General features: G+C 36.2%; 235 protein-coding genes, 1 tRNA gene, 4 pseudogenes, 1 riboswitch and 1 other annotated feature (1 of these 242 cut by a window edge). Of the genes and pseudogenes, 166 read left to right on the top strand and 74 right to left on the bottom strand.

Annotated elements, in window-relative coordinates; translation table 11 throughout:
• Window positions 1-260: 260 nt before the first annotated feature.
• On the bottom strand, window positions 261-656 hold the full coding sequence (locus C1A05_RS08940) for a hypothetical protein (protein ID WP_102027884.1): 396 nt from the start codon (window positions 654-656) through the stop codon (window positions 261-263).
• A gap of 224 nt (window positions 657-880) precedes the next feature.
• Here C1A05_RS08940 and C1A05_RS08945 point away from each other — a divergent pair, with 224 nt between their 5' ends.
• The 4 genes and pseudogenes from C1A05_RS08945 to C1A05_RS08960 all read left to right on the top strand — a co-directional run bounded on the left by C1A05_RS08945 (window position 881) and on the right by C1A05_RS08960 (window position 4,121).
• Window positions 881-1,930: a C39 family peptidase gene (locus C1A05_RS08945; protein ID WP_102027885.1), complete on the top strand. Its 1,050-nt coding sequence runs from the start codon at window positions 881-883 to the stop codon at window positions 1,928-1,930.
• A gap of 124 nt (window positions 1,931-2,054) precedes the next feature.
• A pseudogene (locus C1A05_RS18305) lies at window positions 2,055-2,207 on the top strand (sporulation protein YhbH); the annotation flags it as partial.
• Between the two features lie 278 nt (window positions 2,208-2,485).
• Complete coding sequence (locus C1A05_RS08955) at window positions 2,486-3,469, top strand: tRNA dihydrouridine synthase (RefSeq protein WP_102027886.1); 984 nt, start codon at window positions 2,486-2,488, stop codon at window positions 3,467-3,469.
• A gap of 235 nt (window positions 3,470-3,704) precedes the next feature.
• Entirely contained in the window at window positions 3,705-4,121 is a 417-nt protein-coding gene (locus C1A05_RS08960) for a DUF6376 family protein (RefSeq protein ID WP_102027887.1), read from the top strand.
• 58 nt (window positions 4,122-4,179) lie between these two features.
• On the opposite strand, the gene C1A05_RS08965 is transcribed toward C1A05_RS08960, so the two are convergent.
• Complete coding sequence (locus C1A05_RS08965) at window positions 4,180-5,970, bottom strand: M3 family oligoendopeptidase (protein WP_102027888.1); 1,791 nt, start codon at window positions 5,968-5,970, stop codon at window positions 4,180-4,182.
• A 173-nt stretch (window positions 5,971-6,143) separates the two neighbouring features.
• Between C1A05_RS08965 and safA the strand changes: the two genes are divergently transcribed.
• The 3 genes from safA (at window position 6,144) to asnB (ending at window position 10,188) form a co-directional block, all read left to right on the top strand.
• Window positions 6,144-6,761: a SafA/ExsA family spore coat assembly protein gene (gene safA, locus C1A05_RS08970; RefSeq protein ID WP_102027889.1), complete on the top strand. Its 618-nt coding sequence runs from the start codon at window positions 6,144-6,146 to the stop codon at window positions 6,759-6,761.
• Window positions 6,762-6,874: 113 nt separating this feature from the next.
• Window positions 6,875-8,059 carry a NupC/NupG family nucleoside CNT transporter gene (locus C1A05_RS08975; protein ID WP_102027890.1) on the top strand — a complete coding sequence of 395 codons (1,185 nt, stop codon included), beginning with the start codon at window positions 6,875-6,877 and terminating at the stop codon, window positions 8,057-8,059.
• 281 nt (window positions 8,060-8,340) lie between these two features.
• Window positions 8,341-10,188 (top strand): asparagine synthase (glutamine-hydrolyzing), encoded by a 1,848-nt coding sequence (asnB, locus tag C1A05_RS08980; protein ID WP_102028167.1) that lies wholly within the window; start codon window positions 8,341-8,343, stop codon window positions 10,186-10,188.
• A gap of 60 nt (window positions 10,189-10,248) precedes the next feature.
• Here the strand turns inward: asnB and C1A05_RS08985 are convergent, their stop codons facing one another.
• The 3 genes from C1A05_RS08985 to C1A05_RS08995 all read right to left on the bottom strand — a co-directional run bounded on the left by C1A05_RS08985 (window position 10,249) and on the right by C1A05_RS08995 (window position 13,467).
• Window positions 10,249-11,511, bottom strand: coding sequence for an ammonium transporter (locus C1A05_RS08985; RefSeq protein ID WP_102028168.1), 1,263 nt, complete (start codon window positions 11,509-11,511; stop codon window positions 10,249-10,251).
• An 85-nt stretch (window positions 11,512-11,596) separates the two neighbouring features.
• Entirely contained in the window at window positions 11,597-11,941 is a 345-nt protein-coding gene (locus tag C1A05_RS08990) for a P-II family nitrogen regulator (protein ID WP_102027891.1), read from the bottom strand.
• Window positions 11,942-12,102: 161 nt separating this feature from the next.
• A complete protein-coding gene (locus C1A05_RS08995) occupies window positions 12,103-13,467 on the bottom strand; it encodes an MATE family efflux transporter (protein WP_102027892.1) in 1,365 nt (454 codons plus the stop codon).
• Between the two features lie 158 nt (window positions 13,468-13,625).
• On the opposite strand from C1A05_RS08995, the gene C1A05_RS09000 reads away from it, so the two are divergent.
• Window positions 13,626-14,699 carry an undecaprenyldiphospho-muramoylpentapeptide beta-N-acetylglucosaminyltransferase gene (locus C1A05_RS09000; protein ID WP_102027893.1) on the top strand — a complete coding sequence of 358 codons (1,074 nt, stop codon included), beginning with the start codon at window positions 13,626-13,628 and terminating at the stop codon, window positions 14,697-14,699.
• Window positions 14,700-14,710: 11 nt separating this feature from the next.
• Complete coding sequence (locus tag C1A05_RS09005; RefSeq protein ID WP_102027894.1) at window positions 14,711-15,067, top strand: hypothetical protein; 357 nt, start codon at window positions 14,711-14,713, stop codon at window positions 15,065-15,067.
• A 94-nt stretch (window positions 15,068-15,161) separates the two neighbouring features.
• On the opposite strand, the gene C1A05_RS09010 is transcribed toward C1A05_RS09005, so the two are convergent.
• The gene (locus C1A05_RS09010; RefSeq protein ID WP_102027895.1) at window positions 15,162-19,031 is read right to left on the bottom strand and encodes a LysM peptidoglycan-binding domain-containing protein; all 3,870 of its coding nucleotides are present in this window, start codon (window positions 19,029-19,031) and stop codon (window positions 15,162-15,164) included.
• Window positions 19,032-19,147: 116 nt separating this feature from the next.
• On the opposite strand from C1A05_RS09010, the gene C1A05_RS09015 reads away from it, so the two are divergent.
• The 13 genes from C1A05_RS09015 (at window position 19,148) to C1A05_RS09075 (ending at window position 36,313) form a co-directional block, all read left to right on the top strand.
• Window positions 19,148-19,984, top strand: a complete 837-nt coding sequence (locus C1A05_RS09015) for an aldo/keto reductase (RefSeq protein ID WP_102027896.1) — start codon at window positions 19,148-19,150, stop codon at window positions 19,982-19,984.
• 213 nt (window positions 19,985-20,197) lie between these two features.
• A complete protein-coding gene (locus C1A05_RS09020) occupies window positions 20,198-21,211 on the top strand; it encodes a TIGR00341 family protein (RefSeq protein ID WP_102027897.1) in 1,014 nt (337 codons plus the stop codon).
• Window positions 21,212-22,039: 828 nt separating this feature from the next.
• Window positions 22,040-23,782: an ABC transporter ATP-binding protein gene (locus C1A05_RS09025; RefSeq protein WP_102027898.1), complete on the top strand. Its 1,743-nt coding sequence runs from the start codon at window positions 22,040-22,042 to the stop codon at window positions 23,780-23,782.
• Entirely contained in the window at window positions 23,782-25,830 is a 2,049-nt protein-coding gene (locus C1A05_RS09030; RefSeq protein WP_102027899.1) for an ABC transporter ATP-binding protein, read from the top strand. The genes C1A05_RS09025 and C1A05_RS09030 overlap by 1 nt, the downstream gene beginning before the upstream one ends.
• Window positions 25,831-25,943: 113 nt before the next feature.
• Window positions 25,944-26,762, top strand: a complete 819-nt coding sequence (locus tag C1A05_RS09035) for a S1C family serine protease (RefSeq protein WP_102027900.1) — start codon at window positions 25,944-25,946, stop codon at window positions 26,760-26,762.
• A 156-nt stretch (window positions 26,763-26,918) separates the two neighbouring features.
• Entirely contained in the window at window positions 26,919-27,662 is a 744-nt protein-coding gene (gene sigI, locus C1A05_RS09040; RefSeq protein ID WP_102027901.1) for an RNA polymerase sigma-I factor, read from the top strand.
• On the top strand, window positions 27,659-28,912 hold the full coding sequence (locus C1A05_RS09045) for an anti-sigma factor domain-containing protein (protein ID WP_102027902.1): 1,254 nt from the start codon (window positions 27,659-27,661) through the stop codon (window positions 28,910-28,912). Before sigI ends, C1A05_RS09045 begins: the two co-directional genes overlap by 4 nt.
• A gap of 423 nt (window positions 28,913-29,335) precedes the next feature.
• Window positions 29,336-30,931 (top strand): DUF6583 family protein, encoded by a 1,596-nt coding sequence (locus C1A05_RS09050; protein WP_102027903.1) that lies wholly within the window; start codon window positions 29,336-29,338, stop codon window positions 30,929-30,931.
• 50 nt (window positions 30,932-30,981) lie between these two features.
• Window positions 30,982-32,208: an ABC transporter permease gene (locus C1A05_RS09055; RefSeq protein ID WP_102028169.1), complete on the top strand. Its 1,227-nt coding sequence runs from the start codon at window positions 30,982-30,984 to the stop codon at window positions 32,206-32,208.
• Window positions 32,180-33,247, top strand: a complete 1,068-nt coding sequence (locus tag C1A05_RS09060) for an ABC transporter permease (RefSeq protein WP_102027904.1) — start codon at window positions 32,180-32,182, stop codon at window positions 33,245-33,247. Before C1A05_RS09055 ends, C1A05_RS09060 begins: the two co-directional genes overlap by 29 nt.
• 87 nt (window positions 33,248-33,334) lie before the next feature.
• On the top strand, window positions 33,335-33,991 hold the full coding sequence (locus C1A05_RS09065; protein WP_441346756.1) for an ABC transporter ATP-binding protein: 657 nt from the start codon (window positions 33,335-33,337) through the stop codon (window positions 33,989-33,991).
• A 36-nt stretch (window positions 33,992-34,027) separates the two neighbouring features.
• Complete coding sequence (locus C1A05_RS09070) at window positions 34,028-35,578, top strand: bifunctional GNAT family N-acetyltransferase/carbon-nitrogen hydrolase family protein (protein WP_102027906.1); 1,551 nt, start codon at window positions 34,028-34,030, stop codon at window positions 35,576-35,578.
• A 12-nt stretch (window positions 35,579-35,590) separates the two neighbouring features.
• The gene (locus tag C1A05_RS09075) at window positions 35,591-36,313 is read left to right on the top strand and encodes an SDR family oxidoreductase (RefSeq protein WP_102027907.1); all 723 of its coding nucleotides are present in this window, start codon (window positions 35,591-35,593) and stop codon (window positions 36,311-36,313) included.
• 56 nt (window positions 36,314-36,369) lie between these two features.
• On the opposite strand, the gene C1A05_RS09080 is transcribed toward C1A05_RS09075, so the two are convergent.
• Window positions 36,370-36,603, bottom strand: coding sequence for a YhdB family protein (locus C1A05_RS09080; protein WP_102027908.1), 234 nt, complete (start codon window positions 36,601-36,603; stop codon window positions 36,370-36,372).
• 182 nt (window positions 36,604-36,785) lie between these two features.
• On the opposite strand from C1A05_RS09080, the gene C1A05_RS09085 reads away from it, so the two are divergent.
• The 20 genes from C1A05_RS09085 (at window position 36,786) to C1A05_RS09180 (ending at window position 52,122) form a co-directional block, all read left to right on the top strand.
• On the top strand, window positions 36,786-37,451 hold the full coding sequence (locus tag C1A05_RS09085; protein ID WP_102027909.1) for a YhcN/YlaJ family sporulation lipoprotein: 666 nt from the start codon (window positions 36,786-36,788) through the stop codon (window positions 37,449-37,451).
• 117 nt (window positions 37,452-37,568) lie between these two features.
• The gene (locus C1A05_RS09090; RefSeq protein ID WP_102027910.1) at window positions 37,569-38,981 is read left to right on the top strand and encodes a SpoVR family protein; all 1,413 of its coding nucleotides are present in this window, start codon (window positions 37,569-37,571) and stop codon (window positions 38,979-38,981) included.
• 245 nt (window positions 38,982-39,226) lie between these two features.
• Window positions 39,227-39,571: an ArsR/SmtB family transcription factor gene (locus C1A05_RS09095; RefSeq protein WP_102027911.1), complete on the top strand. Its 345-nt coding sequence runs from the start codon at window positions 39,227-39,229 to the stop codon at window positions 39,569-39,571.
• 14 nt (window positions 39,572-39,585) lie between these two features.
• Window positions 39,586-40,881: an arsenic transporter gene (locus C1A05_RS09100; RefSeq protein ID WP_102027912.1), complete on the top strand. Its 1,296-nt coding sequence runs from the start codon at window positions 39,586-39,588 to the stop codon at window positions 40,879-40,881.
• Window positions 40,882-40,960: 79 nt separating this feature from the next.
• Window positions 40,961-41,383 (top strand): arsenate reductase (thioredoxin), encoded by a 423-nt coding sequence (gene arsC, locus C1A05_RS09105; RefSeq protein ID WP_102027913.1) that lies wholly within the window; start codon window positions 40,961-40,963, stop codon window positions 41,381-41,383.
• Between the two features lie 263 nt (window positions 41,384-41,646).
• Window positions 41,647-42,429 carry a nucleotidyltransferase domain-containing protein gene (locus tag C1A05_RS09110; RefSeq protein WP_102027914.1) on the top strand — a complete coding sequence of 261 codons (783 nt, stop codon included), beginning with the start codon at window positions 41,647-41,649 and terminating at the stop codon, window positions 42,427-42,429.
• A 385-nt stretch (window positions 42,430-42,814) separates the two neighbouring features.
• Window positions 42,815-43,549 carry a CAP domain-containing protein gene (locus tag C1A05_RS09115; protein WP_102027915.1) on the top strand — a complete coding sequence of 245 codons (735 nt, stop codon included), beginning with the start codon at window positions 42,815-42,817 and terminating at the stop codon, window positions 43,547-43,549.
• Between the two features lie 204 nt (window positions 43,550-43,753).
• A complete protein-coding gene (locus tag C1A05_RS09120) occupies window positions 43,754-43,945 on the top strand; it encodes a hypothetical protein (RefSeq protein ID WP_102027916.1) in 192 nt (63 codons plus the stop codon).
• Between the two features lie 35 nt (window positions 43,946-43,980).
• The gene (locus C1A05_RS09125) at window positions 43,981-44,307 is read left to right on the top strand and encodes an SCP2 sterol-binding domain-containing protein (protein WP_102027917.1); all 327 of its coding nucleotides are present in this window, start codon (window positions 43,981-43,983) and stop codon (window positions 44,305-44,307) included.
• A 103-nt stretch (window positions 44,308-44,410) separates the two neighbouring features.
• A complete protein-coding gene (locus C1A05_RS09130) occupies window positions 44,411-44,671 on the top strand; it encodes a GIY-YIG nuclease family protein (RefSeq protein ID WP_102027918.1) in 261 nt (86 codons plus the stop codon).
• Between the two features lie 52 nt (window positions 44,672-44,723).
• Window positions 44,724-44,821, top strand: a riboswitch (guanidine-I (ykkC/yxkD leader).
• 54 nt (window positions 44,822-44,875) lie between these two features.
• Window positions 44,876-45,217: a DMT family transporter gene (locus C1A05_RS09135; protein ID WP_102027919.1), complete on the top strand. Its 342-nt coding sequence runs from the start codon at window positions 44,876-44,878 to the stop codon at window positions 45,215-45,217.
• A complete protein-coding gene (locus C1A05_RS09140) occupies window positions 45,217-45,534 on the top strand; it encodes a DMT family transporter (protein WP_102027920.1) in 318 nt (105 codons plus the stop codon). Before C1A05_RS09135 ends, C1A05_RS09140 begins: the two co-directional genes overlap by 1 nt.
• Window positions 45,535-45,896: 362 nt before the next feature.
• Window positions 45,897-46,409 (top strand): DUF3231 family protein, encoded by a 513-nt coding sequence (locus C1A05_RS09145; protein ID WP_102027921.1) that lies wholly within the window; start codon window positions 45,897-45,899, stop codon window positions 46,407-46,409.
• 127 nt (window positions 46,410-46,536) lie between these two features.
• On the top strand, window positions 46,537-46,836 hold the full coding sequence (locus C1A05_RS09150) for a hypothetical protein (protein ID WP_102027922.1): 300 nt from the start codon (window positions 46,537-46,539) through the stop codon (window positions 46,834-46,836).
• Window positions 46,837-46,915: 79 nt separating this feature from the next.
• Window positions 46,916-47,728 carry a bifunctional hydroxymethylpyrimidine kinase/phosphomethylpyrimidine kinase gene (locus tag C1A05_RS09155; RefSeq protein ID WP_102027923.1) on the top strand — a complete coding sequence of 271 codons (813 nt, stop codon included), beginning with the start codon at window positions 46,916-46,918 and terminating at the stop codon, window positions 47,726-47,728.
• 201 nt (window positions 47,729-47,929) lie between these two features.
• Window positions 47,930-48,424, top strand: coding sequence for a DUF1648 domain-containing protein (locus C1A05_RS09160; protein ID WP_145997306.1), 495 nt, complete (start codon window positions 47,930-47,932; stop codon window positions 48,422-48,424).
• Between the two features lie 63 nt (window positions 48,425-48,487).
• Window positions 48,488-48,802, top strand: a complete 315-nt coding sequence (locus tag C1A05_RS09165; protein ID WP_102027925.1) for a winged helix-turn-helix transcriptional regulator — start codon at window positions 48,488-48,490, stop codon at window positions 48,800-48,802.
• A gap of 131 nt (window positions 48,803-48,933) precedes the next feature.
• Window positions 48,934-50,949, top strand: coding sequence for a peptidoglycan D,D-transpeptidase FtsI family protein (locus C1A05_RS09170; protein WP_234998457.1), 2,016 nt, complete (start codon window positions 48,934-48,936; stop codon window positions 50,947-50,949).
• A 294-nt stretch (window positions 50,950-51,243) separates the two neighbouring features.
• On the top strand, window positions 51,244-51,447 hold the full coding sequence (locus tag C1A05_RS09175; protein ID WP_102027927.1) for a sporulation histidine kinase inhibitor Sda: 204 nt from the start codon (window positions 51,244-51,246) through the stop codon (window positions 51,445-51,447).
• A 195-nt stretch (window positions 51,448-51,642) separates the two neighbouring features.
• The gene (locus C1A05_RS09180) at window positions 51,643-52,122 is read left to right on the top strand and encodes a DUF2512 family protein (RefSeq protein WP_102027928.1); all 480 of its coding nucleotides are present in this window, start codon (window positions 51,643-51,645) and stop codon (window positions 52,120-52,122) included.
• Window positions 52,123-52,151: 29 nt separating this feature from the next.
• On the opposite strand, the gene C1A05_RS09185 is transcribed toward C1A05_RS09180, so the two are convergent.
• Window positions 52,152-53,408 (bottom strand): MDR family MFS transporter, encoded by a 1,257-nt coding sequence (locus tag C1A05_RS09185; RefSeq protein WP_102027929.1) that lies wholly within the window; start codon window positions 53,406-53,408, stop codon window positions 52,152-52,154.
• Between the two features lie 579 nt (window positions 53,409-53,987).
• Between C1A05_RS09185 and C1A05_RS09190 the strand changes: the two genes are divergently transcribed.
• From C1A05_RS09190 to C1A05_RS09210, 5 genes are all read left to right on the top strand, one after another.
• Entirely contained in the window at window positions 53,988-54,440 is a 453-nt protein-coding gene (locus C1A05_RS09190) for a LytTR family transcriptional regulator DNA-binding domain-containing protein (RefSeq protein ID WP_102027930.1), read from the top strand.
• 15 nt (window positions 54,441-54,455) lie between these two features.
• On the top strand, window positions 54,456-55,175 hold the full coding sequence (locus C1A05_RS09195) for a hypothetical protein (RefSeq protein WP_102027931.1): 720 nt from the start codon (window positions 54,456-54,458) through the stop codon (window positions 55,173-55,175).
• A 114-nt stretch (window positions 55,176-55,289) separates the two neighbouring features.
• The gene (locus C1A05_RS09200; RefSeq protein WP_102027932.1) at window positions 55,290-56,030 is read left to right on the top strand and encodes an AzlC family ABC transporter permease; all 741 of its coding nucleotides are present in this window, start codon (window positions 55,290-55,292) and stop codon (window positions 56,028-56,030) included.
• Entirely contained in the window at window positions 56,027-56,320 is a 294-nt protein-coding gene (locus C1A05_RS09205; RefSeq protein ID WP_102027933.1) for an AzlD domain-containing protein, read from the top strand. The genes C1A05_RS09200 and C1A05_RS09205 overlap by 4 nt, the downstream gene beginning before the upstream one ends.
• Window positions 56,321-56,386: 66 nt before the next feature.
• Entirely contained in the window at window positions 56,387-56,878 is a 492-nt protein-coding gene (locus C1A05_RS09210) for a hypothetical protein (protein ID WP_373419467.1), read from the top strand.
• 44 nt (window positions 56,879-56,922) lie between these two features.
• Here the strand turns inward: C1A05_RS09210 and C1A05_RS09215 are convergent, their stop codons facing one another.
• Window positions 56,923-57,789: a cation diffusion facilitator family transporter gene (locus C1A05_RS09215; RefSeq protein ID WP_102027934.1), complete on the bottom strand. Its 867-nt coding sequence runs from the start codon at window positions 57,787-57,789 to the stop codon at window positions 56,923-56,925.
• 357 nt (window positions 57,790-58,146) lie between these two features.
• Here C1A05_RS09215 and C1A05_RS09220 point away from each other — a divergent pair, with 357 nt between their 5' ends.
• The 4 genes from C1A05_RS09220 (at window position 58,147) to C1A05_RS09235 (ending at window position 62,346) form a co-directional block, all read left to right on the top strand.
• Complete coding sequence (locus tag C1A05_RS09220) at window positions 58,147-58,389, top strand: IDEAL domain-containing protein (protein WP_102027935.1); 243 nt, start codon at window positions 58,147-58,149, stop codon at window positions 58,387-58,389.
• Between the two features lie 977 nt (window positions 58,390-59,366).
• Window positions 59,367-60,005 carry a methyl-accepting chemotaxis protein gene (locus C1A05_RS18565; protein WP_441346757.1) on the top strand — a complete coding sequence of 213 codons (639 nt, stop codon included), beginning with the start codon at window positions 59,367-59,369 and terminating at the stop codon, window positions 60,003-60,005.
• Between the two features lie 70 nt (window positions 60,006-60,075).
• Window positions 60,076-60,915 carry a M15 family metallopeptidase gene (locus C1A05_RS09230; RefSeq protein WP_234998458.1) on the top strand — a complete coding sequence of 280 codons (840 nt, stop codon included), beginning with the start codon at window positions 60,076-60,078 and terminating at the stop codon, window positions 60,913-60,915.
• Window positions 60,916-61,065: 150 nt separating this feature from the next.
• Complete coding sequence (locus C1A05_RS09235; protein WP_373419468.1) at window positions 61,066-62,346, top strand: MFS transporter; 1,281 nt, start codon at window positions 61,066-61,068, stop codon at window positions 62,344-62,346.
• Window positions 62,347-62,788: 442 nt separating this feature from the next.
• Here C1A05_RS09235 and C1A05_RS09240 read toward each other — a convergent pair whose 3' ends face one another.
• Window positions 62,789-63,709: a zinc dependent phospholipase C family protein gene (locus tag C1A05_RS09240; protein ID WP_102027937.1), complete on the bottom strand. Its 921-nt coding sequence runs from the start codon at window positions 63,707-63,709 to the stop codon at window positions 62,789-62,791.
• A 276-nt stretch (window positions 63,710-63,985) separates the two neighbouring features.
• Between C1A05_RS09240 and fumC the strand changes: the two genes are divergently transcribed.
• From fumC to C1A05_RS09255, 3 genes are all read left to right on the top strand, one after another.
• Complete coding sequence (gene fumC, locus C1A05_RS09245) at window positions 63,986-65,377, top strand: class II fumarate hydratase (protein ID WP_102027938.1); 1,392 nt, start codon at window positions 63,986-63,988, stop codon at window positions 65,375-65,377.
• A gap of 309 nt (window positions 65,378-65,686) precedes the next feature.
• Window positions 65,687-65,899 carry an alpha/beta-type small acid-soluble spore protein gene (locus tag C1A05_RS09250; RefSeq protein ID WP_102027939.1) on the top strand — a complete coding sequence of 71 codons (213 nt, stop codon included), beginning with the start codon at window positions 65,687-65,689 and terminating at the stop codon, window positions 65,897-65,899.
• A gap of 88 nt (window positions 65,900-65,987) precedes the next feature.
• A complete protein-coding gene (locus C1A05_RS09255; RefSeq protein WP_102027940.1) occupies window positions 65,988-66,239 on the top strand; it encodes a hypothetical protein in 252 nt (83 codons plus the stop codon).
• 38 nt (window positions 66,240-66,277) lie between these two features.
• Here the strand turns inward: C1A05_RS09255 and C1A05_RS09260 are convergent, their stop codons facing one another.
• Complete coding sequence (locus C1A05_RS09260) at window positions 66,278-66,493, bottom strand: hypothetical protein (RefSeq protein ID WP_102027941.1); 216 nt, start codon at window positions 66,491-66,493, stop codon at window positions 66,278-66,280.
• Window positions 66,494-66,725: 232 nt separating this feature from the next.
• On the opposite strand from C1A05_RS09260, the gene C1A05_RS09265 reads away from it, so the two are divergent.
• Complete coding sequence (locus tag C1A05_RS09265; protein WP_102027942.1) at window positions 66,726-67,862, top strand: DUF445 domain-containing protein; 1,137 nt, start codon at window positions 66,726-66,728, stop codon at window positions 67,860-67,862.
• A gap of 63 nt (window positions 67,863-67,925) precedes the next feature.
• Window positions 67,926-68,276: a YlbF family regulator gene (locus C1A05_RS09270; protein WP_102027943.1), complete on the top strand. Its 351-nt coding sequence runs from the start codon at window positions 67,926-67,928 to the stop codon at window positions 68,274-68,276.
• Between the two features lie 114 nt (window positions 68,277-68,390).
• On the opposite strand, the gene C1A05_RS09275 is transcribed toward C1A05_RS09270, so the two are convergent.
• Window positions 68,391-68,576: a YhzD family protein gene (locus tag C1A05_RS09275; RefSeq protein WP_102027944.1), complete on the bottom strand. Its 186-nt coding sequence runs from the start codon at window positions 68,574-68,576 to the stop codon at window positions 68,391-68,393.
• Window positions 68,577-68,756: 180 nt separating this feature from the next.
• Between C1A05_RS09275 and C1A05_RS09280 the strand changes: the two genes are divergently transcribed.
• The 8 genes from C1A05_RS09280 to C1A05_RS09315 all read left to right on the top strand — a co-directional run bounded on the left by C1A05_RS09280 (window position 68,757) and on the right by C1A05_RS09315 (window position 77,582).
• Entirely contained in the window at window positions 68,757-69,659 is a 903-nt protein-coding gene (locus tag C1A05_RS09280; protein WP_102027945.1) for an ABC transporter ATP-binding protein, read from the top strand.
• Window positions 69,652-70,908 (top strand): ABC transporter permease, encoded by a 1,257-nt coding sequence (locus C1A05_RS09285; RefSeq protein WP_102027946.1) that lies wholly within the window; start codon window positions 69,652-69,654, stop codon window positions 70,906-70,908. The genes C1A05_RS09280 and C1A05_RS09285 overlap by 8 nt, the downstream gene beginning before the upstream one ends.
• 175 nt (window positions 70,909-71,083) lie before the next feature.
• Entirely contained in the window at window positions 71,084-71,356 is a 273-nt protein-coding gene (locus C1A05_RS09290) for a hypothetical protein (protein ID WP_102027947.1), read from the top strand.
• Between the two features lie 116 nt (window positions 71,357-71,472).
• On the top strand, window positions 71,473-72,699 hold the full coding sequence (locus C1A05_RS09295; RefSeq protein ID WP_102027948.1) for a metallophosphoesterase family protein: 1,227 nt from the start codon (window positions 71,473-71,475) through the stop codon (window positions 72,697-72,699).
• Between the two features lie 16 nt (window positions 72,700-72,715).
• Window positions 72,716-75,670: an ATP-binding protein gene (locus C1A05_RS09300; RefSeq protein ID WP_159462046.1), complete on the top strand. Its 2,955-nt coding sequence runs from the start codon at window positions 72,716-72,718 to the stop codon at window positions 75,668-75,670.
• 74 nt (window positions 75,671-75,744) lie between these two features.
• Window positions 75,745-76,308 carry a GbsR/MarR family transcriptional regulator gene (locus tag C1A05_RS09305; RefSeq protein WP_102027950.1) on the top strand — a complete coding sequence of 188 codons (564 nt, stop codon included), beginning with the start codon at window positions 75,745-75,747 and terminating at the stop codon, window positions 76,306-76,308.
• A 49-nt stretch (window positions 76,309-76,357) separates the two neighbouring features.
• Window positions 76,358-77,305, top strand: a complete 948-nt coding sequence (yhaM, locus tag C1A05_RS09310) for a 3'-5' exoribonuclease YhaM (RefSeq protein ID WP_102027951.1) — start codon at window positions 76,358-76,360, stop codon at window positions 77,303-77,305.
• A 70-nt stretch (window positions 77,306-77,375) separates the two neighbouring features.
• A complete protein-coding gene (locus C1A05_RS09315) occupies window positions 77,376-77,582 on the top strand; it encodes a sporulation YhaL family protein (protein ID WP_102027952.1) in 207 nt (68 codons plus the stop codon).
• Between the two features lie 35 nt (window positions 77,583-77,617).
• Here the strand turns inward: C1A05_RS09315 and C1A05_RS09320 are convergent, their stop codons facing one another.
• Window positions 77,618-78,520, bottom strand: coding sequence for a peptidylprolyl isomerase (locus C1A05_RS09320; protein WP_102027953.1), 903 nt, complete (start codon window positions 78,518-78,520; stop codon window positions 77,618-77,620).
• Between the two features lie 175 nt (window positions 78,521-78,695).
• On the opposite strand from C1A05_RS09320, the gene C1A05_RS09325 reads away from it, so the two are divergent.
• Window positions 78,696-78,785 carry a YjcZ family sporulation protein gene (locus C1A05_RS09325; protein ID WP_102027954.1) on the top strand — a complete coding sequence of 30 codons (90 nt, stop codon included), beginning with the start codon at window positions 78,696-78,698 and terminating at the stop codon, window positions 78,783-78,785.
• A 423-nt stretch (window positions 78,786-79,208) separates the two neighbouring features.
• Here C1A05_RS09325 and C1A05_RS09335 read toward each other — a convergent pair whose 3' ends face one another.
• The 4 genes from C1A05_RS09335 to C1A05_RS09350 all read right to left on the bottom strand — a co-directional run bounded on the left by C1A05_RS09335 (window position 79,209) and on the right by C1A05_RS09350 (window position 81,969).
• The gene (locus tag C1A05_RS09335) at window positions 79,209-79,751 is read right to left on the bottom strand and encodes a DUF3267 domain-containing protein (RefSeq protein ID WP_102027956.1); all 543 of its coding nucleotides are present in this window, start codon (window positions 79,749-79,751) and stop codon (window positions 79,209-79,211) included.
• A 233-nt stretch (window positions 79,752-79,984) separates the two neighbouring features.
• Window positions 79,985-80,533 (bottom strand): HTH-type transcriptional regulator Hpr, encoded by a 549-nt coding sequence (locus tag C1A05_RS09340; protein ID WP_102027957.1) that lies wholly within the window; start codon window positions 80,531-80,533, stop codon window positions 79,985-79,987.
• A gap of 148 nt (window positions 80,534-80,681) precedes the next feature.
• On the bottom strand, window positions 80,682-81,392 hold the full coding sequence (locus C1A05_RS09345; protein ID WP_102027958.1) for a hypothetical protein: 711 nt from the start codon (window positions 81,390-81,392) through the stop codon (window positions 80,682-80,684).
• Window positions 81,382-81,969, bottom strand: coding sequence for an RNA polymerase sigma factor (locus tag C1A05_RS09350; protein ID WP_102027959.1), 588 nt, complete (start codon window positions 81,967-81,969; stop codon window positions 81,382-81,384). Before C1A05_RS09350 ends, C1A05_RS09345 begins: the two co-directional genes overlap by 11 nt.
• Window positions 81,970-82,102: 133 nt before the next feature.
• On the opposite strand from C1A05_RS09350, the gene C1A05_RS09355 reads away from it, so the two are divergent.
• From C1A05_RS09355 to C1A05_RS09365, 3 genes are read left to right on the top strand one after another with little or no spacing between them, the layout of a single operon-like run.
• On the top strand, window positions 82,103-83,257 hold the full coding sequence (locus C1A05_RS09355) for a COG1470 family protein (protein WP_102027960.1): 1,155 nt from the start codon (window positions 82,103-82,105) through the stop codon (window positions 83,255-83,257).
• A 2-nt stretch (window positions 83,258-83,259) separates the two neighbouring features.
• Window positions 83,260-84,213, top strand: coding sequence for an ABC transporter ATP-binding protein (locus tag C1A05_RS09360; RefSeq protein ID WP_102027961.1), 954 nt, complete (start codon window positions 83,260-83,262; stop codon window positions 84,211-84,213).
• On the top strand, window positions 84,191-85,201 hold the full coding sequence (locus C1A05_RS09365; RefSeq protein ID WP_373419470.1) for an ABC transporter permease: 1,011 nt from the start codon (window positions 84,191-84,193) through the stop codon (window positions 85,199-85,201). Before C1A05_RS09360 ends, C1A05_RS09365 begins: the two co-directional genes overlap by 23 nt.
• Before the next feature lie 59 nt (window positions 85,202-85,260).
• Here the strand turns inward: C1A05_RS09365 and C1A05_RS09370 are convergent, their stop codons facing one another.
• Complete coding sequence (locus C1A05_RS09370; RefSeq protein ID WP_102027962.1) at window positions 85,261-85,752, bottom strand: GbsR/MarR family transcriptional regulator; 492 nt, start codon at window positions 85,750-85,752, stop codon at window positions 85,261-85,263.
• 270 nt (window positions 85,753-86,022) lie between these two features.
• On the opposite strand from C1A05_RS09370, the gene C1A05_RS09375 reads away from it, so the two are divergent.
• From C1A05_RS09375 to C1A05_RS09385, 3 genes are all read left to right on the top strand, one after another.
• Window positions 86,023-87,210 (top strand): quaternary amine ABC transporter ATP-binding protein, encoded by a 1,188-nt coding sequence (locus C1A05_RS09375; RefSeq protein WP_102027963.1) that lies wholly within the window; start codon window positions 86,023-86,025, stop codon window positions 87,208-87,210.
• A gap of 1 nt (window position 87,211) precedes the next feature.
• The gene (locus tag C1A05_RS09380) at window positions 87,212-88,063 is read left to right on the top strand and encodes an ABC transporter permease (protein WP_373419469.1); all 852 of its coding nucleotides are present in this window, start codon (window positions 87,212-87,214) and stop codon (window positions 88,061-88,063) included.
• A gap of 66 nt (window positions 88,064-88,129) precedes the next feature.
• Window positions 88,130-89,053 carry a glycine betaine ABC transporter substrate-binding protein gene (locus C1A05_RS09385; RefSeq protein WP_102027965.1) on the top strand — a complete coding sequence of 308 codons (924 nt, stop codon included), beginning with the start codon at window positions 88,130-88,132 and terminating at the stop codon, window positions 89,051-89,053.
• A 114-nt stretch (window positions 89,054-89,167) separates the two neighbouring features.
• On the opposite strand, the gene C1A05_RS09390 is transcribed toward C1A05_RS09385, so the two are convergent.
• From C1A05_RS09390 to C1A05_RS09400, 3 genes are all read right to left on the bottom strand, one after another.
• The gene (locus C1A05_RS09390) at window positions 89,168-89,542 is read right to left on the bottom strand and encodes a YtxH domain-containing protein (protein ID WP_102027966.1); all 375 of its coding nucleotides are present in this window, start codon (window positions 89,540-89,542) and stop codon (window positions 89,168-89,170) included.
• 252 nt (window positions 89,543-89,794) lie between these two features.
• Window positions 89,795-90,325, bottom strand: coding sequence for a tryptophan transporter (locus C1A05_RS09395; protein ID WP_102027967.1), 531 nt, complete (start codon window positions 90,323-90,325; stop codon window positions 89,795-89,797).
• Between the two features lie 147 nt (window positions 90,326-90,472).
• Window positions 90,473-90,886, bottom strand: a complete 414-nt coding sequence (locus C1A05_RS09400) for an HIT family protein (protein WP_200816482.1) — start codon at window positions 90,884-90,886, stop codon at window positions 90,473-90,475.
• Window positions 90,887-91,351: 465 nt separating this feature from the next.
• Between C1A05_RS09400 and C1A05_RS09405 the strand changes: the two genes are divergently transcribed.
• The 3 genes from C1A05_RS09405 to C1A05_RS09415 are packed head-to-tail and all read left to right on the top strand — an operon-like array spanning window position 91,352 to window position 94,050.
• Complete coding sequence (locus C1A05_RS09405; protein ID WP_102027968.1) at window positions 91,352-92,098, top strand: ABC transporter ATP-binding protein; 747 nt, start codon at window positions 91,352-91,354, stop codon at window positions 92,096-92,098.
• On the top strand, window positions 92,091-93,323 hold the full coding sequence (locus C1A05_RS09410) for an ABC transporter permease (protein ID WP_102027969.1): 1,233 nt from the start codon (window positions 92,091-92,093) through the stop codon (window positions 93,321-93,323). The genes C1A05_RS09405 and C1A05_RS09410 overlap by 8 nt, the downstream gene beginning before the upstream one ends.
• A 19-nt stretch (window positions 93,324-93,342) precedes the next feature.
• Window positions 93,343-94,050: an EcsC family protein gene (locus tag C1A05_RS09415; protein ID WP_102027970.1), complete on the top strand. Its 708-nt coding sequence runs from the start codon at window positions 93,343-93,345 to the stop codon at window positions 94,048-94,050.
• A gap of 150 nt (window positions 94,051-94,200) precedes the next feature.
• Here the strand turns inward: C1A05_RS09415 and C1A05_RS09420 are convergent, their stop codons facing one another.
• Window positions 94,201-95,376, bottom strand: coding sequence for a M20 metallopeptidase family protein (locus C1A05_RS09420; protein WP_102027971.1), 1,176 nt, complete (start codon window positions 95,374-95,376; stop codon window positions 94,201-94,203).
• 89 nt (window positions 95,377-95,465) lie between these two features.
• A complete protein-coding gene (locus C1A05_RS09425) occupies window positions 95,466-95,891 on the bottom strand; it encodes a ferritin-like domain-containing protein (protein ID WP_102027972.1) in 426 nt (141 codons plus the stop codon).
• Window positions 95,892-96,145: 254 nt separating this feature from the next.
• Here C1A05_RS09425 and liaF point away from each other — a divergent pair, with 254 nt between their 5' ends.
• From liaF to C1A05_RS09450, 5 genes are all read left to right on the top strand, one after another.
• Window positions 96,146-96,922, top strand: a complete 777-nt coding sequence (gene liaF, locus C1A05_RS09430; protein ID WP_102027973.1) for a cell wall-active antibiotics response protein LiaF — start codon at window positions 96,146-96,148, stop codon at window positions 96,920-96,922.
• Between the two features lie 12 nt (window positions 96,923-96,934).
• Window positions 96,935-97,975 (top strand): sensor histidine kinase, encoded by a 1,041-nt coding sequence (locus C1A05_RS09435; protein WP_102027974.1) that lies wholly within the window; start codon window positions 96,935-96,937, stop codon window positions 97,973-97,975.
• 10 nt (window positions 97,976-97,985) lie between these two features.
• Window positions 97,986-98,630, top strand: coding sequence for a response regulator (locus C1A05_RS09440; protein WP_102027975.1), 645 nt, complete (start codon window positions 97,986-97,988; stop codon window positions 98,628-98,630).
• A 150-nt stretch (window positions 98,631-98,780) separates the two neighbouring features.
• A complete protein-coding gene (locus tag C1A05_RS09445; RefSeq protein ID WP_102027976.1) occupies window positions 98,781-99,212 on the top strand; it encodes a disulfide oxidoreductase in 432 nt (143 codons plus the stop codon).
• A complete protein-coding gene (locus C1A05_RS09450) occupies window positions 99,209-99,619 on the top strand; it encodes a thioredoxin family protein (RefSeq protein WP_102027977.1) in 411 nt (136 codons plus the stop codon). The genes C1A05_RS09445 and C1A05_RS09450 overlap by 4 nt, the downstream gene beginning before the upstream one ends.
• 54 nt (window positions 99,620-99,673) lie before the next feature.
• Here C1A05_RS09450 and C1A05_RS09455 read toward each other — a convergent pair whose 3' ends face one another.
• Entirely contained in the window at window positions 99,674-100,171 is a 498-nt protein-coding gene (locus C1A05_RS09455; protein ID WP_102027978.1) for an antibiotic biosynthesis monooxygenase family protein, read from the bottom strand.
• Window positions 100,172-100,293: 122 nt separating this feature from the next.
• Here C1A05_RS09455 and C1A05_RS09460 point away from each other — a divergent pair, with 122 nt between their 5' ends.
• The 4 genes from C1A05_RS09460 (at window position 100,294) to hemY (ending at window position 105,948) form a co-directional block, all read left to right on the top strand.
• A complete protein-coding gene (locus C1A05_RS09460; RefSeq protein WP_102027979.1) occupies window positions 100,294-102,462 on the top strand; it encodes a transglycosylase domain-containing protein in 2,169 nt (722 codons plus the stop codon).
• 92 nt (window positions 102,463-102,554) lie between these two features.
• The gene (hemE, locus tag C1A05_RS09465) at window positions 102,555-103,586 is read left to right on the top strand and encodes a uroporphyrinogen decarboxylase (protein WP_102027980.1); all 1,032 of its coding nucleotides are present in this window, start codon (window positions 102,555-102,557) and stop codon (window positions 103,584-103,586) included.
• Between the two features lie 21 nt (window positions 103,587-103,607).
• Window positions 103,608-104,552, top strand: coding sequence for a ferrochelatase (gene hemH / locus C1A05_RS09470; RefSeq protein WP_102027981.1), 945 nt, complete (start codon window positions 103,608-103,610; stop codon window positions 104,550-104,552).
• Window positions 104,545-105,948, top strand: coding sequence for a protoporphyrinogen oxidase (hemY, locus tag C1A05_RS09475; protein WP_102027982.1), 1,404 nt, complete (start codon window positions 104,545-104,547; stop codon window positions 105,946-105,948). Before hemH ends, hemY begins: the two co-directional genes overlap by 8 nt.
• Before the next feature lie 322 nt (window positions 105,949-106,270).
• Here the strand turns inward: hemY and yhfH are convergent, their stop codons facing one another.
• A complete protein-coding gene (yhfH, locus tag C1A05_RS09480; protein WP_102027983.1) occupies window positions 106,271-106,399 on the bottom strand; it encodes a protein YhfH in 129 nt (42 codons plus the stop codon).
• A 128-nt stretch (window positions 106,400-106,527) separates the two neighbouring features.
• Here yhfH and C1A05_RS09485 point away from each other — a divergent pair, with 128 nt between their 5' ends.
• From C1A05_RS09485 to C1A05_RS09510, 6 genes are all read left to right on the top strand, one after another.
• Window positions 106,528-107,256: an MBL fold metallo-hydrolase gene (locus tag C1A05_RS09485; RefSeq protein WP_102027984.1), complete on the top strand. Its 729-nt coding sequence runs from the start codon at window positions 106,528-106,530 to the stop codon at window positions 107,254-107,256.
• A gap of 87 nt (window positions 107,257-107,343) precedes the next feature.
• Window positions 107,344-108,348 (top strand): lipoate--protein ligase, encoded by a 1,005-nt coding sequence (locus C1A05_RS09490; RefSeq protein ID WP_102028175.1) that lies wholly within the window; start codon window positions 107,344-107,346, stop codon window positions 108,346-108,348.
• 214 nt (window positions 108,349-108,562) lie between these two features.
• Entirely contained in the window at window positions 108,563-110,104 is a 1,542-nt protein-coding gene (locus C1A05_RS09495) for a fatty acid--CoA ligase family protein (RefSeq protein ID WP_102027985.1), read from the top strand.
• Window positions 110,105-110,315: 211 nt separating this feature from the next.
• Window positions 110,316-111,311, top strand: coding sequence for an ABC transporter substrate-binding protein (locus tag C1A05_RS09500; RefSeq protein WP_102027986.1), 996 nt, complete (start codon window positions 110,316-110,318; stop codon window positions 111,309-111,311).
• Between the two features lie 142 nt (window positions 111,312-111,453).
• Entirely contained in the window at window positions 111,454-112,455 is a 1,002-nt protein-coding gene (locus C1A05_RS09505) for an ABC transporter permease (RefSeq protein ID WP_102027987.1), read from the top strand.
• Window positions 112,448-113,245, top strand: coding sequence for an ABC transporter ATP-binding protein (locus C1A05_RS09510; protein ID WP_102027988.1), 798 nt, complete (start codon window positions 112,448-112,450; stop codon window positions 113,243-113,245). The genes C1A05_RS09505 and C1A05_RS09510 overlap by 8 nt, the downstream gene beginning before the upstream one ends.
• Window positions 113,246-113,355: 110 nt before the next feature.
• On the opposite strand, the gene C1A05_RS09515 is transcribed toward C1A05_RS09510, so the two are convergent.
• Entirely contained in the window at window positions 113,356-114,792 is a 1,437-nt protein-coding gene (locus tag C1A05_RS09515) for an aldehyde dehydrogenase family protein (RefSeq protein WP_102027989.1), read from the bottom strand.
• A 176-nt stretch (window positions 114,793-114,968) separates the two neighbouring features.
• Between C1A05_RS09515 and C1A05_RS09520 the strand changes: the two genes are divergently transcribed.
• Window positions 114,969-115,478 carry an RNA polymerase sigma factor gene (locus tag C1A05_RS09520; protein ID WP_102027990.1) on the top strand — a complete coding sequence of 170 codons (510 nt, stop codon included), beginning with the start codon at window positions 114,969-114,971 and terminating at the stop codon, window positions 115,476-115,478.
• Window positions 115,471-116,175, top strand: coding sequence for a hypothetical protein (locus C1A05_RS09525; protein WP_102027991.1), 705 nt, complete (start codon window positions 115,471-115,473; stop codon window positions 116,173-116,175). The genes C1A05_RS09520 and C1A05_RS09525 overlap by 8 nt, the downstream gene beginning before the upstream one ends.
• 36 nt (window positions 116,176-116,211) lie before the next feature.
• Here C1A05_RS09525 and C1A05_RS09530 read toward each other — a convergent pair whose 3' ends face one another.
• Both C1A05_RS09530 and C1A05_RS09535 read right to left on the bottom strand, forming a co-directional pair.
• On the bottom strand, window positions 116,212-116,799 hold the full coding sequence (locus tag C1A05_RS09530; RefSeq protein WP_102027992.1) for an SCO family protein: 588 nt from the start codon (window positions 116,797-116,799) through the stop codon (window positions 116,212-116,214).
• Between the two features lie 109 nt (window positions 116,800-116,908).
• Window positions 116,909-117,379, bottom strand: a complete 471-nt coding sequence (locus C1A05_RS09535) for a DUF3939 domain-containing protein (RefSeq protein ID WP_102027993.1) — start codon at window positions 117,377-117,379, stop codon at window positions 116,909-116,911.
• 192 nt (window positions 117,380-117,571) lie between these two features.
• Here C1A05_RS09535 and C1A05_RS09540 point away from each other — a divergent pair, with 192 nt between their 5' ends.
• From C1A05_RS09540 to C1A05_RS09555, 4 genes are all read left to right on the top strand, one after another.
• Window positions 117,572-118,090, top strand: coding sequence for a competence protein ComK (locus C1A05_RS09540; protein WP_102027994.1), 519 nt, complete (start codon window positions 117,572-117,574; stop codon window positions 118,088-118,090).
• Between the two features lie 117 nt (window positions 118,091-118,207).
• Window positions 118,208-118,594, top strand: coding sequence for a phage holin family protein (locus tag C1A05_RS09545; RefSeq protein WP_234998462.1), 387 nt, complete (start codon window positions 118,208-118,210; stop codon window positions 118,592-118,594).
• On the top strand, window positions 118,594-119,508 hold the full coding sequence (locus C1A05_RS09550; protein WP_102027995.1) for a peptidoglycan DD-metalloendopeptidase family protein: 915 nt from the start codon (window positions 118,594-118,596) through the stop codon (window positions 119,506-119,508). The genes C1A05_RS09545 and C1A05_RS09550 overlap by 1 nt, the downstream gene beginning before the upstream one ends.
• A complete protein-coding gene (locus C1A05_RS09555) occupies window positions 119,480-119,830 on the top strand; it encodes a hypothetical protein (RefSeq protein ID WP_145997308.1) in 351 nt (116 codons plus the stop codon). The genes C1A05_RS09550 and C1A05_RS09555 overlap by 29 nt, the downstream gene beginning before the upstream one ends.
• A 146-nt stretch (window positions 119,831-119,976) precedes the next feature.
• Here the strand turns inward: C1A05_RS09555 and C1A05_RS18035 are convergent, their stop codons facing one another.
• Complete coding sequence (locus C1A05_RS18035; protein WP_159462047.1) at window positions 119,977-120,132, bottom strand: hypothetical protein; 156 nt, start codon at window positions 120,130-120,132, stop codon at window positions 119,977-119,979.
• Window positions 120,133-120,727: 595 nt separating this feature from the next.
• Here C1A05_RS18035 and C1A05_RS18570 point away from each other — a divergent pair.
• Window positions 120,728-120,850, top strand: a pseudogene (locus tag C1A05_RS18570) (DNA/RNA non-specific endonuclease); the annotation flags it as partial.
• Window positions 120,851-121,244: 394 nt separating this feature from the next.
• Here the strand turns inward: C1A05_RS18570 and C1A05_RS09560 are convergent.
• Complete coding sequence (locus tag C1A05_RS09560; protein ID WP_102027997.1) at window positions 121,245-121,682, bottom strand: hypothetical protein; 438 nt, start codon at window positions 121,680-121,682, stop codon at window positions 121,245-121,247.
• A 17-nt stretch (window positions 121,683-121,699) separates the two neighbouring features.
• Window positions 121,700-122,158 (bottom strand): hypothetical protein, encoded by a 459-nt coding sequence (locus tag C1A05_RS09565; protein ID WP_145997309.1) that lies wholly within the window; start codon window positions 122,156-122,158, stop codon window positions 121,700-121,702.
• Window positions 122,159-122,678: 520 nt separating this feature from the next.
• On the opposite strand from C1A05_RS09565, the gene C1A05_RS09570 reads away from it, so the two are divergent.
• Window positions 122,679-123,023, top strand: coding sequence for a competence protein ComK (locus C1A05_RS09570; RefSeq protein WP_255398298.1), 345 nt, complete (start codon window positions 122,679-122,681; stop codon window positions 123,021-123,023).
• Between the two features lie 567 nt (window positions 123,024-123,590).
• On the opposite strand, the gene C1A05_RS09575 is transcribed toward C1A05_RS09570, so the two are convergent.
• Window positions 123,591-123,974 (bottom strand): hypothetical protein, encoded by a 384-nt coding sequence (locus C1A05_RS09575; protein ID WP_102028000.1) that lies wholly within the window; start codon window positions 123,972-123,974, stop codon window positions 123,591-123,593.
• Between the two features lie 267 nt (window positions 123,975-124,241).
• On the opposite strand from C1A05_RS09575, the gene C1A05_RS09580 reads away from it, so the two are divergent.
• Window positions 124,242-125,000, top strand: coding sequence for a TVP38/TMEM64 family protein (locus tag C1A05_RS09580; protein ID WP_102028001.1), 759 nt, complete (start codon window positions 124,242-124,244; stop codon window positions 124,998-125,000).
• Between the two features lie 10 nt (window positions 125,001-125,010).
• Here C1A05_RS09580 and C1A05_RS09585 read toward each other — a convergent pair whose 3' ends face one another.
• On the bottom strand, window positions 125,011-126,153 hold the full coding sequence (locus tag C1A05_RS09585; protein ID WP_102028002.1) for an MFS transporter: 1,143 nt from the start codon (window positions 126,151-126,153) through the stop codon (window positions 125,011-125,013).
• A 96-nt stretch (window positions 126,154-126,249) separates the two neighbouring features.
• Here C1A05_RS09585 and addB point away from each other — a divergent pair, with 96 nt between their 5' ends.
• Together addB and addA are read left to right on the top strand one after the other, a co-directional pair.
• Window positions 126,250-129,750, top strand: coding sequence for a helicase-exonuclease AddAB subunit AddB (gene addB, locus C1A05_RS09590; RefSeq protein ID WP_102028003.1), 3,501 nt, complete (start codon window positions 126,250-126,252; stop codon window positions 129,748-129,750).
• The gene (addA, locus tag C1A05_RS09595) at window positions 129,747-133,466 is read left to right on the top strand and encodes a helicase-exonuclease AddAB subunit AddA (protein WP_102028004.1); all 3,720 of its coding nucleotides are present in this window, start codon (window positions 129,747-129,749) and stop codon (window positions 133,464-133,466) included. Before addB ends, addA begins: the two co-directional genes overlap by 4 nt.
• Window positions 133,467-133,509: 43 nt before the next feature.
• On the opposite strand, the gene C1A05_RS09600 is transcribed toward addA, so the two are convergent.
• From C1A05_RS09600 to C1A05_RS09625, 6 genes are all read right to left on the bottom strand, one after another.
• On the bottom strand, window positions 133,510-133,728 hold the full coding sequence (locus tag C1A05_RS09600) for a spore germination protein (protein ID WP_102028005.1): 219 nt from the start codon (window positions 133,726-133,728) through the stop codon (window positions 133,510-133,512).
• Window positions 133,729-133,779: 51 nt separating this feature from the next.
• Entirely contained in the window at window positions 133,780-134,163 is a 384-nt protein-coding gene (locus tag C1A05_RS09605; protein WP_102028006.1) for a spore germination protein GerPE, read from the bottom strand.
• A gap of 2 nt (window positions 134,164-134,165) precedes the next feature.
• Window positions 134,166-134,345 carry a spore gernimation protein GerPD gene (locus C1A05_RS09610; RefSeq protein ID WP_102028007.1) on the bottom strand — a complete coding sequence of 60 codons (180 nt, stop codon included), beginning with the start codon at window positions 134,343-134,345 and terminating at the stop codon, window positions 134,166-134,168.
• Window positions 134,345-134,935, bottom strand: coding sequence for a spore germination protein GerPC (gene gerPC, locus C1A05_RS09615; RefSeq protein WP_159462048.1), 591 nt, complete (start codon window positions 134,933-134,935; stop codon window positions 134,345-134,347). Before gerPC ends, C1A05_RS09610 begins: the two co-directional genes overlap by 1 nt.
• 73 nt (window positions 134,936-135,008) lie before the next feature.
• Window positions 135,009-135,218, bottom strand: coding sequence for a spore germination protein GerPB (locus C1A05_RS09620; protein ID WP_102028009.1), 210 nt, complete (start codon window positions 135,216-135,218; stop codon window positions 135,009-135,011).
• A gap of 13 nt (window positions 135,219-135,231) precedes the next feature.
• On the bottom strand, window positions 135,232-135,453 hold the full coding sequence (locus C1A05_RS09625; RefSeq protein WP_102028010.1) for a spore germination protein: 222 nt from the start codon (window positions 135,451-135,453) through the stop codon (window positions 135,232-135,234).
• 87 nt (window positions 135,454-135,540) lie between these two features.
• Between C1A05_RS09625 and C1A05_RS09630 the strand changes: the two genes are divergently transcribed.
• Window positions 135,541-136,728 carry a DUF418 domain-containing protein gene (locus C1A05_RS09630; protein WP_234998463.1) on the top strand — a complete coding sequence of 396 codons (1,188 nt, stop codon included), beginning with the start codon at window positions 135,541-135,543 and terminating at the stop codon, window positions 136,726-136,728.
• A 104-nt stretch (window positions 136,729-136,832) separates the two neighbouring features.
• Here the strand turns inward: C1A05_RS09630 and C1A05_RS09635 are convergent, their stop codons facing one another.
• On the bottom strand, window positions 136,833-138,023 hold the full coding sequence (locus C1A05_RS09635; RefSeq protein WP_102028011.1) for an ornithine--oxo-acid transaminase: 1,191 nt from the start codon (window positions 138,021-138,023) through the stop codon (window positions 136,833-136,835).
• A gap of 143 nt (window positions 138,024-138,166) precedes the next feature.
• Between C1A05_RS09635 and C1A05_RS09640 the strand changes: the two genes are divergently transcribed.
• Window positions 138,167-138,529 carry a YisL family protein gene (locus C1A05_RS09640; RefSeq protein ID WP_102028012.1) on the top strand — a complete coding sequence of 121 codons (363 nt, stop codon included), beginning with the start codon at window positions 138,167-138,169 and terminating at the stop codon, window positions 138,527-138,529.
• 92 nt (window positions 138,530-138,621) lie between these two features.
• Here C1A05_RS09640 and C1A05_RS09645 read toward each other — a convergent pair whose 3' ends face one another.
• Entirely contained in the window at window positions 138,622-138,933 is a 312-nt protein-coding gene (locus C1A05_RS09645) for a metal-sulfur cluster assembly factor (RefSeq protein WP_102028013.1), read from the bottom strand.
• 89 nt (window positions 138,934-139,022) lie between these two features.
• Entirely contained in the window at window positions 139,023-139,787 is a 765-nt protein-coding gene (gene yjfP / locus C1A05_RS09650; protein WP_102028014.1) for an esterase, read from the bottom strand.
• Window positions 139,788-139,937: 150 nt separating this feature from the next.
• Here yjfP and C1A05_RS09655 point away from each other — a divergent pair, with 150 nt between their 5' ends.
• From C1A05_RS09655 to dat, 8 genes are all read left to right on the top strand, one after another.
• Window positions 139,938-140,747: a Cof-type HAD-IIB family hydrolase gene (locus C1A05_RS09655; RefSeq protein WP_102028015.1), complete on the top strand. Its 810-nt coding sequence runs from the start codon at window positions 139,938-139,940 to the stop codon at window positions 140,745-140,747.
• Between the two features lie 138 nt (window positions 140,748-140,885).
• Window positions 140,886-141,035, top strand: coding sequence for a hypothetical protein (locus C1A05_RS18175; RefSeq protein ID WP_200816483.1), 150 nt, complete (start codon window positions 140,886-140,888; stop codon window positions 141,033-141,035).
• A 2-nt stretch (window positions 141,036-141,037) separates the two neighbouring features.
• On the top strand, window positions 141,038-141,241 hold the full coding sequence (locus C1A05_RS09660; RefSeq protein ID WP_234998465.1) for a DUF3813 domain-containing protein: 204 nt from the start codon (window positions 141,038-141,040) through the stop codon (window positions 141,239-141,241).
• A gap of 213 nt (window positions 141,242-141,454) precedes the next feature.
• Window positions 141,455-142,390 carry a phosphate/phosphite/phosphonate ABC transporter substrate-binding protein gene (locus C1A05_RS09665; RefSeq protein ID WP_102028016.1) on the top strand — a complete coding sequence of 312 codons (936 nt, stop codon included), beginning with the start codon at window positions 141,455-141,457 and terminating at the stop codon, window positions 142,388-142,390.
• Between the two features lie 108 nt (window positions 142,391-142,498).
• Window positions 142,499-143,290 carry a phosphonate ABC transporter ATP-binding protein gene (phnC, locus tag C1A05_RS09670; RefSeq protein WP_102028017.1) on the top strand — a complete coding sequence of 264 codons (792 nt, stop codon included), beginning with the start codon at window positions 142,499-142,501 and terminating at the stop codon, window positions 143,288-143,290.
• Window positions 143,268-144,089: a phosphonate ABC transporter, permease protein PhnE gene (gene phnE / locus C1A05_RS09675; RefSeq protein ID WP_102028018.1), complete on the top strand. Its 822-nt coding sequence runs from the start codon at window positions 143,268-143,270 to the stop codon at window positions 144,087-144,089. Before phnC ends, phnE (C1A05_RS09675) begins: the two co-directional genes overlap by 23 nt.
• A complete protein-coding gene (phnE, locus tag C1A05_RS09680; protein WP_102028019.1) occupies window positions 144,089-144,892 on the top strand; it encodes a phosphonate ABC transporter, permease protein PhnE in 804 nt (267 codons plus the stop codon). Before phnE (C1A05_RS09675) ends, phnE (C1A05_RS09680) begins: the two co-directional genes overlap by 1 nt.
• Before the next feature lie 119 nt (window positions 144,893-145,011).
• On the top strand, window positions 145,012-145,842 hold the full coding sequence (dat, locus tag C1A05_RS09685; protein WP_102028020.1) for a D-amino-acid transaminase: 831 nt from the start codon (window positions 145,012-145,014) through the stop codon (window positions 145,840-145,842).
• Between the two features lie 363 nt (window positions 145,843-146,205).
• Here dat and C1A05_RS09690 read toward each other — a convergent pair whose 3' ends face one another.
• Entirely contained in the window at window positions 146,206-146,622 is a 417-nt protein-coding gene (locus C1A05_RS09690) for a hypothetical protein (protein WP_102028021.1), read from the bottom strand.
• 206 nt (window positions 146,623-146,828) lie between these two features.
• On the opposite strand from C1A05_RS09690, the gene C1A05_RS09695 reads away from it, so the two are divergent.
• The gene (locus C1A05_RS09695; RefSeq protein ID WP_102028022.1) at window positions 146,829-147,092 is read left to right on the top strand and encodes a NifU N-terminal domain-containing protein; all 264 of its coding nucleotides are present in this window, start codon (window positions 146,829-146,831) and stop codon (window positions 147,090-147,092) included.
• A gap of 54 nt (window positions 147,093-147,146) precedes the next feature.
• On the opposite strand, the gene C1A05_RS09700 is transcribed toward C1A05_RS09695, so the two are convergent.
• From C1A05_RS09700 to C1A05_RS09710, 3 genes are all read right to left on the bottom strand, one after another.
• Window positions 147,147-148,700, bottom strand: a complete 1,554-nt coding sequence (locus C1A05_RS09700) for a hypothetical protein (protein ID WP_102028023.1) — start codon at window positions 148,698-148,700, stop codon at window positions 147,147-147,149.
• Window positions 148,701-148,852: 152 nt separating this feature from the next.
• Window positions 148,853-149,743, bottom strand: a complete 891-nt coding sequence (locus C1A05_RS09705) for a BsuPI-related putative proteinase inhibitor (RefSeq protein WP_102028024.1) — start codon at window positions 149,741-149,743, stop codon at window positions 148,853-148,855.
• 58 nt (window positions 149,744-149,801) lie between these two features.
• The gene (locus C1A05_RS09710; protein ID WP_102028025.1) at window positions 149,802-150,659 is read right to left on the bottom strand and encodes a YitT family protein; all 858 of its coding nucleotides are present in this window, start codon (window positions 150,657-150,659) and stop codon (window positions 149,802-149,804) included.
• Window positions 150,660-150,796: 137 nt separating this feature from the next.
• Between C1A05_RS09710 and C1A05_RS09715 the strand changes: the two genes are divergently transcribed.
• Window positions 150,797-151,657, top strand: a complete 861-nt coding sequence (locus tag C1A05_RS09715; RefSeq protein ID WP_102028026.1) for a DegV family protein — start codon at window positions 150,797-150,799, stop codon at window positions 151,655-151,657.
• Window positions 151,658-151,824: 167 nt separating this feature from the next.
• On the top strand, window positions 151,825-152,007 hold the full coding sequence (yppF, locus tag C1A05_RS09720) for a YppF family protein (protein ID WP_159462049.1): 183 nt from the start codon (window positions 151,825-151,827) through the stop codon (window positions 152,005-152,007).
• Window positions 152,008-152,456: 449 nt separating this feature from the next.
• Here the strand turns inward: yppF and C1A05_RS09725 are convergent, their stop codons facing one another.
• Window positions 152,457-153,275 (bottom strand): undecaprenyl-diphosphate phosphatase, encoded by an 819-nt coding sequence (locus C1A05_RS09725; protein WP_102028028.1) that lies wholly within the window; start codon window positions 153,273-153,275, stop codon window positions 152,457-152,459.
• Between the two features lie 130 nt (window positions 153,276-153,405).
• Between C1A05_RS09725 and C1A05_RS09730 the strand changes: the two genes are divergently transcribed.
• Window positions 153,406-153,741: a hypothetical protein gene (locus C1A05_RS09730; RefSeq protein WP_102028029.1), complete on the top strand. Its 336-nt coding sequence runs from the start codon at window positions 153,406-153,408 to the stop codon at window positions 153,739-153,741.
• 105 nt (window positions 153,742-153,846) lie between these two features.
• Here the strand turns inward: C1A05_RS09730 and C1A05_RS09735 are convergent, their stop codons facing one another.
• Window positions 153,847-154,026: a YjzD family protein gene (locus C1A05_RS09735; protein ID WP_102028030.1), complete on the bottom strand. Its 180-nt coding sequence runs from the start codon at window positions 154,024-154,026 to the stop codon at window positions 153,847-153,849.
• An 87-nt stretch (window positions 154,027-154,113) separates the two neighbouring features.
• On the opposite strand from C1A05_RS09735, the gene C1A05_RS09740 reads away from it, so the two are divergent.
• From C1A05_RS09740 to fabF, 4 genes are all read left to right on the top strand, one after another.
• Window positions 154,114-154,722, top strand: coding sequence for a hypothetical protein (locus C1A05_RS09740; protein WP_102028031.1), 609 nt, complete (start codon window positions 154,114-154,116; stop codon window positions 154,720-154,722).
• A 125-nt stretch (window positions 154,723-154,847) separates the two neighbouring features.
• Window positions 154,848-155,810 (top strand): BMP family ABC transporter substrate-binding protein, encoded by a 963-nt coding sequence (locus tag C1A05_RS09745; RefSeq protein ID WP_102028032.1) that lies wholly within the window; start codon window positions 154,848-154,850, stop codon window positions 155,808-155,810.
• 130 nt (window positions 155,811-155,940) lie between these two features.
• Window positions 155,941-156,873 carry a beta-ketoacyl-ACP synthase III gene (locus tag C1A05_RS09750; protein WP_102028033.1) on the top strand — a complete coding sequence of 311 codons (933 nt, stop codon included), beginning with the start codon at window positions 155,941-155,943 and terminating at the stop codon, window positions 156,871-156,873.
• A gap of 61 nt (window positions 156,874-156,934) precedes the next feature.
• On the top strand, window positions 156,935-158,176 hold the full coding sequence (gene fabF, locus C1A05_RS09755) for a beta-ketoacyl-ACP synthase II (protein WP_102028034.1): 1,242 nt from the start codon (window positions 156,935-156,937) through the stop codon (window positions 158,174-158,176).
• 150 nt (window positions 158,177-158,326) lie between these two features.
• Here fabF and C1A05_RS09760 read toward each other — a convergent pair whose 3' ends face one another.
• The gene (locus C1A05_RS09760) at window positions 158,327-159,289 is read right to left on the bottom strand and encodes an LCP family protein (RefSeq protein ID WP_102028035.1); all 963 of its coding nucleotides are present in this window, start codon (window positions 159,287-159,289) and stop codon (window positions 158,327-158,329) included.
• 160 nt (window positions 159,290-159,449) lie between these two features.
• Between C1A05_RS09760 and C1A05_RS09765 the strand changes: the two genes are divergently transcribed.
• Together C1A05_RS09765 and C1A05_RS09770 are read left to right on the top strand one after the other, a co-directional pair.
• On the top strand, window positions 159,450-159,662 hold the full coding sequence (locus C1A05_RS09765; protein WP_102028036.1) for a hypothetical protein: 213 nt from the start codon (window positions 159,450-159,452) through the stop codon (window positions 159,660-159,662).
• A gap of 136 nt (window positions 159,663-159,798) precedes the next feature.
• On the top strand, window positions 159,799-160,566 hold the full coding sequence (locus tag C1A05_RS09770) for a YjbA family protein (protein WP_102028037.1): 768 nt from the start codon (window positions 159,799-159,801) through the stop codon (window positions 160,564-160,566).
• A 46-nt stretch (window positions 160,567-160,612) separates the two neighbouring features.
• Here C1A05_RS09770 and trpS read toward each other — a convergent pair whose 3' ends face one another.
• Window positions 160,613-161,599 carry a tryptophan--tRNA ligase gene (gene trpS / locus C1A05_RS09775; RefSeq protein WP_102028038.1) on the bottom strand — a complete coding sequence of 329 codons (987 nt, stop codon included), beginning with the start codon at window positions 161,597-161,599 and terminating at the stop codon, window positions 160,613-160,615.
• A gap of 60 nt (window positions 161,600-161,659) precedes the next feature.
• Window positions 161,660-161,834 (bottom strand) — a binding site (T-box leader).
• Window positions 161,835-162,161: 327 nt separating this feature from the next.
• Between trpS and C1A05_RS09780 the strand changes: the two genes are divergently transcribed.
• Window positions 162,162-163,538: an MFS transporter gene (locus C1A05_RS09780; protein ID WP_102028039.1), complete on the top strand. Its 1,377-nt coding sequence runs from the start codon at window positions 162,162-162,164 to the stop codon at window positions 163,536-163,538.
• Window positions 163,539-163,606: 68 nt separating this feature from the next.
• Complete coding sequence (locus C1A05_RS09785; RefSeq protein WP_102028040.1) at window positions 163,607-164,803, top strand: amidohydrolase; 1,197 nt, start codon at window positions 163,607-163,609, stop codon at window positions 164,801-164,803.
• 553 nt (window positions 164,804-165,356) lie between these two features.
• On the opposite strand, the gene C1A05_RS09790 is transcribed toward C1A05_RS09785, so the two are convergent.
• Window positions 165,357-165,725 (bottom strand): DUF3899 domain-containing protein, encoded by a 369-nt coding sequence (locus tag C1A05_RS09790; protein WP_102028041.1) that lies wholly within the window; start codon window positions 165,723-165,725, stop codon window positions 165,357-165,359.
• Window positions 165,726-166,117: 392 nt separating this feature from the next.
• Here C1A05_RS09790 and C1A05_RS09795 point away from each other — a divergent pair, with 392 nt between their 5' ends.
• From C1A05_RS09795 to C1A05_RS09820, 6 genes are all read left to right on the top strand, one after another.
• Window positions 166,118-167,830: a peptide ABC transporter substrate-binding protein gene (locus tag C1A05_RS09795; protein WP_102028042.1), complete on the top strand. Its 1,713-nt coding sequence runs from the start codon at window positions 166,118-166,120 to the stop codon at window positions 167,828-167,830.
• Window positions 167,831-168,005: 175 nt separating this feature from the next.
• A complete protein-coding gene (gene opp3b / locus C1A05_RS09800) occupies window positions 168,006-168,941 on the top strand; it encodes an oligopeptide ABC transporter permease (protein ID WP_102028043.1) in 936 nt (311 codons plus the stop codon).
• A 2-nt stretch (window positions 168,942-168,943) separates the two neighbouring features.
• Window positions 168,944-170,089, top strand: coding sequence for an oligopeptide ABC transporter permease (gene opp3C, locus C1A05_RS09805; RefSeq protein WP_102028044.1), 1,146 nt, complete (start codon window positions 168,944-168,946; stop codon window positions 170,087-170,089).
• Window positions 170,090-170,106: 17 nt separating this feature from the next.
• Entirely contained in the window at window positions 170,107-171,153 is a 1,047-nt protein-coding gene (locus tag C1A05_RS09810) for an ABC transporter ATP-binding protein (RefSeq protein ID WP_102028045.1), read from the top strand.
• Window positions 171,153-172,091 (top strand): ABC transporter ATP-binding protein, encoded by a 939-nt coding sequence (locus tag C1A05_RS09815; RefSeq protein ID WP_102028046.1) that lies wholly within the window; start codon window positions 171,153-171,155, stop codon window positions 172,089-172,091. Before C1A05_RS09810 ends, C1A05_RS09815 begins: the two co-directional genes overlap by 1 nt.
• A gap of 303 nt (window positions 172,092-172,394) precedes the next feature.
• Window positions 172,395-173,624: a putative glycoside hydrolase gene (locus C1A05_RS09820; RefSeq protein WP_102028047.1), complete on the top strand. Its 1,230-nt coding sequence runs from the start codon at window positions 172,395-172,397 to the stop codon at window positions 173,622-173,624.
• Window positions 173,625-173,940: 316 nt separating this feature from the next.
• Here the strand turns inward: C1A05_RS09820 and C1A05_RS09825 are convergent, their stop codons facing one another.
• Window positions 173,941-174,129: a DUF624 domain-containing protein gene (locus C1A05_RS09825; RefSeq protein ID WP_102028048.1), complete on the bottom strand. Its 189-nt coding sequence runs from the start codon at window positions 174,127-174,129 to the stop codon at window positions 173,941-173,943.
• Window positions 174,130-174,356: 227 nt separating this feature from the next.
• Here C1A05_RS09825 and C1A05_RS09830 point away from each other — a divergent pair, with 227 nt between their 5' ends.
• The gene (locus C1A05_RS09830; protein WP_102028049.1) at window positions 174,357-174,935 is read left to right on the top strand and encodes a GNAT family N-acetyltransferase; all 579 of its coding nucleotides are present in this window, start codon (window positions 174,357-174,359) and stop codon (window positions 174,933-174,935) included.
• Window positions 174,936-175,290: 355 nt separating this feature from the next.
• Window positions 175,291-175,686: a transcriptional regulator SpxA gene (spxA, locus tag C1A05_RS09835; RefSeq protein ID WP_102028050.1), complete on the top strand. Its 396-nt coding sequence runs from the start codon at window positions 175,291-175,293 to the stop codon at window positions 175,684-175,686.
• 40 nt (window positions 175,687-175,726) lie between these two features.
• Here the strand turns inward: spxA and C1A05_RS09840 are convergent, their stop codons facing one another.
• Window positions 175,727-176,401: a TerC family protein gene (locus tag C1A05_RS09840; RefSeq protein ID WP_102028051.1), complete on the bottom strand. Its 675-nt coding sequence runs from the start codon at window positions 176,399-176,401 to the stop codon at window positions 175,727-175,729.
• Window positions 176,402-176,816: 415 nt separating this feature from the next.
• Between C1A05_RS09840 and mecA the strand changes: the two genes are divergently transcribed.
• From mecA to pepF, 4 genes are all read left to right on the top strand, one after another.
• The gene (mecA, locus tag C1A05_RS09845; protein WP_102028052.1) at window positions 176,817-177,515 is read left to right on the top strand and encodes an adaptor protein MecA; all 699 of its coding nucleotides are present in this window, start codon (window positions 176,817-176,819) and stop codon (window positions 177,513-177,515) included.
• Window positions 177,516-177,683: 168 nt separating this feature from the next.
• Window positions 177,684-179,195 carry a cardiolipin synthase gene (cls, locus tag C1A05_RS09850; RefSeq protein WP_102028053.1) on the top strand — a complete coding sequence of 504 codons (1,512 nt, stop codon included), beginning with the start codon at window positions 177,684-177,686 and terminating at the stop codon, window positions 179,193-179,195.
• Between the two features lie 276 nt (window positions 179,196-179,471).
• On the top strand, window positions 179,472-180,635 hold the full coding sequence (locus C1A05_RS09855) for a competence protein CoiA (protein WP_159462050.1): 1,164 nt from the start codon (window positions 179,472-179,474) through the stop codon (window positions 180,633-180,635).
• Between the two features lie 82 nt (window positions 180,636-180,717).
• Window positions 180,718-182,526, top strand: a complete 1,809-nt coding sequence (gene pepF, locus C1A05_RS09860) for an oligoendopeptidase F (protein WP_102028055.1) — start codon at window positions 180,718-180,720, stop codon at window positions 182,524-182,526.
• A gap of 584 nt (window positions 182,527-183,110) precedes the next feature.
• Here the strand turns inward: pepF and C1A05_RS09870 are convergent.
• The 3 genes from C1A05_RS09870 to C1A05_RS09880 form a co-directional block, all read right to left on the bottom strand.
• Window positions 183,111-184,010 (bottom strand): ClpXP adapter SpxH family protein, encoded by a 900-nt coding sequence (locus C1A05_RS09870; RefSeq protein ID WP_102028056.1) that lies wholly within the window; start codon window positions 184,008-184,010, stop codon window positions 183,111-183,113.
• The gene (locus C1A05_RS09875; protein WP_102028057.1) at window positions 184,007-184,420 is read right to left on the bottom strand and encodes a globin domain-containing protein; all 414 of its coding nucleotides are present in this window, start codon (window positions 184,418-184,420) and stop codon (window positions 184,007-184,009) included. The genes C1A05_RS09870 and C1A05_RS09875 overlap by 4 nt, the downstream gene beginning before the upstream one ends.
• Before the next feature lie 126 nt (window positions 184,421-184,546).
• Window positions 184,547-185,119: a CYTH domain-containing protein gene (locus C1A05_RS09880; RefSeq protein WP_102028058.1), complete on the bottom strand. Its 573-nt coding sequence runs from the start codon at window positions 185,117-185,119 to the stop codon at window positions 184,547-184,549.
• 148 nt (window positions 185,120-185,267) lie between these two features.
• Here C1A05_RS09880 and C1A05_RS09885 point away from each other — a divergent pair, with 148 nt between their 5' ends.
• Genes C1A05_RS09885 through C1A05_RS09895 form a run of 3 tightly spaced genes read left to right on the top strand, consistent with a single transcriptional unit; the run spans window position 185,268 to window position 187,618 of the window.
• A complete protein-coding gene (locus C1A05_RS09885) occupies window positions 185,268-185,915 on the top strand; it encodes a GTP pyrophosphokinase (RefSeq protein ID WP_102028059.1) in 648 nt (215 codons plus the stop codon).
• Window positions 185,916-185,932: 17 nt separating this feature from the next.
• On the top strand, window positions 185,933-186,736 hold the full coding sequence (locus C1A05_RS09890) for an NAD kinase (protein WP_102028060.1): 804 nt from the start codon (window positions 185,933-185,935) through the stop codon (window positions 186,734-186,736).
• Between the two features lie 12 nt (window positions 186,737-186,748).
• On the top strand, window positions 186,749-187,618 hold the full coding sequence (locus C1A05_RS09895; RefSeq protein WP_102028061.1) for an RluA family pseudouridine synthase: 870 nt from the start codon (window positions 186,749-186,751) through the stop codon (window positions 187,616-187,618).
• Window positions 187,619-187,734: 116 nt separating this feature from the next.
• On the opposite strand, the gene prpE is transcribed toward C1A05_RS09895, so the two are convergent.
• Window positions 187,735-188,466: a bis(5'-nucleosyl)-tetraphosphatase PrpE gene (gene prpE / locus C1A05_RS09900; protein WP_102028062.1), complete on the bottom strand. Its 732-nt coding sequence runs from the start codon at window positions 188,464-188,466 to the stop codon at window positions 187,735-187,737.
• 101 nt (window positions 188,467-188,567) lie between these two features.
• On the bottom strand, window positions 188,568-189,752 hold the full coding sequence (locus C1A05_RS09905; RefSeq protein ID WP_102028063.1) for an FtsW/RodA/SpoVE family cell cycle protein: 1,185 nt from the start codon (window positions 189,750-189,752) through the stop codon (window positions 188,568-188,570).
• Between the two features lie 362 nt (window positions 189,753-190,114).
• Between C1A05_RS09905 and mgtE the strand changes: the two genes are divergently transcribed.
• The 6 genes from mgtE (at window position 190,115) to C1A05_RS09935 (ending at window position 194,281) form a co-directional block, all read left to right on the top strand.
• Entirely contained in the window at window positions 190,115-191,488 is a 1,374-nt protein-coding gene (gene mgtE / locus C1A05_RS09910; protein WP_102028064.1) for a magnesium transporter, read from the top strand.
• Between the two features lie 152 nt (window positions 191,489-191,640).
• Entirely contained in the window at window positions 191,641-192,069 is a 429-nt protein-coding gene (locus C1A05_RS09915; RefSeq protein WP_102028065.1) for a CotO family spore coat protein, read from the top strand.
• Between the two features lie 352 nt (window positions 192,070-192,421).
• Complete coding sequence (locus C1A05_RS09920) at window positions 192,422-192,679, top strand: hypothetical protein (RefSeq protein WP_102028066.1); 258 nt, start codon at window positions 192,422-192,424, stop codon at window positions 192,677-192,679.
• A gap of 107 nt (window positions 192,680-192,786) precedes the next feature.
• Window positions 192,787-192,993, top strand: a complete 207-nt coding sequence (locus tag C1A05_RS09925; protein WP_234998466.1) for a hypothetical protein — start codon at window positions 192,787-192,789, stop codon at window positions 192,991-192,993.
• Window positions 192,994-193,101: 108 nt separating this feature from the next.
• A complete protein-coding gene (locus C1A05_RS09930) occupies window positions 193,102-193,359 on the top strand; it encodes a hypothetical protein (protein WP_102028067.1) in 258 nt (85 codons plus the stop codon).
• Between the two features lie 28 nt (window positions 193,360-193,387).
• Window positions 193,388-194,281: an MBL fold metallo-hydrolase gene (locus C1A05_RS09935; RefSeq protein WP_102028068.1), complete on the top strand. Its 894-nt coding sequence runs from the start codon at window positions 193,388-193,390 to the stop codon at window positions 194,279-194,281.
• 114 nt (window positions 194,282-194,395) lie between these two features.
• Here the strand turns inward: C1A05_RS09935 and C1A05_RS09940 are convergent, their stop codons facing one another.
• The 4 genes from C1A05_RS09940 to C1A05_RS09955 all read right to left on the bottom strand — a co-directional run bounded on the left by C1A05_RS09940 (window position 194,396) and on the right by C1A05_RS09955 (window position 197,143).
• Complete coding sequence (locus C1A05_RS09940; RefSeq protein ID WP_102028069.1) at window positions 194,396-195,070, bottom strand: DUF421 domain-containing protein; 675 nt, start codon at window positions 195,068-195,070, stop codon at window positions 194,396-194,398.
• A gap of 123 nt (window positions 195,071-195,193) precedes the next feature.
• The gene (locus C1A05_RS09945) at window positions 195,194-195,619 is read right to left on the bottom strand and encodes a GNAT family N-acetyltransferase (protein WP_102028070.1); all 426 of its coding nucleotides are present in this window, start codon (window positions 195,617-195,619) and stop codon (window positions 195,194-195,196) included.
• Entirely contained in the window at window positions 195,619-196,134 is a 516-nt protein-coding gene (locus C1A05_RS09950; protein WP_102028071.1) for a YjcG family protein, read from the bottom strand. The genes C1A05_RS09945 and C1A05_RS09950 overlap by 1 nt, the downstream gene beginning before the upstream one ends.
• A 286-nt stretch (window positions 196,135-196,420) precedes the next feature.
• On the bottom strand, window positions 196,421-197,143 hold the full coding sequence (locus tag C1A05_RS09955) for an alpha/beta hydrolase (RefSeq protein ID WP_102028072.1): 723 nt from the start codon (window positions 197,141-197,143) through the stop codon (window positions 196,421-196,423).
• A 212-nt stretch (window positions 197,144-197,355) separates the two neighbouring features.
• Here C1A05_RS09955 and C1A05_RS09960 point away from each other — a divergent pair, with 212 nt between their 5' ends.
• From C1A05_RS09960 to C1A05_RS09980, 5 genes are all read left to right on the top strand, one after another.
• Window positions 197,356-197,916, top strand: coding sequence for a phosphatidylglycerophosphatase A family protein (locus C1A05_RS09960; RefSeq protein ID WP_102028073.1), 561 nt, complete (start codon window positions 197,356-197,358; stop codon window positions 197,914-197,916).
• A gap of 22 nt (window positions 197,917-197,938) precedes the next feature.
• Entirely contained in the window at window positions 197,939-198,487 is a 549-nt protein-coding gene (locus C1A05_RS09965) for a histidine phosphatase family protein (protein WP_102028074.1), read from the top strand.
• Window positions 198,488-198,648: 161 nt separating this feature from the next.
• Window positions 198,649-199,467: a DUF3298 and DUF4163 domain-containing protein gene (locus C1A05_RS09970; RefSeq protein ID WP_102028075.1), complete on the top strand. Its 819-nt coding sequence runs from the start codon at window positions 198,649-198,651 to the stop codon at window positions 199,465-199,467.
• Between the two features lie 250 nt (window positions 199,468-199,717).
• The gene (locus C1A05_RS09975) at window positions 199,718-200,197 is read left to right on the top strand and encodes a zinc ribbon domain-containing protein (RefSeq protein ID WP_102028076.1); all 480 of its coding nucleotides are present in this window, start codon (window positions 199,718-199,720) and stop codon (window positions 200,195-200,197) included.
• 26 nt (window positions 200,198-200,223) lie between these two features.
• A complete protein-coding gene (locus tag C1A05_RS09980) occupies window positions 200,224-201,765 on the top strand; it encodes a zinc ribbon domain-containing protein (RefSeq protein WP_102028077.1) in 1,542 nt (513 codons plus the stop codon).
• Between the two features lie 90 nt (window positions 201,766-201,855).
• Here the strand turns inward: C1A05_RS09980 and C1A05_RS18535 are convergent.
• Window positions 201,856-202,449 (bottom strand): annotated as a pseudogene (locus C1A05_RS18535) (C39 family peptidase); the annotation flags it as partial.
• Window positions 202,450-202,494: 45 nt separating this feature from the next.
• Window positions 202,495-203,223, bottom strand: a pseudogene (locus C1A05_RS18540) (SH3 domain-containing protein); the annotation flags it as partial.
• A 724-nt stretch (window positions 203,224-203,947) separates the two neighbouring features.
• Between C1A05_RS18540 and C1A05_RS09995 the strand changes: the two are divergent.
• A complete protein-coding gene (locus C1A05_RS09995) occupies window positions 203,948-204,562 on the top strand; it encodes a YkoP family protein (protein WP_102028080.1) in 615 nt (204 codons plus the stop codon).
• 21 nt (window positions 204,563-204,583) lie between these two features.
• On the opposite strand, the gene C1A05_RS10000 is transcribed toward C1A05_RS09995, so the two are convergent.
• Window positions 204,584-205,426 (bottom strand): metallophosphoesterase, encoded by an 843-nt coding sequence (locus C1A05_RS10000; protein WP_102028081.1) that lies wholly within the window; start codon window positions 205,424-205,426, stop codon window positions 204,584-204,586.
• Between the two features lie 160 nt (window positions 205,427-205,586).
• On the opposite strand from C1A05_RS10000, the gene C1A05_RS10005 reads away from it, so the two are divergent.
• The 5 genes from C1A05_RS10005 (at window position 205,587) to C1A05_RS10025 (ending at window position 211,103) form a co-directional block, all read left to right on the top strand.
• Window positions 205,587-206,684, top strand: coding sequence for an MGDG synthase family glycosyltransferase (locus tag C1A05_RS10005; protein WP_102028082.1), 1,098 nt, complete (start codon window positions 205,587-205,589; stop codon window positions 206,682-206,684).
• Window positions 206,685-206,805: 121 nt separating this feature from the next.
• Window positions 206,806-208,479 (top strand): spore germination protein, encoded by a 1,674-nt coding sequence (locus C1A05_RS10010; RefSeq protein ID WP_102028083.1) that lies wholly within the window; start codon window positions 206,806-206,808, stop codon window positions 208,477-208,479.
• 14 nt (window positions 208,480-208,493) lie between these two features.
• Window positions 208,494-209,702: a Ger(x)C family spore germination protein gene (locus C1A05_RS10015; protein WP_102028084.1), complete on the top strand. Its 1,209-nt coding sequence runs from the start codon at window positions 208,494-208,496 to the stop codon at window positions 209,700-209,702.
• A 3-nt stretch (window positions 209,703-209,705) separates the two neighbouring features.
• Window positions 209,706-209,957: a hypothetical protein gene (locus tag C1A05_RS10020; protein ID WP_102028085.1), complete on the top strand. Its 252-nt coding sequence runs from the start codon at window positions 209,706-209,708 to the stop codon at window positions 209,955-209,957.
• A gap of 36 nt (window positions 209,958-209,993) precedes the next feature.
• Window positions 209,994-211,103 (top strand): GerAB/ArcD/ProY family transporter, encoded by a 1,110-nt coding sequence (locus C1A05_RS10025; protein WP_102028086.1) that lies wholly within the window; start codon window positions 209,994-209,996, stop codon window positions 211,101-211,103.
• A 49-nt stretch (window positions 211,104-211,152) separates the two neighbouring features.
• Here the strand turns inward: C1A05_RS10025 and C1A05_RS10030 are convergent, their stop codons facing one another.
• The 3 genes from C1A05_RS10030 to C1A05_RS10040 all read right to left on the bottom strand — a co-directional run bounded on the left by C1A05_RS10030 (window position 211,153) and on the right by C1A05_RS10040 (window position 211,908).
• The gene (locus tag C1A05_RS10030; protein ID WP_102028087.1) at window positions 211,153-211,278 is read right to left on the bottom strand and encodes a YjcZ family sporulation protein; all 126 of its coding nucleotides are present in this window, start codon (window positions 211,276-211,278) and stop codon (window positions 211,153-211,155) included.
• Between the two features lie 63 nt (window positions 211,279-211,341).
• Window positions 211,342-211,431, bottom strand: coding sequence for a YjcZ family sporulation protein (locus C1A05_RS10035; protein WP_102028088.1), 90 nt, complete (start codon window positions 211,429-211,431; stop codon window positions 211,342-211,344).
• A gap of 141 nt (window positions 211,432-211,572) precedes the next feature.
• The gene (locus C1A05_RS10040) at window positions 211,573-211,908 is read right to left on the bottom strand and encodes a hypothetical protein (RefSeq protein WP_200816485.1); all 336 of its coding nucleotides are present in this window, start codon (window positions 211,906-211,908) and stop codon (window positions 211,573-211,575) included.
• A 201-nt stretch (window positions 211,909-212,109) separates the two neighbouring features.
• Here C1A05_RS10040 and C1A05_RS10045 point away from each other — a divergent pair, with 201 nt between their 5' ends.
• Window positions 212,110-212,592 (top strand): GNAT family N-acetyltransferase, encoded by a 483-nt coding sequence (locus tag C1A05_RS10045; RefSeq protein WP_102028089.1) that lies wholly within the window; start codon window positions 212,110-212,112, stop codon window positions 212,590-212,592.
• 73 nt (window positions 212,593-212,665) lie between these two features.
• Window positions 212,666-213,091 carry a DUF1801 domain-containing protein gene (locus tag C1A05_RS10050; protein ID WP_102028090.1) on the top strand — a complete coding sequence of 142 codons (426 nt, stop codon included), beginning with the start codon at window positions 212,666-212,668 and terminating at the stop codon, window positions 213,089-213,091.
• 225 nt (window positions 213,092-213,316) lie between these two features.
• Here the strand turns inward: C1A05_RS10050 and C1A05_RS10055 are convergent, their stop codons facing one another.
• From C1A05_RS10055 to C1A05_RS10070, 4 genes are all read right to left on the bottom strand, one after another.
• Window positions 213,317-213,862: a GNAT family N-acetyltransferase gene (locus C1A05_RS10055; protein WP_102028091.1), complete on the bottom strand. Its 546-nt coding sequence runs from the start codon at window positions 213,860-213,862 to the stop codon at window positions 213,317-213,319.
• 245 nt (window positions 213,863-214,107) lie between these two features.
• Window positions 214,108-214,974: a permease gene (locus C1A05_RS10060; protein ID WP_102028092.1), complete on the bottom strand. Its 867-nt coding sequence runs from the start codon at window positions 214,972-214,974 to the stop codon at window positions 214,108-214,110.
• Between the two features lie 166 nt (window positions 214,975-215,140).
• Window positions 215,141-215,467, bottom strand: a complete 327-nt coding sequence (locus C1A05_RS10065) for an ArsR/SmtB family transcription factor (protein WP_102028093.1) — start codon at window positions 215,465-215,467, stop codon at window positions 215,141-215,143.
• 130 nt (window positions 215,468-215,597) lie between these two features.
• Window positions 215,598-216,398: a MurR/RpiR family transcriptional regulator gene (locus C1A05_RS10070; protein WP_102028094.1), complete on the bottom strand. Its 801-nt coding sequence runs from the start codon at window positions 216,396-216,398 to the stop codon at window positions 215,598-215,600.
• A gap of 162 nt (window positions 216,399-216,560) precedes the next feature.
• Here C1A05_RS10070 and C1A05_RS10075 point away from each other — a divergent pair, with 162 nt between their 5' ends.
• From C1A05_RS10075 to mmsB, 8 genes are all read left to right on the top strand, one after another.
• Complete coding sequence (locus C1A05_RS10075) at window positions 216,561-217,886, top strand: 6-phospho-alpha-glucosidase (protein WP_102028095.1); 1,326 nt, start codon at window positions 216,561-216,563, stop codon at window positions 217,884-217,886.
• Window positions 217,887-218,014: 128 nt separating this feature from the next.
• A complete protein-coding gene (gene ptsG, locus C1A05_RS10080) occupies window positions 218,015-220,081 on the top strand; it encodes a glucose-specific PTS transporter subunit IIBC (RefSeq protein ID WP_102028096.1) in 2,067 nt (688 codons plus the stop codon).
• A 341-nt stretch (window positions 220,082-220,422) separates the two neighbouring features.
• The gene (locus tag C1A05_RS10085; RefSeq protein ID WP_102028097.1) at window positions 220,423-222,090 is read left to right on the top strand and encodes a ribulokinase; all 1,668 of its coding nucleotides are present in this window, start codon (window positions 220,423-220,425) and stop codon (window positions 222,088-222,090) included.
• 17 nt (window positions 222,091-222,107) lie between these two features.
• Window positions 222,108-223,595, top strand: a complete 1,488-nt coding sequence (gene araA, locus C1A05_RS10090) for an L-arabinose isomerase (RefSeq protein ID WP_102028098.1) — start codon at window positions 222,108-222,110, stop codon at window positions 223,593-223,595.
• Between the two features lie 147 nt (window positions 223,596-223,742).
• Complete coding sequence (locus tag C1A05_RS10095) at window positions 223,743-224,867, top strand: GntR family transcriptional regulator (protein WP_102028099.1); 1,125 nt, start codon at window positions 223,743-223,745, stop codon at window positions 224,865-224,867.
• A gap of 280 nt (window positions 224,868-225,147) precedes the next feature.
• Window positions 225,148-226,218: a multiple monosaccharide ABC transporter substrate-binding protein gene (gene chvE / locus C1A05_RS10100; RefSeq protein ID WP_102028100.1), complete on the top strand. Its 1,071-nt coding sequence runs from the start codon at window positions 225,148-225,150 to the stop codon at window positions 226,216-226,218.
• A 78-nt stretch (window positions 226,219-226,296) separates the two neighbouring features.
• Complete coding sequence (gene mmsA / locus C1A05_RS10105) at window positions 226,297-227,832, top strand: multiple monosaccharide ABC transporter ATP-binding protein (RefSeq protein ID WP_102028101.1); 1,536 nt, start codon at window positions 226,297-226,299, stop codon at window positions 227,830-227,832.
• Between the two features lie 2 nt (window positions 227,833-227,834).
• A complete protein-coding gene (gene mmsB, locus C1A05_RS10110) occupies window positions 227,835-228,992 on the top strand; it encodes a multiple monosaccharide ABC transporter permease (RefSeq protein WP_102028102.1) in 1,158 nt (385 codons plus the stop codon).
• A gap of 419 nt (window positions 228,993-229,411) precedes the next feature.
• On the opposite strand, the gene C1A05_RS10115 is transcribed toward mmsB, so the two are convergent.
• The gene (locus C1A05_RS10115) at window positions 229,412-229,639 is read right to left on the bottom strand and encodes a hypothetical protein (protein WP_102028103.1); all 228 of its coding nucleotides are present in this window, start codon (window positions 229,637-229,639) and stop codon (window positions 229,412-229,414) included.
• Between the two features lie 134 nt (window positions 229,640-229,773).
• On the opposite strand from C1A05_RS10115, the gene C1A05_RS10120 reads away from it, so the two are divergent.
• Window positions 229,774-229,846: transfer RNA gene (locus C1A05_RS10120), tRNA-Val, on the top strand.
• A 162-nt stretch (window positions 229,847-230,008) separates the two neighbouring features.
• Here the strand turns inward: C1A05_RS10120 and C1A05_RS10125 are convergent.
• On the bottom strand, window positions 230,009-230,416 hold the full coding sequence (locus C1A05_RS10125) for a RidA family protein (protein WP_102028104.1): 408 nt from the start codon (window positions 230,414-230,416) through the stop codon (window positions 230,009-230,011).
• A gap of 110 nt (window positions 230,417-230,526) precedes the next feature.
• Between C1A05_RS10125 and C1A05_RS10130 the strand changes: the two genes are divergently transcribed.
• Window positions 230,527-230,686, top strand: partial view of a MerR family transcriptional regulator gene (locus tag C1A05_RS10130; RefSeq protein WP_102028105.1) — the 5' end (the start) only. It continues 620 nt past the right edge of the window; 160 of the gene's 780 nt are visible here — the first part of the coding sequence; its start codon is at window positions 230,527-230,529; its stop codon lies off the right edge, out of view.

Raw genomic sequence — 230,686 nt, forward strand, 5'->3', positions numbered from 1 at the left:
CACCTAGCCAAGCTTGGCTAGGTGTGTGGGAGTCTATTTTCCACCCCAAATACCGGTTTAATTTTAATTTCCTCCATACAACAAAAAAGCTTGTAGAGAAAAAACACCTACTTTCTCTACAAGCTGAAAGCCAGTATACTTACTGGCTTTTAAATTTATTAAGAAGGGAGAAAATGTAATGGACAAAACATTTTATTAAAATAGAGGAAGTTATTACTTCTCACAAGTTGTAAAAATTCTCAAAGACTACAGATCTAGAATTAATTCTCTTCGAATAATGACTTCATGGCTTGAAGCATATCATCGTTTTGCTCATAATAAAAGTTACTTATTCTTATCGTGTTAAATCTAAATGTAGGTTTATTTTCCTCGTATATTTGTATAGAATACAAATACCCAACCCTATCCTCCTGATTTTTTTCTGGAATGAAAGCTATTTCACTTATACCTTCTAACCATTCGTTTATAACGGATTTTTCAGTAATAACCTTAAGTTCTCCACTCCCATGCCTAATTTCAATCCTTGTTACATCTGAAAGATTTGAAGGGTATAATTCTTTAAAAGTAGCTGATTTCAATGAATCACCAGATTGGCACCCAACAATCGCAAGTAAAGCACAACATATTATTAAAAATTTAAGTATACAAATTTTCATTACTTGTCCTCCCCATACATTTTTTTCAAATTATTAGGAATAGTCTTTTTATGAAGTTTACTTAATTGAAAATATATTATCATAAAAACCTAATAAAAATATATATCATTAAAAAAATAGTTAAATAGTATCAAAATTAACAATTTATGTTAAAAATAAAGGGTTTAAATAATTAATGAAGAATATTTTATTTATAAAATAATATAAGTGAGGTGTTTTTATTGGTGAGACGATCTTTAGTGAGTTTATTAAGTGTTATTATTCTAACTTCTAGTTTTAACTTAAATATTTTTGCAAAAACAAATGATAATTTAATTGAAATGAAGGAGGTAGAGGTAGAAGCATACGAGTATATTCAAAAAGTAAGTGATGAATTTTGGGAAGATTGGAAAGGTGCTAATCTTGGAAAAGGATTAACATTATATGATTTTGAAGGAAATATAACTGCATATTTATTTCCAGTTCAAGTCGATGACAATAAAAAGGGATATGTAATTTTTAGTGCAAATAAAATGCTCCCTGGTTTAATTGAGTCCGCTAGAGAAGGAGGACATCCATATGAAAATGTTAATGGTAAGCTAATTTACGTAGGTCCACTAATGTATTTTTCAAAGAAAAATTTTTCGGATTCTAAAATCTTTGATATTAGAATGTCAAAAAATATAGATAAAGTAAAATTAAAATCAAAAGGTCCTTTATCATCAGAAAATATAGCGAAATTTGCAGAAACTAACAATGATATATCTAACAACTCTATCTATGCAACTTCTTCAAGTCAGTATAAACTCATATCTGGTGTACCCGATTTCCAATGGTATATAGGTTGTTCTCCAACAAGTGGTGCAAATATTATTAAATGGTGGGATAATAATGGTAAATCAAACTTAGTAAGCACTTCAACGTCTATTAATGCATTAATAAGAACTTTAGCGGAATATATGGGCACTAATTGGTCAACTGGGGGAACAGCAGTGTCTGATATGGCTTATGGTATTAGACAATATATATCTAGTAAAGGATATACTAGTTCAGTAACAATGCATAGAGATCCAAGTTTTTCAACTTATAAATCCGAGATTAGTAATGGTAGACCAAATTGGGTTACTACCCTTAATCACCCAACATATGACACTCACGCAGTGACTGGTGTGGGGTATGAAGATATTGGTTATATGAATGCTATTGTCCATGATACATGGGGCAGTACATCAAGAGACGTATGGCTTAGATGGAATTCATATTTTCATTATGTAATTAATGTAAGAGTTTATTAATCCGTTGATTATTATTTTGTTCATACATGCCAAGCATTGTTAAAAACATTCAAAATAGCTCTAACTAGAGAGAAAAAAATGTTCAATAAGCTGAATTAGATATAATTTCAATTGTGTACATGATGGTGAAGTGAATCAATACAACAGACACTCCACCCTAATGTCCGCCTATCGAAAAATTGAAAATCCGAAATTTAAATATTATGTGTTGAATAAAAAAGCAGATGTATTTTTTGCGATGAAGGAGTTTTTTAGGAAAGCGGCAGTGGAAGCGTAATATCTTATTAAAAGCCAGTATACATTACTGGCTTTTTAGTTGTGCGAAAGGCATAGGTTATTTAACTTTCTTCCTTACTGGATTTCTAGCATAAACTCATGGGATAAGTGAAAATGTACTGCACAGCATTCGGTTACATTCTCAAAAACTAACGTTTGATAAAAAGTGCCTAAGCATGGTATAAGTATAAAGGGAGCAAAGATTTCTTTGCTTTTTATTTTGGGCGCTACATCAGGGATTTTCCCGATGCCTGTTAATGAGAGGATTGGAACTAGAGTATGACTGAAAATTTTTGGCATGAGTTACCACGGCCGTTTTTTATATTAGCACCAATGGAGGATGTCACAAATGTGGTTTTCCGCCACGTAGTAAGTGCGGCAGCTAGACCTGATGTGTTTTTTACAGAGTTTACGAATACAGAGAGCTTTTGTCACCCTGAAGGAAAAATGAGTGTTCGTGGGCGTTTGACGTATACAGAAGATGAACAACCAATTGTTGCCCATATATGGGGAGATAAGCCTGAATATTTTCGGGAAATGAGTATTGGTGTTGCGAAGCTAGGCTTTAAGGGTGTGGATATTAATATGGGTTGTCCTGCACCTAATGTTGCACCAAAAGGGAAGGGTTGCGGTCTTATCCGTCGTCCAGAAGTTGCTGCTGAGATTATCCAAGCAGCAAAAGCGGGAGGATTACCTGTAAGTGTAAAGACGAGACTTGGATACACCGAAGTAGAGGAATGGCGGGAATGGCTTACACACATTCTGAAACAAGACATCGTTAACCTTTCGATTCATCTTCGCACAAAAAAAGAGATGAGTAACGTGGATGCTCACTGGGAATTAATCCCGGAAATAAAGAAGCTTCGGGATGAGGTGGCACCAGATACACTGTTAACAATCAATGGTGATATTCCAGATCGTCAAACTGGTTTGGAACTTGTAAATCAATACGGTGTGGATGGGGTTATGATTGGGCGTGGTATTTTTAAAAATCCATTTGCCTTTGAAAAAGAACCGAAAGAGCATAGTAGTAAGGAATTGCTCGATCTTTTAAGATTGCAGCTGGAACTCCATGACAAATATTCAAAGGAATATGAAGCTCTTCCATTCAGACCGCTTCGTCGCTTTTTTAAGATCTATGTTCGTGGATTTAGAGGGGCGAGTGAATTAAGAAATGAATTGATGACCACAGATTCAACCGATGAAGTTCGTGAATTACTCGATCAATTTGAAGCCAATGTCGATACGATGCTTTTGAAATGAATAGATTGAGACTTTAACACTTCTAAACATGGATAAAAAATGTTTAGGAGTGTTTTTGTTATTGATCCCAAGTATGAAACCTTTTTTCACTCTGAATCGTAAAAGAAGTAACAACATAAACATCATCACTATTTAATAAGACCCATTAGAATCTTTTAAGTACAAATATGTATTTCTTGTAATAAGACAATAATAGTTCTAGCATCGATAAAAGTTTCTAAGGAGAGGATTAGACATGAAAAGGACACTGCTTTTAATTATTTCTATATTGCTTTTATCAGGCTGTTCTATGTTTAATGAAGTAAATGAATCGGTAAATTATGTGGATGAAGCTACACAATATATCCAGACATTAAGCGAATTTGGTAAGAATGTCCCTACATTAATACAAGAAACGAATCTGGAACAAGTAAATACCTATATAGCGGATGTTAAATCAGAAATTACTAATTTTATTACAATTGATCCTCCGCAAATTGCAAATGATGTTCACCAGCAGCTTGTTGTCTACGGGGAGGATATATTAAATACTCTGAATAATGCTGTTGAAAATGGAGAAATAGTAGTGGATCGAATTGCAAATTCGGATCTTTTTCAAACGATCCATAATGTATCGAACCTGATGAATACGATTGAAAATTTAGGATTGTAATGCATTGCAGTAAGTGAAATAGAGTCTGACTCCATTACGAATCAGACTCTATTTGTTTTTAATGCAATCGCTTTTCTGTTAATCTTAAATATTCATCAATTGCCGCTTTCACAGGTTGAACAGATGCTTCCCAGAAGTCTATATTGGAAATATCCTCATTTAAATACCGTTCTGCTAGCTGCTCTACTGTCATTCTACCTGTATTACGTAAAAGGTCATCATATTGTTCTAGGAATCCTTCTCCTTGTTCCTTAGCCAATGCATAAACACCATTGCTAAACATATATCCAATCGTATACGGGATATTGTAAAAAGCCTTCTCCGCGTTATAAAAGTGTCCTTGGGTTATCCAACGATACGTATCTTTCTCTTCAATGATATCCCCAAATAAATCATGAAAATGCTGATCCATTAATTCGGAAAGCTCCTCTGCAGATAGCATTCCTTCTTTGCGTTTGTTGTAAAACTGTTGTTCAAATTCAAACATAAAAGGTACTAGACTTAAATAAAGAATTCCATATGTAATTTTAGATTCCAGTAAGCTAAGTTTTTCTTGATCGTCTTTTGCGTGTGCAATTGCTGCATCTAATACCATATTCTCCATAAAGGTAGAAGCAGTCTCAGCAACACTCGTTCCTTTTTGTTGGGCAAAAAAGGCCTCATCCTTCATTACGTCATTATGGTAAGCGTGCCCAAGCTCATGTGCTATGGTAACTACGTCTTGATAATTGCCGCCAAAGGTTAGAAAGATTCGGCTTTCCTTTGCTAGTGGCATATACGCACAAAAGCCACCTGGAGCTTTGTTTGGGCGATTTTCTGCATCAATCCATTGTTGTTGAAAGGCATGTTTTGCAAAGCTTCCCACTTTTTCATGAAAGCGGCCAAACTGGCTCGTTACAATCTCAACCGCTTCCTCATACTTAATTTTTCGGTCAGACTTGAAGGTAGGGGTTAATAAGTCGTACCAGCCTAATTTCGGTGTGTTCAAAAGTTGTGCTTTCCTCGCTAAAAATTGTTGCACCATCGATCTGTTTCCGTGAATTGCTGCCATCATCGCCTGTAAGGATTTTTCTTGAATCCGATTTTGTTCCAACATTTCGTGTAATTGATTGCTCCAGCCTCGTTGCTTATAAACATCGAGTCGGAAACCAGCTATCCGATTCAAGACGGATGCAAAGGTGTCTGCGTTTTCTGCACAAACATTCCGAAATGCTTTTGCTAGCTTTTTGTTTTGCGCTCGGTCATCTGAGAACAAGGCACTAGCCTGTGCAACGGACAATTCTTCTAGTTTTCCGTCCTTTTCAAATGGAATTCGAAGTTCATCAATCATTAAATCATAATGGTTCTCCCAAGCTTTAATACCGTTTACAGAAAGACTCGCAATTAATTTTTCCATTTCAAGCGGTAATCTGCTTCCCACTTTTTCTTTTCGCTCTTCTAAGTAGAATAAATACGTTTTTACATCCTCATGGTTGTTCAATTCTTTCATAGCTTCTTTAGGAACTTTAGTTAGTAATTGATCAAAGTCGACTAATAATGCCTCTATTTTTGCGTTTAATTCTTCACTCTCATCATACAGCTTCTGGGCTTTTGTATCTTTTACATTGGCAGCTGTAGCGCAAATCAGAAATTCATTTACCTCAAAGGCTTCGCTCATAACGGTTTGAATATCATTCATTATGTTGACAAGCTGATCTACATCGGTATTTTCTATATCCATAGACTTGATGTGCTCACTTATAAGCGTAGTCTGCTTCTTTGTATTGTGTAGGCGAGCTTGTAATTTTTCGGACTCCCCAATACCTTCGTATAGCGTATGTAAGTCCCATGTTTCTTTTACTTTTAACACTAGGATTCCCCCTCTTTTATTCTTATATTAAGTATAGGGGATACTTGGTTTTTGCACCTCCAACTGAAGATGGAGATATGCTGCAACTTGAAATTGATTTTCCTTTAAACTCAAACACATAATTTACAACATTTGGTACATACTAATTTTGATTTAAGAAAGGAGTGAATACAGTGAAAAAAATACTGTTGGTATTAACAATCCTAGTCCTCAGCTTGTCATTCGTGAAGGTTGATGTTTCTGCTCAAACCGATACATACACAGTAAAGCCCGGTGACACACTTTGGAAAATTTCAGTAAAGTATCAAGTAGGATTATCGGAAATTATCAGTTCGAATCCTCAATTTAAAAATCCGAACTTGATCTATCCAGGTGACAAAGTTTATGTTCCATTAGGACAAGGAACACAGTCAGTAGAAGAAGAAGTAGCAAGGATTACGAACAACTATCGTGCACAAAATGGACTGCCAGCATTAACGTTTGATTGGCAATTGGCTCGGGTTGCTCGGTATAAATCAGTGGATATGCGGGATAAAGGATATTTTTCCCATACTTCACCAACGTATGGTTCACCATTTACAATGATCCAAAACTTTGGTATAACTTATACTCGTGCAGCAGAAAATATTGCAGCAGGGCAACGAACACCAGAGGAAGTTGTACAAGCATGGATGAACAGCCCAGGACATCGCAAAAATATATTAGATCCAAATGTTACACGGATTGGAGTAGGGTATGCGCAAGGTGGAAGTTATGGACATTATTGGACCCAAATGTTTATTAAACCTTAAAACTTACAGTTTAGCCCTTGTTTAAAAAACAAGGGCTTTTCCTTTTTAAAAGGTGCATGAAACAACAAGGATTACAAACAATAGGAAAGTGAAGCTTAGAAAGGGGAAATGAAATGGATATATTATTAGGTCTAATAGCTATTTTAATTGTTTTATTTATTGGCTATGTATTGTCAAATAATAAAAAAGAGATAAATTACATTGGTATTGTAATCATGCTTGTTCTTCAGTTTATTGTAACGTGGTTTTTATTCAATACCTCTGCAGGGATAAGTATTGTTAAAGGCATTTCAGCTGGATTTAATAAGTTAATTGAGTTTGGAAATGCTGGTGTAAGCTTCATTCTAGGTGGTATTGATAGCAATGGAAATGTCTTTTTCTTTAATGTGTTGTTATTAATCATCTTTTTCTCAACCTTGTTGTCTGTTCTAACGTATTTAAGAGTATTGCCACTCTTAATTAAATATCTTGGTGGTGCTTTAGCAAAAATAACTGGATTACCTCGTGTAGAATCGTTTAATGCGGTAAACAGTATCTTTTTTGGACAATCTGAGGCACTTATTGCGATTAAAACCCAGTTTCATCACTTAAATCGAAATCGATTATATATTGTTTGTGCTTCTGCTATGGGGTCGGTATCAGCTTCAATTGTTGGTGCATACATGCAGATGATTCCAGAAGAGTATGTGTTGGTTGCCCTACCATTAAACATGTTCTCCACGCTCATAATTGCTTCCATTATAGCACCTGTTAAAGTTAAGGATGAGGAAGATAAGGTAGATATAAAAGAAGTATCCGATTCCAAAAGTATTTTTGAGGCGATGGGAAACGGAGCGTTAGATGGTGGAAAAATTGCGTTGATTGTTGCGGCAAATTTAGTTGCATTTATTGCGTTATTGGAAATGGTAAACTGGTTTATCCAATTTGCATTCGCTGACCTAACGTTACAGCAAATACTAGGATATATTATTGCTCCACTTGGTATATTAATGGGAATATCTCCAAGTGAAGTAATCGATGCAGGAAGTATTATGGGTACCAAAATCGTAACGAATGAGTTTGTTGCGATGACGCAATTCCAAGATATGATCCCGAACATCTCGGAAAAAACGGTAGCGATTGTATCTGTATTTTTAACAAGCTTTGCAAACTTTTCTTCCATCGGTATTATTGCAGGAACAGTACAAGCGATTAATAGCGAAAAAGGAAGGGAAGTATCAAAATTTGGTCTGAAATTATTAATTGGTGCCACACTAGGCTCCATTCTTTCTGCAACTATTGCAGGTATCTTTATTTAATGACAAGCCGAAAACGAGAGCGTATTTTTCGTTTTCGGCTTTTATTATTTCTTGTCACACACCGTATATTGACAGTCTTATGCTTTCTCCAATACGCCCCTAAATTAGTTAGTTATAGAGATAAACTCCGATAATAAAAATGTATGCGCTTTAAAGTAATTATGAAGCTGTCCTCTAGGCAAGTTTTCGATAATTTCGCATAAAATACCACATAAATGTTTGTAAAATAGCATTTCTCAACCAATAGATCCAAAGTTATTCCAAAGAGAGGATGAATGCCATTGTGTGGTATTACAGGTATGGTGGATTGGAATGTCCATTTAGAAAAGGAACGAGAAAATTTAGAGAACATGACGAGTACATTAGCAAAACGTGGACCAGATGCAACGGGATATTGGATAAAAGATCATGTAGCTTTTGGTCATAAAAGGTTATCTGTTATTGACCTTGAGGGTGGAAAACAACCAATGTCGAAAAGGCATATCGATAACGAATATACTATGGTGTATAACGGTGAGTTATATAATACGGATGAGTTAAGAAGGGAGCTACTTAATAGAGGATATTCCTTCCGAACAACATCCGACACAGAAGTTTTACTTACTGCTTATATGGAGTGGAAAGAAGATTGTGTGGAACATTTAAATGGCATTTTTGCATTTGGAATATGGGATCATAATTGTGAAAAATTATTTGTGGCAAGAGACCGACTTGGTGTAAAACCTCTTTTTTACTTAGAACAAAGCGGGCGCCTATTGTTTGGTTCGGAGCTAAAGGCCATCTTGGCGAATGATCGTGTAGAGGCAGAAGTCGATCGAGATGGTCTAGCAGAAATTTTTGGTCTCGGTCCATCCCGAACACCAGGGCATGGCATCTTTAAAGGCTTCAAAGAGCTTCGTGCAGGGCACGCTCTAATGTTTTCGAAGGATGGCTTAAAGGTATGGCGTTATTGGAATGTGCAAAGCAAAGTGCATACAGACACGCTAGAAGAAACGGTAGAAAAGGTAAGGGCATTGTTTGTAGATGCGGTAACAAGACAGCTGGTGTCGGATGTCCCTTTATCTACCTTTTTATCAGGTGGGGTAGATTCAAGTGCAATTACTGCAATTGCAGCTAATTATTATAAAGAGACAGGGAAGGGAAAGCTTTCTACCTTTTCCATTGATTATCAAGGAAATGATCAATACTTTGAAAAAAGCAGTTTTCAGCCTTCTCAAGATCGTCCATTTATTGAGAAAATGGTCAAAGCTTTTGATACAAAACATCATGATGAACGAATTAGTGGTGAGGAATTAGCAGATTACTTAAAAGAAGCGGTACTTTTAAGGGACCAGCCAGGTATGGCAGATATTGATTCCTCCTTGCTTTGGTTTTGTCAAAAAATAAAAGAACATACAACCGTTAGCTTGTCAGGGGAATGTGCTGATGAAATATTTGGTGGTTATCCGTGGTTTCATCAACCTAATGAACAAGCAGATGCTGGATTCCCATGGATGACGTCGCTTGAATCCCGGATTGATTTACTACATGATACGTGGGCCGAGAAATTACGCTTGAAGGATTATGTTTATAAGAGATATAAAGAAACTATTAAGGAAACGCCTAAGCTAGATGGGGAAAACAGTGAGGATGCGCGTCGTAGAGAGCTTTTCTATTTAAATATGCACTGGTTTATGGCTCAATTGTTAGATCGGAAAGACCGGATGAGTATGGGGGCTAGTTTGGAGGTACGGGTCCCTTTTGCAGACCATAGATTAGTAGAATATGTTTGGAATATCCCGTGGGAGATGAAAAATTTAGAGGGAAGAGAGAAAGGCATTTTAAGAAAAGCCTTAGAAGGGATATTACCTGATGAAATCTTGTATCGCAAGAAGAATCCATATCCAAAAACATTCCAACCAGAGTATACGAAACAAGTCTCCAATTGGATGTATGACATTCTCGATGATCCGAATGCGCCACTATTTGAATTTTTTGACCGAGAAAAGGTCAGACGTATAGTAGATTCCGAGGGGAAGGAGTTTCAAGATCCTTGGTATGGGCAATTAATGAAAGGGCCACAGCTTATTGCGCATTTATGCCAAATCAATTATTGGTTAGAGCAATATAGTGTAAAGGTTAGCTTATAATAGAAAAATGCCAGCGTAGCAACATACGCTGGCATTTTTCTTTATTTAAGATAGATAAGGCTATTTTGGACCGGCTTCCATATTGGGTAGACTGTTCAATCTTTCAATTAACGTAGACCCTGAGGAAGCCACTTTTGGTTGGTTTTGAGGCGTATTGATCATAATATCTTTTAATTCATAAGCTTGTGACCCATGTTCTGCAAAATCCAAGCCAGCAATTTCTTCTTCCTCGGAAACTCTTACACCGGTAACTACTTTAATCAATCCAAACACAATAAATACAGCGAGTAATGTCCAAATGGTTGCAGCTAATACACCAATTGCTTGAATTCCTAGAAGCTCTGCACCACCGCCATAAAATAAACCGCCATTTGTTGCGAACAGTCCAACCGCTAGTGTACCCCAAATGCCGCATAATCCATGAACGGCGATTGCTCCAACTGGGTCATCAAGTTTCATTTTATGATCGATAAACGTGACCCCTTCCACTAATACAATACCGGACACCAAACCTATAATAATGGAGCCCATTAGTGAAACGTCTGCAGTTCCAGCTGTAATACCTACTAATCCACCAAGAGCGCCGTTTAATGTTAAGGATGCATCCATTTTTTTATAGCGTAATTGAGAGTAAAGGGCAGAAATAACAATAGCAGCAGAAGCGGATAACATTGTCGTAGAAATAACGTGTGGTACGACTGTCGTATCTGCAGCTAAGGCACTGCCCCCATTGAATCCGAACCAACCAAACCAAAGGAAGAACACACCTAATGCTCCAAGAGGGACATTACTTGCAGGAATAACATTTGATTTTCCGTTATTTGAGTACTTCCCAATACGTGGACCAAGCAACAGTACAGCAGCAACTGCACCAACTGCTCCCGTTAAGTGAACAACGGTAGAGCCCGCGAAATCGACGAAACCTAATTCCGATAACCAGCCGCCACCCCATACCCAATGACCAACAATTGGATAAATGAGTGCAGTCATAACAATTGTTAAAAGCAGGTAACTATGGATTTTTACCCGCTCTGCTACCGCACCAGAAATGATCGTTGCACATGTAGCAGCAAACATTGCTTGGAAAATAAAGAAGCCGATATCTTCTACACCAGATAGGAAAAATCCGTCTGTTCCAATAAATCCACCTGCTGAAGTACCAAACATGATGCCATAACCGACGATAAAGTAGATAATTGCTCCTAGTGAGATGGTTAAGAAGTTTTTCATAATGATGTTTAGGGAGTTTTTTGAACGAGTAAATCCGGTTTCCACCATGGTAAATCCAGCATGCATGAAAAATACCAAAACAGTTCCAAGCATGACCCAAACTAAATTAATATTTGCCTCCAATTGAATCCTCTCCTTTTTAATCTCTTTTAAAAAATGTACCAAGTGATAAGAAAAGCTAAGATGAAATAGCCTCTAATCCACTTTCTCCTGTACGAATTCGAATCGCATTCTCCACCGGGATAATAAAAATCTTTCCATCTCCAACATTTCCATTACTACAAACTGCTTGAATAACTGTAATGATTGGATCGACCTTGTCGTCTGTAACGACCATTTCTACTTTAATTTTCGGGAATAAGTTTATTTCGTATTTATTCCCACGAAATACCCCAGTTTGCCCCTCTTGTAAACCGCATCCAGCAGCTTCTGTGACTGTTAGACCATTTATTCCGGTGTCACCTAGTTTTTTTCGTAATAAAGGAAACTTTTCTGGACGAATTATTGCCTCAATCTTTTTCATCTCATCACACCTCCATTTTAATGTTAGGAAATATAACATCTTTTGTAATATGATATGTCATTGGAGTTTGAATTGCAAGAAAATTTTTGTTAATAAATACAACTTTTCGTTGTAATCGTTTTCATTTTGTGGTATGTGAAGTAATAAAAAAACCTTCCACATTATAAAGTGGAAGGTTTTGCATGCGTAACTGTTTTCTTTTGTAAATAACGTAAACGGAACAGTAGGGTAATAGCTCCTGCTGCCAAACCGCCTATTAAGCCAATCCAATATCCATATGGCCCGAAATCGGTATAGTTGGCCATGTAATATCCAAATGGTAGGCCGACTATCCAATAGGAAATAAACGCCATAATAGAAGTAATGTTTACATCCTTGTAACCACGTAGTGAGCCTTGTATTGGTGCACCGAAAGCATCCGACAATTGGAAGAAGATCGCATAAACTAAAAAATGAGTAGTTGCTTGAATTACTTCTGGATTGTTTGAATAAAGACTCGCAATCTGATAGTCGAATATATACATGATTGCTCCGCCGCCTAATGCTAAAAGAACAGCGGCACTAATACCTATCCAGCTATATTGCTTTGCATCCTTATAACGATGTCCCCCAACCTCAAAGCCGATACATATTGTAAGAGCCATCGATATGCTTAATGGAACCATGTAAAGCATAGATTGGAAATTCATCGCAGCCTGATGGGCGGCAATAGTGGTTGTATCATAGGAGCTCATAAATAGTGTAACTGCTGCAAAAATACTCGTCTCAAAAAAGATAGCAAAACCAATTGGAATTCCGATTCTTAATTGTTCCCACCATGCGGCCATAGAAGGCTTAACCCATTTAAAGATAGAAAACGTTGAGAAGGGATGGATTTTAAGTAAAACAATCATTCCAATTAATGTACACATAAAGTAGGTGATCGCAGAAGCAACACCTGCCCCAATCCCACCTAATTCTGGGAAACCGAACTTTCCAAATATGAATAAATAGTTAAAGACAATGTTAATAGGTAATGTTAGTAAAATTATAAACATAGAGACTCTCGTTTGTCCTAGAGCATCAATAAAGCAACGAATAATATTAAAAACAAATAAAGGTACTATTCCAGCACTAATTGCTACTAAATAATATTTCGCGATATGTCGTACCTCGCTGTCCAGATCCATGCTATTTAATATAGGATCTAGTAGAATAAAACCGAGAATAAATACACCGATAGCTAAAGCGATCGCTAAATAAATACCTTGCAACACCGTTTTGCCGACCTTATCTCGTTCACCAGCCCCCATTAACTGGGCGACAATAGGAGAGAGAGCTAATAAGATGCCGTTCAATCCAGTAAAAACAGGTGTCCATAAACTTGATCCAATTGCAACGCCAGCTAAATCATTTGCTCCTGCTCTCCCCGACATAACGGTATCAAAGAAATTCATGGAATATAAACCGACTTGTGTTACTAATATTGGGAATAAAATAACTAAAAATAACTTCCATTTTTCCGTTAAATTCTTTGTTGTGTACATAAAATACTTCCTTTTCTGCTCATTTTCTTTTACGATAAGATAAGTCATAAATTTACTTCATTATGTCGTATGATATGTAGATGTTCATTATTATACTATCAACAATATAAAAAATTAAATTAAATATACAGATATAGGTTTTAAAGGAGCGAATGAGCTTGAAGAAAGAGACAATTGTATTTACTGGTGGCGGAACAGCTGGCCACGTTGTAGTAAACTTAGCACTTATCCCGGAATTTTTAAAAGACGGCTGGGATGTGCACTATATAGGTTCTCATAAAGGGATTGAAAGGGACTTGATTGAACCGTTAGCAGGGGTAACGTATCATTGTATCTCCGTCGGAAAATTACGTCGTTACTTTGATAAAGAAAACTTCAAGGATCCATTTCGTGTGGTAAAAGGAACGTTTCAGGCGATGCGTATTTTAGGCAAATTAAAACCAAAAGTAATTTTTTCGAAAGGTGGATTTGTTTCCGTTCCTGTCGTGACCGCGGCAAAGCTTCGTGGAATTCCTGCTTTTATTCATGAATCCGATTATACACCTGGACTCGCGAATAAATTATCCTTCCCATTTGCAAAAAGGGTGTTAGCAACTTTTCCTGAAACTATGAAGTTCTTACCGGAGAAAAAAGCGATGTGGGTTGGAGCAATCATACGCGAGGAACTTTTCCAGGGGAACAAAACTGCTGGTTTAAATAAATGTAATTTTACTAGTAGTAAACCTGTGATTATGGTAATGGGAGGTAGCTCTGGCTCAAAGAAATTAAATGATATTGTACGAGATACCCTTGAACATACACTAAAAGATTTTCAAATTATCCATATTACTGGTAAAGGGAATGTAGATGAGAGCATAGAAAAATTTGGCTATGTACAATTCGAGTATGTGCAGGATGAGCTGAAGGATTTACTTGCAGCAACAGATATGGTTGTATCTCGTGCAGGGTCGAATTCAATCTATGAATTTCTAGCTTTACAAAAGCCGATGCTCTTGATTCCTTTATCCAAACAAGCAAGTAGAGGGGATCAAATATTAAACGCAAACTCCTTTCAAAAACAAGGTTTTGCGCATGTTTTAGAGGAGGAAAATCTCTCAAAAGCTAGCTTTATGAAAGAGTTATCGGAAATATGGGCGAATCATATGGACATTAAAACAAAAATGAGAACATATAAAAGTGAAGAAACGAAAGATGAAGTAGTAAAAATGTTGAAAAATCCGAAAAAGAAATAGAGGAGTAAAAAATGTCTAAAGAGGATTGCCATTACTGTAAAAAAACAATAAGAGATCGTGATGAACTTATTACGGCTTCCAGAAGATTCCGAGTCAAGCCATTTCATTATAAATGCTTTCAACAACTAGAAGAACAAACAGATTCTCAAAAAGCTTTATGGATTCCGGTTAATGGAATAACTGGGAATATTACTGTGTTACTGATGTTAGCAGTAGCTGGATGGATGTTCTTTACTGACTTTTTTCTTCATATAGGAGATTTTATTGGGGTGGTCGCCCTATACCCAGTTGTATTAAGAATCTATTCCTTTTTATTCATTGAGAGGAAGCTGCCTAAATACGATCCGAATAAAAAGCCATTAACTTAAAGCGCAATGGTGTCCTTAAAAAGGAATTTATAAGCCGGAAAACGAAGCTTATGTTTCGTTTCCGGCTCATATTGTTCTAGTCTCATATCGTAACTTATTCTGTAACCCAAGTTTCAAATGTATTCCAAAACGCTGGATTTTCTTGTTCTACACCCCAGTTACCAGTACCTTTAACCCCGTATTTCTCAACAAGGTCCATCTTAGCTTTAATTGACTGCTCATTTTCAAACCAAACTGTATAGCTTCCTGGAGTTAGTTGTTCACCATATACAAACATTACGGGGTCTCCCTCATCAATTGTAAAGGTGGCTTTTGGAGATTGACTTGCTTCATCAAAAGTGACGATACCACCATACATGTCAATTGCTTGCTGAATTTGTTGGTTTGAAATACCATTTCCTCCATAAGAGGAACCTTCCTTCCAGTAACGACCGTAATGACCGATTCCGACTACGATTTTTTCTTTTGGTACGCCTTGTGCTAATGCGTACTGGATAGAATCCTCTACAAAACCAATGCTTGCAATTGGTCCAGGGGGTCCCCCGGGGTAGCTTTCATCATAGGCCATAATCATTAAATAATCCGAGTTTGGAGCTAAGTCTGTATAGTCATAAGAGCCATGCCAACCGTACTGTTGACCAGTTGGATTTGCTGCAACTGCAACGGATACTTCCTTATCTGCTGGTAGCAATTCTCTTAGTATACGAACAAAATCGGAATACTCATCACGATATTCATGGGTAACATTTTCAATATCTACGTTTATCCCATCTAGGTTATATTTCATAATCGTATCGGCAATTTCTCTGGCAAGCTGCTCGCGATTATCTAGTGCAGCCTCACCAATTGCTCTATTCCAATGGTTACTTAAAAATGGTACAACACGTATGCCATTACTTTGCATATTGGCGATAAAGGAACGGTCAAATTGACTCGTTAACTTTAACGTTCCATCTGTGTTTAAATCGAAATAAGTAGGGGAAACAACGTTCATTGTACCTTGTGTATTTAATACAGATTGTGTAAAGGTTGCGGAATCACCAAAATATAAATAGCCCATATTGAACACTTCGCTTTCAGGCATAACGGATAAGTTCACCCCAGCAATGGCAGGTAATTTTAATTCTTGTCCAATCATAAGCGTGGAAGAGTCCATATTATTTAATGCTTGGATCTCACTAATAGATGTGTTAAATTGTGTGGCAATTTTCCATAAGGAATCACCTGAGCCTACTACATAGGATGTTATACCGGTTATCACATTTTTGCTTTCATTACCATACTCATCCGTTTGTTTCGCCATAATAAACGGTTTATCGTTTTTAATAGCGGTCAAGTCCATTGTTAATTGAAAAGATCCGTCATCATCCACAGTTGTACGACCGACTATTTCTTCTAAAGAAGTATTTCCGCTAGCAACTACTTCTATTATGGAATTTGGTTCACCCTGACCAGTAAAGGTAAAAAGATAGCTTCCATTTTGATTCGCGATTTGACTTTTTTCTACAATCGGATATTCGGATAGCGTATCCTTTTGGACATAATATTGTTGTACGTTACTAACGTTTCCTGCTTCATCTTTTTGGGAAAGGAAAACCGTTAGTTGTCCATCCTTTAGGTCCGATACATCAATAGGAATTGAATATGTTCCATCCACGACTAGTGCATTAGAAGTAACGCTTTGCTCCCCATCGGTCACTTCTATATGAATCGTTGCGTTTTGGTCACTACTTGTTCCGTTAATATGAAAAGCATCCGCATTTGCTTGAGCTATCATTCCGTTATTTTCAAAAGTGGCCGTTAACCATTCTGGTGCAACAGTGTCCTTTACAATCGTTTTTTCTTCAACTACCCCTTTATTTCCTAAAGGATCCTCAGTCATAACACTAACGCTTAAGTTACCATCATTCAGTTGAGATAAATCAAGCTGAGTTGTAAAATGTCCATTTTCATCGGCTTTTATGTCTGCTAAAACGGAATTTGTAGCACCAGAAATAATAATATGAATGTTGCTATTAGCCTCTGTTCGGCCAGAAATCCTATATTCATGGGCATTTTCACTTGATATGGAATTACTAAAGTCTAGAGCGATTTCAGAAGGACCGATTGTATCTACAGCCACTCGCTCTGTGTAAACATCACTTTTGTTCCCGACACTGCTTACTTGATAAACTTCGGTGGTATACATTGAGCCAGTTAGGTCACCTAAGTTTAACGTAAACGTAAATGTTCCTTCCTCATTTGTACTTCCATTTTGTGTTACGGTGTTACCATTTTCATCCCGTACCGTCACATGGACATCTGATTGTCTTTCGGCAATTCCTGATATCGTATATTGGTCCTCATTTAAACTTGTTACCGTATTAAGGCCTGCTAAAGTAGGTGTGGGTGGTATTGCTGTATCCTTCATGATGCTTTTAATCGTCTCAATACTTTTGTTTCCGCTAGTATCCGTTGCAGAGACCCGTATTTCTATTTCGCCATCCTGAAAGGAGCTGGCATCATAGGAAATCGAATAGTGACCATCTTGATTGGCTTTTTCGGTCAATTGTTGGTTGGTTGTCCCATCCGAAATGGTAATCGTTAACGTTGCTTCTGGTTCCGTTGTACCCTGGATAGTAAGCGTCGAATCATTCGCAATCGATAAATAGGAATTGGTAGTCATAACAGGTGCGTCTGGTGCAGTATAATCTGTACCTGGCAAGACAGGTATCGTTAGTTTTTGGTTAATAAAAATAGTATCTGTTTGAAGCTGATTCTCTTCTTTTATTGCATTTGTTGTCGTTTTGAATTTTTTTGCTATGCCATTTAATGTATCTCCCTTTACAACAGTATAATCAACTAGATCGTAGGCAATGGATTCTGTAGGTTCTTCAACTACTGCTTCCGATGCTGGATCTGCTTCTTTGATAGGAGTTGTTATAGGTATGTTGATTTGTTGACCTAAATAAATGGTGTTGCTAGATAAGTTGTTCAACGTTTTTAATTCATCGACTGATACATTATATTGTCTACTAATACTATATAGCGTTTCTCCTGATGTAACGACATGCGCTGTAACCCCAGTTTGTTCACTTTCTACAATGGACATGTCCCCAGTATCTTCTTCTATAACTGGATTAGGGGTTTCAACAGGTTCAACAATTGGTTCAGTATTTGGTGTATGATTCGTTGTGTCAGTTGTTACAGGTATGGTTATTTTTTGTCCGACATAAATGACATCTGAAGTTAATTTGTTTAGTTCTTTCAGTTTTTGAACCGTAGTATGAAATTGATTTGCTATTTTGGATAAGTAATCCCCAGGTACTACAATATAATCCTCATAGTTTATCGTTGGTACAATCATTTCTTCTGCCGCCACTTCTACATCCTCTTCTGTAGGGGAAGTAGCATCTGTAGTTTCCGTTTCCGTTACTAGCTTATTAGGAACAAGAATCTGTTGACCAATGCTTAAACGATCATTGGATAAATTATTTAAGGACTTTATTTCTTGAACTGTTGTATCATATTTACGAGCGATAGAATAAAGCGTATCTCCTGAGGTGACCGTATAATAAAAGTTAGGTAAGACAATTTCCTTTCCAATTGATAAAATAGTACTATCCATATCGTTCATCGCTTTAATGTCGTCTACCGTTGTTTTATATTCCCTTGCTAAGCTATATAAAGTATCTCCGCTTTGAATTGTGTAAGTAGATGGGTTGGTATCAATCGCTTGCGCTGAAACGTTCAAATCGGATGAAACGTAACTTCCAACTAAAATTGATCCAATCATCACTTTTACCGTAAATTTCTTTAATTGTGGGTATTTGCTTCGAATGTAATGACGAAGCTCTTGCTTTAATGGTTTATGATTCTTGATACCTTCTCTTTCATTAGCGAATTCTGTTGTATAAGGATCTAAGTAAACAGTGATAGTAACATTATCTTGAAGTTGGTTTACTTTATCGTAAAGGATGGTCATGGAATCACCTCATAGTTGAAGTCTCCCTTTATTTTGAGCATTCCATAAAAAATAATGTATGAAAGTATGATATAGTATACTTGCTTAATCTTAAACGTTCGGAAGGAGTAGGTTTAATGAGTTTAACTAGTACGACGACATTACACAATGGTGTGAAATTACCTTGGCTAGGTCTGGGTGTTTATAAGGTTGAAAAAGGATTTGAAGTTGAACAAACGGTAAAAACTGCATTAAATCTAGGGTATCGTAGTATTGATACAGCCTCTTTTTATGAGAATGAAGAAGGGGTTGGAAAAGCACTATCTGAAAGTGGAATAAAACGAGAAGACCTGTTTATAACAACAAAAGTATGGAATAGTCAACAAGGCTACGACAACACAATAAAAGCTTTTAACGAAAGTTTAGAAAAACTAAAGCTGGATTATGTGGATCTATATTTAGTGCATTGGCCAGTACCTGGTAAGTATAAAGATACATACCGAGCACTAGAAGATTTATATGAGCAAGGGAAGGTTCGTGCTATTGGAGTTAGTAACTTTCAAATTCACCATTTGGAAGATTTAATGAATGATGCGAAAATAAAGCCAATGGTGAATCAAGTGGAATTTCATCCTCAATTGTTTCAAGAGGATTTACTACAATTCTGTAAACAAAACGATATTCAGTTAGAGGCGTGGGGTCCTTTGGCAAGAGGGAATTATCTGGATGATCCAGCACTAACTGAAATTGCAACGAAATATAACAAAACAACGGCACAAGTTATTTTGCGATGGGATTACCAGCATGGAGTTGTTACAATTCCGAAGTCAACGAAGATAAAACGCCAAGAAGAAAATGCCAACATTTTTGATTTTACGCTAACCGATGAAGATATGAATCGGATTGACGCCTTAAATCAAAACAAAAGAACAGGTAAACATCCCGACGAATTTGACTATTCGCCGTATTTGTAAACAAAATTTAAATGAAGAGAAAACCAAACGTTGTAGCAAATGAACCACCATTATTTGTTAACGTTTGGTTTCTTTTTTTCTTTATAAGAATGGGGAATGTTAGAAAATAGGTTGTTTCTGTGTGCAATTGTTAGTTAAAATCGTATTTTGCCGAAATTTCCCGGGGAATATAGTAATAGAAAGTACAATATTACCGTGAAGGATGTAGGGAAAATGAAAATGCAATTAATCGAAACCCATGTCCCTGTAGAACATTTCAATACTATTGATCAATCATTAAAAAGCTTTCCGCATAGGTCCTATTGGGTTTCAAAAGCATCAGACCAAGTGAAGCTAATTCGAATGATTGTTGAAAATCAAGATGTGGAAGATGTTCTAAACTATTTAGAAAAAATAGCACATGTTTCGAATCATTTCAAAACAATTCTTGTACCAGTTCATAGTTTTATTTCTAAGGAGACCATCGAATCGAGAAAAAATACGGAAAAGGATGATAAGGGTCAATCGAGGTTATTACGGATAAGTAGACAAGAGCTGGTAGAAAATATTGAGAAAAATAGTTACATTACAATGAATTACACATTGTTAATAATTTTATCGGCTATTGTAGCAACCGTTGGATTTATCAAGGATAGTGAAGCGGTGGTGATCGGAGCGATGGTTATTGCACCCCTAATTGGTCCAGTCATATCCATCGCATTTTCTGCTATTCTTGGCGACTATAAAAAAATAGCCAAATCAACTGGTACGTTACTTTATGGAGTGGCAATTGCGGTATTGATTTCTGTTGCTTTTAGTTATTTTTTTCAAATGGGTACCAATACGGATCAATTTATTGCTCGAACAGAAGTAACGATTTCAGATTTTGCTTTAGCACTAGCTTCTGGTGCAGCAGGAGCGCTTTCTATTTTAAATCGACTTTCAGGTAGTCTAGTTGGTGTTATGGTTGCGGTTGCCTTGCTTCCTCCTTTAGTTTCCGTAGGTTTATCTCTTGGACAGTCATTATGGTCTGATGCATATGGAGCAACAATGTTAGTAATCGTGAATATCACTTGCATTTTACTATCTGCCATTACTATATTTTCTTTAAGTGGAATAAGACCGATTCGGTTCAAAGAGGTACAAAAGGCACATGCCTCCAGGACATTATCGTTTGTATTTGTTGGAACTATTGTGGCTATCTTGATTATTGTTATTCTTATTGGTCAGGGAGTAAAAATGGAATGATTTAGATTATTTGCCTAATTTGGAAATTTTTCTGCAATTTCTATTGACGCACGAATTTTTAGAATATATAATAATCAAGCGTTGATAAAAGTAATTTAAAAAGTGGTTCCTATCACTTAAACGATTTATGGACACCTTCATCCGAAAAGGAGAGGTTCTGGTAGGAAAGCAAATGATCTACCGAAAACGATGGATAACTGGAGTTTAACACTAAATAATAAAAGGAGGTTACGCAAAATGATTAACAAAAACAGAGTAAGAACACAAGCCGCATCACAACAAGTTCATAGTTTTATAGCCGTGACCTCCGTTCGTATTACCTTGTATTAAGATTAAGGTCTTTATTTTCAAGGGATTTGTCTTCTTATTAAGATGAGAAGGCCGAGCAATTTTACATATGTAAAAGGGTCACGGGATAAGTTCGTGACCCTTTTTTGCTGCCATTTTTTAGTGGAGTAGGGAGAGTTGTATTGCCTTTAGGGGCAGTGTATCTTCCGAAAGCGTATACGTCATGAGCGTATACGCTTTTTTTGTTTAGGAAGTAATAATCAATCCAGTTAGAAAATCGAATGATCGATCCATCCCATATAAAAAGGTATAAGGTCCAGGTTATTTTTTATCAAACTATTTGTACAGATGTTTTAAACAAACGAGGTGAGAAGGATGAGCTTAAAATTAGAAATCTATTTTAAAAGCGAAGGAGGAAAAATGATGTTGCACATATCATTTCATTTATTTGGAAAGGGAAGAAAGAGGATAGATGGTGGATAACGTCATTAACAATTGGTTTTTGTACGAACTAAGGGGATACAGAAGGGAGAGAGATACATGTTTTCGGTTTTTCGTAAGCTATCTTGGTTTTTTAAGGAGCAGTGGGTACGATACTCCATTGCAATTACAGCGCTGATCATTGTAAGCTTCATTGATTTAATTCCACCGAAGTTGGTTGGAATGACGATAGATGCTATTCAATTTCAGGAGCTAACTGCAAGTCGTTTAACAGAAATTATTTTAATTTATATTGGTTTGATCTTTTTAAGCTATGCCATTATGTACATTTGGGACTATAACCTGTTTGGAGGCTCCTTATTATTAGAGAGAAAAATGCGTTCCAAACTCATGACACACTTTTTAAAGATGAGTCCGAGGTTTTATAGCAAGCATCGTACTGGAGATTTGATGGCCCGCTCAACCAATGATTTAAAAGCCATTATGACAACAGCTGGATTTGGAATTATGACATTGGTCGATGCAACTGTATTTATGGCATTTCTTATTATGATGATGGGCTTTACGATCGATTGGAATTTAACGCTTGCAGCTTTGATTCCAATGCCGGTTATGGCGTTTATTGTCCATAAATATGGTGCTGTCATTCATAAGCGTTTTACAGAAGCACAATCTGCGTTTAGTGAGTTAAATAACTATACATTGGAATCAGTTCGTGGAGTCCGAGTCATTCGAGCATTTGTGCAAGAACAACAAGACTTTAATCGCTTCTCTACCATGACAGAGGAAGTATTTCAAAAAAATAAGCTTGTTGCCAAAATGGATGCTTATTTTGAGCCGACAATTAAAGTCCTTGTAGGCATATCCTATACTATTGGTTTAGGATATGGAGCTTTTATGGTATTTGAAAATCGAATTACACTTGGAGATTTAGTTGCGTTTAACGTGTATTTAGGAATGTTAATTTGGCCGATGTTTGCAATAGGAGAATTAATCAACGTGATGCAGCGTGGGAACGCATCCATTGATCGGGTGGATGAAGTTTTACAGCAACAACCGGACGTGGAAGATCCACATCATCCACTAACGACTCCTTATCCAGAGGAAATTAAATTTGAAAATGTGCAATTTACGTACCCGGAAGCTTCTGGAAAGCAATTGGATAATATCAACTTAACAATCAGAAGAGGGGAAACAATTGGAGTTGTTGGAAAAACAGGAGCAGGTAAGACTACGATATTTAAACAGCTTCTTAGAGAATATGCCCCACCGAAGGGCAGTATCACCGTTAATCAAATACCGTTACATGCTTTTACGTTAGAGGAATCGAGAGGCTGGATAGGATATGTACCACAAGACCATGTTCTTTTCTCGAAATCGGTGAAGGAAAATCTATTGTTTGGTTGTGGCAATAAATCAGTGGAAGAAATAAATAGAATTTTAGAATCGGCGTCATTGAAAAATGATATAGAAGCATTACCAAAAGGCTTGGATACTTTAGTAGGAGAAAGTGGTGTTACATTATCTGGTGGCCAAAAGCAGCGGGTATCTTTAGCTCGTGCCTTACTAATGAATCCGGAAATTTTAATATTAGATGACTCCTTATCAGCAGTAGATGGGAAAACAGAAGCAACTATCATTTCCCACTTAAAAAATGAGCGTCGAGGAAAAACCACTCTGATTGCTGCGCATCGTCTTTCTGCAGTAAAACATGCTGACCAAATCATCGTGCTAGAGGACGGTCAAATTGTAGAAAGAGGTACACATGAAGAACTCATGCAACAAAATGGGTGGTATAAAGAACAGTTTCTAATTCAACAAATGGAAGGGGAGGTGGAATAATGAAGCCTTCAACGGAAAAACGACTCTTTCGCTACGCTCTAACAAGTAAGAAATCAATCTTAATTGGACTTATCTGTTTAATGATATCGGTAGGATTAGAATTAACAGGTCCATTTATTGCAAAAAGTGTTATTGATAATCATATTGTCGGTATACAAACGAATTGGGCGGTGGTGAATGAAGACAATGACTCGGACACCGTTGAATTTAAAGGGGAGTATCTAAAGCGTGCAGATCGGGTAGAAGAAACGGATCTCGTTTTAGGCGAATATACCCTTTTGCAATCGGCGAAAGACTATTATTTAATTCACGAGCAAGTTCCTTTGAATAGCTCTATACAAGTTGTAAACGGTGAGGAACTTACGATTACAAATCATGATGACTTTCAACAAGTTTCAGGAGAGCAATTAAGTGTATCGGAGCTGTATACCTTTTTTAAACCAGAGATAAACCCAATTGTGTGGCTATTAGGTCTTTACTTAGGATTAATACTCATTTCCTCTGTCTTTCAATATTTGAAAACGTATTTGCTTCAGGTTTCGGCGAATAAGATTATTCAACGGATGAGAAACGATGTATTTGAGCAAGTGGAAGAGTTACCGATGAACTATTTTGTATCAAGGCCAGCAGGGAAAATAGTGGCTCGTATAACAAATGATACGGAAGCTATTAAAGAATTGTATGTAAAAGTATTAGAGACCTTTGTAAATGGCTTTATTTATATGACCGGAATTTTTGTTGCTCTTTATTTATTGAATGTAACTTTAGCCACTATTTGTTTAGTGCTGCTACCAATTCTATTTCTATGGATGAAGTTTTATAAAAAGTATGCAGGTAAATACAATCGAGTGATACGTTCAACAAACAGTGAAATAAATGCTTCGATAAATGAATCAATACAAGGAATGCCAATTATTCAAGCATTTCGTAGAACGAAAGAAACACAAGCAGAGTTTGAACAATTGAATACGAGACACTTCGATTATCAAAAGAAAATGATGGTCCTGTCAGCGTTAACGTCATTTAACCTTGTAAATGTATTGCGTGGTTTTGCCTTTGTTGCGTTTATTTGGTTCTTTGGTTCCGCCTCTCTATCTGTTGATAGCATGATTACGGCTGGTATTTTATATGCTTTTGTAGACTATTTGACCCGTTTGTTTGAACCAGTTACCCAAATCGTCAATCAGTTACCACAGTTGGAACAAGCGAGAGTAGCTGGGGCAAGAGTATTTGAATTGTTAGATGAAGATGGAGAAGAAGTGGATAAAGTGAACATGAAACGAATTCAAGGAGAGGTCCGTTTTGATAAGGTAAGCTTTGCATATGAGGCAGATGACTATATATTGAAAAACGTAAGCTTCCACGTGCGTCCGGGTGAAACGGTTGCATTTGTCGGTCATACAGGTTCAGGGAAAAGCTCAATTATGAATTTGTTGTTCCGTTTTTATGACCCACAAAAAGGAAAAATTGAAGTGGATGGGTTGAATGCATTGAATCTCACAAGGCAACAGGTTCGTAAACATATTGGGATTGTTTTGCAGGATCCGTTTATTTTTACAGGAACGGTTTTATCAAATATAACGTTAAATGATCCAACTATCACTAGAGAAAAGGCGATAGAAGCATTAAAAGCAGTTGGTGCCGATAGCTTTATTGAAAAGCTTCCAAACCAATATGATGAACCAGTTGGGGAGAATGGTAGTCAATTTTCAACTGGACAAAGACAGCTGCTTTCTTTTGCTAGAGCCTTGGCGTTCGATCCAGCTATTTTAATACTAGACGAAGCTACTGCTAATATTGATACGGAAACAGAAGGACTAATTCAAGATGCTATGAATGTTTTAGCGAAAGGACGTACAATGTTGGTAATTGCGCATCGACTATCTACAATTCAGCATGCGAATCAAATAATCGTTTTGGAACGTGGTAAAATAATAGAAAGAGGCACGCATCAGGAACTAATTCAACAAAATGGAAGCTATTATCAAATGTATAAAATGCAGCAAGGAGCGATGAAGGAAAAGCCATTAATTGCAAATAATGGCTAATATGGTTCTGCAACCACAATTTTAACAACATAACAATTGTATTACATTATCGTTACGATTATTGTCGTAGTAGATTTCTCCGTTTAAAATGTACAAAAGGAGTGCTGCTCTTTATGGATGAGAAGGATAAAAAAATAGAAACAATGGATGAAACAGATTTATATGAAGAACTAGATCCAGAAGAAATGTATGAAATCATTCAAGAAGAACGTAATAAAAGCCTCCGAAGTAAATCAAAAGTAAAGCCAAAACGTCCGAAATGGGCGTTTTGGCTAATTGCCTTTTTTATGATCATTAGTTTATTTTCTTTTTTACCAAAAACATTTTCTATACCAATCCTGGAGTTTTTAACCACATCTGCAAAGTTATCAACACTAGATTTTATTGACGAGTATCAAGAATCTATCGTTGTAGTGGAAACTGGTGATAGTAAAGGAACTGGTTTTTCGATATCTGACGATGGATATATTTTAACAAATGAACATGTAATTGATGGTGGTAGTCATTTATGGGTTGGATATAAAAATGGAAGCATATATGAAGCAGAAGTGATTGCTGCATACCCTGATATGGATTTGGCATTATTAAAGGTGGATGCAAATACACAACTCCCGTACCTTTCCCTAGCAGAAAAAACATTATTCGATGAGGGAGAGCATATTTATTTTATTGGTAATCCATTAAACTACAATGGCATTGCAAATGAAGGAGAGATTATTGGCTACACACAATCCTCTGAGTTACACCGAGAGGTACTTATGATTGATGCGCCAATTTATAAAGGAAATAGTGGTAGCCCAGTTATTAATAATAAAGGAAAGGTAATTGCCGTTATATATGCAACTACAAATGTAGAGAACTATGGAAAAGTAGGACTTGCAATTCCAATTGATTATTTTTGGGAAGAGGAAGAAGCTGAGCTTGTGCGATAGTGTAGTGAATTTGAAATTTGGATGCTTGGCAGTAAGTAAAATCTACATGTACCTCGTACCGCGAAAGCAAATGTTTAGCAGTCACTTAATTTTTTAGAAATACCCCTGAAAACGGAGAAACGTAACGAAATCTATAATGGTTGGAGGTGATTTAGGTTGATCAACCACCTATTAAAGAGTAAGCGAAGTTATTCCTTGGAAGAGCAAGTTTTAGCAGCGCAAGAAGGTGACCGTAAGCTTCGTAATTATCTCCTTAAAAAGTATCAACCTTTTATCGCCAAAAGTGTATCAGAAGTATGCAAAAAATATATCGATCCGAAAAAAGATGATGAGTTTAGTATTGGATTAATTGCTTTTGATCGAGCAATTGAGTCCTATTCGGATGATAAAGGTGCTTCCTTTTTATCTTTTGCGAAATTAGTAGTGAAACGAAAAGTAATTGATTACTTACGAAGTGAAAATAGACAAAATAATGTGGTGTTCTCTATTGATCAGGAGTATGAAGATGAAGAGAACATGGAAAACCCTCAAGAAGTGAAAATAGCTACCGAAAGATATGTACAAGAAACAGAAAGTTGGCAGCGTCGAGAGGAAATTGTGGAGTATAAAAAGGCCTTGGCCGTATATAAAATATCCTTTCAAGAATTACCTGATATTGCTCCAAAGCACGTCGATGCTAGACAATCAGCGATTCAAATTGCAAAGATTATCTTTGATAATGTTTCCTTACGTAGCTATGTGATAGAGAAGAAGAGATTGCCAATAAATGAATTAATGAAGCATGTACGAGTAAGTCGTAAGACGGTAGAACGAAACAGAAAGTATATTCTAGCTATTTTTGTTATATTATGTGGAGATTATCTTTACTTAAAGGACTATCTAAAGGAGGTGAATCTATGAAAAAAGGCGTTGTGATGGACAAAGAAGGTTCCTATCTCATTGTCATGTCCGCTGACGGAAATTTCCATAAGACAAAGAAGCGTCCTAAAATGGATCCGGATATTGGAGAAGAGATTGAGATTAAACCTCTCACAAAGCCATTCTTTACATGGATTCATTCCTTTTTGAACATCCGTAATACAGTAGTTCTAGCAACTGTTGTATTACTTGCAATTATACCTATGTTATATTTTAGTCAACCGAATAGCACTGCATATGCCTATGTAAATATTGATATTAATCCAAGTGTAGAGTTAACAGTAAATGATGACCTGGAAGTAATTAAATTAACAGCATTGAATAATGATGGGAAAAATATTATTAGTCAGCTAAACATAAAAGACTGGGAATATGAATCCGTTGAGAAGGTTACGTTTTTAATTATAGATACAACAAAAAAGGCTGGATTCATGCAGGACGACCAGGATATATTAGTGGGGGTTAGTTATGTCGATACGAAACAAAAAGATAAAGTAATAACAGACAAAATATCGGCTTACGTATCCCAACAAGTACAAGATATATCAGAAGGACTTACTACCTTTGAAGTTCCGAAAACGGTTTATGAAAAGGCAGCCAATGAAAGTATGTCGATGAATTTCGTATACGCCCAAGAATTAATTATGCAACAAGAAGAAGCAGAAGAGCAATCGAATCAGCAAGCAACTGTTACTAATGAAAACAAGGTCCAAGGGAATACAGGAAATACACCACAGACATCCGGAAAAGTAGAGAAAGCGGAAGAAAACGTAGAAAGAAAGTTAGATAAAGGTGTAGAAAAAGCAATTATAAATAATTTTATTGAGAAAGTGAACGAGGAGGATATCCAATTACCTCCTGGTTTAGTGAAAAAAATTAAAGAATATCAAAACCTGGATGAAGAGGAATTAAAAGAGCAAATCGATGAAATACTAGATAAACATGATGAAAAACCACAAGAGGTCAAAGAAAACAATTATCCATCCGAAACAAATCCTTCTAATAATGATGATGAATTTGTTCCACCTGGACAACAAAAGAAAAATGATGATCATATACCGCCTGGTCTGGAAAAGAAAGATGATGAAGAATCTTTCCTTCCACCAGGCTTAAAGAATAAGTTAGAAAATGTAGAGTTAGATGAAGAGGAACTCCTGAATAAAGCGGAGGAATTATCGGACGAGCTATTAAAGGATGACGCATTAAAAAAGTACCTTCCATACTATAAGTAAATTAGTTATATTAACAAAACATCCCTCGTACAATACAAGAGGGATGTTTTGTTTTGTACAAGCATTTATTAAAGTACATCGGATAAGGAGGTTCAGCTTATAAAAAGATAATGGAACTTTTGTATATGCAATAATCTCAGGCTTGTAACAACAATCGGTATGATACGGTTTTGTGTTATCGGCTTTATCCATCTACAACTCTATTACTTTTACAATAATTGTTACAAACGTAATCAATTCGTAGTAAAATAATACTTAAGTAATATTTACACAAATGCCGACAATTGTTACAATTTGTCATGTTTATTCGACGTAACATTGTAGGTGTCGTATTCCTATATAAATTCAAGAACTCGATTAACAAAGAATTAGTGAAGTCTTACTTTAAAGGAGCTTCACATCATAAGGGAGGAATTTTACATTATGGACCAAAACGAAAATTTGCAGTCGCCCAGTAATGGGAGTAAAAAAGGCTATATTTGGATTACATCGATTATATTTGTCTTAATCATAGGGGCTGTAGGAGTATTTGCTTATAACCATTTCGTTACAAACAACCCATTAGTACAGTATGCAAGTGTCGAAAAAGATACCTTTGAAGACTTATGGAGTTATAAAGAAGATTACTATGGTGATGGTTTAATATTGGATGAAAAACTCGTAAATGATGCCTATGAATCTAGTTTAACACTTTCTGCAAATGCGCAATTACCAGCGCAATTCACAGCACAAGATCCGGCTACTAGCAGCATTATTCAAGGACTCATTTCTACTTTTAACATTATTTTTGATACAAAAGTAGACCCGGATAATAAAGAAGCACATGTTAATGCAGATATTACACTGCAAGGGAATAGTTTACTATCAGCGGAAGCGTATCAGAATAAAGAACAGACTGTTTTGAAAGTTCCTGCGTTGTATGATAAATATTTCTCGTTTGAAAATAAAAAGTTGGGGGACTTCTTAAGGAAAAACGGAGAAGTGTATATTCCAATTGAGGAAATTCCCAACATTATCGAATACCAACAAAATGCGCTTACCGGTGAAAACTTAAAACAATTCACTGCCGACTACTTAGATATTGTAAAAGACTATGTTGTAGATGAAGAAGTGAAGGTTAAAGAGAATGTAGAGTATGAGGGTAAGAAATATACAAAACTAACATTAGAATTCTCTGAAAAGGAAGTACAACAAATTTTAAAAGATATTTTTACAGAAATGAAAACCGATGAACGTCTTAATCAAATATTCTATACGTCCAACTTGCGGGAGCAAGTATTTACAGAACTATTAAATCAATTAGATCAATTAACATTACCAAATGGAGTTACGTATGAAGCTTACTTTAATAAAGACTTTGTAGCACATCGTACATTGACGATGGAGATTCCGGATGATGTTGTGGGCGATACAGCTAACATGCAGTTTGTAATGGATACCATAATGAAGGAGAATAACGCCCATCTCTTTAATGTAGAACTAGATTTAAGTTATGAAAATGTGGAATCAGATGTGGTTATTTCTTACAACGAACAAGGAAATCAAGAAGGCAGTCAATATATTGTTGATCGTGTTTATGGGGTGGATGTTGTCGATGAATATGTAGACGAAAAAATGTCTCTTGACGCAACGACAGTGTATGAAGATAATACTGCAAAAACCGATTTTGCCTTTCATTACGATGGTGCTGATGTAGCGGAAATGCCGACTATTAGTGGATTTTTTAATACAACCGTCAATAGTGATGGAGAAAAAGCAGAAAATACGTTTGAATTAGGCATTGACTTCGAAATGGAAGATAGATACATGGGCAACATTGCCTTTCACATAGGACTTGATGGGGAAAATAAAATTACCTTTACGGACGAATTAGATTTTCCTACCATTGATAAAAGCAACGCTGTAAATGTTTTTGACCTATCTGGAACGGATGCAGAACAAATTTTATATGAAATGGAACAAAATGCAACCGCCTATTTTGAGGAAATGTTTGGAGCTTTTAGTAGCCTAGGATTTTAGTAGGGTGTAAAATAAAAAAAAGTAACGGTTAGAAAAGGGAGCGGGTTAGGATGATCTGGACATTGTTTTTATATAAATGGAAAAGGATCATGAGACAACCCGTTCTCTTTTTTCTTATCGTTCTTTTTCCTTTCTTTTTATTAGGCTCATTGGCCTATGTTATTTCAGAGATGACCACAGAAGAGGATCGTGCTTCCATTAAAGTAGCGGTTGTGGATTTGGATCAAACCTTTGAAACGACAACACTCGTAAATGTGCTTCAAAAGGAAGAAGGGCTACAAGAAGCACTTTCCATCATTCCGATGTCCATGGAGGACTCAGAAGCTAAATTAAAGAGTAATGACATTTTAGCAACGATTACGATTCCGGATGGATTTAGTCGGAACTTACGATCAGGTAATAATATTCCTATTCAGGTCACTACAAATGAAAGCCAACCGATAGAAGCAAATATGGTGAAAATGCTTTTAGATAGTGCTGCCTATTATATTTCTGCGGCACAAAGTGCAATTAACACCGTTAATGATTTATATATACGAGATATGCCTGATGATGAAAATAGGAAGGAATACTTGCAGAAACTAATTGTTCAATATACCCTTTTCGCTTTGAACCGAAACACGCTTCTTCAGACCGAAGAAGTTGGGGAAGGGTCGATGATCGGGTGGTCCCAACATTTTGGCATAGCTATTCTTTTACTAAGCACTGTGCTTTCATCTATTTTATTTCAAAATTTTACTTTTAAAAGAGAAGATGACAATATTAAAGAACGACTTAGGGCCTTACATATAACACCTTTTGTGTCGATTATTAGTCAATTTTTAATTTATACGTTTTTTTCAACGATAACAATTGTGATTTTATCCCTAATTGTGAATGCCATTTATCCATTGGGATGGTTGTTATCTATACAAGTGTTAACTACATGGATGTTATTCAGTATAGTAGTCGGTACCTTTTTAACGGTTCTGGATGTAATGTTACATGGTCCATCTAGTAGATCTGGTATTGGTGCAGTTGGTTTTCTCCTTCTATTCTTATTAAGCGGAATTATTATCCCGTCCCTCTATTTACCAGAATGGGTTCAGACGATTGGTTCATGGATCCCGTTTACATATGTATTAACCGCATTAGAGGACGTTATTTTGGGTGCCACTACACCTATTCTACAGTGGGGCAAGATGCTCGTTGTGTCGTTCCTACTAATCTTATTCATCACAATCCGGGTATGGATGAAGGAGGGAAGAGATGCTTACCTTTCTTATTCAACTAAATAAATTGATTCATCAAAACAAGTGGAAGGTATTATTTACTCTTTTCTTCCCGTTCTTTTTGTTATGGGCCCTTTATCCATTTATATCCAATACGGTAGAACAGACGAACGTTCCGATTGGAATTGTAAATGGGGACAAATCGGAATTTGCCCAGATTGTGACAGAAAGGGTAGATAAGCACCCACGACTACAGGTAGTGCCACTTCAAATAGAGGAAGCGAACAAGGCGGTAATGACGGGGAATGTGGAAGCTACGTTTTTATTTGATATCCATTTTGAAGAAAACATAAGAGCAGGTAAAATAAAAGATCAAATTAAGTGGATAAGAACAGAAAATTCATTCTTTGACACGTTCGCAAAGGAAAAGCTGGCATCTGAAGTAATGCGATTATCATTAAATAGTGTTGCTGCCAATGAAATCCAACTGCAAGAGCAAGTATTCGATGATGTGAAATGGGAGCAATCCTTTGAGCATGCAGAAAGCTATTGGGAACCTGAGCCTTTGTTTATGGTAGAATTTATTCCTTATATTTCTACAACTGAAAAAGGGGATAACCAAGAACAACTAGACAGCACAACACCTATTTCATTAGGTTTTATCGGATTTTGGTACTTTTATATTTGGATTGTTTTTGGTTTGTTAAATATACAGCTTTATACGTGGAGAGAAAAAGGGATTTTACAACGAATTCAATTAGTAAAAGGGAGTCTCGTTCCTTTTTATCAGTCTTTCTACCTTTCCACAATTGTTTTTGCACTTGTATTATTTATTTGTATAAATCTTGCTACACCCTTTGTATTAGAAGGGTATGATGAGACTATTCTATCCCAAATGCCAGGTATATTAGGTATTTTATGTATGACCTTTATGGTAACCATTTTGTTCGGACATTTTGTGAAAAATCGAAATCAATTCTTTGTCCTTATTATGGTGTATTCGATGTGTTCATTTACTTTTTCTGTCTTTGCAGTCATATCCGAAGCAAATGACTGGTATTACTATTTATTGCCTCACGTATGGCTATATGAAATTCTCCTTTAGTGGATTTAGAAAGAAGGTGGATCCATGATTGAATTAAAAAACGTTGAAAAAAAATTAAAAAGAAAATCAATTATAAAAGATATTTCTATGCAGATTCAAGACGGGGATGGAATAGGTATTGTTGGTCCTAATGGTGCTGGGAAATCGACACTATTAAAATTAATAGCCACTGTATTAAAGCCCGATCAAGGTACTATCTTTTATAATGAAACCCCATATGGGAAAGCCATTCGTGATATTCGTCAGCATATTGGGTATATTCCACAAGATATTGCGTTATTTGAAGATTTGACAGTGAAGGATCAAATTTCATTTTGGAAAAAAGCAACAAAGAAAAAAGCTTCATATTCGTATGTGGAGGAAATGGTCACGTCCTTAGATTTACATTCTGTATATAATCAAAAAGTGAAAGCATTATCTGGTGGCTGGAAGCGCAAATTAAATGTATGTGCAGGGATGCTTCATGACCCAGATGTCATTTTATTAGATGAACCAACAGTTGGAGTAGATTTAGCTGCGAAGGATGATTTATTACACTGGTTGAAGAATCTACAAAAAAATGGGAAAACGGTTGTATTAATTAGTCATGAATGGGATGTTATTAATTTTATTTGTGAAAAAATAGTTGTTGTAAAGGATGGTAAATTATTATTTAATGATGTAAAAGAAAATCTCCATCATTTTGAACAACAACTCACAGCAGATGAAAATGAAGAGCTAATTAAAATATTAAGACAACGCTAGGGTCTCCGCTTTTTTATTCGAAAGGAGTAAAAATAGATGACAGAAAAACTCGACTTATCCCAATTTGAAAAACACATTGAAGTGCGGAATATTAAGTATGAGGATATACCTAAGATCATTGAGTTACAAAGCATTTGTTTCCCTGGTATGATTCCTTGGAAAGAGGAGCATCTGGAAAGTCATCTCGACATCTTTCCAGAAGGTCAGTTTTGTGTAGAGCTTGAGGGTGAAATTATCGGGAGTTGTTCGAGCTTAATTGTGAACTTTGATGAATACGATGATAAACATACGTGGGATGATATAACAGACAATGGTTACATAACAAATCATGACCCAGAAGGTTACAACTTATATGGAATTGAAGTAATGGTTCATCCAAAATATCGTGGGATGAAAATAGGAAAACGTCTTTATGAAGCGAGAAAAGAATTAGCAAGAGAGCTAAACTTGAAAAGTATTATAATTGGCGGACGAATTCCGTATTACCATAAATATGCAAGCGAAATGTCACCAAGAGAATACGTAGAACAGGTCCGAAGTCAAAATTTATATGATCCCGTTTTAACCTTTCAAATGATGAACGGTTTTATTTTGATGCGCATTAACCCTGGTTATTTACCAGATGACAAAGCATCAAACAAGTATGCGACATTAATGGAATGGCATAATATAGATTATCGAGCAAAAAGCAGGCGTCATTTTAAAACGTCTTTCCCTGTGCGTATAACAGTGATTCAATATATGATGAAAAATATTGATTCCTTTGAAGAGTTTGCACGACAAGTGGAATATTACGTAGATGTTGCGTATGACTTCGGCTCTGATTTTGCCGTGTTTCCGGAAATTTTCACGACACAGCTAATGTCCTTTTTAGAAGAAAAGGTACCAGCAAAGGCGATACGAAAATTAGCCGAGTTCACAGAAGACTATATTGAGTTATTTACGAAGTTAGCGGTTAAATACAATGTAAACATTATCGGTGGCTCCCACTTTGTTGAAGAAGATGGGGACATTTATAACATAGCGTACTTGTTTAGAAGAGACGGGACAATTGAAAAACAATATAAAATCCACGTTACACCGAATGAACGTATGTGGTGGGGTGTAAAAGCTGGAGATTCAGTACGAGTGTTTGATACGGATTGTGGTAAGATTGCGATTCAAATTTGCTATGATATCGAATTTCCTGAGCTAGCACGTTACGCAGTAGATCAAGGTGCGAATATTATTTTTGTTCCTTTCTGTACAGACGATCGACAAGGATATTTACGTGTTCGATATTGTGCTCAAGCACGTGCAGTCGAGAATCAAGTGTATACCGTTATTGCAGGAACAGTTGGTAACTTAACGCAAGTGGAAAATATGGATATTCAATATGCGCAGTCTGGTATTTTTACACCATCTGATTTTGAATTTGCTCGAGATGGAATTGTAGGAGAATGTAATGCTAATATTGAAACAGTGGTTGTAGGAGATGTAGACCTAGAAATACTTAGAAGACAGCGAAAATCTGGTACAGTAAGACATTTAAATGATCGTAGACGCGATCTATTTGAAGTGAAATATAAAAAGAATGAGAATGATTAAAGGAGTGAGCTCATGCTTGAAGGACAAGTTGCGATTGTAACAGGAGCCTCCCGTGGCATCGGAAAGGAAATCGCCAAAAGCTTAGCTCAAGCAGGTGTTAAGCTTACCATCACAGGTAGTTCTGAACAAGTTCATAAAACGAAGAAGGAATTACATGATGCAGGCTTTCATGATGTTTTATCCATTCAAGCGGATGTTGCGAAAGAAAATGAGGTAGAGCATGTTGTAGAGGCAACGAAAAATGCGTTTGGTACCATTGATTTATTAGTAAATAATGCTGGAATAGGTTTATTTAAGCCTGTTGAAGAAGTCACGATAGAAGAATGGAGAAACACGTTTGATGTGAATGTCCAAGGTGTATTTCTATTTACAAAAGCTGTCCTCGGAACAATGAAACAGAAGCAATTTGGTACGATTATTACCGTTTCTTCTGATGTTTCCAGATATACGATTCCAAATGGTTCTTTGTATACTGCTACAAAATATGCAATACAAGGCTTTATGGGAAGTGTATCGCAAGAGGTTCGAGATGACGGTATTCGTGTCGGAACCATTAATCCTGGTATGGTAGATACATACTTTGCGGAAAGCAAGCAAGGGGAATCGCATAAAAAAGACTGGCTAAAGGTGCACGATATTGCAAATGCTGTTGTATATATGGCAAGCGCACCAAAGTATATGGTAGTGGATGAAATGCACATTCATCCGTTAGTGCATCAATATCCGAGAGTCTAATAAAAAAGAGAGGGAGCTCCCTCTCTTTTACAATTCTGACGTTTCTACTTTTGTTTTTAGACATAATATGCAGGTACATCATTTGTAATGGCATGCTCTAAATAGTGTATTAAGCTATGATGGGAACCAACCACTGTTTTTTCATCGTAACCGTAATGAAAAGCGTGTAAAAAGGTTTCGATTTTCTTCGATAAAATGTCATCGTCCGTTCGAACCATTAGTACGAGCAAATCATCCCATTGACCCCACAGTGTATAGTACATCGCTTTGTCATAATCTACAGGATTCAATTTCTTTTCCCCCTTTACTCAGGGTTCTTTTTTATTATGCTTCAATACTTGTACTTATTACATGCCCATTTTTGGATGTATAGCCAAACTGGGTGTCTCAATTTATTGGAAATTCCTTTTCGTATAAACACCTTTTGAAGCAACATAATAAAAAGTGAACCATCCTAAAAAGGGGGATTCCAATGAAAAAGATTGCATTGCTTGGAGCATCCTTGTTAACTGCCGTAACCCTTGCTGGTTGTGGTGGTGATGCTGAAGAAGGGTTACGAGATCAAAACAATAATGGCTATGGTGTACAACCAACAAGATATAATGAGAACACCAATATTGAACCCAATCGTAACCGTCTGCAAATGGACGAGGATGAATTAGGCCCTGATTATTACAATGGCCAAGGCTTAGGTGATGATGGTGGTCGTAATTTAACGAATAACGACAATAAAGGGAACTATCACAACAACGATGTAAATCGGGAGACAACAAATGAGAACAATAACAACACCAATAATAACAATACGGATGAATATGATGTAGCAGATAAAGCTGCTGACCAAATTACAAGTAAAGTGGACGAAGTTGACCGTGCATACGTATTTACTGGGCCAGAGAATGCTTATGTAGCGGTTGTGTTAAATAATGGGGAAGAGCTTTCAAACGATGTGGAAAATCGAATCCGTCGAACAGTAAAAGATGCAGATAATACAATTGATGATGTATTTATTTCTGCAAACCCAGACTTTTTCCAACGTGCGGAAGGCTATGCAGGGGATTTAGAAGCTGGTGATCCAGTAGAGGGATTATTTGATGAAATGGGAGAAATGTTCCGACGTATCTTTCCAAATAACTAAAAAAACGAGGGTGTCTGCCCTCGTTTTTTTCTTTGCCCAAAATTAGTAGAAATGAAAAACACTCTCCTTCATACAATGTATGTAACAAATTTTTTTTACTAAGGGGAGATTGGAACCGTGAATAACGTTCAGGAAAGGGAACTCGAGAAAGCCATACGTGAAATAACGGAAATAGCTGAAGGTTTTGGTCTCGATTTTTATGCAATGCGTTATGAAATCTGTCCTTCCGATATTATTTACACATTTGGAGCTTATGGAATGCCAACACGATTTTCTCATTGGAGCTTTGGAAAACAATTTCATAAGATGAAGCTTCAAGAAGAATTAGGTTTAAGTAAAATATATGAATTAGTAATTAATTCGGATCCTTGTTATGCCTTTTTATTGAACTCCAATAGTCTAATTCAAAATAAGCTCATTGTAGCCCATGTATTAGCTCACAGTGATTTCTTCAAAAACAATATTCGTTTTCAGAACACAAATGGAGATATGGTCGAAAGCATGGCAGCTACAGCAGATCGGATAAAACAATACGAGAAGGAATACGGCCAAAAAGAAGTAGAAAGCTTTTTGGATGCTGTTCTTGCAATTCAAGAGCATATCGACCCAACCTTATTAAAGACCTATAATACGGAGAACAAAGAGAAAACCCATCCTAAATCAACATCTAAAAAAGCTTTAGAATATGATGACCTTTGGCGATTAGATGAGGATTATGTTAGAGAAAAAGTCTCACCACGAAAACCAAATCAAATACCTCCACAACCAGAAAAAGACCTCTTACTCTTTATTGAAGAATATAGTCGAGAGCTGGAAGACTGGCAGCGGGATATTTTAACCATGATGAGGCTGGAAATGCTGTATTTTTGGCCACAATTGGAGACGAAAATCATGAACGAAGGCTGGGCTTCGTATTGGCATTCCCGCATATTACGTGAAATGGATTTAACAAGTGATGAATCCATTGAATTCGCCAAGCTTCATTCTAGTGTCATTGCACCTTCTAGAACATCCATTAATCCATATCGACTAGGAATCACTATATTTGAAGATATTGAAAAGCGCTACAACAATCCAACAGAGGAAATGAAAAAAAGAGGGGTAACACCTGGCTCTGGACGTGAAAAATTGTTTGAGGTTAGAGAAATCGAATCCGATATTTCCTTTATTCGTAATTATTTAACGAAGGATATTGTTCGGGATGAGGATTTATATTTATTCCAAAAGCAAGGAAGAGAATATAAAATTGTCGATAAAGATTGGACGGAGGTTCGAGATCAACTCATTACCATGCGCGTCAATGGGGGATTCCCGTATATTACGGTTGAAAATGGTGATTATTTACGAAATGGGGAGTTGTATTTAAAGCATCATTATGAAGGGGTTGAATTAGATATTCAATACCTTGAAAGAACCATGCCATATATACATCAATTGTGGGGAAGAACGGTTCATATGGAAACAGTGGTTGAAGATAAAGAGGTTGTGTTTAGTTTTAAGGAAGGAACGATTAAGAAGAAATATATATGAAATAATATATAACATAGAAAATATTAAGAAATAGCATATCAAATAGTATGTTGGTATGCTATTTTTATTGTTGAATGAGTTCAAGCTTCTAAGTAACAATAGTACAAGGCCAATTGCGAATGAATTGACCATTACGATATAAGTTTATTATTCTATATAAGCAAGTAAATAAAGATTTACATGTTTTATTTTCATTCAATATATAAGCATATTCTTATTTGCTTATATAGAAAGGGGGAAGGAATATGACTACGAAGCAGGTTGAAGTGGAGAAAGCGGCTACTACGTTAAAATTGCTTGGGGACAAAACAAGGCTATCCATGGTTCATATTTTGGTTAATCATGAATGTTGTGTGTGTGAATTTGTAGAGTTATTCCAAATGAGTCAACCTGCCATTAGTCAACATCTCCGTAAGTTGAAGGATGTTGGCTTGGTTAAGGAAACTAGAAGAGGACAATGGGTATTCTATTCAATAAACAAGCAAAGCGATGTTTATCCATTACTTCAAAGTATTTTAGAGCATATCCCCAATCCAGGCTTTCAATTAAAAGAATTAGAGAAAAAGGGACTTCGCATCATTTGTGAATAATTGGAGGGAGAAAATTGACCGTAACGATTTTAGCATCTTTGATATTTCTCATTACACTCATCCTAGTCATTTGGCAACCGAGTAATCTCTCCATTGGATGGTCTGCCTGTGGTGGAGCAGTTATCGCTTTAGTGTTGGGAGTTGTTGATTTTACGGACGTTATAGATGTAACATCGATTGTTTGGAACGCTACACTTGCTTTTGTTGCTATTATTTTAATTTCCTTAATACTAGATGAAATTGGTTTTTTTGAGTGGGCGGCACTACATATGGCTAGAGCTGCTAAAGGACATGGCCGTCGAATGTTTGTATTTGTATCTTTATTAGGTGCAATTGTTGCGGCATTCTTTGCCAATGATGGCGCAGCGCTCATTCTAACACCAATTGTACTAGCGATGGTTCGTAATTTGAAATTTAGTGAGAAAATGGTTTTTCCATTTATTATGGCAAGTGGATTTATTGCAGATACAACGTCCTTACCATTAATCGTTAGTAACCTCGTTAATATTGTATCCGCAGACTTTTTTAACATTGGATTTATTGAATATGCAACGAGAATGATCATACCGAACTTATTTTCATTATTGGCAAGTATAATCGTTTTATTTCTATATTTCCGAAAAAGCATTCCACGAAAGTACGATTTGGATAATTTGAAGGTGCCGAGTGAAGCGATAAAAGATCCTAGAATGTTTAAAATGTCCTGGTATGTCTTATTTATCCTTTTAATCGGTTACTTTGTCAGTGAATTTTGGAGTATTCCAGTTTCCATTATAGCGGGCTTCATTGCTATTTTCTTTCTTTTAATGGCAAACAACAGTCCCGCTGTTCAAACTAAGAAGGTAATTAATGGAGCTCCTTGGAATATTGTATTTTTCTCCATTGGGATGTACGTCGTCGTCTATGGATTACGTAATGCGGGTCTCACATCCTTATTAGCTGAGGTTATTCAGTATACAGCTGAGCAAGGATTATTTATCGCAACTGTTGGTATGGGATTTATAGCTGCTATTCTCTCGTCCCTTATGAACAATATGCCAACCGTCATGATTGATGCGATTGCAATTGCAGATACGAATACGAATGGTGTGATACGTGAGGCGTTGATTTATGCGAATGTTATTGGCTCAGATCTTGGACCAAAAATTACACCAATTGGGTCTTTAGCAACATTATTATGGTTACATGTTTTATCCCAAAAAGGGGTTAAGATTTCTTGGGGAACGTATTTTAAAACAGGTATCCTTTTAACCATTCCAGTATTAATTATCACGTTAATCGGACTATACCTAACCTTATTACTAACTTAGGTTGAACTTATTACGTGGTAATTCTCGATATCAATTTGAATGCAGTAACAAAATATTAATGTTAAAGGAGAAGATCAAAATGTCTGAGAAAAAAACAATATACTTTTTATGCACAGGTAATTCTTGCAGAAGCCAAATGGCAGAGGGGTGGGCAAAGAAACACCTAGGTGAGGAATGGATTGTAAAAAGCGCAGGAATCGAAGCGCATGGTCTAAACCCTAATGCTGTAAAGGCGATGAATGAAGCGGGGATTGATATTTCGAATCAAACATCAGATATTATGGATTTGGAAATTTTAAACAATGCTGATTTTGTTGTCACTTTATGTGGGGATGCTGTGGACAAATGTCCAACGACACCTCCACATGTGAAGCGTAATCATTGGGGATTCGATGATCCAGCTAAAGCGGAAGGCACGGATGAAGAAAAGTGGGCAGTATTTCAAAGGGTTCGAGATCAGATTGGTGAGCGGATCAAGCAATTTGCTGATACAGGGAAATAACGAAGTAAAACACATAAAATATTGCAGATAATGATTTAAATACGTTGTTTATAGAGAATTCCAAGATGGAAAGGGAATTCTCTTTTTCATATTTTGGGTATTATGTACGTTAAAATAGGCTTTTTCAGTGATGTTATTTGCACCGCAATAATAAAAGAAAATTTTCGAGCTAACTCCCTACACTCGATCAAAAATCTCTTGCCAAATGCAATTCCATTGTTATAAAATGGCATAATATCTTTTTTTGGAGAAGGGGATCAGTTGTGAAACAATATGACGCGGTAAATACGATTGTAGAAAGCTTGAAAAAGGATGACTATGTAAAAGCAATTTTTTTAAAGGGTTCTATGGGGCGAGGAGAGGAAGATCAACATTCAGATGTGGATCTATATGTACTAGTAGAAGAACAAAATGAGCAAGTTTTCTTAGAAAATAGACTTATGCATTTACGAGCATATGGAGAGCTTTTATTTTATGATGATATTTTTATTATTGCACCACAAATTATCGCTGTGTACGATAATATGCTCCATTTAGATTTATTTACGGTAACAGAAAAGACGTTTAAGGAGAAAGATTATTTTAAAGTTTTGTTTGACCCAGAAGGTCGATTGCAAAAATTTGATGCTACGCAAAATTTAACATTAACCTATGAAGAATATCGTGATGATGTAATGGATGTGGCTTGGTTTTTATTTCAATACAAAAAGTCCAAAGCAAGAGAAAATGATATTTGGTCTATTTCCATGCTGCATCATACAATGACGCATTTAGCCAGAGTGCTATTACATAACTATTGTCCTAATCGTGCGCAACTTGGGTTGAAGACGTTGGAAGCTACCTTACCTCAATCGCTAAAACGGAATATACATATCATTCTTCAGTATATAACTCCGAAAGAGCATAAACATGCAGAAATTCTCATTCAACGTCTGGTAGCTAATGAAGTAGACTGGATTATTTCTACCCTAAATAAGGAAGATCAAATGAAGCTTTATCCCTTCCTCTCCAAAATGATAATACAACAAGAACCTTTGAGCAAATAACGCTTGGATAATTCCAAGCGTTTACTCCTTTATACCTTCTAACCACTCTTTATAACATTCAGGGCAAAGTTTTTTTTCCAGCTCCTCCTCGTGATAAAAAAACGATATGGGATGGAAAGAGTCGGTATCTGTTATTGCTTGATCACAATAAAAACAAGAATCGCTATTCAAAATTTGCCCTCCTCATCATTAGATATCATAATGGATAAGCTTATTTTATTCAGAAGGCTATTCATTTTACAATGTAAATAAATCCATCTTCAATTTAAGTCCTCCACATAAAGCATATGGAACATGTTTATTCTACTACAGATAATTCCCAACTATAAAAACTTCAAAATAACGGAAAATATAAACGATTATCCGTAAAAAGGAGGTCATTTTAATGATACAAAAACGGATATCCATTGTTCTATTTAGTGCGATGTTATTGATCTTCACAGCCTGTGGGGATGATGCTCAAAACAATAACGAAGATAACACCATATCAAGCATGAGTACGGATTCAACAAGTCAAAAATATCCACACACAAAACCAGTCCGTATTCAAGAGGCTAAATATAAATTTATTGTAAATGCGAATCGAGGTAATCAACAACAAGCAACTCAACAACAGCAGCAAACACAGCAACAACAGCAAGCGCAGCAACAGCCACAGCAACAACAGCAAGCCCAACCAGAACAACAACAGCAACAACAACAACAAGCACAACAACCAGCTCAACAACAACAAACAAACAATGTAAGTGAAACAGAACGTCGAGTAGTGGAATTAACCAATGCAGAAAGACGTAAACAAGGACTACCGGACTTACAATTAGATGTGAAGCTAAGTCAAGTAGCAAGAGAAAAGTCTAATGATATGCAAAATAAAGGATATTTCTCTCACACAAGTCCAACATATGGTTCTCCATTCGATATGATGAGAGACTTTGGCATTTCTTATCAGGCTGCGGGAGAAAACATTGCGCAAGGTCAAAAATCACCAGAAGAAGTAGTACAAGCATGGATGAATAGTGAAGGACATCGAAAAAATATCATGAACCCAGAATTTACCCATATTGGTGTAGGACATGAAACAACGGCTAATCATTGGACACAAATGTTTATTAAAAAATAAATTTCCGAAACAGCACTTTTATCATAAAAAAGTGCTGTTTTTTTACTTGAGAATATTTTTGTTATTTCCAAATACAATTCCAAATACAATTTACATTATGTTTTGTAAGAAAATGTTCAAAAAAAGATTTAGAAAATTCATATATTATTTGATACAATAGTAGAAAGGGAAAATCTTTTCCAAGAGAGGGGTAGAGCCTAAAGAATGGATGTGGAAGATAAAAGGATATCGAAGCTGTATCGCAAAATTTTAACTTCCAGTGAAATGATAGGTCTCATTACTTACCAAAAGCTAGATGAAGATACTCAGCAAAAGGTGAAGGCAAAAATGATTGAAAATGGATCTGATTCAGCACGAAAAGTACTTATGCGACTGCAATATATTCAAAAAGAGTAAAAGATTAAATTGAAGTAAAAGTAAGGGGAAGAACAATGTCTATCCAAGTCCAGTTGGAAAAATTTGTGGAAAAAGTAAACAACAACCCAGAACATATACAAGAGGAAAAAGATCGTGTTTTTCAAATAGATCTAAAGGATAATCTTTCACTACAAATTATTTTAAAAGATGGTAAAGTGGAAGTCGTTCAGGGGACAATTGCTGAGCCAGAAGTTACACTAACAATGTCGGATAAAAGCTTCGAAAAATTACTTAACGATGACCTTAATACAACAATGGCGTTTATGACTGGAAACTTGAAAGTAAACGGAAGTGTAGGTCTAGCCTTAAAACTTCAAGACATTGTCAAACGATATCAATAACAGGAACAACTTTGTTCCTGTTTTTTTATATTAATGGATAGACGTAAAAGGCAGATTAAGCGTAAAATAAAAGTGATTACTTCAAGTTGTTAAGGAGTTTAAGATGCATTATACATATATGTTGCGTTGTGGAGATCAATCCTTGTATACCGGTTATACAAATCGTCTTGAATATCGAGTTAAGATGCACCAAGAAGGAAAAGGTGCGAAGTATACGCGTGGTAGAGGGCCAGTAAAGCTTGTCTATGTAGAAGGCTTTGAGTCTAAGTCCGATGCATTAATGCGGGAGTATGAAATTAAACAATTACCAAAGCACGTAAAAGAAAAATTAGTAGAGGAATATAATAGAAAGAAAATAAAATAACTAGACGTTATGGTTAAAATCCTTTATAATCCTCATTAGATAATCAAATAAAACAAATGTTTTCTAGGGTTCCGCAAGCATTCACTTGGTCTGGTCCGAGAGAAAACACACAGTTTTACTGTGACACGGAGGGACAAAAGCCTGGGAGATTTCGAAACGAGATCTCTTAGGCTTTTTATTTTGGATAAAAGGAGAGGAATTCTTATGACATTTGAATGGATAAAGGTAGTTATCGCTGCTGTATTTGAAGTATTTTGGGTAATTGGTTTAAAGCATGCTGATGATTTAGGCACATGGTTAGGTACAGCTATTGCTGTGATTATAAGTTTTTATTTATTAATTAAATCAGGTGAGAAATTACCAGTTGGCACAGCCTATGCTGTTTTTGTCGGATTAGGAACAGCTGGTACTGTTTTGTCCGATGTACTTCTATTTGAAGAGCAGCTTGAGCCGATAAAATTGATTCTGATTGGAATTTTACTTGTTGGTGTAATTGGTTTGAAAAAGGTAACAGAAGAAAAGAGCAAGGAAGGGGCGGAAGGCTAATGGCGTGGGTATATTTAATAATAGCTGGTTTGTTTGAAATGCTTAGTGTCGCTTTAATTTCGAACCTTCATAAGAAAAGAAATTTTCAAGCTTTACTATTGCTAATATTTGGATTCGGTGCAAGCTTCTTGTTCCTAGGTTTAGCCATGGAAACTTTGCCAATGGGTACGGCTTATGCTATTTGGACAGGGATTGGTGCATCTGGTGGAGCACTATTAGGAATGATTTATTATGGCGAAGCAGTGGAATGGAGAAGAATTTTCTTTATCTCTCTGATTATTGTATCTACAATTGGATTAAAGCTTATCGCTTCATAAATTGCGAAAGGTGTAGGGAATCTCCCTACACCTTTCTTTTTATATAGAATCAATCTTTATATTTTGTATATAATCATTTGCTATTTAGCTAAAAATGCCGCGGTAAATCCTTTTGTACTTCTTATTGATGAAAGCCCTACCTCTCTTTCATCCTTGCGATTCCTCTGATCGCGCCAGTGTAATAAGAATATAAAATTTATAATTATCACAGGACGCCATATATAAAATGAGTTGTATTCTCGATGTGTTTATTGACTCTAGATAATTTATTATACAGTAATTTATTTAAATGTCAAGGTGAATAATTTGACACCCATTAGGCATTCTAAGTTTGAAACAATACATAAAAGGTAGGAGATAATATGGGTATTTTAAGTGGCAATCCGAAAAATGAACCGTTGCATTATGGTGAAATTTATGGGCTTTGGTCCTTTGTAGCCGCAGGAAAAGGCATGCTTGCTGGTTATGAGACAATGCGGAATCATGCTGGAGACAAAGAACTAATTCACCTATTAGAAGAGGCAATAGAACAATGCAAACATGATATGAAACAGGTTGAAGCATTATTAAAGGAACAAGGCGTAGGTTTACCACCATCGCCACCTGAAAGACCTCATGCTTCATTAGAAAAAATACCAGTAGGAGCTCGTATTCAGGATCCAGAAATAGCTGCTACTATGTCAGTAGACGTTGCGGCAGGTCTAGTAGCTTGCAGTAAAATGATTGGTCAAGCAATAAGAGAAGACATTGCTATGATGTTTGGTCAATTTCATACGCAGAAAGCTACGTTCGGGGCAAAATTACTTCGACTTACCAAAGAAAAAGGTTGGCTAGTACCACCACCGATGCATAAAAATGAAGCAGAAGATTGCTGACCATGCGAAAGAGCCTTTCCAAAAAGGCTCTTTTTATAATTTTAAATTATGAATATTAGACTAGCTCAATCAATATGCTTTCATAAAGGGGCGAATAAGGAGGAACTTTAGGGAGGGATTGGCATATATGAAGAAATACGCCATCCATATTATGTACATTCTAATGGGGACTATTCAATTATTGCTCGGGATTCGATTTCTGTTAAAAATTTTTGATTTAGAGCCAACTTCAACCTTTGTTTCCATTGTTTATATATTAAGCGAACCACTTATTTTACCACTAAAACCGTTTTTTGAAAGTACCGACTTACATGGGATATTCTTTATTGATTTAGCTACTCTTTTTGGCATGATTTTCTATACTTTCCTTGGTTATTTCATTATACGTGCATTATCAAAAAGAAAGTATAGAAGGAGTAAAGGGTAAAAAAATAATATGTCAGAGATGAAATATACAATCAGACTAGTTATAATAAAAGTAATTTTAGTACTAGGGGGTACAACAAATGAAATTACCAAAGGCATTAACAATCGCAGGATCCGATAGTAGCGGTGGAGCAGGCCTTCAAGCTGACTTAAAAACATTTCAAGAGCATGGAGTATACGGAATGTCTGCTCTTACGGTTATTGTTGCAATGAATCCACATAATAACTGGTCACATGATACGTACCCAGTAGAGGTTGATACGGTAAAAGCACAACTATCTACGATTGTAGAAGGTGTTGGAGTTGATGCATTAAAGACGGGTATGCTACCTACAGTAGAGATTATAGAATTAGCAGCAGAAACAGTGAAAAAGCATCAGTTAAATAAATTTGTTTTAGACCCTGTTATGGTTTGTAAAGGTGCTGATGAAGTACTATACCCAGAGTTAGCGGATGCACTTCGTGATATCCTTACACCACTTGCAGAAGTCGTAACGCCTAATATCTTTGAAGCGGGGCAGCTAAGTGGTCTTGGAGCTATCACAAATGTAGAAGAAATGAAGGAAGCGGCAAAGAAAATACATGAGCTTGGAGCAAAGCATGTTCTTGTTAAAGGTGGAAGTAAAATCAATCACCCTACTGCTGTAGATGTATTGTATGACGGCAAGGAATTTGAACTATTGGAAACGGAAAAAATTAATACAAACTACACACATGGTGCCGGTTGTACGTATGCTGCCGCCATTACTTCAGGGCTTGCTAAAGGGCAATCAACAAAAGAAGCCATTTACGCTGCTAAAAAATTCATTACAGCAGCAATTAAGCACGGACATGAGCTAAATCAGTATGTTGGTGCTGTACATCACGGGGGCTTACGCCTACTTGGTGAATAATCTCTCGCAAAATATATAAGATATAAATAGTCTTAATAAAGAAAAATCCAAGCGAAACTGCAAATTCTCAATTGAATTTGCTTTTGTTTGGATTTTTTCTTATGGGTTAAGAACGTAGGAAAGATTAAAACAAAAACGAAACCGATTGCTCTACTTAATCGTAAAGGAGTTACAGAACAAAAAGTAAAGTGGGGAAAGCTCATGGATTTGCATCCTAAAATAGATGTTCCGAAATCGAAAACAGAGAAAATAGTAAATATCCTATCTTTTCTAATGATCCTATTCACTTTTATTTATATTATCGTTATTTGGGATACTCTACCTGACCGTGTTCCTAGTCATTTTAATGCAACGGGTGAGGCTGACCGTTTTGGCGGGAAAGGAAGTGTTTTAATACTTCCTATAATTGGGTCGTTTCTATTTTTGTTACTGTATCTTTTAAATCAGTTTCCTTATGCACACAGCTTCCCAGTAAAAGTGACAGAAGAAAATGCAGAGAGATTGTATAAAACATCACGTTTGTTCATGAGTATCCTAAACTTTGAAATCGTCTTCTTTATAACAATAGGTGCTTATAAAACAATCCAAGCTTCTTTAGGGGAAAGTGGATTGGGAGTTTGGTATTTACCTGCAGTATTAATCACATTATTCACCACAATCGGCCTATTAATCTACCGGCTGTATAAAATAAAGTGACAAGTTGTTTATTGTAGAGAGGAATAATTAAAGGTATAATGGGTAACAAAAGAGGTGAGGCAAATGGATCATCAACTTTGCCCGAAATTTGAAAAAGCGATGACTTTAATTAATAAACGGTGGACAGGATTAATTATATACCAGCTTTTGTTTGGCGCCCAACGGTTTTCTGAAATTGAATCGGCTCTTCCTGTAAGTGGTAGGCTTTTATCTGAACGCCTAAAGGAGCTAGAGGAAGAAGGAATTGTTTCGAGGACGGTTTACGCGGAGGTTCCGGTTCGTGTAGAATATGCGTTAACCGAAAAAGGCAGAGAGCTTGAACCAGTTATAAGAGCACTTCAAACATGGTCGGACAAATGGGTAGAACAATATCAATAGTTACAAGATGAAGTAAAAACTAAGGATTACGAAACTTTTTCGTAATCCTTAGTTTTTTTCTTTCTCTATTTTGCATATATACATACTAGACCAATAGATATATAGCATTGTATTCAATTGGGGGTATGTTCGTGAGGCAGAAAACGCATCTTCCGTTTCGTCTGAATCTAATTTTCTTTATTATATTTTTGCTGTTTGGCTTTTTAATCATTCAGCTTGGTATTGTACAAATCCTAAAGGGAGAGGAAGCACAAAGGGTTATAGACACAACGGATGAATCGGTATCCTTGCATCCGGTGCCAAGAGGGTTCATGTACGATCGTTATGGTAATCTGTTAGTAGACAACCTACCTAGATATGCAATTACTTATACGCCTCCAAAAAATGTTCAACCACAAGATAAATTAGAAATAGCCCAAACATTAGCAAAGTACATACAAAAAGAACCGGAATCCATAACGGAACGAGACCAGAAAGATTATTGGATTTTGACGAGAAGAGAAGATGCTTTTCGTAAATTAACTGATGAAGAACGTGAGAAAATGGATGACAAAGAAGAATATATTACCATACTAGACCGTATCACAGAGGAGGATCTTTCCTTTTCTAAAGAGGAACTAGAAATAATCGCAATAAAGAGAGAACTAGATTTAGCAGTAGAATTTACACCTTATATTATAAAAAATGAAGGAGTTACCGAAGCGGAATATGCCAAGGTTGCGGAACATGTAAACGAAATGCCCGGAATCAACGTATCTATAGATTGGAAGCGGCATGCTCCATACGGTACTACATTCCGTAACTTTATTGGTAATTTAACCGAACATAAAGATGGTTTACCACAGGAGGAGCTTGATTATTATTTAACAAGACAGTATAGCTTAAATGATCGGGTCGGAGAAAGCTTTTTAGAAAAACAATATGAAACCGTATTGAAAGGAAAAAAGAACATATATCAACATGTAACAGATAAACAAGAGAATGTCATTGATACAAAGCTCATTCAAAAAGGAGAGCAGGGGAAGAGCTTAGTTTTGACTGTCGATATAGAACTGCAGAAAAAGGTAGATGAGATTGTACAAGAGGAATTACTTAAAGCTATTCAGAAAGATCCAAAAGGTAACAAATATCTACAGGATGCAATGGTTGTTATGATGAATCCTAAAAATGGAGAAGTATTGGCAATGTCTGCAATGCGCTATTACCGGGAATTAGATGATGAGGCTGCTCATTTTAAAGATGAATCTTATCGAACTGTATATGACGCCCATTTACCAGGTTCAGCTATTAAAGGGGCAACTGTACTTGCGGGATTTGATTCAGGAGTAATTGAGGAAGATACGTATTTTCATGATGAGCCTATTAAAATTAAAGGAACACCGGAAAAAAGCTCCTGGACAGATTTAGGAGATGTTAATTACTTAACTGCTTTAGAAAGGTCCTCCAATGTGTTTATGTTCTATATCGCAATGCGTATGGGAGGAGATTATTCGTATGTTTACGATGAAGGATTAGATTACAATCCAGATTCATTTCGGCAGATGAGAAATTACTTTAAACAGTTTGGTTTAGGAGTAGAGACTGGCATTGATCTTCCATATGAGGCAACCGGTTTACAAGGGGATGATTCGCTTGCAGGATATTTAATGGACTATGCCATTGGACAATATGAGCCTTTTACAACGTTACAATTAGCACAATATATATCGACAATCGCAAATGATGGTTATCGAATACGACCACATTTAGTAAAGGAAATAAGATATCCATCTCAACATGATCATTTAGGACCTATCTATCAAACCATTCAACCTGAAGTATTAAATAGAATTGAAATGGATGATGAATATTTAGAAAAGGTTCAATATGGTCTGTATCAAGTTGTACATGGATCAAGAGGTACTGGTAGTGCGTTAAGTGCATTACCGTATGATGTAGCCGCAAAAACGGGTACTGCCCAACATTTGATCTATGAAAATGGTCAATTAGTAGAGGAAACGGAGAATTTGACTTTAGTAGGTTACGCTCCATTTGACGACCCAGAAATCGCCTTTGCAATCGTTGTACCAAGGGTTGGATTGGATACGGAAACAGGAATTAACTTAAATATTGGTAGACGTATTTTGACTGCTTATTTTGATCGCTGATTTGGACTGTTTACGCTTTAGGATTATATAAATCCAAGGTTTCCACTATGTCAAAATTTATATTTCATATCCGAATAATGAAAGAAGGTCGCATTTCCATGGGAGCATTACTTATTTCAATCCCGTAATAATAGAACCCAATCCAAGGAATTGTAAAATCTTCTCAATATTTGTGCTAATTGAACAAATATTTAAGCAAATCAATCAATTGAGTTGAAATCCCAGTATTACTAAAGTAATATAGTGAATAGTGGAAAAATAGTAGAGATAAAGATAGTTATTAAGGGTGGTATTATGTTTCAACAACTTTCAAACAAAACGTTAATAGAGGCTTATGAAAATGCAAAATTTCTAAGACTCGATGAGGAATTTATTTCTTTACTGGAACTAGAATTAAATAATCGAGGATTATCTGTGAAGGTAGAAAACACAAATACAAAGAAAAAAAGAAATCAATCCATCGTAGCGCATCCAATGACGCCTGATCTAAACTCCTAAAAATCCCTTCATAAACACACGTTTATCAAGTGCGTAAGCATCCTACACTAGATGAATCTTCAGGACTCATCTATATCTTTTTCACCAAATGTTCTCAATTGAAAATATTAACAACTTATTATTCTTATATAAGAATAAAACTTCCAACGAATAGGAAATATAAAGTAGTAGACAATAAGGTTGGAGGTGTTAAAGATGAAGCACGGATTAGCCCTTTTAATTAAATTTGGTCTAGTTGCTATTGTCGTATTTTCTATATTTTCTGCCTTTCAGAATGTAAACGTATGGAATGGGCTTTTTATTAGCATTGTATTAGTTGCTGCAGCTTACTTGTTAGGTGATCTTTTAATTTTGAGGAGATTCGGTAATGTAACAGCAACCTTGGCAGATTTTGCGTTATCCTTTTTAGTCCTCTTTTTTTATGGCATTGTATTAGGTCTTCCTTATGGACATGCGGGAAATGCAGCAGCATTTAGTGCTATGTTTATTGCGTTAGGAGAAGTGCTGTTTCATTTTTTTATACAACACCGATTATTTCGAGAATCAGAATTTACGGATGAGGATCAACCTCATGTACGGCAATTAATAAATAAAGGATTACGAACCGAAACATCTGATGAAGTTTTTCCATATGATGTTCGACGGAAAAATGAAAAGAAAGAGAAAAAAGAATAGGGCTAGCCACCAAAGCTAGCCTATTCCTTCTATTTTGTGCTGGCAGCTTCTGCAGCTGCTGTTCGACGTTCTTGAAGTTCCGGTAATATTTTTTTAGATATCCCGATACTTACAACTCCGCAAAGTAGTATTAATAAGGACATGAGTTCCTTATTAAGATAAGCACCAAGTGTAACAAAGAAGGAAGCGAGCATCATAGAGCCGTTAAAGACCATTCCATAAACGGCCATATAGGAGCTTCGTTTTTCATCGGATGGAATACTTGCCATATAATCGGATTGGATTGGTACTCGCATAAGCTCACCAATAGTCGCAACGATCATAAATATAAATAGCAACCAAATATTATTGAAATAACTTATGGCAACATAACCAATCGTAAAAATGATAATGGAATTAAGATAAGCCTTCGATTCATTTAACTTTGATACCCATTTTGTAACAAATACAGTTAACAAAACGACTAGTAGTGTATTCTCCGTTTTTAAAAATCCAAGCATTTCTACTCCGCTCACATCTAAGGAAAATAACGATTGCGTAGGCATCTCCTCATTTAACCGCACACCGATGTAATTTTCCAGTTGATTTTCTAACGATTGAATTAAAAGATTCGCTAAAATGAAGTAGAGAAATAATTTATCAACGGCCACTTCCTTATAGCTCTTTAACATACTCCTCAATACCCCCTTTTGAATAGAAGTGTCGGGGGTTGTAAGTGTTTCTTTAATAAGAAATATAACAAGTATGTTGGAGATAATACTAAAGGCTGCTAATACAATAAGTAGCTCGAATAGATGATTTTTAAAGGAGAGTGCTCCAATTACACCACCAATGGCAAATGCTAAATTAAAACTCCAGTAAATAAGTGCGTAGACCCCTTTCCGTTCTTTTGGTTTCGATATGTCAATGATCATCGCATCAGCAGCAGGTCCATCCAGACCGAAAGAGGCGTTAATGAGCAAGGCCATAACAAAGGTTAATTCTGGTGAAAAGTATAGAGGTGAGTTGGCAAATGCCATCAAGAAAAAGGCCACCATACGAATGGTTCCGGCTATTACCATGAGCTTTTTCCTTCCAACTCGATCTGCATAATATCCCCCATATAGACCAACAATCATTCCAACTACGATATTTAAAATAAGTAAAAATCCAGTTAAGGAAGCACCAAAGTAGCTAGCAAAATAAATTGCCATAAATGGAAATATCGCACCAGCTAACATATCAGATAGAAATATTTGGGCAATCCGTATTTTAATGTTTCGATGGTATTCTCTAAATTTTGTCACATTTACACCTTCTTTCGTTGTCGACGCAGTATTATGTTAGATTCTACTCGAAAAAGAGCCGAAAAACTATAGTTCATTTTACAATCATAGGGAGAAATGGAAAACCGACTTAAGGCGGAGAGGATATCCGTCGCATTGGGGAAAATGAAAAGTTTATCCTACATCATTGCTGCGATAATAAAAACCATATAAAAAAGATCCATTGCGAAATGGATCTAAAAAAGTAAATGATTAGGTGATTATGTATACCTTTGAAAGGGTATATATGTTAGAATTTAGGAATGCGTTAATAGGTTATAGATGGATAATTAAGATACGCTTAGTAAGACCTAATCGCCTTATCGATCATTTTTTTATGTTAGACGCTACTCTATATGTTTTTTTACGATCAGATAAGGTCAAAACTAGTATGTCAATTATCCACCTTCATCTCTCTAGTAGAGAAGACAATTTCTTTTTATTCCTCACTTATTATTATAATGGTGCATATATGAAATAAAAAGGTAAGTATACGTACGCGAATTTTTATTGACAATGAAAAGGATTCATGATAATAATTTCTAGCTGGGAGAATTTATAATGACAAAAGATGAACAAAACATGTACATGACGGTATTAGAACGACGAGATGATGGCACTATGCAACCATATACTTTAAATTTATTGGAAGTAGATTTTATCGAATTGGAAAATCGACATCTGGTTTATTATATAGGTCAAAATAAGTATTATCAGATTACAAAGCTGCAGCAAATACAAGAAGTCTTAAACGAAACGAATGGATTTGTATCGTTAGATCGAATTAATTTAGTGAATATGAAAAACGTAAAAGACTATGATGAAAAGCTTGGGAAAATATATTTTGAAAAACAGCAAGATAAAGAACGTAACTTTACTACGATTGCAAAAATTAAACAACGTTTGTTTTCTCCATTAATTAAACGGGCAATTGCAAATAATACAGATGTACAAGTTACCAAGAAACTTTCCAAGGCGAAACAACAAGTGTTTTCTCAACTAGAAAAAGAATAAAGGGGACTTGAAGATTTGGTTTATTATTATATTTTGGAAATCTTTTTTGGAGCTATGGAGGCATTTGCTTCCCTGTTAATCACTATAGTGCTCTTCCGATTGCCATTTCGTTCCAATAAACTCTTAATTACAATTATGAGCTTCTTTATATCAAGTATTTCGCTTTTATTTTATAACTTTTTAGAAATAGGCTACTTTTTAGGTGAAAGTATATTGATTTTAGCATTATTTCTTTTTTACAGACTATTTATGGTTGCAAACGTAAGACAAGCGATGTTAGTTACTTTGGTTGGATATATTGCTGGTCCGGTATTGCTCATATCGGTAGTATTTGGAGCTTTAGACTTTTTTGGAGTACTTGATGGGGAACTTTCGAATTCAAAGAATAGTTTATTAGAATTAATTACTATACAATATGTATATGCGCTAATTACGACACAAATATCTATTTTTCTAAATCATTATCGTATAGGGTTTTCTTTAACCTATACGAAAGATAAAACAATTGGAAAAGGAAATCTACTATACGATAAGGCGTTTTCCATTATCATTTTAACTGTTGTCATTAGCCTATACTTTGGAAATGCGCTTTTTATAAATCCGAATTCTTTTACCGAAATTAGATATGTGGTCATTTTCATTCTAGTGACGGTGAGTTTCATTTTCGTATACCTTCGCAATCTTAAACAGCTGAAATCCGAATATGAAAAAATGAAGGATCACCTACGTATGTAAAGGATGTGTGTCATTGCATCCTTTTTTTCATGGTTTCTTTCCTTTGCAAATAAAATAAATTTAGATATAATAATACCAATTTTCAAAATAATTACAACTGGGGGAAGGGATGTCATGGAGGCAAAAACACTAAACAATATACCTACTTCAGCTAGTTCGGTGCAGCATGCATTTCGATCAGGATTTGTAAAGGGATTTCCAATTTTCTTAGGCTATTTACCAATTGCCATTGCATACGGGGTACTAGCCGTCCAAACCGGATTAAGTCTTGTTCAGCTCACCGCAATGAGTATTCTCGTTTTTGCAGGTGCGTCACAGTTTATGGGAGCTAGAATGATTGGTGCGGGAACAAGCGTGCTTGAGGTTGTGATTGCAACATTTATTCTTAATTTCCGCCATTTTGTTATGAGTTTGTCTTTTATGAATAAATCTCGAGCGCTTCCGATAAGTTGGAAAATACCGCTTTCATTAGGGCTAACAGATGAAACCTTCGCTGTCTCTTCCTTACACAGTAGTGAAGCGAATAAAAAATACGGAAAGGTCTTTTTTGCTACCATAACTCTACTAGCCTATTCAGCGTGGGTAGGTGGGTCTCTTCTTGGGGGATTATTGGGTGAGATTGTTCCGGAAAAATTGAGTCAGAGTATGAATATTGCATTATATGCAATGTTTATTGGCTTATTAGTACCTTCTGTTAAAAAAGAAGTGCGAGTTGGATTCATAGCAGTAATTAGCATGATAATAAACTTTATGCTTGTTAATCTAAAGGTAAGTGAAGGCTGGGCTATCGTAATTGCTACAGTTATTGGAGCCTTCTTTGGAATCTTTCTTCTAAAGGAGGATGAGGAAAAATGATATGGACTATCATTATAGGCATGTCGATTGTAACATTGCTCCCACGTCTAATCCCGGTTTTTATTGTAGACAAAGTCTCTTTTCCAAGCTGGGTAAATAAATGGTTGGATGCTGTACCGTATGCAGCATTAGGGGCATTAATTTTTCCTGGAATCATGTCTGTAATCCCGGATAAACCAATAATAGGTATATTGGGTGGCATGGTTGCAATTATTATTGCTTTCTTTGAGGTGAACGTGATAATTGCTGTTTTAGGCGCAATTACTACAGTCTATTTATTCACTTTATGACAAACACCTTTTTCCTATCCCTTACATAATTTATAGGGACACTTATGTAGGGAGGGGAAAGAGGAAGTGACACAGCAAAATTTTCCGGGCCAATTCGGCCAAAACTTAGGTGATTTCTTTGATATGTTTCAGCAACCAACTGGTCAACAATTTGGATCTGGTCGCCCACCGTTTGCACCACCAGGTCAAGGACAAGGAGGGCGTCCACCGTTTACTCCGCCAGGCCAAGGAGGAATTGGGGGGCCACCACCATTTAGCCCGCCAGGCCAAGGTGGAATTGGAGGACCACCACCGTTTGCACCACCTGGACAGGGAGGATTTGGCGGTGGAACACAAGGAGCTGGAGGACCGTCTGTTTTCGCGGTTGATCCAGGATCATTCCAAGGATGCCTGAGGCGTATTACTCGAGTGCGATTAACAAATGGAACATCATTCTGGTTCTATCCAGTCTTTATCGGTCGCCGATCTGTAGCGGGTTATCGTTGGTTTAGACGTGCACAACAATGGCGCTATACTGGATTTGATACAGAAAGCGTTGCATCTTTTACATGTTCTTAAAAGAGTAATAATAAAAAAACTGCTGCACCTCATGCAGCAGTTTTTTATCCATATGGTTCAATGTGGATATGGGTATGATGAACATCAAAATGTTCTTGTAAATACTTTTCAACGTCTTCCGTAATTTGGTGACTCTTCTCTACTGTTAAAGTAGGGTTAACCAAAATAGTTAATTCAATTAATACATGATTACCGTGCATCCTCGCCTTAATATCTTTAACAACTTCTACTCCGTGTACGTTTGCTACACTGCTTTTCATTCGTTTGATTTCCTGACTATCAAATCCATCCGTTAATGTATGTGTTGCGTCCCGGAATATGCCAATTGCTGTTCTACAAATTAAAACCCCAACAATGAAGCCAGCAACGAGATCAAGCCAGGTTAGTCCTAATAAGCTGCCAATAATTCCAATAAATGCCCCCATACTAACCAGTGTGTCAGAAAGATTATCCTGAGACTGCGCATAAATGGCGCTACTTTTCGTGCTTTTGGCCAATTTTAAGTTATAGCGATAAATGAAAAACATGACAACCGCACTAATGACTGCTGCATAGGCCGTTAATATACTAGGTGTGGAGGCTTCGTTTTCGATTAATTTGGATACTGTGTCTGTAATTACCTGAATCCCAACAGATATCATAATGAAGGCTGCAATCAAGGATGCAATGGATTCAGCCCGGAAATGACCGTAGTGATGATTTAAATCAGGTGGCTTTCTTGATATTCTGATTCCAATCAAAATGGCAATCGAGGCAATTACGTCTGTTGCATTATTTAAACCGTCTGCTCGTAACGCTTCTGAACCACCAATTGTACCAACGATTAGCTTAAAGACGGATAGGAGTAGATAAGCAATAATGCTAATCCAAGCCCCTTTCTCCCCACGCTTTAGATCATTATATTCTTGCATTTATATATCCTCCGTACTTACAATAAGTGCTTTAATAGAATATCAAAAGGTTTTACGTTGGGTCTAGAGAAAAAAAGATAACAAATTGCAGTTAATTTGAAGGGGTTAAATGTTTTTGACCTTAGCAAACTCTATCCAATTTTCACAAATCCTGATTCTTATTTTTGTATTAAAGTTTCGTAAAAATCCGTTTACAAATTGGATATTTTTCGTATTTGGGTTATTTGTCTAAAACGATATGTTCCTTCAACCATATAATTATAGAAAGTGGTTAAATATATAAAATATTCTGAATAATTATTGATTTTATATGTGATTTCTAGGATAATAGAAAAAAGGGAACAGGGGGTATGTTCCATGAAAAAACAAAAGACATCTTATTTTCTTGTGAAACCGAACCGTCGTTCTAAGAAGCCAATTACAGCAAAAATAGAAATTCCTTATGAAATAAAATTAGCTTCTAGATTATTTTTAGATGAAGTGTTTTACTGTGGAAATAAACTAAGATTAGAATCAGAGATTAATCAAGCAATTGATAATGGTAATCGAAATAAATTTGAAGAATTAAGTAAGAAATATGAACCATATACTTGGGAATAAATGCTGTTAAAAAGGATTGGTGCTAAGTACCAATCCTTTTTATTTTCGACAAGAAAAGGATTTTGTCTATTTTTGGAGAATACAGTTATATGGGTACATTGGAGGATGGAGGAATCGTAATGGAAAGTTTACTTGAACAAGACCAATTTAGTAAAAGACAAAATCGTATGATGCTTCAAATTTTAAGCTTAGCCATTTTACTTGGCTTAACTGCGGAATTTCTTGTAGGTGCGCCTCTTTTAAACAAATTATCATTAGGTGGTGTCGGGGCAAGTTTTGTACTAATCATTGGCGCTTTATATGCAAAGGATCGTTTTACATTTGCTATACCGTATATTGCATTAATCGGAATTGGAAGCGTTTCCTTTATTATTATGAATACATCTGATTATTTCACCAATATATTCTTTACCTTTTTCTTATTAGCAGTTGCAGCAATCTCTTTATCCATAAAGGTTTTAACAACAGGCGCAATAATAGGGATTGGATTAATTCTCTATTTTGTTTTAGAAAAAGGTCACATGTTTGGCTTTGATAGTAGAACGATTGTGATGACACTTGTATTTTTTACATTGGTCTATTCGGTTCTCTACATTCAAGTGGTTTTAGCAAAAAAGCTATTAAGTAATGTAAACACTTCCTTAGAACAATCAGAGGATCTGTTACATAATTTAGATAATCAAAATCGTACCATTCAACAAACAGCATCCAAAGTATATGCCTATATGAAACAAATCAATACAGATAGTCGATACCAATCGGATGCAATGCAGGAAATGAAACAATCCTTTTTAGAAATGGGCAGTGCAGCAGATTCACAAGTTAATTCTGTTTCGGATATTACAACCCTAACGAATCAATCAAATGAGCGCGTGAAGCATTTAATGCAATTGTTTGACCAGCTAGCACAAGAAGGAGAAAAAATCCAATCCTCAACAACAGCTGGAGAGAGTAATATTCAACAATTGACTGCCACAATGAAAGGTTTCGAACAATCCTTCCATAGCATGCAAAGCAAGATGAGTTTATTATTGGAGCATATAAAACAATCAACGAACTTTACGAATCAGATACAAGATATTGCAGAGCAAACGAACTTGTTAGCTTTAAATGCTAGTATTGAGGCTGCTCGCGCAGGGGAGTATGGAAGAGGTTTTGCTGTAGTTGCAGATGAAATTCGAAAATTATCCGAGCGTTCTAACAACACAGCGAAACAAATTGATTCCAATTTGAAAAATGTAGTAGATGGAGCTGTGGATACACAAAAAGAAGTAAAAGTTAATAGTGAAAAGTTATTCGAAAGCATTACCATTACAAGTGAAGTTTCCAATGCTTTACACGCTATTTCTGAAAATAATAGTCAGTTTATAAACCAACTCATTCTATTTAGAGAAGAAGCAGGTGAAATTCAAAAATCTTCGGAGGGTATAGATGTGGCTGTTAATGAACTGGCATCATTAATTGAAGAATCCACAGCAACAATGGATCAACTACAAGTAACGGTGGATACGAATTTAACACGGCAAAAGGCACTGTTTCATGCTGTTAAGGAAACACATGAAGCGATTTCACAGCTCGAAAAACAATCCGAATTCAGAGATAAAATCCAAAATTAACCTTTGATAGCTCATTTACACGCGTGATATAGTTAATTGTGGTTAAGTTAACTATAGAAGGGATAGTGTAATGGCTATGAAGAAAATAGGTATTATTACACTTATCATTATTACTTTTCTGTCCGCTTGTCAAAGCAATGAAACATCACCAAAAGAGTCAACTGATAATTCTACGATTGAAAAAGAGTTAAATAAAAAAGAATCAATTGATGATGTTCCTAATGATGAAGCAAAGGATCAAGCTTCAGATGAAACTAGTGAGCAGAAAGACAACATTAATGGTGAGCAAGAGAAGAAAGAAGATTATGTAAATGAGGATGGGATTGTTGTCATATCAGATCCCAACGACATACATTTGGTTGTAAATAAGCAAAGAAAACTACCAGATGGTTATGAGCCAGAAGATTTAGTAGTTCCTAATGTTCCGTTTTCTTTTGATGAATGGAATGAAAAAAAGCAAATGCGTGAAGTTGCAGCAAAAGCAATGGAAAAATTATTTGCAGAGTCTGCTAAACAAGGTATGGAATTAGTTGCAGTATCTGGTTATCGTTCCTTTGAACGTCAGAAAGCCATTTATAATTATAACGTAGAAACACAAGGTCTAGAGCATGCCCAAAAATACTCTGCGATGCCTGGGCATAGTGAGCATCAGACTGGTTTAACAATGGATGTCTCAGCAGCAACAGTTGCCTTTAGTTTAGAGGAAGACTTTCGTCAAACAAAAGAAGGGGAATGGCTAGAAAAGCATGCGCACGAGTATGGTTTTATTATCCGTTATCCAAAAGGTAAGGAAGAGATAACAGGATATAGCTATGAACCTTGGCACATTCGCTATGTCGGTAAAGATGTCGCAAAAGAAATTTACGAACAACAAATTACATTAGAGGAATTTTTTAATTTAGTACCATAATGGGAGGTGTTCTGCATTAAAACGCAGAACATCTCTTTATATTAAGTGAAATTGTCAGAAAACCATTAATTTTTCGTAAACATCTAATAATTTTTACATATTTCTGTTATGCTTAAGAAAAAAGCGTTAGCTAGGAAATGAGGGGTCTATTTGGATAAGAAAATAACGAGAAGCTGGTTAATGTATGACTGGGCAAATTCTGCTTTTGCAACTACCATCATGGCAGCTGTTCTACCTGTTTTTTATTCGCAATACTATGCAGCCGAATTGCCTGGACATGTTGCAACAAGCTATTGGGGCTACACTCAGTCAATTGGCGTTTTATTTGTGGCATTATTGGCACCCATTTTAGGGGCAATAAGTGATTATTCCTCAAATAAAAAGCAGTTTCTACGTTTTTTTGCTTATATGGGGATGATCGCAAGTATGTTGTTTGCTTTTGTCGGAGAAGGTTGGTATGTACTAGCTTCTATCTTAATGATTATTGGAACAATCGGATATTCTGGCGGAAATGTCTTTTATGATGCGTTCTTACCTGAGGTCGCAAAAGGTAAAGATATTGATAAGGTGTCATCTGCAGGTTTTGCTTTTGGTTATATTGGTGGGGGAATTTTATTAGCAATTAACTTACTTATGATTATGAAACCCCATTTTTTCGGATTTCCTAGTACTGTGGAAGCAACAAAGGTATCCATTGCCTCTGTTGGTGTCTGGTGGTTTGTGTTCTCTATCCCTCTATTTAAAAATTTAAAAGAAAAGAAAGTAGCGGTTCAAGAGCAGAAAGGGTCTTATGTTTCAATTGGCTTTAAACGTGTAGGAGAAACCTTTAAAACGATTCGTCAATATAAGCAATTATTAATTTTTTTATTTGCATTTTGGATGTACAATGATGGCATTTCTACCATTATTAAAATGGCCACAGCATACGGATCGGAAATAGGAATCGGAACAAACGACTTAATAGCAGCTTTGCTCATAACGCAATTTGTTGGTATTCCATTTACCTTTTTCTTTGGGTGGCTAGCTGGAAAAATAAAAGTAAAGCCCGCATTATTAATTACTCTCTGGATTTATGTAGGAATTGTTGTCTTAGGGTATTTCATGACCTCTGCCCTTCATTTTTATTTATTAGCTATATGTGTAGGCTTCGTACAAGGTGGAGCTCAAGCATTAAGTCGCTCAATTTACGGACGCTTAGTTCCGGAAAATAAAAAAGCAGAGTTCTTTGGCTTTTATGGTATTTCCTCTAAGTTCGCCGCCATTGTCGGACCATTTGTATTCTCAACTGTAGGCTTACTCACCGGATCGAGTCGCCTTGGAATTTTGGCATTAGTGGTATTCTTCTTAGTTGGTATTTTCTTATTGAAATTTGTAGATATAGAAAAAGGAGAAAGAGAAGCGCAAGCAGCAGATTTAGCAATCAAAGCTTAGCGAGGCTTCATTGTGAAATTTAATAGTAAAGGGAAGTAACTAGGCAAGAGGGTAGTGTTCTTGTCTGGTTATTTTTTTGTTTATTAAACTAAGCTGAGGTTTGAGCGTTGACATTGATTGAGGTTGTCTAGTGACCTGTAAACCGAAGAATGAGCAAAGATCGAGTATATAGAAGTTTCTATGAACCCGAAATCCCGAAGAAAGAGCAAAGATCGGTCCCATAGAAGTTTCTATGAACCCAAAACTTGGAGAAAGAGCAAAAACTGGTCATCTAGAACTGGTCTATGTAACCCAAAACTACTGAGTGAAAAAATACTGGTTACATAGCAATAGTCAATGAGCCCGAACCCCGGCCAAAAATATAAAAAAGGTCACCAAGCAATCGCTTAGTAACCAAAAAGTTAAAAAAAATAGCAAACCGTACAATACATCATACATAAACCTAAACAATAGGTTCGGCATAGCGGACTTCAAGGTTTTCGGATACGGGTTTGCCAGTATCATAGGAAATGTTATCAATTAATGTTTTCAAATGTTTTTCATTCGCTTCATTCGGATTTTTCCAATACGACAATACAGCCTGGATTACCTCAATGCCTTCTTTTTTAGCCTGTTCATATAGGGAAAGAAATGTGTCGTTTTGGGGTTCATTCGTTGCTGGGTGACGCCACGTTCTTTTTTCCTCATTTAAGTAATCCTTCTCATCTTTTAATGGTTGATGAGAAAAGGCTGATACGAGTGTGGCAAATAGAGTGTTTTTCCACTTATATGGATCAAATAAAATTCTTAATGCGCTTTTCATTTGGGAGTAAGAAGCTTGGATGTACTGTTCAGGAAGATTTGTTAATTTATTTCCATAATATTTTTCAATTGATTTTTCTAATAAGGAATTAATCTCTTCATCAAGCCTTGGACCAATGTTAATTTCTTTGTATACTGGAACTTTCCATGTATTCACATTACGGGTTTCCTTCATCATAATGGTATCAATGATAACTTCTAATCTTTGATGATTATTATTTTCATAACCAGCGTGATAATGGATGTATGGATGTGTATTTCGATCCAATATATGATGGGTAACAAAGCCTAAGATGTAAGCTTTGCTATTTGTAGAAAGCTTCATTCCGTCCTTAATTAGGTCCATTAAAAAAGGCCCGCATTGCTCTTTATGTAAATATTCACCCACTAGATTTACACGGGTATCTTTTTTCCAGGGTAAGAAATTATGATAAAAAAATGGATCCGGGCCTTGTGCACCTAAATTTAAATAGTTTTTCCATTCATTCGTAAATTGCGCTGAATTCTCCAAACCTTCTAATACTTCCTCACAGAATAATATATGTGTCCATATATTAGGCATTTTGAACCTCCTCAGGTATCCCGTTTTTTAAAGTCTTAAAATTAGCAATAATACAATATATATTCCATTATAAAGGAATTATAGGATTGCTGTTAAGTCAAGATAAATGAAAAAATTGTACTTAAATAGTAGGCAATTTTCACAACATTTGGTATTGTAAGAGTGTAAATGAAATGTATTAATCGGATTCATAATAATGAATCTGATGGCAAAATTATTTTTTTTGAAAAGGTTTTCTATCTTATACATCTATATAGAACAAGAGGAGGATTCTCGATGGATTATCGTATTGAAAAAGACACATTAGGTGAAGTGAAAGTCCCTGTGGATAAATATTGGGGAGCACAAACACAAAGAAGTAAGGAAAACTTCCCAATTGGTAATGAAAGAATGCCTCGTGAAATTGTACATGCCTTTGCTATTTTAAAGAAAAGCGCAGCTCTCGCAAATCAGGAGTTAGGCTTATTAGAAAGTGAAAAAGCAGAAGCTATTGCATATGCAGCCGATCAAATCGTCGCTGGAGAACTAGAAGAACATTTTCCATTAGTGGTTTGGCAAACAGGTAGTGGTACGCAGTCCAATATGAATGTGAATGAAGTAATGGCTTTCGTAGGTAACCAATACCTAGAAGAAAAAGGTAGTGACGTCCGCCTACACCCAAATGATGATGTTAATAAATCTCAAAGCTCCAACGATACATATCCAACGGCAATGCATATTGCTGCTGTATTAAAGCTTGAAGATGTTGTTTTACCGGCTGTTCGCAAGTTAAAAGCAACATTTGCAGATCAAGTACAAAAATATGCTGATATTGTAAAAATTGGCCGGACTCACCTCCAAGATGCAACACCTCTAACACTAGGACAGGAAATTAGTGGTTGGCATCGTATGCTTGAAAAGGACGAAGCGATGATAGAAGGAAGTCTATCGTATATTCGGGAACTAGCACTTGGAGGAACTGCTGTGGGAACAGGCTTAAATGCACATCCTGATTTTGCTGAAAAAGTTGCAGAAGTAATTAGCAAGTTAACGAATAAAGAATTTGTGACGGCTCCGAACAAATTCCATGCCTTAACAAGTCATGACGAGCTTGTTTATGCACATGGTGCGTTAAAAGCATTAGCTGCAGATATAATGAAGATAGCAAATGACGTTCGCTGGTTAGCAAGTGGTCCTCGTTGTGGAATTGGTGAATTAACAATCCCGGCAAATGAGCCAGGAAGTTCGATCATGCCAGGAAAAGTAAATCCAACTCAAAGTGAAGCTGTAACAATGGTGGCTGCTCAAGTAATGGGGAACGATGCAGCAATAGGATTTGCAGCAAGTCAAGGTAATTTTGAATTAAATGTATTCAAACCAGTTATTGCTTATAACTTTTTGCAATCAAGTCAATTACTTGCAGACAGCATTGTTTCCTTTAATGATCGCTGTGCTGTTGGAATTGAACCAAATGAAGATAAAATTGAGGAATACGTAAATGATTCCTTAATGCTTGTAACGGCATTAAACCCTCATATCGGTTACGAAAATGCCGCTAAAATTGCGAAAAATGCTTTTGCAAAGAATAGTACGCTAAAAGAGTCTGCAGTAGAATTAGGCATCTTAACTGCTGAGCAGTTTGATGAGCTCATCGATCCGAAAGCAATGACAAAGCCAAATGCAAAATAAACATTTTACAACCCTGGATAATAATCCAGGGTTTTATTTTTATGATTTAACGAATCACTAAGGGAGGTTTCAGCTACGTGATTTTGGATGATAAGCATTAATCTCCTTTAAGTCTTTATCATAGAAAAGGGAATAAACTCCTAATTTGTGGTAATACATATACTATAAAATGTAAATACATATCCTTCTTTGATATTTATTTACAGAAATGGTTTTGAATTTCACCATAATAAAAAATTACCAATAAATTTTGCTCATATGTTTTACACTTCCTGCTCACAATAATTAACACAGGAGGAGGTGATAAACATGGCAAACAACAACAGCAACAACAGTAACCAATTGCTAGTGCCTGGAGCTGAGGCAGCAATCCAACAAATGAAAACGGAGATTGCTTCTGAGTTTGGCGTAAACCTTGGTCCTGACACAACTTCTCGTGCTAACGGATCTGTTGGTGGTGAAATTACGAAACGTCTAGTTTCTTTCGCTCAACAACAAATGGGTGGTACAGCAGGTCAATAATAATTAAACAAACGAATAATGATGGATATAGAGGAGGGGCTCCTTAGCTCCCTCCTCTCTACATAGATTATAAAAGGGGGCTAACACAATGTATGTATGCCCTGTATGTAATGGCTTAGAAACGAGAGAACAAACCTGTCAAGTTTGTAGTCATCAGATGTATGACCGTGGTCGAGTAGTCGATTATTTCGATGATTATAGTCCTTATTGGGAAGATGAAGATGCGAAGCTAGTGGACGGTGTTTTGGAATCAAAGGAAAATCATATTTGTTTGCATGTTTATCACTGTCTTGCCTGTGATAGTGAGGCAAGAATCTCCATTCAAGAACAGAGACGGTAAAAATAAGGCATTCGCATGAGCGAATGCCTTATTTCGTACTATTCTTTTTTGTCTTCTTCTAATCTGGCTTGGGTAGTAGTAGGAAATGGGTCATCGTTTTTTGGAAGTATTCGAGCTTCTTCAATTTGCGCTTTATGATATTCCTGTCCTACATTTCCCCCTGCCATCCCTTCATTTATCATTCGATCTACATCGTTATCATATTGGATACGACTGTCCTTGTCTTTGTTTTTTTCTTTATATGGGTCAGCCATACATATCCCTCCATTAATTTAGTAATAATACGTATGTTTTACGGAATTGCAAAGCTTTATCCATCAAAGAGGTTGGGAACTTTTTCTTAAAGATAAAATTTAATTTTGGAGGCTAACACCTTGCTTGTATGAAAGAAGCACATCTCTCCATCTCCATCAGGCATAAGTTTTCCTTATTAGCAATTTATATTATACTGTTCGTTAGGCAAACTTATGGAAATGAGGTATTACAATGGAAACCATACTCATACTAGTATTTATGATAATTGTTGGAGCAGCTATTGGGGGAATAACCAATTCTATCGCAATCAAAATGTTGTTTCGTCCCTATCATGCCAAATACATTGGTCGATTTAAAATTCCGTTTACTCCTGGTCTTATTCCGAAAAGACAGAAGGAGCTCGCAAAACAAATGGGGGATATGGTGATTCAGCATTTGTTAACGCCAGAGGGAATAAAACGAAAAATTAATAATGATCGATTTTTTCAACAAGCCCTACTATGGATAGATGCAGAAATAAAGAGCCTACTTAAGAAGGACATTTCCATAGAGGAGTGCATTCAAAAATTTCATATTCCGATAACGGTTACGACATTAGAAGCTTCAACTAAGCAGGTAATCCAATCAAAGCTAGAGGCTTGGTTGAATGAGAACGGACATCAAAAAATCAAAGAAATTTTGCCACAGGAACTTATTGGAAAGACAAAAGAATATATTCCGTATGTTAGCAGTTATATACTTCAACATTTAGACTCCTACCTTCAATCGGAAGAAGGAAAAGAAAAAATAGGTCTCGTAGCAGATAATTATTTAGGTAGTCGGGGATTTTTCGGAAGCATGATTTCATCGTTTTTAGGTGGAGATGGATTAGCGGACAAAATCCAACCAGCAATAAGTCAATTTTTACATTCCGATGATGCAAAAATAATGATTCATCGTTTATTAGAGCAACAGTTCCAAAATGTGTTAGAGAAAGAAATAGAGGAATTCCATGAATTTATCTATCGTCATAACATACCTGAGCAACTATCCGATATGGTGGTTTCTTTTATTTCCATAGAGGAACTCCTACAAATTAAGCTAAGTGATTTATATACAAGGATGGAGTCTACTATTACTACAAGGATTTTGCCAGAGCTAATGAAATGGGTTCAGCAATATGTCGTTGAAAAAATAGGACCATTAATGGAAAGAATGAAATTACAAGAGATTGTGAAGGAAGAAGTAGAGCAATTCGATGTGGGTCGTTTGGAACAGATGGTTTTAGGTATTACGAAACGCGAGTTGAAAATGATTACCTATTTAGGTGCTTTACTAGGAGGAGTAATAGGTTTCGTGCAAGGTCTCATCGTTCAGCTCTTGACATAATTCCCTATACATTTTTTCTCATCTCTGTTAAGGTTAACAAGAATATATGTAGGAGGTTTTTTTGTGGCAAATTTATATGATTTAGCATATGACCTAGAAAAAGGTTTACGTGAGAGCGATGAATTTAAAGGATTAAAGGAAGCTTATGATGCTGTAATGCAGGATGAAGTTGCAAAGAAAATGTTTGACAATTTCCGTGAAATCCAAATTACTCTTCAAACGAAACAAATGCAAGGTGAAGATATTACCGAAGAAGAAGTAGATCAAGCACGTAAAACTGTAGAACTTGTTCAACAGCACGAAGGTATTACGAAGCTAATGGAACAAGAACAGCATTTGAACAATGTGATTACGGACATTAGTAAAATTATTACGAAACCACTTGAAGAGTTATATAGCGAAGAGAATGAATAATGGTCATTTAGAAAGCCCCAATTTTAGGGGCTTTTGTTTTAGTATTAAGATTGGATACATGCTTTAAAAAACAATACCTACTCCCTACTTTTTATCAAAGCATGTCTTAGAAATCTAACGATGGAACAATACTAAATGTCCCTCTGGTGCTACGCAACGATGTGTATATTCTGAATACCCTTTTTCAGAAAGAAGCTTTGTGCCAATCTCTTTTGCTTCTTTATCATCTTTGGCTTCGAAGGTTTCATCCACAAGATTGGTACCGTCTTTTTCAAATACAGTCATTGTATAGGTCTTCATCGTTTGCTATTACCTCCTTAAATGTTGTCATTATTAAACATTCGAATCATATTAAAATATTCCTTCTTTATTTTATTTATTTTTATGATTTATTTTACTACTATATAATTGAAACCATTTCCATACTATTTCGTATATATTACGACACACTTATACATAAAGAGGGGAGATTGCAGAGAAATGTCACTTACACTAAACAATGTTACAAAGAAATTTGGCAGCCATACTGCAGTTCGTCAGCTATCCCTTGAGATTCCGGAAAGTGAGATTTTTGGTTTTCTCGGGGCGAATGGTGCTGGAAAAACAACTACATTTCGAATGATTTTAGGCTTGCTCCAACAAACCGATGGCTCTATCGATTGGAATGGGGAATCCATCAATTATCATAAGAGCCATTTAATTGGCTATTTACCGGAGGAACGTGGACTGTATCCAAAATTAAAAATTGTTGATCAGCTTGTTTATTTAGCTCGTTTACGAGGTATGAACAAAAGTGATGCGCTTCAACAACTTGATTATTGGCTGGATCGGTTTAAAGTACCTGAGTATAAGGGGAAAAAGGTTGAGGAATTATCAAAAGGGAATCAACAAAAAATCCAATTTATATCTGCTGTTTTACATAATCCAAAGCTACTCATTTTAGATGAGCCTTTTTCCGGGCTAGATCCTGTAAACGTTGAAATGCTAAAAGAGGCAGTAGTCGATTTAAAGGACCAAGGAACATCGATTGTATTCTCTTCCCATCGAATGGAGCATGTAGAAGAGCTATGTGAACATTTGTGTATTATGCACCATGGTAGTCCGGTTGTACATGGGAGCTTACGTCAAATCAAACGAGACTTTGGGAAGAAAAATGTCGTGATTCGTTCCGATTTTGACCTATCCTTTATTCAAGATATATCAGGGGTAACACGATTCAAGAAAGTTTCAGAAGGCTGTGATGTTCAAATTGAAAGCGAACATGTTGCACAGAAAATATTTGATGCCCTACATCAAAAAGGGTTTGTTCGAAAGTTTGATTTGGAAGAGCCTTCTTTGAATGACATCTTTATCGAGAAAGTAGGTGCTTCCTATAATGAATAAATTTGGCATTATTCTACGTCATACATATGGCACACATATTCGTAGTAAATCCTTTATTATTTCAACTATTATTACCCTTTTAATTGTTGTGGGATTAACGAACTTCCAAAACATTATGAACATGTTTGGGGATGGGGAAGATTCAGGAGACCGAGTAGCGGTGATTTCAGATTCTGAACCGATCTTTAATCAACTACAGCAAAGCTTAAACGCAGTGAATGAAGATGCAGATATCGTACAATTTAATGGAACAAGTGAGGAAGCACAAGCCGCAGTAAAAGAGGAAGAATTTGATTATTTCGTCCATGTTCAATTAAACGAGAACAATAACCTTGCTGCTACGTATTATGCGATGGAAATCTCCAATAGTGGATTTGTAGATACATTACAACAGAGCTTAGGTCAAATAAAAACGGGATTAATTGCAGCAGAGGCAAATCTAGACCAAGAAACCATTCAACAATTTTATGCCCCAGTTCCTATAGAAAAAGTAGCATTAGAGGAAAGTGCAAAAACAGAAGAGGAATTAAGCTCTGCTCGTGGCCTTGTATACTTTATGCTATTTTTAATCTATTTTGCAGTGATGATGTATGGGAACATGATTGCGACAGAGGTTGCAAATGAAAAGTCATCGAGGGTGATGGAAATAATCGTATCTAGTGTCTCACCTATAGTGCAAATGTTTGGTAAGATAACAGGTATTGCATTATTAGGATTAACACAGTTTGCAGTCATAATAGGTGTTTCCTACGTGTCTATAACAGCGAATCAGGATTCGATGGTAGGTGGCATGTTTGAGTACTTTGGATTAAGTAATATTTCCATTTCGACATTGTTTTACGGTTTACTATTCTTTATTTTAGGCTACTTGCTATACGCAATGTTAGCAGCAATGCTCGGTTCACTTGTAAGCCGAACAGAAGAGGTTCAGCAAGCTGTAACTCCAATGATCTTTATGGTTGTAATTGCGTTTTTAATTGCAATGTATGGGTTAAATGATCCGACTTCTAGTGTTGTTACCATTACATCCTATATCCCATTTTTCACACCTATCATTATGTTTATGAGGGTAGGTATGATTGATGTCCCAATTTGGGAAGTTGCCCTCTCTATTGGCTTATTAGTAATCACTATTTTAATAATGGCGCAATTGGCAGCTCGCGTATATAGAGGTGGCGTATTAATGTACGGACGCTCTTCTTCCTGGAAGGATATTAAAAAAGCACTTCAATTAACGAAAAAGGAATAAGAACTTGTTTGTAAACCCGCATGTTTTTTAGGTTTTAACCTTGATCTCATGTGGGTTTATATCATTCCTTCCTGTATAGCACTTTTTAACACTCCATACAAATTCACTTCTGTGCGAACGTAACCTTGATTTTCTGTTAAAATAGAACAAGAGACTTGGAACAGGAGGAGCAGTTGTGCATTCATTTTTAAATAAAGCAGTCGTTCTATCAAATGTCTTACACATATTGTGGTTTGTCGTGTTTTTCGCCTATATATTCGGATTTATCCGTGATGAGAACCTATTTTTACAAGAGTACTTTTGGATTATTACTCCTATTTATGGTGTCGTTATTTCCATAATTGCTTTAACAAAAAAGATAGCTTTGGTTCCAGCTATCATGTCGATTATTTTATCGATATGCACCTTTTTACTATGGTCTATCGTTTTAGGAATAAATCAATTTTAGTTTATAGATGTAAAAAACCGCTCTTTTGTAGCGGTTTTTTCTATGCGAACGTGCATTCGTTTTGGGGTTCTGGTACAATATTTTTAAAAGGTTTTTCGTAAAAGGAGCGGTTTCGAATGAAAGAGAGTATACGGTTTATCCATGCGGCCGATCTACACTTGGACAGTCCATTTAAAGGGCTTACCAATATTCCAAAACACATCTTTAACCAAATTGTGAACAGTACCTTTTCAGCCTTTCAGAATGTGATTGAACATGCGATCAATCAAAAGGTTGATTTTGTCGTATTCGTTGGTGATTTGTTTGATGAGGATGCCAGAAGTTTAAAAGCACAATTGAAGCTGAAGCAAGGATTGGACAAGCTTAAGGAAAACGGTATTGCAGTCTATATAAGCTATGGTAATCATGATCATGTAGGTGGAGATTTTTTCGAAATCGAATATCCCAAAAATGTATTTGTTTTTGATGCCGAAAAGGTAAAAGCCTATCCATTCTACAAAGATGGAAAACATGTTGCAGACATTTATGGCTTTAGCTATGGCCAACGTGCTGTGACGGCAAATAAAGTAATGGAGTATGAAGTTAAGCAAGATCAAATCTATACTATTGGCATGCTACATGGAAGCTTAGCGACAAATCAAGAGCATGATGTGTATGCGCCTTTTCGACTTACGGATTTACAAGATAGTAAAATAGACTATTGGGCATTAGGGCATATTCATAAGCGGGAAGAGCTCATGAGTCAGCCAGTGGCGGTTTACCCTGGTAACATACAAGGGCGACATATCAAGGAAACTGGAAGTAAAGGTTGTTATTTAGTAGAACTTCAAGAGGACGGAAATGAGCTCACCTTTTTACCGACACAGCAAATTCGGTTTGAGGTGGTCGAGATAGACGCTACAACATGTGGAACAATCGATGAACTAGAGGAACTTCTAAGATTGGAAAAAGAAGATTGGCGAAACAAATTCGGTTTAGCAGTTGTTCGTGTACACGTCAATATGGATGAGAGTAAGCTTCCAACCTTTTCAATTGAGACAGCTAGGGAAATCCAAGAAGTCTTAAATGAAATGGAAGAAGAGGAATTGACCTGGGTTTGGTTGGAGCAACTAAAGGTTCATGTGAAGACAATATGGAATAAAGAGGAAGTGCGAAAAGGAAAACATTTCACCGGAGAGTTACTTCGGACGATTGATGGTATGGAGGATTTAACGCCATTATTTGTAGAAGTTACCGAACATAGAACCGTTCGCAAAATGCTCGAACCATTTCGTTTAGAAGAGTTAGAAGAAATACGAGAAAATGCAACCAATCTATTAATGGAAGAATTAATGAAAGAGTGAGGTGAGAGAAAGAATTGTGATTGAACAAATCCATATTTATGGTTTCGGAAAATGGAGTAATGTCACATTTGATATGAACTCAAGCCTTACGATTATAAAAGGACATAATGAATCTGGGAAAACATCGATAAAGCAATTTATCTTGTATGTCTTATTTGACTTGCCATTACAAACGAAAAAACAATACGAGCCGAAAGATGGAAGTCGATTTGGAGGCAAAGTTTTTTTACGAAATGAACAGAATGAATTTATTATAGTAGAACGCTCCACAGATCGAAATAAAGGAAAGGCCATATGTTTCGTAGAAGGAGTGGAGTATGGTGAGGAACGTTTAAAGCTAATTTTAAATGGGATGGATCGACATACGTTTGAGAATATTTTTGCCTTCGATGATCAAGAATTGCAAAGGTTATCTTCTTTAAAGGGAGAAGAGATTGGTAAAGTTTTATTTGGTATTGGTTTGTCCGGCTCCGACCATATTACAAAGCTAGATAAAAGTTTAGTAAGAAAAATGGACGAGTGGTTTAAGAAAAAAGGGAAGAAACCAATTATAAATGAGCAAATAGGAAAAATAAATGACCTACAAAAGCAAGTAAAGCAGCTTGAAGAACAGCAGGAAAATTATAATAAGCTAGTGGAACAACGAAACACCTTGAACCATAAATTAGCTGAAACGAAGAGTGAAATAGACGAAAGTAAAGTGAAGAAGCGGACAACAGAAAAGTATTTACAAGCTAAAGAAGCAATTCAAAATTATCAATACAATAACGAGAAACTGAAAGAAATGGAAAAGGTTACTACTTTTCCGGAGATGGGGATCGAACGGCTGCAACAATTAAAAGAATGGATTCTACCAATCGAAAGTGAGCGTCATGCAACAAACAATAAGTTAGAAAAAGTGATTAGCAGCCTACATAACAAAGAGAAGGCATTACTTCCAGATGAACGATACGAACAGCTAAAGGGTGTCGAGGTGCTTGCGCAGGACTTTTATGTTATCGAAAAACAAATAAAAGAAAAAACAAAAGAGATAGAATCTACCCGACTATTCTTATCTGAAGAGCGTCAGCAATTAGGGGTAGAAAATTCCCTTAACTTAAAGGATTATTCCTTATCGATTTTCACCGAGGAAAAGTGGAAGACGCTCGCAAAAGCAAAAGAGCAACTAAATGATGAAAGCCAAAGACTTCAATCGGAAGTTAAATCCTTAGAACAAGATCAAGAATTGATGACTGAAAAGGTTCATCAGGAAGAATCTAATCTGTTAGGTGAAGAGGAACTAAGACAACTAAAGGAGCAAATGGATCATCATCAACAATCGAAGTGGAAAGAGCATTTTATTCAAGAACAGCAATTGCAGCAAAAGAAGGACCAGCAAAAAATAGTACGGAAAGTGACCAAACTAGCTCAAGGATCATTCCTGTTTGGAGTGATATCTCTCTTACTGGGATTGATGTATGGGTTTTTTACTCATCAAAATATCGGATACTTTATTGGTGGCATTGTTTTCATCCTAAGTTTTCTGTTGCGCTCTGTACTATTAAAAAATACAAAAGGTTTACATGTCCCGGTAATTTCAGAGCCTATAAATACAGCGGATACTATCTCTAAACAAGAATATGAAGCATTACAAAATAAGCAGATGAAACATGAAGATGCCAAGAATAATGTGAAAAACTGGACTGAGAAATTAGAGGAAACGCAACGTATTCTTCTCCATTGTAAAGAGAAACAGGACCAGGTAACAGCAAGCCAAAAACGGTTACAGGAGGAAATGGAGAACGAACAGGAAACGTATCCTTTCCTAAAGGTAATCTCCGTAGAATACTGGCCAGCCTTTTTCCACAAAATAATTCTTTTACAAAAGAAAGAACAAGAGCTTTTTGAAAAAGAGGAAGACCTAGAACGATTAAAAGGAAAAGTGGAGCACTATCGCCAAATTGGAACCCAATTATTACAGGTTTGTCATATAGAAGTAGAAAATCAAGACGAGTTATGGAACGCTCTTTTAAGTCAAAAAGCTGCTGAAATAAAAAATAGAAATGTGTTGGAACAGCTGCAGGAAGAGAAAAGGAATTTACAAGAGACGCTACAGAAATTAGACAGTAAATTGGCGCCTTACAAACAAGAGAAACAAGAATTATTGAACCTAGCAAACGTAAGCGATGAAGAAGCATTTATGAAAAAGGGAAAACTGTTCTTAGAAAGAAGCAATCTCTTAATCAAACAACAAGAATGGTTGCAGCACATACAGTTTGTATGTACCGAAGATGTGAAGCCAATTGTTGAGAGTGCTTGGAATTGGGACGAAGTATTTTCAGAGAAAGCAAGACTTGCTGAGCGAATAGAACTGCTGGAAGAGAAAAGAAACAAGCAAATGCAACAGCTTGCGGATTGTAAGGCACAATTAAAACAGCTCGAAGAAAACGAACAACTATCCGAGCTTCGCCATCAGCTTTCTTTATTGAAAAATGAATTGAGAGAGCAAGTAAAGCAATGGATGACGTATAAAGCTGCCCATTCCTTTTTGCATAAAACGAAAGAGGTCTATCAGAAGGAATACTTACCAGAAATTGTGGAAAGGGCCTCTCATTATTTAGAGCGTTTAACGAAAGGGAGATATATAAAGGTTCTATTACCTATAGATGATGAAACCATTCGTGTAGAAACGGTAGATCGGATTCTATTTGATGTTACCCAATTATCTACAGGTACAACGGCACAAACCTATGTTGCCCTACGTCTTGCATTAAGTGAAGTGATGAACCACTCCTATGGGGTACCTTTTTTAATCGATGATGCATTTGTACACTTTGATGGAGTGAGAAGGAAGGAAATGTTTACGATACTAGAGGAGATAAGCAAACAGCAACAAATCATGTATTTTACGTGCAACGACACCTATTTTCATGAGAATGAGGAAATAAAAGCTGTAATGCTAGAAGAAAATACGACAGTTTTTACACGTTGAGTTCGCACAAATCGTCTAATCATGGTAAAATACAGTCAGAAAATTACGTTGCTTAATATCATGGAGGGTTTGTGGTGGCAAATCAGGAAGTACACGGTGATTGGTCTCGATACGAGGATACAATCGAAAAATTTATTCAAGTAATTGCGAAAAACATGAGTTTATATGGTATTACGACATCTGTTGGTCGTCTTTATGGAGCATTATATTTTGCTGATCAACCGATGACGTTAGATGATATGCGAGATGCTTTGGAAATGAGCAAAACGAGTATGTCGACTGGTGTAAGAACATTAGCTGAAATGAAGATGGTAGAGCCCTCATATAAAAAAGGTGTTCGAAAAGATTTGTATCAATCCGAGGAAGATTGGTATAAATCCTTTACATCACTATTTGGTAGTAGGTGGCGCCATAACACAGAAACAAATATAGAGGAAGCAGACGAGGCCATTTATGAATTAAGAAAATTGCAGGAACAAACAGATGATCCGACACTAAAAGAAAAAATTACATTAGATATCGATAAATTAAACTATGCAAAGAATTATTACAGCTGGTTAATGAAGTTTATAAGAGTCGTTGAATCTGGTGAAATATTTAAATTAATTCCAAAAGAACCTACATCTGATGATAAATAGAGCGTGTAAGACACGCTCTTTTCTTTAAGAAAAAAGGGGAGGGGATATTGTGTTAAAGGAAATAGGCTATGCAGAAGTAGGACAAACCTTTGAAAACTTTCTATTAATTAAATCGGCAACAAAGGGGACTGCAAGTAATGGAAAACCGTTTTTAACATTAATTATGCAGGATGCCTCTGGTGAAATAGAAGCGAAGCTTTGGGATGCTTCAGAGGAAGACGAGCAAACCTATCAAGCAGAAAAGATTGTAAAAGTACAAGGAGAAATAAATCAATTTAGAGGTAAACAACAATTAAAAATTATCCGTATTCGTCCTGCACAACCTTCTGATGGAGTACGTTTACAAGACTTTTTGGAAAAAGCTCCAATTCCAACAGAAGTACTTCAACAAAATATTACAGATATTATTTTTGAAATGAAAAATCCAACACTTCAACGTATTGTTCGCCACTTTATCAAGAAATATGAAGAACAACTCTTTTTGTTCCCAGCCGCGGTAAAAAATCACCACGAATATGTATCTGGCCTTGCCCATCATATTTATTCCATGCTACAAATTGCAAAGGGATTAAAAAACCTCTATACAGATATAAACTTAGATTTACTGTATGCTGGAATCATATTACATGATTTAGGTAAGCTACAAGAATTGTCTGGACCAGTGGCACCAAGTTATACGATTGAAGGAAAACTGTTGGGACATATACCGATTATGGCAGAAGAATTAGGAAAAGCAGCGGATGAATTGGCACTTGAAGGAGAAGAAATCACGATTTTAAAGCATATGATTTTGAGTCACCATGGGAAGGGTGAATGGGGAAGTCCTAAAGTCCCACTTGTGCGAGAAGCAGAACTCCTTCATATGATTGATTTAATTGATGCAAAAATGAATATGCTTAATCGTGCTTTACAAAAAACTAAGCCAGGAGAGTTTACGGAACGTCTTTTTGCCATGGACAATCGTAGCTTTTATAAGCCAACATTTGAAGGTCAATAGAGTAGATCTAGTTCTAACCTACCCATATCCTGCATATGCTTGTACAAAAAGGTAGACAGGGGGTAGGAATATGGTTGAAACACCATTGTGGGTTCTTGTATTGATTGGTTTTATTATATTTAGTGGATATATGTCCTTCCGTGCCATGCGAGCAGAAGCAAAGCTAGAGCAAGAATATATTGAAAAAGAAGGACAAGTCTATATGGAACGGATTGAAAAAGCGAGAGAAATGAAACAGGATGTGGAAGAAGAACCGGAATTGAAATCGTTTGGGTAAGAGAAAAGGGATGGCTACTAGGCCATCCCTTTTTCTTATTCTTTAGCTGCTTCTGCTTCCGTATACATATCTTTAAATTCTTCAATTTTTACTTCTACATTCACTTCCTTCATTAAGTCATTGATAAAGGAGGCTTGATCAAATTGCTGCTCTCTTAAGCTAGTTGTAATTTCTTCTTTTACATCGTCTAATACTAAATCACTATTGGATTCTGTTACTTTAATAATGTGCCATCCATGTGTACTTTCCACAGGTTTACTCAATTCACCTTCTTCAAGATTGAAGGCAGCTTCTTTAAAGGATTCTACAAAAGTTACATCAGGTCCAATAAAACCTAAGTCTCCTCCAGCAGCAGCTGATCCAGGATCTGTAGAGTGTTCCATAGCTAGTTCAGCAAAATCTGCACCTTCCTGTATTTGATTGTATAAATCATTAGCAAGTTCTTCACTATCTACAAGAATGTGACTTACACGAATTTGTTGTTTGCGATTTTCAAATTCTGCTTGAATATCTTCCTCAGATACCTCCATACCTTCTAACGCTTGATTTTGAGCTTTTTCATATAATTTACTTACTTTTAGTGTTTCTCTGTAGTCTTCCTCATCCTTTAATCCACTTTGAGCAATAACCATATCGAATGCTTCCGCATACTGCTCTTTCTCTGCTTTAATTTGATTGTCAATTTCTTCTAATTCTTCATCGGTCAGTTCATATTTTTCCGATAATACCTTTTCTAAAATTAAGTTATGTAGAATAGCTTCGCCGACTTGAAGTTTCATTTCCTCATAAAATTCTTTTTCTGTAATCGTACCATTTTCAAATTCCGCAACTATAGATTCATCTTCTTTTGCCGTTTCTTTTTTATCATCGTCGTTCGTACATGCTGTAATCGTAAATACACTTAATGCCAGTGCAATTGTTAAGATAAACTTCTTCATTTGGACACTCCTAATCTTTTACATAAATAATTTTTAGTCTTTCACCAATATATCATACTTTAGGACAATGTAGTGGATAAAATTAAAATGAATTTTTTAAAGATAATGAATTCGCCTACTCAGTCTGTAGCCATCCTACATAGTATATATTGAAACTGATAAGGAGGTGTTATGAATGAGCCACGGTGGTGGATATGGCGGAGGATTCGCCTTAATCGTAGTGCTGTTCATTCTTTTGATTATTGTAGGTGCAGCTTGGTATTAATGAGATAAAAAAAGGAAGCGCTAAGACGCTTCCTTTTTTATTTGAGTATTTCGGTTCATTCTGTAAAGAGTTACAAAAGCCCAGTAGAATATTACTACTGGGCTTTACACTTAAGCATGCTATTTTAATGTATAAACTCATTTATAATTTATTAAGTAAACATTACTTCAATATAAGATGAAATGAGTAATATGGTGATCGAGACATTCACCGTGCGAAATACCTTATGTGAACGTTCATTTGAAAGTTCCCCTTTAAGGCAAAATGCATGGATAAGTGAATTAAACAAATAGAGAATAAAAACTGCAAATGGCACATAAAACACTACCATGTCTCTGATCCCCCTTTAAAAATCCCTTTACGACCACTTTAACAAAAAATATCATAATTGAATAGTAAAAATATAAAACTAGTACCTTCGCTTTACTTTTTTACTAATATATCAAATCCGTCTTTACGATTTTCGATAATACTTTTATGTGGAGCTTTAATAAAGTGATGTACATAAACAAAATCCTTGTAGCTTATTCCAATATTAATTGCCGTAAATAACAGGAAATAAGGATATAAGCTAGGTAGCATAACAGCGCCAATTAATCCCGGAACGGTTAAAAAAAGTGTGGGCGAGAGCCATGACATAATACAGATTCCTTTCGGCAGCATCATCATTGGACGAAAGGAGAAGATTGGCCAAAATCCCAACTCAAAACGAAATTTTCCTTTAATCTTTTTATTTAATAAAATTAAAGGGATAACATGAGATAAGTTATGAAATGTTGGTAACGTAATTAAAATAATCATAACGGTTAAAAAGCCATGTTCCACAATTTGAATGTTTTGATGTATAAGAGAGTAAGGTATAAATAAAAAAATGAATGATAGTATCCCTAACAAACTGGATAATAAATATACGCGTCCTAAACCTAACTCCATGGCAATGTTAACTGTTTTCCAACAACTATGCATTCCAGGATCCCCCTATAGATATTTTGTATTTCATAGATGATTGCATATACTAAATTTAAAAATCCCAAGAGAGACTATACTTTGTTTTTTCCATTTTGGCAATAACTTTTTTAAAAAATAATATCTATAGCCTATAATTATTTTTTTAAACGTTAACATGGAGGCGATTAAATAACATCGTAACAGAAAAATTACGATGTTATTTTTATCATATATATTAAGTTTGTACCATTTTATTCAAGGTTCGTTTCTTCTTCGTCTATAAATCCATCCTCAATATTTTGCACCGTTCGATTTAATATTTCGATATAATCTTGACCGTATATTCCTTTTATAATCGCTGTTAAATTTAATAAATCCGGAAATTTCCCATAAATTTCAGCTAAAGGTAAGGTTCCTTGGATTACACTATTTCTCTCTATGTCATAGCGTTCCATTAGTTCAAGAAGAAGTTTATCCCCTTTTTTGGTTAATTCTACATATGTATTGCGTTTATCATTTTCCTTTTTCGAAAATGTAAGCAATCCTCTTTCTTCTAAATTTTTTGAAAAATTAAAGGCTGTGGATACATGCATAACACCAAATTTGGCAATTTCAGAAATGCTAGATCCTTTAAGATGATAAGCAATTAACAATATATGATGCTCGTTAATGTTTAAATGGTAAGGTTTTATCCATTCCTGCCAATCCTTTTCGATTGCCTTCCATAAAGCTTTACTTAATTGAGCCATTTTATGGCCATATAGTATTGCCTCTTGAATCGAATATTTTTCCTTTTCCATACAAATCCCCCCAAAAAAGTAGCCTTTTCTTACTATTATGACAGTTATTTATTAAATAATAAAGAGTATTGTTAATTTATTGAAAATAAAATTTTTTATTTAAAAGTATTTCTTAAAAGTAAAAAAACCTTTACAAAGTGTAAAGGTTTTAGGAATGACCATCATTCCAAAGCACATTTATGTTTGGAATAAGTTCAAACTTATAGCGGTTTTGATCATTCCTATCCATTTGATTCGTTAGTACAATTTGATATAAATCTTCTAAATGCTCATCCTTGAAATACACCTGAGCACTTCCATTGGATAAGTGAATAGGATGTTTGTTGATAATGTTATTTTTCGTTTCCAGCTCTGCTATATAGGAATAATCGTTATAAATATCATTAATGTAAAGCACAACTTCTTTTTGGTGGGGATTATACCATGCATACCCTTTGTTCAATCCGCTATTTGTGTGAACCAAATCGTATACCAACGTTGTATCATCCATTACAAATACAGGATCTGTTGATTTCTCTGGTAAAGCATTATCATTGGTTTTGCTTTCTCCAATATAGATTCCCGTAATGAAAAACAAAGTACAAGCAAAAGCAACGATAAGTCCTTTTCGTATCGAGAAGGTAAAGCTTTTACGAACAGGTTTATGTTGTAAATTAGAGATAACGGTTTGCCAAGTCTTTTCTTTTGCCTCTTCTGGTATTCGTACATCTTCCCCGAGTGTGGACATCCAAAACTCATAAAGCTGTCGACATTGTGAACAACGGTTAATATGTTGTTCTATTTCCATTACATCATGATTCGATACGTCCTTATGGATGAAGTCAAACACTTTTTCCTCGGAAATGTGTTTATGCGTCATGTTGATCACCTCTAGTTAACCCTTTGGAAGTGATATAGTTTTTACGCAAATGATTTAGTCCATAGCGTATGGACGATTTAATAGTCCCAAGTGGTTTATTTAATAACTTTGCTGTTTCCCTATGGGACATAGACATACCATAATTTAAATACAGTGCCTCCCGTTGCAGAGGAGGTAAGCCCTCTAGCAATTGTAAAAGTCTTTCTCGTTCTAAGTTGGTGATAACCGTATCTTCAACTGTATTTTCTGTTGACTTTGTATGATCGTTATACGTCACCTGATCCTTCAAAACTACACGACTCTTTTTGCGTATGAAGTCAATGGTTCTACTTTTTGCACGTACGGCGAGCCATGCCTTCACAGTACCCTTATCCTTTCGATACGTATGGGCTTTTTGGTAATACTCGAGGAACAGATCCTGACATACATCTAACGTGTCCGCCTCGTTTTTTAATAGAGAAAAAACAATTTTATAAATGTACGGAAAGTATTTTTCGTAAAGTGTTTGAAAGTCTTGTATCGAACCTTCCTGAATTCCTTTAATAAGGTACTCATCTGTCCGTTTATCACCTGACATTACCACTCGCTCCTTTTGACTCTCCCCTTACTTCTATTTTAATTACAATTTTCACTTTTTTGTCAACTCCTAAAAATGATTAAATCCAATTTTTTTCTTTGTTCGTAATAAAAGTAAAAAGGAGGAATCAACGATGAAAAAAGGATTCGCTATTTTCTCAATTTTTGTAATGATGTTCAGTTTTGTAATACCGATTAAATCCAATGCTGCAGATGGAATTACCTTATTCACTCCATTAACCGGAATTTCTTTGACCCCAGGAGAAAACTCCTCATACACAATAGAAGTACTAAATAGTGCTTCAGAGGTAAAAACATTAGATGTTCAAGTGGAAGGAGTACCAAAAGGGTGGAATACTACGTTAACAGCAGATGGTTTCGCTTTAAGTAGTCTTTCCGTGAAGCCTTCAGAAAGTGAGGAATTTACGTTAGATGTAAGTGTGCCGTTACAGGTAGAAAAAGGGACATACGATTTTACAATAGTTGGTACAGACCAAAATGGTACAGAAACCACTTTACCGATATCCGTTAAGGTAGAAGAAACAGGTGTTTTTAAAACAGAGCTCTCTTCTGAGCAAGTGAATATGCAAGGGGATTCCGGTTCCACCTTTACGTATGACGTAGAGCTAACGAACCGAACGGCTCAAGAGCAACATTACGCATTACAAGCAAAAACACCACAAGGTTGGCAAGTTAAGTTTTCAGTCGGAGGCAAGGATGTCACAAGTGTAACGGTACCTTCGAACGAAACAGAATCCATTTCTGTTCAGGTAACTCCTGCCGAAACAGTCGAAAAAGGAACCTATGAAATTCCCATTGTAGCATCATCCGGTGGAACACAATCAGACCTCACTTTAGAGGCTGCTATTACGGGTTCTTACGATATGGAACTTACGACAGCTGATGGAAGACTAAGTACGGATATTAGTGCAGGAGATGAAAAAACATTAACATTACAGATAAAAAATACGGGTACAAGTCCATTAAGTGATATTTCGTTAAAGGCAAATACACCAACAGACTGGGATGTGCAATTTGAACCAAAAGAGATCCCAACAATAGAAGCTGGGAAAACCGAAACCGTGAAGGCAACGGTTTCTGCAAGTGACAATGCTATTGCAGGGGATTATGTAGTAGAAATGACTGCTGAATCACCTGAAGCTTCATCAACCGCGCAATTTAGAGTTAGTGTGAAAACTTCTTTTGTTTGGGGATGGATAGGTGTTGGGCTTATTGTAGTCGTTCTTGTTGGAATCTTCTTCCTTGTTAAGAAGTTTGGGAGGAGATAAAAGTGAAGGAAAACATAATTGAACTAAAAGGTGTATCAAAGGATTATAAGGAAACGAGAGCAGTAAACAAACTTGATTTAACAATTTCTAAGGGAGAAATTTTTGGCTTATTAGGACCGAATGGAGCTGGAAAGTCAACTACGATTTATATGATTCTTGGATTAACGAAGCCAACGGAGGGAAAGATTACCGTTTGTGGGTTGGAACCAATGAAGAACCAAATTTTAGTAAAGAAAAAAGTTGGATTTCTGCCGGATGATGTTGGTTTCTATGAGAACATGTCTGGCCTTGAAAATTTAGTATATGTAGGTAAGCTAAATGGGCTAAGTACATCCAATGCGAAAGAACGAGCCCTCCATCTTATAAAGCAGGTTGGTCTTGAAGAGGCAATGCATAAAAAAGCCGGAAAGTATTCCAGAGGGATGAGACAACGACTAGGATTGGCAGATACATTAATGAAAGAACCGGAAGTAGTTATCATGGATGAACCTACTCTTGGGATTGATCCAAAAGGGATAAATGAGTTTTTAGATATGATTCAAACCTTAAGTAAAGAGCACGGAATCACCATTTTGTTATCATCTCATCAATTACACCAAGTTCAAAAAATTTGTGATCGAGTTGGAATCTTTGTTCGAGGTAATCTGTTGCAGGAAGGAGATATTCCAACGTTACAACGAGCCCTACAGGAAGAAAATCATGTGAAATACAAAGTAGTTGTAGATGGTTCTCTAGCGGAGTTTCCTCGAAAAATGGAAGAGTATTCTAATATGGAGATGATGGAGCGAGACTCGGATTCCTTTATCTTAACGTTAACGAAGGAAGATGATGGTAGTTTAGCCGATTTCATTACGTCAAGTGGATATAAATTACTTGCATTAGAGCAATTAACCTATGGACTCGATGATATTTATGAGCGCTATTTCCAAGGTGGTGAGTCAATTGGAACTGCATAACGTTGCGAAAAGAATAGAAACTTTTGTTAATAGCTCTTTATGGACCTTGACCCGAAAAGAGATTACCGATCATATTCGAAGCTTCCGATTTAATATATTGCTTGCTATTATTTTTCTAACCTGCATAGCAGCAATCTATTCGGCATTATCCTCTATTCGGGATGTAGCTGCAGGAATTGAAGATGCAAAGGATATGAATCTATATTTACAAATGCTTACGATTACGGACAGTAGCGGCTCATTACCTTCTTTTATTACATTTATCAGTTTTTTAGGACCGCTTTTAGGGATTAGTTTAGGCTTTGATGCCATTAATAAAGAGCGTAATGCACACACCCTATTAAGAGTATTATCTCAACCTGTGCCTAGAGATTATATTATTCTATCGAAATTTTTAGGCTCCTTAGCTGTAATCGCTGCATTTATCTTTTCCATTGGCTTGCTCATTATTGGTGCTGGAATATTATCCATGGGAATTCCGCCTAGCTTTGAGGAGTTTATCCGGATTATTACGTATTTAGTGATGATTATCTCCTACATTGGCTTCTGGCTAGGCTTGTCTATATTGTTTTCCATCCGATTTAAGCAAGCCGCAACAAGTGCATTAGCTGGTATTGCAATATGGTTGTTTTTTAGTATTTTTTATTCCATTATTGTGAATTTAATTGTGAATGCATCTTTGCCTGACCAATTATTCCAGTCTATTAGTGCTGAACAGCAGCAGCAGAATTATGAGCTTTATACGAATTTGATGCGATTATCACCGAACTTCCTATTTTCCGAAATAACAACCATATTGTTAACACCAAGCTATCGAACATTAGGACCAGTTTCGATGGAACAAATCGTTGGTTCTATTCCATCGCCATTAGGACTTTTTGATAGTTTAACGATTATTTGGCCGCAAGTAATCGGCATTATTTCAGCAGGTATTATTTGCTTTGCGATTGCCTATTTTATATTTATTTTCCAAGAAATTCGTTCCTAATAGGCTTACAAAATAGGCGAAGCTCCAGGCTGGGAATTGCCTGGAGCTTTATTATTCACTTATTGCTTTTGTTCAAAAATCTCTTCTATATATATATGAAACTCTAATATGTCGTGGATCCGTTTGTAGAGAAATTGAATTTGCTCATTCTTATGAAGCTCCACCTTCGATTGTAAATCCCCTTCTAATTCTTTTAACGAATGCTTTTGTCTTTCTACAGAATCCATCCACTTTATTAAATAGGACTTCATTAACTTTTCAGAAAGGTTTTCTTTAGCCTGATAGTAGTCTTTTCGTTTCCCTTTTTTCCAAACTCGTTCTACTAAATTTTCCTCTAATAAACTCCGAATTCCTGTACTCATCGCTGTTTTGCTTTTTCCAAGTGCTTTCGCCATCTCATCTAACGTCATTGGAGAATGGTTTAAGTATAAGGTTGCGAAGAGCATAGCATCCGAGTTGGATAGGTTAAATAGCTCTAATGTTTTGGAGAATTCATAAACCATTTGTGAATGTATTTCTTCGAGTAAGATATCATTGTTGGTCTCATGCATGTACATGGCCTCCTTAAGACTCTGCTAAATAACACATTACTAGAATTTGTGTCTTTTTGAAAATGGGAACCTAGGAAGGATGTGCTAGTAATTTAAAGTATTTGTAAGTAAACTCACCAAAAAGTTTGTACAGAAAAAACTGTACGTACTTTTTGTTCAAAAACAAACGAATTTACTGTTTGAACGAAATGAACTTAACGCGTATAGTTATAAGGGTGATGTTGATAAGGGCGTTCGGGCACTAGCTAAATATGTAGAGAGGTGAAAAATGTGCCGATTATAAAGGTCGAAAACTTAACAAAAGTATTTGGTAAGAAAACGAAAGAGGCAGTGGAGCTTCTTGATCAAGGACTTTCTAAGGAAGAAATTTTAAAACAAACTGGTAGTACAGTTGGAGTTAATAAAGCTTCTTTTGAAGTGGAAAAAGGCGAAGTATTTGTCATTATGGGATTATCCGGAAGTGGTAAATCCACATTAGTTCGTTTACTTAACCGCCTAATCGAGCCAACTGCTGGAAATGTATATATTAATGATGCAAATCTAGCAACAATGGATAAAAAAGAATTACGTAAGATTCGTAGAGAAAAAATGAGTATGGTATTCCAAAAGTTTGGGTTGTTTCCATTCCGTACCGTTCTTTCGAATACAGAATATGGTTTAGAAGTACAAGGAATAGACAAACAGGAACGTAAAGAGAAAGCAGAAAAGGCACTTACGCTTGTTGGTCTTGGTGGATATATGGATCAATATCCTTCACAGCTTTCCGGTGGGATGCAACAACGTGTCGGACTAGCAAGAGCATTAGCCAATGATCCAGAAGTATTATTAATGGATGAAGCTTTTTCAGCATTAGACCCATTAATCCGTAAAGAAATGCAAGATGAATTACTAGATTTGCAGGAAAGTATGAAAAAGACAATTATTTTCATTACACACGATTTAGATGAGGCTTTACGAATTGGAGACCGAATTGCATTAATGAAGGATGGATCGATTGTGCAAATTGGATCACCTGAGGAAATCCTTGTGAATCCTGCCAATGAATACGTTGAAAAGTTTGTTGAGGATGTAGATCGTTCTAAAGTGTTCACTGCAGAAAACATTATGAAACGACCAGAAACCATTAATATAGAAAAGCATGGTCCAAGAGTAGCACTGGAACGAATGCGTGAAGAAGGGCTTTCAAGCATTTACGTTATTGATAAACAACGTAACTTAAAAGGATATGTCACAGCAGATGACGCTTCGAATGCTATAAAGAATGAAGTGAAGGATTTAAACGAAATATTAAAAACAGATGTACCAACTGTCGAATTAGATACAGCAATGAATGAGATTTTCAATATAATACATGATTCACCAGTACCAGTTGCAGTAGTTCATGAGCAAAAGCTTAGAGGAATTATCGTCCGAGGAGCAGTAATTGCTGCATTAGCTGGTGAAAGTGAGGTGAATTAAAGTGAATTTAGTAGATAAAATTCCTGAGATACCATTTCGGGATTGGATTGATACCTTTATCGAATGGTTAAAAAATGTTTTAGCAGTTCCTTTTGAATTTTTTAGAGAAGATTTTAAAGACTTTTTATCAGATGTAGTAACAGATAACCTATTGAAGGTACCAGCAGAGATTGTTATGCTACTAGTCGTTATTGCAGCATTTTTTATCTCGGGTAAAAAAATTGGATTACCTATTTTTTCCTTAATCGGCCTTATATTAGTTTATAACCAAGGCTTGTGGGAGCAATTGATGCAGACTTTTGTATTGGTATTTGTTGCTGGTTTGATTTCCGTAATTATTGGTTTACCAATCGGTATATTAATGTCCAAAAGCAACATAGTGGAAAAAATTGCGACCCCAATATTGGATTTAATGCAAACAATGCCATCGTTTGTATATTTAATTCCCGCAGTCGCATTCTTTAGTATTGGTATTGTGCCGGGGATCTTTGCAACATTAATTTTTGCAACTCCACCGACAATTCGCTTTACCAATCTTGCCATTAGACAAGTTTCAGGAGAGCTGAAAGAAGCGGCAGATTCATTTGGTAGTACGCCACTTCAGAAGCTATTTAAACTGGAATTGCCAATGGCAAAGACAACCATTATGGCTGGTGTGAACCAAACTGTAATGTTATCCCTTTCCATGGTTGTTATTGCATCCATGATCGGAACACCAGGTTTAGGTAAAGAGGTTCAAGCAGCTTTATCTAGAAGTGAGGCTGGAGATGGTTTTGTTGCTGGCTTCTGTATTGTTATTTTAGCAATTATCTTTGACCGTTTTACACAAGGTGTAACGAAAAAAGGGAAGTAAATTCGTTTAGAACTTTCCTAACTGGAAAGTTTTATATAAATATAAAAAAAGGGGAGAAGTTTTATTATGTTTAAATTAAAACATTTAGGCTTAACAGCTTTCGTACTTATGCTAATGGTATTAGCAGCTTGTGGTTCTGAAGAAGGTTCAGAAGACGCAAACACAAATGAAAATGAAGGTGATTCCGTTGACTATAGTGCAGAAATGGAATACACAATTACAGCTATTGAACCTGGTGCAGGTGTAGTAGCCGCTACTGAAACGGCTGTGGAAGAGTATGAAAACTTAAGTGGTTGGGAAGTTGCAACCTCTTCAAGTGGTGCAATGGCAACTGCTTTAGGTGATGCGATTGATAATGAAGAGCCGATCGTTGTGACTGGTTGGACTCCACACTGGAAATTTGCGAAGTATGACCTTAAATATTTAGAAGATCCAAAAGGTGTGTTTGGTGAAGCAGAAACAATCAACACATTTGTAAAAGAAGGCTTAGAGGAAGAAAAGCCGAACGCATATAAGATCTTAGATCAATTCAATTGGACAACTGCTGATATGGAAGCTGTTATGCTAGATATCTCTAACGGTATGAGTGAAGAAGAAGCTTCTCAAAAATGGGTAGATGAAAATCAAGAAAAAGTAGCAGAGTGGATTGAAGGTACAGAGAAAGTAGATGGTACGAAAATCGAACTTGTTTATGTACTTTGGGATTCCGAAATCGCATCTACAAACGTAGTTGCACGCGTTTTAGAAGCACAAGGATTTGATGTTACGATTACATCTGTTGAAAACTCAGCAATGTGGCAAGCAGTAGCAACAGGTGATGTAGATGGTATGGTAGCTGCATGGTTGCCTGCAACACATGAAGCACAATTAGCTGAGTTCGGTGATCAAATGGTTGACCTTGGTCCAAACCTTGAAGGTGCAAAAATTGGTCTTGTCGTTCCAGCATACATGGATATCGATTCGATCGAAGACCTAAAACCAGCTGAATAAGCAAATGAATGGCCTCAACCTTAAGGTTGAGGCTTTTTATCACTTTTGTGTTTTAACTAATGAGGATCAAATTTCGATTGGAAAACAAAAAAACTAAGCATCTATAGCAGACGCTTAGTTTTTTTGTTGTTTCTTTTGATTTATCTTGTCCTCAAGCTCTTTAAGGCTTTCTTCTACATTTAATAAATGCTCTTGAATGTTTTGTTGGTGAGGTTCAATGGAACTTCTCCAATTCTCGATAGAGCTTTTTACATCCTGAGATAATTCTCTAAGTAAAACGGCTCCTTCTTTAGTTGTTTTTGTTAGCTGACTTTTAATGTCACGGCTGTTACTAGCAAGTTCCATAATGGTGTTTTTTAATTTAATACTTTGATCTTTAGCCTGCCGACGAACGGTTTCTCCTGAAGCAGGAGTTGTTAATAATGTTGTTGTAGCACCGATTATACTACCTACAAGGACACCTAAAAATAGTGATTTCCCATTAGCCATCTCAATTACCCCCTAGAGTTCTACTTCCATTGTCTTATAAAGGAAATAGGCATTATTGGACAATCCGTATCCGATAAACAGTAGTACCTATTCTTATTATGAATAAAAAATGAATCATAATACTCCCTACGGCTTATCCTTTATCTTATTTATGTATATTATAACGTTTTTTACGTATTATGTTTAGTTAAAAGTATAAATTAGGAAGAAAAATCAAAAAATCCCTAACGAATGTTTCGTTAGGGATTTGGATTATGCGGCATGTTGTAAAGAAATAGATGATCTTTTTAGGATCGATTGTAATATCGGGTACAGAACAAAAATGATAACCGTATTTGCTAATGTTGCAGGTAGTACAACACCGGCAAACAACGCCCCAAATCCTGCGCCTAAATCTACACTTAAAATAAATAATGCAACAGACAGGAATATGGTTCCACTTATCATCGTACCAATTGCTGTCATTACGGGTGCTAGAACTACATCTTTAACAGCTTTTGATAATAGCACATATATTCCAAAGAACACAAACGCTGTAATTGGTTTATCAATAATATTGGAAATTTGACCACCTGGCATTGTAGTTGTTAGAGCGGTTAATAACCCGGTTGCAATGGATAATATCAGGACATACTTAGCTTTTGGAAATAGCAATATGCCTAAAAACATCATCGCAAGCTGTAAATCAGGCTTCATTCCAAAAAGTACCCCTGGCATGACAAGATGCAACACAGTACCTATTCCTAAAAATAATGACAATAAGACTAAAATACGAATATTCATTTGTCCATCTCTCCTCTTCTCAAACTAATCTCTTCTCTTATTATCCAACCGTATCCTCGTGATCGGCTGCGATAATCTATAATATAGTATAACAGAAAAACGTATCCTGTGAAAGAACTATATGGTAAGAAAATTCAGAAAAGTGTCTTATTTTATATTTTCGCTAATTTCGGAAGCAATTTGACCAAGGTCATATTCATCATTATGTGTTTCCCATTTTAAACCAAATCCATCCTTTTCATCGTACCGAGGTATTAAATGAATATGTAAATGGAAAACACTCTGATAAGCAAATTCACCATTGTTTTGAAGCAAGTTCATTCCTTGAGGGTTGTATGTATCTTTAATTGCATTTGCTATCTTTGGGATACGCGCAAAAACTTCACTTGCGATTTCCGCATCTGTCTCAAAAATATTTGCACTATGCTTCTTAGGTATAACTAAAGTATGGCCTTTCGTTACTTGACTTATATCTAGAAAAGCATACACGTACTCATCCTCGTATACTTTTGCTGAAGGGATTTCTCCGTCAATAATTTTACAAAAAATACAATCTGACATATTTATCCACCTCCAAATATTTATATCTATTGTATCCAAGTTTCAAGTCTGATGTAAAGGGGTAATAAAATGAAGCGAGAACTACATAATAAAAGAAGCAGAGCACACCATTGTGCTCTGCCCTCAAGGAACGGGTCTTGCAACTGTTGATGAGATGGGGATTACGTTGAACCATTTCAACGTAAGAATTCTACAGATGCTTAACAATCACGTGAAAGGAAATTGTCTTTCACCGACACCCCACTTCTAAAATGGTGTTTGGCCTTATAATGAAAGATTTGTATCTTTCACCGACACCCCATTTCCAAATGGTTTGACGTTACGGACAATGTTTCACTATGACTTTCCCCCGTTCCTTGTTTAGTATTGTGTGTAGCTTTTAAAATAATATTCATCTTTGGCATATAGAAATAATGATGGTAAAATTTAGATAGCGAGTAAAAAGAGAAAGAAGGGATACATAAGATGGAACCACTTTTACATATAGATAACCTGGTTGGGGGATATACCCAGAAGAATGTTTTGCACGGAATTTCATTTGATGTGCGTCCTGGTGAAATCGTTGGATTAATTGGTTTAAATGGTGCAGGAAAAAGTACCGCTATTAAGCATATTATCGGACTTATGGAACCGAAGAAAGGGCGAATTACGATAAATAGAAAGAGCTTTCAGGAAAATCAGGACAGCTATCGGAAACAGTTTTCTTATATTCCAGAAATGCCGGTATTATATGAAGAATTAACGCTGTATGAGCATTTGAAGCTAACGGCAATGGCGTATGAGCTAGAAGAATCGGAATTTGAAAGAAGAATGCAGCCACTGTTAAAGGAATTTCGCTTAGAAAAAAAACTAAAATGGTTTCCGATTCATTTTTCGAAAGGAATGCGACAAAAGGTAATGATAATGTGCGCATTTTTAGTACAACCTTCATTATATATTGTAGATGAGCCGTTTGTTGGTTTAGATCCACTTGGAATACAGTCATACTTACAAATGATGAATGAAATGAAAGATCAAGGTGCTGGTGTTCTCATGTCTACCCATATATTGGCGACAGCCGAAAGGTATTGTGATCGTTTTGTTATTTTACATGAGGGAGAAGTGCGTGCAAAAGGTACTTTGGAAGAGTTGAGAGAAGCATTCCAAATGCCAAATGCCACACTGGATGACCTTTATGTACAATTGACAAAGGAAGAAGATGCCCATGTTTAATGCAAGTACGCTTTGGAAGGAAAGATTAAGTAATCATTTTAAAGAAACAAGTCGGTACATGCGTCTTATCTTTAATGATCATTTAGCTATTGCACTATTTTTCTTATTGGCTGCATTTGCATACTTTTATCAACAATGGCTAAAGACGATACCTCAAAGTTTTCCTGCAGATTGGATAATCGCTATATTATTAGGGGCTTTATTAACGAGGAGTCCAATTCGCACCTTGTTAAAAGAGCCAGATACGGTCTTTTTACTGCCAACTGAGCATAAGATGGATCGATATTTTTCAAAAGCTTTTTGGTATAGCTTGATTATTCAAGTTTATCAATTAGCACTTGGTTTTGGGATATTATTGCCGCTATATTTCACAGCTTACCCGGAACGACCTAGAGTAGGCTTGTTGCTGTTTTTGATTATTTTACTAGTATTTAAGCTCTGGAATATGCTATCCACTTGGTGGTTATTAAAAGAAAGAGATGCCAAAACTCGTTATATGGACACTGGATTACGCTTATTGTTAAATGTCCTGACGCTATTCTTCTTTTTGCAGGAGGATGGATTTCTTTATGCAAGCATTACATCCATTATATTTGTTGCTTTGCTTTTATATCATTACAATCATGTAGGGAAAAAAGGCATAGCCTGGGATGTATTAATCGAAAAGGAACAAGCAATGCTTCAATCCTTTTACCGATTAGCAAATCTATTCACAGATGTGCCAAATGTTAAGAAAAAATCCAAGAAACGTCACACTTTGGTTTCGTTCCTTACTTCAAAAACTCCATTTAACCAAACCAGCACCTTTGCATATCTTTATCGTATTACCTTTGTTCGAAGTAGTGATTATTTTGGCCTTTATATACGATTAATTATCGTGGCCATATTCCTGATCTTCTGGGTGCCGAACGTTTGGTTTAAAATGGTGTTTGCGATCTTATTTATTTACTTAAGTGGTTTTCAACTAATGACCCTATGGAATCATCATCGAACATTGATTTGGATTGATATTTATCCAGTTTCAAAAGAAGTACGTAAAAAATCGCTATTACAGTTTTTACTTCTTCTAATGCTTTTTCAAACGGCAATTTTAGGTTTGTTTATGCTAGTCGCTTCATCATGGGAGTACATGCTTCTTTTATGGGGGGCTGGAGGGTTATTTAGCTTTGTATTTATCAATTCGTATGTGAAAAATAGGTTGGAAAAACGAAAAGTTACCTATTAATGAAAGGGAGTTTTGACGGATGGTTTCGTATGAAGAAAAAGTATTGGGAGAAGCCTTGAGGTGGAAGCATGGGCTTGCGAGGAAATCCTCAATAATACAAAAGGCATCCAAATCCGTTCAAACGAAAATTAATGAAAAAATTCCTGATAAAGTGCATGCCATTATTACAGAAAGCATACGAAAAATGATGGAAACAACCTTAACGTCCTCTGCTTATATCTATAAAATAAATGTCAACCCAGCATGGTCCTTTGAAAAAAGAGAAGAGGTTGTTTTGGAGAGATTGCATACCTATCGCAACACCGCAATTCTAGAGGGTGCTGGAACTGGTGCAGGCGGAATTATGCTAGGATTAGCCGACTTTCCACTTTTATTAAGCATCAAAATGAAGTTTTTATTTGACGCAGGTCAACTATATGGCATGAATGTCAAAGCTTATGAAGAAAGAATGTTTTTGCTCCACGTTTTTATGCTTGCCTTTTCAAGTGACAACAGTAGAAAAAAGGTTTTAGAACGCGTGATGAACTGGGAGCGTGAAAAGGATTATTGGAAAGAAATCGATTGGAGAGAGCTACAGCAAGAATACCGTGACACCATTGATTTTGTGAAAATGCTGCAACTTGTCCCTGGTATAGGTGCTGTAATTGGAGCATGGGCAAATAATAAATTATTAAATCAATTAGGGGAAACCACGATGAACAGTTTTCGCTTGCGTATATTAGCGTAAAGAGAAGAGTCATGAGGCATAACGGTTTCCTTATGAATAGAATTAGAAAAAATCCAAACCACTGCTGAAATCTTTTGGGAAGAATGTGCAGGATGGCTTGGATTTTTTGTTTGTTCCTGTTAAATACGATTGCTGGTTTCCTTCTATTCGTTACTCTGTAAGGGCTTGATAACTGAGATAAGCTTGAAATAATGCTTTTGACGCATGAAGTAGGGCTCTTTCATCGATGTCGAATTTCGGATGGTGATGAGGATAATGTCTACCTTCTATTTGTGCCCCTGTAAAGAAAAATGCTCCAGGGCGTTCCATTAGATAATATGCAAAGTCTTCACCAGTCATTGTTGGCTCTATCTCAACAGTTCGATTGATACCAGGAACTTGAATGCCATTCTTTAAAATCATGTCTGCTTCTCTTTCGTGATTCAGAACAGGAGGATATCCTTTAAAATATTGAAACTCATAATCTGTATCAAAGGCTATACAAACTCCTTTAATGATTTTTTCCATTTCTTCCATAATACTGTGTTGTACGTTGGAATCAAAAGTACGAACCGTTCCGGACAGTTTAGCAGTACCTGCAATGATATTGAATGCTTGCCCTGCCTCAAACTTACCAATGGAGACAACTGCTGTTTTTAATGGATCTATCCGTCTACTTAAAATGGTTTGAAGCTGATTCACAATTTGTGCTCCAATTACAATAGCATCTTTCGTTTGATGTGGAATCGCCCCGTGTCCACCTTTTCCCTTTATCACTAGTTCAAATCGGTCGGCTCCAGCCATAAAAGGACCCTTTGCTAAGTGGAGCTCTCCGAGTGGGGTATCGGCCCATAAGTGTGTTCCAAATACTGCATCTACCCCTTCTAAAACACCAGCTTCAATCATTGGTTTTGCACCGCCTGGCGCAAACTCTTCTGCAGGCTGATGAAGAAAAACCACTGTACCAGGCAAATCATTCTGATGTTTTACTAATGCTTTAGCTAAACCAAGCAAACTTGCAGTGTGACCGTCATGTCCACATGCATGCATAACACCAGGAACTGTTGATTGATAAGGAACATCATTTTCTTCCTGTATTGGCAAAGCATCGAAGTCCGCTCGTAAAGCGATTGTTTTGCCAGGCCTACCTCCTTTTAATGTAGCAACAACTCCATATCCACCAACATTGGCTTGATACGGAATACCTAACCGCTCGTAATAATCAACGATGTATTGACTCGTTTTCTTTTCCTGAAATGAAAGCTCTGGGTGCTGGTGTAAATAACGACGAATGTTGATGATTTCATCGTACAATTCATCTATCGCCTGAAATACAGTTTCCTTCATATCGTTCTCCTCCTCCATGGTCCCGTTATACCCTTTATTATTAGTATACAAAAAAAGAGCTCGTCCCTACTATAGGACAAGCTCTAAAATCAGAAATCTTTCAATAATCTTTCTATTTCTTCTTTATGGTGCGTCTCATCTGCAATCATATCGTCTAATTTTACTACTAGTTCGGTTAACCCTAGTTCCTCAGCTTGTTTTTTTCTTTCTTCATATCGTTTCATTGTATCAACCTCAGATTGTAGAGCTGCTTGCAGCATATCTTTCACATGCTCTAATTGTGGAACTGCTACTGGAGTAGTGGATGGTACACCACCTAATGTTTTAATTTTTTCGGATAAATATAAGGCATGACCAGCTTCATCTTCAATTTCACTTTCAAAGAATGGCTTTAATACTTGGCGATAGATTCCGGAGACAACAGCAGCGTTATACGTATACATAATCATAGCAGCATATTCATTTTGAAGATCCTCATTTAATCCACTTATTAATGCTTGTAATTTTGAATCCATCTCTTTCTACCTCCTATTAAAATCGTTATTCTACTGATACAATACCCTAGTTGAGAATTTTTTAATCACAGCTCCGACTTAAGACCGATATAGAAACCATCTGAAGCTTGTTATGATCATGTAGAAATTTTTGTATTCTTGTATTAATACATTTGAAGAAAATGAATATGTGCAGTTTGGACGCTAATGCGATTAGAAGGAAATTGGCTGTGCTTTGTATAATATAATATTTAGTAGAAAGTTGAGGGGGACTTATGAAATCACATAGTCTATTTAAAATCGTTGTATCTTTTATACTAATTGGAGTTGGAGTTTTACTCATTTTAGCGAATTTCGGCGTTATTTCCGTGGAAATATCAAGTATTATCGAAAAGAATTGGCCAATTTTAATAGCTCTTGTCGGATTAAAATCATTTATAGACGGCATAAGATCGAATGTAAGTGGTGGTAGCTGGACTTTTGGTTCCTTCCTTTTGATTTATGGGGTACTCGTTGTACTCGGAAGGAATGGCGTATTAGATTTTGGCTTTGGTGATATATGGACGTTATGGCCACTTCTATTAATTTATATTGGTGTTCATTCATTAGTATTTACGAAACATAAAGGAAACAAAGGGAAACGAGTGAAAATTACTTTTGATTCCGATAACGAGAAGCAGTATCGCAAAAACCAAAAGAATTTTGTTGGGGATCAAAGCTTTTCCGATGAAAACTGGACGGTAGAACCGATGGAACTATGGAATGGAGTAGGGGAATATTATTTTGATTTTACGAAGGCGTATATTCCAGAAGGGGAAACACCGATTTCCATTAAAGGTTGGGTTGGCGATGTACGAATGCTAATGCCAGAGAATTTAGCTTTTCAAGTAGAAGCAGCCGCAAACATCGGAAGCATTAAGATTTTAAACCAACAAGCCGATGGATTAAGAAGAGAAGTGTTTTACCAAACCCCGGATTATGAGGAGGCAACACGAAAGTTGTCTATCAAGCTACAAATTCAGGTTGGCGAAATTCGAATTGATCAGGTTTAGGGGAGGTAAACAATGTTTAAAAAGCTTAATAGTTTACGATTTCGATTTATTCGAAATGAATTACAGACGATTTACTTCTCATTACTTGTCATTTCATTTGTATTGTTTTTTTTGTATTCGGTTTTCAGTCCAACGTGGTTAACGCTTGAATCTATCTTTTTATCGTTAGGATTAATTATCGTAATTATGACTCCTGTTGGAATATATGTATCCTTGCATTATACAAGCCAAGTAAAAGAACGATTGGATTCCATTTCTATATTAATCTCTTATTTAGCAAAGGGGAAGTACACTGCTAGATTGCATGATAAAGAATATGGAGATGAAATTAGTCATATTGGTAAGGACTTAAACGAATTAGCAGAAAAAATGCAAAATCAAGTGAAGTCCTTACAGAGAATGGCAGATGAGAAGCATGATTTTGCAAAAGAAGCACATAAAGTAGCGACCATTGAAGAAAGACAACGACTTGCGCGGGACTTGCATGATGCTGTCAGTCAACAATTGTTTGGTTTAACGATGATGTCTCAAGCAACCGTTCGATTGTTAGAAAAAAATCCAGATAAAGCAAAAGAACAAATGATTGAAATATCTAAAATGGCTTTACAAGCACAAACAGAAATGCGTGCTTTATTGCTGCATTTAAGGCCTGTCCACTTATCAGGCGAATCCCTTCAAAGTGGGGTGAGGAAGCTTGTTGAAGAATTGAAAACCCGTTGTAATATTCAATTCGAATTAAACATTGAAGAATTTTCGGGCATTTCCAATGCAACGGAAGAGCATCTATTTCGAATGATTCAAGAAATATTATCGAACATTTTGCGTCATTCCAATGCAACGGAAGTGTTATTAGAATTAAAGAAAAAGGAAGAAGAAATTTATTTGTATGTTCGTGATAACGGGGTAGGATTTGATGTTACAATTAATATAGATAATAAAGCATCCTACGGCTTAACCTCATTGAAAGAAAGAGCAGAAGAATTAGGTGGGACAGCAGTAATTCGGTCGAAAAAGGGTGAAGGTACATATATTGTAATACGAATTCCACTTTAGGGGGATAAACATGGGGAATACGATACGAGTTGTAGTTGTAGACGATCATGATGTTGTTCGTCGAGGTGTTGTGACATACTTAATGACGGAGGATGACATTGAAATCGTTGGTGAAGCTTCTAGTGGTAATGAAGGAGCAGAATTAGTAAAAAACGTGAAACCAGATGTCGTTTTAATGGATTTAATGATGGAAGATGGAAATGGTATTGACGCAACAAAAAAGATAATGGCATCTCTATCTGACTGTAAAATTATTATTCTCACAAGCTATTACGATGATGAAAAGGTCTTTCCAGCACTAGAAGCGGGTGCTTTTAGCTACATGTTAAAAACGTCCTCTGCAGACGAAATAGCAGCTGCTATTAAGAAAGCGGCAAGAGGAGAGAACGTTATTGAACCAAAAGTAGCTGGAAAAATGATGACCCGTTTTCGCCGTAATGGCACATTGCCACATGAAGAATTAACAGAGCGAGAAATGGAAGTATTAATTTGTATTGGAAATGGTTTAACCAATCAAGAAATTAGTGAAAAATTATTTATTGGCATCAAAACGGTAAAAACGCATGTGAGTAATATTTTGAGTAAATTAAATGTACAAGACAGAACCCAAGCGGCAGTATACGCCCATCGTAATGGCATAATGAATGAATCATAAAATATAAACCAACCCCCTAATGTGATTAGGCGTTTTAACGGGTTGGTTTTTGTAATCTTATTCTTTTTAAGAGATGCTAGAATATGCTATGATAGGAACGATTAAAAACCTCCTTGATGTAACATAGAAATTGGAAAAGGGGAAAAGTAGATGAAGTTTACGAAATTACAAGAAAATGCATTGCTTATTGTTTGGGCAATCGCATTAGTAGCGACAATGGGCAGTTTGTTCTATTCTGAGATCATGCATTTTGAGCCATGTAAGTTATGTTGGTTTCAACGAATTCTCATGTACCCACTTGTCATTATTTTTGGTACTGCCTATGTAAAAAAGGACTTTTCGATAGCTTTGCCTGGATACATATTAAGTATGATTGGTGCGCCTTTAGCACTTTATCATTATATAATCCAACAAGTTGATACGTTATCTGCAGATTTCTGTGGACAAGTTTCTTGTACTGCTAAATATGTGAACTATTTTGGGTTTATTACAATCCCATTCTTATCATTTGTCGCATTCACATTAATTTTCCTAGTTTACACAATCGTTATTGTAAAGAATAAAGGAGCGGATAAAGTATGAAGAAATTAGTTACGATCGGTTTAATCGTAATCGTGTTATTTGGAGGACTTATTGCACTTGTACAATATCAGAAATCACAAGAGCCAGACTATTATTATAATCAAATCACTCCCACTGAATTACAAACTGCATTAGACAATGGTGAAACGACTACAGTGTATTTCTACAGTCCTGAATGTGTTCACTGTCAGGAGGCTACACCGATTGTTGTACCTTTAACAGAGGATTTAGACGTGGATATGAAAAAAGTAAACGTTCTAGAATACGAAGAAGCATGGCAACAGTTCGGAATAAAAGGTACACCAACGATTAAACATTATGAAAATGGAAAAGAAGTAGCAAAATTAGAAAGCGTTCAAACAAGAGAAGAATATAAAGCTTTCTTTGAAGAGTATGTATTAGATTAATTCTATTTGTTCTAAATGAGAAAGGTGGACAAGAATAATTCTTGTCCACCTTTATTAATCTATTACTCGATAATGGTGTACATAAGAAGGACCAGCGCTATATGGTGGCTTCTTTTCTTTCTCGTCATCCCCACGTTTATGAGCTTCTTGAAAGGAGGAAGATTCGACCCAGTTTTGAAAGCTTCGTTCATCATCCCATTGGGTAAAGACAACATACGTATGACCACTGGCAGGCTTTAAGACGCGTAAAGCTTGAAATCCTGGCATTGACTCAATCTTCCCTTGTCTATTTTTGAACCGATCCTCAAAAATAGGTCGACCTTCATCTGTTACAGGAATGTGATTCATTACGACAAAACCCTCTTCTTTTACATCTCCAACATAGTCTACCGTCTCATAGATTCTCTCCTCGACAAATAAATCGGTATTATTCCCTTCATAATAAGCCAAGGCATTGGTTGCATTTTCTAAGATCCGTATGTTGGCTTCTGGATGTTTTTCTTTAAGGGTTCTTAAAAACGCTGTCGTTCCATTTGTCATTAAAACCTTCATGTAAAACCTCCTAACTACATATAATACAATTGATTTGGTATTGCGGTATTATTCGACAAAGAATCCACCACCATGCTAATATGGTGTTGCTATCATTTTAACCAGGAGAAAGGTGCAATATCATGAAATGGGATAAATTTAATCATAAATGGATAAAGCACCCTGCCGTAAAGTGGGGATTAATCGTCTCCCTTTCCATCATTTTTATTAGTATTATAGGCTATAATATGATTTTATTAGGTGGAAAAATGGTTATTGACGACAAAGGATTTGTATTTTCGGAAGCAACTGTTATTCAAAGCCCAACAGGGGAAGAAGTGGCTACTTTATATAGTCAAAATCGTACCTTTGTACCAATTGACCAAATACCAGAGCATGTGCAAAATGCATTTGTAGCAATTGAAGACGAACGTTTTTATGAACATGCAGGAGTAGACTTTTCTTCTGTATTAAGAGCGGTTTATAAAGATGTGATTGCGATGGATAAGGTAGAAGGAGCCAGTACGATTACCCAGCAGCTAGTAAAAAATGTTTTTCTTACAAATGATAAAACATGGATGCGCAAAACAAAGGAAGTAATGGGAGCGATTTATTTAGAACGAAATGTAAGCAAAGATAAAATCTTAGAATATTACTTAAACGAAATATACTTTGGACATGGTGTGTATGGAATAGAGAAAGCGGCGAATTACTTTTTTGGGAAAAGCGTCCAAAATCTAACCGTATCTGAAGGAGCGATGCTAGCAGCAATCCCGAAGGCCCCAAGTCATTACTCACCTGTAGACCAACCAGAGAAAGCGCAAGAACGTAGAAACGTGGTATTAGCGAAAATGCATGAATTGAATATGATTGATGCAGAAGTCATGTCCGCTAATCAAGGGAAAACGCTAGGGGTAGAATTAGATGAGCAAAAATCGAGACCATGGATTGAAACATATGTAGACCTCGTTTTACAAGAAGCGGAGGAGAAATATCATATTAGTAAAGAAGAAATATATCGAGGCGGTTATAAAATCGTTACTGGAATTAATCCTACTGCGCAGCAAATTGCTTATGAGCAATTTCAAAATGATACATACTTTAATGGGTCCATAGATGGTGTTGAGGGGGCTTTTGTCTTAATCGATGAAGAAACGGGAGCTATATCTGCAGCGATTGGTGGTCGACAATTTAAGCGTGGGGATATAAATCGGGTAATGGTGGAGAGACAACCAGGTTCTACTTTTAAACCATTGGCTGTTTTTGCTCCAGCATTAGAGCAAGAGGATTATCAACCCTTTTCATTATTAACAGATGAATTGCGAACATACGACGATGACTATACACCAAGGAATTATGATGACCAATATGCAGGTGAAGTGACAATGTATGATGCTTTAGTATTGTCTAAAAATGCACCTGCCGTTTGGTTGTTAGATAAAATAGGTATTTCATATGCTAAGGAATTTTTATTGAAGATGGGTATGGAATTGCCGAATGATCGTAATTTAAGCATAGCTTTAGGAGGACTCTTTAAGGGCGTTACTCCATTACAAATGGCCCAATCCTACCGTGCATTTTTACATGAGGGAAAAGCAATTGAAGCCTACACCATCTTAGAAATTCAAAATCGGGATGGAGAAGTGATTGCTTCTGTTGATCCAAAAGAAACAGAAGTATTTTCACCGCAAACGGCATGGAACATAACAAGAATGCTTGAAGCGGTTGTGGAGACGGGAACAGGAGCTGCAGGGGAGTATGAAAAAGCACTAGCAGGTAAAACAGGCTCTACTCAGCATCCGTACGAAAAAGACGGGTATAAGGATACCTGGTTTGTTGGGTATACACCGGAATACGTAGGTGCAGCTTGGATTGGATACGACCAATCGGATGAAGAACATTACTTAAAAACAGGTAGCAGTGCACCAACCATGCTAATGAAAAATATATTGTCCGAGCTAGACCGAAAAGAAAACCTAAAGGCTGCATTTGAAAAGCCGGATAATGTCAAGGATTTACCAAAACCAATTGAGTTACCAATTATTGATGATTTGCAAGGTGATAAGGATTTTGGACTCTTTAGTGGTGTTTCTGTGGAATTACAATGGACAGCTAGCGAGGACGAACGAATTGTATATCGCATTTACGAAAAAACCGAAGATGGAATGAATTTCATTGATGAAGTAAAAGGTAAAGGATATTACAAGGATAAAAGTGCAAAGATGTTTGATGAAATAACGTATTTTGTCATTCCTTATAATCCGTTAACCGATCAATTTGGAGAAATTTCCAATGAAGTGAAGGTTGATTAAGGCAATTTCGTGACAATACGTGCCTTTTTGTATACAGTCAAGAAAATTTCGTTTACCATATATATTGGATTAAGAGTGAAGGGTGAAAGATAATGACGCAATTTAATGATACGATTTTAAAGGCTTTTAGAGGAGAAAAAACAGACTATGTACCTCTATGGTATATGCGACAGGCAGGACGTTCGCAGCCTGAATACCGAAAATTAAAGGAGAAATATTCACTATTTGAAATAACTCATCAACCAGAGCTTTGTGCCTATGTAACGAAGCTGCCAGTTGATAACTACAATGTGGATGCAGCTATTCTGTATAAAGATATTATGTCTCCACTACCACCAATTGGGGTAAATGTTGAAATTAAGCCAGGCATCGGTCCAGTTATTGAAAATCCAATTCGTTCAAAAGCAGATATTGAACGATTAGGGGAGCTTGATCCTGAACAGGATGTACCATATGTATTAAAAACGATTGAAATCCTTACAAAAGAACAATTAAATGTACCGCTAATTGGTTTTAGTGGAGCACCTTTCACGCTTGCAAGCTACATGATTGAAGGTGGACCATCTAAGGATTACAATAAAACGAAAGCAATGATGTATGGGGATTCTAAGACTTGGTTTGCGTTAATGGATAAATTAGGGGATTTGGTCATCACATACGTAAAAGCACAAATTAAAGCTGGTGCAAAGGCAATCCAAATTTTTGACTCTTGGATTGGGGCAGTAAGTGCAGATGACTACCGTTACTATATTAAACCAACTATGAATCGTATCTTTTCTAGTCTTAAGGATGAAGAAGCTGCGACGATCTTATTTGGTGTAAATACTGGCCATCTATTACAGGAGTTTCATGACTTACCAGTGGATGTGATTGGATTAGATTGGCGTACATCTATTCAACAGGCAAGAGCAATGGGAATTACGAAGACGGTTCAAGGAAATCTTGATCCAGCAGTTTTATTAGCCGATTGGTCCATTATTGAAGAGCGCGTGAAACGAATTTTAGATCAAGGAATGAGTCAACCAGGTTACGTATTTAACTTAGGGCATGGAGTATTCCCAGATATTAAACCAGAAACATTAAAACGATTAACAGCATTTATTCATGATTATACAAGAAATTAATACTTAAACGAGGTGTTCATAATGGAAAAGAAAAAAATGGGATTACTAGTGATGGCTTATGGTACACCCTATAAAGAAGAGGATATTGAACCGTATTATACACACATTCGTCATGGTAGAAAGCCAGAGCCAGAAATGCTAGAGGATTTAAAAAATCGCTATGAAGCAATTGGTGGCATTTCACCTTTAGCGCGTATTACTACAGAACAAGCGGAAGCACTTGAGAAGAAATTAAATGAAATGCAAGATGACATTCAATTTACAATGTACCTAGGTTTAAAGCATATTCATCCATTTATCGAAGATGCAGTAGAACAAATGGGCAAAGATGGTATTAAAGAAGCCGTAAGTATCGTTCTTGCACCACACTATTCCACTTTTAGTGTTAAATCTTATAACACAAGAGCACAAGAAGAGGGAGAAAAATACGGTATTACCATAACTTCTGTGGAAAGCTTCTACAAAGAGCCTGGATTCATTAATTATTGGGTGAACCAAATTAAAAAAGTATACGGTGAAATGACAGATCAACAACGTGAAAAAGCTGTACTAGTAGTATCTGCGCATAGCCTACCAGAGAAAATTTTACAATATGGTGATCCATATCCAAAGCAATTACAAGAAACTGCTGATTTAATTGCAGAAGGTGCTGGAATTAAGGATTATGCACTTGGATGGCAAAGTGAAGGAAATACACCAGATCCTTGGTTAGGACCAGACGTTCAAGATTTAACTCGTGATTTGTATGAAAAGAATGGTTATCGTACATTTGTATATGCTCCAGTTGGCTTTGTAGCAGAGCATTTAGAAGTACTTTATGATAATGATTATGAATGTAAAGTAGTTTGTGAGGAGCTTGGTGCGGACTATTTCCGTCCTGAGATGCCAAATAGTAAACCACAATTTATTGATACGCTTGCGACTGTTGTGTTGAAACAAGTTCAAAGCGGTGTTCCAAATGAATAAAAAGCGTATTGTAGTAATAGGCGGCGGTATAGCAGGACTTACCGCTGCCTATTACTTGAAAAAAGAAATGGAAACGAAAAAATTACCCTATGAACTCCAGCTTATTGAGGCTAGTGAAAAACTAGGGGGTAAAATGCAAACCATTCAACGGGATGGTTTCACGATTGAGAGGGGACCTGATTCATTTTTAGCGCGGAAGAAAAGTGCGTCTCGTCTTGCTATCAATCTAGGAATTGATGACCAGCTCGTACGTGTTGCAACAGGACAATCTTACATTTTAGCAAATGACCGTCTTCATAAAATGCCAAAGGGTGCTTTTATGGGTATCCCTACAAGAATGACACCATTCTTGTTTTCTAGTTTATTTACTTTATCCGGGAAATTGAGAGCTGCTGGTGATTATGTTTTACCGAAAAGCAAGCCACAGCAAGACCAATCGTTAGGTGCATTTTTTCGTCGACGTTTAGGAAATGAAGTAGTAGAGAATCTAATAGAGCCATTATTATCCGGAATTTATGCGGGGGATTTAGATGATTTGAGTTTAATGGCCACGTTTCCAAACTTTTATCATATGGAACAAACCCATCGTAGTTTAATTAAAGGGATTAAAAAGACAATGCCGAAGCCAAAGGAATCGAAGGATAAGCCAAAGCAAGGACAGTTTTTAACCTTCCGAAACGGTTTATCAACCATGATTGATGCGTTGGAGAAGGAATTGCAGGATTGTATTATAACAGGTGTTCCTGTTCAGCATATCGCTAAAAAAACAGAGAATTATCATTTATTGTTAGATAATGATGAGGTTATAGAAGCAGACTCGGTTATCATTGCAACTCCCCATTTTGCCATGCAGAAAATGCTTAGCCAATATGATTTTATGGCAATATTTAAAGAAATGCCAGCAACTTCTGTAGCCAATGTCGCGATGGCTTTTAATAAAGAAGATATTAAACAGGATATTGATGGAACCGGCTTTGTTATTTCTAGAAATAGCAGCTATCGAATTACAGCAGTAACTTGGACACATAAAAAGTGGCCACATACAACCCCTGAGGGAAAGGCACTCGTACGCTGTTATGTTGGTAGACCGAATGATCAAGAGGTAGTAGATTTTTCAGATGAAGAGATTGAAGAAATCGTACTGAAAGATCTGAATAAAACGATGAACATTACGGCAAAGCCTCAATTTAAAGTTATTTCTAGATGGAGAAATGCTATGCCACAATATACAGTGGGGCATAAAGATCGTGTTGACACGCTAAAGGAACAAATAAATCAACACTTACCAGGTTTATTTTTCGCGGGAAGTTCCTTTGAAGGTATCGGTGTTCCAGACTGTATTGACCAAGGTGAAGAAGCAGTTCAGCAGGTCCTTTCGTTTTTAGGGGACAATTAGTAAAGTGTAATGATTTTTTACAGAAAACCTGAATGTAGAGCAAAGACTACATTTAGGTTTTTTTATTGGATCCATAACTTCTTAAGTAATTTTAAGAAGGGTTGTTGTCGTGATTGGACAGTTAGTTATAAGCTCAAGCCTTTTTTATGTTATTGTAAAAAAAGAAGATCTGACTTTAATAGTCAGACCTTTGAAAGAAAGGTGGAATGAAAATCAACAAATTCATCATTTAGCGCATTAACGGATAAAAACAACCTCATGATAGAACTAAGGGTATTGCAAGTGATTTCAGAAGAATCCTAGTAAATGAACGGATTCCTCTTTATCGGGCAGGATGATCACACTCATCACATATATTTCCGTAGCAATCCGCTTTTTCATCAATCTGTTCGCCACAAACTTTACAAACTTTCTTAGGTAAATTTCTGAAAAATTCGATCACACTAGTCATGAGCAATCCCTCCACTTTGGTTAATTTTTTTTAGTAAACGATTTTCTTTATTAGTATTGTATTATAACACAGTATATTATGCAACCATCTGTTTTATAACAATTATATTTTAAAGGAGGAATGAACGCATGAAAATAACCGTTATTGGGTATTATGGGGCTTATCCAGAGGGAGAATCAGCAACTTCCTGTTATCTTTTAGAAAAGGATGGTTTTGCTGTTTTATTGGATTGTGGAAGTGGAACACTCTCAAGACTCCCTTTATATAAAGCTGTAGCAGATTTAGATGCTGTTGTTTTATCCCATTACCATCATGATCATGTAGCAGACATTGGACCACTTCAATATTTTCACATCGTCCAAAATGGTATTCATGGTACAAATAACATTCTGCCCATATATGGACATCAGGAGGAGGAAGAACAGTTCAACAGATTAACTGGTAAATACACAGTAGGAAAATCCTATCAAGAAAAAGAGCCATTAACGCTTGGTCCTTTTACCTTTACCTTTTATAAAACCGTTCATCCTGTTCCTTGCTTTGCAATGAAAATTACAGATGGACAGAAAACATGTTTTTATACAGCGGATACTAGTTATTTTGATCGTCTGTCTGAATACTGCAAAGATGTAGACTTACTTATTGCTGATTGTAGCTTTTACGAGGGGATGGATGGTTCTGGTCCTGGGCATATGACGAGTGAGGAATGTGGAAAAGTGGCAAAGGCAGCAAATGTAAAACAACTATGGTTAAGCCACCTCCCGCATTTTGGAGAGATCACTAAGCTAAAGGAAGAAGCAAAAAAATATTACGACGGTGCTATTTCACTAGCCATTGAAGGACTAAGCTTTCCATAATATTAAAATAATCATTATTTTTGATTTATTTTGTCGAAAACCGTACAATTAGGTGGGAGCTTAAATTAAAGGAGGAAAATAGCGATGATGTTATTTATTGATAATGAAGGTATTAACGATCCTCGAATTAATTTAGCAATTGAGGAATATGCACTAAAGCATCTAAAAATCGAAGGTGACAATACATATTTGCTATTCTACATAAATGAGCCATCTATTATCATTGGTCGAAACCAAAATACAATTGAAGAAATCAATACAGATTTTGTAGAAGAAAACAATATTAAAGTAGTACGTCGCTTGTCTGGTGGCGGAGCAGTATATCATGATCTACAAAATTTAAACTTCAGCTTTTTAGCGAAAGATGATGGGGATAGCTTTGCGAACTTTGCTAAATTTGCTCAGCCGGTAATCGATGCTTTAAAAGCACTTGGTGTGGATGCAGAAATGTCTGGACGCAATGATATTCAAGTAGGTGGTCGTAAAATTTCTGGTAATGCACAGTTTTCTACTAAAGGTCGTATGTTTAGTCACGGTACATTAATGCTTGATTCGGAAATTGAAAATGTTGTATCTGCATTGAAAGTGAAGGCAGAAAAAATACAATCAAAAGGTATTAAGTCTATCCGTAGTCGTGTAGCAAACATTTCTGAATTTCTTGAAGAAAAAATTACTATGGAAGAATTTAAAGCCTTGTTACTACGTCATATCTTTAATGTAGATTCTGTTGATGAGGTACCGAAATATAAATTAACAGAAGCGGATTGGAAGAAGATCCATGAAATTTCGAAAATCCGTTACCAAACATGGGAATGGAACTATGGAAAGTCACCAGCCTTTGATATTCAAAACTCCAAGCGTTTTGAAGGTGTTGGAAGCATCGATGTACGTTTAGATGTTGCAAAAGGCGTTATTAAGGATTGTAAGATTTTCGGGGACTTCTTTGGTATTGGTGAAGTTGCAGATATTGAGGAAAAATTGAAAGGTGCTACATATAATAGAGATGGAATTGAAAAAGCACTTGCTGATGTAGACATAAAACATTATTTTGGCAGAATTGATAAAGAAGATTTTATTAAATTAGTGTATTAAAATAGAATAAGGGAAATGTAATGAATAAATGTTCCCTTTTTGAAAACTTGAAAGGATTTTTTGTCCTTTCAAGTTTTTTCTTTTAGGGAAAAATCCTATGAAAACCTTTTCTTGTCTAAATCCCTTTACTATTTTATAATAATAATAGTATTTTTTTATACTAATAATGAATGACTATTCATTCATAATGTGAAAAGGGGAGGCGAGGCTTTTTATGAACTTAAGTGATCAACTTTCCATTACAGCTAAGAATCACTTAAGTAAGACTGCATATATTTTTCAAGGGGAGGAAAAGACATATGCAGAATTGGAAGGGGCAGTAACGAAGTTTGCTTCAAGTTTAAAAGGAATAGGAATTGGTAAGGGAGATCATCTTGCATTAGTAGTTGGTAATACGCCGCATTTTGTAATTGCGTTGTATGGAGCACTTCGGGTTGGTGCGACTATAATTCCAATCAATCCTTTATACACAGCTAGTGAACTTAGTTATATTATTCAAGATGGTGATCTGAAAGCAATTATTACCTTAGATATGTTAATGGATAAGTTTCATCATATGAAAGATGCCCTCTCCAATGTTCAACATGTCATCGTTTGTGAAACATCGGCAGAGTTTGCAAAGGTTGATTCTCCATTAGCAAGTAAAATGAAATCGTTTACACAACTGTTGCAGGAAGGAAGCTTAGAGCTTGAGCGTCCTCACATAGGTGAGGAAGAGATTGCTGTTATTCTGTATACATCCGGTACAACAGGGAAACCAAAAGGAGCAATGTTAACGCATAAGAACTTATTTTCAAATGCGAAAGACGTGGCAGATTACTTGAAAATTGGCCCTGATGACCGAGTGCTTGCAGCGCTTCCAATGTTTCATGTGTTTTGTCTAACAGTTGCTCTAAATGCACCACTTATGAACGGCGGAACCGTATTTATTATGCCGAAATTCTCACCTACTGATGTATTCGAAGCAACAAAAAAACATAAGCTTACTGTTTTTGCTGGTGTTCCAACTATGTACAATTATTTACTTCAGCATCCAGAAGGAACCCCTGCCTACTTTGAAAGTATTCGATTGTGTATTTCTGGAGGCGCAGCAATGCCGGTTGCGTTATTAACGAGCTTTGAAAAGAAATTTGACGTTATTATTTCAGAAGGCTATGGTTTATCAGAGGCTTCACCTGTCACTTGTTTTAATCCTTTAAATCGTCCTCGTAAAGCAGGGTCTATCGGTCAAAGCATCATCAATGTGGAAAACAAGATTGTCGATGAATTTGGCGAAGAAGTCCCAGTTGGTGAAGTAGGAGAGCTCGTTGTACGAGGACAGAATGTGATGAAAGGTTACTATAAGCTACCAGAAGAAACTGCTGCTACCTTGAAAAACGGTTGGCTTCATACTGGTGATATGGCGAAAATGGATGAAGAAGGCTATTTTTACATTGTGGACCGTAAAAAGGATTTAATTTTAGTTGGCGGTTATAATGTATACCCACGCGAAGTAGAGGAAGTGTTCTATAGTCATCCAAAAGTAGCAGAAGTTGCTGTTGTAGGTGTACCAGATCCGAATACGGGAGAAGCAGTCACCGCATTTGTAGTATTGAAGGAACATGCTCAATTAGATGAGGAAGAATTAAAAACATATTGTGGGGAACACCTAGTAAAATATAAACGACCTGCGAAAATTGAATTTTTAGAGGAGCTTCCAAAAAATACGACAGGTAAAATTCTAAGAAGATCCTTGAAGGAAATCGTTTTGAAATAAAGGGATGGGCAACCATCTCTTTTTTTTTATGGGTAAAATGTAACTGGAGTGTAAAGAGATGAATATGGATATTCAACGAATCTTCTCCTGACTGATTCTAAAAAATTAGGCTTGAAAAGTTAGCCTATGTTCTTTATACTTTAGTAAATAAAAGCTTAAAAGCATAAAAGTGCTAAAGTGTGGATAGGCACCAAATAAGGGGGAAGTGTACATGAAAAAAGTTGCAATGATTTTATTCTTGGGAATACTACTGTTTGTTACTGCCTGTGGACAAAGTGAAAAGGGAAGCTCAAATGCTGGAAATGGAGATGGAGAACTTACGGTAGGAATTATTCAACATGTGGAGCATCCATCACTAGATCAGGCAACACAAGGGTTTAAAGATGCATTAACAGAATCAGGCTTAAAAATAAATTTTGAAGAAGAAAACGCACAAAATGATGTGAAAAACAATCAATCAATCGCGCAAAAGTTTGTTGGAGATAAAGTAGATTTAATCTTTGCTAATGCTACACCAAGTGCACAAGCTGTAGTAAATGAAACAAGTGATATTCCAATTGTCTTTACTTCCGTAACCGATCCAGTTGGTGCGGACTTAGTAGAAAGTATGGAAAACCCAGGAGGAAATGTAACTGGAACGTCCGATTCTAATCCAGAAGCAATTCCAAGTACTGTTCAATTAATTAAAGACATGGGTTATTCCACAATTGGAACAGTATATAATGCTGGTGAACAAAATTCGGTAACACAAGTGGAACAATTAAAAGAAGTTGCGAATGATCTAGGTTTAACCGTGGAGGAGGCAAATGTATCTACCTCTGCAGATGTAAAGCAAGCCGCAGAATCCTTAGTTGGGAAAGTGGACGTATTCTATGTAATTACGGATAATACCGTTGTTAGTGCATTAGAATCCGTCATGCAAGTAAGCGAACAAGAAAAGCTTCCATTGTTTGTCGGAGAGCTAGATTCCGTTAAACGGGGTGGCTTTGCTGCATATGGATTTAGCTATTACGATATTGGTTATGAAGCAGGTGAAAAGGCGATTCAAATATTAAAGGGAGAAAAAGAACCAAGTGAACTGCCTGCAACATTCCCTCAAAATCTAGTATTAGAAATTAATGAAGAAGCGGCTTCCAAAATGGGAGTTGAGCTTACCGATGAACTAAAAGAAAAAGCGACAATCGTTCAAACCGAACAACAAGATTAGAAAAGCAAAAGGTGCTTCGTACAGACATAAAGGATTATTCTTCTGCAGTTAAGGAAAGTAGAAACAAGCATGAATATGGGAAAATCCTTAATAGTCTTTAGTACCTAAAGCTAGACATATAAATAATAAAGGGTGAAATTGTATGGTATATGCACTTTATGGTGCCTTAGAGTCAGGTTTAATATATGCATTAATGGCTTTAGGAGTTTACTTATCTTTTAGAGTACTAGATTTCCCAGATTTAACGGTAGACGGAAGCTTTGTAACAGGTGGTGCTGTAAGTGCAGTTTTGATTGTAAATGGTACAGACCCCTTCCTCGCTACACTTATAGGAGGGGGTGCTGGATTTATAGCAGGATGTGTAACAGGATTATTGCATACGAAAGGAAACATTAATCCATTACTGGCCGGTATTTTAATGATGACAGCCCTATATTCTGTTAATTTGCGTATTATGGGTCAACCGACCATATCATTAATGAGTGAAACTACTATTTTCTCTAAAATCGAGGGCTTATGGGAAAGTCTTCAAATTGATCGATTTCTTTTAGCACCGTTTGAAAGTCTTGGGATACCCGATTACGCTCCTGGTACCTTTCTCGTTATTTTAAGTATGATTGTATTTGCGTATGTGGTGAAAAAAATAATGGATTGGTTATTACAAACAGAAGCAGGAATTGCCTTACGTGCTACTGGGGATAATGCACGAATGGTAAAGAGCTTATCTGCAAATACCAATTCCTATATTGTCGTTGGTTTAGGGATATCGAACGGATTAGTTGCTCTAAGTGGTGCTGTCATTGTTCAATACAATAGCTTTAGTGATGTGAACGTTGGCGTAGGGATGATTATTGTTGGTTTAGCATCGGTGATTATTGGAGAAGGACTGTTTGGGAAGAAAAAGATTGCTCGTATCACATTGGCAGTTATTTTTGGAGCAATTATTTATCGAGTCATTATTGCTCTTGCGCTTCAAGTCGACTTCTTTGATGCAAGTGACATGAAGCTAATCACGGCTGTCATTGTAATAGCGGCACTTATCTTTCCAACTTGGGGCAAACAGTTTAAGGAAAATAAAAAACGATTCCAGAACAAAAGAGCTTTTCGTCAGCTAGAAGAAAAGGGGGAAGAAGAAAATGCTTGAATTAAAGCAAATAAACAAAGTGTTTTTTGAAGGAACCCCTGATGAGAAAAAGGCACTAAATGGATTGAACTTGACGTTACAGGAAGGTGATTTTGTAACCGTCATCGGTAGTAATGGCGCTGGGAAATCTACTTTGTTAAATATTATTGCAGGGGTACTTTATCCTGACCGCGGTTCTATTAAAATCGATGATAAAAATGTTACGTACATTCCAGAATACAAGCGCTCCAAGTGGATTGGACGTGTATTTCAAGATCCAATGGCGGGTACGGCTCCGAATATGACAATCGAGGAAAATCTAGCACTTGCTCTTGGGCGTTCCAAGAAGCGTTCTTTATTAAAGGGTGTCAATAAAGGAAGACGACATGAATTTAAAGAATTACTATCATCCATTGATATTGGATTGGAAAATCGGCTGAATACGAAGGTTGGACTTCTATCTGGTGGAGAGCGTCAAGCCCTATCCTTATTAATGGCGACCTTTTCGAAGCCTCGAATTTTGTTATTGGATGAGCATACTGCAGCATTAGACCCTGCTCGAGCAGAGCTGATTACAAAGATTACAAAGGATTTAGTAGAGCAGCATCAATTAACAACGTTGATGGTTACACATCGAATGGATCAAGCAATTGAACTAGGGAATCGCCTCGTCATGATGGATGCAGGTCAAATTATTTTCGAAGCACATGAGGAAGAAAAGAAGAAGTTAACAGTAGAAGGACTTATTCAGGAATTCCAGAACATACGTGGCTCACGGTTTGTTAGTGATAGAACGGTATTAACGAGCTAAAGAGTATTCGATAAAAGTAAAAAATCCAAATCAACAAGCACCAATTTTCATTGAGCTTGCATTGATTTGGATTTTTTTGAGCTATCACATATAAAAAGTTTCTCTTCAACTTAGAATTGATAATTCATACTAATAAACTTCCGATTCACCATTTCTTGCATTGCATATTTAATTCCTTCATAACCATATCCAGAGTTTTTAATACCGCCATAAGGCATATGATCGAATCGCAATGTAGGAAGATCATTGATGAATACTTGACCGACCTCTAGCTCATGTGCAAAGTGAAAGGCTTGTGGCAATACATAAGTATAAACCCCTGCATTTAGTCCATATTCACTGTTATTCATCTTAGCAAGTGCTTCTTCTGCTGAATCCACAGCATTAACAATAACGACTGGCCCAAACACTTCTTGACAAGAAATACTACTATCCTGTTTTACATTGGTTAGAATCGTAGGCTGGATTCCATTTTCTATTTTTTCCCCACCTGTAACAATCTGGGCACCTTCTTGCTGTGCTTCCTTAATCCAGTCCAATATGCGGTTTTGTGACTTGGCATCGATTAAGCCAGACACGTCTGTTGCCTCATCCGTTGGGACTCCATAGGTTAACTTTTCCGTCGCTTTTTTAAAATGTGTTAAAAATACTTCTGAAACATCCTTATGAACATAAATTCTTTGGGTACTTATACAAACCTGCCCGTTGTATGAAAAAGCGCCTACAACTGCTTTTTCAGCAATGTCCTTTACTTTTTCCTTAACACTTTTATCAATATATAAAGCAGAATTGTTACCAAGCTCTAATGTTACTTTTTTCAATCCTACCTGCGATTTGATTTGTTTCCCTACAGTTGGACTACCGGTAAAGGATATCTTTGCTACATCTTTATGCTCCATTAATACTTTACCAAGACGTGGACCATCACCAGTAATGACTTGGAGAGCATTCTTTGGAAGTCCTGCCTCTTCAAATGCCTTCTGTAGTAAGAAGGAAGATAATGGTGTTTTTTCAGCAGGCTTTACAATAATGCTATTTCCTACTGCTAAAGCAGGCCCTACTTTATGGGCAACTAAATTTAATGGGAAGTTAAAAGGTGTGATTGCGCCAACTATGCCGATTGGCTGATAAATGGTATAAGCGTCTCTACCGGATCCATTTGGTGCTGCATCCAAGCGAATCGATTCACCTTCTAGCTTTCTTGCTTCTACAGCTGCAAATTTTAAGGTTTGCACGGTACGATCTACTTCTCCACGAGCATATTTAATTGGTTTGGCTGATTCTAGTGTAATGGTTTGGGCAAATTCTTCTTTGTTTTCCGAAATAATATGACAAACCCTTTCCAAAATAACTGCACGCTCATGAGATGTCAAAGCCTTCATTTTTTGAAAAGCTTCGACGCCATTTTTTATGGCATTTTCCATTTGTTCATTTGTACATTCTGGAATATCCATGATTTTTTCTCGTGTATGTGGATTTCGTAATGGATAACTCTCTGTTGTTTCTTGTGCTAATAACGATACATACTTCTTCCAATCTCCGTTCAATGTAAACACCTCCTAACATTATTCTAGCACATCGATTGGTGTATGACTTTCTAGACACTTCGGCTAGAGGAACTCTTCCATATGGTACTATAAAAATATAAATTTGGTATTTTTTGAAATAAAAACAAAAATCTTTCGTCAAATGAACAAGAAGGGCTTAGATTGGGGGGGACAAATTGAATGAAAAGGAACAAATTATCGAATGGTTTCATGATTACGGCAACGACGTGCTTCAATTCCTCATCTATTATACTGGGAAGAGGGATATGGATGATGTAACACAAGAAGTTTTCTTAAAAGCATGGCGTAATATGGATAGCTTTCATGGGCATTCCTCACCAAAAACCTGGCTTTTTAGTATTGCAAGACATGTAGCGATAGATGAGATGAGAAAAAGAAGCAAAGAACAGGAAAAGCAATTGAAAATGCAAAGCTCTACCGTTGTAAAAAATGAACTCTCAGCAGAAAATCTATTTTTCTCAAACAGCTTAAAAAGGGAATTATATCAAGCAATTATGGAAATGAAGAAAGTCTATCGCGATGTACTCGTTTTAAGAGGAATTAAGGAATTGACGGTACAAGAAACAGCAGAGGTTTTAGAGTGGAGTGAAAATAAAGTTCGAGTAACCTATCATCGTGCAAAAAAAGAATTAGGAGAAAGAATGGAGGGGAAAATGGATGGATAGTGAAAAGCTGGAACAAGAGTTACGCTCTTTTCCAAAAAATCAGCAATTGTCTAATCAAGCGAAAGAGCAGTTTTTAATACGCATCAACGAGGAATCCGAAATTCAGCCCGTTCAAAGGAAAAAGCGATTATTTACTAAAAACTTCTTAAGTATTGTTGGGGTTGCTACTGTATTCTTAATCTCCTTTTTGCTTTATTCCAATTTTAATCAACCCAGTGCCCCAACAAATGAATTAACTCCTAGAGAAGAAGCGATGGAAGTTGCGAAAGCCTTTAAACAGATGCAATTTGATGTAAACTATGAACAAATGATGAACGAAAGAAATACGGAATCCTATGATAACCCTCAAGAATTATATGATCAAACATATGAACAGTATAAGGGCGTTGTAACAGAGGAAGGGTTTAAGGAGCTGTGGATGACGAATTTTATTCGATATGGTGAGCAATTATCCGAAATGACGAAAGCAAACATTTCGATGCAGGATATTACCTTTGAACCGGGAGTAAAAGATACAGATAGGGAATTGAGTTTCGATTATTATGTGGATGTAGGATTCGAAGGTTTGGAAAAAGATGATACGATTACGATTTTTGGGCAAATGATAATGATTAAAACAGAGGATGGTTGGAAAGTAGATAAAGATATCCTACAGGCGAACGATGAATTACGAGCTCTATTTCAAAATCAAAGGTGAGTGCCCTCATTTAGGCTACTCACCTTGTTCTTTTATTCATTCAACCAATCGCATCACTCGGTCATAGACTCGCTCTTTATCAAATGCTTGCCCCATTGGGAATTTTTCAACTAATTCATTATTTTCATCAAGCAAATAAGCGTAAGAGGTATGCGTTAGAAAATCGGTTCCATTGTCTTTAAATTGGAAGCGGAATGGTTTTGCGACTTTTTCTGTATCTTCTACACTACCACGCAAAAACGTCCAGCCGTTATTTACCTGAATACCATATTGCTTCATATATTGCTGGATTACCTCATTGGTATCTTCATTTGGATCAATAGTTATCGAGATAAATTCCACTTTATCACCAAATATTCCTTCATCCGTAAATTGGTCCTTTAAATGCATCATTCTTTGCGTTGTTAAGGGACATACATCTGGACATTTCGCATAGTAGAACTCAAGTAACCGTACTTTAGGTTCCATATCTGCAAATACAAAATTCTCACCAGTGGATGTTTCCATTGTTATTTCTTCCGGTAGCTCAATTCCAGCATCACGCCAAAATTCAACATACATAATCCCCAATGCTATCCCAATAGCCACAATTGTCCCAAATAGTACATAATACTTTTTTGCCAAAAGAATCTCCCCCAACAATTACAATATCACTTCTTAATTCCATCTTAACGCAGGTGAGGGAGAAGGCATTGGCTATTTGTGAAGAAATGTGGACGATATTTTTACAGAATTATGTCTGTTCTTTTTTATACGTAATTAAGAATTCTTCATCGGTTATATAAAAGGTTTCATCAGGGCGATGTGGTATTAACTTGAGCTTTTCTAATTTAAAATAGCTTACCTTTTGATAGGGATCCCCATCAATTACTGGTAGCTCCTTTGTAATTTTCATGTATTGATCGACAGCTTTTTGAACCATATCCATTTCTTCTGCTAAAGATTTTTGTTCCTCGGGAAAAATTTCATACGTTTCCTTGGACATATAGTATTTCTCAATCGGAACCGCTTGAAGATAAGGAGCGAGAAGCTCATAATCAATCGTTAAATCGTCTTTTATAATGATTGATAATGGAATACCATCTTTAAGCTCCTTCGTATATTTCCCAATCGCTTGTCTTAATTCATGGATGGATACATTTCTTGTTGGATACGTAGCTTTCTGGTTTTCGCGGGTATCATCCTTCTTTTTTTTACTCCACATCACGTTTCACCATCCTTATTTCTATATTAAGCCAATTATAATGAATTGTTGCCAATAGGGGAAGAAATTATAGAATACTCCATCCTCACCTACATATTTTTTAATTATTTAGTAAATTTAGTTTATTTCATTCCCAATTTAACACAAAATATGTTATATTATGGATAATCATAGTAGAAAGGAATGAAGTTAATGGATTTAGCTAAAACAGAATACGAAATCACACCATTTACTCTAGCAGTTATGCCTGCATTGTTAGAAAATGGAAGTGTCGGTACTCGAATACTGGAGAAGGAATCGGAGTACGTGGTAAAAACCCCGCCATCCAAAGTCATTGATTATGCCTGCAAATTTTTTGGATCTAGTCTGAAAGGTAGGCAAGAGGGAACAAAAGGAGTATGTGGAATCACCCATAAAGCCCCAATCGCAATTGATCCTCATTCTGGAATGTTTTTCTTTCCAACAACATCCCCACAAAATAAAAACTGTATATGGATTGCCCACTCTCATGTTTCAAAAGTTCAAACCAAAGATCAAACGTATACAACGGTACTATTTAAAAACGGACAAGTCATCGATGTTCCAGCTTCCTATGGGACAATGTTAAATCAAATGCAGCGAACCGCACACTTTCGCTACAATTTAACCGAACGCCTTCAGTATAGCTGGGCCTCTTCTGGAAATGAGAAGGTAGCGGAGCCGTTTATTTAAATTGATTGTGGAATAAAATGAGGAGAATTAGAATCCCTAATGTTTTTTGTTTAGGGGTTCTATTTTTTTGCTGTTTTTAAACCGGTATTCGAATTCTTATTTGGAGAAGGTGATGTTGTGAAGTATTTAATGACTGCCCTTCTCCTTTTTGTGGTCATGGACTGGATTTCAGGGGTTCGGGCATCTAAAAAGGATAAAACATACGCAAGTAAGTATGGGATTGATGGAATCTTTCGTACTTTTTTCATTTTACTATTGCCTGCAGGTGGTCACTTCCTAGATATGGTTCTAGGTATAAATGGGATTATTTTTGGCGCCCTTGGTACAGGGGTTCTGTATCATATCATCCAATCTATGACAGCTAACTCTATTCGTGCTGGATGGGGTGAGTGGATCCCTGAAGCAATACGTACAAAAATTATTAACTGGGTTAAGCAAGAATTAGATTCAAAGATAGCTAGGTCAGAATCGAGAAAACTGGATGTAAAAGGAGAGGATAAATAATGGGTGTATTTGATGGTTATCGTGTAACAAGTGGATTCGGTTGGAGAACACATCCTATTCGTGGTGGTAAAGAGTGGCATACAGGAATCGACTTAGTTAAAGCGCATAAATCACCTATCAAGGCATTTACTAGCGGAGAAGTTATATATGCTGGAATGGGCAAAAGTGGTACAGGCTTTGGTGGTTATGGGAATGTGGTCCTAATTAAAGACAAAAATAATCGTGGTCAGCTATATGCTCACCTACATTCTGTTGCAGTTAAGAAAGGGCAAAAGATTTCTAAAGGACAGACAATCGGTTATCAAGGCTCTACTGGGCAGTCTACATGCTCACATTTACATTTTGAAGTACGTAAAAAAGCAGAAGATCATATTCCTTATGGATGGAGAGCCAATAGGAAGGATAACTGTTTAGCTCCCGAAGATTATTTAAAAGGTTTTGTTGAAGATACTAAAGCGAGGAATAAACACATTTATTTTCCGCCTGGTAAAGGTAATTGGAAAGTGTATCCCCTAGATAAGGTGCCAGTTGCAAAAAATACAAAAGGTGAAATCAATCCTACTAAGTTTGGAGGACTTACTTATGAAATCCTTGGAGAAGATGAGCCACATACTTACATTATTCAGACTTCTGATTTCGGTAAAGTAAAAGTGTATGGACATCCTTCAACTGATGCAGTGATCAAAGAGAAAAAGGTGACTAAGCCTAGCGGGAAATCAATTGTACCTTATCCTGGGCATTTGATTAAGAAAGGCAGCAAAGGGAAAGATGTGGAAAGAATTCAACGTGCTGTTGGTGTAACTCCAGATGGTGTTTATGGGACTAAAACTGAAGCTGCAGTAAAGGCGTATCAGGAAAGACATGGTTTATCTGCAGATGGAGTAGTTGGGCCTAAATACAAATGGGGGCTTTAGTTGTCATCATTATGATGTGAGAGATGATTCAGTTATCTATTCTAATTGTGATGGAATAGCAGACCAAAAATTTGCGGGCATTGTATATGCGGTTGATATTAGAAATGGAGTACCAGATGGGGTTTCTGTATCTGGTAGAATTGCAACAAAAAGTAGTGCGGAAACGAATGAACTTCAATATGGAGAAACTCTAGCTAAATATGCACATGATACTTGGATAGGGGATGGAATCTCTGTAGCAATAAACTATTTATCTATTAATTACAGTGGCGACACGCATGATGTAGCTTTTGATAATTATTCATTTTCATACGTTGAATAACCTATCGATATATTATTTAATCACTAGTCTAAACTAAAATACGCAACAAGGAAATTAATATGTAATTTGAGAGAGTAGGTATTTATGAAATACCTACTCTCTTTTTTTATGAAGTGTTTTAATATTTTCATATAGGGATTACTTCTTTACTTCTTTGGATTTTGAACTTTCTCTTTGTTTATCATTAGACCTATGATAACTCCTAATAATATATTAGTAATTAATATAGGGGTTTGATCTGTTGTAAAAAACAATGTTAGAATCCCCGCAATGATTCCGGATAAGAATGGTATATATAACAAATTTTTCACTCCCTTATAATTTATTTATTGTATTTTTAATAGTCTAGCATAACGAAAGAAATTTATAATAGATTTTTACATAATCCTTTAAATAAAAACACTCGTAAATTGATTTTCAAAATAGAAAAAACTTTATCCATTCGCAGTGTAGGACCTTCGAAGTTAGATTTAATAAAAACGATGAAACCCATGCAATAGATTTAGAGCCTATCATCGAAAATGATGAGAAGAATACATTGTGGCAATTTGGACATTAAGGAGTAGTAAGATTAATTGTTTAAAGATCCTGAATGGCAAGCTAATACCTTTGCTGGAGTATTACTAGCACCGCCTGATCTAATAAGAGGATTATCGCCATTTGAGATATCAGCGAAATGTGGCGTATCATATAGCGTTGCAGAGATACAATTAAAGAATCTATAAATCTATAAAAAGGATTGGAGGAATTTACATGAGGTGTAAAATAAAAAACCGTAAGCCTTGCGGAGGGCCAACGGTCAGATAACTATTGTACTCAAGGTAATGAGTAGTCGCTACATTTAATCAATTTTGGTCGATTGATAAATTAAATGTATCATTATCTTTTCTCCTCTGCGGTAATGGACAGGTAACGATTAAAGAAGCAAAAGCAGCTGGTTTCAGCATGCCAATTTCGAGCGATCATTGGTTATACCTATATATGGATGATCGTGATAACGACGGTATGGTAGGTGAATAAGCCCCTAGTACTTTGAGGTAAAATAAATGAACGAAAGAACATTTTCCTCTTTGGACGATTTATAACAATTTGAGAATGGGGGTCTGTACAGGAACAACTGAAGTTAATGGTCATATCATCTAAATTTGTAATCAAATAAGGTACAACCCTATTAGAGAATTATGAAGGACCTAAACTCGAGAATACATGTTTAGGTCCTTTAATGGTAGTCCAAGAGGAGCTAGGTATTTTAATTTTTAAGATACGAAGTAAATCAAATTAAAAAATCTGTACTTTAACAGGTAGATTTTTATATACTACAAACCCAAAATAATCATTTTGCCTTACTGGTAAGCACTTTTGCTAAAATTATTTTTTACTATGGTTTCTTTATTAAAACAATAACAAAATTAAATTATTCATTCTCTATTTGAATCTGAGGTTCTTTTTCACATAAAATCTCAATTAGATATTCCTCTTCTGTAAAAGCATAACAAGTTAATCTTTGCTCATCATATTCTACGATAGCTCCTAAATCTTTTTGCCACTTTAAAAGAGTAGAATTTTCGATTATAAAAAGAGGCCAAATAGGCTTTTCAATAATTGAACCATTATCTATATGTTTAGCTTTGATAAGATCTATACGATCGTTTTCAATAGAATAACGAACAGCAAAAGGGTTTTTAAATTTGAAAGTTGCTATTTTACCTGTTCTTTTTATATTGTAATTACTCATTTTGAAAAGAGTAAAAGATAAAAGCAAATCAAAATGGGTTTGTTTCATCTCATTAAGTGAAATATATGGAGTAATTTCTTCATGTGGATTCCATCTATGTATAATTTGTTCTTTCATATTTCCCATCATCCCTTTTATTTAAAATACCTGATTGCTTCGTTCTTAGCATTAAATTTAATTGTAGATTCACCATATGATTTACTAACAGGATATAGCATAATATCACCGTGGCTCCCCGTTATAACTCTAATTTTACCTCCTCCATAATTAACAATAGTATGTTCAGGGTATTTAGCTAAATATTTTGTTAAATCTGAAACTGCAGTGCTGTGAGTTCCAGTTTTACGCCACTGTTTAATTGATGTAGAGTCCATAGGTTTTGCCGTATTTCTTAAATTTATCCAACCACGAGGATAATTTCCACCTGAACACATTATATTCACATCACCGTCAGTATCACCTGAGTCATCCAAAATTTCCACATCAGATGGAGTACTTAAATAACATGCAGCTTCTACCTCCTTCGTGCCAGTCAATAATAAAGAACTACTCATAATTAAAAAAGCGACAAAAAACAAAGCTAATTTTTTCATATTTATGGTCAGATATTATAATACAATATTTTTTTCAGAATACAATATATATTTTGAATAATAACATATATGTGGCATTATATATTTAACGATTGCTGGTGAAATAATACTATTTTAAACATATAACTCTCGAAACAGATTCCATACTCAGTATCTCTGAAAAATACTTCTTCACTACAACATGCCACTAAAAATAACATGTAAAGAAGATGTCAAAGAAGTTGAAACGAATACAACTGTTGCTTTTGATTCTCATATGATACTGTAAAAGATATATTAATTAATAAATATGGTAATCCTAGTTTTGAAGAAGAAAACACTACTATGTGGGAATTAGAAAATATACAAATCTTATTAAAAAAGGATAATGAAATAACTGTATTTTATGTGGATTCAAATAAATATGAGGACCTAAATGAAGCACTTTAGAATAAAAAAGGCAACTCTCTTAAGTGTGTAGTTGCCTTTTCTACCATGGCAATATTTTTGAGAAAATAAGGTTTTATGTTCGTTCATAACTCTGGGAGGTAGGCAAGAGGGAACGAAAGGTGTATGTGGAATCACCCATAAAGCCCCAATCGCAATTGATCCTCATTCTGGAATGTTTTTCTTTCCAACAACATCCCCACAAAATAAAAACTGTATATGGATTGCCCACTCTCATGTTTCAAAAGTTCAAACCAAAGATCAAACGTATACAACGGTACTATTTAAAAACGGACAAGTCATCGATGTTCCAGCTTCCTATGGGACAATGTTAAATCAAATGCAGCGAACCGCACACTTTCGCTACAATTTAACCGAACGCCTTCAGTATAGCTGGGCCTCTTCTGGAAATGAGAAGGTAGCGGAGCCGTTTATTTAAATTGATTGTGGAATAAAATGAGGAGAATTAGAATCCCTAATGTTTTTTGTTTAGGGGTTCTATTTTTTTGCTGTTTTTTAATTTTTTTTTCTTTATAGTTAGTTGAAATTCGTCGTGTTGTGAGACGTAGGTGTCCTATGAACTCGAACCAGGGTGAGGGAGTAAAAACCGGTCACATAGGGGGTATCTATCGTCCCGTATCAGATTGAATGCGTAAAAACCGGTCACATAGGGGTTGTCTATCGTCCCGTATCAGATTGAATGCGTAAAAACCGGTCACATAGAGGTTGTCTATCGCCCCGAACCAGATTGAATGAGCAAGAACTGGTCACATAGAGAAGTCTATTGCCCCGAACCAGATTGAATGCGTAAAAAAACGGTCACATAGCGATTGCCTATGAACCCCAACCATCTTGAATGAGCAAAAACCGGTCACATAGCAATAGTATATAAGCCCGAATCCCTACCCAAAATACAAAAAAGGTCACCAAACAACCACTTGGTGACCAAAAAAGTTAATAAAATAGCAAACAGTCCGTTACAACTCCCAACTATCAACACCTTAACCTAATCAACCTTCCTCATCTCTTTTGGAGCTAAAACGTTATGCATCAAATCATGTAATATCAGCTCTACTTTCTTTCGAATGGCTGGATTAAAATAGCGTCTTTCTTCTTCATGTCCTTTTTTGAGAAAAAGATAGGTGGAAAAAGTATCATTTTTTTGCATGAAAACAACCTGTAGATCGTTCTTCTTCATCAGCTGCTGAAGTTGTTTGCGCTCTAATCGTGCGTTATGCTCCATTCTTCTAAGCAATTCTAGATAGGGTTCTTTTATTTTAAAGTTTCCTTGATCAATTCTTTTTATATCTTGTTCTATTACAATTATAGCCATGGAAAGAAACAGAAATCTTGAGGTAATTTTGAAATCTTCATCCTTTACGTAACGCATGTTTCTTCCTCCAATCAAAAATCGAACATAAGTTCTGTCTTTATTATATACGTAAATACGAATTTTTAAAACTAAAAAGTTATGGCACACTAAATAAAAGTAGGGTATATTTCAATAAAAGGATGAGCTTTTTACGGAAACTAGACAAAAAGTAAAAAATTATCAAAAAAATGTAGAAAATATAAGCAAAAAATAGGATTTTATTTTACAATGATAATAGGTATACACTGCAATGCGACTCACGATGTGGTTAGGAGAAAAAACTAAATGTTATTACTTAATATTGATGGACTTTCTGACATCTGGAAAATGGTTGAAAATGATACATTTGATGATTATGTAATGAAGTTATTAGATACATACGAAAGCTTTGGTCCTCTACCTGGTATATTGTTACCGATGGTTGAGGCATTCCTACCTTTTCTTCCTTTAATTGTATTTGTTATTACAAATTCAATGGCATACGGCTTAATAGAAGGGTTTTTATATTCTTGGATAGGAGCTGTTGTTGGCGCCATTTTAGTTTTCCTCATTATTCGAAGACTAGGTCAAAAAAAGTTTTTTAACTTTATTCGACAAAATAAGCAGGTGCAAAAAGTCATGCAATGGTTTGAGCGGCATGGCTTTGGGCCACTATTTTTATTAATGTGTTTTCCTTTTTCCCCATCCGCGATTATTAATATCGTAGGTGGATTATCACGAGTAAAGCTACAGCAGTTTGTGTTGGCGGTTTTAATGGGTAAAACGGTAATGATCTTTACCATCGCTTATGTTGGGGAGAGTATTACTTCCTTTGCAGAGAATCCACTAAAAACAATTATTGTAGGTATTTGTATTGTGCTCTTTTGGGTTGTTGGTAAAATTATCGAGGGGAAAATTCAAAAACGTTCTGAATTAGCGAGAAAAGAAGAAGAGATGAATCAAATTTTTCAAAAGAAATCCAAAAAAGAAGAAGAGCAAGAAAAAGGTAAAATGGATGCGAATAGAGATGATGTAAAAGTTGTTAAATCAAATGAAGAATCATAAAACCACCTATTTAGGTGGTTTTTTCATGTACAAAACGAATGAGTATAGCTAAAGCAATAAATAAAATAGCTACACCGACTAATACAAAATAGAAAGGAAGAAGAGCGGCGAACAAGCTTCCTACACTTGCCCCAATTAGTAAGGTGAATGAATAAACAGATATAGCTCGTGCTCGTTTGGTGCTAGGCGCATGTTTTCCTATCAACAGGATAACCATTGGGATGGTAAGTGATGTAGATGCAATCATGAAAATGGACGCGAATAAAATAGTCCATTCGTTTAGCGAAATCAAAGAAAGTAAAAATCCGACAGTCATCATAAGCAAGCTGCTTATTAACACGCTTTTTGCTTGGAATTTTTCTACTAAAGCATTTGCGAAAAAGGCAGGGATAATCCCAATCAAGCTAATTAACCGAAATGTTTGTAAGGATATTGGAAAATTCAACGTATCTTTTAATAAAAAAAGTTCTAAACTACCATAAAAGGCCATCACGGTAAACAATAGGAAAAAGGCGGTAATGTATAATTTTTTTAAAGAAGGATGTCGAATTAATGTTACAATAGTAGTTAACGATTTTTTTGTAGAGTGATTCGTTTTATCTTTCATTAAGGTCAAGAATAATAGAGCAAAACTAATGAAATAAAAGGTTGAAAAGGCGTAAAATAAAGTTTGAAGAGAAAAGGAATAAACAAAATATGCGGATAGGATTTGACCAAATACGCCAGCAAACAAAAATCCCGTATTAATTAATGCAATGGATACGGTTTGAATTTTTCCTTGAAAATATCGGAAAATGTAGCTAAATGCGGCGGGGGCAAAACTGGCAGCTAGAAATCCTTGAATAGACCGTGCTCCTAAAAAGAGCTTAAACGAATCTACGAACGAAATGGTAAAAGTAAGGATACTAAGGACAAGCATACCAGTAAGTATAACAGGCCTTTCTCCAAATCGGTCTGCTAAACTACCAAAATAGAGAAGTCCAACGGCATAACAAAATATAAAGCAAAAGCTTGCAAGAGAAGCTTGTTCTATACTAATTGTAAATTGATGAGCTAGTATATTTTGGATTGGTAGCATTGTATATAGATTACTAGCAATAAAAATACCAGCAATGATAAGTACCAAACAGCTAACGGATGAGTTTTTTAACATCGTATCGCCCCTTTTTACATCTATACTTTATGCATGGGGCAAACGTTTGGTTAAATGAATTTACAAAGAACGCTCTAAGAAAATGGGGGGAGTTAGATGTCATTACAATTTGTTTTAGGTAGGTCAGGTACGGATAAAAGTAACTATATATTAAATGAAATACGTAATGGTCTAAAACAATCTCAACAAGGACCACCATTGTTATATCTTGTTCCAGATCAAATGACGTTTCAACAGGAGTATGCTCTTATTAAAAACGAGGTTAAAGGCTCTATTCGTGCCCAGGTGTTCAGTTTTTCTCGCTTAGCTTGGCGGGTTTTTCAGGAAACAGGTGGAGGAACTAGAAAGCTCCTAACATCTACAGGGGTTCAAATGATGTTAAGAAAAATTACTGAGGAAAATAAGCAAGAGTGGAAAGTATTCCAAAAGGCAGTGGAAAAACAGGGTTTTATGGAACAATTGGAAGGCATGATTACCGAATTCAAACGGTACCGTGTAACACCAGAGCATCTCTTTGCGATACTAGATAGTATGAATGAGGGACAAGAGGAGATGCAGAGTCAGCTTCTGAAACATAAGCTAGAAGATTTAGCTCAAATATATGAGCAATTAACGAGCGCTTTACAAGATCATTATTTAGATAGTGAAGATACGTTAGAACTATTGGCGAGAAAAATAGAAACAGCCTCCTTTTTAGAAGGAGCAGAGGTATTCTTAGATGGATTTTATCGATTTACGCCACAGGAGCTATATGTTATCCAGGCATTAATGAAAAAAGTGAAAAAAATAACGGTAGCCTTACCGATGGACCAAGCGCCAGGTGCGCATATGGATGAATTGGATTTGTTTTATCAACCGAAACAAACGTATCTACAATTAATAGAGTTGGCAAAAGAAGAGAATGAGAGAATAGAAGAGCCAGTATGGTTATTCCCGGAACAAGAAAGATTTGAGCATCGACCCTATTTTCGACATTTAGAACGAAACTTTGATACACATCCAATTGCAACATTCGAGGATCATGCACCGATAAAAATAGCTCAAGCGGTACACCCACGTGCAGAAGTAGAAGGTGTAGCACAGGAAATTTTGCATCTAATAAGGGACCAAGGGTATCGCTATCAAAACATCGCGATCTTAATACGAGAATCGGAAATCTATCATGATCTCATTCGAACGGTTTTTGAAGACTACAATATACCGTTTTTCGTGGATGATAAAAAGACAATGCTAAACCATCCTCTTGTAGAACTAATCCGTTCTGTTCTCGACCTGCAAGAAGGGAATTGGCGATATGATGCAGTTTTTCGCTTGTTAAAAACAGAGCTTATTCCATCTACAGATAAAGACTATCCATTAACACAGGAAGCAATTGATGAATTGGAAAATTACGTGCTGGAGTATGGCATTCGTAACCGTTCAAAATGGACAAGCAGTGAGGACTGGATTTATAGACGTTTTCGAGGATTTGATGAGACGAGAAAAACAACCGATGAAATGAAAAAAGAAAATCGAATCAATGCACTTAGAAAACAAGTAGTATCCGCCCTTGCGCCAATTGATGAAAAGCTGCGTAAGAAAAAGACCGTGAAAGAACGCTGTATTGCTATTTTTGAATGGCTTGAAGCTTTAGGCGTACCAGAGCAGCTAGAAAAATGGCGTAATGAATACGATGAATCTGGGGAACTAGAGAAATCGAGGGAGCAAGAGCAGGTATGGGATGGTGTAATTCAATTATTTAATGAAATGGTTGAAATGATTGGGGACGAAGAGATGTCTTTATCCATTTTTCGAACCACTTTGGAAACTGGATTCGAATCCTTAAAATTTTCTCATGTTCCACCAAGTATGGACCATGTTATTGTCGGAAGTGTAGATCGTTCCCGTGTTTCTGGTGTTAAATGTGCTTTTCTACTTGGCGTTAATGAAGGACAATGGCCACTTAAACCACCTAGTGAAGGAATGATTTCGGAATCGGAACGCTCCTTGTTAGAAAATCACGGCATTACATTAGCAGATAGCACGTCCCGTCAATTACTAGATGATCGTTTTTACATTTATTTAGCTTTTACGCAGGCAGAGGACTATCTATGGATCAGTTATCCTTTGAGTAACAACGAGGGGAAAACGAAAGCACCATCTCCTCTAATAAATCGAATGAAGGAAATGTTCCCTTCGATAGAGGAGAAGCTATTGCTGGAGGATGAGGATACAGAGGATCCATTCCGCTTTATTTCCGTTCCAGAAAAAACGAGAGCAGTGCTTACCGCGCAATTAGCCAATTCCATGCGTGGGTATCCAATCCATCCAGTGTTTTGGGATACGTATACATGGTTTGTTAACAATCAACCGAAGACGAGTAGTACGCGTAAAGCATTATTAAGTCTTTTCTATGAAAATAAGCCAGGTCAGCTTACAAGAGAAACAGTTGAACAAATTTATCATGGAGAATTAAAGACAAGTATTTCTAGACTCGAAACCTATTATAGTTGTGGGTACAAGCATTTTGCTCAATATACATTGGGATTAAGAGAACGACAAGTGTATAAATTAGATAGTCCAAACATTGGCCAATTGTTCCATGAGGCTCTAAAGCAAATAACCGATTGGGTCATTCAAGATGGAAAGAGCTTTAAAGAGTTAAGTAAAGAGGAAGCGGAAAACTATGCCAAATTGGCTGTTGATAAGCTTGCACCAATATTAATGCACCAAATTTTATTTAGTACGAATCGGTATAAGTATATTTTAAGAAAACTAGAAAATGTTATCGTGCGGGCAACGAATGTCTTAATCGAACAGGCAAAACGTAGTGGATTTTCTCCACGAGAAGTAGAGCTTGGATTTGGTTTGGATAAAGGGGAAAAGCTTCCAGCTATGAAGTTTCCACTTAAAAATGGATTTGAGTTAAAGCTTCGAGGACGTATTGACCGTATTGATACGGCCGAAATCGATAATCAGCTGTACCTTCGAATCATTGATTATAAATCAAGTAAAACAGACTTAAATTTAAATGAGGTATTTTATGGGCTATCGCTACAGATGCTCACCTATTTAGACGTAGTATTAAGCAATGCGACAAACTGGCTAGGTCAAGAAGCAGAGCCAGCAGGTGTCTTGTATTTCCATGTACACAATCCAATGATTTCAGATCCAAAGTCGTTAAAAGCTGAGGATATTGAACGGGATATTTTTAAGGAATTTAAAATGAAGGGTCGACTGTTAGAAGACACAAATGTCGTGACCCGTATGGATATGAATTTATCAGAAGGAAAAACAAGTGAGATTATCCCAGCAGGAATGACACAAAAAGGAACATTTAATAAGCGAGGCACGAAAACACTTCAAAAGGAAATGTTTGAGGAATTAACACATTATGTGCGTACGTTACTAGTTGACGCGGGTTCCTCCATAGTAGACGGTTCCGTTGACTTAAATCCGTACCAATATAAACAAAAATCCGCATGTACGTTTTGTAGTTTCCGTTCGGTATGTCAGTTCGATCCAACTCTTGATGAAAACAAATTCCGTAGATTGAAAGATTTATCCGAAGAGGAAGTTGTGTCGCAAATTCGTAGTCATAAGGGGGAAGTGCAATGAAGTGGACAAAAGATCAAGAAAAAGCCATTTATACAGATGGCACGGATGTTTTAGTTGCCGCTGCAGCAGGATCTGGTAAAACAGCCGTTTTAGTAGAACGTATTATCCAAAAGCTGTTAAACCAAGACAAACCCATTAACATTGATGAGCTTCTCGTTGTTACCTTTACGAATGCAGCAGCACAAGAAATGCGAAACCGTGTGGGAGCGGCATTAGAAGAGGCGTTAAAAGAAAACCCTTATTCTACCCATTTAAAAAAGCAGCTGTCCCTTCTTCAAAAGGCTCAAATCTCAACCTTGCATGCCTTTTGTATGGAGGTTGTTCGCAAATATAGCTACCAATTAGACATCGATCCAAACTTCCGAATTGCGGATGATGTGGAGGCGGATTTAATTCGTCAAGAGACATTAGATGAATTATTTGAGGAATGGTACGGTAAAGAGGGAGAGGAACAGGAGAAGTTTTTTGCTGTTGTCGACCGCTTTACGAGTGACAGAAGTGATATCGAAATTGAAGGCTTGGTTCGGAAGCTATATGACTTTGCAATGCAAAATCCATACCCAGAAAAATGGCTAGAAAACATGACAAACATGTACGTAGTGGACTTAGACAAGGGGGAAGAAGCCATACCTTGGCTTAACCTAATTAAATCGGATATTAAGAGTCAACTTCAATCGTTTCAGGCGAAAGCAGAATCTGCATTAAACATTACGAGAGAGCCGGATGGACCAGATAAATATGCAGAAGCAATTGATCATGATTTGGAGAAATTCCAATCGGCTCTTGGTTTACTAGAAGGCCCTTGGGAAAGTCTATATACGTATTTTCAAGAAAAGAGCAAGTTTAAGACACTTGGTCGTCAATCCGCATGTGATGAAGGCAAAAAAGAAAAAGTAAAAGCCATTCGTGATGATTATAAGAAAAAATGGAGCAAGCTTCAGGAAAAGTGGTTTTCAAGATCTTTAGAAGCTTATGTTAATGACTTACATCAATTACATCCAGTTATGGAAATGCTGTCTTTGCTTGTGTTGGAATTTCATGAACGCTACCAAGGGAAAAAGAAAGAAAAAGCGTTAGTTGATTTTGCGGACCTGGAGCATTTTTGTTTGTCTGTTTTACTCGATGAAGATCGTGAGGATGAAATCAAGCCATCTAGTGTTGCTCAAACCTTCCAAAAACAATTCACAGAAATTCTAGTGGATGAGTATCAAGACACGAATCTTGTTCAAGAAACGATTTTGCAGCTAATTACGATGGGGGAACAATCCGGCCACTTGTTCATGGTAGGGGATGTAAAGCAGAGTATTTACCGCTTCCGACATGCGGAGCCAACGTTGTTCATCTCAAAATATAAGCGATTTGCAGAAGAAGATAATGAGCAAGTTCGCATTGATTTATCTCGGAATTTCCGTAGTAGACAGCAAGTATTATCCGCAACGAATTATGTGTTCCGCCAAATTTTAGATGAGTCTGTTGGGGAAATTGATTATGACAAGGATGCAGAGCTTATTTATAGCAATACGATTTATGATGAATTAACGACAGAAGATGTTGCTGCAGAATTATTGTTAATTGATAATACAGAAAACCTAGATGGCCAAAAAATAGAAGCAACTGGTGATGAAGATTTTCGGGACCTGCAAAAAGCGCAACTAGAGGCGAGAGCATATGCAAAGAAAATTAAACAATGGATTGGTACTGATGGACATTCACCATTGCAGGTAGTAGACAAGCAAACAGAAAGCTTACGGAACATTCAATACCGTGACATTGTTATTTTGTTACGTGCAATGTCTTGGGCGCCTACAATTGTCGAGGAACTAAAGGAGCAAGGAATTCCAGTATATGCCGAACTATCTACTGGATACTTTGAAGCGATTGAAGTGCAAGTCATGTTGAGCTTACTTAAGGTAATTGACAATCCACTTCAAGATATTCCGTTAGCTTCTGTATTACGTTCTCCTATTGTTGGACTTGAGGAAGATGCGCTCGCACAAATACGAATCCAAAATCCGAAAGAAAACTATTTTGTTGCTGTGGAGGACTATGCGAAGAGTGCAGATGGAGAAGCGGCTCAGGCCATTGCTAGCTTTTTAGAGAAGTTGGTAAACTGGAGAATGAAAGCGAGACAAGGAGCCTTATCGGAATTAATTTGGCAAATATATAGAGAAACTGGGTATTATGATTTTGTTGGTGGTATACCAGGTGGGAAGCAACGCCAAGCCAATTTACGCGCATTATACGACAGAGCAAGACATTATGAGTCAACCTCCTTCCGTGGGTTATTCCGATTTTTACGCTTTATTGAACGAATGGAAGAGCGTGGGGAGGATTTAGGTGCTGCTAGAGCACTTGGGGAACAAGAAGATGTAGTCCGGATTATGACTATTCATAGCAGTAAAGGGTTAGAATTTCCTGCTGTTATAGTAGGTGCTATGGATAAACAATTTAATGAAATGGATTTAAAAGCGAAATACTTAATGCATAAAGACTATGGTATCGGAATGAAATATATTGATCCCGACAAGCGTATTATGTATGAAACATTACCATATAATGCAATTAAAATTGCAGCCAAACGAGAACTGATTGCAGAAGAGATGCGTGTCCTTTACGTTGCATTAACTAGGGCAAAAGAAAAGCTAGTAATGGTTGGAACGGTTCAGGATTTGGAAAAACGTTTGGAAGGCTGGCAAATGGTTGCCGATCATGAAGATTGGGTGTTGCCTGCTTATTACCGGTTAGAATCTGCTACGTATTTGAATTGGGTAGCAGGAGCAATGATGCGTCATGAAGCGAACGCTCGATTGAATAATGGCGCCTTAAAAGGAACGCTACCTCAGGAAATTCGTGAAGATGAGTCAGAGTGGAATATTCACATTATCCATGCAAGTGAATTAGCAAATCCGGATACGGTAACAAAGGAAGAGAGGAAAGAGCTGGAGAAATCGGTTGTGGAATGGAAGGCATTTCAAAAGGAAGGTCCCCATTATGAAGAGGTGGATAAACGCTTAACATACCAATATCCGAATCAAAAGGCAGCTTTCCATCGGGCGAAACAATCCGTTACCGAATTAAAACGACAACGAGAATTAAAAGATGAATTTAGTGGGGATACCTTACTTTCATCCTTTAAAAAGCCGATCGTAAACCGTCCTAGATTTATGCAAGAAAACAAAACGTTATCTGCAACGGAAATCGGTAGTGCCATGCATACGGTTATGCAGCATTTACCATTTGAGAAGGCATTAACTGAACCAGAAATCGAAGCTTATGTGGAGCAAATGGTAGACAAAGAATTGTTGTCCAAAGAGGAGGCCGCAGTGATTGATCTTCAGGCTATTGCTGCATTCTATCATACCGAAATGGGTCAGAAATTACTCGCATCCACAAAAATTATTCGAGAAGTACCATTTAGTTTAGGGTTACCAGCCCATGAGGTATATGCAGACTGGATAGAGGAAACAGACGAAAAGGTATTTCTACAAGGGGTAATCGACTGCTTGATACCACATGAAGATGGATGGATTCTGTTAGACTATAAAACAGATCATCTACCTAACCACATAAGCGATATCGACGAAGAAAAATTAGTGGATCGTTATCAATTACAGCTATACTTGTATACTCGTGCTGTCCAGGAAATATGGGAACAACCAGTAAAAGCAGCCTATCTATATTTCTTTGATAAGGCATTGTTGTTAAAAGTAAATTAAATCAAAAAATCCACATGTAGACGCCAATCTACATGTGGATTTTTTATGCATTTCCAACATTTACTTGATCTTGGAAATCTGGATCATACGGATTGGTACTACTAATAAAGTTATTGGTAGAAATAAAATCACCAGTGTTTAACGCACCAGCGCCAGCAGCGGTTTTAGATGTGCTTTTGGGAGATAGATAAAAGGAATCCCCAAAGTTTACGACGCCACCGCCAATACTATTAATCTTAATTGGACCTACTAGGGAAGGCATATGCAACACCTACTTTTAAAAGTTATTTCTCTATTAGTTTATGTTTCAACCTTACTCTGAGTTCGTATCTTCATCCTCTTCTACGATAATACGTATATGCTTAATTCTGGATTTTGCATCTAATTCTTCTAAATTACCTACTTGGACAATGGCAGAACTTGACATACTTCCAACTCTAATCCAATGAACAAATAGGGAGGGATCATGGTGAATATGCTCCTGTATCATTGGCGGGGAGGTGGCCATCTCTAAGTAAGGTCTTGTAAAAATCGCATAATCAGAAAATGGAAAAGAATTTGTATCGAATATTGGTATTTCACGCTGGAGTGCTAAAGCTCTTGTATATGGGTCTGCTCGGTGTGCATCTCCAAGTTGAACAATGGAACTAAAAGAGGCTGAATTCACGTTCAATGTATTCACTGTTGTTGTTCGCATCTTTACGGTGCACTACTTAAAGGTACAGCTGTACCGACGATATAGGATTCTGGTGGAGTATCAAACATAGAAGATAGCTTAATATGTTCGTTATCCCCAACTAGAAATACAGAAGAAGATGCAACTGCTTGCACTTGTATATTTCCAACATTCAGCCCCCAGTTGTGTACGGTAAAATACATTATGACCCTCCTTTATTTTCAAAAAAGCTTTGAATGGAATGGGTAATTTCTTTTTTAATATCCTCCATCACAGTCTGTTTTGTATTTTCGTTTAGGACACCATTGTTGTTTTCAGAATGGAGCCGTATATAATGTTCGATACGAGCAGGTAGTTGGCGGTAAATGTCCTGATAAATCATATTTTCAAATCCAGGAGGAAAGGATTTTTTATGCTTCTCAGCGAATTCTTTAAGTTTAGTAGGTAATTCATTTCGTAAAAATGGTTGAAGTTCTCCTTGCAATTGTTGGGTAAAAGGATTTGGATTTGCCGGTGCGTTTTTCACTAATGGATTTGGAATAGAAAGCTCATCGGCTGAATCAATTCCTTGAGGCGATAATCCTATATTCAATGTACCTTCTAACGTTTCAATTTTTAATTGATCAAAATGGTATTCGATTTTTTCAACACTTGTGGACTTTTGTTCCTGCATGGTTTGCAATTGTCCTTCTAAATAATCTAGTCGCTCTTCTAACGCCTTTATTTTATGGGATTGGTTTCGAATCCATTGTTCCAATGAATATTGATACGATTGCCAATTATAAGGATTCACTTCATCGCCCCCCTTTTTGGTAAATTGGGCAAACATCTACATACATCCTATGCTTGTTATTGAAAAGTGTGATTTATGTTGGGGGACTAAGTGGAACTAATGGTTGGTATTCACTACCAAGCATTTCTGCTTCTTCTGCAGGCTCGGTAAATTCCCCAGTATTATATAAATTCGATAATGCTTGGATTGTTCCAGAGCTACCGATTTGTAATACAGAAGAGTTAGTAACAGAATTAACCTTGAGAAAGTGAATATTAATATGCTGATAAACCGTTAAGTTCATACTGAAGTCTCCTTTAAGCGTTACCTACAATGAGTTGGTCATTTTTATCACTATCAAATACGTAGTTATACGACTGATCCACTTGAATATCAATGTTATTTCCAGAATTAAAGGAGCCACCACCTGCGAATGTTTTGGAAGAAGTAGTAGGTGCTATGGCATATACATCTCCAATATGAAAGATGCTTGATGTAGAAATACTATTTACTTTAACTGCTCCAACAATTGCGGGCATCTGGCACATCCTCCTTTGCTAACATTCTATGTAGTGGATAGGCTAGGTGTTCGCACGGAAATACGATACATTTGGGAGGAATAAAAATTGGATAACGATACGCCAATACAAGACAATAAAAGGTTACCTTGGATAGATGCAGCACGTGGGATGGCGCTATTTGGCATCTTAATGGTGAACGTACCAGCTTTTAATGCGCCATTTTTTCTATATGGTGGGGAAGAGGTTTTCTTTGGAGATTCAATCAGTCGTTCGATTCACACCATCGTGGATATCTTTTTTCAAGCGAGCTTTTATACGTTATTTTCCTTTTTGTTTGGATTTGGAATGCAAATGATGAGAGAGCGGTTAAGTCACTTGCCGATTCCATACTGGGTAGTAATCGGAAGAAGGTTGATGGCTTTGTTTGGATTTGGAGTTCTTCATGCGTTTTTACTTTGGCATGGAGATATTTTGCTAAGTTATGCAATTGTAGGGTGTTTATTATTTTTCTTTTATAATCAATCTGCTAAAACCGTGCTTCTTTGGTTTTTCGTTCTGTTAATCGTACCAGCTTTATATATTACCGAACGCTATTACTCGATCAAAGAGTTCATCGGATGGGTGAATTATGATGCAATAAGCCAATCCTTCCAAAATTATAAATCGGAATCTATAGCAGATGTACTTTACCAAAACTATTCGGATTGGATGTACAACAATTGGGGAGTGCTTTCGTTCGTATTTTTGGTCATGATTATATTGCCGATGTTTTTAGCTGGTATGTTTTTCATGAAGAAAAAGTGGTTGCATCATATCGAAGTACACCGAAAGAAGTTACGAGTTATCTTAATTGTTGCCTTCATCGTTTTTCTAGTATTCAAAGCAGGTCCTTATTTGTTTGGGAACCCATTGTGGTTTGGCTTTATGCAGGATCAAATAGGCGGCGCAGCATCTAGTATATTTTATATTGTTTTCATTACACTATTGTTTCAATATCCTTTTTGGAAAAAGCTATTAAATGGATTAACGTATATTGGAAGAATGTCTTTTACAAATTATATCTCGCAGTCCATCATTTGTTTTATCCTGTTTTATGGCCCAGGTTTTAACTTATATGGGTCCGTTACACCATTATGGAGTGTCTTGATCGTGATAGCAATTTTTAGTGTTCAAGTTGTATGGAGTAAATGGTGGCTCACTCATTTTCGCTTCGGCCCATTGGAATGGGTCTGGCGCTCAGTGACATATTGGAAAAAACAACCGATTAAAAAGCGGCAAACAGACTCAATATGATGATAAATCAGTCTGGTAACATGCTTCCATATGCCTGATTTACGACTTCATAAATACAAGCCGAAAATGGAAAAATTGGCTTCCATTTTCGGCTTGTTCTTATTTTATAATACTTCTTTAATTTTTTGTATCGCCACATCTAAATCCTCTTTTTCAATAATAAGAGGGGGAGCTAGGCGAATGACATTATCGTGCGTTTCTTTACAAAGTAAACCTTTCTCTTTTAACTGTTCACAGTACGGTCTAGCCGATTCGGTTAACTCAATTCCAACAAACAAACCGCGACCGCGTACTTCTTTAATAATTGGATTATTAATTTGTTTAAGCTCCGTTAATAAATATTCCCCAAGCTCAAAAGAGCGCTCTGCTAATTTTTCTTCTTCTAATACTTCTAGGGAAGCAATCGAAACAGCACATGCAAGTGGATTACCACCGAAGGTAGAACCGTGTGATCCTGGATTAAATACGCCCAGAATGTCATCGTTCGCAACAACACATGAGATAGGGAAGACGCCACCACCTAGTGCTTTTCCAAGTATGTACATATCTGGCTCAATATCATCCCAATCAGATGCAAACATTTTACCACTACGACCTAAACCGGCTTGGATCTCGTCTGCGATAAAAAGTACCTTTTCTGCCTTACACAAATCATATGCAGCTTTCAAGTAGCCTTCAGGCGGTATGATGATTCCTGCCTCTCCTTGAATAGGTTCGAATAAAAATGCTGCTGTGTTCTCTGTAATGGCTTCCTTCAATGCATCTAAATCTCCATATGGAACAAGCTTAATACCTGGAAGTAAAGGCCCAAAGCCAAGTTGGTATTCTTCTTCAGATGATAGTGATACAGCTGTCATGGTTCGTCCGTGGAAGTTGCCAACACATGCAATAATTTCTGCTTTGTTTTCAGCTACGCCTTTTACATCGTAAGCCCATCTTCTGGCTGCTTTAATTGCTGTTTCAACACCTTCAGCACCTGTGTTCATTGGTAAAACCATATTTTTATTCGTTAATTGGCAAACTTTTTCTTGCCATGGACCAAGCTGATCATTATGAAAAGCACGAGAGGTTAATGTAACACGATCTGCTTGTTCTTTTAAGGCAGCAATGATTTTAGGGTGACGATGACCTTGGTTTACAGCTGAATATGCGCTTAGCATATCCATATAACGATTTCCTTCCGGGTCCTCCACCCAAATCCCTTCTGCTTTTGCAATAACAATCGGAAGTGGCACGTAATTACGAGTACCATAGCGATCGGTTTGTTCGATAATGGTATTACTATTAAGAACCATATAATCCCCTCCATAAGTAAGCGTTTCATTCATTATAACAGTTTTTTATGTTTTGTAAGAGGGGAAAGATGATTTTATTGGCACGAAGGTTCGATTAAGTGATATGATGGACGAGGAATAAATATTGTTAGGAGGAATGAAAAGTGACGCATTTACATATTACTGCTTGGGCTTTAGCTCTTATCCTCTTTTTAGTTGCGTATTTCCTACAAAAACAAGGGAAAGAAAAACCAGCAAAAATTGTACAAATGATTCTACGTTTGGATTATTTATTAGTCCTTTACTCTGGAGGAGACCTATTAACAAACTACTCTTCCGTTAGTGGTGCAATGCTTGGGGAAGTCATTACAAAGGTAGTTGCTGGAATTCTAGTAATAGCTGCATTAGAAATGATTTTAGTAAAAGGTGCAAAAGGAAAGTCTACAACTGTATGGTGGATCATCCTTTTAATTGCTTTAATTATTGCAATGGTTCTAGGATTTGTTCGATTACCATTAACTGTATAATTAGGAGAGCACGACTTCTTAAAGAGGTCGTGTTTTTTTGTATAGGTGCAACGAAAAACAAAAAGGCTTCCACCAAAGGAAGCCTTTTGAAATCAATCTGGAATACCGAGTGCGATTTTAGCATATCGTGACATACGATCTTTAGACCAAGGAGGACTCCATACGATATCTACAACTGTTTCTTTAACTTCTGGAATATCCGCTAATACACGTCTAACATCTTCCTCGATATGTCCTGCTAGTGGACAACCCATAGCAGTAAGAGTCATTGTTACGGTAGCAACACCTTCGTCATTTAGATCAACGCCATATACTAAGCCTAGGTTAACGATATCTATCCCTAACTCAGGATCAATTACATTTTCAAGTGCACCCATCATATTTTCTTCAAGTGCTTTATCCATCCGTATCACCCCTTTTTATACAACTTTACCTTTATTATATAGAAAAAGATACAAGTTCGCCAATGATGCTGTTTTTATTCATAAAAATGTTAAAGGTAAGTCTCAAACCATTTGACCGTTTCTAAAACCGCTGGACGACTTACTTTATGGGCACGTCCCTTTTCTCGAATGAATTTTAGCTTGTCTTCCATATCATAGAACGCTTTAGCTTCTTGATAAAAAGAGTAGGATTGTTCAAATGGAACAACTTTATCAGCATCACCATGCCAAAAAAGTAAAGGTCTATTATTCAATTTATGCATATTTTGAGACAAATCAATCGGTCTTAAAGAATCAACCTGGGCTTGAAGCTCTTCATCTGTATATGGCAATTTCACTTTTTGTTCTTTCACTTGATGGATGGTATAGTTTGCCATCTCTGTTGCTTTAGGAGACCCCATTAATACAGCTGCAACCTTTATCCATGGATATAGAGTTAGCGCAGCGCTTGTGGTGATTCCACCCATACTTGTGCCTGCTAAACCAAAGCGATCATCCAGCAATAATCCTTTGTTTTCGATATTTTCTTTGATGATTTGTATTTCCTTTAGATTTTGGCTGACAATATCCCAGAATTCCAATTGAAGTTTTAATCCAGATACCTGATTTGCGCGTTCCCCGTGTAATTTACAATCAGGTAAAAGAACTCGAAACCCTTTTTGAGCCATTAAATATGCAAATGGTAAATTATGCTCCTTCGCACTAGTAAAACCATGCATGTATACTACAGTTGGTAACGGTTGATTTTGCTTGTTGGAGTCGACTACATGTAAAACAGGAATCGTATTTATGTAGTCATTATCAATAATAATCAAATTTTTACCCTCTCTCTTTTTTGCTATATATAAAATGTACCAAAAGACAAAAGTGGACACCAAATGAAAGGTCTAAGGAAAATTTAAGGTTTGGTCTCTTTACACGTAGGGGATGTACATATAAACTAGATAGATATGAGGTGAGAAGATATGGAGAAGCATATTATAGCATTAGATTTAGATGGTACGTTATTATCAGACAAAAAACATATTTTTGACCGCACGAAGGAAACATTAAGAAAAGCAATGGAGCAAGGACATATTGTAGTCATTGCAACAGGTCGTCCGCATCGGGCAAGTATCCAATATTATCAGGAATTACAATTAGATACGCCGATGGTTAATATGAATGGCGCATTGATTCATCATCCATTAGATCGTAAATGGGATGTTGTACATTCCCCTATGTCTATTCGTACGGCACATGCAATTGCGGAAGCGTGTTATGAACTAGGTGTAAAAAATATTATGGCAGAAGTAAAGGATCATGTCTTTTTAGATAAGCATGATGAAGAGTTAATGCAAATTTTTATGGCAAATGACAATTTTCCAGTTACCATTGGAAGCCTAAAAAATACATTAAAAGAAGATCCAACGTCCATATTGATTTCACCTAGAGTAGATCATATAGAGGAGCTTCGTAGTCATTTGGATGATCACCATGCAGAAATCATCGAACACCGAAAATGGGCGGCACCTTGGCATATTATTGAAATTGTCCGAAAAGGATTAAGTAAAGCAGTTGGTCTTCATAAAATTGCACATTATTATAATATCCCGAAGGAACGAATTATTGCATTTGGAGACGAAGATAATGATTTTGAAATGATTGAATATGCGGGTGTTGGAGTTGCTATGGGGAATGCGATTCCAGAATTAAAGTCCTTAGCAAATTATGTAACAAAAACAAATGAGGAAGAGGGAGTCGCTTTATTTTTAGAGGATCATTTAAAAATATAAGCAACCTTCCAATATTTTTCTGTAATGAGACAATATCATACGCACAAACTAATTCCTGAACGCAGCTGAAACAAGATTTGCGTTCAGGTTTTTTTATGAAGCGAATAGCGTACGTCATGTTTAATGGGGGGACTAACCTTGAGTAGAAAAAGCAAATCGAAACGCTTTGTTAGCGAAGGGGTAAAAGCAGTCCAGAAACATGATGAGCTATTTACGTATCGGGAACGTTTTTCCGATGCAGAACGGAAGCAAAAAGATATGGAGCAAAACTCGTTAGGAGGGATTTGACGATGGCAAACAATATGGCGAATAATTTATTAGAGCAAGCAAAACAAGCCGTTAGTCAAATAGCCAATATGGGAAATAATCAGGATAAACAGAAACAGGCAGAAGTAGCTCATAATGTAATTCAATCTGCCTATACAAATTCCTCTCCTGAAGAAAAGCAGCAATTACAAGAGCTTGAGAACCAAATTGACAATCATTTGCAGTAATTATTTCGTACGGCACAAAATTCATGTGCCGTACTTTTTTAAGGAAATAATTAAAAATGTTTGGATTTTGGTGATTTTAGCCCTTATTTCTTCAAATTTTTTCAAAGAAACTTGTAAATTTTTCGTAAATTAGGTTGTTTTGTTAATATTCATAAATTATAATAAGTTTGTTGACGTAATTACTAACTAAAAATATTAAGGGGGAGTACGTTAATGAAGAAGTTATGGGCATTACTTTTTGTACTTACACTTGCTACTGTATTAGCAGCTTGTGGAAGTTCAGATGATGAAGGTGAATCTGGTGAAGGAGAAAATTTAAATCCTGATAAAATTGTTATGGGATTTGTTCCATCACAGGATTCAGGTAAAATCGCTGAAACTGCACAACCTCTTGCTGATAAACTAGGAGAAATTATCGGTAAAGAAGTTGAAGCAAAAACAATGACAAACTATACGGCTTTAGTAGAAGCATTAGGTAACGAAACGGCACATATTGGTTTCATTCCTGCATTTGGTTATGTTTTAGCAAGTAGTAAATATGAAGTAGAGCCAATTCTTAAGTCAGAACGTAATGGTAGTGCTACATATGTGGCTCAATACTTAGTTCGTGCAGATTCTCCAGTAGAAAGTCTTGAAGATTTAAAAGAACATGCTGGTGATATGATTTGGGCTTATGGTGATGCATCATCGACTTCTGGTTATTTATTCCCAGCATCACAATTAATGGGTATGTTTGATATTGAAGACACAACAGCTTTACAAGAAGAATTCTTTAAAGGCGTTTTAAAATCTGGTGGCCATGACAATAGTGCAGTGGCAGTACTAGATGGTGATGCGGATATCGCAACAACTTTTGATGATGTTCGTGACACAATGCTAGAAGACTATCCAACAATTATGGATGACTTAAAAGTAATTGGTACAACAGAAGAAATTCCAAACGATACGATTACAATCCCATCTTCTTTAGATGATGAATTAACAGAAAAAATCAAAGATGCTTTCTTAAGCTTCAACGATGATCCGGAAATGATTGAAATTATGAATGAAGTATATAATTGGGATGCTATTATTGAAGCGGATGATTCTGAGTTCGACGTTGTTCGCGAAACATATAACAATTTAGGTGGAAATGTACCTTTAGACTAATTCCTTATAAGGAAAATCATTAGGTTTTAAAGTTCAAAATAGGGGGAAGGTTATCAAACTTCTCCCTATTTTTGAGTATTTTTTGAAGGCAAAGAAAGGGAGTTAAGTATGATTACATTCAAAGATGTCTCACTTGTCTATCCCAATGGGACACAGGGATTAAAGGATATAAATGTAACCATTAATAAAGGCGAGTTTGTTGTTATTGTAGGACTTTCTGGAGCAGGAAAATCAACCTTTATTAGAAGTATTAATAGAATGGTGACCCCTACAAGTGGCCAGCTTTTAGTGGAAGATGAGGATATTTTAAAATTAGAGGGTAAAAGCTTAAGAAAACTTCGGACAAAGGTCGGAATGATTTTCCAAAATTACAATTTGGTGAATCGCTCTAGTGTAATTAAAAATACGATTAGTGGACGACTTGGTCACACTGGAACCCTTCGTAGTATATTCAATCTTTACTCGAAAGAAGATAAAATGAAGGCCTATGATAATCTAAAGCGTGTAAACATGGAAGAGAAAGTATATAGTAGGGCTGACGAACTAAGTGGTGGTCAGCAGCAACGTGTAAGTATTGCTAGAGTGTTAACACAAGATCCTTCAATTATACTTGCGGATGAACCGGTTGCTAGCCTTGACCCACCAACTTCGCATCAAGTTATGTCTTATTTGAGGAGAGTTAACAAGGAGGACAACATTACGACAATTGTTAACTTACACTTTATTGATATGGCAATGGAATATGCAGATCGCATTATCGGAATGCGTGATGGTGAAATTGTATTTGACGGTCCAGTAAGTGAAGTTAGTGACAAAACATTTGAGCAAATCTATAACCGTCCAATTCGTGATGAGGATTTGAGAGGAAGTGAAGAGAATGAAACTTCCGAACAAGAATAAAACGAGCGAAAATGAAAGTAAAATCTATTCTGTCTATCCAAAAAAGGTGAAATTTCAGATTAGTATTATATTTGCTATTGTACTTTTTTGGTATTTCTATAGTTTGCGGGCAACAGATGCTGACTTTTTAGAACTATTTGGAGATTTAGATGTAGTTTTTGGAAAATTAATCGAAATGTTTCCTCCTGATTGGTCCTATATTGAATCTGCTATCGATCCTCTAATAGAAACGATTCAAATAGCAGTGGTAGCATCAACTTTTGCGATTCTTATCTGTATTCCGATGAGCTTATTATCAGCGAATACAATTGTGAAAAATAAGTTTATTTATCAAACATTCCGTAACATCATGAACCTATTACGTACAATGCCGGATATTTTATTAGCAACTATCTTTGTAAGTTTATTCGGTGTTGGTATTTTCCCAGGTATTTTAGCGTTAACCGTGTTTTCATTAGGTCTTTTAGCTAAATTATTAAGTGAAACAATTGAAACAATTGATACTAGACAATTAGAAGCTATCCGTTCAACAGGTGGAAATATCATTCAAGTTATTTGGTATGGAGTAGTACCACAAGTGTTGCCTAGCTTCATTTCATATGGTTTGTATGTATTTGAACTCAATGTTCGTGCCTCTTTAGTTCTTGGATTTGTAGGAGCTGGAGGTATCGGATCGATTATAGATACACAGTTAAACTTTATGCAATATCAGAAAGTAATGGCTGTATTAGTTCTTTTACTAGTTGCAGTTATTATTATTGAAACGTTAAGTAACATGTTAAGAAGGAGAGTTGTATGATGGCAAACGATTTTCGATTACCTCCAAAACCGAATCGTACTAGAAAACGTGTTCGGAATATCATAATTGCTCTCGTTCTTGCAGTTATTTACTTTTGGGCTTTTTCAGGGGTCATTAAAAAAATAGACTGGTCATTCTTCGGTGAAATGGGCGAAAAATTTGGGAAGGTTATTCCTAGATTATTTGACCCAGCCTGGGAGGAGTTTGAAAAAGTCTTTGATTTAATATTAGAAACTATTTTTATTGCTTATGGGGGAACATTAATTGCCGCAGTGCTAGCCGTTCCGTTTGGTTTCTGGGCTGCTCGCAACATGGTGAAATCTCCTATTTGGAATACATTAGGAAAATGGTTTTTAATTCTAGATCGGACCTTCCCAGAGCTTATACTAGCTATTTTATTTGTGATTTCAGTTGGACCTGGGGCATTTGCTGGTATGCTTACTATCGGTTTAACTGCTTTTGGTATGTTAGGTAAGCTATATGCTGAAGTAATTGAGAGTATTGATATGAAAGTTGTAGAAGCAATGGAAGCAAACGGTGCAAACAAAATTCAAATCTTATTCTATGCAATTTTCCCACAGGTATTACCTGAATTTTTATCCTTCGCATTGTATCGATTTGAAATTGACATTCGTGCCTCAACTGTACTTGGACTAGTTGGTGCAGGTGGTATTGGTACACTAATTGTAATAACGGCAGCGAATCGTAACTGGGAACAATTGGGCTTGATTATTATTTCGATTGTTGTAGTGGTTATGATTATTGATTTCATTAGCTCCAAGATTAGAAAACGACTTGTTTAAGAAATAAAGGAAAGCTGACTATTTTTATAGTCAGCTTTCCTTTATTTATAATTCAACCTTTACATAAAGAACTATTGATAATATGATAGTTAAAACATTATAGGGGAGAGGGATAAAAGGTGATTTTACTAAAAAACCATAACTTTATTCATCGAAGTGAAGCAAAAACAGACATTGAAGATAGGGGATATACGTTTGGAGATGGCGTTTATGAGGTCATTCGAATATATAATGGTGCCTATTTTATGCTGGAGTATCATTTGAATCGTCTCCAATATAGTTTAAACGAAGTTGGAATTAATTATGATGTTGAATCCGAAGATCTCGAGACACTTTTAAGCGAACTGTTAAATAAAAATACAATAGAAGATGGAGCAATTTACTTACAAATTACAAGAGGGATTGCACCTAGAAAACATCCATATCCAACGAATAGTCAACCAGAGCTTTATGCCTACCCAATTCCGGTATCAAGTCCGAAAAAGGAACAAGAACAAGGTGTACATTTAACGCTAGTTGAGGACTTGCGTTGGTTACGATGTGATATTAAAAGTTTAAATCTGCTATATAATGTGATGGTAAAACAAAAAGCAGTGGATAGTGGAGCTTATGAAGCGCTGTTATATCGCAGCAAAGACCATATAACAGAAGGATCTTCATCTAATTTTTTTGGCATTAAAAATGGGAAAGTCCTAACCCATCCAGCTAACAACTATATTCTAAATGGGATTACAAGAATTGCGGTTCAAAAAATATGTAAATCACAAGGCATTCCTTTTGTTGAAAAGGTATTGTCTGTAGACGAATTAGCAGAGCTTGACGAAGCCTTTATCGCATCGACAACAGCTGAAGTTGTCCCCGTTACAAAAATTGATGACGTTGTAATTGGGGATGGAACTGTAGGGGAGATTGCAAAAAAATTGCAAGCAGGTTTCTTACAGTTGATATAAAAAAGTTATGCTTAGAAACCGTATAAATGCTCATTTAATGAACCTTACCGTATGCCCTCAAGTATAGGAACAGATTTACCTATCTTTCGAGAACAAGCATCTGAACACTACACCCTAGAGGATATTTTGAACACCTACCAACGCCCTGATGATTTTCAGAAAGTAGGATATGCAGGATTTTTTAAATACAATCACACCTTTTAACCAAAATAAAAAGCCCTAGGTCTGGGGCTTTATTTTTTGGTTTTCACTTAATTTCTTGGAATTATCATTGGTGAACGTTTCAATCGGAAACGCACCTTTTTTACCTAGAAAATAGCTTACTACCTGATATCAAAACACATATCCCCTAAATCACCGTTTTTATGCAGTCACAGCTGGTAAAAAGTGCTGGTAGAATCGAATGATCCAGAACAATGTGATAGCAAGAATAATTACGGTACTACTTATTAAGATAGCGCGCCAATATTTATAATGGCCAAAAAGAGCATATATAAATAGAATTGGTATTCCAAAAAATACAATGATTGTACATAGTGCAAAGAACAATAAAAACATCCCAATACCAAAATGTAAAGAAAATAATGAAAAACTACCAAGCAAAGAGTAGACGGGAACAAATAATAAAATAGGTGTAATCAACAAATAGAGGTAGCTCTTCCAGTGATGTTTTTTTATATATGCACTCATAAGAGGGGACGATACCCAATTTAGAAAACCAACATATTTATTTTTTCCCCACTCTATTATATGGTGAATAACAGATTGAAATGTGTCCATAGTATAACCTCCTCATTGGATTCTACTATTTCTATTTAATATATATACCATTTCTTTAAAAATTTGATTTTACCTTCACGAAAATGTTGTATACGAAAGGACTTTTTTTAATTTTGTCGAAATTGGTTATTTTTTTACATACTCTAATCTTTTTCTATTCCTTTATTCATGCTAAGATATAGGAAGAAACATTGGGAGGGATATGAATGAGTGTTTTTGCTGAAGCTACTCCAAATCCAAATGCAATGAAATTTACCGCAAGTAAAGATATTTTTAGTGGCGATGCTAGTGTATCTGTAATGGCTGGACAAACTAGTGAACACGATATTTTAAATGATCTAATGAAGCTTGCTGGCGTTGACAATGTATTTGGATATAAAAACTTTATTACGGTTAACAAAACGTTTGATTCAAGTTGGGATCAATTGGTTCCTACAGTAGAAGAAGTATTTGAAAAGTATGGATACTAAATAAGACAAAAAAGAAAAGTCAATCTGCAATAGGATTGACTTTTCTTTTTGTTTCTAGAAATAAAATGGTCCTAAAAATAGTAAATAGCATAAATATTGAATGCCAATAAAATACGCATATTTTCCGATTGTTCCCCATTCACGTTTCACTAATAATACGCTTATTAATGCAATAGCAGCAAATAGTAAAATGTATATGATACTACTACCATCAAAGGTAATATAGCTAGGCGCTGTAGAATATCCGTTTGTTGGAAACAAGAAGTTTCGCATAAGAAGTGCTCCGATTACGAATAAAATAACCCCAATGAAAAATACTAGATTACTTTCATTCATGTCATGATTTCGACCTTTTATTCGATAAATAATATTGGCAATTATTAAATAAACAATTGGGATGAGCAACCAGCCCATCACTAATAATAAGACAAAAGCGGAAGTAGCTAAATTACTAATGCTAATACCGAATGCAACTAAATACTCTTCCATTGTTTTCGAACGGGTTTGTTCCATAATTTTTTCATTCGTTGAAGAAAGGAATAAATCATATTTCTGTTGACCTGAAGATTCCTTCCATAAGACTGCATTTTCACCAAAGTACATGGGATCCGATGATACGGAGTATGTATTACTATGTTGTACAACAGAATCAGCATCACCAGTAAAGTTAATGGAATATATGTTCATAGCATGCTTGTCGTTTGTATCTTTAAATGTAAACCCTACACTTCGAAATAATGCTTGTAGCTTTCCATCTACTATACGAAGTTTTACATGGGACAAGTTATCTAATGGACGATTGGTAACAGGGTCCATCGGTTGCACTTGGGTCAATTCCACAGTCGAATCATCAATAGGAAAGGAACTATAATAGAAGTAAAACTTTTTATTTTCCGTGCTTTGCGATTCACCTGTAACGGCAACATATACCGTTTGATCATGGGCAGTTAATTCAATTTGGTTAATTTGATTACTTACCCCTATGTTTATATCCTCTTGTAATAGCTGCTTATACGTATTTTCATCGGTTTTGCGATAAATCGAAAAACTACCACGATTAAGATTGCTAGAATAAACAAGGATTAAATCTTCTACAGCCTGAATTTTTTCAATAGGGTGAGCCACATTAAAAAGCTTATTACTTTCCGTTGTTTCTATATTTAAGGAATAAACTTCTTGACCTTTCGCATAAAAAAGCTGCTCATTAGTTCCCCGTTGAAAAAGAGTAGCCTGGTCTAATTTTTCATTTGTAGCTCCGTCAAGAATAGCACCATCGTTATATAAAATAATGTTATCTTGATATACATAGAAATCTTCTAATTTTGGCTTTGTTAGTATCGTATTCCTTTCTATTAAATCGTAATTGGAATCATACTTAGCTGCCTTCAGATTCCCGTCCTCTACGTAATATAGATGGGTTGTTTCATCCTTTGATTCGACTTGTGGAGCATAAAAACTATCAATAGTAGCTATTTTTAATTCTCTGCTCCAGTTTTCGGATGGTGGTGCTGTAAATCGTTGAAGATTTATAAAATAGAGAATTGCTAAGGATACGATAATGATCGTTAGTGGAATAAGCCAAAATAGCTTGTGTCGGAATGTTTTCATTTAAACTTCACTCTTCCTCTTAAAATTTAAAATACTAGTATTTTTCAGAATATTAATCTATTTTAGCATACTTGAAAATTTTTCTAAATAGTTCTTAATGGGATAATTAAACGAACAAAACCTAGGAATCGAATTCGATTCCTAGGTTTTCTTTATGGTTGAAAGCTTTCAAGAGGTACCACTGCCTCATTATTTATACTTCCATCCTTTGGGTTATGCTCATAGAGAAAAAGAGAGACGGTACCGTTGATAGGTAATTGGGTCGGGTTCAACTGCAAATCGATTTCAAATGGAGACCAATTTGGAGCTCCTTCCTTTAAGGTTTTATTTGTTTCCTCTATTAAAATTTGATGACCGTCTTCTACGTGATAAGAAAAGTGACCTGCCGTGACTTTCGCTTCTCCAGTAATCGTGTATACACCATTTTCCCCAGTTACTTCTAGATTTCGAAATGCAGCTTGTGTTTCACTTTCCTGTTCTTTATCGATACGAATAGACACATCCTTCATAAAAGGATTTGCATCTAGAGGTGCTTCATTAATGTTTATCGGTAGTAACGTCACTGTCGCAATCCACTCGCTTGTTGGCATATCACCATACTCCCATTCAAATGTCCAATCTAATGTCTCATTTGGTTTTATTTCTTTAAAAACAAGTGCTTCTGTAAACATCTTTCCCTCTGAATAGCGATAGATCTCTTCATTTGATTCTGTGTCTTTAACAACTATTTCAAACTGTTGTCCAGAAGAAAAGCCTATCTGCATAGCCTCAGAAGCATTATTTTTTAGGGACATATGAAAGGTTACTGTACCATTTTCTACACTAGTAGTTACTTCATATTGTAATTTTTCTAATAATGCATGCGTATCAACCGATTGTTCCTCCAATTCATCTAAAGTAGGCAATTCTTCAGTACCATCGTTATCATTTGCAACCGGATTATCCGATGAAGACCCAGAGGTTTGATCTTCTTCGTTTTCCGAAGTCCCGCATCCTGCTATGGCAACAAACAATAATAAAGATAATACAAACAATCTTTTCATGTAACACACATCCTCACTTATCTTTTTTACAAATTAGTCGGTAGAGATAAAGTAGAGGTTACACAATTTTTTCATTTTCTTTTCGAAAGAAGCCAAATATCCCAGTTGTTTGAACAATATTCGTAAATGCATTTGGGTCCACTTCTTTTATAATTTTTTCAAGGTCGTATAATTCGTAACGAGTGATTACCATTACTAACATGTTTTTATCCTCTTTTGAAAAGGCTCCTTTAGCTGGTAACGAAGTAATCCCCCGAATCATTACAGAATGAATAGCATCTTGCAATTCGTCCCCTTTATTCGTAACAATCATTGCCGTTAACTTCTCATGACGAGTGTGAATAGCATCAATGACACGAGTGGAAACATAAAGCGTAACCATTGTATACAGGGACTTCTCTGGGTCGTATAAGATTCCTGCCATTATAATAATGAATCCATTCATAATAAGAAAATAACTTCCGATTGGGCGGTCTTTCATACGGGATAAGATCATTGCTACAATATCCATCCCACCAGTTGATGCACCCCATTTTAAGGTTAAGCCAATACCGACAGCTGCTATAACACCACCGAAAACTGCATTTAGTAATATATCATCTGCTAAATTTCTTAATGGGATAATTTCAAGAAAGATGGTTGTAAATAATACCGAGATGGCACTATAGATGGTAAACCCCTTACCAACCTTGAACCATCCTAATATCGTAACCGGTACATTTAAAAGTAGTAATAAGATACCGGTAGAAATACTAATCCCCGCAAAATCCTTTAAAACACTGGATAATAATTGGGCAATGCCTGTAAAACCACTAGCATATACATTTGCTTCAATTAAAAATAAATTTAAAGATATCGCATTTAATAATGCACCGAATATAACGATAATAAATCGTTTTGCTTCTAGTAAAAACATAAGGCCCTCCTTAATATGATAAAAATGTGTAAAAAGCGTTTGATAACTAGGTCGAAGTTCTTGAGTAAAAATTGACGTTTTTATCTTTCCAATATAAACTAAATATAAATTGTTATCAAAGCAAAGGGTGTGAGAAAATGAACGTCCAAATTATTACAGATTCAGCTAGTGATTTGCCTAAAGAAGTATTAAAGCAATATAAAATTAAAATGGTCCCTCTAACAGTTCATTTAGATGGACAAGATTACTTCGATGGTGAAACAATTGAATCAAAAATTGTGTATGATGCGATGAAAAACGGTGCTTCACCTAAAACATCACAAGTTACACCCGAGACGTTTCTGAACGTATTCCAAACATATGCAGAAAATGATCAAGCAATTATTTATGTAGGATTTTCCTCCGAGTTATCTGGTACTTATCAAAGTGCACATATTGCCAAGCAACAATTACTTGAAGAACGTCCAGATGTAAAAATCGCTACGATAGATACGAAATGTGCATCACTAGGTCAAGGTTTAGTTGCATTAAGGGCAGGCCAGCTTGCAATGGATGGTGCCGCATTTGAAGACATTTTAAACATCGTAACATACCATGCTGAGCATATGGAGCATATCTTTACAGTAGACGATTTAGAATATCTACAGCGTGGTGGTCGTGTAAGTAAAGCACAAGCGTTTTTTGGTGGACTATTAAACATCAAACCACTTTTACATGTGGAAGATGGAAAATTAATCCCACTTGAGAAAATTCGTGGAGCAAAAAAAGTATTAAAGCGCATGTTTGATGTAATGGAAGAGCGAAGCCAGGATTTAAATAATCAAGTTTTGGCAATCAGTCACGGTGATGCATTATCAACTGCTGAAAACCTAGCAGCTTTAATTAAAGAGAAATATAGTCCAAAGGATATTATCATAAGTCCAATTGGTTCTGCTATAGGTGCACATGCCGGTCCAGGAACCATTGCATTATTTTTCCTAAATGATACGTATAAATAATATTCCCTCTTTATAAAAAATCATGTTCCTTCTATATAATATAGTTAGGGATAACCATCAATGGAAGTATTGTTTTTACGTAACATAAATTACCACACAATAATTACAGAGTACCCCCCAAATCCCTGTATTAGATATGTTATGATACATGCAAAGGGGGAATTACGTTGCAACTTAGTGAACTAATTAAAACTTTTAAAGAAGAGACAGATGAATGGCCTGAAACGCCAAACGAACTACTAGATTTTTGTGAATACAAATACAATATTGGTGAGATTGATATGGTAGATTATTATAAGTTAGCATCTAAACTACATAATAAGGGTAGATCAGCTCATCCAATTCATTAATTACAACCGGAATTATTCTTTATATTACATTGAGAAAGACGCACCGAAGCAATTCGGGCGTCTTTTTAATTTTGAAAGCGCGAAGGAGCTACAATTGGTCAGATTAGGTATAGTCTATGAACCCGAAACCGAGCGGAAGAGGAAAAATCGGAAACATAGAGGTATCTATTTACCCAAAAGAAGGTGAATGAGTAAAATACGGGAACAAAGGTATAGTCTATTCAGCCCAAAACAAAGTGCATAAACAAAATTTGAAATCATAGTAGATGGCTATGATCCCGAAAACCATAGAATAAGAAAGAGCCGTTCAAATAGCAATAGAATAACCCCGAAAACCGCCAAAAAAAAAGGTCACCAAGCATCCACTTAGTGACCAAAATAAAAAATAACAAACAGATTAAAGCAATCCCTATTAGGCTTTGGGATTTAACCTCGCATCCCCGACTAAATTAATTTAAAAATAACACAACTAGCAATCCTACGATGAAGCAGTACCATGCAAAATATTTTAGATTTCCAGATTTCATAATGTTCATAAACCATCTTAAGGAATAGTAAGATGCAATTAACGCTGCAATTAATGCAACGAGTAATGGAATCATTAAAGTATTGAATGTTGGGTCTTCCATCATATCGGTAACAGAAAATAGCATTGTTCCAAGACTTACTGGGATATATAGTAAGAAAGAAAACCGTAATGCTGTTTCCTGCTTATATCCAAGCAACATAGCAGCAACAATAGTAGCTCCTGAACGGCTAATTCCAGGAACAAGTGCAACAGCTTGTGCTAGTCCTATAATGATTGCATCTTTTACCGTAATTTGATTATCGCCCTTTGAACCTTTTAAATTACGGATGATCCATAATGCAATCCCAGTAATAATTAATGTTATTCCAACAATCTTAATGGTTTCGCCAAGTGTGTTACTAATAAAGTCCTCTAGTAAGATTCCAAGTATCCCCGCAGGAATCGTGGCAATAATCAATAATAAGACAAATCGAAAGTCCGATGCTCCGTCCTTATTTTTCTTAAAAAGAAAGCTTAAAGAATTGCTTGCCAATCGGATAATGTCTTTACGGTAAATCATAAGTACAGCTAACAAAGAACCGAAGTTTAGAAAACCCTCAAATGTTATATTCAAATCCTTTAACTCCATAAAGTGACGGACTAATAACAAATGGCCACTAGAGGAAATAGGAATTGGTTCTGTAAACCCTTGAAAAATCCCTAAGAAAATATATTGTAACAAAAGCCATAAATCTTCCATTGTAATAAAAACCTCCTTTTGAATTTTGCTCTATGAATGTACTTTCAACTATATCAAAATAATTGTATGTTTTTGGAACAGGGTATTTACCTAATGAATATCGTATTGGTGAGAAGGAGGGATTAGGTAAATGCATAAAACACATCCACATCATCATTTATACTCAAAATGTAAATCTCATATGAATAAGTATGTATTAGTGGAAACAAACGATGGTCAACAATTTGATGGTATTATTGTTGATGTTGACGCGGACCAAGTTATTTTAGCGGTTCCAGATATGGGAGCTGGAATGATGTATAATCCTGATGCTTATATGGATCAGCGTGTATTCGGTTATGGATATCCATATGGCTATGGATTCGGTTCTCCATACTTTTATGGTTATCCAGGTCGAAGATTTAGAAGATTAGCTTTACCATTAGCAGCTCTCACCGCTATTAGTCTTTTACCTTGGTTCTATTAAATTTTCGTTTCTAAACGCAATAGAGGCTGACCATCGTCTAATTCAGGTAAGTGTATTTACCTAACATTTAGATGTCAGCCTCACTGCTTTTTATTGACGAATTATTTAATGAGCTTCTTCGTCCTTTAACAAACCATCTCCAAGGACAATTACCACAAATGTAAATACTACTGCTAGCACAACAGCGTTTGTAATATTAAATGGTGTACCACTCATGTTACCAATTACATATACAACCATACTGCTAATTAAAAGGCTCCAAAAAAGAGTAAAAATATAGCGCATTCGTTTCACCTCGATTGTTTCTACATTCTTACATTATTTTATCAAAGGGATATAAAAAAATAAAGGAAAATTAAGAGGGGAATCAGGATGAAGATTGTAATGGACCAATGTTTTCATTGGATTCAATTTCACATAATGAACAAATGTTTAGAAGAGGGATATGAGGTAATTGGGATTGACCAAGTTAACTCGGAAAAGGAAGAATTTTTATATAGTATGGTAGGTAGAAATGCGAACTTCACGTTAATCGATTCTAGAGCAGAGTTACCGAAAAAAACAAAAGGGAAATATGTTGGACTTATGAAAAAGGAAGGTGATTTTCAGAATCTCGCTGATTTCACTTTTCATGGTGAACAATATTACTTGGTTGAAGAAGCTGGGGATGATTGTGTAGAACGAAAACCAAATCATCAAATTATTTTTTTGCCTCCCTTAATAGGGGGATGGATGGATCAACCTCATTATGAAAACACCATAGCAAGCAATACGGAAATTGTATTAATAGATGATTTTGCTAGTTGGCTGACTACTATTTTCCAAACGACTTTAAAACCAAATCCCATTTTCCTTAATAAAAAGGAGGAAAATAGACACGGAAATGACCTATCTCTAATTGTTTATCATTCGATTGAAGAGGGTAAAAAACAAATGGATGCACATATTAAGAAATATCCATTTTATTATAAAAATGTGTAATTTTTATGTATATATTTATATTTTTTTGAATGTTTCCTTTAAAATAAGTTTACTCATATATAAAGAAAGAAGTAGAATAGAATTAGATAGAGAAAATGGACATGGAAGAATGGGAGTGCAGCATGATGAAGAAGGGAATCGCGCTAATTTTTATTGTACTTCTCATCATAACAACAAGCTGTTCCAACATAAGTGATGGAAAGGTACAAAACGTAGGATTATTAGTAGAAGGGACGATTCATGACCAAACTTGGGGTAAAAAGGGATATATGGGACTACTTAGCATTAAGGAAGAACTGGATGTAAATGTGTTTTTTAAGGAAGGGGTAAATACCCAATTAGCAGTTAACGCTGCTGTCGAAGAATTTTCGAAGCAAAACGTCAATTTAATTTTTGGACATAGTAGTATATATGGAAAATACTTTTCAGAAATTAATGAGTCATATCCAGATATTGAATTTGTCTATTTTAATGGTGCAACAAAGGATGATAATATAACATCGATTAATTTTAATTCTCATGCGATGGGTTTTTTTGCTGGAATGATTGCCAGTGCAATGTCTAATTCAAAAAGTGTTGGAGTCATTGGTACATTTGGTTGGCAACCAGAAGTAGATGGATTTTATGAAGGTGCCAAATATTATAACCCTGATGTTAATGTGGAAATTCAGTATGTAAATAGCTGGGATAATGTAGACCGAGCTTTCGATATTTATGAGCAATTTAACAACAAGAAAGTAGATGTCTATTATCCTGCAGGTGATGGTTTTAATATCCCAGTTTTAAATAAAGTAAAAGAAGACGGGCATTATGCCATTGGTTATGTATCGGACCAACATGAATTAGGAGAATCAACCGTATTAACAAGTACTGTCCAGCATGTTGATTTCTTATATTTAGCAGTGGCGAATTTAATGAATGAAAAAGATGGTGACATACCTGGTGGAGTACTTGAATTTGATTTCCAAGATGGAGTAATTTCGATGGGTACGTTTAGTGATGTAGTACCTAATGATGTAAAAAAGGAAATCCAAAGTGCAGTGAAACAGTATATTGATACAGGGAAGCTTCCTAACGAAATAAGATAGCTTTTATTTCGTTAGTTTTCCTGGATCTACATTAAAGTGGTTTCAAAAACTTGCGAAATCCTTTTTTTTGCATTAAAATTAATACCAGGTCATAATAATAGATAATAAATCCATAAGGGGATGACAATATATGAATGCGGGTATTATTGGATTGGGACATTATGTTCCTGAAAAAGTAGTGACAAATGAAGATTTAGAAAAGATGGTTGATACAAATGATGAATGGATTCGCACACGTACAGGCATTGAACAAAGAAGAATTGCGGATGATAGCATAGATACATCCGATATGGCATATTTTGCTGCTGTAGAAGCGTTAAAAGATGCAAATTTACATGCAGAAGATTTAGATATGATTTTAGTAGCAACGGTTACACCAGACCAACCATTTCCTTCGGTAGCATGTCGCCTACAAAATCGACTTGGTGCTAGAAAAATAGCGGCTATGGATATTAGTGCAGCATGTTCTGGTTTTATGTATGGGTTAGCAACGGCTGAACAGTTCATTAAATCTGGTGGATACAAAAATATTTTAGTAATAGGGGTAGAAAAGCTTTCCAAAATCACAAATTGGGAAGATCGAAATACTTGTGTTTTATTTGGGGACGGTGCTGGTGCAGCTATAGTAGGTCCTGTCTCAGAAGGCAAAGGAATTCTTTCCTATGAATTAGGTTCAGACGGAAGCGGTGGAGAGCATTTATATCAAGATGAATACATCATCATGAATGGTCGAGAAGTATTTAAATTCGCAGTAAGACAAATGGGAGAGTCAGCTGTAAATGTAATTGAAAAAGCTGGTTTAAATAAAGAGGATGTAGATTACCTCATCCCTCATCAAGCAAACATCCGGATTATGGAGGCAGCAAGAGAACGATTAGGAATCGAACCAGAAAAGATGTCAAAATCGATTCATAAATACGGAAATACTTCAGCTGCATCGATTGCAATTGCTTTGTCAGAAGATGTAAAAGAAGGTAAAATAAAGGATAACGATACAATTGTCCTAGTCGGTTTTGGAGGAGGACTAACTTGGGGTGCTGTAGCTATTAAGTGGGGGAAATAATCAAGACAAGTGCACAACAAGTAAGGAGAAATAAAAGTCGGGAAGAGAAAGGGTGTAAAGGATGGAAAAGCGTCGTGTAGTAATTACTGGGATGGGAGCTGTCACTCCTGTTGGTAATGACGTAGAAACAATGTGGAATCAGATAATAGAAGGCAAATCAGGAATTGATATTGTAACGAGAGTAAATCCAGATGATTTTCCTGCCAAGGTTGCTGCGGAATTAAAAGAATTTGATCCGGTTCTTTATATGGATAAAAAAGAAGCGAAGCGAATGGATCCATTCACACAATATGCAGTTGCGGCATCCGTAATGGCAGTAAAAGATGCAGGCTTGGAAATAAATGATGATATTGCAACAAGAACTGGGGTTTGGATTGGCTCTGGGATTGGTGGAATGACCACGTATGAAGAGCAATTTCGAAAATTTATGGATAAAGGCTATCGACGAGTAAGCCCGTTTTTTGTCCCTATGATGATTCCAGATATGGCAGCCGGACAAGTTTCCATTATTCTAGGTGCAAAAGGCATCAATTCTTGTACAGTGACAGCATGTGCATCAGGTGCTAATTCAATCGGTGATGCCTTTAAAGTAATTCAACGTGGTGATGCGGACTATATGATAACGGGTGGAACAGAAGCCCCAATTACAAATATGTCTTTCTCTGGATTCTCAACAGCGAAGGCATTAAGTACTACCGAAGACCCTGCTAAAGCGAGTAGACCTTTTGATAAGGATCGAAATGGTTTTGTAATGGGTGAGGGTGCAGGGATATTAGTATTGGAAACGCTAGAGTCTGCTAAAAAACGTGGAGCAAAAATCTATGCTGAAATTGTTGGATATGGATCAACTGGTGATGCATATCACATTACTGCTCCAGCACCAGAAGGAGAGGGAGCAGGGCGTGCAATGGCAGAAGCGATTAAAGACGCAAGCCTTATTCCAACAGACATCGGTTATATAAATGCACACGGTACAAGCACAGAGCTAAATGATAAATTTGAAACGGCAGCAATTAAGAGTGTTTTTGGTGAGTATGCCTATGATTTACATGTCAGTTCTACGAAATCCATGACTGGTCATTTATTAGGGGCAGCAGGAGCGGTAGAATCGATTATTTCGATTAAGGCGATAAACGAAGGTGTTTTACCTCCAACGATTAATTATGAAACGAAAGATCCGGAATGTGATTTAAACTATGTTCCAAATGAAGCAATCAAAAAAGAAGTAACAGCAGTAATGTCCAATTCCCTTGGATTTGGTGGGCATAATGTATCCCTTATCTTTAAAAAATTAGAAGATTAATGTGAAGTCCCTATACGACTGTGTATAGGGACTTTTTTGATGAGAATATCTTTCAAGATTCAAAAGTCTACAATGAAAAGGGCATAGAAGAAAACCTTCCGTATTCAAAAGAAAAAGGACACAACTGAAAGTCATGTCCTTTTTACCAATTTAATTTAAAAACTCTTGTATATGTTGCCGCTGTTGTGCTTCATCAAACTCCAAAACCGCACCAACACCTGAAATAGTCGAATCCCAAGTTTCCTCCCGAACAGGAATGCTTAGTGTTTCAATATCATCTGGGGGACTTAATAGAAAATCAGAACCTAGTGATATGATTGTAGAGGTTTTCATATTCGTTGTGATATAAGGCTGGATTGTACCAACAACTCTAGGAAGCTTTATAACTCCGGTAAACGAAACAATTTCGTCTTTTAACACTTTCATTACTTTTTGTTGACGTTGAATCCTTCCAAAATCTCCGTCCCTGTCTGCTCTGAATCTAGCATATCCTAAAAGCTCTTCGCCCGATAATCGTTGCAATCCAGGTTCTAGTACTACATCAATTTTTTCAGACATATGCTTTTCTACTTCGATTTCAATTCCATCTGGGGCTATCGTATCCACGACATGAGTAAATCCTTGGAAGTCAACGATGGCATAGTACTCTACATCAATACCGAAATTCTTTTTTATCGTTTGGCGTAATAGTTCCGGTCCACCAAAGTTGAAGGCAGCATTGATTTTGTTGTACCCAAATCCTGGAATATTAACATAGCTGTCGCGCATGATGGAAACGAGCTTTGCCGTATTTTTATCTGGATCATACTGTCCAATCATAATCGTGTCTGTTCTAGCATCGGCTCCACCTCTAGAATCAGAACCTAATAATAGAATATTCGTTTTACCTAAGTCATCTTCAACACCTTTAAATTCATTCTCATACTTATCTTGTAGCCTTTTTTGTTCCTCTGTTAAATCTAATTTTTCCATTGCAGCTTTTTTACCAGCATTATATTCATAAATAGAATAAGAAACAATTACAAGTGCAAACAAGAGAATACTATATAAAATCCATTTCTTTTTCGACTTCTTTTTCCTCTGTTTCCTACTTACACGACTTTCTTCTTCCATCGTACCACCTCATAGTCGACATAAATATTTTCCGTTATATACTAATGTACATTTTATCCATTTATTAGTAAAGAGAAATTCATATTATTGCCAATGTATAACTAGATTATTCCTATCATATATATTTATTAAATTGGACAAGCCTTATGGAGGAATCACAATGTGGTATATCTTTTGGTTTTTAATTGGATTTGGATTTACTACAGCAGGAGGAGTCACCTTACTTGTCTACTTAAATATTATTCCAATTGGTGTGACTTTAGCAGAATTTTTTATTTTCATTTTACATAGACCAGAATCGTATTTATTGCCTATCGGTGTTGTGATTATTTTGGTTACCGCATATGTATATCCATCAAAAAGTAAAGATTAGGTTATATCGAATAAAATTTCCCTAACAAGACAATAATGAACAATAAGAAAAGCAGAAGGTAAGACTTGGGGATTTTGCCTCACGTCTTGCTATACGACATACAGATAACACGATAAAAGTAAAGTGAGGGTCTTGGATGATGTACTTACATGATGTTTGGGTCAATTGGTTTGAAGGAGAAGAAAACGGCTATAATGTATGCCATTTTCATGAGTGGCGAAAAGAAGATGGAATTGAACTTCTAGACCAAGTACCATTAATTTATGTAACAGAAACATTATACGATTACATTGAAAATGACCTGCAGGATTTGCCAAAGCCTTTGCTTGATAGTGTTTACAAAAGAGCATACTTACGTAAAAACCAAGAACGTCTTCCGATTGAATATGCTTTTGTTGCAACGAATGGCACATCCATTATTGCAGTAGATACCATGGGGTATACGTTACCAATTCGGAAAAGCCGACTTATCCCAAGACAAGAACGCCTGGTATTTGACATGATTGAGAAGCTAGAAGCTGTTTCATTTTCATTTTCTCCGAACCAAACAAAGGAATATCATACGCTATCACTACCACCTCATGAAATGATTGGGCTTACACGGAAAGAACGTCAATTAAAACAATTACTGATGATGATGTTGGATCAAATGAAACAGACTTCCGATATTTCAGAGTTGCGGTACTGGTTAACAGAGTGGGATCCATCCAAATATGCAGATATTCAACAAATGGAATTTAATCAAGTTTGGCAAGAACTTTATGACGGATTAAAATGTGGATGGTCTCAAGTACATGAAGAACTTTGTAGCAAAATGGTTCGTGGTCAGCCTTTCTTTGAAAAGCTATGGGAGCTAGAGAATGGCGAGATAAGTACGAACCAATCCAATCAGGCATACTATTAAAAAAAGAAGCTGAGGAATTCAGCTTCTTTTTTAATGCCTTCTTATGTTATCTTACTCGCCCTAAGCCCATTGCTTTTTTCGCTTTTCGTAACATTTTTTGTGCTTGCTGATGTGCTTTTTCTTGTCCTTCATCCAATACTTCATCTAAAGTATCCGATTCAATTAATTCATAATATCGTTCCTGTATAGGCTTCAAAGCTTGAACGACTATATCTGCTAAGTCCTGCTTAAACTCGCCATAGCCTTTCCCTTCATATTGTTGGACGATTTCATCTACCTTTTTGCCACTGAAGCTTGAGTAAATGTTAATTAAATTCGAAATACCAGGTCGATTTTCTGCATCATATTGAATGGTACCTTCTGAATCTGTTACAGCACTCTTTATCTTTTTCTCAATTTTCTTCGGTTCATCTAATAGGAAGATGGATGCTTTTTCATTATCATCCGACTTACTCATCTTTTTAGTAGGATTCTGTAAAGACATAATTCTAGCACCCACTTCAGGAATACGATGTTCGGGAATAGTAAAGATATCATTATATTTTCGATTAAAGCGTTGCGCTAAATCACGAGTTAATTCAATATGTTGCTTTTGGTCATCCCCAACCGGAACCACATCGGTACCGTATAGTAAAATATCTGCTGCCATAAGTGGAGGATACGTTAAAAGCCCAGCTGTAACCCCATCTTTTCCATGTGATTTATCTTTAAATTGTGTCATCCGTTCTAATTCACCGATATGTGCCACACATTGTAACATCCAACCTAGCTCAGCGTGTGCAGATACTTCCGATTGGATAAATAAAGTAGATTTTTTAGGGTCAATTCCTGCAGCCAAATATACAGCAGCAAGAGAGCGGATATTTTCCCTAAGCTTTAACCGATCCTGAGGCACGGTAATTGCATGTTCGTCAACAATACAGAAATAACAATGATAATCGTTCTGTAACTCGACAAATTGTGTAATTGCTCCTAAATAGTTTCCTATTGTTAAAGCCCCAGATGGTTGAATTCCAGAAAATATTGTTTTCATTTTTTTCCACCTCTATATTTTTAAATTGGTAAATAAAAAAAGGTTCATTCATCCCTAAAAAATAGGGACGAATGAACCGCGGTACCACCCTTATTATTCTGCCTATGCAGAATCACTTAAACATTTAATAAGCTCCAAAGTCCAATTCCAATTTACCTTGATGCTTGTTTTCACCAACCACAAGCTCTCTAGAAATCAGAGGGCAATTGTACTACGCCTTTATCATTGCTAGGAATATTGAATTTTTATCATTATATAAAGTCTTGTTAGAAAATGCAAGGTGTAGGATTAAAAAACCTTAATATGAAGAGTATCAGTCAGGTTGTTAGAATTCTATTTATATTTAGACCTAATAAATAGGTTGATCGAGAGATGTTGAGCCGATGTATAATGCATTGGTTCTTTTTCTTTGGGTAAGGATATATTCAAGGGCTTAACAATCAGCATAAAAGTGAACGAACGATTTTTTTTATGTAAACTGCTAGAACAATATGGAAAAAACGGCTACGAGTAAGCGAGCTTAAATCTATAAATATGTTATTCATATTATTGGAGGAGAAGTATGGAAGCTGGCAGCTATAAAGGGACAAATAGGTTGATTATTGGAATTGTGTTCGGGGTCATTACTTTTTGGTTATTTGCCCAAGCGATGGTAAATATTGTTCCAGATGTACAGGAGGATTTAGGTGTTGAATTAGGGGCATTAAACATCGCGATTAGTTTAACTTCATTATTTTCTGGTATGTTTATTGTTGTTGCTGGTGGCTTGGCCGATCGGGTAGGAAGAAAGAAGGTTACATATGTAGGCTTAAGCTTAAGCGTTCTTGGTTCCTTACTTCTCGTACTCGCACAAGGTTCGATTTTTTTAATAATTGGGCGAATACTACAAGGTTTATCTGCAGCATGTATAATGCCGGCAACAATTGCTTTAATGAAAGCGTATTTTGAAGGGGCAGAGAGACAACGCGCCTTAAGTTATTGGTCCATTGGTTCTTGGGGAGGTTCTGGAATCACTTCGTTTGCAGGTGGTGCAATTGCAACATATATGGGTTGGAAATGGATATTTATATTCTCTATCCTTTTCGCCTTACTCGCGATGATATTGATAAAGGAAGTACCGGAAAGCAAAGCAGATATAACGGGCAAATTTAAGTTCGATTTTGGTGGATTGGGAATTTTCATTATTACTATGCTTGCCATCAATATTTTCATTACACAAGGTGCTGATTTAGGTTGGACAAGTTTAACAACCATTATTTTAGCAGTAGTATCTATTATAGGAGTTGTTGTTTTTGTGAAATATGAGGCAAGCAGAACGAATGCGCTCATTGACTTTCAGTTATTTAAAAATAAACCATACACCGGTGCAACTGTTTCAAATTTCCTGCTGAATGCTGTCGCTGGTACATTAATCGTGGCAAATACGTATGTGCAAGTGGGACGTGGTTTTACGGCATTTCAATCAGGGTTACTATCTATAGGGTATTTAGTTGCTGTATTAGCGATGATACGTGTAGGTGAAAAACTGATGCAAAAGACAGGTGCAAAGAAACCAATGATTTGGGGATCTGCCATTACGTTAATCAGTGTGGCTTTAATGGGATTGACATTCTTATCGGGTATTATATACACCATCACTGTATTTGTTGGATTTATTTTATTTGGTTTAGGTCTTGGAATGTATGCAACGCCATCTACCGACACAGCAGTATCTGCAGCACCAGATGAAAAGGTAGGGGAAGCCTCCGGAATTTATAAGATGGCCAGCTCATTAGGTAACGCCTTTGGAATTGCAATTTCTGCAACTGTATATGGTACAGTAGTAACGGTAGCTTCTGTTCATACTGCAGCAACAGTCGGAATTATTGCTAATGTTATATTCGCTACTGTCTCATTATTATCCATTATCCTACTTGTCCCAAATGCTTCTAAAAAGTGAAAAGGGCAAATAAAAATCGCAACAGAGTTATAGATAGTCCCGTTTTGAATGGAAAGGAGATGTATGTAATGATAGATCAATTAATGAAGATGTTAGAAGAAAGAGAAAGTGAAATGATTGATATACGCCGGTATCTACATGAAAATCCGGAACTATCATTTGAAGAGGAACAAACAGCAACCTATATTGCTGACTTTTATAAAGACAAGGACGTGGAAGTTGTTACAAATGCAGGTAACGGTTATGGAATTGTAGTTACGATAAAAGGTGGAAAACCTGGTAAAACTGTTGCACTTCGAGCGGACTTTGATGCATTACCGATTAACGAAGAACTGGATGTCCCTTTTAAGTCTAAAAAGGAAGGTGTGATGCATGCTTGTGGTCACGATGCACATACAGCATACCTACTCGTTTTAGCGGACTGTCTTATTCAATTAAAGGATAAGATTCATGGTACGATCAAAATTATTCATCAACATGCAGAAGAAGTACCGCCTGGTGGCGCAAAGTCCATAGTAGAAGCAGGATTTCTAGACGATGTAAATGCGATTTTTGGAATACATGTTTTACCTATGGCTCCTGCTGGAACTGTTGGCTATCATAGTGGATACTCTTTTAATGGACGTGCCTATTTTAAGCTTCGTGTTCAAGCGAGCGGGGGACATGGATCTTCTCCACATAAAGCCAATGATGCGATTGTTGCTGGAGCCTATTTTGTTACCGCTGCACAGACCATTGTGAGTCGCAGAATTGATCCATTTAACGCAGGTGTAGTGACCATTGGTTCATTTGACGGGAAGGGAAGTTTTAATGTAATCAAAGATAGTATCGAAATCGAAGGGGATATACGCTATTCAAATAAGGAAACGAAGGAAGTTATCGACAAGGAAATTCACAGAATAGTAAAAGGGATTGAAGAATTATTCGGCGTTAGCTGTGCGCTTACTTTTGAACCGGACTATCCTCCACTATACAACAATCCTGAATTGACGTCGTTTGTAGCAAATACCTTGTCTAAGGTTAAGGACAAAAATATAAAAAAAGTAAAAGAATTCCCGAAAATGGCCCCTTCTGATGATTTTGCCTATTACTTAGAGAAGGTGCCTGGGTCTTACTTTTATATTGGGTGTACACCAAAGGGCGTCAAAGAACCATACTTCAACCATCACCCAAAATTTGATATCGACGAGGATGCTTTAATTGTAGCAGCAAAATCAGTAGGATATGTTGTTTGCTCTTATTTGCGTAAAGAGGATGCATATTAAATATAGGTGGCGTGGGGCATCTTTCTATACTGGATTTGAGAAGGATATAAGGGTTTGTCAATGAACCCGAAACAGAGAGAATGAGGAAAAAACTGGGTAGATAGGTCGTGGCTAGGATGTCTATGACCCTGAAACAAGGAGGAAAAGCCAAAATCGGTCACATAGAGTCTGCCTAAGTACCCGAACACCAGAGAATAAAACAAAAACCAGATACATAGGGATAGTTTATGAATCCGAGACGGTTGCCTAATGAAAGAAACCGGTCACATAGCAATACTGTATTAGTCAGAAAACCGACACAAAACACAAAAAGGTCACCAAGCAACACCGCTTAGTGACCGAAAAGTTAATAAAAAATAGTGAACTGTACATTTATAGCGAACTGTACAATTCATCATCCCTATACACATTCTATGTATGAACAATCAATCTGAATATAAATATGCTTGACTTCCCTACATAAAAGGTACGTGATTTCAATCTAGCCCAGACTCGTTAATCTTAGACACATTTACTTTAACGTTCAGTAAAAAGGCGAGTGACACGTACATATTTATAAATAATATATACCTAGAAGGAATACCATGATAAAAAGCAACGAAACAGCTTGAAACTTAATAAATGCGTAAAACGTCTCGTTAATAATTTCCGATGGCATTGCCCTCTCCTGCCAGTCATCTAAATAATCTGGATTTTTTGACATGACTGCACGAAAACGCCGAAATCCAAAAGTAACACCATCAAAAAAACGTCCTTTCATTACATACATGATAAGAAACAGCATTAAATATAGAAAATCTATATAAAACAATGTGTTAATGATACCCTTTAAACTGTATTGAGGAGCAAAAAAGAAAAATAGTAGCAGGGTTAATAGGAGATTCAGAGTTAAGAATATCCACTTGTTCTTTAGTTTGTGCATGATCGGTCACCTTTCCAAAAAGTTGTTATCTATTATATCATGTTCTATTTATTATGGTCGTCCTTTACATTCCCTTAATATTGAAAACGTTTAAATTTACAGAAAAATGTATAAGGGATGCATATTAATAAGAATTAAGCTTAAATTTCCATCTCCCATAAATTATTATTCATTTATCAAAATTTTCTGAAAGATAAAGCGGAAAATCCTGATAATTATACTAGGTATAAAGACCTATTTTCTGTTATCTTAGCGTAATAATTTCAAGGATTCTGTAAATTATTTTAAAAAAAGTAATGCAAAATAGTTAGAAAACTTGTATAATTCTTTACGTAGACATTTTTATCTACAAAAAATTTAGAAAATTCATATTAAGGGGAGGTCATTAAACCATGACAAAATCAAAATGGTCATTACTTCTAGTACTTGGTTTAGTACTAAGCTTGTTCTTGGCTGCTTGTTCCGGTGGGGATGATGAAGAGCCTGCTGAAGAGCCAGAAGAAAACACAGAAGAACCAGCTGAAGAGCCGGCTGAGGAGCCTGCTGAAGAACCTGAAGCATCAGGGGAGCAAGTGTTAAACTTTATTAACGGTGACACTATTCCTACAATGGACTCTTCTATGGCTACTGACGAATATGCATTCCAATTCTTGGGAGCTACTATGGAAGGTCTATATCGTTTAGATGAAAATCAGCAACTTGCTGAAGGTATTGCAATTGAGCACAAAGTAAGTGATGACCAATTAACTTGGACATTTACATTACGTGAAGATGCAAAATGGTCTAACGGAGACCCTGTAACTGCACATGATTTTGTTTACGCTTGGCAACGTGCTGTTGACCCAGCTACTGGATCTGAGTATGGTCCATACATGATGGGTGGCGTTATTAAAAACGCAACTGCAGTAAACACTGGTGAACTTCCAGTTGAAGATTTAGGAGTTAAAGCTGAAGGCGACTACACTTTAGTTGTAGAACTTGAAAACCCAACTCCATATTTTGAATCTTTAACTACTTTCGGTACTTTCTTACCTCTAAATCAAGCGTTTGTTGAAGAAAAAGGCGATGCTTATGCTACAAGCACAGAAAACCTTCTATTCAATGGACCATTTACTTTAGATAACTGGGAAAGTACAGCTGCTGAATGGGAATTAAACAAAAACCCTAACTACTGGGATGCTGATACAGTACAACTTGAGAAAATGACTTATGTTGTAGTAAAAGACCCACAAGTTGGAGTTGACTTATATAACCAAGGTGAAGTTGATCGTACTGGACTTTCTTCTGATTTAGTAGACCAATACTCAACTCACGACGATTATGTAGTAACACCTGAAACATCTGTGTTCTACTTCAAGATGAACCAAACTCGTAACGAAGCTCTTGCTAACGTAAATCTACGTAAAGCATTATCTATGGCATTTGATAAGCAAGCACTAGTTGATACTATCCTTAACAACGGTTCTATCGTTGCTAACGGTCTTGTACCAGCTGAATTCTCTACACATCCAGAAACTGGCGAAACATTCCGTGAAATCAACGGAGATTTAGCAGTTTATGATGTTGCGAAAGCACAAGAACATTGGGAAAAAGCGAAAGAAGAATTAGGTGTGGATACTCTTGAAATTGAATTCCTTGGTGGAGACACTGAAACTTCTAAGCTTATGAACGAATACCTTAAAAACCAATTAGAATCTAATCTAGAAGGTTTAACTGTAACATTAAAGCAAGTTCCATTCGAACAACGCTTAGATCTTGATACAAACATGGATTATGACCTACAATTTGCTGGTTGGGGTCCTGACTATCTAGATCCAAACACATGGTTAAGCTTATGGGTAACAGATGGTGGAAACAACATGATGGGTTACTCTAACGCAGAGTATGATGCACTTGTTGAATCTGCAGCTACAGATTTAGCTACAGATCCTGTTGCTCGCTATGAAGCATTCTTAGAAGCAGAAAAAATTCTATTTGAAGACGCAGCAATCGCTCCTGTATATCAAAGCGCTATGGCTCAGCTAATTTCTCCTAAAGTTCAAGGAGTATTCGTGAACCCATTCGGTGCTACTTATGAATACAAGTGGGCAAGTGTTGGTGAATAATTAAAAAATTATTCTAGGAAATAGAATAGGCTTACTTTATAATGGGAAGAGAGCGTATATCAACCAAAAAGGTGGCGTATGCTCTCTTTTCCCATTGTTCAACAAATTTCGCACAATATTGAACATTCTGTAATTTACTTTCATGATTCGACAAAATATTTAGGAGGTGTAGGATATGACACGTTATATCTTGAAGCGTATTTTATACATGATAGTAACGCTATTTGTTATCGCAACGATATCGTTCTTCTTAATGAAGATGTTACCTGGTAGTCCCCTTAATGCCGAAAATAAATTAACAGAAGAACAACAAGAAATCGTGTTAGAAAAATATGGATTAAATGATCCAATCCCTGTTCAATATGTAAACTATATTGCAGGACTTGTGAAAGGTGATATGGGAATTTCGTTCCAATTTGACTCTACTCCAGTTACAAAAATTATATTAGATCGAATTGGTCCGTCTGCTCAATTAGGAGCTCAAGCATTGGTAGTCGGTGTAATATTAGGTGTTTTACTCGGTTTAATTGCTGCCATATTCCATAATGGAGTTCTCGATTTTACATCTACTATTATCGCAGTTCTCGGTACCTCAATACCATCCTTCGTATTTGCGGGATTATTACAATGGGTATTTGCTGTAAACCTAGAAATGTTCCCAGTAGCATTGTGGGAGTCGGGTGATCTATCGTATACCGTATTGCCTACAATTGCATTAATGATTTTCCCAATGGCGACATGTGCTCGTTTTGTTCGTACGGAAATGTTAGAAGTATTAGGATCTGACTATATTACTACTGCAAGAGCTAAAGGTATTGGCCAAGCTGGTGTAGTTTTCAAGCATGGCTTACGTAACGCCTTAATTCCATTAGTAACAGTTATTGGACCATTAGCTGTTGGACTAATGACTGGTTCATTAGTTATTGAGCAAATTTTCGCAATACCAGGAATAGGGGAGCAATTTGTTAAATCTATTACTGTTAATGATTATCCTACTATAATGGGTACCACATTGTTCTTCTCTGTATTATTTATTGCGATTATATTGGTTATTGACCTCCTATACGGCGTAATCGATCCACGAATTAGAATTACAGGAGGAGAGAAATAAACATGGATAAAAATAATATTCCTAAAGAGTTATTTAAACCAATAGAACGAAAAGAAGATACAAGCGAAAAAATCTCTCGTCCTAGTAGATCTTTTGGTCAGGATGCTAGAAGAACATTACTGAAAAATATCCCTGCTATGTTATCACTTTTTGTTCTATTAGCAATTGTCGTGTTTAGTATCATTGGTCCTGGAATGAATGAGTATGGCTATGATGATCAAGACTTATCAAGAGCTAAAATGCCACCTCGTGTACCTGGTTTAGAAAATATTAGTTGGCTTGGCTTTGACGGTACGCTTACAGAAAAAATTGAAGGTACAGACGTGGAAGATGCTACAGAAAAGGCAATCATGCGTTTTGGAAACAAACCAGACTTTACGGATATTGAAGTAGTAGAGCAAGGCAATGGTACAAAAGGTTCTGCTGAGGTAAAGGCTACTTTCCATGCTTATGATGCAAAAGGTATGGATGACACGTATTTTTGGTTAGGTACAGATGGTCTTGGTCGTGACCAATGGACACGTATTTGGCGAGGTACAAGAATTTCATTAATTATCGGGATAGTTGCAGCACTAATCGACCTTATCATTGGGGTAACATATGGAGGTATTTCCGGATACTTTGGTGGTAGAGTGGATAGTTTTATGCAACGTATTATTGAGATACTAGTAGGTATACCTAACTTAGTCGTAATATTCTTAATGTTGATCGTACTCGATCCGGGTATAACGTCTATCATACTCGCATTAACCATTACAGGTTGGACAGGTATGGCACGTATTGTGCGGGGTGAAGTGATGAAATTGAAAAACCAAGAGTTCGTCTTGGCAGCTCAAACACTTGGAACTCCAAACAGGAAAATTATCGCAGGTCACTTATTACCTAATATGACTGGTATTATCATTATTAACACAATGTTTACCGTACCAGGAGCTATTTTCTTCGAAGCATTCTTAAGCTTTATCGGTTTAGGTATACTTCCACCAGAAGCATCATTAGGTTCCTTAATTGACTTAGGATTTGATTCCTTACGTATCTATCCTTATTTACTATTATATCCAGCAATTTTAATATCTATTATTATGATTGCATTTAACATTTTAGGTGATGGTTTACGCGATGCCTTCGACCCTAAAATGCATAAATAAAAAGGTAGGTGTTGAAAATGGAAAAATTACTAGAAGTCAAAGACCTAGCAGTATCATTTAACACCTACGGCGGTGAAGTTCAAGCTGTACGTGGTGTTAACTTCGATTTGCGTAAAGGTGAAACTTTAGCAATTGTTGGTGAGTCCGGATCAGGGAAGTCCGTTACTTCTAAAACAATAATGCGATTGTTAGCTGAACATAGTGTAATCAAAAGAGGAGAAATCCTTTTTGAAGGGGAAGACCTTACGAAAAAAAGCGAAAAACAGATGCAAAAAATCCGTGGAAGAGATATTTCGATGATTTTCCAGGATCCAATGACATCTTTAAACCCAACATTAAAAGTGGGAACTCAAATTATGGAGCCACTTATTAAACACCAGAAAATGAGTAAGGCCAAAGCGAGAGAGCGTGCAATTGAATTGTTAGATTTAGTAGGTATTCCAAATGCAGAGCTTCGCATTAAACAATACCCACACCAATTCTCTGGTGGTATGCGTCAGCGCGTAGTTGTTGCGATTGCACTAGCATGTAATCCAAAACTTTTAATCGCCGATGAACCTACAACAGCACTTGATGTTACCATCCAAGCGCAAATTTTAGAGCTAATGAAGGACATCCAAAAGAAAATGGATAGTGCTATCATCTTCATTACTCATGACCTAGGGGTTGTTGCGAACGTAGCTGACCGTGTTGCGGTAATGTATGCAGGGAAAATTGTAGAAATTGGTACAGTAGATGAAATATTCTACAATCCAAAGCACCCATATACATGGGGATTACTTGGCTCAATGCCAACTCTTGATAGCGACGAGGATGAGTTGTTTGCTATTCCAGGAACACCACCTGATATGACAAACCCTCCTAAGGGAGATGCTTTCGCTGCAAGAAATAAATATGCTTTAGAAATTGACACACAGTTAGATCCACCTATGTTCAAAGTTTCTGATACGCATTATGCTGCTACATGGTTGTTACATGAAGATGCACCAAAAATTGAACCTCCTGAAGCAGTAAAACGTAGAATGAAGGGTTTTGCAGCCTCGGTTAAGGAAGGTGAAATGTAATGGCAACAAATGAAAAACTTCTTGAAGTGAAAAACCTTAAACAGCACTTTAAAGTTGGAAGAAAAGGTGTTGTAAAAGCGGTTGATGGTATTACATTTGATATTTACAAAGGTGAAACATTCGGATTAGTAGGGGAATCTGGTTGTGGTAAATCTACAACTGGACGCACTATTATTCGACTTTACAATGCAACTGATGGTGAAGTTATTTTTGATGGTGAAGATGTACATGGGGCTAAATCTAAGCAAGAGTTGAAAAAGTTTAATCGTAAAATGCAAATGATTTTCCAGGATCCATATTCATCCTTAAATCCTCGTAAAACAGTTTTAGATATTATTGCAGAGGGTATTGATGTACATGGCCTTGCGAAAAATGAAAAGGAACGTAAAGAGCGTGTAGAAGAGCTACTAGAAACAGTTGGATTGAACAGAGAGCATGCGACTCGTTTTCCACATGAATTTAGTGGTGGACAACGTCAAAGAATTGGTATTGCGCGTGCTTTAGCAGTGGATCCAGAATTTATCATCGCGGATGAGCCTATTTCAGCACTAGACGTTTCCATTCAAGCGCAAGTAGTCAACTTACTTAAAAAGCTACAAAAAGAACGTGAATTAACATATTTATTTATTGCCCATGACCTATCTATGGTTAAGTATATTAGTGACCGTATTGGGGTTATGTATATGGGACATATTGTTGAGTTGACCACGAGTGATGAACTTTACAAAAATCCAGTTCATCCATATACAAAGTCATTACTTTCTGCAATCCCATTACCAGATCCAGATTACGAACGTAACCGTACCCGTATTGAGTACGACCCATCCGTTCATGATCAAGATGGTGAAATGACACTACGTGAAATTAAGCCTGGACATTGGGTTAGATGTACAGAGAGAGAATTCCAACAATATAAAAGAGAATTAGAAAACAATTGATAAAATGAAAAACGAAGATAAAACGATTATGTAATCCTTGTGCCTTTAAAAAGTACAAGGATTTTCTTTGTTTTCATAAATCTTAAAAGTAATGGGAGTAAACAATTTAGAACCAATTTTTTGCAATATAAGCGTTTTTTTAAGTTATACAAATACATATACGGCTTTAGTAAAATTTCGAAAGTCATTTACGCATTACTTAAACTTGTATAAAAAAAATTCCTTAGTGAAAATTAAAAAAGTCCCCAAAAAAGTTCAAACTTCTACTATAATAGACATATAAAATAAAAAATTGGGAGTTTGATGAGATTGCAAAAACGCTGGCATCTTAGAAGTTGGATTGCTGTTTTCCTTACCTCTTTATTAACGATAACATCTTTAAATGTTGTATCTGCTGCTGAAGAAGAAACGAAAGTCGCAAAATTGCATAATTCCATTAACTCGGGATTAACGAAAAAGGAAATTCCAGAAACAATGAAACGATTTGTTTTTGATTCTGGTTTACATTTTGAATATCCAGATGCAGTACGGGGTATTTATATTACGGGACCGACTGCAAGCACACAAAGATTCGAAAACCTTATTGAATTTGTGAATAGTACAGATTTAAACGCCATGGTTATTGACATTAAAGAAGACCATGGAAGTTTGACATTAAAAGTAGATGAGGATTCCCCATATTATGATATTTCTCAAAATTATATTGACGATCCAAGGGCCCTTTTAGAAAGACTAGAAAAAGAAGGTATTTATCCAATTGCTCGTATCGTTGTCTTTAAGGACACGAAGCTTGCTGAAAAACGACCAGATTTGTCATTCAAAGAAAACGGTCAAGTTTGGAAAAATAATCGTGGAGAAGCATTTGTAAATCCTTTCTTAAAAGAAGTATGGGAATATAATGTGGATATAGCTAAATTAGCTGCCGAAATGGGCTTCCAAGATATACAGTTTGATTACGTTCGTTTTGCTGAGGGATTCGAAACAAGAGACAAAGAATTAGAATATAGTCAAGGTGAATATTCAGATTTAGACATGGATCCTGTACAAAAACGTGTAAAAGCCGTTACAGACTTTGTCGCATTTGCTAGAGAAGAACTGCATAAATATGATGTAGATGTATCCGTTGATATTTTTGGATATTCTGCTACCATACCTGAAGCACCAGGCATTGGACAAAACTTCTCTAAAATATCAGAAAATGTAGATGTCATTTCATCCATGATTTATCCGAGTCATTGGACGAGCTATTTTGGGATCCCTTTTCCTGACAAAGAACCGTACCGTTTAGTAAAGGAATATGTGAAGGTTGAAAATGAACGATTAGGACAATTAGAAAATCCACCAGTATCGAGACCATGGATTCAAGATTTTGAAGCACCGTGGTTATATGGGGGCAGTGCGGTAACTCAATATGGCGTTGCAGAAGTTGAAGCACAAATTCGAGCATTAAATGAAGGCGGAATCAATGAGTTCTTAATTTGGAATGCTTCGAACAAGTATACAGAAGGTGTTGATTTTACACCTTTAGATTAAATTATTGAGGTGCTACTGCTTTCCAAATTTTATGTTGGGGAGTAATTGTAGTATTTATAGTTTTTTGAGGAATATCTAGTTAGAGCATAAATTTCTTACAAGCCGAAAACGGAAGCGTATTTTCTGTTTTTCGGCTTGTGTTTTTTCTTGTAGTGAACTGTAAATCAGTGTTATTTCTTCATGGGGTGAAGACTTCTTTTTCCAACAAGATGGTATATGATAGTACAAGCCATAACTGCCATAGGTAATTGAACCTCCTGCTTCAGCAGGCATCATATGCAACTCATCTTACACAGTCAATTCGTATCAACCTATTCTATTCTTGCTTTCTCCCACCGACCTGTTTCCAATTGGATTGAATAGTATTCGAATAATCAGTAAATACACTTTTCCGTTTCCGACCAAATATATTCTGACCGAAAAATTGCACGATGGCAGCTGAGAAGGCCGTTAGTCCGATGATGATTGCACCAAGGAGTGATAGTTCAAGAAAAAAAGATCCCATTTCCATACCTCCTTCAATGTATAAAATTGTTTCCTCTTATTAATTATATTTTATAACAGGAACATCAAAGAAAAAAGTATTATTACTAATAATTGCCAAATTCAGTTAAAAAGACATTAAAAATGACTAATTTAACAAAAGTGAAAGAGTTCGTTATAATAAATATATGTGAAAGCATTTTCAACATGTCTAGTTGGACAATAATAAAGAACTGAAGGAGTAGTTGGATGGATTGGTATGAGAAATTGAATGAGTACTTTCCTGTAGAAGAAATGAAATCAAAGGAGCATATGGAAAGGCTCTTAAAAGAAAAAGGTGATGTTTATCATAAAGACGAAGGTAAATATCATGTTTTAATGTATGCCGAGTTCGACACGTTTATTTTTATCGATTATGTATATGTTTCGAAAGAGTCAAGAGGACAGGGCATTGGTGGTAAGATAATGAAGAAGCTAAAAGAAAAAGGGAAGCCGATTATTTTAGAAGTAGAGCCCATTGATTATGAGGATAGCGATACAGAAAAACGTCTTCATTTTTATAAACGAGAAGGATTCAAGCATGCAGCATCAATCGGGTATAAACGAAGATCACTAGCTACAAATGAAATGAACGAAATGGAAATTCTGTATTGGTCGCCGAATGATGAATCCGAGGAACAAATTTTTGAGAAAATGAAAAAAATGTATGAAGATATTCATACGTATAAAGATAAAGAAATATATGGTAAGTCCTATCAATCTGTTGATGAAGTTCTTACTTTAAAGAAAGACGAGCAAGAGGATATTTTAAGTGAATTAGAGGATTAACATGAGTAATCTTCCAGCAAGTAGCTGATTTGAAAAATATATATGAAAATGAATAGACTGCATGAAATCATGTTAAGTATGACTTTATGCAGTTTTTACATGCCAAAATCTCTGTAATTCAATTTTTGTTGTTCATTCGCTATTCACTTTTCGCTAATTTTCAGTTTAACTCTCTAAAAATTAGGGTATAAGTAAATAAATGAGAAAAACTTCACATAATTTATAAATTTCATCCATAAACCCCTATCGTTCTCAATAAGTTTGTAGTATACTTAATTTGTACAGTTCCAGATTAAACTTATTATAATTTAATAAGACTTATTTTTAAGATTCCTTTTTAAGGAGTGAGAGATATATGGTAACCTTATTTACATCACCAAGTTGTACGTCATGTAGAAAAGCAAGAGCTTGGTTAGAAGAGAATAATATTGAGTTTAAAGAAAGAAACATATTCTCTGAGTCGTTGACAGTAACAGAAATCAAAGAAATTCTTAGAATGACAGAAGATGGAACAGATGAGATTATTTCAACTCGTTCTAAGTCATTCCAAGAATTGGATGTGAACTTAGATCAATTACCTTTAAAGGATCTAATAGTTCTTATTCAAAAAAATCCAGGTTTGTTACGCCGACCAATCATTCTAGATGAAAAGCGACTACAAGTTGGCTATAACGAAGATGAAATTAGACGCTTTCTTCCTAGAACTGTTCGAAACTTTCAGCTACGTGAAGCACAACGTTTAGTAAATTAATAGAAACTCCGCAAATTATCTTGCGGAGTTTCTTTTACAATTAGCTGCTTCTTACTTGTTTTTTGTCAAGTAAATGTCCTAAGAACAATACAAATAGAATGCTTACAATTGGAATCACATAGTGAAATGCTTGGTATTGCTGAAAGAACGGTGCTAGTTGATCTTCACTTAGAATAGTCTCACCTGCAGTATAAGCTAAAATTCCTGCACCAATATAGACAAGTAACGGATATTTTTCCATAAAGTGAAGAATGACTTTACTTCCCCAAATAATGATGGGAACCGAGACTAATAATCCGATAATAACGAGTTCGATGTGACCATTCGAAGCGCTGGCGATTCCAAGAACATTATCGAATCCCATAATAATGTCCGCAAAAACAATTGTCTGAATTGCAGCAATTAAGTTGTCTTTTGCCTCAACCTTCATATCATCTTCATTACTAATGATTAAGTTTAACGCAATATAAATTAACAATAGACCACCAATAAGTTTTAAGAAAGGTATTTGTAATAAATAAACTGCAAAAGCCGTTAAAATAACTCGGATAACGATTGCTAAGCCTGTCCCGAATAAAATAGCTTTGTTTCGTTGGTGAATAGGTAAATTTCTGCTAGCAAGTGCAATGACGATGGCATTATCACCACCGAGAGCAATATCAATTCCAACAATTAACAATATGGATTTGATCGTCTCAATATCAAAAAAATCCATAGAAAAATCCTCCCTTAACTAGGTGACAAATCTAAGAAAATACGTTAAAATAGTACACTAATCCATTGCTAAATAGACTTATTAGAGAACCAAATAATTATAGATTCATGAATTCATGAAGGTCAAGATACATGCTTGTCCTTTATATGTTCTATTATATATATGCTGGATTAGTATATAAAAGAATGGAAAGATAAGTGTCTTTCGTCCATTTTTCTAAGATAAAGGCATTTTTATTTTCATATTACAAAAAGTATCATAAAATACTAATAGATAAGTATAAGTTATCCTTTCTGTAGGTTATGCTTTAAGGTAGGAGATGAAAAAGGGTAATTGTTCCCTTCAAAGGAAAGTCTATAGGTAAATACCTATGATAAAGATAAATCCATAATGATTAGAAGGGAGAGAATCTCTAATGGAAATCGAACGTATCAATGAAAACACAGTGAAGTTTTATATATCGTATATGGATATTGAAGATAGAGGATTTGACCGAGAGGAAATTTGGTACAACCGGGAAAAAAGCGAACAGCTTTTCTGGGACATGATGGATGAAATCAACGACGAAGAGGATTTTATCGTGGACGGTCCATTATGGATACAAGTTCATGCCCTTGATAAAGGATTGGAAATCCTAGTCACAAAAGCGCAGCTAACAAAGGATGGAAATAAATTAGAATTTACACCAGAGGACGGTAAATTCTTCAACTTACCAATCGATGAAAAAATGGAGTCCTTGCTAGGAAAAGACTATATACTTCATGATAAAGAAGACAATGAAGTAGAGGATGAGCTAGATCTTGATGATGAAATGGATGATTTCTCGATCACGATTCGCTTTCAAGATATTGAGCATGTGATTCAATTGAGCCATGAAATCCATTTTGCAGAACCATTCCACAACGAGTTATATTATTTTGATTCATCTTATTATCTGTTCATCGAATTTAAAGACGGACTACTAGACGACGATACACAAGAAAATATTTTGAGTCACGTTTTAGAATATGGTGAGGAAAGTGGTATAACGATTCACCGTTTAGAAGAATATGGTAAAGTAATATTTGCTAATCAAGCACTACAATCCATGAAGGAACATTTTCCTAATCTTTAATTCATAGAGACATTCCCTAATACTAGGAATGTCTTATTTTTTGTGTTTCTTGAAGCATGTTGAAAGTCACAAGTTATAGTATAATGTTGTAAGGTTGCATAATGATGAAACTCTGTGCAGCTTGAATCGTACGAATAGTTATCGCACATAAAGGAAGGTACACAAGAAATGTTTAAAAGAATTCAACTTTTGTTGTTTGCTTTAATTAGTATTGTTGCTTTATATTATCTTAATTTGCACTGGGGAGGTTGGATTTTACCAATTTTCTCCCTTATGTTAACGATATCCGTTATATTGATTGGTTTTGTAATCTTTATGGAGAATCGAAAGCCATCTCAGACGTTGAACTGGTTAATGATCCTAGCTGCATTTCCTGTAGTAGGGTTCTTCTTTTACTTGTTTTTTGGTCAGAACTATCGCAAGCGTAAAATGTTTAAACAAAAAGCAGAATTAGATGAGAAAACCTATAAACAGATAGAGAAAAATCGTTATAAACACCATTTTGAGCTAAATGATTTGAATGAACACCAAAGAAATTTATTTAATTTGGCACAAAATGTCGGGAACTCATCCATCTCCTTACATACAAAAACAAAGGTGTTAACAAATGGGACACAAGCATTTCCGAAAATGATAGAAGAGTTAAAAAAAGCCGAGCATCATATTCATTTAGAATTTTATATTGTCCGTCATGACGAATTGGGAAATGAAATAAAAGATGTTTTGGTGGAAAAAGCGAAAAATGGAGTAGAAGTTCGGTTCTTATACGATGCAGTTGGGAGCTGGCAGCTGTCTAATGAATATAAGGGAGAATTAAGAGAAGCGGGTGTGGAATTGATTCCGTTTTTACCAGTTCGCTTACCATTCTTTAGTAATAAAATTAATTTCAGAAATCATCGTAAAATTATCGTTATTGATGGAACGATTGGCTTTGTTGGAGGACTAAATATAGGTGATGAATATATAGGAAGAGATAAATATTTTGGCAATTGGCGTGATACCCATCTTTATGTAAAAGGGGAGGGTGTCCGTAGCTTACAAATGGTTTTCTTGCAGGATTGGTTTTATATGACTGGGAAAACATTATTAAAGCCGGTCTATCTATCGCCTAATGCTTTAGTTGAGGAAGTACAGGGAGGGTTTCAGCTTATTGCAGGAGGACCAGATAGTGAGTGGGAAACCATTAAAATGCTATTTTTCTCGATGATCATGTCTGCTCAGAAGTCGATTTGGATTGCTTCTCCGTATTTTGTCCCAGACGAGGATATTCTATCTGCACTAAAGGTGGCAGCCTTAAGTGGAATCGATGTTCGTTTGTTGGTTCCAAACCGCCCAGATAAAAAAATTGTTTATTACGCTTCACAATCTTATTATCCAGAACTTATGGAAGCGGGTATTCGTATCTATCAATATAAAGAAGGATTTATGCATAGTAAAATATTAATTGTCGATAATGAGTTAGCATCGATTGGAACTTCTAATATGGATATGAGAAGCTTTCATTTAAATTTTGAGGTAAATGCCTTTCTATACCGAACGGAAAGTACAAAAGAGCTTGTGGAAGACTTCTTAAGAGATATTAAACATTCATCTGAACTTGTTTACGATACTTTTAAAAACCGCTCTATTTTTATGCGTATGTATGAATCTCTTTGTCGCTTGCTTTCTCCATTATTATAAATCGCTATACTATGAAGTTCGGATAGGGAGATTTCCGCATAAGATGCTCACTGTCCGGTTCTATAGAGCATTCAAAGTTTTGTTCATCTCATAGAAAAGAAAAAGATTTATAATACATTTTTATCTAATACGAGCATACTAAAACACCTTTTTCAAAAATGGAAAAGGTGTTTTTATATGAAATCGTTTCGTTAAAAGCAGAATTAGACCTTTTGCAGAATCTAGATAACTTTACTAAATTAAAAGTAAATTCATTTTGGAATAGGGGGAGCACAGGTGCTTTCTGCAATAAATAAAAGTGGTGAGCAAGTCATATTGCCATTAATCTCGTCAAAAGAAGTCGAAGTACTTAGAAAAAACACGTTCTATTGTCCTGACTGTAAAGAAAAAGTCATGGTGAGAGCTGGGAGTAAGGTGATTCCACACTTTGCACATTTCCAAAATAGCAATTGTACTTTTATAGAAAGAGGAGAGAGTGCGTATCATGAACAAGGAAAACTCGATTTGTATCAGTGGCTTTTATCCCAACATATCCCTGCAAAAATGGAAGCGTATGTAGAAAATATACAGCAAAGAGCGGATATACTATGTAAAATAAATGCTCATTATTTTGCCTTTGAGTTTCAGTGTGCTTCGATTTCCCTGGAAATATTACAAAAAAGAACAAAAAGTTACATGAAAAGTGGAATTATTCCAATATGGATTTTAGGAGAAAAACGACTTAAGAAAAGCACCGATACTTGTCTATATTTAAGTGACTTTGAATATCACTTTTTTCATCAGTTTTATCAAAACCTTCCTCAACTATATCTTTACAATCCACAAACAAAAATTATGAGAATATTATCCAATCCCTATCCAATTCGAAATAAAGTGTATGGTCACATCCAGCATATTCCATTGCAAAAACTTACGATCCAACAAATGTTTCAAAGTAATGTTTTATCAGAACGGATGATTTTGGAATATTGGGGTAAGGAAAAGCGGTATTTTAGGAATTTTAGAGCTACTTATTTGTCAAAAGAGGACCGATATTATTTAAATTGGTTATATGCAAAAGGACTACATCCACAATATCTTCCTTCAATCATCCATCTTCCTGTTTCGAGTCAAATGGCTTTTCAATCCAATCCTTATTGGTGGCAAAGTCTGATTGTTTTAAATGTATTAAGCCGTCTCCACTTGGGAGAAAGGATATCCATCGAACAAATCTCATCGGAAACCAATAATTTGAATAAACGGTTAACTGTCCATGGGAAATTTCTCAAAGGAGATCCGGTTCAAGAGTATTTATTACGATTAATAAAGCTGAATATAATAACAAAGGTTAATAATACAACATATGTGAAAACGAAGGAGATCGCATTCCCAAAAACAATGGATGATGTAATGAAGCAAGATTGGTTTATCATAAAACAATTAAAGGATAGAATAAGATAGAGAAGGAAAATCATTTCAATGCAGGATTTCTTATGTTGAAAACAGAATTTATACATGTATGGAACTGAAGGAGGAAGACAAAATGACAAATAACAAACAGCTCCCAAAGCGTGAAGAGGTGCCAGTTGATAAAACATGGCGACTAGAGGACATTTTCGAAACCGATCAAGCTTGGGAACGTGAACTAGAAGAAGTTAAACAATTGTACCCATCCATTGCCGATTTCCAAGGGAAGATAACAGAATCTGCGGCTAATTTGTTAAAACTTTTAAAATTGCAGGATGAGATTTCTGGCAGATTAGCGAAGCTCTACACGTATGCACATATGCGTTATGATCAGGATACAACAAATTCCTTTTACCAAGAATTAAACAATAAAGCAGAAACGTTACTAACTCAAGCATCTAGTGCAATGAGCTTTATCATCCCTGAAATCCTAACATTAGACGATGCTCAGGTTGATGCATTTCTTAATGAAAATGAAGAGCTAAAGCTTTATAAGCACTATTTAGAGGATGTTTTAAGGCAACGTCCACATGTGTTAAGCGAAAGTGAAGAGGTATTACTTGCTGAAGTATCTGAAGTGACTTCTAGTCCTTCCCAAACATTTGGAATGTTAAATAATGCAGATCTTGAGTTTCCAGCAATTAAGGACGAAGAAGGAAATGAAATTGACCTCACACATGGGCGTTATTCTAAGTTCTTACAATCAAAAGAGAGAAGAGTACGGAAAGATGCTTTCGATGCAATGTATGATACCTTTGGGAAGTTTAAAAATACATTTGCCTCTACGTTAACTGGGAACATAAAAAGTGATAATTTCTTTGCGAAAACACGTAAATATGATTCTGCACGTCAATCCGCACTGGATTCCAATAATATCCCTGAAAAAGTGTATGATAATCTTGTAGAGGCGATTAATGAGCGTTTGCCGTTACTTCATAAATATGTAGAGCTACGTAAAGAACTACTAGGACTTGATGAAGTGCATATGTATGATTTATATGCACCATTAGTTCAAGAAGTGGATATGAAAATTTCATATGAGGAAGCAAAGGAGCATGTTTTAAAAGGATTAGCGCCACTTGGAGAGGATTATGTTAGCAAATTAAATGAAGGCTTTGAAAGTCGTTGGATTGATGTTGTAGAAAACAAGGGTAAACGTAGTGGGGCATATTCATCTGGTGTTTATGGTACAAATCCATATATTTTGTTGAACTGGCAGGATGACATCAACAATTTATTTACACTAGCGCATGAATTGGGCCACTCCTTGCATAGTTATTATACGCGTGAAAATCAACCATATCGTTACGGCAACTACTCCATTTTCGTAGCAGAGGTTGCATCAACCTGCAACGAAGCATTGTTAAATGATTATTTATTGAAGGTTACGGAAGATAAACAAGAAAAATTATATTTACTAAACCATTTTCTAGAGGGATTCCGAGCTACAGTTTATCGTCAAACCATGTTTGCAGAGTTTGAACATGACATTCATGTCCGTGCTCAAAAGGGAGAACCATTAACAGCTGACAAGTTAACCCAGATTTATTATGAGCTAAACAAACGCTACTTTGGTGAAAACATTACAGTCGATGAAAAGATCGGATTAGAGTGGGCTAGGATACCACACTTTTACTATAATTATTACGTTTATCAGTATGCTACAGGTTATTCTGCTGCTACTGCACTTGCCTCGAAAATATTAGAAGAAGGAGATCCTGCTGTTCAGCGATACCTTGATTTTTTAAAGTCAGGTAGTAGCGATTATCCAATCGAGGTTTTAAAGCGTGCCGGAGTGGATATGACATCTAAACAGCCTATTTTAGCTGCTTTAGATGTGTTTGAGGAAAAATTAAATGAGTTTGAAACATTGTTAAAATCCTAATAAATATCCCCACTCTCGATCATTTCACGAGAGTGGGGTTTTTGTTAATTACGAATTGGATTCCTGTTATCTTGCCCTTTTAAATCCTTTAAATGCTTTACGGTAAAAGAGACTATGTACCAAAAGATAAATGGAAAAAAAGAGTAGGGGCAACGTAATTATTCTAGGAATGAGATTCATTAGCCCGATAACGTTTAAATAAAATGCACCGAGGAAGAACGCAACATAGACCCAAATAATGTACTTGTTCATTGGAAGAAACCTCACTTCTTTCGCTGGATGCTGAGTGTTTGTACATGTATATGCAAGCTCCCAACAAAACATGTCTTTCCCTCAAAAATCAATTTGTTACATTTTTGTGAAAAGCTTCACGAATTAGTTGAATGAGCACATAGCCTATGCTATATTATTAGTGAAAGTAATCACAAACTTCAAAACCCTTATTTTGATGTGAAACTTTCTCCCATCCCCCTTTGTCTTTAAATGACATAAGTATAAGTGAAAGAATGACTATTTTTATACATAAAGTCATTCTTTTTTTTGCATTTAAAAAGTCTCCCAAACCTTGGATAGGTAGGGAGCTATTACCTTTTTTCTTTGTATAACCAAAAGGTACCATATTTTGCTGGTATTTTTTCTACAATTTGTTTAATTAATAACTTTTTCATTTCTTTTTCTGTCTTTTCCGATGTCCAATCAAAAACTACGGAGATTTCTTTTGCTGCAACAAATTGATAATGCTTCATAAACTCTTCCAAAGAAGGAGTTGGAGCAAGCTTCGGTTCTTGTCCTAGTAGTTCTGTAAGGACCTTGACATATACTTCATAGGTATATAATCCTGTAACTTTAATTCCCTCTTGTTCCTCCAGCTGATTAAAAAATACGATTGCAGGAAGCTGATCGATTTCCATTTCATGCGTGAGCTTCACATCACATTGAAGTGCTTTTTTAGCCGAATCATCGTGCAAATCATTCTGGAACTCTTCTACGTCTAATTGAGCTTCTTTTGCACATTGTATTAGAATATGCTCTTGTGAAATATCCTTTTTATTAACAAAAAGATGCTCTTGAAGCTTACGCAAAAATACGGTTCCAGACTTTCTCCCTTGTAACTCAGCTGCTTTAATCGCTAAAGAAGGAAGCCATGGGGAGGAAATAGGGTTTTCTAGCCATACATCGCCATCGCAACTCATACCGGTTCTACTTGCGGTTTTTTCCCATATTTCTGCTATGTTTTTCGCTTTATTTAATTTATTTACATTTAAATTTTCTAACTTTCCACTAACAATTGGCCGAATCTTAAAATAATGTCCATATTCAATTTTAAGTTTTTTTAGTATCGGCTCAAGAGACCAGCATTTAGGACATAATGGATCAATAAAAACGTAGATTTCAATTGGTTTTCTCAATAAGTTAAAAAAACCATACTGGGAATCTTGGTTTGGGTTCGTGTTGCTGGTCTGCCCAGTACTTTTTCGTTTCACTCATATTCTCCTTTCTCATCATCTGGTTCCGGAGTATTCATCATATGATTTGCTGTCATGGAAAGTCGTTCAAACATAATGGAAAAGTAAGGTTCTTCAATTTCTGCTTCTTTTAAAGCCTCGTTCATACATGCAAGCCATGCATCTCTTCTTGATGGTGTGATTTCATGCGGAAGATGCCGAAATCTCATACGTGGATGGCCGTGTTCTCTAACATAAAGAGGAGGTCCACCAAAAAATTGGGTTAAAAATTGTTTCTGTTTACGAGCAACTTCTGTTAAGTCTTCAGGAAAAATGGGTGTCAACTTTGGATGCCTTCCTACACGATAATAGAAAGCCTCAACGATTTTTTCAATTGTTTCAAACCCACCAATTGCATCATAGATTGTTCCATATTCTTTATTCATCATCTCATGACCTTTCCTTACATATTTCCATTTATCAAATTGTCTATAAATAAACGTCCATTGAATTGTACAAGTAAGAATTAATTATTATTGTAGCAACGTTGTAATAAAATTGGCAAATAATCTGTTTTAAGGCATGGCTAGAAAAAAGCGCTCGATTTTATTTCTGGTCTCCCTTTTTACGATCTGGTGTTCATTCAATAGCTGATGAAAGACATCTTTACCGTACTGAAATTCGCTCGTCTCCAGTTCCAATTCATAGTCTTCCGTATTGTGATACATGCTATAATCAAGCACGAGCAAACAGTTTTTCCAGTCTGTCTCCAAACGATAGGTCGTTAAAGCTCCTCTAAAGCGAAGCTGCTCGATTGGGACATTTAACCTTTGTAGTTGTATAGCAATGGTATTTGGAATTTTCCAGTTTGCTGACTTCAATGCTTCTTTACATTCTTCCATGCTTATTTCAGCATGGGTTTCCAATAAGCCATCCTCATGAGGTTGTTTTAACGTAACGACATATTTATTGTTTTTTTCTCGTATACGAAGAGCTGATCCTCTTTCTTTTAAATGAAAGTTATCCGTCTCAAAATAATAATTGACTTGTTTTTTGGCACCTTCTCGTTTTAGCTGAAAGGCAGTTAGTAGCTGTTCATATTCTTCTTTTGTTAATAGGTTTTTAAATTCAATCTCGATTTCTTGCATTTTATACGCTCCTCTAAATAAATCGTTACTCTATTATGACCAAAAGGGTACTAGAAATTCAACGACACTTGAGAAATTTCAGAACATTATATGGTACAATATACACGTGTTTATTTCGGAGTAATGGAACAAAGAAGGTGGGATTATGTTGAACTGGAATGCTATTCTAGCCCCATATGCACAAGTAGTTGACGAACTTAAAGTTAAGTTAAGGGGTATGAGGTCGCAATACGAATATGATTCAAGGCAGTCACCGATTGAGTTTGTTACTGGAAGAGTAAAACCGATCCCTAGTATTTTAGAAAAAATGCGTAAGCGAAACATTCCGTTCGATCAAATTGAAAACGAACTTCAGGATATAGCTGGGGTTAGGGTTGTGTGTCAGTTTGTTGACGATATTTATACTGTAGTAAATATGCTGAAGTGTCGCAAGGATTTTGAAATCATAGAAGAGAAAGACTATATTTCTAGAAAAAAAGAGAGTGGTTATCGTTCTTATCATATGATTATTAATTATCCAGTGGAAACAATAAATGGGGAAAAGAAGCTACTAGCGGAAATTCAAATTCGGACATTGGCCATGAATTTCTGGGCTACTAATGAGCATTCCTTAAATTACAAATATGAGGGCCAAATACCTACGAACATTAAAAACAGATTAAAACGTGCAGCAGAGGCTGCCTTTCGATTAGATGAAGAGATGTCAAAAATCAGACATGAAATACATGAGGCCCAGGTTATTTTTAATAATAAACGGGAAAACAACAATAATTCACAGGAAAAGAAAAGCATTTAAATGAAGGGGAAAAAAAGATGAAATTTGCAATTCAATCGAGAGGCGATTCTACATCCAATGAAATATGTACAAAGATAAAAAATTATTTAACCGAATTCAATTTGGAATTAAATGAAGAAACACCGGACCTTGTTATTTCTGTTGGGGGAGATGGCACCTTACTGGAAGCCTTTCATACATATGTTCATCGATTAAAACATACGGCTTTTATTGGGATTCATACCGGGCATTTAGGCTTTTATGCAGATTGGCAACCAAAGGAATTAGAGAAGTTAATTATTGAAATCGCAAGAACGCCATTTCAGGTTGTTGAATATCCGCTGTTAGAAATTAAGATCATTCCAAATGATGGGGAAAAAGAGCACCGATTCTTAGCCTTAAATGAAAGCTCTGTAAAAACGCCAGAAGGATCTGTTGTTTTTGACGTAGAGATAAAGGGTGAGCATTTTGAAACATTTCGTGGGGATGGACTATGTATTTCAACACCTTCTGGAAGTACCGCTTATAATAAAGCATTAGGAGGAGCCATTATTCATCCCTCGCTAGAAGCCATTCAAATTACAGAAATGGCATCCATCAATAATAGAGTGTTCCGTACCGTTGGCTCTCCTTTAATTTTACCAAAGCATCACACTTGTATATTACGACCATTAAATGAGCGAAGCTTTTTAATAACAGTGGACCATATTACAAAAGAATATAAAGATGTAAAAACAATTGAATGTCGTGTTGCTAAGGAAAAAGTAAAATTTGCACGTTTTAGACCTTTCCCATTTTGGAAAAGAGTACATGATTCCTTTATTGATGATAACCAAGCGTAAGAGGAGACCGCTATGAAATGGGAGATTGATCAAGTTCATGATGGATTTCTAATTCGAGACTATTTAATTACAGTTCGTTCTATGTCTAGAAGGATGTTAAAGGCAATTAAAACAGATGGGCTTATTAAATTGAACAATCATCTGGTTACGGTGAGAGAGACGCTTCGTACTGGAGATGTACTAGAGATTTTGTTTCCGGAAGAACAAAAAGGACGTGAGCTTTATCCCAAATCGATTCCATTGCATATCGTTTATGAGGATGAAGATGTCCTTGTCTTAAACAAACAGGCTGGGCTACCTGTAATTCCCTCCCGTTTGTTAAATAAAGAATCCATTGCACATGGCTTGTTGTATTATTACGAGCAACAAGGATTACCCTATACGGTTCATGTCGTTACCCGATTGGATCGGAATACATCTGGATTAATGTTAGTCGCAAAGCATCGTTTCAGTCATTCTTTATTATCGAACTTTCAACGAGAAGGGGAAGTGAAACGAAAGTACACCGCTTTTATCGAAGGAAGGTTAGACCAAAAGGAAGGTACGATAGAAGAGCCGATTGGTCGAAAACCAGAGTCCATTATCGAGCGGATGGTACGTCCTGATGGTAAAGAAGCGATTACGCATTATGGGGTAATTCAAGAATTACAGGATTTTTCTGTCGTGCAGGTTCAGCTGCAAACCGGCAGAACCCATCAGATTCGTGTACATTTCTCCTATCTTGGTCATCCTTTAGTTGGAGATGACTTATATGGTGGGTCTACTCATAAATTGAATCGACAAGCACTACACTGTCACGAATTAGCTTTTTATCATCCGTTTCAGGAAAAGTGGATGACATTTTCTAGTGAGCTTCCACCTGATATGCAAGAGTTGATCTAGAATGGCTTCCGTAAAATGGGAGCCTTTTTGTTTAGGAAATTATCATTCTTAAAGCTGCAGATACATATATTAGTTGGATGGCCACATCTATGACTAAAGCACCTCCGCTTTTGTTTTTAAGCTCGGAACTTTTCTTCAATAAATGGCTGTTTCGATGGAACGGACACAATCCGCTCTTCTGGTAGTCGAAAAGCAGTAAGCATTCCACCAAAAACACAGCCTGTATCAATATTTACTGTCTTATTTCTAAATCTAGGCTTTCGTACAGGTGTATGACCGTAAACAATCCATTTCTCTCCGCTATAATGTAGAGCCCAATCCCTTCTTTCTGGGAAACCATGTTCATCTGTTTTCCCTGTAATGTCTCCATAAAAAACAAAAGTTTCTGTCCTTTTGTCTGTTCGTCCAATCATCTCTTCTTTTATACCTGCATGTGCAACAACCGCATTGACCTCAACTAAAATGTCATACAAAGGTGCCTGTTCATATAGCTCCATAAACCGTTTCCTAACCGTTGCTTTTTCTTGCTTAGGTAATGCTTCATATTCTGCGACTGTTGTTTCTAGTCCGTGTTGGTGTTTCACTGGATTGCCTAAGAAATATCGGTACAACTTATTACAGTGATTGCCGGGTACATAGCGACCTTTTTCATCTTGTACAAGTTTATATACTAAATGGATTGTTTTGATGGAAGCGGGGCCTCTGTCCGTTAAATCTCCGACAAACACTGGAATACGCCCATCTGGATGAAGTGGAATACCATTGTGTACGTGATAGCCAAGCGATAGAAATAGCTCTAGTAATTCATCATAGCAGCCGTGAATATCTCCAATAATGTCATATTTCATACTTATTCCTCCTGGCCGATAGTATGTGATTGTATAAAGTAGACTTGTATGTATATAAAAAGAGTGGTAAAGCATTTGTAGCTTAACCACTCCTAATAGGCTTATTCATCATCAAACATGTATGTTTTTCGACGAGAGTAAACATTTAGAACAATCCCAATTGCCATCATAAAGGCTAACATTGAGCTACCTCCATAGCTAATAAATGGAAGTGGAAGACCTGTAATTGGCATGATTTTTACAGTCATTCCAATATTTTGAATAACCTGATAGGTGATCATACCAACGATTCCAGCACATAAGTAGCTACCAAATGGGTCCTTACAATTAAGCGCAGTTAAGATAATTCGATAAATTAATAAGAAAAATAGTGTTACCACAATACTAGCTCCAATAAAACCGGATTGTTCTGCAATTGCTGCAAAAATCATGTCCGTTTCCAATACAGGAACGTATACTTCCATTTCGGAAAATCCTTTACCAAATAGTTGTCCCGACCCAATCGCGAGCATGGCATTATTAATCTGGTAAGCTGAACCTCCTGTGTTTTGTTGCGGCTCAAAGAATGCCTCCAAACGGACTAAAACGTGTTGGAAAATTGTTTCATTTAACGTATCCTTCACAACATCCGGGAATAGAAGATATAATCCAACAAAAGCTCCAACTGCAGCTACAGTAACCCCGATGATAGTCAAGAGAATTCGCCAACGAATACCAGAGACTAGTATTAGAAAGCTAACAATACATGTTAAGACAATAGCAGAACCTAAGTCAGGTAATCCTGCCGTTAATAACAATGGAGGTAGCGCTACTAGTAATATTTTTCCTAATAGCCATAAATCATCTTTGATCCCTTTTATCTCCCGTTTTTCATTATGAGATGTAATGACATGAGCAACGGTAATTAAAAGGAAAATTTTCATAAATTCTACAGGTTGAATGGTTTGAGTGGTACCAGGAATCTGATACCATCCTCTTGCCCCATATACCACTTTGGAAATCGTCTCCGGTAAAACATATAGACCAATTAAGGATAATACTCCGAAACCATATAAAATCCAGGCAACGGAACGGAAACGGTCATAATCTAAAATCATAACCGCACCAGCAACCGCACCACCAACAATATACCAAAACATTTGTTTCAGATATAAATTTTGGCCAGATACCGAGGCGCTTAAATAAGGTTCAATAAAATGTAAAGTGTAAATACTAATTACAGCGAAAGCAAAAATGATAAAAATTATGATAAAATCGAGTTTCAAACGATTTGCATCTTTCGGCATAATATGGTCCTTTCTAGTTCAAGTAGCGGAAATGTCCCGTATGAAAAAGGATAAAGACATTTCTTCCAATAGCTTACATTTAAAGATAATTCAACAAAAATCGCTAAAATCTTCTTTCTCTTATTGTTGATGATAAATTGATATTCGTCAATTCACATTTGAAATTTTATGATGAAAAATTCGTAAATATTGATTAAGATTGCAAGTGGGATAAAAAATAATATTCAATATTGGAGACGGAATTAAAATTGTCTATCCCTACACGTAAAGAAAAGAAAATTTTCTTTAATAGTATACGTCAATGCTAGCATTTACATGGGCATTTTTTATCGTGGATTTTTCTCAAGATTGGAGGTTCTTTAATGGAAACGTTAGATCAACAAATGCGACAAAAATGGTGGAATGAAATTCAGGATGCGTTATTAAATGAACAAATAGATCAGTTTCGAGCAGAATTTTTGGAGTTGCATCCCTATGACCAGGCCCAAATCTTTTTGGAGCAATCAAAAGAAATTCGTTTATTAATATATACGTACTTATCACCAGATGAAATGGCTGAAGTATTGGAAAACATAGATTATGAAGACATTAATTCTATACTAACCGAAATGGATCCAAGGTTTGCGTCACAAATTTTAGGAGAAATGGCAACAGATGATGCTGTCGATGTATTAAATGCCTTGGACAAAAATGAAGTAGCTAGTTTTCTAACGATTATGGATAAAGAGTCTGCTGAAGAGATAAAAGATTTATTGCATTATGAAGAGAAAACAGCTGGAAGTATTATGACGACCGAGTTCGTAGCAGTTCGAGCCTCCATGGCGATTCGAGAAGCAATGCTGCATTTAAGGAAGGAAGCTCCTGAGGCAGAAACGATTTATTATATATATGTAATAGACGGAGAGAAACATTTAGTAGGTGTTATTTCCTTAAGAGACTTAATCATTGCCGAAGAAGATTGGGTAATCCGTGATGTGATGAGTGATCGTATCGTAGCAGCACAGGCAAGTGAAGATCAGGAAGATGTAGCCCGAATGATGCGCGATTATGATTTATTAGCATTGCCTGTTGTGGACTTTCAGAATCATTTATTAGGAATTATAACCGTTGACGATATTATCGATGTTATGGAAGAGGAAGCAAGCGAGGATTATTCCAAGCTAGCAGGGGTTTCTGACAAGGAAACACCGAATATGAATGCTCTAGAAGCTGCTAAAAAACGTCTACCGTGGCTCTTAATCTTACTGTTTTTAGGGTTATTTACAGCAAGTTTAATTGGACGCTTTGAAGAAACGTTAGATAAAGTTGCGATATTGGCGATTTTTATCCCCTTAATTGCAGGAATGGCCGGTAATACTGGGACCCAAGCATTAGCGGTAGCCGTACGAAGCATCGCAACTGGTGATAGTGAAAAAGACGGGATATCCAAGTTATTACTGAGAGAAGCTGGAACTGGTTTTATTACTGGAACCTGTAGTGGAATCGTTATTACAATCGTCATTTATGTGTGGAAGGGCTCTATATACTTAGGAATTTTAGTTGGAATTTCGATTATGCTTACCTTAATTGTTGCGACATTGGCTGGCGCGTTTATTCCTTTGCTTATGCATAAAATGAAAATAGATCCAGCTGTTGCAAGTGGACCTTTTATTACGACGATTAATGATATTATTTCCATTTTGATTTATTTTGGTATGGCAACCACCTTTATGGATTTCTTAATTAAAACATCTTAAACAGTAGGCACATACCCTGAAAGAAAGCATATAGTGATTGGTAGATAAGAAAAAGCGGAGGTATCTCCATCAACTATATTTATTCATTATGAATTAAGAAATAAATTGTTGGTAGATTCCAAACCAGTTCACATGTAAAGGGGGAGAAGGGTATGTCCAAGAGTAGAAAAGTTTCTAAATCGCCTTTGCTTTACATTCATCAAGCGACCATTTATTCGAACGAGGCACCTATGCAAGAAATTGCTACCTATAAAAAAAAGGTCAAAAAGCATAATAATCCAGGACTCTATGACCATGAAAAACCATTATTCATGGAGGAGGAATCTAGCTCAAGTCCTGAAAGCATTGGAGAACGAAAAGCATTTAAAGAAATGACGATTGAAGAAAAGCTTACGTATTTAAGTAATTTACCAAATCAAATGCTCACGATGAAATGTGAAATAATGACAGAGGATAAAAAATACAGAGGTGTTGTTTTATCCTATGAAAATGATATTGTAACAATGAAGAGCTTGCAACGATCTGGAAGAGTTGAAATACCAGCAAATAAAATTATCGATGTGCGTTTAAAAGGATTTTAATCGTTATGGGAAGAACCGTGGGAACGGTTCTTTTTAAATGGCTTAGGAAAGTATAATTTTTAAAAACCTTGTATAAGTTTACTAATTATAGCCACGTCCAGCTTCTGCGCCTAGCCCCTCGGGACATAAGCCAATCTCCTCTAAGGCAAAGTCGGTGCTTTGCTTATGCCTTTGGGGGCCGATCATCCGCTTCCGCTTTTGTTCTGAAACTGTGCCTTCTCATTGTGAATCCAGCTAAGCATTCTTTTTTTAAACTAATTCCTTTATCTAGGTTATTTAACTAAACATGTAATGTACATACGCATAGACTAGTAACGTGAAATGATTATAGGTAAAGGAGTGGAGTTTCCAAATGTCTGATAAAAAAAGAGAGATCCACGTAAAAGATCTTATTATTAAAGCTGAAAATGTGATTTTTGAACAGCCTAGACATGAACAGCCTAGACGACGTCAGTTTGATCCGTTCTTCGGACCTCGCCGTGTCGAAGGATTGGAGGATGAAGATAGGAAGATGGATGTAGAGGCAGAATCAGATTTTCACGAGGAAAGTAGTTCAAGCTCAAGCTCAGAGCACGATGATAATCGCCGTCGTCCTTTTTCATGGATATAACGAATACATTGGCTGACTTAAAAGCGTACCCGCATTAAGTCAGCCATGTTTTTTAATTTTTTAAGTAAGTTCGATTGACGTACATATCCAGTAAGGAGGGAAAACAATTGTCAAAGTCTCCCGAGCAGCTAAATATTATTCGGTTTACCAAAGCGTTAGAACAATTTCTTCAAAACAATGAAAAATGGTTTCAAAAGCCTGAGGAGAATATAAAAAGCTTCGAGAAAGAAATGGATGAATGGAATGGACAATTTACAGAGCAAATGGCTATTGTCGAAAATTGGATAAAAGAGTTGGAAAAAAGAATGGAATAGAGGACAAATAGTAACATTATTTTTGCAATATTCAAACTAAAATAGAGGTTGACATGCTTAGGAAACGGAAAAATTGGAAAAGCTTTTTTTAAAGAGGGGTGTATGTTAATGGGGTATGTTCTTCCGATTAGACAGTTTGAATACGAAAATTATCATCTTAGAGTGATGAAGCAGAATCCGTCTACCTTTAAAATTGAAGGCCCACTGCCGATTATGTATCATCGAAATCCTGAAGAATTTCCATTTCCTTTAAAGAAAAACGAAACTACTTATATAAACCAGTATGAGTCCAAAAAGGGAAGGGTAGATGTGCAGAAAATTTCCGAATTAACTGGGAAAGGAATTCACTTTAACGAAACGATTTAACAAAAATCTTTGGATAAGGAGCATGACATTGGAGTTTAAACAAATTAATGATCATGGTTATTACTTTGAAGGTGCGGTAAATATCGGTTATGTTCATCATGGGGATGAAGGATTATTAATTGATGCAGGTATTGATAAATCCTCCATAAGAAAAGTGTTGCGTACTTTAGAAGAGCGAGGGTTGCCAATTACTCATCTGTTCATTACGCATGCACACTCGGATCATTATGGTGGAGCACATGTAGTACAAAAGGAGAAAAAGGTACATGTGATTGCGCCGAAATTCGAAAAGGCAATTTTAGAAAATCCGATGCTCGAGCCTTTATATTTATTTGGCGGGAATGACCCACTCCCAGAATTGCGAAATAAATTTTTAGAAGGGAAGCCCATTGTAGTAGAGGAAACTATTGATGAAGGGAAATATTGTTTTAATAGCTTTGAAATGGAATGCTATATTCTGCCTGGACACAGCTATTATCAAGCAGGCTTAGTAATAGATAACATTTTATATGCAGGGGATGCATACTTTAGTGTAGAGCAGTTACAAAAACACAAAATTCCTTTTATTACGGATGCGCATGCCACTATAAAGAGTTTAAAGCGGTTGACACAAATCGATGCTTTAGGTGGGGTTCCGGGTCACGGTATTTTTGAAATTGATTTTCAAGAGACCGTTCAAAAAAATATGGAGTACCACGTAATGTTATTAGAAGAGATGCATTGTTACATTACTTCTAAAAAGACGGTTACTCATGAAGAGCTTGTACATTATTTTTGTTCCCATTTCCAAGTAAATACCACACAGCTCTCACAGTTTTTGCTTTTTCGAACTGCTGTTACAGCGTATGCAATTGGTTTAATAAAAGAAAAGAAGATCACACAAAAGATAGAAAATTATCGCTGGACGTTTTGTTCAAATTAAGTAAAGGAGGAGCGAACTTGCAAAGAGTGAAAAAGGTCAAGTTGAACTCTTTGAGGAATGGATGTAGATCCCACTTGTTCATTGAGTTCACTTTATATAAATGAAGGAGATGGTTTAATATGGAAAAACATATAAACCATCTCCTTCTTTGTATTCTGCTAACATGACTTGTTTATAATCATCAATTTCTTGCTTCTTCAGTTCATTTTGAAGCCATTCCTCTGTTATATTCGCTTCTTTTAAATTATCGTACTCGAGTTCTCCATCTAAAATTAAGGTATAAGGTAGTACAACCCGCTCTGGCTTTGCTTGGACATCCTCCCTAGTAGCATTTTGCAGCATTGATTTTTTTAAGACGGACATAGAACCATCTGTTTCAAAAATCGCATATTCTACGTCACTTACAAAAAAGACATCCTTTGTTCGCAGTAGATGCTGTAGCTGATTTAAATCAAGCTTTGCCTTTTTCATTTCATTTCTTTGAATTTGTCCTTTGTGAATAATTACAGAAGGCTTTCCTTCTAGTAGTTCTCTAGTATTCTTGAATTTCTGTGTAATTAATTCCGTTCCATATAGTAAAATGCCCCATAATAATACGGCAAATACAATATCTATAACCCCGGCTTGGTCATCAAAGAGGGCATTTCCTACAAGTTCACCTAATACAAGTGCGGCGATAAAGTCAAATGCTGTAATTTGTGTAATCTGGGATTTACCAAGTACTTTTGTTAAAGCAAATAGAGAAATAAATCCAACTATTGTTTCGATGAACATGCTGAAATAGTGCATTTATGTACCTACCTTTTTCTTGAACTCTTTTACTTATTCTACCGAATTTTGAATTTCCAATACCTGATTTGTAGAAAAAAGCACAAATAAAAAACGAAGGCATAAGCCCTCGCTTTATAAGTATTATTCCAATGTTTTAATCATGGTCACGTGTGGAATTCCAGCATCCATAAATTCTTCCGAAACAACCTCATACCCAAGTGACTCATAGAAACCAATTGCGTGTGTTTGGGCATTTAATTTTGCTTTTGGATAACCACGGACGGTTATTTGCTTTTCCATTGCAGCTATGATTTGTTTTCCATATGATTTTCCACGAGCTTCTCTACGTACACAAATGCGCTCCAATTTGCCGTATGAATCTACAAAACGCAATCGACTCGCGCAAATTGGTTCATCTTCTTCATAACCCACGAAGTGAATCGCTTTTGCATCGTATTCATCCATTTCCAGCTCTACCGGGACATTTTGTTCCACAATAAATACTTCTTTGCGTACCATATAGGCATCCTGTAACTCCTGGTCAGATGCAACGATTTTAACTTCCATTAGCATTCCTTTCCGAATTTAAATGTTTCATGGACAACCCATGTACCATTTTCTAATTGGAAAAGTAATTGGAATCGATCAACTGTTTCTTCGATATCAAAGCTATCTAATTTTAGACTTCCATAGACATCGGAATGCTCAGCGGTTGATAAATCTTGACCAATCGTTATGTGAGGAACAAATGCATAGCTTCGTTCATGATGAAATGCACCAGTATATAACTTCTCGTTTAAATCCATTAGTTCTTCAACTGGCTCTACTTTTAGAAAAATCGTATTCGTAACAGGGTAAAAGGAGCTTACCTTTTTGATTTTTAGCGGAAAAGCTTTTGTTTCGCTTGCTAGCTTGTGAAGATTTTCAACTAAATGATCTAAGTCTTTCTCTTCCAAATCAAAACGCTCTTTTAAAGTGATATGAGGTGGAATTAGTGCATATGCAGGATCATAACGTTTCCGATAGGAGTTCGCTAAGTCTTGTACTTCCTTTGAAGGAAAAATTGCAATTCCATATTTCATCTAAAAAACCTCCTTTTCCATAAATACTTTTTATTGTTTAAAAAAAATAAATTTTTTCTGTTTACCTCGATGTGGTTGCAGAAAGTGTGTTCCATCTATCCCACTTCTCCTGTTAACCGTCCGTAAAATACGCACTTTAAGTTGGAAGAGGATAATAAGATGTTAAAGATGGAGTGAACGAATGCTGACTACAATTGAACTTAAGTATCACATCCTATTATAGCAAAAAATAAACAAAAATTAAAAAGGTGTTTGGAAATTACGAAAAATTCCACCATTTTAGCTATTAATTGAATATAGTTTTTAATGCATTTGGCAAATCCTTTTGCCATTGCTTCCATGTATGCTCTCCATCAAGCTCATGGTATATATAATCAGTATTTTTCTCCAATAGTAATTTATGTAGCTTTCGATTTGGCTCTAAGAAATCCACTACCTCACCACTAGTCGTATGGACAGCTGTTTCGTTCGTACCAATTGTGTGGTAAAGCGTTAACATCGATGTATCCTCTGCTCGTTCTACCATACTCAAAACGTTTTCCTCGACAAGGGGGGACTGCATAATAACTTTTCCAAATGTATTGGGGTAAGTCAACGCAGTCATTAAGGAAACCGTACCACCAAGAGAATCGCCCATTAATACCCTTGTTGCTCCTAGATAGTAGCTTGGCAGAAAATCATCTAATAATGGCACAACCTCAAAACGTAAAAATTTCATATAGGCTTCATTTTTTTCACCTTTTGGGTGATATTTTTTTAACCGATCGTATTTATCTTTGTAATGAATTCCTACGAAAACAGTATCTTCAATCTCGGCTTCTTCATGCAGTTGATCACTTACAGTTGCAACCCTACCTAATTGAAAATAGTCATTTCCATCCTGCATAATGCAAATATGATATTTATACAACGTGGAAAAGTTTTTAGGTTGGTATATTTTAATGGAATACGTTTCATGTAAATATTTACTATTTATTTCTTTTTCAATCATTGTTCCTTGTCTACGCAACTTTTTCACCTCATTTTATAGAATAGGCGGAATGCCCTTCATCTTTTTCTATACATATACGATTAGTACCATTGTTCAAGAAATAATTCAATACATTACAATACCTTCACATTTTAAAAATAGCGTAAAGGTTTCATAGGAGCGTTTCTATTTCATATGTGCATATGGTATAATTAGGTAACTGCTAGCGAATTATCGGAAGGGGATAACATATGACAAATGTAAAACAAGTTCGAAGTCAGGAAGTGGAACAAGCTGCAAGGGAAGCGCTTACAAGTAGAGGGGTTCTAATCGATGATATTGCAGCAATTGTCTTTGAAATGCAGTACCCTTATAATGATCAACTAAAGCTTGAAGATTGTGTAACAAGTGTAGATCGTGTCTTGGAAAAAAGGGAGATACAGCATGCTATATTAGTTGGAATTGAGCTTGATAGATTAGCAGAAAGAAAAATGCTTTCTGAGCCCTTGCAAACCTTAGTGGAAACGGATGAAGGGTTGTTTGGGGTTGATGAAACCATTGCTCTTGGTGCTGCTTTAGGTTACGGAAGTATAGCCGTGACCACATATGGACACTTGGATAAACACAAAATTGGCGTAATAAAAAAACTAGATACCAAAAGAAGTGAGCATGTACATACGTTTTTAGATGATATTGTTGCTAGTATAGCAGCAACTGCCTCCAGTAGACTTGCGCATCGATTGCGAGACGCGCAAGACAGAATATCAAGAGATGAACAAGTAAGAAGAGATGAAGAAGATCGATTAAGTTAACGAGAAGAGGGGGAGATTCATTTTGAGAAAATTGGTTCTTATAAAACATGCAATGCCAGTTCTTAGTGATGAGGTACCATCAAATCAATGGAAATTATCCGAAAAAGGAAAAGAAAAGGCAAAGGTTTTAGCAGATTATTTACAGAATTATGAGACAGATACAATTTACTCCAGCACAGAGCCGAAAGCAATCGAAACGGCGAGCATTGCAGCGGAAGTTTTAGAGAAAAAGGTTACAGTAAAAGATGACCTGCATGAACATCTAAGAACTTCAAAGAGAAAAATTTACCCCCAACAGGAATTTCAGGAAATTATTCGAAACTTTTTCCATTATGAAGATATGCTCATATTTGGTGAGGAGACTGCAAATATTGCCAAAAAGCGTTTTGTAAATGGAGTAAAGCATGTCCTTGATAATGCCCAGCCGGATGAAGATGTTGTAATAGTTACACACGGAACGGTCATGACGTTATTTATATCGGAATTTAATGAAATTAATAAATTTGATATGTGGAGCTCTTTTGGTTTGCCATCCATCGTAGAGCTTTCCAGAGAGGACTTTTCGCTTTAAAATAAAATGGATCGCCTTTAAAAAAAGTTGCCTAGGTTGCCTTAGGTGACTTTTTTATGTAATGAAAGATTTTAATCTCTATTTTGCGACTCCTAAATTTGGTTAATTTTAAACAAATTAGCAATAATAAACAAGAGTAGTTTTTTAGGAGGTTAAAATAAATGCGCCTTTTACAAACAACATGCAGTGTATATCTCTTGTTTTTGTTGAGTTTTATGATTGGGATTGGAGCGATTTCCGCCGAAGAAATAGCGAAGGAAAAAGTGGATGAGGATACGTTTGTTTCGGTAAGCTATGATGAATTTAAGGAGAAAAAACCGGAATATGAAATAAAAATGGAAACCCCCATTTTTCGTAATGTGAAGGATACTTTTTTTGAATTGAAATTAAATCATGCATTGAAAAAAGAAGCAACGGACAAAAGAGCAACCTTTATTACAAAGGCAATGGCAGCGGCAAAAGAATTAAAGGACAAAGGTGAAGAAATTCGACCGCATCAGCTATTTGTCGAAGGACAATTAAAAATGAATGGGGAAATGGTTTCCCATTATAGTGAGACGTATTTGTTTCAAGGTGGTGCCCATGGAGTGACGGAAGTACAAACGTTGAACTTCCTAAATGGAAATAAAGTCAAATTGTTAACCTTCCAAGATTTATTCCAAGAAGAAACGGCATATCAGGAATTTATAAACAAAAAAATAAAACAAGAAATTCAGAAACGAATTGACGAAGATATTGCGTATTTTGAGGGGGAAGAAGGATTTCAAACCGTTAAAGACGATCAAACCTTTTATTTTGACGACGGTAATCTAGTTATTTTATTTGATCAATACGAAATTGCTCCAGGCTATGTTGGGATTCCAGCATTCCAAATATCAATGGAAGAACTAAAGGAATATATAAAGCCCAACATTTATGATGCGGTGAAAAATAGTAAATCCTTATCTAATGAGGAACAAATTGGTGAGAAAAAAGAGTAGGCTCTTTCGACTATTTTCATTAATGCAGTTTTATTTAAAAGCGCAAATCATACAATAATGGAGGCAAGACCATAGTTGTCTCCATTTTATTTTTGACTGATTCAAACCTATTTTATAATAAATAGGTAATAAGTGACCATTTTTTAGAAAATTTAACAATATTTTTAGTGAATTATGATAAAATAATGTCTTAGTATACCAATCTAGTAGTCAAATAAAACTACTTTTAGAAGGAAAGGGAGGAATTATTTTGAGTAACGTAGATTCAAGAACTAGTGATGGAGTTTCGCGTTTTCAAGATAGTATTCAACAAGGTAAGCAAAAAATCCAGAATGCTCAAGAGGCAGCAAAGGCAAAGAAAATGATTAGCCAGCTATCGAATCAGAAGGGAAAGCTATTAATTGATTTAGGGCAAGCAGTTTATTTGGAGTATCGAAAAGGGGCTTTCCAGCATAGTGAAGTAGCGAATCGTGCTTCTGGTATTGAAGAAGTGGATATTGCTATTCATGACTACTTAGTACAGTTAAAAGAGTATTCCAATACTCCACAACAGACGCAGACATGTGAATGTGGTACAAAATTATCTGATTCTGACCAGTTTTGTCCTAATTGTGGAACGAAGGTTACGAAGCAAGAAGAAGTGGAACAAGATCTAAAGCAATGTCACAATTGCCAGCATGATATTCCAATGGATGCAAATTTCTGTAGTGCATGTGGAAGTAAAGCCTAGTGCTTTTGTAAAGGGGGAGAACAGACTTGATTTATTGTAATCAATGTGGAACTGCGAATGATGACTCAGCGATTTATTGTACAAATGATGGATATCCATTAAAAACGGTACAAATGAATAATGCAGTTGAAATAAAAGGAAGTCAATTTTGCGGTCAATGTGGTCATAAAAATGCGAATGAATCCATCTACTGTTCTGATTGTGGACATTCGTTAGAAAAGGTTACAGATAAGCCAGCTTCGATGACTGCTTCGGTAACGAAAAAAATTGAAGAGAAAACAAAATCGATTGATTTAAGCAATGTAGGAAATGCGACGAAAAACTTTATTTCTACAGATTTATTTAAAACTGCTATTGCAAGTGCGATTATTGCCATTATCGTCGTCTTTTTAGGTACATTTATATTTAGTAAAGTAGCAGAGAAAAATATTTTTAGTAGTTTTAATGCATTCGGATCAGAATCTCCTATGATGATGTATGAGGAATTTTTGGATGAGGCTGCCTACTATTTAGATATTGATGAAGATGACCTTAATCCATTTAAAACGGTTAACTTACTGATGAATGCAAACTTTGTAGACCAGCAATTTGTATTAAAACAAACTGGAGATTATAGTAATGAAAGTATCAATTTTGATTACAGTTTTGGATTAACATTTCTAATATTATTACCAATTTTAGGACTGTTTTTAGCTGGCTTTTATGTTCGTACAAAAAATAAGAGCTATTCGATTACGGAAAAACTAACCATAGCAGTAGTCATCGGACTGATTTATGGATTATTTTTATCAATTGTTAGCTTTTTTGCAGGCTTTTCATTTGATGTTACAGAAGGTAGTGAACGAATCGCGTTTGATTATGATTTCTCCTTCTTCCAAGCTTTAATTAATGGTTTTGTCCTAGGGTTCTTCTTTAGTTTTGTAGGGGCATATGAGAGAGAAGAAAAATCTGCATTGCCATATGCGAAATATGTGCAAACGAGTACCGCTGCGTTTCTATCTATTTTCATTTTACTAGGAGCGGTAACAGCAATCGTAAGTTTCTTGTTCATCAATGATAGTGTTGAAATGCGCTTCTTAATTAACGATGCGCCATTAATCGGTGTACTTGTATTCCTAGTTCAGTTTAGTTTTTACTTAATCAATATTGCGATTGGGAATGCATTTAAACTAAAAGTTGTAGAGGATTATTCCGGCTTTACTCCAGAGGCGAAATATACACTTTTTGGTCCTTCTGGTACGGATGCTCGTGAAATTTTCTCCTTCTTAGATGGTAAATTAATTTTTCTTTATATATTAGCACTACTTATAGCGGGTACATTTGTATGGATTGGAAAAAAATACATTACTGGAAATATTGTGACATCAACGATTATTTTTAGTGCATTATTTGCTTTCCTATTCACCTTTATTTCTGTAAATTCCAGTATCACGCTAAATGGAATGGTAGAATATGGGGATCGTATGGAAGTGTTGTTTGGGTTTACGGTAATGCGTACCTTTATTGCTAGCTTCTTGTTTAGTGGTGTATTTAGCTTTATTGGAGCTAAATTTTTAGGAAAAAGATAATATATTAAAAAGAAAACTTCGGTACCTTTTTTAGGACCGAAGTTTTCTTTTTTACATCTGTTTTATTCATGCTACACAGCGATACAATTCTTATTTATACGTAATAGCCTGTTTTCCAATTTGTTCCCAGCCTGCAATAAAACTCTCTTTGGAAGCTCTTGAGTTTTTACCTGCTGCTAAAGGATCATTAAAATAAATATAATTTTCATCGTAGCCAGTGACTAATACAGAATGTTCTTTGTATGTGATTTGTATTTCTCCAGAAGGTGTATTCCATGTTCGCCAATAGGATTGTGGTAAAGATGCGAATGTGCTCGTTACAATTACCCAAACTGGCTTTCCTTGATCTAATTGATCCAATACCGCATCAAAGTTGTTTCCTGTCAAATCTACAATTCTACCAGGTAAATACTTCTCTCCAAGTTCGGCAATTGGTCCATGATAAACTCCTAGTCCAGGTGTTTCGAAGCTATACATATCTCCTACGAATCCATCATACGGGTTTCCGAAAAATACTTGCCCATTTTTCTTCTGATATGGAGTTGGATCTCTTCGAATTTCATTTGCTAATGTCATTTTATCGACATGGACATCAGCATGGCCTAGTAGCATGGATAAAGAAGTTACCTCACAGCCTCTTGGAAGTTCTGGCATTTGTTGAGAATGAGGGGCATCAATTAGAACCATTTGCAGGTTTGGATTATAGTTGTCTACAATGGCACTAGAAACCCAACCTGATTGATCAGAGAAGGTTACATGATACCAAGTAGCTCCATCAACTACTGCTTTTTCGGTTGCTACTACCTTTGTGTAGGCGTTTAGTGTAGTGAGAACAGAATAATTTGTTCCCGGTCCTTTTCGAACATTTCCAACCTGTGCAGAAATCTCAAGGTCTTTGTTAAATGATTCTGTTTTAAATGCAGGATCATTTTTTACTTCCGTTTGATTTTTCACTTGAACGGAATCTGTTTGTTCATAAGCCTCAACGATGTTAGCCGAAATCCAGCCTTTTTCATTTTCAATTGATACGTGGTACCAAGTAGTACCATCCACAGTTGCTTTTTCAAAGACTTCTAGTGTTGTATTCTTTTTTACTGTTTTAATAGCTTCATAACTTGTATGGGGACCTTTACGAATATTTGCTTCTTTGGCTGCTATTTGTACGGCTTCTTTAAAGGGTTCTGGTGTGAAGTTTAGAAGTTCCATTTTTTCCTTGCTTTGACCTGTTGAGCCAGAGGGGTTATACTTTAACATTGTTAATTCCTCCTCTTCAGCCATTTCCACCACAATCTTATCTTCAGAAGGAGGTTCTGTTAGTGGTGTTGCTATTACCTTCTCTTCTTTCATGTTATGCACATTGTCTTTCTTTTCATTCATACTTTCTTTACTTTCCATCGTTCCACAACCAACAAGTAGAGAAATCGATAATAGCGTTGTTGGTAATGCTACTTTATTCATCAAATCGCTCCAATTTCATTTATTACATTAAAATAATATGTATTTGCATATAACTCTATCAATATCTGGAATATAATGCAAGTATGATAGTTTTATTTAATAGGTATAATGATTCATATATTTTCAATAATTTTATAGAATTAAAGGTATTAAGAACTAGAAAAGGGTATCCTTATTTAATAGTGGATACCCGAATTAGGCTCAAAGAAGCGATTTTCAATATCATTTTACTTATGAAAATAAACCAAAAAATCCCATTCTATTATAGTAAGAAAGTGCATAATCAAAAAAATACTATATCCCTTCATCAGAACGAGTACTCTATTTGGAGGGGAAAGGGTAAAGGTGTGGAGGCGAAGCATAAGCACACAGGGTCCATTCCAAAAATTAGAGCCTTCTGATGAAAGGATATAGTATAGATTATTACAGTTTTTAAAAAGTGGCTGGGACAATTCCATATATTTGTGAAAAAAAGGCTTTGGCGTATGTTGATCAAGCAGCAATAAATTAAAAAAGTGGGTGCTAGCTTACGGAAATACAGTATGCTTTTGGCAAGGAGTCCTCATCTGCATTCAATACGAATTTGTATTTCAAATCGACACTAATTAAGAACCACATCTTTTTACATAAACTGTAAATAAATACAACCAAATTCAGGTCATAATTTTCCAATGTCTATCCAAAAATAACAATGACACTAAAAGAAGGATAGGGATGACGTACATTGAGAAAAGCGATTGTGAAATTATGGTTATTAGTAGACCCACTATACTATTGGTTAACAAGATTAACTTATATCGGCCGTTATCGGAAGCATCCAAGTAATATTTTTCGTGTTCGACTCACGAGGTATAAAGGGAAAGAGGTTATGTTAGAAGATGGTACTTTAATTAAAAAGAACGACATTCTCGTTAAAATTCATTTACATAATGTAAGGCTAATAAACGATTTTTTTCATGTGAAAAACGATGTAAAGAAGGCATTTTATATTTACAATGTCGTAAAAGAGTCTCTCCCAGGTTTAGCAACTTACGTTTTAACACATAAACGTTCAGCAGAAATAAAAGGAATCATCGGCATTACTACTTTAAATAAGGGAACGAAAAGGCTCGGATTTGAATCGGTATCAATTCAAAATATCTTTTATAAATGTATAAAAATGACAACATTTTTACCAATACACTTATTGTCATTATCTCATCCTAACTTTCACAATGTCGTAAAGCAGCCAATTCCAAAATATATATTTATGTCCAAAAGCAGATTGATTTCTATGTATGTTAGACCCCCGAAACCGATACGAAATTTACAAAGACGAGAGAGAGATGTATCTTCCTGAAAATATACAAGGCGCTTAGGTTTAAGCGCCTTGTTCCTTTATTTTTATATTTTCTGGAATTGTAATATGGTGAAATGTGATTTCTGGTCTACTTCCCACGCGAATGTTAATACCGGTTTGTCCAAGCCCTTCACTAATGTAAAACGACTTCCCCTGATAGGTTTGCAGCCCTTTTATCATGTTCATTTTAGGCAATTTGCCCATTTTTGCTAAATGATATGCTTTTGGGTATCGAATTTGCCCACCATGAAAATGACCTGAGAGCAAATAATCAAAAGCATAATTATTCATTGCTAATACAGCGTTTGGATCATGCGTTAATACTAACTGGTAGCCATCCTCTACCTCTGCATATGATTTTTCAAATACACTGCGATTTGTGCTATAGTCATCGACTCCAATTATATTTACCTTTTGTCCATTGATTGTTAGCACGTCTGTTTCATTCTGTAATGTTTTACAACCATGTTCGGTTAATGTTTCTTTTAACTTATCGAAGTTTTTCCCCTTCAGAACATAGTCATGATTACCGAAAACTGCATAGGTTCCATGTGTCGGCGTTAGCCTTTGAAATACCTTTAAGTATGGGACTAGCTTTGGAATTGTACGTTTCCGGTCTAAAAAGTCACCTGTCAGTGCGATTAAATCAATCGGTTCTGTTTTTAATTTGTCATATAGTTCATTTGGTGAGATGGAAATATTTTCGAGATGCATATCAGATATTTGTAGGACATTTAATTGAAAGGATTGTTGGTTATAGGAAGTGTTGTTTATATTTATATGATGAATGGCTATATCTTTTGTATTTCGATAGGCACGATATAAGCCATAGCCAATTGGTAATAATAAAGCAGTCCAAATCATTTAGTATAGCCTCCTTCTCCCAAAAATTATACTAGGTTTTAAGAGATTAAGAACTAGTAAATCCATGGAAATGGCTGCTTTACATAAAAGTAACGAAATTTCAAATACTAACAAATGAAATAAGAGTGACCGATACCCTTTACAAAGGATATGATTACATATGAAAAAGGTATTATTTTTACCTTTTTTACAAATCCCTTCCGGACATCATCAAGTTGCCGATGCGTTGATAGATGGAATAAAAAGATTAGATTCCAGCATAGTGACGGAAAAAGTAGATCTACTTCATTATGGATATGGAAAAATTGAACGGCTCGTTTCTGGAGTATACATAAAATGGATTACGTATTTACCACAAGTGTATAGTTGGATTTATCACAAATCTGTTTGTAAGGATCTCGAGGAAGAAAAACGTTTCCGTCATTATGAATTACTATTTTTATCTGTTATGCAAGATCTGATAAACGAGAAAAAACCAGATGTGATTGTGTGTACCCACGCTCTTCCATCCTATATGCTAAGTCAATTGAAGGAGCGTGGAATCATTTCCATTCCTATAATAAATGCGTATACCGATTTTTTTATTAATCATCTCTGGGGAATGAAAGGAATCGACTATCATTTTGCGCCCTCCATCTTAATGAAGCAATTTTTACTAGATAAAGGAGTAGAGCAGTCCAAAATTGCCGTAACTGGTATTCCAGTTCATCCAATGATAACGAGAGGTTCTATATCAGAAACAAACGAAAAGCATAATCACTTGTTAATTACAGGTGGTAGTTTAGGGGTTGGGTTAATGGAAAAATTAGTAGCAAAACTTCCACAAACGTCAACCCAATATTCCGTGTTATGTGGGAAGAACGAAAAATTATATAAGCAACTTCTTCATTTAAAGAAGGATAACATTCGTGCCATACCATTTATTTCTTCAAGAGAAGAAATGGCTCAGTTGTATTCCGGTTGTGATGGAATTATTACGAAGCCAGGTGGTGTTACGGTTAGTGAAAGCTTGCATCACAGAAAACCAATCTTTGTGTATCACACCTTACCAGGTCAGGAGGAAATGAATTTAGAGCAGCTCGAACATTTAGGCATAGCGATCCACTTAAAATCTTGGCAGGAAACAGATACGATTGAACAAAATTTACGAAACTTTTTTGAATCAGAACAACAGACAAGAAAAATTTATACAAATATCATGCAGTATCATGCCCAAATCGAGCATAATCAGCCAGCGAGAATTATTGCCGAGCTTTAATAGAAATACTTTTTCTTTTGATCACAGAGGAAAAGGTATTTCTTTTTTCGTCTGCATAATTATTCCACTGGAAAGGGAAAGATAAAATGACAACTTGTAGTATAGTAGGGGCTAATTGGTAATGAAGCTAATTATTCGAAAACGTCAAAAGAAAAAAAGGCAGAAAGAAAAACAAGGTACAACCAACACAAGTAATGTACCTGAAAATCTTCAAAATACGTTTGCGCTTACCATAGATGACAATGTAAAGGCTATTAAAGAAACATTAGGAAATAGTTCCGATTTGCTCTCGAGAATCTTTTACATAGGGTCGAAGCAACCAGTGAAGGCTGCGTTGCTTTATATAAATGGATTAGTGGACCGCAATTATGTTCAAGAATCAATAGCAGAAACGTTAATGATTGATTTGCGGTTAACCGAACAAGATGAAACATCTTTTAGGAATGAGAGAGCGTCTCAGCAAGAGAAAGAAACAGATAACAATGTGGAACTACATTTGCTGGAGAGTGATTTATTTACCGTATTAAAAAATAAGTCCTTTGCAAATAGTGAAGTAAAGGAAATCAATACATTCTCGCAATTATACAATCATATGCTTTCTGGAGATGCCATTTTACTATTAAATGGCTATTCAAAAGGTTTTGCGATTGATGCAAAAGGCTATGAAAGCAGAAGCGTTGAAGAGCCCTCCTCTCAGCCAGTAGTGAGGGGACCAAAAGAAGGCTTTTCTGAAAAAATCATGACAAATACGGCTCTTATCAGGAGAAGGATAAAGGATCCGAATTTATGGATTTCGATGCGGAAAATCGGTCGGAAAACAAATACAGATATTGCAATTTGTTACATAAATGGGTTGGTGAACGACGACATCGTACAAGAGGTGAATCGAAGGCTTGACCAGATTGATATTGATGGAATATTGGAGAGTGGGTATATAGAAGAGTTAATTCAGGATGAAACCTATTCGCCTTTTCCTACTATTTTTAACACGGAAAGGCCAGATACCATTTGTGCAGGCTTATTGGAAGGTCGAGTTGCCATTATCGTTGATGGAACGCCTTTTGCTTTATTAGTTCCTGCTTTGTTTGTGCATTTCTTTCAAGCTAGTGAGGACTACTACCAACGCTTTGATATTTCCTCCTTAATTAGGGCATTGCGATATTTGTGTTTTTTTCTCGCTTTGTTAACGCCATCTGTTTACATTGCTTTAACGACGTTTCATCAGGAAATGATCCCGACACAGCTTTTAATTAGCCTTGCTGCACAAAGAGAGGGAGTTCCTTTTCCTGCTTATGTGGAGGCATTAATGATGGAAGTGACGTTTGAAATATTAAGGGAAGCCGGAACGAGAATGCCACGAGCAGTAGGGAACGCAATATCAATCGTAGGTGCACTCGTGTTAGGACAGGCTGCAGTAGAGGCTGGAATTGTTTCGTCCGCAATGGTCATTGTTGTATCCTTAACAGCTATAAGTAGCTTTGTTTCTCCTACTTTCAACATGGGTATTGCCATTCGAATGCTTCGATTTCTTTTTATGACTATTTCGGCAATGTTTGGTTTGGTAGGGATTATTCTCGGACTAATTCTATTGGTCATGCATCTTTCTAGTTTACGCTCCTTTGGTATCCCTTACCTGTCTCCAATGGGACCATTTATCCAGGGTGACCAAAAGGATGCTTTAATAAGAGTACCTCATTGGAGAATGAAGAAAAGACCAATGTTAACAAATAAAAAGAATCCAACCCGAGTAAATACCAATCCACCGAAGCCCTCTAATAACAACACTAAAAATTGATTGTGGTGTTCAATATGAGAAAAGTTCTATTTGTATGTTACAGTACCATTTTGCTATGTGTGTTAACTGGATGCTGGAGTTCAAGAGAGCTAACCGATTTAGCACTCACAACTGCCCTTGGTATTGATTATGAAGATGACCAATTTATAATAACAGCACAAGTCATTAATCCAGGAGAGGTAGCCGGGAAGACGCTAACTTCCCGAACTGCTACTTCTGTTTATACAGCAAAAGGGGACACCATGTTTGAAGCAATACGGAAATTAACCACTGTAGCACCTAGAAAGCTTTATTTTGCCCATATTCGCGTAGTAGTCTTTAGCGAAGAATTTGCTAGAGTGGGGATTGGGAGCTCTTTAGACTTTGTTTCACGGGATCATGAAATGCGAACGGACTTTTTATTTGCCATCGCTAAAGGTCAAAAAGCATCGGACGTATTAAAAATTTTAACTCCTCTTGAAAAAATATCCGCAAATAAAATTTATACAAGTATGGAAGCAGCGGAGCAGTCTTGGGCACCAACAAGAGTTGTTCAATTAGATGAGCTAATCACTTCCATTACGGCAAAGGGAAATAATGCTGTATTAACGGGCATACAAGTTATCGGCGACCCTGAAGCAGGCACCACTTTAAGCAATGTAGAAAGAGCTCAAAATAATGCAATCATTGAAACAAATACATTAGGAGTATTCAATAGTGATACCCTTGTTGGCTGGATGAACAATGAGGAAAGTAAAGGATTTAATTTTATAACGAACAATATCACTAATACTGTGGAGTGGGTAGACTGTGATAATGGAAAAATAACCTTTGAAATTATGAAAGCAAATACCAAGTCAGATACATCACTTGTAGGTGGTGTGCCAATTGCTCGGATTAATACGGATATGGAAGTGAATATAGCGGATGTAGATTGCTCTATTGATATAACGAATCAGAAAACAATCAAAACATTAGAAAAGAAATTAAATGAAAAAACAAAGCAAATCATGCAGGCGAGTATTGAAAAGGCACAAGAGTATCGTAGTGATATCTTTGGATTTGGAGAAACGTTACAAAAGAAAAATTATAAACAGTGGAAGCGTGTTGAAAAACGATGGAATGACCTTTTTCAAAATAAATTAGAGATTCAAGTAAATGTGAAATCCCAAATTCGATTAACAGGAACAACGATTGAACCATTCTATCAAATGATCGAAGATAAAAAGAATGAGGAAGGATAACCGATGATCAAAGTCTTAGGTGTATTAATCCTCGCTGTTATTATTTTTCTGTTGGATTATCGAACTATTAAAAACAGCAAGGAAAGAAGAGATAAGGTAGTCTATATCGTTACGTTTGGTATTGCTCTTGTTTTAAGTGTTTTATTTAGTTTAGATGTTAAGCTTCCTTATCCGTTAGATTGGATTAAGGAAGCTTATGAGCCAATGGTGGAGCCGTTTAATAATTTGCTTCGGGAAAGTAAATTGGATCATTAGTGCATATTGAATAGCCATGCGGAGGATGAGATAAGGATGATTGAAAAAGGGAAAATAAGTACACGTCAATTTACCATCTTAGTTTTTATGTTTTCTCTTGGCACCTCTGTTATAAGTCTTCCATCTCTTGTAGCTACATTTGCTCAAGAAAATGCATGGATTTCTCTCACTTTAACTTGTCTTTTAGGACTACTAATTGTCTACTTACTAATACGAGTAAGCAATATAGATCAGAAAAAGAATGTTTTTGAAATAATGGAGCGTGTTTTTGGCAAAAAAATTGGAAAAGGAATAACTAGTCTTTTTCTTATTTTTCTTATGTTTTTGACAGCAGCAAACATTTGGCAAATCGGAATGTTTATTACAACCCAAATTATGGTGGAAACGCCCATTCAAGTCTTTTCCTTATTATTTATCATAACGAGTTTAATTGGGGTGAAAATGGGATTGGAAGTCATCGGGCGTTCCAGTGAGGTATTTTTTCCATACGCATTTCTCTCTCTTATTATTATGATGATTTTAGTTTCACCTCAAATCGATTTTACAAACATCCAGCCTGTTTTACAGAAAAATGTAAGTGGAATTTTTTTATCCATTTTTCCTACTATGGCAACTCCGTTCTTTGAGCTATGTGTGCTTCTTGCCATTCTTCCATATGTTGAAAAAAGCAAAGAGGCTAGAAAATGCTTTTATATTGGTGTTGTATTTGCATCCATACTTCTAATTGCCATCACCTTTATGAGTTTAGCTGTTCTAGGGGTTGAATTTACCACTAGAAATCTCTTTCCTACTTATATATTAGGAAAGAAGATTAGCATTGCAGCGTTTTTAGAACGAATCGAGATATTGGTGGCAATTGCTTGGTTTTTTACAATATATTTTAAAATTACCATTAATTTTTATGTGTTATCCCTAGGACTAAGTCATTTATTTCAGCTTAAAACCCCGAAGGTTCTTTCCACTCCTATGTCGTTTATTCTTGTTGTTTTGGGGGCATATTTAGGACCTAATGTAATCCATTATGTAGAGTATATCTCCTATTATTGGGCACCTTTTACAGCAACATTTGGCTTGGTGTTACCAATTGTCATTCTCGTTATTAGTAAAATGAGAAAGGGAAATAAACAAAAAACATCCTCTACCTAAAAAGAGGTCGCGAACAGCTCGCGACCCCTTTTTTATTATTTTGATATTATTAACGACAGTATACGGTTGCACCGATAATGATTAGCAAAATGAACAATACTACAATTAACGCAAATCCGCCACCGTAGCCACCACCATGGCAACCACAGTCATATCCACCATATCCGTATCCCATAGGTTAACTCCTCCTTATTAAGAATAAATTCAACCTACGTGTTGTTTGATTTTACCTTATTTCTTAATATCCGTACCCAACACCAACGATGATTAATAAAATAAACAACACGACGATTAAAGCGAAACCTCCTGCATATCCATAACCTGACATATCATAACCCCTCCTTAACCTTAGGTAACAGCCTCTCAACCATTACCTATTCATAACCTATGAAAAAGGATAAATGTTGTATAGGCGAATGTTTAAATTAAGTCAAAAACCCTATAGATTTGGGGAAAAGCCTAATTCCCCTTAATCGTCACAGTCCATTCTGTAACCGCCGTATCCACCGTAACCATGGCCATATCCATGCCCATATCCATGACCGTAACCATGGCCGTAACCTGGACGAGGTCTTGGTCTTGGGCGTGGTCTTGGATATCCGTAACCATATCCGTATCCGTGTCCAAAGTATCCAGGATATCCATAACCATATCCGTAGCCTGGTCTTGGTCCAAAATAATTATCAAAGGCTGCGCCTGCAGCAGCTCCTGTTAAAAATGGTATGACTGCGCCACCAAATATTCTCTCCTCATCCTCCTCCATCATTGGAAGATGTGTAGGGAAATCTGAATAATTTTCGTGCATGCTAACACCTCCTAAGCAATTAATAAATAAGCACCCTGTGTTCAAAAAAGAAGAGATACAATCAAATTTTATCTCTAATCACAACCTATGTAAGTAGGGCATTTGTGTATAGGCTTATAACTAAAATTTGAAAAAATACTGAAATTTTTACCAAGACATATGGTAAAATGCAAATAATTCTAATAAGTAGGAGTGCCTGTGATGACAAATATAACCGTGCGACGTTCTCGTAAAGAAGATTTTCAAGCACTTATGGAAATCGATCAGTTCATTTGGAATGAAACGAATACACCTGCCGTAACCATTTTTGAAACGGTAGAGAAATATGAAAAGCATTTCCCTGAAGGTAGTCAATTTGTTGCCATTTCTAATGGGGAAATATGTGGTTATATAGGCTATAAATCTCCTATTCCGATCCCTTCGAATTCTCATGTAGTCGAAATTGATATGGGAGTTCATCCCGATTTCAAACGCCAAGGTGTAGGTACTGCTTTAATCGCTTTTGTAGAAAATTGGGCAAAGGAAAACAAAAAACGAAAGTTATCCTTACGTGTTCTCTCAACAAATCCAGGCGCCATTTCATTTTATCGAGCAAATGGTTTCAAGGAGCAAGGGAGATTGGTCGGGGAGTTCCTTATAAATGGTAAGCTGGTGGATGACATTCTAATGTACAAATTACTTTAGTAGACTATGAAATTAATTTACTATTTTCGGTATACTAGTAGTAAGAGAAAAAAATAGTAAGGAGATACAGCCTATGTATGAATTGAAAACGAAAGAGAACGACAATGATGTACTGGCGTTTATTGAAAATGTTGAGAATCCGAAGAAGCGAGAGGATGCCTACCAACTTCTAGATCTATTTACAGAAACAACAGGATATCCAGCAAAGATGTGGGGTACTAGTATCATTGGCTTTGGTTCCTATCATTACAAATATGCTTCTGGTCATGAAGGAGATGCTCCCTTAGTAGGCTTTTCTCCACGTAAGGCTAACTTTAGTCTTTATTTTGCTCCTGGTGATGAAGCACGTGAGGAATTATTAAGAGACTTTGGCAAACATAAGACAGGGAAAGCATGTGTATACATAAACAAAATCGCGGATATTGATGTAGATGTGTTAAAAAAGCTGATCCAACAATCGATAGAATTTTTACGTGAGACGTATAAGGAGTACAATTAATCGAAAAGAGGATTGGACAGATTGTTTCCCTGTTTTTGGATGGTGAGTCGAGAAGTAATTGGCTGATTAGGTGAGCAATTATACTTTATTGGGGAGTATTTGAAAGGCCTTTATTCGTAAATTTTTAAAGCCAGAATCGGAAACGTACTTTCCATTTCTGGCTTGTAATGAACTCGATTCATATCGTAAATGAAGGGCATTGAAGCGTATTTATCCAAATATAACTCAATCTCTTACCCAGTCTGGACGTAGTATCGACCAGACATACGTATTATTTGATTGACCATGCTGATAAATATAACCGCGCAATGTACCTTCTTTCGTGAAGTTTAATTTCTCTAGTAACCTCCAGGAAGGGGCGTTTTCAGGGAAGGTGACGGCACCAATTCGATACAAACCAAGTTCATGAAAAGCATAATTGATTACACGCTTCACGGCTTCTGACGTATAGCCTTTTCGCCAAAACGCTGGGTGAATTTCATAGCCAATTTCAGCACGCTTCATACGTGTTACTAAATTATTTAATCCAACAGTTCCAATAAATTGACCTGTTTCTTTTAATACAATACCAAAACGGATACCAAATCCTTGCCGATAGCTACGATCAAAGGATTCGATTATTTGTTGAGCTTGCTCAATGGAAGTAAGACTTTCCATACCATAGTATTTGGTCACTTCGTCATTAGACATAATATCAAATAATGCTTTTGTATATTGCTTATCAACCTTTACTAAACGAAGACGTTTTGTACTTAATGTAGGAAAATCCATTTCATTGCCTCCCCCTATTTGTCGAATATGTATGGACCGACTTATTTGTAAGAATATTTTAACATATTTAAGGGGAGGCAAATGAGTTTTTTAAGCTACTAGCAGCAAGTCACATTTTCAGAGCAACAAGCCTTTTCTTCTTCAACTTCTACAATTTGTATATCACAGCAGTTATCTTTACTCTTTTTATTACTTGTGAAAGGATTCCATTTCATCGGGTTCACCTCCTTTCAAATTGGTACCATTTAAATTAGGTAAAATAGAAATCCAGAAATAGATGCCATAGAGAATACAGAGAGAACGAAGAGTATAACTAGTTCCTTTTTAAAGATGGACTTCAGCATGACGACCTCTGGAAGACTAGCACCAGCCGAGCTAATAAGCAGTGCCATTACTGGTCCAAGAGCCATTCCTTTTGTCAGTAACACTTGAGAGATTGGAATCATACTAGATAGTCTTATGTATAATGGTATACCAAGGATTGCTGCAATCGGAACGAGCCAAATGCTTTCCTCGCCTAATGTGGCCGCAATCCACTCGGTTGGTACTAAATTCTTAATCCCAGCACCGATTAATGCACCAAGAAGCACAAATGGTAAAACCTCTTTCATCAGCGTAAAGGTTTCTTCCCAAGCGTTTTTTATACTGAATGCTTTCGCTTCTTCTTCCTCATTTTTCATGACTACTTTTTTAACGGATTTCTCAAAACCAAATGCTTCTAATGCTAATCCAATCACGATAGAAAGTATAGAAGTGATTGCGACATAAATGATCGTTACTTTCCAGCCTAAAACGACTCCCATAATGGTTAAAATGGTTGGATCGAGTACTGGAGAAGCAAAAAGAAATACCATTACGATTCCAAAAGGCATTTTCTTTTTTAGCATGTTCACGACTACTGGTATCGTAGAGCAAGAACAAAATGGAGTAATAAAAGCGAAAAATACAGCAATCCAAGATGCGAGAAATTTGTTCTTTGTTTTCAGGCTTTCTTCGATTCTTTCATATGGGATAAAGCTTTGTAAGATGCTAATAAGAAATGATATTCCAATAAATAAGACGATAAGTTCAAGTGCTAATAGGATAAAGCTGTGCACAAATTCTCCAAGCATTCCTTCTTCCACCTTTCTCATGAACAAGCGCAATTACAGGTTTTGTATTTAATTTTCAACCTATTACATCAAGAAAAATTGATATTTAGATCAAAAAAAATGGATGTTTTAGTTATAAGTTTACTGGGACAAGAGTACGATTCATGAAAACACCATTTATCTTCCATTAGTTCCCGCCTGGCCGAAATAGACAACAAAGCTCCTCTGAGAGTAAGTGATTTATTTCATTAACGTTGATTGAATAATAATTCCAAGTGCCGCGTTTTTCTTTCTTGATTAGCTCTGCATCTAATAGCATTTTTAAATGATATGACAGCTTTGATTGAGGCATATCTACAATAGGTTGCAGGTCACAAACACAGGCTTCTCCTTGTTTGGTTAAAACATTTAAAATTTGTAGACGTTTTTTATCGGCAATAGCTTTGAACTTCGCTTCATACTTATCTAGATCTCTTTCTAATGACAAATCAATAATGGGGAGTTCCTTTAACATGTTCGTACCTCCGTTTTATACATCAATATATTTTGATATTTAGAATATATGCCAAACATTTCCTGTTGTCAACAGGAAACATCAAAAAAATTTGATTTAATGAAAGAGAGAGAGGGGAAACTTCCACTCTCTATAGGGAATTTAAGTAATACGAGTACACTAAATAAATAGAATTGAGCACACTTAACATATTGATTTCTTCAATAATAGGTGATTTATAGGTTTGAAATTTGCGTTCACTTACGAGTAGAATTTTTTCTGCGCTTTTGGCTAAGAAGGATTCCTTGTCTCCAGTTATGGCGATGATGGGAATTTGTTGTTGAATTAATATTTTGACTAAATTTCGTATAAAACGTGTTTCCCCAGAAAAGGAAAATACGACTGCAAGATCCTGGGAAGTAAGGTTTTCAGCTTCTGTAATTTGATTTTCATGATTGCTATAGGCGCTACTATATTTCCCTAGCCGCATAAACTTAAACTGCGCATTACGAGCAAGTACATGGGAAAACGTTACTCCGAAAAATGCGACCTTTTGGGCGACGTGTATTCGATGAACAACTTCTAGTATGTCTTTCGAATGTAATTTTTCTTTTGTTTCCTGTAACGAATTTTGCAGCTCCTCATAATACAACTCAATTTGACTTAAATTGATTTTCGACTCTAACTTCTCAAAATCTACTTCTGTATCATTAAATTCAATATACGTCCGTGCATATTCCTTAAGTTCTTTAAATGTAATATCCTCAAACTTCCGACAAAAACGGGTGATCGTGGCGGGGGAAGTGTGACATTCCTCCGCTAATTCATAAATGGACATCTCGGGTATTTTATGAACATTCCTTAAAATATACTCCGCAATGACAATTTCTGATTTCGTGTGATCGGTAGAAGACTCGATGAAATTTAATAGCTTTGCGATGAAGTTGTACATCTTTTATGCTCCTCAAGTAAAACAAATTAGTATAAGTCTATTATAATCGAAATGAAAAAAATTTCATAAAATGAAACTTTTCTGATATGTAAGCGATTCCTTGTTATGATGTGTTTGTAAGCGATGACAAACAATCAATTACAACTTAGGAGATGAAATAATATGAAAAAATTTAATGTAACAATCGTTGGTGGCGGAAGTACTTGGACACCAGGATTACTAAAAGGATTATGTGCAAGACAAGATACATTCCCAATTGACAAATTAGTCATGATCGATGTAGACGAGGAACGTCAAGCAACTATTGGGGAATTTGCTAAAATACTATTTAAAGAAGAATATCCTGATGTTAATTTCAGTTATACAACCGATAAAAGTGAAGCATTCCGTGAAGATGTGGATTTCGTATTTTGTCAAATGCGTACAGGCGGATATGCAATGCGTGAGAAGGATGAAAAAATTCCATTGAGCTTAGGTGTTATCGGTCAAGAAACTTGTGGACCAGGTGGATTTGCATATGGTATGCGTTCTATTCGTGATATGGTTCAATTAGTAGAGGATGTTCGAGCAGTTGCACCAAATGCTTGGATTTTAAACTATACAAACCCAGCAGCAATCGTAGCAGATGCACTATCTCGACTCTATCCAGAAGATAAGCGAATCCTAAACATCTGTGACCAACCGGAAAACTTACTACGCTCTTATGGAAGACTATTAGACATGAGCCCAAGAGATTTCGACCCTGTATACTTTGGACTAAATCACTTCGGTTGGTTTACACACCTTTATGATAAAGAAGGGCATGACTTACTCCCTAAATTAAGAGAGATGATTTTAGAAGGCGGATTCCGTCCAGCTGACTATGAGCAAAGAGATAAATCATGGTTGGAAACATATGCAATGGTAGAGCAAATGGTACGAGACTTCCCAGACTACCTACCAAACACATATTTACAGTATTATCTCTATCCAGATAAAGTATTGAAAAAGCTAAACCCTGAATTTACTCGTGCAAACGAAGTAATGGCAGGTCGTGAAAAACGCGTATTTGAAGAATGTAACCGAATTATTGAAAATGGAACGGCAAAGGATTCTCACGTTGTGCATAACGACGCTCATGGTGAATTCATCATTATTGTAGCGGAATCTATTGCTTACAATAAAGGCGATAACTTTGTTGTTATCTTAAAGAACGACGGAATTGTGGAAAACCTACCAAACGATGCAATGGTGGAAGTTGCAGCAAGCTTAACAGCTAATGGTCCTAGACCTTATGCAGTTGGTGAAATCCCAACTTTCTACAAAGGCTTAATTGAAGGACAATTTGCTTACGAAAAGCTAACTTCAGAAGCTTATATTGAAGGATCTTATACGAAAGCACTTCAAGCCCTTACATTAAACCGTACAGTAGTATCTGCTCTAAAAGCGAGAGAAGTACTAGATGCATTAATCGAAGCAAACAAAGGCTACTGGCCAGAACTCAACTAATTATACATGGAATAAATTCATGAAATTTCTTTAAAGTGGAGAGGGGTTTATCTTCTCTCTGCTTTAAAAATCACAAATAAGAATTCGCTTTCATAACTGCTATGAGAAGACGGAAGGGAGAGTTAATTATGAAAAAAATATTTAATTTTGACTTTTTCCAGCGTATTGGGAAAACGTTCATGGTAGTTATTGCATTGTTACCAGCTGCAGGACTTCTGCTAGGATTAGGTACAACATTGCAATCTCCATATTTAATGGATTACCTACCGTTTTTAGAAAACGACATCTGGCAAGGACTTGCATCACTATTAAAAGGAGCAGGTAATGCCATTTTTGGAAACCTAGGAGTATTATTTGCTATTGGTATTGCTGGTAGCTGGTCTGGTGGGAAGGCCGCTGCTGCTTTATCGGCATTAGTTGGTTACTTAGTAATGCACACGGTAATCGGTACGGTTCTAGGTATTACTGCGGAAAACGTATCAGAAGCAGGATATGGTTTGGAGCTAGGAATTCCTACCTTACAAATTGGTGTTTTCGGCGGTATCGTAATGGGGTTTGTTGCAGCAAACCTTTATAAGAAATATCACGACATCAAAATGCCAGAAGTATTATCCTTCTTTGGGGGATCACGCTTCGTTCCAATTGTAACAGCAGGTTGGTCCATTGTTATCGCACTTATCTTCTCGTTCGTATGGCCGTTTGTGCAGGATGGAATTTTCGCATTAGGTACAGCGTTATCTGGTGAGGATACACCACCATTTTATATGTTCTTATATGGAGTAGTAGAGCGTGCATTGATTCCTTTTGGATTACATCACATTTTCTACATTCCAATTCGTTTCTCTGAAGTAGGCGGTATGTATACTACTCTTGCTGGAACAGTAGTTTCTGGGGATACGGCAATGTATATGGCGCAGCTTGCAGACAAACAAATTAACGATGCAGTTGAAATTACAGCAGGACGCTTTATGGCAGGTAAATTCCCATTCATTTTATTCGGATTACCAGCTGTAGCTTTCGCAATGTATCGTATGGCTAAGCCAGAGCACAAAAAGGCAGTTGCAGGTTTACTATTTACAGCAGCAGGTACAGCATTCTTAACTGGTATAACAGAACCAATTGAATTTACGTTCTTATTCGTAGCACCATTATTGTATGTTTTCCACACATTGATGGCAGGTCTGTCCTTCATGCTTATGTATATTTTGGATGTGAACATCGGTTATGCAGGTGGATCTGGATTTATCGACTTTACTCTATTCGGAATCTTACCTGGTGTAGGCGAGCCATGGTGGTATGTACCAATTGTAGGTATTTTCATGGCTGTTGTGTATTACTTCGTATTCACATGGGCAATCGGCAAATTTAACTTACTCACTCCAGGTCGTGGAGATGAAGATTCAAACCGTCTGATTACAAAAGATGAATACCAACAAAAAGCTGGTATAAAAGGCGGAGATAAAAATCAAAAAGCACTTGATGTATTAGCAGCACTAGGCGGAAAAGCAAACATTAAATCTTTAGATGCATGTATCACTCGTCTACGTGTAGGTGTTAACAACAAAGGGCAAGTAAATAAGGACAAGCTGAAGGCACTTGGTGCAAATGGAGTCCTTGAAGTTGGTAACGGTGTCCAAGCAATATTTGGACCAACATCTGACGTATTACGTGGTCAAATTCAAGATATTATGGACAGTGGTGGCGACTCTGTGCCAACAGAAGTAGCAAGCGCTACTGAAAATACAACACTAGTAGCACCATTATCTGGACAAGCAGTAGCACTTGAGGAAGTGCCAGATCAAGTGTTTTCTGAAAAAATGATGGGGGACGGTATCGCAATTATTCCAACTGACGGAAAACTCGTCTCCCCAATTGATGGAGAAGTTGTAACCGTATTCCCAACAAAACATGCGATTACCTTAAAGTCAACGGAAGGTGTAGAACTTCTCATTCATATGGGATTAGACACCGTTCAATTAAAAGGGGAAGGCTTTGACATTAAAGTTCAAGATGGACAAAAGATTAAAAAAGGAGATCAATTAGCGAACTTTGATCTTACGAAGGTGCAAGAAGCAGGCTATAACATAATCACTCCAATCATTATTGCGAATGGGGATCAGTTCAAAATTACAGAAGCGAAGACAGGTGCTGATGTGGTAGCTGGTCAGGATGCAGTAATTGAGGTAAGTAAATAATAAGAAAAGCTCCTATCCATTAATTATAGTGGATAGGAGTTTTTTTGTGTCTACTGACGGTATGGTTGAAGGAACCGTTAGCTGTAATCAACAAAAGTACCTAATGAAAGGATCGTAATATAAAATAAATAAATTCATCTTGCATGTACGTACAAATTATATTAATATGAATTTAAATCACACTTGTTATGCGTACATGATAAAAAATCTCACCATATCAATTTACAACCACTAGGAATTATTTTTTTACACGCTTATGAAAGCGGTATCAAAAAAAGTGGTAGGCAAGTGGTGAAAAAATTATTATATCTACTAATTTATAGGTTAGGGGGAGAGGGTGTATGACGAAATATACAATTGGTGTGGATTATGGTACAGAGTCTGGCCGTGCTGTATTAGTTTCTTTGGCAGATGGAAAAGAAATTGCGAACCATGTAACACCATATAAGCACGGAGTTCTGGATGAGCAATTACCGTATTCCAACGTTAAGCTCGGATTTGAATGGGCATTACAGCATCCACAAGATTATGTGGAGGTTTTAGCAAATTCTATTCCTGAGGTCATCAAACAGTCAGGCGTAGACAAAGAGGACATCATCGGTTTAGGTATTGATTTTACTGCTTGCACAATGCTTCCAATAGATGGAAATGGAGAACCTCTTTGTTTCCATTCAAAATACATAGAAAATCCGCATAGCTGGGTAAAGCTGTGGAAGCACCACGCTGCACAAGAGGAAGCAAACCAATTAAATGCAATTGCAGAAAAAATGGGAGAAAGCTTTTTACCTAGGTATGGAGGGAAAATCTCTTCCGAATGGATGATTGCAAAAGTTTGGCAAATTTTAAATGAAGCACCGGAAATATATGAAGCAACGGATCAATTTGTGGAGGCAACCGATTGGGTCATTTCAAGGCTAACTGGTAATCTAGTTCGGAATAGTTGTACGGCTGGGTATAAAGCTATTTGGCATAAGCAAGATGGTTATCCTAGTAAAGCATTTTTCAAAGCATTAGACCCTAGATTAGAAAATGTAGTGGAGACGAAGCTTCGTGGGGAAGTTGTCCCTTTAGGTAGTAAAGCAGGAACACTAACACCAGAGATGGCTAGCCTTACAGGTTTAAATGAAGGGATTGCCATTGCGGTTGGAAATGTAGATGCACATGCTGCTGTTCCGGCAATGGGAGTGACAGAGCCAGGTAAGCTTGTCATGGCAATGGGGACATCGATTTGTCATATGGTCCTAGGAAATGAAGAAAGATTAGTAGAAGGTATGTGTGGTGTTGTAGAGGACGGGATTATACCAGGATTTTACGGCTATGAAGCGGGTCAGTCCGCGGTAGGAGATATTTTTGCTTGGTATGTGAATCAAGGAGTGCCTGAATATGTGCATAAAGCTGCAGCGGACGAAGGGATATCGGTGCATGAATGGTTAGAAAACAGCGCAGCTACCTATGAACCAGGGGAAACTGGTTTGCTTGCATTGGACTGGTGGAATGGAAATCGATCGATTTTAGTAGATACAGATCTAAGTGGCGTGTTACTCGGTATGTCGCTTCAAACAAAGCCAGAGGAAATATATCGAGCATTGCTAGAATCAACAGCATTTGGAACTCGAAAGATTATAGAAGCCTTCCATTTCAACGGGGTTGAAATTCATGAGCTTTATGCTTGTGGAGGATTGCCACATAAAAACAAACTGTTAATGCAAATTTATGCGGATGTCACGAACCGAAAAATCAAAATCGCAGACTCCATACATACTCCTGCAGTAGGAGCGGCCATGTTTGGTGCAGTTGCAGCAGGGAAGGATAACGGTGGGTACGACGATATTATCGAGTCCGCTAAAAGGATGGCGAGGATTAAAGAAGAAGTAATTGTGCCAATACCAGAAAACGTTAAGATTTATGAATTGTTATATCAAGAGTATTCCACTTTACACGATTATTTTGGACGTGGTGAGAACGATGTCATGAAGCGGCTAAGAGCTATACGTACAAATAAAAAATAAATAATGGGGGAGTAAAGATGTTAAAGTTGAGGCCATATGAATTTTGGTTTGTAACAGGTAGTCAATACTTGTATGGAGATGAGGCACTGAATCAAGTAGAAGAACATTCACAAGTAATGGTCAACACGTTGAATAAGGATGGAAATTTTCCGTTTCCCATTCAATTTAAGAAGGTATTAACAAATGCAGAAGATATTCATCGGTTAATGCTCGAGGCAAATTATGATGAAAATTGTGCTGGGATTATTACTTGGATGCACACCTTTTCCCCTGCAAAAATGTGGATAGCTGGGTTAAAGGCATTAACAAAGCCACTTTTACATTTACATACGCAATATAATCGCGATATTCCATGGAAGGACATCGATATGGATTTCATGAATCTAAATCAATCCGCACATGGAGATCGTGAATATGGATTTATTACTACTAGATTAGATATTGCTAGAAAAGTAGTGGTTGGTCACTATGAAAATAAAGATGTCACCAATAAAATTGCTAACTGGATGCAAACAGCAGTTGCGATTGTAGAAGGTCCAAATATTCGTGTAGCACGATTTGGTGATAATATGCGAAATGTAGCAGTTACGGATGGGGACAAGGTAGAAGCACAAATAAAGTTTGGTTGGACAGTTGATTACTATGGTATCGGTGATTTAGTAGAAGAAATGAAAAATATCAAAGCGGAAGAGGTAACGAATCTTTTCCGTGAATATGAGGAACTCTATGAATTACCGAAAGAAGCGAAGGAACAAGGCCCAGTTCGAGATGCCATCTTGGAACAAGCACGTATCGAGCTTGGACTAAAAGTCTTTTTAAACAAGCATCGTTACAATGCCTTTACTACTAATTTCGAGGACCTACATGGAATGAAGCAGCTTCCTGGTCTAGCCGCTCAAAGACTTATGGCAGAGGGGTATGGATTTGCAGGAGAAGGGGATTGGCGAACGGCTGCCCTACTTCGGATGGTAAAAATAATGACCAATAATAAGAATACCTCTTTTATGGAGGACTATACGTATCATTTCGAGCCAGGTAATGAAATGATATTAGGCTCTCACATGCTAGAAATTTGTCCAACTGTTGCGGTAAACAAACCAAAAATTGTCGTGAATCCACTTGATATTGGTGGGAAAGAGGCTCCTGCACGACTCGTCTTTGATGGAAAAGGTGGGGACGCAGTAGTAGCATCCCTTGTAGAGCTTGGTGGAAGATATCGTCTTGTAGTGAATAAAGTCCAGGCAGTGGAACCATTTGAAGAAACCCCGAAATTACCAGTAGCGAAAGTATTATGGAAGCCTGAACCAAACTTAAGTGAAGCAACAGAGTCATGGATATATGCTGGTGGCGCGCATCACACCGTATTTTCACTGCAAGCTTCTGTAGAGCAACTATTGGATTTTGCGAATATGACGAAAATAGAATGCGTTCTAATCGATGAAGAGACAAATCCAGTAAAATTAAGGCAAGATCTAAGTATTAGTGAAGTTGTATGGAATAAGTAATAAGTGCGCAGGGCTATCGGGTTCCAATAGCTCTGCTTTTTTCATCAAGAGGCTTCGTATACATATTAAATCCAAAGGTATTATGGTATCATATAACTTATACGAATAAGTTCAATGCGAATAGAAAATGAGTCGAGGTGTCTACTTTTGGAAACGAAATATAGTAAAGTAAAACAAGCAATTAAATCAAGAATTCTAGACGGAACCTATATTCCAAATCAAAAGATACATTCCGAAAGCGATTTAATGAAAGAGTTTGGGGTTAGTCGACACACAGTTAGACTCGCTATTGGAGATTTAGTGACGAAGGGTTGGTTGTACCGCGAACAAGGCTCTGGTACATTTTGTGCAGATCGGACCAAGCTCAATCAGGGGAACAACAACCAGAAAAATATAGCGATTGTCACTACTTTTATATCGGACTATATTTTTCCTTCTATCATTAGAGGCGCAGAATCACGCTTAAGTGAGGAAGGATACCAAGTCAGTATTTTTAGCACCAATAACGATCAAGATAAGGAACGAGAAATACTAGAAAAAATCCTATCCCAATCTTTTGACGGAATCATCGTAGAACCAACAAAGAGTGCCTATTCCAATCCAAATATTAGCTACTATTTAAACCTTGAAAATCGTGGGCTACCTTACATTATGATAAACGCATACTATGATGAATTAGAGCCAATTAGCATTATTATGGATGATGAAATGGGAGGCTTTCTACAAGCGGAGCACTTAATTGAATTAGGTCATACGAATATATTAGGATGCTTTAAAACCGATGATGCGCAAGGAACAAGGCGAATGAAGGGCTTTTTAAAAGCACACCGAAAATACGGTATTCCACTAAATCCGAAAAACATTATTACGTACAGCACAGAAAATAAAAAAACAAAGCCGATTGAAGAAATCGAAAAGGTCATTACAGATAAAAACAACCAAACAACGGGCCTTGTAGCATACAATGACGAGTTAGTAATAGAGGTATTAAAGGTATTGAGAAATCGCAATATAAAAGTCCCTGATGATTTATCGATTGTGGGATATGATGATTCGCTGTTAGCCGAAGTATCTGAGGTAAAATTAACAACAATTAAACACCCGAAAAGTGAAATGGGGAAGGCTGCTGCGGAAACCATCATTGAACTCATTAAGCTTAATACGAGCAGTAGTAATGTGGATTCATCCAATAAACATTCCATTTTGTATAAACCGGAACTAGTTGTTCGGAATTCTACTAAAGATGTAAACATTGTGAATATACCCTTGTAACAATAAGCCATCTTGCTAAGAGATGGCTTATTTTATAATAAATTTTTACAATTACAAAAATTCTATATTGCCATGCATAATGTTTTATTTTATAATAAATGTACGTACAAGATAAGTTTGCTTTATGGCTTTATTGTACGAACAAATTTAAGTGGTTAGTTACGAGTACATATGTATGAAATCTATTATTCTATCCAATTATGAAAGCGCTATCCATAGAACAATCTTCCGTGTAACTAATCCAAACTACTCATTTCATAAAAAATAAGGGGGAGAAGGAATGAAGAAAGCGTTTAGTGTTTTACTTATTTTGCTTCTGACATTTATAGCAGCTTGTAGTAATAGTGCAGGTGGCGATGGGGACGAGAAAACAGTTGGTATTGCGATGCCTACGAAGTCCTCAGAAAGATGGGTTAAAGATGGAGAGAATATGAAGAAAGAGTTTGAAAAGCTAGGTTATAAAGTAGATCTACAATATGCAGAAGATGTTGTAGAAAACCAATTATCGCAAATTGAAAACATGATCACAAAAGGTGCAGATATTCTAGTTATCGCTTCAATTGATGGGGAAGCATTAACAGATGTATTAGAGCAAGCAAAGAATCAGGATATTCCTGTAATCGCTTACGACCGCTTAATCATGAATAGTGATCACGTAAGTTATTATGCAACATTTGATAATTTCCAGGTAGGTGTACTACAAGGACAATACATAATAGATAAACTTGGTTTAGAAAATGGCGAAGGACCATTTAATATCGAATTATTCGCAGGTTCACCAGATGATAACAACGCATACTTCTTCTGGGATGGGGCAATGTCTGTAATACAGCCTTATATCGACAGTGGAGATCTAGTTGTTCAAAGTGGTCAAACAGAATTTGATCAAGGTGCTACATTAAGATGGGATGGCGCTAAAGCGCAAGAGCGGATGGATAACTTATTAAGTGCACACTATTCTAGCGAAAGAGTAGATGTTGTATATTCACCATTTGATGGTATTAGTAGAGGGGTAATCTCATCTCTTAAGGCAGTTGGATACGGATCGGATTCTAACCCGATGCCAATTGTAACAGGTCAAGATGCTGAGCTTGCTTCCATCAAATCCATTATTGCTGGTGAGCAAACACAAACGATTTTTAAAGATACGAGAGAACTAGCAAAGAAAGCCGTTGAGATGGCAGATTCTATCCTAAAAGATGAAGAGCCAGAAGTTAATGATACTTCTACTTATGACAATGGAAAGAAAGTTGTTCCATCTTATCTATTGGAACCGGTTTCAGTGGATATTGACAACTATAAAGAGGTATTAGTGGATACAGGGTATTACACAGAAGAAGAACTACAGTAATAAAAAAGCTAAGATGATTTAGCAGCATGATTGATTGTTGCTAAATCATCTATCTCTATTTTCGGGAGGTGTGAAGTGATGACGAAGACGATTTTGGAGATGGACAATATTACGAAGACATTTCCTGGAGTGAAGGCATTAAATGATGTAAATCTGAAGGTGCGACAAGGAGAAATCCATGCGCTTATTGGTGAAAATGGTGCTGGTAAGTCTACTTTAATGAAAGTATTAAGTGGTGTTCATCCTTTTGGAACATATGATGGGAAAATTTTATATGAAGGAGACATTTGTGAATTTAAAACAATAAATGATAGTGAAAACAAAAGAATTGTTATTATTCACCAAGAGCTAGCTCTTATACCGGAACTATCCATTGCAGAAAATATCTTTTTAGGAAATGAACGAGCGAAAAAAGGCATTATTAATTGGAACGAAACAATTGTGGAAACGAGAGAACTGCTAAAAAAGGTTGGACTACATGTGGATCCACAAGAAACGGTAAAAAATATCGGTGTCGGTCAGCAGCAATTAGTAGAAATTGCGAAGGCATTATCGAAGCAGGTAAAATTGTTAATTTTAGATGAGCCAACTGCTGCACTTAACGAAGACGACAGTGAAAACTTACTTAATTTGTTATTAGAGTTCAAAAAACAAGGGATGACAGCGATCCTTATTTCTCATAAATTGAAGGAGCTGTTTAAGGTTTCCGATACCATTACGGTGTTGCGTGATGGACAGACAATCGCAACGTATCCTTTAAAGGAAAATAAAGTGTCAGAAGCACAAATTATAAAAGATATGGTAGGAAGAGATTTAACGAATTTATTTCCAGAGCGATATCCAAACATAAAAGAAAATGTTGTGTTTGAAGTCAAGGACTGGAATGTTTATCATCCATTAGATAAAGAACGTCAAATATTACATAACATCAACCTGAATGTGAAAGAAGGCGAAATCATTGGTATCGCTGGCTTAATGGGAGCGGGACGAACAGAGTTGGCGATGAGTGTGTTTGGTAGGTCTTATGGTAAGAAAATAACTGGTCAGCTATTTAAAAATGGGAAAGAAATTGTCTTTAAAAACGTAAACGACGCCATTAAAAATGGGATTGCTTACGTTTCTGAGAATCGAAAAGAATATGGGTTAATTTTAATAGATAGTGTGAAAAAGAATCTGACGCTAGCGAATTTGAAAAAAATATCGAATCGAAATGTATTGAATGCAAGTAAAGAAGCGAACATTTCAGAGGCTTTAAAGGAACAAATGAATATTAAAACACCAAGTGTGGAGCAGCAAACCGTTAACCTTAGTGGTGGTAATCAACAAAAGGTCGTTCTTGGAAAGTGGATTTTTGCGGAACCAGATATTCTTATTCTCGATGAACCAACTCGTGGAATCGATGTAGGGGCAAAGTTTGAAATCTATAAGATTATTAACGAACTTGCGGAAAAAGGGAAGAGTATTATTATGATTTCATCGGAGCTTCCGGAATTAATAGGTATGTGTGATCGAATCTATACGCTTTCGGAAGGTAGAATTACTGGTGAAATTCAGAAGGATGAGGCAAACCAAGAAACGTTAATGACACATATGACTCAGAGTTGGAGGTCGTAAAAATGAGTGGACTGAAAGAAATTATTTCAAATAATATTAGACGCTTTGGTATGATTATTGCTTTAGCTGGTATTGTTATTCTATTTCAGATTTTAACAAATGGCATATTATTAACACCATTAAACGTGACAAACATCATCATGCAAAATAGTTACATTATTATTCTAGCAATTGGTATGATGCTTGTTATTATTACTGGTGAAATAGACTTATCTGTAGGTTCCATTGCAGCCTTTATCGGTGCTGTTGCTGGAGTCTTGTTAGTAAATTGGGACTTGCCTGTACTATTAGCGATTGTATTATGTCTAGGTATAGGTGCACTTATTGGAGCATGGCAAGGATTTTGGGTAGCCTATGTGAACATTCCAGCATTTATCGTTACCCTTGCTGGGATGTTGGTTTTCCGTGGCTTGACTTTAATCGTTTTACAGGGACAAACGATAGCTCCGTTCCCGGATGGATTTAGAAGCATGAGCTCTGCCTTCTTACCAGATCCTCTAAATGGTGCAGACCTTCATTTAACATCCCTAATCGTTGGTGGAGTATTCTCCCTAATTTATATTTTAGCGGAACTAAAAATGCGAAGAACGGATGTAAAGTATAATTTCTCAACAATCTCTTTTCCGCTCTTTGTCCTAAAATTATTTTTCGTAGTCGTATTAATTAATGTGTTTACATATGTACTTGCACTTTATGCAGGTTTACCAATCGTGTTATTGATTTTACTCGTTTTAATTATCGGATACACATTTGTGATGAATAAGACGGTAGTCGGGAGACACATTTATTCCGTTGGTGGCAACGAGAACGCTGCTAAGCTCTCTGGTGTAAAAACGAAAAAAATGAAGTTCTGGGTATTTGTCAACATGGGAGCGTTGGCTGCGTTAAGTGGTTTGATCTTTGCCGGACGCTTGAATGCTGCAACCCCACAAGCAGGAAACTTATTTGAGTTAGATGCCATCGCAGCCGCTGTAATCGGAGGAGCATCCTTCACTGGTGGTGTCGGTACTGTATTTGGAGCAGTTATCGGTGCGTTAGTAATGGGTGTCTTAAATAACGGTATGTCCTTAATGGGAATAGGAATCGATTGGCAACAAGCAATTAAAGGTTTGGTTTTACTTGCGGCAGTAGCATTTGATGTGTTGAATAAGAATAAGTAGTTCTGCTCACCGTGCCGCGAGTAAAGTGGCAATTTCGACGAGTAAGTAGCCAAGATAGAAGAATATATGTTAATTATAGACGAGTATTTTTATAGACCAATTAATTTAGGCGAGTAACTTATTGAATCGACAAATACACTTGTTCAAGCGGCGAGTATTTTTGTCAAATAGACGAGTAAATTTTTCATGGACGAGTATTTTTATAAGTTGGCGGGTATTTTGAGTAAAAAGACAAATAAAAATGGGCTTTAGACGCGTATATGTTATTTAGACGAATAAAGTCCTCATTTAGACGAACAAAAAATGCACTTAGGCGAGTAAATACCTGAATCAGACGAGTGTTTTAAATTTAATAGTATTTAATAAATAAAAAGCCCCCGTAATATAAGAATAATAATTACTGGGGCTATAGGTTTACCTTATTTTACCCATTTTCCATGAAGTAACCATGGCTTCTTAACTTCAAAATCTGTGCACTGCGTGAATTGCTTAATTTGATTTTCTTTTAGATCCATCCATAATTTATGTTCGGTAAAAATGTCTTTTCTATGGGCATTCACCGTCTCCCATAATCCAGGTTGTCCCAAAGAGCTATCCCAAGGGTATTCTAACAGTGCATATAGTTCGCCTTTTTGATCTTCATTCATTAAAAAAAGCGGGACCTATCGTTATTAACAAATTGATAGAGAAGTAAGATAGGAATCTTACTTCTCTAGCTTTCTTTATATTGACTATTATTAAGAAAAGCTGTATTTTAATACTAAGAATAATATAATTCAACGATTCCGTAGCTCAGCTGGGAGAGCGCCACCTTGACAGGGTGGAGGTCGTTGGTTCGAACCCAATCGGAATCACTAGGACAGATGCGCTGAAATCATTATTGTTTAAATGGTTTTGGCGTTTTGTTTTTTTGAAGCAGTCTTATTTCTTCAAAAGGGGTAATGAACGACATACTGGAAGAAACCAATAATGAATTCCATTACAATCAAGATATAACTTTCCGAAACAGGGATGATTTACTTCTCCCTCACAGCCGCTACTGCCTCAACCTCAACCAATTGATTTGGATAACCTAACACCGTAACACCTGACAATGTACTTGGGACATCATGATCACCAAATTCTTCTCGAACCGCATCCCATGCTGCTACTAAGTGAGCACGATTCGTCGAGGCTACTAAAACTCTTGTATATGCAACGTCCGTTATGGTAGCGCCGCATTCTTTTAACGCCATTTTCATGTTTTCTACACATAGTTTTGCTTGTTCTTCTACATTAGAAATTGCTGGAACTTTTCCGTTTGGATCAAGTGGACAGGCTCCTGCTAGAAATAGTATTTCAGAGTCTCTTGGTACTTGTGAAGCATATGCATAGTCTACGGAAGCTAATTCCTTCGAATGGATCAGCTTTATGTGTTTATTCATTATCCTCACTCCTTTTAGGTAATAATTCGAAAAAAAGTTATTATTTCCTCCTTGTACCTACAGTTACGTGAGGCTTTATAATAAATTTATACTTTTAGGGAGGGTTTATGATGAAAGGGAAAAACAAGTATACGATTGGTGAATTTTCTAATATGACAGGCACTTCGATTCGAACATTACATTATTATGATGAAATTGGTCTCCTGCAACCTGAGAAAGACCCCAAGTCTGGCCACCGTATTTATTCACATCAAGATATCCTAACACTTC

Origin of the sequence: Salirhabdus sp. Marseille-P4669 (assembly GCF_900240405.1) — a bacterium.
Classification (GTDB): Bacteria; Bacillota; Bacilli; order Bacillales; family Alkalibacillaceae; genus OEQK01.

Coding starts and splice junctions, on each gene's coding strand:
- hemE (WP_102027980.1), top strand. CDS start 102,555: ATGACGCAATTTAATGATACGATTTTAAAGGCTTTTAGAGGAGAAAAA.
- C1A05_RS08955 (WP_102027886.1), top strand. CDS start 2,486: ATGACTGAAAATTTTTGGCATGAGTTACCACGGCCGTTTTTTATATTA.
- C1A05_RS09890 (WP_102028060.1), top strand. CDS start 185,933: ATGAAATTTGCAATTCAATCGAGAGGCGATTCTACATCCAATGAAATA.
- C1A05_RS09915 (WP_102028065.1), top strand. CDS start 191,641: ATGTCCAAGAGTAGAAAAGTTTCTAAATCGCCTTTGCTTTACATTCAT.
- C1A05_RS09605 (WP_102028006.1), bottom strand. CDS start 134,163: ATGCGAACAACAACAGTGAATACATTGAACGTGAATTCAGCCTCTTTT.
- C1A05_RS09055 (WP_102028169.1), top strand. CDS start 30,982: ATGATCTGGACATTGTTTTTATATAAATGGAAAAGGATCATGAGACAA.
- pepF (WP_102028055.1), top strand. CDS start 180,718: ATGACAAATAACAAACAGCTCCCAAAGCGTGAAGAGGTGCCAGTTGAT.
- C1A05_RS09280 (WP_102027945.1), top strand. CDS start 68,757: ATGTCACTTACACTAAACAATGTTACAAAGAAATTTGGCAGCCATACT.
- spxA (WP_102028050.1), top strand. CDS start 175,291: ATGGTAACCTTATTTACATCACCAAGTTGTACGTCATGTAGAAAAGCA.
- C1A05_RS09355 (WP_102027960.1), top strand. CDS start 82,103: ATGAAAAAAGGATTCGCTATTTTCTCAATTTTTGTAATGATGTTCAGT.
- fumC (WP_102027938.1), top strand. CDS start 63,986: ATGGATTATCGTATTGAAAAAGACACATTAGGTGAAGTGAAAGTCCCT.
- opp3C (WP_102028044.1), top strand. CDS start 168,944: ATGGATAAAAATAATATTCCTAAAGAGTTATTTAAACCAATAGAACGA.
- arsC (WP_102027913.1), top strand. CDS start 40,961: ATGTCTGAGAAAAAAACAATATACTTTTTATGCACAGGTAATTCTTGC.
- chvE (WP_102028100.1), top strand. CDS start 225,148: ATGAAGAAAGCGTTTAGTGTTTTACTTATTTTGCTTCTGACATTTATA.
- C1A05_RS09125 (WP_102027917.1), top strand. CDS start 43,981: ATGTCTATCCAAGTCCAGTTGGAAAAATTTGTGGAAAAAGTAAACAAC.
- C1A05_RS09370 (WP_102027962.1), bottom strand. CDS start 85,752: ATGCATGAGACCAACAATGATATCTTACTCGAAGAAATACATTCACAA.
- C1A05_RS09960 (WP_102028073.1), top strand. CDS start 197,356: ATGACAAATGTAAAACAAGTTCGAAGTCAGGAAGTGGAACAAGCTGCA.
- C1A05_RS09710 (WP_102028025.1), bottom strand. CDS start 150,659: ATGTTTTTACTAGAAGCAAAACGATTTATTATCGTTATATTCGGTGCA.
- C1A05_RS09945 (WP_102028070.1), bottom strand. CDS start 195,619: ATGGAAGTTAAAATCGTTGCATCTGACCAGGAGTTACAGGATGCCTAT.
- C1A05_RS09145 (WP_102027921.1), top strand. CDS start 45,897: ATGGGTATTTTAAGTGGCAATCCGAAAAATGAACCGTTGCATTATGGT.
- C1A05_RS09495 (WP_102027985.1), top strand. CDS start 108,563: ATGAACTTAAGTGATCAACTTTCCATTACAGCTAAGAATCACTTAAGT.
- C1A05_RS10070 (WP_102028094.1), bottom strand. CDS start 216,398: ATGTACAACTTCATCGCAAAGCTATTAAATTTCATCGAGTCTTCTACC.
- C1A05_RS09205 (WP_102027933.1), top strand. CDS start 56,027: ATGATATGGACTATCATTATAGGCATGTCGATTGTAACATTGCTCCCA.
- C1A05_RS09510 (WP_102027988.1), top strand. CDS start 112,448: ATGCTTGAATTAAAGCAAATAAACAAAGTGTTTTTTGAAGGAACCCCT.
- C1A05_RS09200 (WP_102027932.1), top strand. CDS start 55,290: ATGGAGGCAAAAACACTAAACAATATACCTACTTCAGCTAGTTCGGTG.
- C1A05_RS09840 (WP_102028051.1), bottom strand. CDS start 176,401: ATGGATTTTTTTGATATTGAGACGATCAAATCCATATTGTTAATTGTT.
- C1A05_RS09320 (WP_102027953.1), bottom strand. CDS start 78,520: ATGAAGAAGTTTATCTTAACAATTGCACTGGCATTAAGTGTATTTACG.
- C1A05_RS09255 (WP_102027940.1), top strand. CDS start 65,988: ATGTATGTATGCCCTGTATGTAATGGCTTAGAAACGAGAGAACAAACC.
- C1A05_RS09655 (WP_102028015.1), top strand. CDS start 139,938: ATGGAGAAGCATATTATAGCATTAGATTTAGATGGTACGTTATTATCA.
- C1A05_RS09715 (WP_102028026.1), top strand. CDS start 150,797: ATGAACGTCCAAATTATTACAGATTCAGCTAGTGATTTGCCTAAAGAA.
- C1A05_RS09665 (WP_102028016.1), top strand. CDS start 141,455: ATGAAGAAGTTATGGGCATTACTTTTTGTACTTACACTTGCTACTGTA.
- C1A05_RS09405 (WP_102027968.1), top strand. CDS start 91,352: ATGGAACCACTTTTACATATAGATAACCTGGTTGGGGGATATACCCAG.
- C1A05_RS09295 (WP_102027948.1), top strand. CDS start 71,473: ATGAAAGAGAGTATACGGTTTATCCATGCGGCCGATCTACACTTGGAC.
- C1A05_RS09275 (WP_102027944.1), bottom strand. CDS start 68,576: ATGAAGACCTATACAATGACTGTATTTGAAAAAGACGGTACCAATCTT.
- C1A05_RS08975 (WP_102027890.1), top strand. CDS start 6,875: ATGGATATATTATTAGGTCTAATAGCTATTTTAATTGTTTTATTTATT.
- C1A05_RS09440 (WP_102027975.1), top strand. CDS start 97,986: ATGGGGAATACGATACGAGTTGTAGTTGTAGACGATCATGATGTTGTT.
- C1A05_RS09120 (WP_102027916.1), top strand. CDS start 43,754: ATGGATGTGGAAGATAAAAGGATATCGAAGCTGTATCGCAAAATTTTA.
- C1A05_RS09160 (WP_145997306.1), top strand. CDS start 47,930: ATGGATTTGCATCCTAAAATAGATGTTCCGAAATCGAAAACAGAGAAA.
- opp3b (WP_102028043.1), top strand. CDS start 168,006: ATGACACGTTATATCTTGAAGCGTATTTTATACATGATAGTAACGCTA.
- C1A05_RS09790 (WP_102028041.1), bottom strand. CDS start 165,725: ATGCACAAACTAAAGAACAAGTGGATATTCTTAACTCTGAATCTCCTA.
- C1A05_RS09795 (WP_102028042.1), top strand. CDS start 166,118: ATGACAAAATCAAAATGGTCATTACTTCTAGTACTTGGTTTAGTACTA.
- C1A05_RS08940 (WP_102027884.1), bottom strand. CDS start 656: ATGAAAATTTGTATACTTAAATTTTTAATAATATGTTGTGCTTTACTT.
- C1A05_RS09045 (WP_102027902.1), top strand. CDS start 27,659: ATGAAAAAAGGCGTTGTGATGGACAAAGAAGGTTCCTATCTCATTGTC.
- C1A05_RS09060 (WP_102027904.1), top strand. CDS start 32,180: ATGCTTACCTTTCTTATTCAACTAAATAAATTGATTCATCAAAACAAG.
- C1A05_RS09625 (WP_102028010.1), bottom strand. CDS start 135,453: ATGCCCGCAATTGTTGGAGCAGTTAAAGTAAATAGTATTTCTACATCA.
- C1A05_RS10015 (WP_102028084.1), top strand. CDS start 208,494: ATGAGAAAAGTTCTATTTGTATGTTACAGTACCATTTTGCTATGTGTG.
- C1A05_RS09325 (WP_102027954.1), top strand. CDS start 78,696: ATGAGCCACGGTGGTGGATATGGCGGAGGATTCGCCTTAATCGTAGTG.
- phnE (WP_102028019.1), top strand. CDS start 144,089: ATGGCAAACGATTTTCGATTACCTCCAAAACCGAATCGTACTAGAAAA.
- C1A05_RS09705 (WP_102028024.1), bottom strand. CDS start 149,743: ATGAAAAGATTGTTTGTATTATCTTTATTATTGTTTGTTGCCATAGCA.
- C1A05_RS09525 (WP_102027991.1), top strand. CDS start 115,471: ATGGATAGTGAAAAGCTGGAACAAGAGTTACGCTCTTTTCCAAAAAAT.
- C1A05_RS09450 (WP_102027977.1), top strand. CDS start 99,209: ATGAAGAAATTAGTTACGATCGGTTTAATCGTAATCGTGTTATTTGGA.
- C1A05_RS10000 (WP_102028081.1), bottom strand. CDS start 205,426: ATGATTTGGACTGCTTTATTATTACCAATTGGCTATGGCTTATATCGT.
- C1A05_RS09010 (WP_102027895.1), bottom strand. CDS start 19,031: ATGACCATCCTTTACGATAAAGTAAACCAACTTCAAGATAATGTTACT.
- C1A05_RS09880 (WP_102028058.1), bottom strand. CDS start 185,119: ATGCAAGAAATCGAGATTGAATTTAAAAACCTATTAACAAAAGAAGAA.
- C1A05_RS09410 (WP_102027969.1), top strand. CDS start 92,091: ATGTTTAATGCAAGTACGCTTTGGAAGGAAAGATTAAGTAATCATTTT.
- C1A05_RS09765 (WP_102028036.1), top strand. CDS start 159,450: ATGTGGTATATCTTTTGGTTTTTAATTGGATTTGGATTTACTACAGCA.
- C1A05_RS09335 (WP_102027956.1), bottom strand. CDS start 79,751: ATGCATAGTTGTTGGAAAACAGTTAACATTGCCATGGAGTTAGGTTTA.
- C1A05_RS18565 (WP_441346757.1), top strand. CDS start 59,367: ATGAAAGGTTTCGAACAATCCTTCCATAGCATGCAAAGCAAGATGAGT.
- C1A05_RS09815 (WP_102028046.1), top strand. CDS start 171,153: ATGGCAACAAATGAAAAACTTCTTGAAGTGAAAAACCTTAAACAGCAC.
- C1A05_RS09035 (WP_102027900.1), top strand. CDS start 25,944: ATGGATGAGAAGGATAAAAAAATAGAAACAATGGATGAAACAGATTTA.
- C1A05_RS09970 (WP_102028075.1), top strand. CDS start 198,649: ATGCGCCTTTTACAAACAACATGCAGTGTATATCTCTTGTTTTTGTTG.
- mecA (WP_102028052.1), top strand. CDS start 176,817: ATGGAAATCGAACGTATCAATGAAAACACAGTGAAGTTTTATATATCG.
- C1A05_RS09505 (WP_102027987.1), top strand. CDS start 111,454: ATGGTATATGCACTTTATGGTGCCTTAGAGTCAGGTTTAATATATGCA.
- C1A05_RS09345 (WP_102027958.1), bottom strand. CDS start 81,392: ATGACGCATAAACACATTTCCGAGGAAAAAGTGTTTGACTTCATCCAT.
- C1A05_RS09395 (WP_102027967.1), bottom strand. CDS start 90,325: ATGAATATTCGTATTTTAGTCTTATTGTCATTATTTTTAGGAATAGGT.
- C1A05_RS10005 (WP_102028082.1), top strand. CDS start 205,587: ATGAAAAAGGTATTATTTTTACCTTTTTTACAAATCCCTTCCGGACAT.
- C1A05_RS09455 (WP_102027978.1), bottom strand. CDS start 100,171: ATGAAGGTTTTAATGACAAATGGAACGACAGCGTTTTTAAGAACCCTT.
- C1A05_RS09070 (WP_102027906.1), top strand. CDS start 34,028: ATGACAGAAAAACTCGACTTATCCCAATTTGAAAAACACATTGAAGTG.
- C1A05_RS09875 (WP_102028057.1), bottom strand. CDS start 184,420: ATGATGAATAAAGAATATGGAACAATCTATGATGCAATTGGTGGGTTT.
- C1A05_RS09315 (WP_102027952.1), top strand. CDS start 77,376: ATGGTTGAAACACCATTGTGGGTTCTTGTATTGATTGGTTTTATTATA.
- C1A05_RS10055 (WP_102028091.1), bottom strand. CDS start 213,862: ATGGATTTTCCTACATTAAGTACAAAACGTCTTCGTTTAGTAAAGGTT.
- C1A05_RS10050 (WP_102028090.1), top strand. CDS start 212,666: ATGTATGAATTGAAAACGAAAGAGAACGACAATGATGTACTGGCGTTT.
- C1A05_RS09425 (WP_102027972.1), bottom strand. CDS start 95,891: ATGGATTCAAAATTACAAGCATTAATAAGTGGATTAAATGAGGATCTT.
- C1A05_RS10065 (WP_102028093.1), bottom strand. CDS start 215,467: ATGTTAAAGGAACTCCCCATTATTGATTTGTCATTAGAAAGAGATCTA.
- C1A05_RS09350 (WP_102027959.1), bottom strand. CDS start 81,969: ATGTCAGGTGATAAACGGACAGATGAGTACCTTATTAAAGGAATTCAG.
- C1A05_RS10125 (WP_102028104.1), bottom strand. CDS start 230,416: ATGAATAAACACATAAAGCTGATCCATTCGAAGGAATTAGCTTCCGTA.
- C1A05_RS09030 (WP_102027899.1), top strand. CDS start 23,782: ATGAAGCCTTCAACGGAAAAACGACTCTTTCGCTACGCTCTAACAAGT.
- ptsG (WP_102028096.1), top strand. CDS start 218,015: ATGAAAAAAATATTTAATTTTGACTTTTTCCAGCGTATTGGGAAAACG.
- C1A05_RS10025 (WP_102028086.1), top strand. CDS start 209,994: ATGATTGAAAAAGGGAAAATAAGTACACGTCAATTTACCATCTTAGTT.
- C1A05_RS09785 (WP_102028040.1), top strand. CDS start 163,607: ATGATAGATCAATTAATGAAGATGTTAGAAGAAAGAGAAAGTGAAATG.
- hemY (WP_102027982.1), top strand. CDS start 104,545: ATGAATAAAAAGCGTATTGTAGTAATAGGCGGCGGTATAGCAGGACTT.
- C1A05_RS09180 (WP_102027928.1), top strand. CDS start 51,643: ATGAAGCACGGATTAGCCCTTTTAATTAAATTTGGTCTAGTTGCTATT.
- C1A05_RS09075 (WP_102027907.1), top strand. CDS start 35,591: ATGCTTGAAGGACAAGTTGCGATTGTAACAGGAGCCTCCCGTGGCATC.
- addB (WP_102028003.1), top strand. CDS start 126,250: ATGTCATTACAATTTGTTTTAGGTAGGTCAGGTACGGATAAAAGTAAC.
- C1A05_RS09140 (WP_102027920.1), top strand. CDS start 45,217: ATGGCGTGGGTATATTTAATAATAGCTGGTTTGTTTGAAATGCTTAGT.
- C1A05_RS09730 (WP_102028029.1), top strand. CDS start 153,406: ATGCATAAAACACATCCACATCATCATTTATACTCAAAATGTAAATCT.
- C1A05_RS09340 (WP_102027957.1), bottom strand. CDS start 80,533: ATGGAAAAGGAAAAATATTCGATTCAAGAGGCAATACTATATGGCCAT.
- C1A05_RS09085 (WP_102027909.1), top strand. CDS start 36,786: ATGAAAAAGATTGCATTGCTTGGAGCATCCTTGTTAACTGCCGTAACC.
- C1A05_RS09825 (WP_102028048.1), bottom strand. CDS start 174,129: ATGGGATCTTTTTTTCTTGAACTATCACTCCTTGGTGCAATCATCATC.
- C1A05_RS08995 (WP_102027892.1), bottom strand. CDS start 13,467: ATGTACACAACAAAGAATTTAACGGAAAAATGGAAGTTATTTTTAGTT.
- mgtE (WP_102028064.1), top strand. CDS start 190,115: ATGGAAACGTTAGATCAACAAATGCGACAAAAATGGTGGAATGAAATT.
- C1A05_RS10030 (WP_102028087.1), bottom strand. CDS start 211,278: ATGGGATACGGATATGGTGGATATGACTGTGGTTGCCATGGTGGTGGC.
- C1A05_RS09695 (WP_102028022.1), top strand. CDS start 146,829: ATGAGTGTTTTTGCTGAAGCTACTCCAAATCCAAATGCAATGAAATTT.
- C1A05_RS09265 (WP_102027942.1), top strand. CDS start 66,726: ATGGAAACCATACTCATACTAGTATTTATGATAATTGTTGGAGCAGCT.
- C1A05_RS09095 (WP_102027911.1), top strand. CDS start 39,227: ATGACTACGAAGCAGGTTGAAGTGGAGAAAGCGGCTACTACGTTAAAA.
- C1A05_RS09435 (WP_102027974.1), top strand. CDS start 96,935: ATGTTTAAAAAGCTTAATAGTTTACGATTTCGATTTATTCGAAATGAA.
- C1A05_RS09445 (WP_102027976.1), top strand. CDS start 98,781: ATGAAGTTTACGAAATTACAAGAAAATGCATTGCTTATTGTTTGGGCA.
- mmsA (WP_102028101.1), top strand. CDS start 226,297: ATGACGAAGACGATTTTGGAGATGGACAATATTACGAAGACATTTCCT.
- C1A05_RS10045 (WP_102028089.1), top strand. CDS start 212,110: ATGACAAATATAACCGTGCGACGTTCTCGTAAAGAAGATTTTCAAGCA.
- C1A05_RS09190 (WP_102027930.1), top strand. CDS start 53,988: ATGACAAAAGATGAACAAAACATGTACATGACGGTATTAGAACGACGA.
- C1A05_RS09250 (WP_102027939.1), top strand. CDS start 65,687: ATGGCAAACAACAACAGCAACAACAGTAACCAATTGCTAGTGCCTGGA.
- C1A05_RS09750 (WP_102028033.1), top strand. CDS start 155,941: ATGAATGCGGGTATTATTGGATTGGGACATTATGTTCCTGAAAAAGTA.
- C1A05_RS09905 (WP_102028063.1), bottom strand. CDS start 189,752: ATGCCGAAAGATGCAAATCGTTTGAAACTCGATTTTATCATAATTTTT.
- C1A05_RS09810 (WP_102028045.1), top strand. CDS start 170,107: ATGGAAAAATTACTAGAAGTCAAAGACCTAGCAGTATCATTTAACACC.
- C1A05_RS10020 (WP_102028085.1), top strand. CDS start 209,706: ATGATCAAAGTCTTAGGTGTATTAATCCTCGCTGTTATTATTTTTCTG.
- C1A05_RS09150 (WP_102027922.1), top strand. CDS start 46,537: ATGAAGAAATACGCCATCCATATTATGTACATTCTAATGGGGACTATT.
- C1A05_RS09385 (WP_102027965.1), top strand. CDS start 88,130: ATGTTTAAATTAAAACATTTAGGCTTAACAGCTTTCGTACTTATGCTA.
- C1A05_RS09220 (WP_102027935.1), top strand. CDS start 58,147: ATGAAAAAACAAAAGACATCTTATTTTCTTGTGAAACCGAACCGTCGT.
- C1A05_RS09700 (WP_102028023.1), bottom strand. CDS start 148,700: ATGAAAACATTCCGACACAAGCTATTTTGGCTTATTCCACTAACGATC.
- C1A05_RS09390 (WP_102027966.1), bottom strand. CDS start 89,542: ATGGCTAATGGGAAATCACTATTTTTAGGTGTCCTTGTAGGTAGTATA.
- C1A05_RS10085 (WP_102028097.1), top strand. CDS start 220,423: ATGACGAAATATACAATTGGTGTGGATTATGGTACAGAGTCTGGCCGT.
- C1A05_RS09020 (WP_102027897.1), top strand. CDS start 20,198: ATGAAAATGCAATTAATCGAAACCCATGTCCCTGTAGAACATTTCAAT.
- C1A05_RS10035 (WP_102028088.1), bottom strand. CDS start 211,431: ATGTCAGGTTATGGATATGCAGGAGGTTTCGCTTTAATCGTCGTGTTG.
- C1A05_RS09585 (WP_102028002.1), bottom strand. CDS start 126,153: ATGTTAAAAAACTCATCCGTTAGCTGTTTGGTACTTATCATTGCTGGT.
- C1A05_RS09115 (WP_102027915.1), top strand. CDS start 42,815: ATGATACAAAAACGGATATCCATTGTTCTATTTAGTGCGATGTTATTG.
- C1A05_RS09025 (WP_102027898.1), top strand. CDS start 22,040: ATGTTTTCGGTTTTTCGTAAGCTATCTTGGTTTTTTAAGGAGCAGTGG.
- C1A05_RS08960 (WP_102027887.1), top strand. CDS start 3,705: ATGAAAAGGACACTGCTTTTAATTATTTCTATATTGCTTTTATCAGGC.
- C1A05_RS09175 (WP_102027927.1), top strand. CDS start 51,244: ATGTTTCAACAACTTTCAAACAAAACGTTAATAGAGGCTTATGAAAAT.
- phnC (WP_102028017.1), top strand. CDS start 142,499: ATGATTACATTCAAAGATGTCTCACTTGTCTATCCCAATGGGACACAG.
- C1A05_RS09620 (WP_102028009.1), bottom strand. CDS start 135,218: ATGAACTTAACGGTTTATCAGCATATTAATATTCACTTTCTCAAGGTT.
- C1A05_RS09820 (WP_102028047.1), top strand. CDS start 172,395: ATGAGATTGCAAAAACGCTGGCATCTTAGAAGTTGGATTGCTGTTTTC.
- C1A05_RS09780 (WP_102028039.1), top strand. CDS start 162,162: ATGGAAGCTGGCAGCTATAAAGGGACAAATAGGTTGATTATTGGAATT.
- C1A05_RS09230 (WP_234998458.1), top strand. CDS start 60,076: ATGGCTATGAAGAAAATAGGTATTATTACACTTATCATTATTACTTTT.
- C1A05_RS09015 (WP_102027896.1), top strand. CDS start 19,148: ATGAGTTTAACTAGTACGACGACATTACACAATGGTGTGAAATTACCT.
- C1A05_RS09930 (WP_102028067.1), top strand. CDS start 193,102: ATGGGGTATGTTCTTCCGATTAGACAGTTTGAATACGAAAATTATCAT.
- prpE (WP_102028062.1), bottom strand. CDS start 188,466: ATGAAATATGACATTATTGGAGATATTCACGGCTGCTATGATGAATTA.
- addA (WP_102028004.1), top strand. CDS start 129,747: ATGAAGTGGACAAAAGATCAAGAAAAAGCCATTTATACAGATGGCACG.
- C1A05_RS09600 (WP_102028005.1), bottom strand. CDS start 133,728: ATGCCTTCCCTAGTAGGTCCAATTAAGATTAATAGTATTGGCGGTGGC.
- phnE (WP_102028018.1), top strand. CDS start 143,268: ATGAAACTTCCGAACAAGAATAAAACGAGCGAAAATGAAAGTAAAATC.
- C1A05_RS09610 (WP_102028007.1), bottom strand. CDS start 134,345: ATGTATTTTACCGTACACAACTGGGGGCTGAATGTTGGAAATATACAA.
- yhfH (WP_102027983.1), bottom strand. CDS start 106,399: ATGACTAGTGTGATCGAATTTTTCAGAAATTTACCTAAGAAAGTTTGT.
- C1A05_RS09490 (WP_102028175.1), top strand. CDS start 107,344: ATGTTATTTATTGATAATGAAGGTATTAACGATCCTCGAATTAATTTA.
- C1A05_RS09415 (WP_102027970.1), top strand. CDS start 93,343: ATGGTTTCGTATGAAGAAAAAGTATTGGGAGAAGCCTTGAGGTGGAAG.
- C1A05_RS09690 (WP_102028021.1), bottom strand. CDS start 146,622: ATGGACACATTTCAATCTGTTATTCACCATATAATAGAGTGGGGAAAA.
- C1A05_RS09580 (WP_102028001.1), top strand. CDS start 124,242: ATGTTATTACTTAATATTGATGGACTTTCTGACATCTGGAAAATGGTT.
- C1A05_RS09645 (WP_102028013.1), bottom strand. CDS start 138,933: ATGGATAAAGCACTTGAAGAAAATATGATGGGTGCACTTGAAAATGTA.
- C1A05_RS09770 (WP_102028037.1), top strand. CDS start 159,799: ATGATGTACTTACATGATGTTTGGGTCAATTGGTTTGAAGGAGAAGAA.
- C1A05_RS09535 (WP_102027993.1), bottom strand. CDS start 117,379: ATGTGGAGTAAAAAAAAGAAGGATGATACCCGCGAAAACCAGAAAGCT.
- hemH (WP_102027981.1), top strand. CDS start 103,608: ATGGAAAAGAAAAAAATGGGATTACTAGTGATGGCTTATGGTACACCC.
- araA (WP_102028098.1), top strand. CDS start 222,108: ATGTTAAAGTTGAGGCCATATGAATTTTGGTTTGTAACAGGTAGTCAA.
- C1A05_RS08990 (WP_102027891.1), bottom strand. CDS start 11,941: ATGAAAAAGATTGAGGCAATAATTCGTCCAGAAAAGTTTCCTTTATTA.
- C1A05_RS09830 (WP_102028049.1), top strand. CDS start 174,357: ATGGATTGGTATGAGAAATTGAATGAGTACTTTCCTGTAGAAGAAATG.
- C1A05_RS09895 (WP_102028061.1), top strand. CDS start 186,749: ATGAAATGGGAGATTGATCAAGTTCATGATGGATTTCTAATTCGAGAC.
- C1A05_RS10115 (WP_102028103.1), bottom strand. CDS start 229,639: ATGAATGAAGATCAAAAAGGCGAACTATATGCACTGTTAGAATACCCT.
- C1A05_RS09550 (WP_102027995.1), top strand. CDS start 118,594: ATGGGTGTATTTGATGGTTATCGTGTAACAAGTGGATTCGGTTGGAGA.
- C1A05_RS09050 (WP_102027903.1), top strand. CDS start 29,336: ATGGACCAAAACGAAAATTTGCAGTCGCCCAGTAATGGGAGTAAAAAA.
- C1A05_RS10010 (WP_102028083.1), top strand. CDS start 206,806: ATGAAGCTAATTATTCGAAAACGTCAAAAGAAAAAAAGGCAGAAAGAA.
- C1A05_RS09635 (WP_102028011.1), bottom strand. CDS start 138,023: ATGGTTCTTAATAGTAATACCATTATCGAACAAACCGATCGCTATGGT.
- C1A05_RS09260 (WP_102027941.1), bottom strand. CDS start 66,493: ATGGCTGACCCATATAAAGAAAAAAACAAAGACAAGGACAGTCGTATC.
- C1A05_RS09485 (WP_102027984.1), top strand. CDS start 106,528: ATGAAAATAACCGTTATTGGGTATTATGGGGCTTATCCAGAGGGAGAA.
- C1A05_RS09745 (WP_102028032.1), top strand. CDS start 154,848: ATGAAGAAGGGAATCGCGCTAATTTTTATTGTACTTCTCATCATAACA.
- C1A05_RS09285 (WP_102027946.1), top strand. CDS start 69,652: ATGAATAAATTTGGCATTATTCTACGTCATACATATGGCACACATATT.
- C1A05_RS09560 (WP_102027997.1), bottom strand. CDS start 121,682: ATGAAAGAACAAATTATACATAGATGGAATCCACATGAAGAAATTACT.
- fabF (WP_102028034.1), top strand. CDS start 156,935: ATGGAAAAGCGTCGTGTAGTAATTACTGGGATGGGAGCTGTCACTCCT.
- C1A05_RS08985 (WP_102028168.1), bottom strand. CDS start 11,511: ATGCTTGGAACTGTTTTGGTATTTTTCATGCATGCTGGATTTACCATG.
- C1A05_RS09660 (WP_234998465.1), top strand. CDS start 141,038: ATGGCAAACAATATGGCGAATAATTTATTAGAGCAAGCAAAACAAGCC.
- C1A05_RS09240 (WP_102027937.1), bottom strand. CDS start 63,709: ATGCCTAATATATGGACACATATATTATTCTGTGAGGAAGTATTAGAA.
- liaF (WP_102027973.1), top strand. CDS start 96,146: ATGAAATCACATAGTCTATTTAAAATCGTTGTATCTTTTATACTAATT.
- C1A05_RS09065 (WP_441346756.1), top strand. CDS start 33,335: ATGCAGATTCAAGACGGGGATGGAATAGGTATTGTTGGTCCTAATGGT.
- C1A05_RS09920 (WP_102028066.1), top strand. CDS start 192,422: ATGTCTGATAAAAAAAGAGAGATCCACGTAAAAGATCTTATTATTAAA.
- C1A05_RS09215 (WP_102027934.1), bottom strand. CDS start 57,789: ATGCAAGAATATAATGATCTAAAGCGTGGGGAGAAAGGGGCTTGGATT.
- C1A05_RS09740 (WP_102028031.1), top strand. CDS start 154,114: ATGAAGATTGTAATGGACCAATGTTTTCATTGGATTCAATTTCACATA.
- C1A05_RS09950 (WP_102028071.1), bottom strand. CDS start 196,134: ATGAAATATGGAATTGCAATTTTTCCTTCAAAGGAAGTACAAGACTTA.
- mmsB (WP_102028102.1), top strand. CDS start 227,835: ATGAGTGGACTGAAAGAAATTATTTCAAATAATATTAGACGCTTTGGT.
- C1A05_RS09940 (WP_102028069.1), bottom strand. CDS start 195,070: ATGCACTATTTCAGCATGTTCATCGAAACAATAGTTGGATTTATTTCT.
- C1A05_RS09130 (WP_102027918.1), top strand. CDS start 44,411: ATGCATTATACATATATGTTGCGTTGTGGAGATCAATCCTTGTATACC.
- C1A05_RS09155 (WP_102027923.1), top strand. CDS start 46,916: ATGAAATTACCAAAGGCATTAACAATCGCAGGATCCGATAGTAGCGGT.
- C1A05_RS09460 (WP_102027979.1), top strand. CDS start 100,294: ATGAAATGGGATAAATTTAATCATAAATGGATAAAGCACCCTGCCGTA.
- C1A05_RS09400 (WP_200816482.1), bottom strand. CDS start 90,886: ATGTCAGATTGTATTTTTTGTAAAATTATTGACGGAGAAATCCCTTCA.
- C1A05_RS09565 (WP_145997309.1), bottom strand. CDS start 122,158: ATGAAAAAATTAGCTTTGTTTTTTGTCGCTTTTTTAATTATGAGTAGT.
- C1A05_RS10060 (WP_102028092.1), bottom strand. CDS start 214,974: ATGCTTGGAGAATTTGTGCACAGCTTTATCCTATTAGCACTTGAACTT.
- C1A05_RS09575 (WP_102028000.1), bottom strand. CDS start 123,974: ATGCGTTACGTAAAGGATGAAGATTTCAAAATTACCTCAAGATTTCTG.
- cls (WP_102028053.1), top strand. CDS start 177,684: ATGTTTAAAAGAATTCAACTTTTGTTGTTTGCTTTAATTAGTATTGTT.
- C1A05_RS09735 (WP_102028030.1), bottom strand. CDS start 154,026: ATGCGCTATATTTTTACTCTTTTTTGGAGCCTTTTAATTAGCAGTATG.
- C1A05_RS09760 (WP_102028035.1), bottom strand. CDS start 159,289: ATGGAAGAAGAAAGTCGTGTAAGTAGGAAACAGAGGAAAAAGAAGTCG.
- C1A05_RS10075 (WP_102028095.1), top strand. CDS start 216,561: ATGAAAAAATTTAATGTAACAATCGTTGGTGGCGGAAGTACTTGGACA.
- C1A05_RS09005 (WP_102027894.1), top strand. CDS start 14,711: ATGTCTAAAGAGGATTGCCATTACTGTAAAAAAACAATAAGAGATCGT.
- C1A05_RS10040 (WP_200816485.1), bottom strand. CDS start 211,908: ATGCACGAAAATTATTCAGATTTCCCTACACATCTTCCAATGATGGAG.
- C1A05_RS09500 (WP_102027986.1), top strand. CDS start 110,316: ATGAAAAAAGTTGCAATGATTTTATTCTTGGGAATACTACTGTTTGTT.
- trpS (WP_102028038.1), bottom strand. CDS start 161,599: ATGAAAACAATATTTTCTGGAATTCAACCATCTGGGGCTTTAACAATA.
- C1A05_RS09420 (WP_102027971.1), bottom strand. CDS start 95,376: ATGAAGGAAACTGTATTTCAGGCGATAGATGAATTGTACGATGAAATC.
- C1A05_RS09135 (WP_102027919.1), top strand. CDS start 44,876: ATGACATTTGAATGGATAAAGGTAGTTATCGCTGCTGTATTTGAAGTA.
- C1A05_RS09165 (WP_102027925.1), top strand. CDS start 48,488: ATGGATCATCAACTTTGCCCGAAATTTGAAAAAGCGATGACTTTAATT.
- C1A05_RS09540 (WP_102027994.1), top strand. CDS start 117,572: ATGGATTTAGCTAAAACAGAATACGAAATCACACCATTTACTCTAGCA.
- C1A05_RS09725 (WP_102028028.1), bottom strand. CDS start 153,275: ATGGAAGATTTATGGCTTTTGTTACAATATATTTTCTTAGGGATTTTT.